The 230,686-nt window shown below is 52.7% G+C and carries 208 protein-coding genes, 1 tRNA gene, 2 other RNA genes, 1 pseudogene and 1 riboswitch (2 of these 213 only partly in view); of the genes and pseudogenes, 115 read left to right on the forward strand and 97 right to left on the reverse strand.

Going from position 1 to position 230,686, the window contains the following annotated elements:
- From OGV74_RS01775 to OGV74_RS01790, 4 genes are all read left to right on the forward strand, one after another.
- A protein-coding gene (locus OGV74_RS01775; protein WP_086504686.1) for a PTS fructose transporter subunit IIC crosses the window boundary here: on the forward strand, positions 1-361 show its final stretch. The gene continues 731 nt to the left of window position 1, outside the view; only the last 361 of its 1,092 coding nucleotides appear in the window; its start codon lies off the left edge, out of view; the stop codon is at positions 359-361.
- 11 nt (positions 362-372) lie between these two features.
- Positions 373-1,224, forward strand: coding sequence for a class II fructose-bisphosphate aldolase (locus OGV74_RS01780; RefSeq protein WP_086504685.1), 852 nt, complete (start codon positions 373-375; stop codon positions 1,222-1,224).
- 80 nt (positions 1,225-1,304) lie between these two features.
- Positions 1,305-2,165, forward strand: a complete 861-nt coding sequence (locus OGV74_RS01785; protein ID WP_003024018.1) for a ketose-bisphosphate aldolase — start codon at positions 1,305-1,307, stop codon at positions 2,163-2,165.
- Between the two features lie 49 nt (positions 2,166-2,214).
- Complete coding sequence (locus OGV74_RS01790) at positions 2,215-2,892, forward strand: D-lyxose/D-mannose family sugar isomerase (protein WP_086504684.1); 678 nt, start codon at positions 2,215-2,217, stop codon at positions 2,890-2,892.
- 42 nt (positions 2,893-2,934) lie between these two features.
- Here OGV74_RS01790 and OGV74_RS01795 read toward each other — a convergent pair whose 3' ends face one another.
- On the reverse strand, positions 2,935-4,644 hold the full coding sequence (locus OGV74_RS01795) for an AsmA family protein (protein WP_286520205.1): 1,710 nt from the start codon (positions 4,642-4,644) through the stop codon (positions 2,935-2,937).
- Between the two features lie 121 nt (positions 4,645-4,765).
- Positions 4,766-6,157 carry a xanthine/proton symporter XanP gene (xanP, locus tag OGV74_RS01800; RefSeq protein ID WP_003024026.1) on the reverse strand — a complete coding sequence of 464 codons (1,392 nt, stop codon included), beginning with the start codon at positions 6,155-6,157 and terminating at the stop codon, positions 4,766-4,768.
- A 225-nt stretch (positions 6,158-6,382) separates the two neighbouring features.
- On the opposite strand from xanP, the gene gltS reads away from it, so the two are divergent.
- A complete protein-coding gene (gene gltS / locus OGV74_RS01805; RefSeq protein ID WP_003024029.1) occupies positions 6,383-7,588 on the forward strand; it encodes a sodium/glutamate symporter in 1,206 nt (401 codons plus the stop codon).
- Between the two features lie 42 nt (positions 7,589-7,630).
- Here the strand turns inward: gltS and recG are convergent, their stop codons facing one another.
- From recG to gmk, 5 genes are read right to left on the reverse strand one after another with little or no spacing between them, the layout of a single operon-like run.
- On the reverse strand, positions 7,631-9,712 hold the full coding sequence (gene recG / locus OGV74_RS01810) for an ATP-dependent DNA helicase RecG (RefSeq protein ID WP_286520207.1): 2,082 nt from the start codon (positions 9,710-9,712) through the stop codon (positions 7,631-7,633).
- A gap of 5 nt (positions 9,713-9,717) precedes the next feature.
- Positions 9,718-10,407 (reverse strand): tRNA (guanosine(18)-2'-O)-methyltransferase TrmH, encoded by a 690-nt coding sequence (gene trmH / locus OGV74_RS01815; RefSeq protein WP_040231564.1) that lies wholly within the window; start codon positions 10,405-10,407, stop codon positions 9,718-9,720.
- A gap of 4 nt (positions 10,408-10,411) precedes the next feature.
- Positions 10,412-12,526 (reverse strand): bifunctional GTP diphosphokinase/guanosine-3',5'-bis pyrophosphate 3'-pyrophosphohydrolase, encoded by a 2,115-nt coding sequence (gene spoT, locus OGV74_RS01820; protein ID WP_003024038.1) that lies wholly within the window; start codon positions 12,524-12,526, stop codon positions 10,412-10,414.
- A gap of 18 nt (positions 12,527-12,544) precedes the next feature.
- On the reverse strand, positions 12,545-12,820 hold the full coding sequence (gene rpoZ, locus OGV74_RS01825; protein WP_000135058.1) for a DNA-directed RNA polymerase subunit omega: 276 nt from the start codon (positions 12,818-12,820) through the stop codon (positions 12,545-12,547).
- A gap of 54 nt (positions 12,821-12,874) precedes the next feature.
- Positions 12,875-13,498, reverse strand: coding sequence for a guanylate kinase (gene gmk / locus OGV74_RS01830; RefSeq protein WP_003024042.1), 624 nt, complete (start codon positions 13,496-13,498; stop codon positions 12,875-12,877).
- 261 nt (positions 13,499-13,759) lie between these two features.
- Here gmk and ligB point away from each other — a divergent pair, with 261 nt between their 5' ends.
- On the forward strand, positions 13,760-15,439 hold the full coding sequence (gene ligB, locus OGV74_RS01835) for an NAD-dependent DNA ligase LigB (protein WP_086504978.1): 1,680 nt from the start codon (positions 13,760-13,762) through the stop codon (positions 15,437-15,439).
- On the opposite strand, the gene OGV74_RS01840 is transcribed toward ligB, so the two are convergent.
- Both OGV74_RS01840 and OGV74_RS01845 read right to left on the reverse strand, forming a co-directional pair.
- Positions 15,436-16,053, reverse strand: coding sequence for a trimeric intracellular cation channel family protein (locus OGV74_RS01840; RefSeq protein ID WP_003024049.1), 618 nt, complete (start codon positions 16,051-16,053; stop codon positions 15,436-15,438). The genes ligB and OGV74_RS01840 overlap by 4 nt on opposite strands.
- A 259-nt stretch (positions 16,054-16,312) precedes the next feature.
- Entirely contained in the window at positions 16,313-17,176 is an 864-nt protein-coding gene (locus OGV74_RS01845; RefSeq protein WP_003024052.1) for a YicC/YloC family endoribonuclease, read from the reverse strand.
- 125 nt (positions 17,177-17,301) lie between these two features.
- Between OGV74_RS01845 and rph the strand changes: the two genes are divergently transcribed.
- The gene (gene rph, locus OGV74_RS01850; RefSeq protein ID WP_003024054.1) at positions 17,302-18,018 is read left to right on the forward strand and encodes a ribonuclease PH; all 717 of its coding nucleotides are present in this window, start codon (positions 17,302-17,304) and stop codon (positions 18,016-18,018) included.
- Positions 18,019-18,083: 65 nt separating this feature from the next.
- Positions 18,084-18,725: an orotate phosphoribosyltransferase gene (pyrE, locus tag OGV74_RS01855; protein WP_003837602.1), complete on the forward strand. Its 642-nt coding sequence runs from the start codon at positions 18,084-18,086 to the stop codon at positions 18,723-18,725.
- Between the two features lie 82 nt (positions 18,726-18,807).
- Here the strand turns inward: pyrE and slmA are convergent, their stop codons facing one another.
- The 3 genes from slmA to coaBC form a co-directional block, all read right to left on the reverse strand.
- Positions 18,808-19,404 (reverse strand): nucleoid occlusion factor SlmA, encoded by a 597-nt coding sequence (gene slmA / locus OGV74_RS01860; protein ID WP_003024060.1) that lies wholly within the window; start codon positions 19,402-19,404, stop codon positions 18,808-18,810.
- A gap of 116 nt (positions 19,405-19,520) precedes the next feature.
- Complete coding sequence (gene dut, locus OGV74_RS01865; protein WP_006687626.1) at positions 19,521-19,979, reverse strand: dUTP diphosphatase; 459 nt, start codon at positions 19,977-19,979, stop codon at positions 19,521-19,523.
- Positions 19,957-21,177, reverse strand: a complete 1,221-nt coding sequence (coaBC, locus tag OGV74_RS01870) for a bifunctional phosphopantothenoylcysteine decarboxylase/phosphopantothenate--cysteine ligase CoaBC (RefSeq protein ID WP_003024066.1) — start codon at positions 21,175-21,177, stop codon at positions 19,957-19,959. The genes dut and coaBC overlap by 23 nt, the downstream gene beginning before the upstream one ends.
- 171 nt (positions 21,178-21,348) lie before the next feature.
- Between coaBC and radC the strand changes: the two genes are divergently transcribed.
- From radC to mutM, 4 genes are all read left to right on the forward strand, one after another.
- Positions 21,349-22,014, forward strand: a complete 666-nt coding sequence (gene radC / locus OGV74_RS01875) for a RadC family protein (RefSeq protein ID WP_086504682.1) — start codon at positions 21,349-21,351, stop codon at positions 22,012-22,014.
- A gap of 218 nt (positions 22,015-22,232) precedes the next feature.
- On the forward strand, positions 22,233-22,469 hold the full coding sequence (rpmB, locus tag OGV74_RS01880) for a 50S ribosomal protein L28 (RefSeq protein ID WP_003024071.1): 237 nt from the start codon (positions 22,233-22,235) through the stop codon (positions 22,467-22,469).
- Positions 22,470-22,489: 20 nt separating this feature from the next.
- The gene (gene rpmG / locus OGV74_RS01885; protein WP_003024094.1) at positions 22,490-22,657 is read left to right on the forward strand and encodes a 50S ribosomal protein L33; all 168 of its coding nucleotides are present in this window, start codon (positions 22,490-22,492) and stop codon (positions 22,655-22,657) included.
- Positions 22,658-22,755: 98 nt separating this feature from the next.
- Entirely contained in the window at positions 22,756-23,565 is an 810-nt protein-coding gene (gene mutM / locus OGV74_RS01890) for a bifunctional DNA-formamidopyrimidine glycosylase/DNA-(apurinic or apyrimidinic site) lyase (protein WP_086504681.1), read from the forward strand.
- Positions 23,566-23,603: 38 nt separating this feature from the next.
- Here mutM and coaD read toward each other — a convergent pair whose 3' ends face one another.
- Together coaD and waaA are read right to left on the reverse strand one after the other, a co-directional pair.
- Positions 23,604-24,083 carry a pantetheine-phosphate adenylyltransferase gene (gene coaD / locus OGV74_RS01895; protein ID WP_003024099.1) on the reverse strand — a complete coding sequence of 160 codons (480 nt, stop codon included), beginning with the start codon at positions 24,081-24,083 and terminating at the stop codon, positions 23,604-23,606.
- Positions 24,084-24,091: 8 nt separating this feature from the next.
- Positions 24,092-25,369 (reverse strand): lipid IV(A) 3-deoxy-D-manno-octulosonic acid transferase, encoded by a 1,278-nt coding sequence (gene waaA / locus OGV74_RS01900; protein WP_003024103.1) that lies wholly within the window; start codon positions 25,367-25,369, stop codon positions 24,092-24,094.
- A 424-nt stretch (positions 25,370-25,793) separates the two neighbouring features.
- Here waaA and OGV74_RS01905 point away from each other — a divergent pair, with 424 nt between their 5' ends.
- Genes OGV74_RS01905 through OGV74_RS01920 form a run of 4 tightly spaced genes read left to right on the forward strand, consistent with a single transcriptional unit; the run spans position 25,794 to position 29,795 of the window.
- A complete protein-coding gene (locus tag OGV74_RS01905; RefSeq protein WP_003837612.1) occupies positions 25,794-26,918 on the forward strand; it encodes a glycosyltransferase family 4 protein in 1,125 nt (374 codons plus the stop codon).
- Positions 26,911-27,708, forward strand: coding sequence for a lipopolysaccharide core heptose(I) kinase RfaP (gene rfaP / locus OGV74_RS01910; protein WP_086504680.1), 798 nt, complete (start codon positions 26,911-26,913; stop codon positions 27,706-27,708). The genes OGV74_RS01905 and rfaP overlap by 8 nt, the downstream gene beginning before the upstream one ends.
- A 30-nt stretch (positions 27,709-27,738) precedes the next feature.
- On the forward strand, positions 27,739-28,758 hold the full coding sequence (locus OGV74_RS01915) for a glycosyltransferase family 8 protein (protein ID WP_071696648.1): 1,020 nt from the start codon (positions 27,739-27,741) through the stop codon (positions 28,756-28,758).
- 47 nt (positions 28,759-28,805) lie between these two features.
- On the forward strand, positions 28,806-29,795 hold the full coding sequence (locus OGV74_RS01920) for a glycosyltransferase family 8 protein (RefSeq protein WP_086504679.1): 990 nt from the start codon (positions 28,806-28,808) through the stop codon (positions 29,793-29,795).
- A 30-nt stretch (positions 29,796-29,825) separates the two neighbouring features.
- On the opposite strand, the gene OGV74_RS01925 is transcribed toward OGV74_RS01920, so the two are convergent.
- From OGV74_RS01925 to rfaD, 7 genes are read right to left on the reverse strand one after another with little or no spacing between them, the layout of a single operon-like run.
- The gene (locus tag OGV74_RS01925; protein ID WP_086504678.1) at positions 29,826-30,770 is read right to left on the reverse strand and encodes a glycosyltransferase family 8 protein; all 945 of its coding nucleotides are present in this window, start codon (positions 30,768-30,770) and stop codon (positions 29,826-29,828) included.
- Complete coding sequence (gene rfaQ, locus OGV74_RS01930) at positions 30,771-31,826, reverse strand: lipopolysaccharide core heptosyltransferase RfaQ (protein ID WP_071696645.1); 1,056 nt, start codon at positions 31,824-31,826, stop codon at positions 30,771-30,773.
- Position 31,827: 1 nt separating this feature from the next.
- Positions 31,828-32,841, reverse strand: coding sequence for a glycosyltransferase family 2 protein (locus OGV74_RS01935; protein ID WP_071696644.1), 1,014 nt, complete (start codon positions 32,839-32,841; stop codon positions 31,828-31,830).
- Positions 32,834-34,117, reverse strand: coding sequence for an O-antigen ligase family protein (locus OGV74_RS01940; RefSeq protein WP_234400784.1), 1,284 nt, complete (start codon positions 34,115-34,117; stop codon positions 32,834-32,836). Before OGV74_RS01940 ends, OGV74_RS01935 begins: the two co-directional genes overlap by 8 nt.
- Before the next feature lie 16 nt (positions 34,118-34,133).
- Positions 34,134-35,102: a lipopolysaccharide heptosyltransferase RfaC gene (gene rfaC, locus OGV74_RS01945; protein ID WP_071667599.1), complete on the reverse strand. Its 969-nt coding sequence runs from the start codon at positions 35,100-35,102 to the stop codon at positions 34,134-34,136.
- A 3-nt stretch (positions 35,103-35,105) separates the two neighbouring features.
- Positions 35,106-36,152, reverse strand: a complete 1,047-nt coding sequence (gene rfaF / locus OGV74_RS01950) for an ADP-heptose--LPS heptosyltransferase RfaF (RefSeq protein WP_071667600.1) — start codon at positions 36,150-36,152, stop codon at positions 35,106-35,108.
- 12 nt (positions 36,153-36,164) lie between these two features.
- Entirely contained in the window at positions 36,165-37,097 is a 933-nt protein-coding gene (rfaD, locus tag OGV74_RS01955; RefSeq protein ID WP_003827312.1) for an ADP-glyceromanno-heptose 6-epimerase, read from the reverse strand.
- Between the two features lie 215 nt (positions 37,098-37,312).
- Here rfaD and kbl point away from each other — a divergent pair, with 215 nt between their 5' ends.
- The 3 genes from kbl (at position 37,313) to OGV74_RS01970 (ending at position 40,774) form a co-directional block, all read left to right on the forward strand.
- On the forward strand, positions 37,313-38,509 hold the full coding sequence (gene kbl / locus OGV74_RS01960) for a glycine C-acetyltransferase (protein ID WP_286520224.1): 1,197 nt from the start codon (positions 37,313-37,315) through the stop codon (positions 38,507-38,509).
- Positions 38,510-38,518: 9 nt separating this feature from the next.
- On the forward strand, positions 38,519-39,544 hold the full coding sequence (tdh, locus tag OGV74_RS01965) for an L-threonine 3-dehydrogenase (protein WP_003024132.1): 1,026 nt from the start codon (positions 38,519-38,521) through the stop codon (positions 39,542-39,544).
- 192 nt (positions 39,545-39,736) lie between these two features.
- Positions 39,737-40,774, forward strand: coding sequence for a glycosyltransferase (locus OGV74_RS01970; protein WP_003844540.1), 1,038 nt, complete (start codon positions 39,737-39,739; stop codon positions 40,772-40,774).
- On the opposite strand, the gene OGV74_RS01975 is transcribed toward OGV74_RS01970, so the two are convergent.
- From OGV74_RS01975 to gpmM, 3 genes are read right to left on the reverse strand one after another with little or no spacing between them, the layout of a single operon-like run.
- Positions 40,775-41,710 carry a divergent polysaccharide deacetylase family protein gene (locus OGV74_RS01975; protein WP_086504676.1) on the reverse strand — a complete coding sequence of 312 codons (936 nt, stop codon included), beginning with the start codon at positions 41,708-41,710 and terminating at the stop codon, positions 40,775-40,777.
- A 3-nt stretch (positions 41,711-41,713) separates the two neighbouring features.
- The gene (gene envC, locus OGV74_RS01980) at positions 41,714-42,973 is read right to left on the reverse strand and encodes a murein hydrolase activator EnvC (protein ID WP_229235822.1); all 1,260 of its coding nucleotides are present in this window, start codon (positions 42,971-42,973) and stop codon (positions 41,714-41,716) included.
- 33 nt (positions 42,974-43,006) lie between these two features.
- Positions 43,007-44,551, reverse strand: a complete 1,545-nt coding sequence (gpmM, locus tag OGV74_RS01985) for a 2,3-bisphosphoglycerate-independent phosphoglycerate mutase (RefSeq protein WP_032950516.1) — start codon at positions 44,549-44,551, stop codon at positions 43,007-43,009.
- Between the two features lie 248 nt (positions 44,552-44,799).
- On the opposite strand from gpmM, the gene OGV74_RS01990 reads away from it, so the two are divergent.
- The 5 genes from OGV74_RS01990 (at position 44,800) to cysE (ending at position 47,968) form a co-directional block, all read left to right on the forward strand.
- Positions 44,800-45,231, forward strand: coding sequence for a rhodanese-like domain-containing protein (locus OGV74_RS01990; RefSeq protein WP_003024148.1), 432 nt, complete (start codon positions 44,800-44,802; stop codon positions 45,229-45,231).
- A gap of 52 nt (positions 45,232-45,283) precedes the next feature.
- A complete protein-coding gene (gene grxC, locus OGV74_RS01995; RefSeq protein WP_003024152.1) occupies positions 45,284-45,535 on the forward strand; it encodes a glutaredoxin 3 in 252 nt (83 codons plus the stop codon).
- A gap of 46 nt (positions 45,536-45,581) precedes the next feature.
- Positions 45,582-46,049, forward strand: a complete 468-nt coding sequence (gene secB, locus OGV74_RS02000) for a protein-export chaperone SecB (protein ID WP_003024155.1) — start codon at positions 45,582-45,584, stop codon at positions 46,047-46,049.
- On the forward strand, positions 46,049-47,068 hold the full coding sequence (gene gpsA, locus OGV74_RS02005; protein ID WP_032950514.1) for an NAD(P)H-dependent glycerol-3-phosphate dehydrogenase: 1,020 nt from the start codon (positions 46,049-46,051) through the stop codon (positions 47,066-47,068). Before secB ends, gpsA begins: the two co-directional genes overlap by 1 nt.
- A 78-nt stretch (positions 47,069-47,146) precedes the next feature.
- The gene (cysE, locus tag OGV74_RS02010; RefSeq protein ID WP_003024160.1) at positions 47,147-47,968 is read left to right on the forward strand and encodes a serine O-acetyltransferase; all 822 of its coding nucleotides are present in this window, start codon (positions 47,147-47,149) and stop codon (positions 47,966-47,968) included.
- An 86-nt stretch (positions 47,969-48,054) separates the two neighbouring features.
- Here cysE and trmL read toward each other — a convergent pair whose 3' ends face one another.
- The 6 genes from trmL to OGV74_RS02040 form a co-directional block, all read right to left on the reverse strand.
- A complete protein-coding gene (gene trmL, locus OGV74_RS02015) occupies positions 48,055-48,528 on the reverse strand; it encodes a tRNA (uridine(34)/cytosine(34)/5-carboxymethylaminomethyluridine(34)-2'-O)-methyltransferase TrmL (protein ID WP_003024163.1) in 474 nt (157 codons plus the stop codon).
- Between the two features lie 46 nt (positions 48,529-48,574).
- The gene (locus OGV74_RS02020) at positions 48,575-49,915 is read right to left on the reverse strand and encodes an MFS transporter (protein ID WP_003024165.1); all 1,341 of its coding nucleotides are present in this window, start codon (positions 49,913-49,915) and stop codon (positions 48,575-48,577) included.
- A 195-nt stretch (positions 49,916-50,110) separates the two neighbouring features.
- Entirely contained in the window at positions 50,111-51,301 is a 1,191-nt protein-coding gene (gene lldD, locus OGV74_RS02025) for an FMN-dependent L-lactate dehydrogenase LldD (RefSeq protein ID WP_044714161.1), read from the reverse strand.
- Positions 51,298-52,074: a transcriptional regulator LldR gene (gene lldR, locus OGV74_RS02030; protein WP_060855187.1), complete on the reverse strand. Its 777-nt coding sequence runs from the start codon at positions 52,072-52,074 to the stop codon at positions 51,298-51,300. The genes lldD and lldR overlap by 4 nt, the downstream gene beginning before the upstream one ends.
- Complete coding sequence (gene lldP, locus OGV74_RS02035) at positions 52,071-53,726, reverse strand: L-lactate permease (RefSeq protein WP_003837651.1); 1,656 nt, start codon at positions 53,724-53,726, stop codon at positions 52,071-52,073. Before lldP ends, lldR begins: the two co-directional genes overlap by 4 nt.
- 263 nt (positions 53,727-53,989) lie before the next feature.
- A complete protein-coding gene (locus OGV74_RS02040) occupies positions 53,990-54,352 on the reverse strand; it encodes a YibL family ribosome-associated protein (RefSeq protein ID WP_003024174.1) in 363 nt (120 codons plus the stop codon).
- Positions 54,353-54,644: 292 nt separating this feature from the next.
- Between OGV74_RS02040 and OGV74_RS02045 the strand changes: the two genes are divergently transcribed.
- Positions 54,645-54,851 (forward strand): hypothetical protein, encoded by a 207-nt coding sequence (locus tag OGV74_RS02045; RefSeq protein ID WP_003024176.1) that lies wholly within the window; start codon positions 54,645-54,647, stop codon positions 54,849-54,851.
- Between the two features lie 12 nt (positions 54,852-54,863).
- Here the strand turns inward: OGV74_RS02045 and mtlR are convergent, their stop codons facing one another.
- From mtlR to mtlA, 3 genes are all read right to left on the reverse strand, one after another.
- Entirely contained in the window at positions 54,864-55,451 is a 588-nt protein-coding gene (gene mtlR / locus OGV74_RS02050) for a mannitol operon repressor MtlR (RefSeq protein WP_003024179.1), read from the reverse strand.
- Positions 55,451-56,599: a mannitol-1-phosphate 5-dehydrogenase gene (mtlD, locus tag OGV74_RS02055; protein WP_286520229.1), complete on the reverse strand. Its 1,149-nt coding sequence runs from the start codon at positions 56,597-56,599 to the stop codon at positions 55,451-55,453. The genes mtlR and mtlD overlap by 1 nt, the downstream gene beginning before the upstream one ends.
- Positions 56,600-56,819: 220 nt before the next feature.
- Complete coding sequence (mtlA, locus tag OGV74_RS02060; protein WP_003024181.1) at positions 56,820-58,736, reverse strand: PTS mannitol transporter subunit IICBA; 1,917 nt, start codon at positions 58,734-58,736, stop codon at positions 56,820-56,822.
- A 531-nt stretch (positions 58,737-59,267) separates the two neighbouring features.
- On the opposite strand from mtlA, the gene OGV74_RS02065 reads away from it, so the two are divergent.
- The 9 genes from OGV74_RS02065 to OGV74_RS02105 all read left to right on the forward strand — a co-directional run bounded on the left by OGV74_RS02065 (position 59,268) and on the right by OGV74_RS02105 (position 69,428).
- On the forward strand, positions 59,268-59,630 hold the full coding sequence (locus OGV74_RS02065; RefSeq protein WP_003024186.1) for a DUF3302 domain-containing protein: 363 nt from the start codon (positions 59,268-59,270) through the stop codon (positions 59,628-59,630).
- 2 nt (positions 59,631-59,632) lie between these two features.
- Positions 59,633-60,769 carry an HlyD family secretion protein gene (locus tag OGV74_RS02070; protein ID WP_003024188.1) on the forward strand — a complete coding sequence of 379 codons (1,137 nt, stop codon included), beginning with the start codon at positions 59,633-59,635 and terminating at the stop codon, positions 60,767-60,769.
- Positions 60,770-60,839: 70 nt separating this feature from the next.
- Positions 60,840-61,448: a glutathione S-transferase gene (locus OGV74_RS02075; protein ID WP_003024191.1), complete on the forward strand. Its 609-nt coding sequence runs from the start codon at positions 60,840-60,842 to the stop codon at positions 61,446-61,448.
- A gap of 98 nt (positions 61,449-61,546) precedes the next feature.
- Positions 61,547-62,938 carry an L-seryl-tRNA(Sec) selenium transferase gene (selA, locus tag OGV74_RS02080; protein ID WP_286520231.1) on the forward strand — a complete coding sequence of 464 codons (1,392 nt, stop codon included), beginning with the start codon at positions 61,547-61,549 and terminating at the stop codon, positions 62,936-62,938.
- The gene (selB, locus tag OGV74_RS02085; RefSeq protein ID WP_071696656.1) at positions 62,935-64,779 is read left to right on the forward strand and encodes a selenocysteine-specific translation elongation factor; all 1,845 of its coding nucleotides are present in this window, start codon (positions 62,935-62,937) and stop codon (positions 64,777-64,779) included. Before selA ends, selB begins: the two co-directional genes overlap by 4 nt.
- Positions 64,780-64,968: 189 nt before the next feature.
- Positions 64,969-66,120 (forward strand): L-threonine dehydrogenase, encoded by a 1,152-nt coding sequence (yiaY, locus tag OGV74_RS02090; protein ID WP_003844555.1) that lies wholly within the window; start codon positions 64,969-64,971, stop codon positions 66,118-66,120.
- A gap of 92 nt (positions 66,121-66,212) precedes the next feature.
- The gene (aldB, locus tag OGV74_RS02095) at positions 66,213-67,751 is read left to right on the forward strand and encodes an aldehyde dehydrogenase AldB (protein WP_003837670.1); all 1,539 of its coding nucleotides are present in this window, start codon (positions 66,213-66,215) and stop codon (positions 67,749-67,751) included.
- Positions 67,752-67,962: 211 nt separating this feature from the next.
- A complete protein-coding gene (locus OGV74_RS02100; RefSeq protein ID WP_003024200.1) occupies positions 67,963-68,286 on the forward strand; it encodes a DUF3302 domain-containing protein in 324 nt (107 codons plus the stop codon).
- Between the two features lie 5 nt (positions 68,287-68,291).
- Positions 68,292-69,428 (forward strand): HlyD family secretion protein, encoded by a 1,137-nt coding sequence (locus OGV74_RS02105; RefSeq protein ID WP_003024202.1) that lies wholly within the window; start codon positions 68,292-68,294, stop codon positions 69,426-69,428.
- Between the two features lie 7 nt (positions 69,429-69,435).
- Here OGV74_RS02105 and OGV74_RS02110 read toward each other — a convergent pair whose 3' ends face one another.
- Complete coding sequence (locus OGV74_RS02110; RefSeq protein WP_003844559.1) at positions 69,436-70,398, reverse strand: LysR family transcriptional regulator; 963 nt, start codon at positions 70,396-70,398, stop codon at positions 69,436-69,438.
- 121 nt (positions 70,399-70,519) lie between these two features.
- Between OGV74_RS02110 and OGV74_RS02115 the strand changes: the two genes are divergently transcribed.
- Positions 70,520-71,260, forward strand: coding sequence for a MipA/OmpV family protein (locus OGV74_RS02115; RefSeq protein ID WP_003024206.1), 741 nt, complete (start codon positions 70,520-70,522; stop codon positions 71,258-71,260).
- An 87-nt stretch (positions 71,261-71,347) separates the two neighbouring features.
- On the opposite strand, the gene OGV74_RS02120 is transcribed toward OGV74_RS02115, so the two are convergent.
- Positions 71,348-73,303, reverse strand: coding sequence for a glycoside hydrolase family 127 protein (locus tag OGV74_RS02120; RefSeq protein ID WP_086504673.1), 1,956 nt, complete (start codon positions 73,301-73,303; stop codon positions 71,348-71,350).
- 10 nt (positions 73,304-73,313) lie between these two features.
- A complete protein-coding gene (locus OGV74_RS02125; RefSeq protein ID WP_032950504.1) occupies positions 73,314-74,714 on the reverse strand; it encodes an MFS transporter in 1,401 nt (466 codons plus the stop codon).
- Between the two features lie 252 nt (positions 74,715-74,966).
- Between OGV74_RS02125 and OGV74_RS02130 the strand changes: the two genes are divergently transcribed.
- Positions 74,967-75,782, forward strand: a complete 816-nt coding sequence (locus OGV74_RS02130; protein ID WP_086504672.1) for a helix-turn-helix domain-containing protein — start codon at positions 74,967-74,969, stop codon at positions 75,780-75,782.
- 4 nt (positions 75,783-75,786) lie between these two features.
- On the opposite strand, the gene araD is transcribed toward OGV74_RS02130, so the two are convergent.
- From araD to yiaK, 8 genes are all read right to left on the reverse strand, one after another.
- Positions 75,787-76,482, reverse strand: a complete 696-nt coding sequence (gene araD / locus OGV74_RS02135; RefSeq protein ID WP_046671011.1) for an L-ribulose-5-phosphate 4-epimerase — start codon at positions 76,480-76,482, stop codon at positions 75,787-75,789.
- Positions 76,476-77,336: an L-ribulose-5-phosphate 3-epimerase gene (locus OGV74_RS02140; protein WP_046671010.1), complete on the reverse strand. Its 861-nt coding sequence runs from the start codon at positions 77,334-77,336 to the stop codon at positions 76,476-76,478. Before OGV74_RS02140 ends, araD begins: the two co-directional genes overlap by 7 nt.
- Positions 77,329-77,991, reverse strand: coding sequence for a 3-keto-L-gulonate-6-phosphate decarboxylase UlaD (gene ulaD, locus OGV74_RS02145; protein WP_086504671.1), 663 nt, complete (start codon positions 77,989-77,991; stop codon positions 77,329-77,331). Before ulaD ends, OGV74_RS02140 begins: the two co-directional genes overlap by 8 nt.
- A complete protein-coding gene (locus tag OGV74_RS02150) occupies positions 77,991-79,493 on the reverse strand; it encodes an FGGY-family carbohydrate kinase (protein WP_086504670.1) in 1,503 nt (500 codons plus the stop codon). The genes ulaD and OGV74_RS02150 overlap by 1 nt, the downstream gene beginning before the upstream one ends.
- 97 nt (positions 79,494-79,590) lie before the next feature.
- Positions 79,591-80,910, reverse strand: a complete 1,320-nt coding sequence (locus OGV74_RS02155) for an MFS transporter (protein ID WP_003837687.1) — start codon at positions 80,908-80,910, stop codon at positions 79,591-79,593.
- 31 nt (positions 80,911-80,941) lie between these two features.
- Positions 80,942-81,874, reverse strand: a complete 933-nt coding sequence (locus OGV74_RS02160) for a DUF4862 family protein (protein ID WP_086504669.1) — start codon at positions 81,872-81,874, stop codon at positions 80,942-80,944.
- Between the two features lie 13 nt (positions 81,875-81,887).
- Entirely contained in the window at positions 81,888-82,352 is a 465-nt protein-coding gene (locus OGV74_RS02165; protein WP_003024232.1) for a YhcH/YjgK/YiaL family protein, read from the reverse strand.
- A gap of 11 nt (positions 82,353-82,363) precedes the next feature.
- Positions 82,364-83,362: a 3-dehydro-L-gulonate 2-dehydrogenase gene (gene yiaK, locus OGV74_RS02170; RefSeq protein WP_003024235.1), complete on the reverse strand. Its 999-nt coding sequence runs from the start codon at positions 83,360-83,362 to the stop codon at positions 82,364-82,366.
- A gap of 217 nt (positions 83,363-83,579) precedes the next feature.
- Between yiaK and yiaJ the strand changes: the two genes are divergently transcribed.
- Complete coding sequence (gene yiaJ, locus OGV74_RS02175; protein ID WP_003024237.1) at positions 83,580-84,395, forward strand: IclR family transcriptional regulator YiaJ; 816 nt, start codon at positions 83,580-83,582, stop codon at positions 84,393-84,395.
- Positions 84,396-84,512: 117 nt separating this feature from the next.
- Positions 84,513-84,986, forward strand: coding sequence for a 4Fe-4S dicluster domain-containing protein (locus tag OGV74_RS02180; RefSeq protein ID WP_086504668.1), 474 nt, complete (start codon positions 84,513-84,515; stop codon positions 84,984-84,986).
- A gap of 34 nt (positions 84,987-85,020) precedes the next feature.
- Here the strand turns inward: OGV74_RS02180 and avtA are convergent, their stop codons facing one another.
- On the reverse strand, positions 85,021-86,271 hold the full coding sequence (avtA, locus tag OGV74_RS02185; protein WP_003024242.1) for a valine--pyruvate transaminase: 1,251 nt from the start codon (positions 86,269-86,271) through the stop codon (positions 85,021-85,023).
- 176 nt (positions 86,272-86,447) lie between these two features.
- On the reverse strand, positions 86,448-88,478 hold the full coding sequence (gene malS, locus OGV74_RS02190) for an alpha-amylase (RefSeq protein ID WP_086504667.1): 2,031 nt from the start codon (positions 88,476-88,478) through the stop codon (positions 86,448-86,450).
- A gap of 316 nt (positions 88,479-88,794) precedes the next feature.
- Here malS and OGV74_RS02195 point away from each other — a divergent pair, with 316 nt between their 5' ends.
- Positions 88,795-89,619, forward strand: a complete 825-nt coding sequence (locus tag OGV74_RS02195) for a protein bax (protein ID WP_086504666.1) — start codon at positions 88,795-88,797, stop codon at positions 89,617-89,619.
- A gap of 44 nt (positions 89,620-89,663) precedes the next feature.
- On the opposite strand, the gene xylR is transcribed toward OGV74_RS02195, so the two are convergent.
- Positions 89,664-90,842, reverse strand: a complete 1,179-nt coding sequence (gene xylR / locus OGV74_RS02200) for a D-xylose utilization transcriptional activator XylR (RefSeq protein WP_286520238.1) — start codon at positions 90,840-90,842, stop codon at positions 89,664-89,666.
- 361 nt (positions 90,843-91,203) lie between these two features.
- Here xylR and xylA point away from each other — a divergent pair, with 361 nt between their 5' ends.
- The 3 genes from xylA (at position 91,204) to yiaB (ending at position 94,573) form a co-directional block, all read left to right on the forward strand.
- On the forward strand, positions 91,204-92,526 hold the full coding sequence (xylA, locus tag OGV74_RS02205) for a xylose isomerase (RefSeq protein WP_003024252.1): 1,323 nt from the start codon (positions 91,204-91,206) through the stop codon (positions 92,524-92,526).
- A gap of 71 nt (positions 92,527-92,597) precedes the next feature.
- Positions 92,598-94,052 (forward strand): xylulokinase, encoded by a 1,455-nt coding sequence (gene xylB, locus OGV74_RS02210; RefSeq protein ID WP_071696667.1) that lies wholly within the window; start codon positions 92,598-92,600, stop codon positions 94,050-94,052.
- A 167-nt stretch (positions 94,053-94,219) separates the two neighbouring features.
- Positions 94,220-94,573 (forward strand): inner membrane protein YiaB, encoded by a 354-nt coding sequence (gene yiaB / locus OGV74_RS02215; protein ID WP_046671004.1) that lies wholly within the window; start codon positions 94,220-94,222, stop codon positions 94,571-94,573.
- Here yiaB and OGV74_RS02220 read toward each other — a convergent pair.
- Positions 94,570-95,565, reverse strand: a complete 996-nt coding sequence (locus OGV74_RS02220; protein ID WP_048233797.1) for an acyltransferase — start codon at positions 95,563-95,565, stop codon at positions 94,570-94,572. The genes yiaB and OGV74_RS02220 overlap by 4 nt on opposite strands.
- A gap of 172 nt (positions 95,566-95,737) precedes the next feature.
- Between OGV74_RS02220 and OGV74_RS02225 the strand changes: the two genes are divergently transcribed.
- The 3 genes from OGV74_RS02225 to glyS all read left to right on the forward strand — a co-directional run bounded on the left by OGV74_RS02225 (position 95,738) and on the right by glyS (position 99,132).
- The gene (locus OGV74_RS02225) at positions 95,738-96,046 is read left to right on the forward strand and encodes a YsaB family lipoprotein (RefSeq protein ID WP_003024259.1); all 309 of its coding nucleotides are present in this window, start codon (positions 95,738-95,740) and stop codon (positions 96,044-96,046) included.
- A gap of 95 nt (positions 96,047-96,141) precedes the next feature.
- The gene (glyQ, locus tag OGV74_RS02230) at positions 96,142-97,053 is read left to right on the forward strand and encodes a glycine--tRNA ligase subunit alpha (protein WP_001168551.1); all 912 of its coding nucleotides are present in this window, start codon (positions 96,142-96,144) and stop codon (positions 97,051-97,053) included.
- 9 nt (positions 97,054-97,062) lie between these two features.
- A complete protein-coding gene (glyS, locus tag OGV74_RS02235) occupies positions 97,063-99,132 on the forward strand; it encodes a glycine--tRNA ligase subunit beta (RefSeq protein ID WP_086504665.1) in 2,070 nt (689 codons plus the stop codon).
- A gap of 113 nt (positions 99,133-99,245) precedes the next feature.
- Here glyS and cueP read toward each other — a convergent pair whose 3' ends face one another.
- The 3 genes from cueP to OGV74_RS02250 all read right to left on the reverse strand — a co-directional run bounded on the left by cueP (position 99,246) and on the right by OGV74_RS02250 (position 100,754).
- Positions 99,246-99,785, reverse strand: a complete 540-nt coding sequence (gene cueP / locus OGV74_RS02240; RefSeq protein ID WP_003024269.1) for a copper-binding periplasmic metallochaperone CueP — start codon at positions 99,783-99,785, stop codon at positions 99,246-99,248.
- A gap of 186 nt (positions 99,786-99,971) precedes the next feature.
- Complete coding sequence (gene cspE / locus OGV74_RS02245; RefSeq protein WP_000014594.1) at positions 99,972-100,184, reverse strand: transcription antiterminator/RNA stability regulator CspE; 213 nt, start codon at positions 100,182-100,184, stop codon at positions 99,972-99,974.
- A gap of 279 nt (positions 100,185-100,463) precedes the next feature.
- Complete coding sequence (locus OGV74_RS02250; RefSeq protein ID WP_003024273.1) at positions 100,464-100,754, reverse strand: HTH-type transcriptional regulator; 291 nt, start codon at positions 100,752-100,754, stop codon at positions 100,464-100,466.
- Positions 100,755-101,134: 380 nt separating this feature from the next.
- On the opposite strand from OGV74_RS02250, the gene OGV74_RS02255 reads away from it, so the two are divergent.
- Complete coding sequence (locus OGV74_RS02255; protein WP_003024276.1) at positions 101,135-101,845, forward strand: DUF3053 domain-containing protein; 711 nt, start codon at positions 101,135-101,137, stop codon at positions 101,843-101,845.
- A 58-nt stretch (positions 101,846-101,903) separates the two neighbouring features.
- Here the strand turns inward: OGV74_RS02255 and ghrB are convergent, their stop codons facing one another.
- The 6 genes from ghrB to OGV74_RS02285 form a co-directional block, all read right to left on the reverse strand.
- Positions 101,904-102,878, reverse strand: a complete 975-nt coding sequence (gene ghrB / locus OGV74_RS02260) for a glyoxylate/hydroxypyruvate reductase GhrB (RefSeq protein ID WP_003024278.1) — start codon at positions 102,876-102,878, stop codon at positions 101,904-101,906.
- Positions 102,879-103,136: 258 nt separating this feature from the next.
- Positions 103,137-104,447 (reverse strand): MFS transporter, encoded by a 1,311-nt coding sequence (locus OGV74_RS02265; protein WP_032939182.1) that lies wholly within the window; start codon positions 104,445-104,447, stop codon positions 103,137-103,139.
- 70 nt (positions 104,448-104,517) lie between these two features.
- Positions 104,518-105,456, reverse strand: coding sequence for a sugar kinase (locus OGV74_RS02270; RefSeq protein WP_086504664.1), 939 nt, complete (start codon positions 105,454-105,456; stop codon positions 104,518-104,520).
- 3 nt (positions 105,457-105,459) lie between these two features.
- A complete protein-coding gene (locus OGV74_RS02275; RefSeq protein ID WP_086504663.1) occupies positions 105,460-106,209 on the reverse strand; it encodes a sugar phosphate isomerase/epimerase family protein in 750 nt (249 codons plus the stop codon).
- A 99-nt stretch (positions 106,210-106,308) separates the two neighbouring features.
- Positions 106,309-107,325 carry a LacI family DNA-binding transcriptional regulator gene (locus tag OGV74_RS02280; protein ID WP_005133828.1) on the reverse strand — a complete coding sequence of 339 codons (1,017 nt, stop codon included), beginning with the start codon at positions 107,323-107,325 and terminating at the stop codon, positions 106,309-106,311.
- A 141-nt stretch (positions 107,326-107,466) separates the two neighbouring features.
- Entirely contained in the window at positions 107,467-108,129 is a 663-nt protein-coding gene (locus tag OGV74_RS02285) for an OmpA family lipoprotein (protein ID WP_003024287.1), read from the reverse strand.
- 159 nt (positions 108,130-108,288) lie between these two features.
- Here OGV74_RS02285 and OGV74_RS02290 point away from each other — a divergent pair, with 159 nt between their 5' ends.
- Complete coding sequence (locus OGV74_RS02290; RefSeq protein WP_086504662.1) at positions 108,289-110,622, forward strand: molybdopterin guanine dinucleotide-containing S/N-oxide reductase; 2,334 nt, start codon at positions 108,289-108,291, stop codon at positions 110,620-110,622.
- On the opposite strand, the gene OGV74_RS02295 is transcribed toward OGV74_RS02290, so the two are convergent.
- A complete protein-coding gene (locus tag OGV74_RS02295) occupies positions 110,591-111,031 on the reverse strand; it encodes an N-acetyltransferase (RefSeq protein WP_016151144.1) in 441 nt (146 codons plus the stop codon). The genes OGV74_RS02290 and OGV74_RS02295 overlap by 32 nt on opposite strands.
- Positions 111,021-111,590 carry a DNA-3-methyladenine glycosylase I gene (tag, locus tag OGV74_RS02300; protein ID WP_003846107.1) on the reverse strand — a complete coding sequence of 190 codons (570 nt, stop codon included), beginning with the start codon at positions 111,588-111,590 and terminating at the stop codon, positions 111,021-111,023. Before tag ends, OGV74_RS02295 begins: the two co-directional genes overlap by 11 nt.
- Positions 111,591-111,747: 157 nt before the next feature.
- On the opposite strand from tag, the gene OGV74_RS02305 reads away from it, so the two are divergent.
- From OGV74_RS02305 to OGV74_RS02365, 13 genes are all read left to right on the forward strand, one after another.
- Entirely contained in the window at positions 111,748-112,449 is a 702-nt protein-coding gene (locus OGV74_RS02305; RefSeq protein ID WP_003024299.1) for an autotransporter outer membrane beta-barrel domain-containing protein, read from the forward strand.
- 251 nt (positions 112,450-112,700) lie between these two features.
- Positions 112,701-113,903 (forward strand): L-lactate MFS transporter, encoded by a 1,203-nt coding sequence (locus tag OGV74_RS02310; protein ID WP_003024301.1) that lies wholly within the window; start codon positions 112,701-112,703, stop codon positions 113,901-113,903.
- A 212-nt stretch (positions 113,904-114,115) separates the two neighbouring features.
- Positions 114,116-115,810, forward strand: a complete 1,695-nt coding sequence (gene eptB / locus OGV74_RS02315; protein ID WP_061547448.1) for a kdo(2)-lipid A phosphoethanolamine 7''-transferase — start codon at positions 114,116-114,118, stop codon at positions 115,808-115,810.
- A 91-nt stretch (positions 115,811-115,901) separates the two neighbouring features.
- Positions 115,902-115,978 (forward strand) — tRNA-Pro (locus OGV74_RS02320).
- Between the two features lie 31 nt (positions 115,979-116,009).
- Positions 116,010-116,143, forward strand: a non-coding RNA gene (locus tag OGV74_RS02325) — RtT sRNA.
- Positions 116,144-116,174: 31 nt separating this feature from the next.
- Positions 116,175-116,308, forward strand: a non-coding RNA gene (locus tag OGV74_RS02330) — RtT sRNA.
- 513 nt (positions 116,309-116,821) lie between these two features.
- The gene (locus OGV74_RS02335; protein ID WP_127674029.1) at positions 116,822-117,058 is read left to right on the forward strand and encodes a hypothetical protein; all 237 of its coding nucleotides are present in this window, start codon (positions 116,822-116,824) and stop codon (positions 117,056-117,058) included.
- Entirely contained in the window at positions 116,973-118,580 is a 1,608-nt protein-coding gene (gene dppA / locus OGV74_RS02340; protein WP_032937213.1) for a dipeptide ABC transporter periplasmic-binding protein DppA, read from the forward strand. The genes OGV74_RS02335 and dppA overlap by 86 nt, the downstream gene beginning before the upstream one ends.
- A 166-nt stretch (positions 118,581-118,746) precedes the next feature.
- Positions 118,747-119,766 (forward strand): dipeptide ABC transporter permease DppB, encoded by a 1,020-nt coding sequence (gene dppB, locus OGV74_RS02345; protein WP_003024312.1) that lies wholly within the window; start codon positions 118,747-118,749, stop codon positions 119,764-119,766.
- A 9-nt stretch (positions 119,767-119,775) separates the two neighbouring features.
- On the forward strand, positions 119,776-120,678 hold the full coding sequence (gene dppC, locus OGV74_RS02350) for a dipeptide ABC transporter permease DppC (RefSeq protein WP_003024315.1): 903 nt from the start codon (positions 119,776-119,778) through the stop codon (positions 120,676-120,678).
- A 10-nt stretch (positions 120,679-120,688) separates the two neighbouring features.
- Complete coding sequence (dppD, locus tag OGV74_RS02355) at positions 120,689-121,672, forward strand: dipeptide ABC transporter ATP-binding protein (protein ID WP_003024317.1); 984 nt, start codon at positions 120,689-120,691, stop codon at positions 121,670-121,672.
- Positions 121,669-122,673 carry a dipeptide ABC transporter ATP-binding subunit DppF gene (dppF, locus tag OGV74_RS02360; protein ID WP_003024319.1) on the forward strand — a complete coding sequence of 335 codons (1,005 nt, stop codon included), beginning with the start codon at positions 121,669-121,671 and terminating at the stop codon, positions 122,671-122,673. The genes dppD and dppF overlap by 4 nt, the downstream gene beginning before the upstream one ends.
- Positions 122,674-122,849: 176 nt before the next feature.
- The gene (locus OGV74_RS02365; protein ID WP_003024321.1) at positions 122,850-124,052 is read left to right on the forward strand and encodes a sigma-54 interaction domain-containing protein; all 1,203 of its coding nucleotides are present in this window, start codon (positions 122,850-122,852) and stop codon (positions 124,050-124,052) included.
- Positions 124,053-124,087: 35 nt separating this feature from the next.
- Here OGV74_RS02365 and OGV74_RS02370 read toward each other — a convergent pair whose 3' ends face one another.
- Both OGV74_RS02370 and megL read right to left on the reverse strand, forming a co-directional pair.
- Positions 124,088-125,386, reverse strand: coding sequence for an aromatic amino acid transport family protein (locus OGV74_RS02370; protein WP_016151142.1), 1,299 nt, complete (start codon positions 125,384-125,386; stop codon positions 124,088-124,090).
- A gap of 117 nt (positions 125,387-125,503) precedes the next feature.
- On the reverse strand, positions 125,504-126,700 hold the full coding sequence (gene megL / locus OGV74_RS02375) for a methionine gamma-lyase (RefSeq protein WP_003023295.1): 1,197 nt from the start codon (positions 126,698-126,700) through the stop codon (positions 125,504-125,506).
- 427 nt (positions 126,701-127,127) lie between these two features.
- Between megL and OGV74_RS02380 the strand changes: the two genes are divergently transcribed.
- The 4 genes from OGV74_RS02380 (at position 127,128) to OGV74_RS02395 (ending at position 132,627) form a co-directional block, all read left to right on the forward strand.
- On the forward strand, positions 127,128-127,235 hold the full coding sequence (locus OGV74_RS02380) for a type I toxin-antitoxin system toxin Ldr family protein (RefSeq protein ID WP_003023297.1): 108 nt from the start codon (positions 127,128-127,130) through the stop codon (positions 127,233-127,235).
- Positions 127,236-127,461: 226 nt separating this feature from the next.
- Positions 127,462-129,468 carry a biofilm formation regulator HmsP gene (gene hmsP / locus OGV74_RS02385; protein WP_071687011.1) on the forward strand — a complete coding sequence of 669 codons (2,007 nt, stop codon included), beginning with the start codon at positions 127,462-127,464 and terminating at the stop codon, positions 129,466-129,468.
- Between the two features lie 157 nt (positions 129,469-129,625).
- Positions 129,626-130,912 carry a C4-dicarboxylate transporter DctC gene (gene dctA, locus OGV74_RS02390; protein WP_003023301.1) on the forward strand — a complete coding sequence of 429 codons (1,287 nt, stop codon included), beginning with the start codon at positions 129,626-129,628 and terminating at the stop codon, positions 130,910-130,912.
- Between the two features lie 221 nt (positions 130,913-131,133).
- The gene (locus tag OGV74_RS02395) at positions 131,134-132,627 is read left to right on the forward strand and encodes a M16 family metallopeptidase (protein WP_032950476.1); all 1,494 of its coding nucleotides are present in this window, start codon (positions 131,134-131,136) and stop codon (positions 132,625-132,627) included.
- A 100-nt stretch (positions 132,628-132,727) separates the two neighbouring features.
- Here OGV74_RS02395 and kdgK read toward each other — a convergent pair whose 3' ends face one another.
- A complete protein-coding gene (gene kdgK, locus OGV74_RS02400) occupies positions 132,728-133,657 on the reverse strand; it encodes a 2-dehydro-3-deoxygluconokinase (RefSeq protein ID WP_003846131.1) in 930 nt (309 codons plus the stop codon).
- 230 nt (positions 133,658-133,887) lie between these two features.
- Between kdgK and pdeH the strand changes: the two genes are divergently transcribed.
- Positions 133,888-134,655, forward strand: coding sequence for a cyclic-guanylate-specific phosphodiesterase (pdeH, locus tag OGV74_RS02405; protein WP_003023308.1), 768 nt, complete (start codon positions 133,888-133,890; stop codon positions 134,653-134,655).
- Positions 134,656-134,733: 78 nt separating this feature from the next.
- Entirely contained in the window at positions 134,734-136,794 is a 2,061-nt protein-coding gene (locus OGV74_RS02410; RefSeq protein WP_003846134.1) for an AsmA family protein, read from the forward strand.
- A 93-nt stretch (positions 136,795-136,887) separates the two neighbouring features.
- Here OGV74_RS02410 and OGV74_RS02415 read toward each other — a convergent pair whose 3' ends face one another.
- From OGV74_RS02415 to OGV74_RS02425, 3 genes are all read right to left on the reverse strand, one after another.
- Entirely contained in the window at positions 136,888-138,210 is a 1,323-nt protein-coding gene (locus OGV74_RS02415; protein WP_003023312.1) for an MFS transporter, read from the reverse strand.
- Positions 138,211-138,560: 350 nt separating this feature from the next.
- Positions 138,561-139,559: an inner membrane protein YhjD gene (gene yhjD, locus OGV74_RS02420; protein WP_086504660.1), complete on the reverse strand. Its 999-nt coding sequence runs from the start codon at positions 139,557-139,559 to the stop codon at positions 138,561-138,563.
- Positions 139,560-139,630: 71 nt separating this feature from the next.
- Complete coding sequence (locus tag OGV74_RS02425) at positions 139,631-140,530, reverse strand: LysR family transcriptional regulator (protein WP_003837759.1); 900 nt, start codon at positions 140,528-140,530, stop codon at positions 139,631-139,633.
- A 119-nt stretch (positions 140,531-140,649) separates the two neighbouring features.
- Here OGV74_RS02425 and OGV74_RS02430 point away from each other — a divergent pair, with 119 nt between their 5' ends.
- The 4 genes from OGV74_RS02430 (at position 140,650) to OGV74_RS02445 (ending at position 143,659) form a co-directional block, all read left to right on the forward strand.
- Positions 140,650-141,408 carry an SDR family NAD(P)-dependent oxidoreductase gene (locus tag OGV74_RS02430; protein WP_003023319.1) on the forward strand — a complete coding sequence of 253 codons (759 nt, stop codon included), beginning with the start codon at positions 140,650-140,652 and terminating at the stop codon, positions 141,406-141,408.
- Between the two features lie 522 nt (positions 141,409-141,930).
- A complete protein-coding gene (locus tag OGV74_RS02435) occupies positions 141,931-142,371 on the forward strand; it encodes a winged helix-turn-helix domain-containing protein (RefSeq protein WP_086504659.1) in 441 nt (146 codons plus the stop codon).
- 120 nt (positions 142,372-142,491) lie between these two features.
- Positions 142,492-142,644 (forward strand): EAL domain-containing protein, encoded by a 153-nt coding sequence (locus OGV74_RS02440; RefSeq protein WP_225623515.1) that lies wholly within the window; start codon positions 142,492-142,494, stop codon positions 142,642-142,644.
- 412 nt (positions 142,645-143,056) lie between these two features.
- Positions 143,057-143,659 carry a helix-turn-helix transcriptional regulator gene (locus tag OGV74_RS02445; protein ID WP_086504658.1) on the forward strand — a complete coding sequence of 201 codons (603 nt, stop codon included), beginning with the start codon at positions 143,057-143,059 and terminating at the stop codon, positions 143,657-143,659.
- A gap of 18 nt (positions 143,660-143,677) precedes the next feature.
- On the opposite strand, the gene OGV74_RS02450 is transcribed toward OGV74_RS02445, so the two are convergent.
- Together OGV74_RS02450 and OGV74_RS02455 are read right to left on the reverse strand one after the other, a co-directional pair.
- Positions 143,678-144,028, reverse strand: coding sequence for a glycoside hydrolase family protein (locus OGV74_RS02450; RefSeq protein WP_016151134.1), 351 nt, complete (start codon positions 144,026-144,028; stop codon positions 143,678-143,680).
- Positions 144,029-144,114: 86 nt separating this feature from the next.
- Entirely contained in the window at positions 144,115-144,654 is a 540-nt protein-coding gene (locus tag OGV74_RS02455; RefSeq protein WP_086504657.1) for a GNAT family N-acetyltransferase, read from the reverse strand.
- A gap of 167 nt (positions 144,655-144,821) precedes the next feature.
- Here OGV74_RS02455 and OGV74_RS02460 point away from each other — a divergent pair, with 167 nt between their 5' ends.
- Entirely contained in the window at positions 144,822-146,411 is a 1,590-nt protein-coding gene (locus OGV74_RS02460; RefSeq protein WP_086504656.1) for an STY4199 family HEPN domain-containing protein, read from the forward strand.
- A gap of 27 nt (positions 146,412-146,438) precedes the next feature.
- Here OGV74_RS02460 and OGV74_RS02465 read toward each other — a convergent pair whose 3' ends face one another.
- Complete coding sequence (locus OGV74_RS02465) at positions 146,439-148,088, reverse strand: alpha,alpha-trehalase (protein WP_003023337.1); 1,650 nt, start codon at positions 148,086-148,088, stop codon at positions 146,439-146,441.
- A gap of 427 nt (positions 148,089-148,515) precedes the next feature.
- Here OGV74_RS02465 and OGV74_RS02470 point away from each other — a divergent pair, with 427 nt between their 5' ends.
- The gene (locus OGV74_RS02470; protein WP_003837773.1) at positions 148,516-149,910 is read left to right on the forward strand and encodes a cytochrome-c peroxidase; all 1,395 of its coding nucleotides are present in this window, start codon (positions 148,516-148,518) and stop codon (positions 149,908-149,910) included.
- Positions 149,911-149,951: 41 nt separating this feature from the next.
- Here the strand turns inward: OGV74_RS02470 and gorA are convergent, their stop codons facing one another.
- A complete protein-coding gene (gorA, locus tag OGV74_RS02475; RefSeq protein ID WP_057101816.1) occupies positions 149,952-151,304 on the reverse strand; it encodes a glutathione-disulfide reductase in 1,353 nt (450 codons plus the stop codon).
- 104 nt (positions 151,305-151,408) lie between these two features.
- Positions 151,409-152,251: a 23S rRNA (adenine(2030)-N(6))-methyltransferase RlmJ gene (locus tag OGV74_RS02480; protein WP_003023347.1), complete on the reverse strand. Its 843-nt coding sequence runs from the start codon at positions 152,249-152,251 to the stop codon at positions 151,409-151,411.
- A 208-nt stretch (positions 152,252-152,459) separates the two neighbouring features.
- On the opposite strand from OGV74_RS02480, the gene prlC reads away from it, so the two are divergent.
- Both prlC and rsmJ read left to right on the forward strand, forming a co-directional pair.
- Positions 152,460-154,502, forward strand: coding sequence for an oligopeptidase A (gene prlC / locus OGV74_RS02485; RefSeq protein WP_286520248.1), 2,043 nt, complete (start codon positions 152,460-152,462; stop codon positions 154,500-154,502).
- An 8-nt stretch (positions 154,503-154,510) separates the two neighbouring features.
- Positions 154,511-155,260 carry a 16S rRNA (guanine(1516)-N(2))-methyltransferase RsmJ gene (gene rsmJ, locus OGV74_RS02490; protein WP_003023353.1) on the forward strand — a complete coding sequence of 250 codons (750 nt, stop codon included), beginning with the start codon at positions 154,511-154,513 and terminating at the stop codon, positions 155,258-155,260.
- Positions 155,261-155,365: 105 nt separating this feature from the next.
- Here the strand turns inward: rsmJ and OGV74_RS02495 are convergent, their stop codons facing one another.
- Positions 155,366-156,565: an NAD(P)/FAD-dependent oxidoreductase gene (locus OGV74_RS02495; RefSeq protein WP_086504654.1), complete on the reverse strand. Its 1,200-nt coding sequence runs from the start codon at positions 156,563-156,565 to the stop codon at positions 155,366-155,368.
- 232 nt (positions 156,566-156,797) lie between these two features.
- Here OGV74_RS02495 and OGV74_RS02500 point away from each other — a divergent pair, with 232 nt between their 5' ends.
- Positions 156,798-157,301, forward strand: coding sequence for an RrF2 family transcriptional regulator (locus tag OGV74_RS02500; protein ID WP_003023361.1), 504 nt, complete (start codon positions 156,798-156,800; stop codon positions 157,299-157,301).
- A gap of 48 nt (positions 157,302-157,349) precedes the next feature.
- Here the strand turns inward: OGV74_RS02500 and dtpB are convergent, their stop codons facing one another.
- Both dtpB and uspA read right to left on the reverse strand, forming a co-directional pair.
- Positions 157,350-158,822 (reverse strand): dipeptide/tripeptide permease DtpB, encoded by a 1,473-nt coding sequence (dtpB, locus tag OGV74_RS02505; protein ID WP_003023364.1) that lies wholly within the window; start codon positions 158,820-158,822, stop codon positions 157,350-157,352.
- 281 nt (positions 158,823-159,103) lie between these two features.
- Entirely contained in the window at positions 159,104-159,541 is a 438-nt protein-coding gene (gene uspA / locus OGV74_RS02510) for a universal stress protein UspA (protein ID WP_003023368.1), read from the reverse strand.
- A 392-nt stretch (positions 159,542-159,933) separates the two neighbouring features.
- On the opposite strand from uspA, the gene uspB reads away from it, so the two are divergent.
- Positions 159,934-160,269, forward strand: a complete 336-nt coding sequence (uspB, locus tag OGV74_RS02515) for a universal stress protein UspB (RefSeq protein ID WP_003023371.1) — start codon at positions 159,934-159,936, stop codon at positions 160,267-160,269.
- A 64-nt stretch (positions 160,270-160,333) separates the two neighbouring features.
- Here uspB and pitA read toward each other — a convergent pair whose 3' ends face one another.
- On the reverse strand, positions 160,334-161,833 hold the full coding sequence (gene pitA, locus OGV74_RS02520; protein WP_003023373.1) for an inorganic phosphate transporter PitA: 1,500 nt from the start codon (positions 161,831-161,833) through the stop codon (positions 160,334-160,336).
- A gap of 229 nt (positions 161,834-162,062) precedes the next feature.
- Between pitA and OGV74_RS02525 the strand changes: the two genes are divergently transcribed.
- A complete protein-coding gene (locus tag OGV74_RS02525; RefSeq protein WP_003023377.1) occupies positions 162,063-163,256 on the forward strand; it encodes a BaiN/RdsA family NAD(P)/FAD-dependent oxidoreductase in 1,194 nt (397 codons plus the stop codon).
- 38 nt (positions 163,257-163,294) lie between these two features.
- On the opposite strand, the gene OGV74_RS02530 is transcribed toward OGV74_RS02525, so the two are convergent.
- Positions 163,295-164,308 carry a magnesium transporter gene (locus OGV74_RS02530; RefSeq protein ID WP_003837796.1) on the reverse strand — a complete coding sequence of 338 codons (1,014 nt, stop codon included), beginning with the start codon at positions 164,306-164,308 and terminating at the stop codon, positions 163,295-163,297.
- A 55-nt stretch (positions 164,309-164,363) separates the two neighbouring features.
- Positions 164,364-164,547, reverse strand: a riboswitch (M-box (ykoK) riboswitch).
- A 401-nt stretch (positions 164,548-164,948) separates the two neighbouring features.
- On the opposite strand from OGV74_RS02530, the gene OGV74_RS02535 reads away from it, so the two are divergent.
- Genes OGV74_RS02535 through OGV74_RS02545 form a run of 3 tightly spaced genes read left to right on the forward strand, consistent with a single transcriptional unit; the run spans position 164,949 to position 169,884 of the window.
- On the forward strand, positions 164,949-166,016 hold the full coding sequence (locus OGV74_RS02535) for an HlyD family secretion protein (protein ID WP_057063386.1): 1,068 nt from the start codon (positions 164,949-164,951) through the stop codon (positions 166,014-166,016).
- Positions 166,013-168,760: a ribosome-associated ATPase/putative transporter RbbA gene (rbbA, locus tag OGV74_RS02540; RefSeq protein ID WP_086504653.1), complete on the forward strand. Its 2,748-nt coding sequence runs from the start codon at positions 166,013-166,015 to the stop codon at positions 168,758-168,760. Before OGV74_RS02535 ends, rbbA begins: the two co-directional genes overlap by 4 nt.
- Positions 168,760-169,884: an ABC transporter permease gene (locus OGV74_RS02545; RefSeq protein ID WP_086504652.1), complete on the forward strand. Its 1,125-nt coding sequence runs from the start codon at positions 168,760-168,762 to the stop codon at positions 169,882-169,884. Before rbbA ends, OGV74_RS02545 begins: the two co-directional genes overlap by 1 nt.
- Positions 169,885-169,979: 95 nt before the next feature.
- On the opposite strand, the gene nikR is transcribed toward OGV74_RS02545, so the two are convergent.
- The 3 genes from nikR to OGV74_RS02560 form a co-directional block, all read right to left on the reverse strand.
- Positions 169,980-170,381 (reverse strand): nickel-responsive transcriptional regulator NikR, encoded by a 402-nt coding sequence (gene nikR / locus OGV74_RS02550; RefSeq protein ID WP_003023387.1) that lies wholly within the window; start codon positions 170,379-170,381, stop codon positions 169,980-169,982.
- Positions 170,382-170,430: 49 nt separating this feature from the next.
- Complete coding sequence (gene acpT, locus OGV74_RS02555) at positions 170,431-171,009, reverse strand: 4'-phosphopantetheinyl transferase AcpT (protein WP_003023390.1); 579 nt, start codon at positions 171,007-171,009, stop codon at positions 170,431-170,433.
- Positions 171,010-171,071: 62 nt separating this feature from the next.
- Positions 171,072-172,121, reverse strand: coding sequence for an AI-2E family transporter (locus tag OGV74_RS02560; RefSeq protein WP_003023393.1), 1,050 nt, complete (start codon positions 172,119-172,121; stop codon positions 171,072-171,074).
- Positions 172,122-172,254: 133 nt separating this feature from the next.
- Here OGV74_RS02560 and OGV74_RS02565 point away from each other — a divergent pair, with 133 nt between their 5' ends.
- Positions 172,255-173,472, forward strand: coding sequence for an MFS transporter (locus OGV74_RS02565; RefSeq protein ID WP_086504651.1), 1,218 nt, complete (start codon positions 172,255-172,257; stop codon positions 173,470-173,472).
- Positions 173,473-173,475: 3 nt separating this feature from the next.
- On the opposite strand, the gene OGV74_RS02570 is transcribed toward OGV74_RS02565, so the two are convergent.
- Entirely contained in the window at positions 173,476-174,033 is a 558-nt protein-coding gene (locus OGV74_RS02570; RefSeq protein WP_003837816.1) for a DcrB family lipoprotein, read from the reverse strand.
- Between the two features lie 72 nt (positions 174,034-174,105).
- Complete coding sequence (locus tag OGV74_RS02575) at positions 174,106-174,771, reverse strand: 7-cyano-7-deazaguanine/7-aminomethyl-7-deazaguanine transporter (protein ID WP_286520255.1); 666 nt, start codon at positions 174,769-174,771, stop codon at positions 174,106-174,108.
- A gap of 168 nt (positions 174,772-174,939) precedes the next feature.
- Here OGV74_RS02575 and tusA point away from each other — a divergent pair, with 168 nt between their 5' ends.
- Positions 174,940-175,185 (forward strand): sulfurtransferase TusA, encoded by a 246-nt coding sequence (tusA, locus tag OGV74_RS02580; RefSeq protein WP_003023404.1) that lies wholly within the window; start codon positions 174,940-174,942, stop codon positions 175,183-175,185.
- A 93-nt stretch (positions 175,186-175,278) separates the two neighbouring features.
- On the opposite strand, the gene zntA is transcribed toward tusA, so the two are convergent.
- Positions 175,279-177,477, reverse strand: a complete 2,199-nt coding sequence (zntA, locus tag OGV74_RS02585) for a Zn(II)/Cd(II)/Pb(II) translocating P-type ATPase ZntA (RefSeq protein WP_286520257.1) — start codon at positions 177,475-177,477, stop codon at positions 175,279-175,281.
- Positions 177,478-177,551: 74 nt separating this feature from the next.
- Positions 177,552-178,178 carry a lysoplasmalogenase gene (locus tag OGV74_RS02590; protein ID WP_003827558.1) on the reverse strand — a complete coding sequence of 209 codons (627 nt, stop codon included), beginning with the start codon at positions 178,176-178,178 and terminating at the stop codon, positions 177,552-177,554.
- 141 nt (positions 178,179-178,319) lie between these two features.
- Between OGV74_RS02590 and OGV74_RS02595 the strand changes: the two genes are divergently transcribed.
- Positions 178,320-178,679, forward strand: a complete 360-nt coding sequence (locus OGV74_RS02595; RefSeq protein WP_286520259.1) for a DUF2500 domain-containing protein — start codon at positions 178,320-178,322, stop codon at positions 178,677-178,679.
- A 100-nt stretch (positions 178,680-178,779) separates the two neighbouring features.
- On the opposite strand, the gene OGV74_RS02600 is transcribed toward OGV74_RS02595, so the two are convergent.
- Together OGV74_RS02600 and rsmD are read right to left on the reverse strand one after the other, a co-directional pair.
- The gene (locus tag OGV74_RS02600; protein ID WP_003023415.1) at positions 178,780-179,055 is read right to left on the reverse strand and encodes a DUF1145 family protein; all 276 of its coding nucleotides are present in this window, start codon (positions 179,053-179,055) and stop codon (positions 178,780-178,782) included.
- Complete coding sequence (gene rsmD / locus OGV74_RS02605) at positions 179,045-179,641, reverse strand: 16S rRNA (guanine(966)-N(2))-methyltransferase (protein WP_003837832.1); 597 nt, start codon at positions 179,639-179,641, stop codon at positions 179,045-179,047. Before rsmD ends, OGV74_RS02600 begins: the two co-directional genes overlap by 11 nt.
- Before the next feature lie 276 nt (positions 179,642-179,917).
- On the opposite strand from rsmD, the gene ftsY reads away from it, so the two are divergent.
- From ftsY to livJ, 5 genes are all read left to right on the forward strand, one after another.
- Entirely contained in the window at positions 179,918-181,444 is a 1,527-nt protein-coding gene (ftsY, locus tag OGV74_RS02610; RefSeq protein WP_016151120.1) for a signal recognition particle-docking protein FtsY, read from the forward strand.
- A 2-nt stretch (positions 181,445-181,446) separates the two neighbouring features.
- Positions 181,447-182,115 carry a cell division ATP-binding protein FtsE gene (gene ftsE, locus OGV74_RS02615; protein ID WP_003023420.1) on the forward strand — a complete coding sequence of 223 codons (669 nt, stop codon included), beginning with the start codon at positions 181,447-181,449 and terminating at the stop codon, positions 182,113-182,115.
- Complete coding sequence (ftsX, locus tag OGV74_RS02620; RefSeq protein ID WP_003023423.1) at positions 182,108-183,166, forward strand: permease-like cell division protein FtsX; 1,059 nt, start codon at positions 182,108-182,110, stop codon at positions 183,164-183,166. Before ftsE ends, ftsX begins: the two co-directional genes overlap by 8 nt.
- Positions 183,167-183,421: 255 nt before the next feature.
- Positions 183,422-184,276 carry an RNA polymerase sigma factor RpoH gene (rpoH, locus tag OGV74_RS02625; protein ID WP_003023425.1) on the forward strand — a complete coding sequence of 285 codons (855 nt, stop codon included), beginning with the start codon at positions 183,422-183,424 and terminating at the stop codon, positions 184,274-184,276.
- A gap of 270 nt (positions 184,277-184,546) precedes the next feature.
- Complete coding sequence (livJ, locus tag OGV74_RS02630) at positions 184,547-185,650, forward strand: branched chain amino acid ABC transporter substrate-binding protein LivJ (protein WP_003023428.1); 1,104 nt, start codon at positions 184,547-184,549, stop codon at positions 185,648-185,650.
- An 83-nt stretch (positions 185,651-185,733) separates the two neighbouring features.
- Here the strand turns inward: livJ and OGV74_RS02635 are convergent.
- A pseudogene (locus OGV74_RS02635) lies at positions 185,734-185,860 on the reverse strand (hypothetical protein).
- Positions 185,845-186,228, reverse strand: coding sequence for an aspartate 1-decarboxylase autocleavage activator PanM (panM, locus tag OGV74_RS02640; protein ID WP_003023430.1), 384 nt, complete (start codon positions 186,226-186,228; stop codon positions 185,845-185,847). Before panM ends, OGV74_RS02635 begins: the two are co-directional and overlap by 16 nt.
- A 423-nt stretch (positions 186,229-186,651) precedes the next feature.
- Here panM and livK point away from each other — a divergent pair, with 423 nt between their 5' ends.
- The 11 genes from livK to ugpQ all read left to right on the forward strand — a co-directional run bounded on the left by livK (position 186,652) and on the right by ugpQ (position 197,108).
- Positions 186,652-187,761, forward strand: a complete 1,110-nt coding sequence (livK, locus tag OGV74_RS02645) for a high-affinity branched-chain amino acid ABC transporter substrate-binding protein LivK (RefSeq protein WP_003023433.1) — start codon at positions 186,652-186,654, stop codon at positions 187,759-187,761.
- A gap of 61 nt (positions 187,762-187,822) precedes the next feature.
- Positions 187,823-188,749, forward strand: coding sequence for a high-affinity branched-chain amino acid ABC transporter permease LivH (livH, locus tag OGV74_RS02650; protein ID WP_003023435.1), 927 nt, complete (start codon positions 187,823-187,825; stop codon positions 188,747-188,749).
- Positions 188,746-190,023, forward strand: coding sequence for a branched chain amino acid ABC transporter permease LivM (livM, locus tag OGV74_RS02655; protein WP_003023436.1), 1,278 nt, complete (start codon positions 188,746-188,748; stop codon positions 190,021-190,023). The genes livH and livM overlap by 4 nt, the downstream gene beginning before the upstream one ends.
- A complete protein-coding gene (gene livG / locus OGV74_RS02660) occupies positions 190,020-190,787 on the forward strand; it encodes a high-affinity branched-chain amino acid ABC transporter ATP-binding protein LivG (RefSeq protein ID WP_003023438.1) in 768 nt (255 codons plus the stop codon). The genes livM and livG overlap by 4 nt, the downstream gene beginning before the upstream one ends.
- Before the next feature lie 17 nt (positions 190,788-190,804).
- Positions 190,805-191,518, forward strand: coding sequence for a high-affinity branched-chain amino acid ABC transporter ATP-binding protein LivF (gene livF / locus OGV74_RS02665; protein WP_003827581.1), 714 nt, complete (start codon positions 190,805-190,807; stop codon positions 191,516-191,518).
- Between the two features lie 102 nt (positions 191,519-191,620).
- Complete coding sequence (locus OGV74_RS02670; protein ID WP_003023442.1) at positions 191,621-191,902, forward strand: hypothetical protein; 282 nt, start codon at positions 191,621-191,623, stop codon at positions 191,900-191,902.
- A gap of 246 nt (positions 191,903-192,148) precedes the next feature.
- Positions 192,149-193,465 (forward strand): sn-glycerol-3-phosphate ABC transporter substrate-binding protein UgpB, encoded by a 1,317-nt coding sequence (ugpB, locus tag OGV74_RS02675; RefSeq protein ID WP_086504649.1) that lies wholly within the window; start codon positions 192,149-192,151, stop codon positions 193,463-193,465.
- 100 nt (positions 193,466-193,565) lie between these two features.
- Positions 193,566-194,453: a sn-glycerol-3-phosphate ABC transporter permease UgpA gene (gene ugpA / locus OGV74_RS02680; protein WP_086504648.1), complete on the forward strand. Its 888-nt coding sequence runs from the start codon at positions 193,566-193,568 to the stop codon at positions 194,451-194,453.
- Positions 194,450-195,295 (forward strand): sn-glycerol-3-phosphate ABC transporter permease UgpE, encoded by an 846-nt coding sequence (gene ugpE, locus OGV74_RS02685; protein ID WP_003023450.1) that lies wholly within the window; start codon positions 194,450-194,452, stop codon positions 195,293-195,295. Before ugpA ends, ugpE begins: the two co-directional genes overlap by 4 nt.
- A 2-nt stretch (positions 195,296-195,297) precedes the next feature.
- On the forward strand, positions 195,298-196,368 hold the full coding sequence (locus OGV74_RS02690; RefSeq protein WP_032950429.1) for a sn-glycerol-3-phosphate import ATP-binding protein UgpC: 1,071 nt from the start codon (positions 195,298-195,300) through the stop codon (positions 196,366-196,368).
- Positions 196,365-197,108, forward strand: a complete 744-nt coding sequence (gene ugpQ / locus OGV74_RS02695) for a glycerophosphodiester phosphodiesterase (protein WP_086504647.1) — start codon at positions 196,365-196,367, stop codon at positions 197,106-197,108. The genes OGV74_RS02690 and ugpQ overlap by 4 nt, the downstream gene beginning before the upstream one ends.
- On the opposite strand, the gene OGV74_RS02700 is transcribed toward ugpQ, so the two are convergent.
- Positions 197,105-197,545, reverse strand: a complete 441-nt coding sequence (locus OGV74_RS02700; protein WP_071687975.1) for a DUF2756 family protein — start codon at positions 197,543-197,545, stop codon at positions 197,105-197,107. The two genes, ugpQ and OGV74_RS02700, sit on opposite strands and share 4 nt — an antisense overlap.
- A gap of 118 nt (positions 197,546-197,663) precedes the next feature.
- Between OGV74_RS02700 and ggt the strand changes: the two genes are divergently transcribed.
- Positions 197,664-199,409: a gamma-glutamyltransferase gene (gene ggt, locus OGV74_RS02705; protein WP_003023458.1), complete on the forward strand. Its 1,746-nt coding sequence runs from the start codon at positions 197,664-197,666 to the stop codon at positions 199,407-199,409.
- 72 nt (positions 199,410-199,481) lie between these two features.
- On the opposite strand, the gene OGV74_RS02710 is transcribed toward ggt, so the two are convergent.
- From OGV74_RS02710 to yhhY, 6 genes are all read right to left on the reverse strand, one after another.
- Positions 199,482-199,733 (reverse strand): MarR family transcriptional regulator, encoded by a 252-nt coding sequence (locus tag OGV74_RS02710; RefSeq protein ID WP_086504645.1) that lies wholly within the window; start codon positions 199,731-199,733, stop codon positions 199,482-199,484.
- A 22-nt stretch (positions 199,734-199,755) separates the two neighbouring features.
- Positions 199,756-200,034 carry a YrhB domain-containing protein gene (locus OGV74_RS02715; protein WP_049014308.1) on the reverse strand — a complete coding sequence of 93 codons (279 nt, stop codon included), beginning with the start codon at positions 200,032-200,034 and terminating at the stop codon, positions 199,756-199,758.
- Positions 200,035-200,074: 40 nt separating this feature from the next.
- Positions 200,075-200,332 carry a hypothetical protein gene (locus OGV74_RS02720; RefSeq protein ID WP_086504644.1) on the reverse strand — a complete coding sequence of 86 codons (258 nt, stop codon included), beginning with the start codon at positions 200,330-200,332 and terminating at the stop codon, positions 200,075-200,077.
- Between the two features lies 1 nt (position 200,333).
- Positions 200,334-201,587: a type VI secretion system tube protein TssD gene (gene tssD, locus OGV74_RS02725; protein WP_086504643.1), complete on the reverse strand. Its 1,254-nt coding sequence runs from the start codon at positions 201,585-201,587 to the stop codon at positions 200,334-200,336.
- A 271-nt stretch (positions 201,588-201,858) separates the two neighbouring features.
- Positions 201,859-202,743, reverse strand: coding sequence for a hypothetical protein (locus OGV74_RS02730; RefSeq protein WP_003846191.1), 885 nt, complete (start codon positions 202,741-202,743; stop codon positions 201,859-201,861).
- Positions 202,744-202,789: 46 nt separating this feature from the next.
- On the reverse strand, positions 202,790-203,278 hold the full coding sequence (gene yhhY / locus OGV74_RS02735) for an N-acetyltransferase (RefSeq protein WP_003023469.1): 489 nt from the start codon (positions 203,276-203,278) through the stop codon (positions 202,790-202,792).
- A 416-nt stretch (positions 203,279-203,694) separates the two neighbouring features.
- Here yhhY and OGV74_RS02740 point away from each other — a divergent pair, with 416 nt between their 5' ends.
- From OGV74_RS02740 to gntU, 5 genes are all read left to right on the forward strand, one after another.
- A complete protein-coding gene (locus tag OGV74_RS02740; protein ID WP_003837856.1) occupies positions 203,695-204,732 on the forward strand; it encodes an oxidoreductase in 1,038 nt (345 codons plus the stop codon).
- Between the two features lie 123 nt (positions 204,733-204,855).
- A complete protein-coding gene (gene yhhW, locus OGV74_RS02745; protein ID WP_003023472.1) occupies positions 204,856-205,551 on the forward strand; it encodes a quercetin 2,3-dioxygenase in 696 nt (231 codons plus the stop codon).
- Positions 205,552-205,680: 129 nt separating this feature from the next.
- Entirely contained in the window at positions 205,681-206,676 is a 996-nt protein-coding gene (gntR, locus tag OGV74_RS02750) for a gluconate operon transcriptional repressor GntR (RefSeq protein WP_003023473.1), read from the forward strand.
- Between the two features lie 141 nt (positions 206,677-206,817).
- Complete coding sequence (gene gntK / locus OGV74_RS02755; protein ID WP_032950417.1) at positions 206,818-207,348, forward strand: gluconokinase; 531 nt, start codon at positions 206,818-206,820, stop codon at positions 207,346-207,348.
- Positions 207,348-208,688, forward strand: a complete 1,341-nt coding sequence (gene gntU, locus OGV74_RS02760) for a gluconate transporter (RefSeq protein ID WP_003023477.1) — start codon at positions 207,348-207,350, stop codon at positions 208,686-208,688. Before gntK ends, gntU begins: the two co-directional genes overlap by 1 nt.
- A 95-nt stretch (positions 208,689-208,783) precedes the next feature.
- On the opposite strand, the gene OGV74_RS02765 is transcribed toward gntU, so the two are convergent.
- The gene (locus OGV74_RS02765; RefSeq protein WP_003846194.1) at positions 208,784-209,230 is read right to left on the reverse strand and encodes a lipoate--protein ligase family protein; all 447 of its coding nucleotides are present in this window, start codon (positions 209,228-209,230) and stop codon (positions 208,784-208,786) included.
- 755 nt (positions 209,231-209,985) lie between these two features.
- Positions 209,986-210,579: an NAAT family transporter YhgN gene (gene yhgN, locus OGV74_RS02770; protein WP_003023480.1), complete on the reverse strand. Its 594-nt coding sequence runs from the start codon at positions 210,577-210,579 to the stop codon at positions 209,986-209,988.
- 191 nt (positions 210,580-210,770) lie between these two features.
- On the opposite strand from yhgN, the gene asd reads away from it, so the two are divergent.
- The 6 genes from asd (at position 210,771) to glgP (ending at position 221,520) form a co-directional block, all read left to right on the forward strand.
- Entirely contained in the window at positions 210,771-211,877 is a 1,107-nt protein-coding gene (gene asd / locus OGV74_RS02775) for an aspartate-semialdehyde dehydrogenase (protein WP_003837862.1), read from the forward strand.
- Between the two features lie 273 nt (positions 211,878-212,150).
- Complete coding sequence (gene glgB / locus OGV74_RS02780; protein WP_048218788.1) at positions 212,151-214,337, forward strand: 1,4-alpha-glucan branching enzyme; 2,187 nt, start codon at positions 212,151-212,153, stop codon at positions 214,335-214,337.
- Positions 214,334-216,310: a glycogen debranching protein GlgX gene (gene glgX, locus OGV74_RS02785; RefSeq protein WP_286520265.1), complete on the forward strand. Its 1,977-nt coding sequence runs from the start codon at positions 214,334-214,336 to the stop codon at positions 216,308-216,310. Before glgB ends, glgX begins: the two co-directional genes overlap by 4 nt.
- 14 nt (positions 216,311-216,324) lie before the next feature.
- The gene (gene glgC, locus OGV74_RS02790; protein WP_003023489.1) at positions 216,325-217,620 is read left to right on the forward strand and encodes a glucose-1-phosphate adenylyltransferase; all 1,296 of its coding nucleotides are present in this window, start codon (positions 216,325-216,327) and stop codon (positions 217,618-217,620) included.
- The gene (gene glgA / locus OGV74_RS02795; protein ID WP_003023490.1) at positions 217,620-219,053 is read left to right on the forward strand and encodes a glycogen synthase GlgA; all 1,434 of its coding nucleotides are present in this window, start codon (positions 217,620-217,622) and stop codon (positions 219,051-219,053) included. The genes glgC and glgA overlap by 1 nt, the downstream gene beginning before the upstream one ends.
- A gap of 19 nt (positions 219,054-219,072) precedes the next feature.
- Positions 219,073-221,520, forward strand: a complete 2,448-nt coding sequence (gene glgP / locus OGV74_RS02800) for a glycogen phosphorylase (protein WP_003023492.1) — start codon at positions 219,073-219,075, stop codon at positions 221,518-221,520.
- A gap of 90 nt (positions 221,521-221,610) precedes the next feature.
- On the opposite strand, the gene glpD is transcribed toward glgP, so the two are convergent.
- On the reverse strand, positions 221,611-223,119 hold the full coding sequence (glpD, locus tag OGV74_RS02805; RefSeq protein ID WP_003023494.1) for a glycerol-3-phosphate dehydrogenase: 1,509 nt from the start codon (positions 223,117-223,119) through the stop codon (positions 221,611-221,613).
- A gap of 198 nt (positions 223,120-223,317) precedes the next feature.
- Between glpD and glpE the strand changes: the two genes are divergently transcribed.
- From glpE to OGV74_RS02820, 3 genes are all read left to right on the forward strand, one after another.
- The gene (gene glpE / locus OGV74_RS02810) at positions 223,318-223,644 is read left to right on the forward strand and encodes a thiosulfate sulfurtransferase GlpE (protein ID WP_003023495.1); all 327 of its coding nucleotides are present in this window, start codon (positions 223,318-223,320) and stop codon (positions 223,642-223,644) included.
- A 170-nt stretch (positions 223,645-223,814) separates the two neighbouring features.
- Positions 223,815-224,645: a rhomboid family intramembrane serine protease GlpG gene (gene glpG, locus OGV74_RS02815; RefSeq protein WP_003023496.1), complete on the forward strand. Its 831-nt coding sequence runs from the start codon at positions 223,815-223,817 to the stop codon at positions 224,643-224,645.
- A 95-nt stretch (positions 224,646-224,740) separates the two neighbouring features.
- Positions 224,741-225,499: a DeoR/GlpR family transcriptional regulator gene (locus tag OGV74_RS02820; protein ID WP_003023499.1), complete on the forward strand. Its 759-nt coding sequence runs from the start codon at positions 224,741-224,743 to the stop codon at positions 225,497-225,499.
- Positions 225,500-225,540: 41 nt separating this feature from the next.
- On the opposite strand, the gene malT is transcribed toward OGV74_RS02820, so the two are convergent.
- On the reverse strand, positions 225,541-228,246 hold the full coding sequence (gene malT, locus OGV74_RS02825; protein WP_003837876.1) for an HTH-type transcriptional regulator MalT: 2,706 nt from the start codon (positions 228,244-228,246) through the stop codon (positions 225,541-225,543).
- A 618-nt stretch (positions 228,247-228,864) separates the two neighbouring features.
- Between malT and malP the strand changes: the two genes are divergently transcribed.
- Positions 228,865-230,686, forward strand: partial view of a maltodextrin phosphorylase gene (gene malP, locus OGV74_RS02830; protein ID WP_003023502.1) — the 5' portion only. The gene runs 572 nt beyond the window's last position; 1,822 of the gene's 2,394 nt are visible here — the first part of the coding sequence; the start codon lies at positions 228,865-228,867; the stop codon falls past the right edge of the window.

Below are 230,686 nucleotides of genomic sequence, written 5' to 3' on the forward strand. Positions count from 1 at the left end.
GGAGCGCGAGGCGCTGAAAGCGGCATTCCCGATGGGGATCTGCATGATTACCGAAGGGGTCATTCCGATCGCAGCGCGCGACCTGTTGCGCGTGGTGGGCTCTTGCGTGGTGGCCTCGGCGATTGCGGGCGGCCTGATTATGGCGTGGGGTGTCGAAAGCCCGGTACCGCACGGCGGCATGTTTGTGGTTCCGCTCTTTACGCATCCGCTGCTGTTTTGCCTGGCGCTGGGGATCGGCACGGTGATTTGCGGTGTCATGTTGTCGCTGTGGAAGAAACCGGTGACCGAGCGTGACGAAGAGTTTGATGAACTCAGCGATCAAAAACTGAAAGACGAAGAGATCACCTTCACCCTGGAATAACCGGAGGCCGTATGTTTGCCGATATGAAAAGCATGGTGACGAAAGCCTGGCGCGAGCAGTACGCGCTGCTGGCCATCAACTGCATGAACCTGGAAAGCGCCCGCGCGGCGGTTCGGGTGGCAGAGAAACACCGTGCGCCCATCATTCTGAATCTGTATCAGGGGCATCTGGAGCATTTTCCGGCCCCGATAGCGGCTGCGGTCGTCAAAACGCTGGCAGAGGAAGCCTCAGTACCGGTCGCGCTGGCGCTGGATCATGGAAAGGATCCTGTACGCATTCGTCAGGCTTTTCGCGCCGGATTCAGCGGGTTAATGATCGATGCCTCCGCCTTTGCGCTGGAGGAGAACATTCGCCAGACCCGGGCAGTGGTCGAGCTCGCAGCCAGCGTTTCTCTGTGCGTGGAAGGCGAGCTGGGCCATCTGGCCGATGCTCCGCGCTATGACCATGTGACTAACGTGGATTTGATGACTCAGGCCGCCGACGTGGAACCCTTTATCCAACAGACCGGGATCGATTTGCTGGCGGTGTCGGTGGGTACGGCACACGGCATGTACGCGCCGGGTATCACACCTGCTATTGATTTCCTGCGGCTGGAGGAAATAGCCCGGTTATCAACGGTACCTCTGGCACTGCATGGCGGCAGCGGGACGCCGTTTGATCAGCTACAGCGTTGCCCGACGTTTGGTGTCGCCAAGATAAACGTTGGTGCGGCGGTTTTCGAAGCCGGAAAGGCTGCGCTACTGCATACCCTGTGTCGTGACACATCCGGTGAGCTCGTTGATGCCCTGGCCCTGATGGAGCAGGCCTGCGAGGAAGCCATTATTCCGTACCTGCAGGCCAGCGGCGCTATCGGCAAAGCCTGATTCATTTTCTGTAACGCCTTCTATGCCTCTGCGATGACGCACTGGCAGGGCTTTCTACACCCTGAAACTGGAGAATTAACATGTTAGTTTCGATGAAAGAATTACTGCAACCTACTCGTCAGCACGGTTTTGCTATCGGCGCATTCAACGTGGCGGACAGCTGCTTTGTACGTGCAGTAGTGGAGGAAGCGGAAGCGACCAATACCCCGGCGATTATCTCTATTCACCCCAGTGAACATGATTTTGTCGGCGATGCGTTTTTTAGCTATGTCCGCGATATCACTCTGCGTAGCCCGGTTCCCTTTACTCTGCATCTGGACCACGGCGCTTCGGTTGAGCATGTGCTGCGGGCGATTCAGTGTGGGTTTACCTCGGTGATGATTGATGGCTCGCTGCTGCCGTATGAAGAGAACGTGGCGCTGACCCGTGAAGTGGTCAAGCTGGCGCATGCGGTAGGTGTTTCTGTGGAAGGGGAGTTGGGTACGATTGGTCAGACCGGGACGTCAGTGGAAGGCGGCGTGTCGAAGGTTACTTATACCGATCCTGCTCAGGCAGAGGATTTTATCGCCCGAACCGGTGCAGACACGCTGGCGGTGGCGATTGGAACCGCGCACGGGATCTACCCAAAAGGGATGCAGCCAGAGCTGCAAATGAACATCCTGCGCGACATCGCCGGGCGTGTGGATATTCCGCTGGTGCTGCACGGTGGTTCCGCGAACCCGGATGCGGAAATTGCCGAATCCGTGACGCTGGGTGTTGGCAAAATCAACATTTCCAGCGATATGAAATACGCCTACTTCCAGAAAGTCCGCGAAATCCTGGCGAAAGAAACCTGGTGGGACCCGAACGTAATCTACCCAGAAGCCATTAGCGCCGCGCGGGACGTGATCCGCCACAAAATGAAATTGTTCGGTTCAACCGGCAAAGCATCACTTTACTAACGGCATGCAGGCGGGGCGACCCGCCTCTTTCGCAACAAGGAAAAGTGGAATGAAGCGTTCACATATTAATTATGCCGTCGATAAAGCGCATGCCATCGCCGAGACTTTTCGGATCTGTCTGCCTGATTTTGCGTATTTTACGATCGATGCCTGGCGGCAACAGGAGCAATCTCTGTGGCGTGAAGTGCGCGATCTCCAGCTGGGCTGGGATATTACTGACTTTGGGCGTGGAGATTTTGCGCAAACGGGACTGACGTTACTGACGTTGCGCAATGGTCTGATGGGGTCAGCGGATTACCCCAAACCGTACGCCGAAAAGATGCTGCAAATTCAGCAGGATCAGCAAACGCCATGGCATTTTCATCGCCATAAAATGGAAGATATCGTGAATCGCGGCGGCGGTGACTTATGTATGCAGCTGGCATGGGCCACGCCTGATGACGGGTATGACGCACGGCGTATTGTTGAAGTTAGCGTCGATGGTCAGCGGCGTACCGTTGACGCTGGCGAGACGCTGGTATTGAAACCGGGACAGGGGGTGTGCCTGCCGCCGCGCTTGTATCATCGCTTTTGGGCGGAGAAGGCGTTCGTGCTGGGCTGGGAAATCTCGATGGTCAATGACGACCAGCATGACAACCACTTTCTGGAACCTGGCGGTCGCTTCCCGGCGATTGAAGAGGATGAGCCGGTGAAGTGGCTGTTGTGCAGTGAATATATTCGTTTATGAGCGTGAGTAAGCCCGGTAAGCGAAGCGCCACCGGGCAATAAATTATTGCGCAGGTGGTGGTGCTGTGACTTCACTCCCTGAAACCACACCCGCCTGCATAGTCTGCGTGAGCTGCTGTTTCTCCACGTTCACCGCATGCAGTTGCCCGCTGACCGTTGGCTTGAGCGGCGCATCGGCCTGAATATTGCCGCTGGCGGTAAGCTGAATATTACCATCACCGGAAAGCGGCAGTGCGGGCCAGCCCCACTGCTGCAGGATCGTCATTGGCACGCCGCGTCCGTTCAGGCTGATCTGAGCCTGGCGCTGAGGCAACTGCGAAATGCTGGCGGTGGCCTCCAGCAGCCCTTTTTCCGTATAGGCGCTCAGTTCGCTGATATTGATGGTGCTGTTGTTCGCCGTCAGCGCCAGCGAAGGACGACGTACATCTGTGCGGTTAAAGGTAGCAGCAGCGGCGTTGAGGGTGGCGCTCCCGCCCCAGATCCCCCACTGATTGTTCTGTACCAGCCCGAGGTTAGCGCCGTAACCGTCAAGCGCGGTGAGCTGCCACGGGAAACTCGGGTCGATATCAATTACCAGATTGCGGCTGGCGCTGAATTTCTTCAGCGTCAGGCTGTTTAGCCATGTTGGCAGAGGTTTCATCCACTGCTGCTTCCAGTTTTCCGGCAGCGTGTATTCCAGACCGGCAATCGCGGCATCATCGAGGACCAGCGCTTTGTTGCTGCGTAGCCAGTTTCCGGATGTTCTGACCATACCGCCTTCCCAGCGGGTGGTGAACTGGCGCAGCGCAATGCCCTGTGGTGAGAACTCGGCGTTCAGAATCGGGTCGAAGAAGTGCAGAGAGCCGTAGATAAACTCGCTGGCGTTCATCGACAATTTTCCTTCCTGAGTTTGCCAGTCGTCCTTGCTGAAGGTCATGTTGCGCAAGCTCAGATCGAGATCCGTCACCGCCCAGTCAGGGCCTTGCAGACGGGCATCCGTTACTTCCAGACGACCAATTTGCAGGGAAGGAATGGTGCTTAACGGGGCAAAAAAGTCGGCCAGCGATTTGTCGCTTTGCAGCCGGATATCGTTCAGGCGCAGATTCTCCACTAACCAGCTCCCGTCGGCATTGCGTTGCGCTACGCCGGTTAATGCTCCACGCGCCACGTCTGCGCCAATATTGCTAAGCGTCACCCGGTCATGGTCAATGCTGCCTTCAATCAAGACGTTGGTGGTCGGGACATCGTTGAGCGTCAACGAACTGGCGCTGAGCTGAATTTGCGCTTTGCTGCCGAGAATTTTACCTGCCTCAGGGCTCCAGGGGATGACACCGCCGTTAACGCGCTGGGCGCTGAGGTTCCACTCGCTACCGGGGCTGTTAAGCGCCATATCCTGCAATTGCAGGCGATCGGCCTGAAACGGCAACGGCGCGGTTTGCTGGGAAAGATTCAGCGTGCCGTTTTGCAACAAAATGGTGTCTACGTGCAGCGGGTCTGTGATTTGTCGGCTACTGAGTCCAATATCGACCGTTTTGGCGACCAGCGTGGCGGGCTGACCATCCCGGCCAAAGGTGACGTTTTCCAGCAGAATATGGGAAGGGGAAGAAAACCGGTGATCGATGGCATCAAAGGCCAGATGGTAGCTGCTGTTCTGTGAAACCCAGGCGCTGACGTGCTCTGCGCCCCAGCGGGTTTGCAGTAGAAAATAAAGGCCGAGGATCGCCACTGCAAGGGCGATCAGCACGTAAAGAAGCAGCTTTCCAATAAATTTCATGGTCTTCCATCCCGCGAAGTGCACATAGTCAAGTTATGCACGATTTAGACGCAATGCTCAAGGCGGGAATGGTGAAAGAGCGTTACAGCGGCGTTGATTCAGAATCAACGCCGCATTTTGCTTATTGCTTCTCTGGCGGGAACACTAGGTTCAGAACGATAGCGGTAATACCGCCTGCGGCAATGCCGGAAGAGAGCAGGTTTTTCACCCAGTCCGGGGCGAACTGCAGGATCAACGGCTGCTGGGAGACGCCCAGGCCGACGGCCAGCGACAGCGCGATAATCAGAATCGCGCGGCGGTTCAGTGGCTCGCGGGACACAATACGCACGCCGGATGCGGCGATAGTACCGAACATTACCAGCGTTGCCCCGCCCAGTACTGGCTCAGGAATATGCTGTACAAAACCGCTAACCGCCGGGAACAGGCCCAGCGCGATCAACATCAACGCCACCACAAAACCGACGTAGCGGCTGGCAACGCCCGTTAACTGAATAACCCCGTTGTTCTGCCCAAAACAGGAGTTCGGGAAGGTGTTGAACACAGCGGAAACAAACGAGTTCAGGCCGTTCGCCAGCACGCCGCCTTTCAGGCGTTTCATATACAGCGGACCAGAAACCGGCTGCTCGGAGACATCAGAGGTGGCCGTAATATCGCCGATGGTTTCCAGCGAGGTGATCATAAAGACCAGCATCAGCGGCAGCAGTAAACTCCAGTCGATACCCAGGCCATAATACAGCGGCGTTGGCACCATTAGCAGGTCCTGGCTTACCGGTGCGGTATTTTGCGGCAGCATGTCCATAAACCAGGCCAGCAGATAGCCTGCCGCCATCGCAATCACCAATGACGCAACACGCAGGTAAGGGTTGCGTTGACGGTTAAGCAGGATGATTAGCGCCAGTACCACGCCTGCCAACAGTAAATTCTTCGGTGCACCAAAGGTGTTGTCGCTCATTGCGGCATAGCCACCACCAATTGATGTCAGACCCACCTGAATCAGCGACAGGCCGATAATCATCACCACCACGCCTGAGACCAATGGGGTAATGATCCGCCGCGCCAAATGCAGTACGCGTGAGATAACCATCTCGGTGCAGCTTGCCAGCATCAACGTACCGAACAGCGCCGCCATCATGGTTGGGACATCTGCGCCACCGGTTTTTAGCGCCGTACCGCCCATAATCAGTGGCGCAACAAAGTTAAAGCTGGTGCCCTGAATGGATAGCAGCCCTGAGCCTACCGGCCCCCAGGCTTTGATCTGAATGATAGAAGCTACGCCGGAGGCGAACAGCGACATACTGATAATGTGTTGAGTATCCTGAGCCGGTAAACCAAGCGCCTGGCAAATTAACAGAGCGGGAGTAATTACCGCGACGAACATGGCCAGCAGATGCTGACAGGCGGCAAACAAGGTCTGGGCTAACGGGGGGCGATCTTCAAGACGGTAAATCAGTTCACTGTTGTGAGTCTGCGCAACCGGTTGCGCATTTGTTGACTCTACGGCGTTAACGGACATCAGAGGCAATCCCATGGTGGAAAAGCGGTGATTTTATCTGACCAGGGCAGAAAAGCAAACGTTTGCTAGCAGGTATTCTTAATATTTAAAACGGATAAACAAACATTTTTATATAACTTTTCATCATTTTCTGCTTAAAATCCACCCCGAAAACTCAATAAGAGCTAAAAATCGGTCTGGAATGCATCGTGCGTGATTGTGCTAAACGCACTAATGGAGCTGTAAATGTTTTATCTCGATACGTTATCAACGCTGGTTGCGGCAACCCTTGTGTTGCTGCTGGGACGTAAGCTCGTCCAGTCTGTTTCCTTCCTGAAAAAATACACCATTCCCGAACCCGTAGCGGGCGGCCTGCTGGTGGCGATTGCGCTGCTGGTGCTGAAAAAAAGCATGGGTTGGGAAGTTAACTTCGATATGACCCTGCGCGATCCGTTGATGCTGGCCTTCTTCGCCACTATCGGTCTGAACGCCAATATCGCCAGCTTGCGTGCTGGCGGCCGCGTGGTGGGTATTTTTCTGATTGTGGTTGTTGGCCTGTTGCTGATGCAAAACGCCATCGGTATTGGTATGGCGACCCTGCTGGGTCTGGACCCGCTGATGGGTCTGATCGCTGGCTCGATCACCCTCTCTGGTGGACACGGAACCGGGGCCGCATGGAGCAAGCTGTTTATTGAACGTTATGGCTTCACCAATGCGACTGAAGTGGCGATGGCTTGCGCGACGTTTGGTCTGGTATTGGGTGGGCTGATTGGCGGCCCGGTGGCACGCTATCTGGTCAAACACTCCACCACGCCAGACGGTATGCCGGACGATCAGGCTGTGCCGACCGCATTTGAAAAGCCGGACGTCGGACGCATGATCACCTCACTGGTGCTGATTGAAACCATCGCGCTGATCGCTATCTGTCTGACGGTGGGTAAAATCGTTGCGCAAATGCTGGTTGGAACGGTACTGGAACTGCCGACCTTCGTTTGCGTGCTGTTTGTTGGGGTGATCCTCAGCAATGGTCTGGCGCTACTGGGCTTTTACCGGGTGTTCGAACGTGCGGTTTCTGTGCTGGGTAACGTTAGTCTGTCACTGTTCCTGGCGATGGCGCTGATGAGCCTGAAGCTATGGGAACTGGCTTCTCTGGCCTTGCCGATGCTGGCAATCCTGGTTGTGCAGACCATTTTCATGGCGCTGTATGCGATATTCGTTACCTGGCGCATGATGGGTAAGAACTACGATGCCGCTGTGTTGGCTGCCGGACACTGCGGTTTTGGCCTCGGCGCGACGCCGACGGCGATTGCCAACATGCAGGCGATTACCGAGCGCTTTGGGCCATCCCATATGGCGTTTCTGGTGGTGCCGATGGTGGGGGCATTCTTTATCGATATCGTCAACGCGCTGGTGATTAAGCTGTATCTGCTGTTACCGATTTTTGCGCAATAACGGCTGTGCGGCGGGGTAACATCCGCCGCCGCTATGAATCGACTATACGTTGGAGTAGCGTTCGGTTTCCGGCATCCAGCGCTCTATTAGCGCCACGGCCTGTTGCGGATAGCGTTCGTGAATATGGCGAGCAATGCGCTGAACTTCCGGGATAATCGCCTGATCACGCAGTAAATCTGCGACCTTGAATTCTGCCGTTCCGGTCTGGCGAGTACCTAACAGCTCGCCGGGGCCGCGAATCTCTAAATCTTTTTGCGCAATCACGAACCCGTCGTTGCTGTCTCGCAGAACCTGCAAGCGTTTCTGCGCGGTTTTAGACAGCGGTGATTTGTACAGCAGGACGCAGTGGGAGGCCACCGCGCCACGGCCTACGCGGCCACGCAGCTGATGCAGCTGGGCCAGGCCCAGGCGCTCCGGGTTTTCAATAATCATCAGGCTGGCGTTTGGCACGTCCACGCCCACTTCAATCACCGTGGTGGCAACCAACAGATGCAGTTCACCCTGCTTAAAGGCCGCCATTACTGACTGCTTCTCGGCGGGCTTCATACGGCCGTGTACCAGGCCAATATTGAGTTCTGGCAGCGCAATCTTAAGCTCTTCCCACGTTGCTTCTGCTGCCTGAGCTTCTAACAGATCAGACTCTTCAATCAGCGTACAGACCCAGTATGCCTGGCGCGCTTCGTGGGTACAGGCGTTGCGCACGCGATCAATAATATCGCTGCGGCGGGTATCCGGAATGGCGACCGTGGTGACCGGGGTACGTCCCGGTGGGAGTTCATCAATTACTGAGGTGTCGAGATCGGCATAGGCGGTCATCGCCAGCGTGCGCGGGATTGGCGTGGCAGTCATGATGAGCTGGTGCGGGTGGAAACCCTGCTGCTGACCTTTTTCCCACAGCGCCAGACGCTGATGCACCCCGAAGCGGTGCTGTTCGTCGATGATAACCAGTGCCAGACCGTTGAACTGAACCTGTTCCTGGAAAATTGCATGGGTACCGACAATCATCTGCACCTGACCGCTGGCGATGGCTTCCTGTTGCGCCAGACGCGCTTTGCCTTTCTGCTTGCCCGCCAGCCAGCCCACTTCAACGCCCAGCGGTGCGAACCAGCTGCGGAAGTTATTCGCATGTTGTTCAGCCAATAATTCGGTGGGGGCCATCAGCGCAACCTGCTTCCCATGTGCGATAGCGCGCAGGGCGGCTAACGCCGCAACCAGCGTTTTACCGGAGCCGACATCACCCTGTACCAGGCGCATCATTGGGACATCCAGTGCCATATCACGTTCGATCTCCGCGGTAACGCGAGCCTGTGCGCCAGTCGGTTTAAATGGTAGCGCCGCCAACAGCTTATCTTTCAGCGCATTGTTTGCGCTCAGCGGCTGGGCATGAAAACGCTGCGCCCCGGCGCGTAATGCCAGCATGCTGAGATTATGCGCCAGCAGTTCTTCGAGAATCAGACGTCGCTGCGCCGGATGTTGTCCTGTTTCCAGATCGCTGAGTTGCAGCGACGGTGGAGGGCGGTGCAACGTGCGCAGTGCTTCGGGCAGGCTCATCATGCCCTGTAACAGCTCTGGCGGTAGCAGTTCGGCAATGGCGCAAGTATCGAGCAGATCCAGTGCCTGATCGGTCAGCTTGCGCAGCGTGGCCTGCTTCACGCCTTCGGTAGTCGGATAAACAGGGGTCAGCGTTTCCTGTAATTCCGGCGTGCTGAGATCGCCCTGCACACGGTATTCCGGGTGGATCATCTCTGCGCCGTATTTCCCGCGTTTGGCTTCACCGTAGGCCAGCACCCGGCGACCGGTGGCTAGGCTGTTTTTCATTGCTGCGCTGAAGTTGAAAAAGCGCATGGTGAGAATGCCGGAGCCATCGCTGATCTGACAGGTCATCATCCGGCGACCGCCGAAGGTGATATTGCAGTTCAGCACTTCGCCTTCAACGGTGGCATAGACGCCCGGCAGTAGTTCGCCAATTGGGTACAGATGGGTACGGTCTTCGTAACGCAGGGGGAGGTGTAGCAGGAGGTCCTGTACGGTGTGCAGGCCAATTTTCGCCAGTTTACTGCTTTGCGCTGCGCCAACGCCGGTCAGAGAGTTGAGTGGGATGGCATCCAGTAAACGGCCTTTCATCGCGTTTATCTCGCAGATTGCATAGTGGCCCACCACGTTGCATCGGCTTCAATTTCGCCCTGCGTGTTTACGTGAGGGTAGGGAAGACCTTTGCGCTTAGCGACATTCGCCAGCACCGGATAACCGCCTTCAAACAGTAAGCGCTGCTGCTCGTCTTGTGGCAGCATGCTGTTTTCTCGTCGGTACATCCCAGCGTTTTGCCGCTGGCGTTGTGCTTCGTACAGAATCAGCGCGGAGGCGACCGAAACGTTCAGCGACTGCACCATGCCAGTCATGGGAATGATGATGTCCTGATCAGCCAGATCCAACGCTTCCTGAGTGATGCCGGTTTTCTCCTGGCCCATCAGGATGCAGGTGGGGCGCGTGTAATCAATCTCGCGAAAATCCACGGCTTTATCTGACAGATGAGTTGCCAGAACCTGCATGCCGCGGTTTTTTAAATGTGAGACCGCATCGCCAATAGTAAGGTGAGTTTTCACCTGCACCCAACTGTTGCTGCCTGCGGCAGAAGAGGCCATGGTGCGCATACGACTACCCGGCCAGACGGCGTGGACTTCATGCACGCCGACCGCATCTGCAGTACGAATGATAGCGGAAACGTTATGAGGTTTGTGGACCTCTTCCATGCAGACGGTCAGATCGGGCTGACGACGTGCGAGCATCTCGCGGATACGTGCATAGCGCTGTTCATTCATAAGACTAGTTTCGGTTACGGGTGACTTTTATTACGTCCGGCATGACGCGAATTTTGCGCATGATATTCGCCAGGTGCACGCGATCGCGAGCGGTCAAGCGAATAAAGGCGCTATAGACGCGACCATCTTTCTCTTCCGTATTCAGGCTTTGAATATTGGAGGTGGTCGTGTTGATTGCCGCCGTCAGGTTCGCCAAAGCACCCTGGTGGTTAAACATATCCACCTTAATCTCAGTGATGAATTCCTGCTCTGTTTCTTTATCCCATTCCACCGCCATAAATTTCTCTGGCTCTTTCTGGTAGCCACGAATATTACGGCAGGACTCATGGTGAATCACCAGACCTTTACCCGGACTGACGTGGGCAATGATGGGATCGCCTGGAATTGGACGGCAGCATTTCGCGAAGGTGATCAGCACGCCGTCTGCACCTTTGATCGGCAGATGACCATGGCCAGATTGTGCCGGTACGTTCGCTGTTGCTTCGCCCTGCTGGAGGTTTTTCGCTACCACCACGCTCATGGCATTACCCAGACCGATTTCTGCGAGCAGATCGTCAAGAGTGGCGAGCTTCATGCGCTCAAGCTCACGCTGGATGCTCTCTGGCGGGATCTCAGCCAGTTTACGGCTACCGCCCAGGGCATGGTTGAGCAGTCGACGGCCCAGACTGACGGAATCATCGCGCTTGAGGTTTTTCAGCAGTTGGCGAATCTTGGCGCGCGCTTTCGAACTGACGACGAAGTTGAGCCACGCGGCATTCGGGCGCGCACCCGGGGCGGTAATAATCTCAACTGTCTGACCGCTAAAGAGCGGTTGTGAAAGCGGGTAAGGCTGTCTGTCGACGCGCGCGCCGACGCAAGCGTGACCGATATCGGTATGCACGGCGTAGGCGAAGTCGACAGGCGTTGCACCGGCGGGCAGTTCGACAATGCGCCCTTCCGGTGTGAAAACATAAATCTCATCCGGGAAGAGATCAGATTTAACGCTTTCAATAAATTCAAACGAGCTACCGGCGCTCTGCTGCAGTTCCAGCAGGCTTTGCATCCAGCGCTGAGCGCGGATTTGCGCAGTGGTGCTGCTTTCGCCGCCGTGCTCTTTGTAAGCCCAGTGTGCTGCGACACCCATCTCTGCCATCTGGTCCATGTCTTCAGTACGAATCTGTACTTCAACCGGGACGCCATGAGGGCCGATCATTGAGGTGTGCAAAGACTGATATCCGTTCGCTTTTGGGATGGCAATATAGTCTTTCACGCGGCCAGGACGTGGTTTGTACAGGCTGTGCATCTGGCCGAGTACGCGATAGCAGGTATCGGAATCATGAACGATGACGCGAAATGCGTAGATATCCATGATGGAGTGAAAACGCTGCTCTTTGAGCACCATTTTGCAGTAAATAGAGTACAGGTGCTTCTCACGCCCGCTTACGCGACACGGAATACCTGCCTCCTGCAAACGCCCTTCGATTTCCGAGAGGATTTTTTGGATCATCTCTTTGCGGTTGCCGCGAGCGGCTTTAACCACTTCTTTAATCACGCGATAGCGGTTCGGGTACAGCGCTTCAAAACCCAGCTCTTCCAGCTCGGTTTTAATGTGATGAATACCTAAACGGTGTGCCAGCGGACTATAGATTTCGAGGGTTTCACGGGCGATGCGGCGACGCTTGTCCGGGCGTAATGAGCCCAGCGTGCGCATATTGTGGGTACGGTCGGCAAGTTTGATGAGAATGACGCGGATATCCTGCACCATCGCCATAATCATCTTGCGAAAGTTTTCGGCTTGCGCCTCTTTCTTATCGCGAAACTTAAGCTTATCAAGCTTCGATACCCCTTCTACCAGCTCTGCAACGCTTTTACCAAAAAGCTGTTCCATGTCCTGATAGGTGGCTGGGGTATCTTCAATCACGTCATGCAGCAGCGCAGCCATCAGCGTTTCGTAGTCGAGTTTCATCTCGGCCAGAATACAGGCTACCGCTACCGGGTGCGTGATATAGGGTTCACCGCTTGAACGTGTCTGGCCCTCGTGAGCGTCACGTGCAACGAGATACGCCTGCCGAAGACGCTTAATCTGGTCTTCCGGCAGGTAGTTTTGAATCAGTTGATTCAGGCTTTCAAACAGATACAAGGGCGACCCGCTTTGTGATTAACGACGACCTTCAGCAATAGCGGTAACGGCTTGTAATTCAGCGGCTTCCTGCTCTTGCTGTTCCTGGCGCTCACGCACGTCGAGGATCTGGTTGTTGATCAGACCTTCTTCGATTTCGCGCAGCGCGATAACGGTAGTTTTATCGTTTTCTTCCGGTACGAGCGGATCCTTTCCGCCTACCTGCATCTGACGAGCGCGACGCGCGGCGACCAGTACCAGGTCAAAACGGTTACCAATTTTCTCTACAGCGTCCTGAACAGTTACGCGTGCCATACTTAAAATGCTCCACAGGTGAAGAAATGACTGGGCATGATACTGAATGTGGGTTCAGTCTGCCAACAGTTTGCTGATTAAAGCGTCATGACGCTGCTTTTGGCGGCTCATGCGCAGACGTTCGGCGCGAATGATGGTTTTCAAATCGCCCAGGGCGGTATCGAAATCATCGTTCACAATAAGATAATCATATTCGGCGTAATGGCTCATTTCTGCAACAGCTTGCGCCATACGTTTTGCGATCACGTCTTCGCTATCCTGACCGCGGCCACGCAGACGGCGATCCAACTCAATCTTAGATGGCGGCAAAATAAAAATACTGCGCGCATGCGGCATTTTTTCACGAATTTGCTGCGCACCTTGCCAGTCGATATCTAAAAAGACGTCTACGCCGGATGCTAATACTTGCTCAATGGTTTCACGTGAGGTGCCGTAGTAATTACCGAAAACCTCCGCGTGTTCCAGGAACGCGTCTCTGCCAATCATGGTTCTGAATTCATCATGGTTCACAAAAAAATAGTGTTCACCGTGCACTTCCCCCGGGCGCGGTGCGCGCGTGGTGTGCGAAACAGAAACCTGGGTGTCATACAACGGTTGGGTCTTTAATAAAGCCTGAATCAGGCTGGATTTACCCGCGCCACTGGGGGCAGAAACAATATAAAGCGTGCCTTGAGCCATGAGTATCTTAATGTATGTGATTGTCGAAAGAGAGCCTACATACGGGCTTATTATACACGTAGCCGCTATGTGACGTAGCCCTTGTCACACTTTTTGCGCATGTTTATTGCGTTTTGCGTATCAGTTTCCTGTTTTATCGATGATTTGCAGCAATACGTGCAAATGTCAGGAACGGTGCTCGCAGGATACTTTTTTGCCGCTCTGTTTCCCTATTATTTCGCGCTATACCTGCCAGGAAATGCAGTGCTCAGCGGAGGTAACATGGGATTATGGAAAGGCATAGGGCTGGTTTTGCTAATGGGGTATCTACCCGCATGGGCGGTATGCCCCGTCTGGTCGCCTGCCAGGGCAAACGAGGAAATTTCACGACTACAGCAGCAGATAACACAGTGGAATGACAGTTACTGGAAACAGGGTGAAAGTGCCGTAGATGACGGCGTTTATGACCAGCTCAATGCGCAACTAATTCAATGGCAGCGCTGTTTTGGCGATGAAGTTCCACCAGATCTGTCTGCGCCACCAATGGGTGGCACAGTATCGCACCCCGTTCCCCACACGGGAGTTCGAAAACTTGCCGATAAGCAAGAGCTACAGCAATGGATGCACGCTCGCAGCGATCTCTGGGTGCAACCGAAGGTGGATGGTGTGGCAGTGACGTTAGTCTATCGCAATGGCGATCTGGTACGGGCGATTAGCCGTGGTAATGGCCTGAAAGGCGAAGACTGGACGCAAAAGGTTCTTCAGATCCCTTCCGTACCACATTCGACCAAGGGGAATCTCGCTAACAGTACGTTGCAGGGTGAGATTTTTTTGCAGCAAGAGGGGCATATTCAGAAGCAGAGAGGGGGAATGAACGCCCGCTCGAAGGTTGCTGGATTGATGATGCGCCAGAGCAATCCGGAATTATTAGGCTCGCTGGCTATTTTTATCTGGGCCTGGCCCGATGGTCCTGCGGTCATGTCTGAAAGACTGGAGCAGCTCACTGCTGCCGGGTTCAGTTTCACGCAACATTTTACCAAGGCCGTGAAGAGTGCGGATGACGTAGAGCAAGTGCGAGCAAAGTGGTGGACTTCAGCATTACCTTTTGTCACTGATGGCGTGGTCGTGCGAACAGGAAAAGAGCCGCAGGCGCGATACTGGCTACCCGGACAGGGAGACTGGCTGGCTGCGTGGAAATATCCTCCCGTGGCCAGGGTATCTGAGGTAACCGGTATTCAGTTCTCCGTTGGTAAAAGCGGGAAAATTGCGGTGGTAGCATTGCTGACTCCCGTCATGCTGGATGATAAACGCGTACAGCGCGTCAATATTGGCTCCGTTCGACGCTGGAATGAATGGGATATCGCGCCTGGCGATCAGATTCTGGTGAGCCTGGCCGGACAAGGGATCCCCCGTATAGATGAGGTGGTCTGGCGCAGTACCCAGCGTAGTAAGCCAGTGCCACCTGAGGGGCGCTTCAATTCATTAACCTGTTTTTATGCCACAGCGGAGTGCCAGGAACAGTTTGTTGCCAGACTGGTCTGGCTGGGGGCCAATGAGGTGCTGGGGCTGGAGGGCATCGGCGAGGCGGGATGGCGGGAGCTCCACCAGGTGTATCGCTTTGAGCATATCTTTTCCTGGCTCGGGCTAACTCAGGAACAACTACAGTCGACATTTGGTATAAGCAAAGGGGAGAAGTTATGGCATCAATTCAACCTGTCACGCGATCTTCCGTTCACGCGCTGGGTGATTGCCATGGGAATACCGTTAACACAGGCAACGCTGAATGCCAGCCGGGATGGTTCGTGGCAGCAATTGCAAAAACGCGATGAACAAAGCTGGCGGCAGCTTCCTTTCATGGGGGAGCAGCGGGCACGGCAGGTTATTCAGTGGCTGGAGGATCGAGAGGTCACAGCGCTGAGCAACTGGTTAGCTGCTCAGCGGATCGCGGGCTTTATGCCTTAATGGCCTTCATGGCGATAGTAAAATACCGGCAGACCTAACTTCAGGCGCAGCGCCAGTAGTCGGGCAGTAAAGCCGAAGAGCAGGGTAGAGATAACCACCACATCATGACTGGAGACATAATGCTGTAGCACGATGTATAGCACAGCAGCGGCAAATGATACGCCGGCATACAGCTCTTTCTGGAACACTAACGGGATGCGTTTGCAGAACATATCGCGTAATACGCCGCCGAAAACCCCGGTAGTGACCGCAGCGACCACGGCGATAATCGGTCCATGGCCCATATCCAGTGCCACCTGAGCCCCGATAATAGAAAAGACCACCAGGCCCAGCGCATCCAGTACGAGGAATATTTTGCGCAGATAGGGCATCACGGGAGCAATAATAGTGGTCAGTACCGCGGCAGTGGCTACGATAATGACGTATTCAGGGTGCTTTACCCAGCCGAGCGGATAATGGCCGAGAAGAATATCACGTACTGAACCACCGCCAATGGCTGTCGCGGTGGCAATGATAATGACGCCAAATGTATCCATACGACGACGCCCAGCCGCAAGCGCACCGGTCATGGCTTCGGCAGTAATACCAATTAAGTATAAAACGTGTAACAGCATGTATTCCCCCTGATTTGCTGGGGGCTAAGGTTAACGATTTGTGCGCACTGTCACGATTGAGATTTTCTAAGGTGAAGTGATTCTAATAACTACAGCTAATGCGAAATTGTTGTAAACACATTATGGCATGCGCTTTGTGATATGAGTGGTGACAATAAATGATGAGAAAATATAATTCTTGTCGCATAGATGAGAACTGATAGTGTCGGGAAAAGCACGTAGCGCCGCCGTTTATTGACGGGCTACGTGAGATGGTGACTTACTCGATATTCTGAATTTGCTCGCGCATTTGCTCGATCAATACCTTCAGTTCAATTGCGGAGTTAGTCACTTCGGCATTGATAGACTTCGATGCCAGAGTATTCGACTCACGGTTGAATTCCTGCATCATGAAGTCCAGACGACGGCCAACCGCCTCTTTTTTCTTCAGAATGTTGTAGGTTTCTTTGACGTGAGCTTCCAGGCGATCCAGTTCTTCAGCCACGTCGATACGCTGTGCCATCAGCACCAGTTCTTGCTCAAGGCGGTTATTTTCCAGCTGCACCTGAGCATCTTCCAGTTTGGCTACCAGACGCTCGCGCTGCCATTGCAGGATTTCCGGCATATGTGCGCGCACTTTTGTGACTTCAGCGCTGACGCCTTCCAGACGCTGCTCGATCAACGCCTTCAGTGCCTGACCTTCGGTTTCACGCGCAACGATAAAGTCATCCAGCGTACCGTCAAGCGCGGCGAGGATTTCGGCGGCAATGGCGTCCAGATCTTGCTCCTGGGCTGCCATTACGCCTGGCCAACGCAGGATATCAACCGGGTTAATTTCACCTTCATCACTCTGCATTTTGACCCAGTTAGCAGCGCTAACGAGCTGTTTAGCGAGTTTTTCATTCAGAATCAGCTCGCCTTGTGCACTGGCATCAGGCTCAAAACGCAGCGTACATTCGACTTTACCGCGCGTCAGACGCGTGCGAATACGTTCGCGAACTACGGGTTCGAGACTACGGAACTGCTCCGGCAGGCGAAAATAAGTTTCCAGATAACGCTGGTTTACCGAGCGCATTTCCCAGGTAGCGCTACCCCATTCACCCTTGATTTCACGCCGGGCGTAAGCGGTCATGCTGCGGATCATAGACGTTCCTGTTTTTAAAGATGAGATGGGAGGATTATAGCCATCCACGTCTTGTCAGGATAGGAATAACAGTCGGAAGTCCGTATAATGCGCAGCCACATTCGTTTCAAGCCGGAGATTTTATCATGCGTCCAGCAGGTCGTAGTGCCAATCAGGTGCGTCCCGTCACCCTGACCCGTAATTATACAAAACACGCTGAAGGCTCCGTGCTGGTCGAATTTGGTGATACCAAAGTGCTATGTACCGCTTCTATTGATGAAGGCGTACCGCGTTTTCTGAAAGGTCAGGGCCAGGGTTGGATCACCGCAGAATATGGCATGCTGCCACGCGCCACACACACCCGTAACGCCCGTGAAGCGGCGAAAGGTAAGCAGGGCGGTCGTACCATGGAAATCCAGCGTCTGATCGCTCGTGCGCTGCGCGCTGCCGTTGACCTGAAGACGCTCGGTGAGTTCACCATTACGCTGGACTGCGATGTTATCCAGGCAGATGGCGGTACCCGCACCGCATCAATTACCGGCGCATGCGTTGCGTTGGCGGATGCGCTGAACAAGCTAGTGGCGAGCGGTAAACTGAAAACTAACCCGATGAAAGGGATGGTCGCCGCGGTTTCCGTGGGCATTGTTAACGGTGAAGCGCTCTGTGACCTCGAGTACGTTGAAGACTCTGCTGCAGAAACCGACATGAACGTAGTGATGACTGAAGACGGTCGCATTATAGAGGTTCAGGGCACGGCGGAAGGTGAGCCATTCAGCCATGAAGAACTTCTCACCCTACTGGCGTTAGCCCGAGGGGGAATCGAATCCATTGTAGCGACGCAGAAGGCGGCGTTAGAAAATTGATTTTAAAGGCGACTGATGAGTCGCCTTTTTTTTGTCTGTAATAAAGTGAGATGAGGAGCGAATCCATGAAACCGTATCAGCGCCAGTTTATTGAGTTTGCGCTTAGCAAGCAGGTACTAAAGTTTGGCGAGTTTACGCTGAAATCCGGGCGTAAAAGCCCCTATTTCTTCAACGCCGGACTGTTTAATACCGGGCGCGACCTGGCTCTGTTAGGCCGTTTTTACGCCGAAGCGCTGGTGGATTCCGGTATTGAGTTCGATTTGCTGTTTGGTCCAGCGTACAAAGGTATTCCGATTGCGACTACAACGGCCGTTGCGCTGGCTGAACACCACGATAAAGATTTGCCGTACTGCTTTAACCGTAAAGAGGCGAAGACCCACGGTGAAGGTGGCAATCTGGTCGGTAGTGCACTTGAGGGGCGCGTGATGCTGGTGGATGATGTTATCACCGCAGGTACGGCGATTCGTGAGTCGATGGAAATTATCCAGGCGAATGGCGCCACTCTGGCGGGGGTACTGATTTCTCTCGATCGTCAGGAACGCGGTCGCGGAGAGATTTCCGCTATTCAGGAAGTGGAACGTGATTACGGTTGCAAAGTGATCTCTATTATCACCCTGAAAGACCTGATTGCGTATCTGGAAGAGAAACCGGAGATGGCGGAGCACCTGGTGGCAGTACGAGCCTATCGCGAAGCATACGGTGTATAAGGACAGCCGGATAGCGCTGCGCTGATCCGGCCTACGCACTTACCGGGCCTACGGTATACGTAGGCCGGACAAGACGAAATCGCTACTGCAATTGAGCGGCAACCAACGGCCAGCGGGTGTCAAAATCATCCGTTGGGCGGTATTTAAATTCGCTACGTACAAATCGGGATAGCATACCTTCGCAGAAAGCCAGTAACTGGCTGGCCAGAAGCGTTTCATCCACGGTGTAGCCTTCACCTTCACGCATTCTTTTTTCTCGCAGAACCTGGCGCAACTGCGCTTCAATGCGCTCAAAAAGTTGGTTAATGCGACCTTGCAGACGGTCTTGCTCGAACATCAACGCGTGTCCGGTCAGAATTCGCGTCAGGCCCGGATTACGCTCACCAAACCCTAAAATCAGCAGAACGATCAGACGCAGACGCGCGCTGGTGTCCTTTTCATCTTTCAAAATCAGATTGATACGTGTAATCAGACTATCTTCGATAAACTCAATCAGACTATCGAACATACGGGTCTTGCTGGGGAAATGGCGATACAATGCCGCTTCGGATACGCCAACTGAGGCTGCCAGCTTTGCTGTGGTGATGCGTTGGCTACCATCGCTGGACTCAAGCATCAGTGCCAGAGACTGAAGTATTTCTTCGCGACGATTCCTTTTCGCAGTTTGCTTTTCTACCATGTTACAAAATACCCCTGAAAATAAGCTCTTGCCAGGCAGGCATCCACACAGCGACCGCAAACTGTTGTTTGCGGTGTGTTATTGCGTTATTACGCTATGGGATACTTTTCTGCGGGTTACTTGCGCCCGGAATGGCCGAAGCCACCTTCGCCACGATCGGTGGCTTCAAACTCTTCCACCAGATTAAATTCAGCCTGCACGACCGGTACAAATACCATCTGCGCGATACGTTCGCCCGGCTCAATAGTGAAGCTGTCCTGACCACGGTTCCAGATGGACACCATCAGTTGGCCCTGGTAGTCGGAATCAATCAAACCAACCAGATTGCCCAGCACGATACCGTGCTTATGGCCCAATCCGGAGCGCGGGAGCATCACCGCTGCCAGAGAAGGATCGGCAATGTGGATAGCTAACCCGGTTGGCACCAGCGTTGTTGCGCCCGGTGCCAGTTCTACGGCGTCATCAAGACAAGCACGCAGGTCAAGTCCGGCAGAACCAGAAGTGGCGTACGTCGGGAGCGGAAATTGTTGCCCTACGCGCGGGTCCAGAATCTTAACGTCGATTTTTTTCATCATAACGGGTCACGATCTCGTCGAGTAATAATTGGCCCAGGAGTTCTTTACGCTCAAGCGGTAAGACTTTGTCTCCATCCTGCCAAAAAAGGTGTAATGCGTTGCTATCGCTGTTAAACCCTTGAGTTGACAGCGAAACGTCGTTCGCACAGATCACATCAAGGTTTTTGCGGATGCGTTTTTGCCGGGCATATTCTTCCACATTATTTGTTTCGGCGGCAAACCCAACGACAAAAGGACGGTTAGCATCCAGTGCGGCAACACCGGCGATAATGTCCGGGTTTTTGACCATTTTTACAGTTAATTCATCACCCTGCGTCGCTTGTTTTTTTATTTTTTCGTGGGCGACAGTTTCAGCGCGATAATCAGCGACTGCAGCGCAGCCGATAAAAATATGCTGTTGTTGCACTGCAGACTGCACAGCGGCTTCCATTTCCAACGCGGTCATCACATCAACCCGCTGAACAAATGGTGGTGTGGATAACGAAACCGGACCCGATACCAGTGTGACGTTTGCCCCGCGCTTTGCTGCAGCGGCCGCGATAGCAAATCCCATCTTCCCGGAGCTATGGTTGGAAATATAACGCACGGGATCAAGCGGTTCACGCGTCGGGCCCGCCGTAATCATGATGTTGAGATGTTGCAGATCGTTGACAGGCGAAAAATGTTCTGCCGCCATATCCACAATCGTTAACGGATCCAGCATACGTCCAGGACCGACATCGCCACATGCCTGGCTACCGCTGTCCGGGCCCCAAATGAGCAAACCGCGTGAGGCAAGAATACCCAGATTGTGCTGGGTCGCGGCAGCGCGATACATCTGCTGGTTCATGGCTGGCAGTACAGCAACAGAAGCAGGCGTTGCCAGACAAATCGTTGACACCAGGTCGTTGGCCATACCTGCGGCGACACGAGCAATCAGGTCTGCTGTAGCGGGCGCCAGGATGACCAAATCGGCCCATTTTCCCAGCTCAATGTGGCCCATCGCAGCTTCGGCTGCAGGATCAAGCAGGCTGTCGGAAACGGGATAACCTGAAACTGCCTGTAAACTCAGGGGAGTAATAAATGCTTTTGCCGCTTCGGTCATTGCCACGCGGACGTCAGCGCCGCGTTCCCGTAAACGACGCACCAGCTCAGGGGTCTTGTACGCAGCAATCCCGCCACTGACGCCAAGTACGATTTTTTTACCGGCCAGGCTCATCATGATCTTTCCTGTTGGGTTTCACCAGAAGGCAGATATTTTATCACAATCCGCAATTTGTCGTGCTTTTGACCGCCTTCTACTTTGCGAGGCACTACGAAGAAGTGAAAACAGCGCGTCGATTCACCGTCGGTGTTATGCCACTATGCGGACGCGAAAGGAGGGAAAAGTATGGACAATACAGGAAGTATGATGCCCAGGGAAAAGCTGTTGGCACAGGGGGCCAGTTCGCTGACCGATGTTGAGTTACTGGCGCTTTTTTTACGTACCGGCATTCAGGGTAAAGATGTGCTTACGCTGGCGAAAGAGATGCTTCAGCATTTTGAGTCGTTGTATGGCTTGTTGTCTGCTGATTACATGGATTTTAGCTATGTTTCGGGAATCGGTATCGCGAAGTATGCACAGTTGAAGGGTATTGCGGAGCTGGCAAGACGCTACTACAACGTGCGAGTGATAGAGGAGCGTGCTCTACTTAGCCCGGAAATGGCGCGTGAATTTCTGCAAAGCCAGCTCTCGCAAGAGGAACGCGAGATCTTTCTGGTGATCTTTATGGATTCTCAACATCAAGTGATTAAACACAGCAAACTTTTTTCCGGGACACTAAGCCACGTCGAGGTACATCCGCGAGAAATTGTCCGCGAAGCGATAAAAATGAATGCTTCCGCCGTGATCCTTGCGCATAATCACCCTTCGGGGTGTGCAGAGCCGAGTAAAGCAGATAAACTCATCACCGAGCGTGTTGTGAAATGCTGTCAGTTCATGGATATCCGGGTGCTTGATCATCTGGTCATTGGGCGCGGAGAGTACGTTTCTTTTGCGGAACGCGGTTGGATTTAACGCACTTTACGCGATCCATCGGGATCTTTGTCTGTTCGGGACTTGAGCATAACGCCGGGTCAGCGTATACTACGCCACCTTTGAGAATCTCGGGTTTGGCATTTGGGCCTGGCAATCGAGAGTTCACTTAGAACTATGCGATGACCGGGCTGTAAAGCCTGACGAGGCGCCGATACCCCATACGAAGCTCGAGCTAATTTGATTTTTGGAGAATAGACATGTCCCGAGTCTGCCAAGTTACTGGCAAGCGTCCGGTGACCGGTAACAACCGTTCCCACGCACTGAACGCGACTAAACGCCGTTTCCTGCCGAACCTGCACTCTCACCGTTTCTGGGTTGAGAGCGAGAAGCGTTTTGTCACCCTGCGTGTATCTGCTAAAGGTATGCGTGTAATTGATAAGAAAGGCATCGAAACAGTTCTGTCTGAACTGCGTGCCCGTGGCGAAAAGTACTAAGTACTAAGAGGAAATAAATCATGGCTAAAGGTATTCGTGAGAAAATCAAGCTGGTTTCTTCTGCTGGTACTGGTCATTTCTATACCACTACGAAGAACAAACGTACTAAGCCGGAAAAACTGGAACTGAAAAAATTCGATCCAGTTGTACGCCAGCACGTACTGTACAAAGAAGCTAAAATCAAATAATTTTAGTTTCGATGTAGCAAAAAACCTCGCCTCGGCGGGGTTTTTTGTTTTCTGGCCGTCCCCATATAAATGAGACCTGATACACCGCCGGAGATACTATGCCTGAATTACCTGAAGTCGAAACCAGTCGCCGTGGGATTGAGCCGCATCTGGTGGGGGCAACGATTATGCACGCGACTGTGCGTAACAGTCGTTTGCGTTGGCCGGTATCAGAGGAAATCTATCGCCTGAGCGATAAACCTGTCCTGAGCGTACAGCGGCGCGCAAAATACCTGCTTCTGGAGCTGCCGGACGGCTGGGTAATCATTCATCTGGGGATGTCGGGTAGTTTGCGTATCCTTCCTGAAGAGCTTCCGGCAGATAAGCACGACCACGTTGACTTAGTGATGAGCAATGGCAAAGTTCTGCGTTATACCGATCCCCGTCGCTTTGGTGCCTGGCTGTGGACTAAAGAGCTGGATGGACATAATGTCCTCGCCCATCTTGGCCCTGAGCCGCTGAGTGACGATTTCAACGCCGGTTATCTACAGCAGAAATGTGCAAAGAAGAAAACGGCGATTAAACCCTGGCTGATGGATAACAAGTTAGTGGTGGGGGTGGGAAACATCTATGCCAGCGAGTCGCTGTTTGCGGCTGGTATCCATCCTGACCGTCTGGCGTCATCGCTGTCACAGGATGAGTGCGAACTGCTGGTACGCGTTATCAAGGCGGTTTTGCTGCGTTCTATCGAGCAGGGCGGGACGACGCTGAAGGACTTTCTGCAAAGTGACGGTAAGCCGGGCTATTTTGCCCAGGAGCTGCAGGTCTATGGGAGAGAAGGTGAACCTTGCCGCGCATGTGGCGCACCGATTGTTGCGACAAAACACGCCCAGCGTACAACGTTCTATTGCCGTCGCTGTCAGAAATAGTGTCATTGCTGGCCGGATGCAGCATCCGGCCAGGCACATTACTTCAACTTACTCATTAACGCCTGATGGACGTTTTCCGGCAGAAAGTGCGTCACATCACCCTGATGGCGGGCGACTTCTTTCACCAGTGACGATGAGATAAATGACCACTCTTTAGACGGCATCAGAAAGACGCTTTCCAGTTGCGGCATTAGGTGGCGGTTCATGTGCGCCAGCTGCATTTCATACTCAAAATCTGCTACCGCGCGTAGGCCTCGGATCAGAATGTTAGCCTGATTATCACGGGCAAAATTTGCCATTAAGTCGCTGAATCCCAGAACTTCCACATTGCCGAGATGCGCCGTTGCCTGTTGCGCCAGCTCGACGCGCTCTTCAAGGGTAAACATCGGTTTTTTACTGGGACTTGCAGCAATCGCCAGGATCACGTGATCGAACATGCTGGTCGCACGCGTCACGATATCAAGATGGCCGTTAGTTATGGGATCAAAGGTTCCTGGATAAATCGCCCGTTTTTGCATGGCTTGCCTCAATGCGTTTTGGGTGGCAGATAAGGTTCCAGCAGCTGCAGCAGACGCTGTAACGCGCCCTGATTTTGATACAGAACTTCAACTGCGTGACGGCCATAAAAATTACGATAATCTGCATCGGTCAGTAAAGAAGATACTTCTTTTACCAGCGTAGGTGCGTCGGTGACGGTGATCAATCCGCTTGCCTGTTCGAGGCGGGCGCAAATATCTTTAAAATTAAACGTATGGGGTCCCATCAGCACTGGAATAGCATGTGCCGCGGCTTCCAGTGGATTGTGCCCACCACGTTCAACCAGTGAACCGCCGACAAAAGCAAGGTCGGCAATGCCATACAGCAACATCAGCTCACCCATGGTATCGCCGATCACAACCTGAGTGCCTGAGGACGGAACTTCACCCGAAGAACGAGTGGTATAACTTAGCCCAGCCTGGCGTACGAGGTTAATTGCATCCGGGAACCGTTCAGGATGTCTGGGAACCAGAATTAGTAAAAGATTCGGGAACTGATTTAATAACGCCTGATGGGCGGCAATGATGATGCTTTCTTCGCCGTCGTGGGTGCTGGTTGCAATCCATACCGGACGGTGAGGAGCCCATTGACGACGTAATGTCACCGCTTTTGCGGCCAGTTGTGGCGTGACGGATATATCAAACTTCAGGCTGCCAGTAACGGTGACCTGATTGCTTCTGGCACCAAGTGTAATAAAACGTGCGCCATCTTCTTCGTTTTGTGCGGCAATTAACGTAATTCGACGCAGTAGTCTGCCAACAAATTTACCTAATTTCGCATAGCCGGCTGCTGAACGAGCAGAAAGACGTGCGTTGGCAATAACCAGAGGAATGTGACGCTTATGGAGTGCCGCGATCAGATTTGGCCACAGCTCGGTTTCCATAATTAACACCAGTTTGGGGTCAACTTTATTCAGAAAACGGTTCAGGGCATCCGGTAAATCGTAAGGCAGATAAATATGCTGAACGTCAGTGCCAAAAGCAGATTGTACGCGCTCGGAACCGGTTGGCGTCATGGTGGTGACCGTGATCGGCAAGTCGGGATAACGGTGACGCAGAGCGCGAACTAATGGGATTGCAGCCAGTGTTTCGCCCACAGAAACCGAATGAAGCATGATCCCGCCGGGTTTTAGCGGGTGGCGATAAAAGCCGTAGCGTTCGCCCCAGCGTTTACGGTAGGCCGGAGCCTTACGTCCGCGCACCCAAAGCCGTATCCAGATCAAAGGCTGAATAAGGTAGAAAAGGGCGGTGTAAAGCAATTCGAGCATAATGGTAGCTGACTTATGAATGTGCTGGGGATTCTATGTATTTAACTATGGCTTTACCATCATTTTTATCCAGGTTGTATCAAAACGATGGAATTGGTGGGGAACTGATTTCGCTGATGGCTATTTCAAAAATTCACATGGCCGCATTTATATGTCTTAACCTCTTGTGCGGTGTGCGTTTCCTGATGAACTGGTGTCTTATTTATCTGTATGTTTTTAATGATTTATTTTGTTTTTTGTTTAAAAAATATTCATTTCGGAATGCTTGGTAATAAATGATATACTACTGCGCAATTTCAGGTAGCTAGCGGGCAGAAACGTTTCGAAAGCACAGAAAGTCATCTTTGGATGCTTTAGGCAAGGATTACACGATTCTGATGCTTCAAACCTGATATGCCTGGCGACGCGATGCGGATATTAATGCATGAATATTGCTTTTTGTTTGTACAAGTATTTTCCCTATGGTGGGTTACAGCGTGATTTCTTGCGAGTAGCGCTGACGGTTGCTTCTCGTGGCCATCATGTTCAGGTATTTACCCAGTCATGGCAGGGCGAGCGTCCGGAAGGGCTGGAGATTATACTCGTCCCCGTTACATCCAGAACGAATCATGGGAAAAACGAGCAATATTATCAGTGGGTTCAGAATTATTTAACTCAACATCCCGTCGATCGTGTCGTTGGTTTTAATAAAATGCCTGGCCTGGATGTGTATTACGCTGCGGACGTTTGCTATGCGGAAAAGGTTGCCCGCGAGAAAGGCTTTTTCTACAAATTGACGCGCAGGTACCGACACTACTCTGCATTTGAAAAAGCCGTATTTCAGCAGGGTGTCGGCACTACGCTTTTGATGTTAACCGATAAACAAATTGGTGACTTCAAACATCATTACCAAACTGAGAGCCAGCGCTTTCGTATTCTGCCTCCAGGAATCTACCCTGACAGAAAGTACAGCCAGCAACCTGAAAACAGCCGGCTGATTGTTAGGGAAAAAAATGGTATTGGTCTCGATCAGTTCTTGCTCTTACAGGTAGGTTCCGATTTCAAACGCAAAGGCGTGCCAAGAACATTACAGGCGTTGGCTTCTTTGCCTGATGTCATTCGCCACCGCACACGATTGATGGTTGTTGGTCAGGATAAGGCCGATCGCTATCGCGCTCAGGCTCGTCAATTGGGGGTTGAAGAACAAGTGCAGTTCTTCTCGGGGCGGGACGATGTCGCAGAATTGATGTCTGCTGCTGATTTATTACTTCACCCAGCTGTACAGGAAGCCGCCGGTATTGTCTTGCTAGAAGCTGTAGTTGCCGGACTGCCGGTATTAACTACCGAAGTTTGCGGCTATGCGGGTTATATCAACGCCGCCCAATGTGGGGTGGTGATTCCTGAACCTTTTGAGCAGGAAAATCTGAATACAGCACTTTTCGATGCGCTGCAAAATAATGAGCAGAGAAGTCGTTGGGCCGGGAACGCACGGCATTTTGCTGATACAAAAGATCTCTACAGCCTGGCAGATAAAGCTGCAGATATCATTTTAGGTCCTAAGAATGATTGAATTAAAAGAACCATTTGCCACGCTGTGGCAAGGAAAAGACCCGTTTACTGAAGTCGCTAAGCTGGACGGTGAGGTTTTTCGCGCCCTGGAAACACGACGTACCCTACGTTTTGAGATGATGGGTAAGGGTTATTTTCTTAAATATCATCATGGAACCACGCTTAAAGAAGTGGTGAAGAATCTTATATCTTTACGTATGCCTGTACTTGGCGCAGACCGTGAGTGGCTGGCGATACATCGCTTGCAAGAACTGAATGTTGATACTATGACGGGGGTTGCATTTGGTCAAAAAGGTCTGAATCCGTTAGAGCGAACCTCATTTATCATCACTGAGGACCTTTCTCCAGCCATCAGCCTCGAAGATTTTTGCGCCGGGTGGGAAGTTGAGCGCCCTGATTTTGTATTAAAACGGACCATTATTACCCGCGTGGCAGAAATGGTGGGTAAAATGCATCGGGGGGGAGTAAATCATCGGGATTGCTATATTTGCCATTTTTTACTCCAACAACCGATGCCAGAAAATATTGCGGATATCAAACTCTCCGTAATTGATCTGCATCGTGCGCAAATTCGTCAACATGTACCGCGCCGCTGGCGAGACAAGGACTTGATCGGGCTCTATTTCTCTTCACTTGAGATTGGCTTGACGTCCAGAGATATTTATCGTTTTTTACGTATCTATTTTTCTATGCCACTACGCGAAATCTTTCGTCAGGAAGTCAGGTTGTTTGAACTGGCTGTCACAAAAGCGCAAAAAATAAGACAAAGAACAATAAGAAAAGCGCTATAAATCACAGATAAAGTTTGAGGCCATTTTACTATGAACATTGATTTCCAAAAGCTAGTTATCCAAAAACACGTCATAGACAGCTCTACGCATGAGAAGAGTAAAAAATTAAGTGTTGCGTATGGTGTCGACCGTAATTTTTTATTTGGCTCTGGTATTTCAATGACCTCAGTATTAGTGAATAACCCTGATATTGATATTCACTTTTATATAGTAACAGACTATATAGATGACGATTATCTGGAGAGTGTAAAACGCCTGACCCAAATGTATAGTACGACTGTGACGGTTCTTATGTTCGATAACGCGGCGTTTCGTGAATTGCCGAGTACAAAAGCATGGACTTATGCAATGTACTATCGTTATTTCGCATTTGAATATTTAAGCACAGAGTTAAGCTCCGTACTATATCTTGATGCAGATGTTATTTGCAAAGGCTCTCTTCGCGAGCTTACCGAGATTAATTTCTGTGGAGAATATGCCGCTGTTATTAATGATATTGATGAAGTGCGTATTAAATCCGGTAACAGACTCGGTATTCCCGAATTGAGTAACGGTTACTTTAATTCCGGTGTGGTATTTGCGAATCTTCAAGTTTGGCATGAACAGCAGTTGCTGACCAAAGCATTTTCTATTTTAGATAAACGCCAAAAAGAACTCCTTTATTTTGATCAGGATGTATTAAATATATTATTTGTAGGGAATGTTATTTTCCTGAGAAGAGATTTTAACTGCATTTATGGTGTGGATCAGGAACTAAAAAACAAAAATGATAAAATTTATCAGGATTATATTACAGATAATACTGTTTTAATTCATTATGTCGGTGTTACTAAGCCATGGCATACATGGGCTAAATATCCGGTAGCTAAATTCTTCATTGATGCCTATAAAAAATCCGCATGGGCAGAAAAATCCTTGTTAAATGCAAATACAGCAAAACTGTATAAACGTAAATCACGGCATGAAAGAGTGCAGCGTAAATATATTCGCTCGGTACTTAGTCATGTAATGTATATAAAAAATAAGTTACACAATTCAAAAGCATATTGAATATAGAAACAGTAACTTATTGATAATCGATTAAATAGGTGTAGCGAATGAACTTTGATTGTCATCAGTCTATAAAAAAGATACTTGAGTTTAATCAAGCGCCGACCGAACAGAAAATACAACTTAACATCGCCTGGGGTGTTGACAGGAATTTTATGTTTGGTGCTGCAATTTCGATGACATCGGTACTATTGAATAATAAAGATTTAAATATCCATTTTCATCTTTTTACTGACTACATTGATGCTGATTACCAGCAGCGAATTGCTAAATTAGCAGAGCAATTTTCCACAAACATCTCAATTTATGTTATGGATGCTAATGAGTTAAAAGTTTTGCCAAGTGGTCACGCTTGGTCACACGCAATGTACTTCAGGTTTATTGCCTTTGAATATCTTGGTGAGAAAATTGATTCACTTTTATACATTGATGCGGATGTAATGTGTAAAGGTTCACTTTTTGAACTCACGCAGATTGATCTTGGAGAACATGTTGCAGCGGTAATTACCGATGTGGATGATAGCCCTGCCAGAGATATTGAGATAAATAAAGATTATTTCAATTCAGGTGTCATATTTGCAAACCTAAAAAAGTGGAAAGAGCAGAATTTTATCAATGCAGCTTTTGATATCTTATTAGACAAAAATAATAAACTTTCATTCCCGGATCAGGATGTCTTGAATATTCTTTTCTTTAAGAAAGTAATTTTTCTGGAGCGAAGGTTCAATGCTATCTATGGAATTAAGCAAGAATTAAAAAGCAGAGATCTTGCGAAATATAAAGAATATATTACACCTGATACTATTCTAATTCACTATGTTGGCGTGACTAAACCCTGGAATTCATGGGCAAATTATCCTTCAGCACAGTTTTTTGTTGACGCCTGGAAGGCTTCGCCTTGGGCGGATGTTCCATTGTTACCCGCCAGAACGCCAAAACAATATAAAAAGAAATCAAGGCATGAAAGATTACAAGGGAAGTATTTCGCCTCGATAATAAGCTATATTGGTTATTTGCGGGAAAAATTAAAAAAGTAAGTAAAAAAACTCCCGTAAGGGAGTTTTTTATTAACGTAATTTAGTCTTAAGGTATTTCAAATACCATTTGACAGATGCGCAGTAATTCCCTTTTTTAGCTTCCTGGCGTGAATAGACCCGATAATCAGTAGGTCTCATGCGTGGAGCATAGGAGCGCAATGCAGTATTTCGCCATGGCGTGAAATGATGGTAGAAGAGATAAAGTTGCTGTGAAAGCCCAGTATGTTCTTTATACCAGGGCTTCCTTCCACCAGTGAAGTGGATAATTCTTGGCAGAATATCTTTTTGGTAGAAGAATATCTCTTTTTGTTGATCGGTAAACCAGTTGAACAAAAAATTCCATCGGTTATCAATAAACTTAACGTTACCATCTATTGCGATATTGAGTGCATCTTGGTCAAAGTAAGGCAAGGATTTACCTTGTTCAAATAACACGGTGTTTGCTTTGTTTTCAATATCAAACTTGATCCAGTTTTCAATGTTAATATACAAAAAACCAGCATTGAAATAATGACCAGTACTAAGGCCCAGACGCTTGGCATTTTTTGTATCGTGAATATCGAGAGAGTCGTGACTGACAGCACAAATGACGTTGCTGATATCAATGCTGTTAATGTCATTTAGCTTATCAAAACACAGGGTATCGGCATCTAAGTAGATAAAACGCTCAACTGTATCTTTTAGTAAGCGCGGTACGGCCAGACGCATATAGGTCGAACGGTTCAAGTGTTTGATTGCAAAGTCATTATTATACTTTTCAATCTCTTCTTTATCGATATTGATAACCTGAATTTTATCACTGGTTGAACGCAGTTTATTGATTTCTTCGTCAGTAACGTCATAGACAAAGACAAAAAATGACAGGTCCTGTTCCGGGTTGTTCATTATGACAGACATAATGGACACTGCTACATATTCCAGATAATTGGCATCCGTGCAGTAAGCAATATTAATGACGTTATTTTTGTTGTCCATTTATGCTTTCTCATTACTTTTATTAAAGCCACTATCATGAAGTACCGTATCGATAGCGTCAATCACGGCCTGTTCCGGTATCCATGTCAGATATTTTTTTGACCGGTCGAGTTCATCCCGCGAAGGCATCGGATGGTATTCGCCAGCCCAAATCAAAACGGCTTTATCAGACCATGGCTTCCACTGTTGGTAGTTGGTGGCACCAAACAGGCAAACCTGCGGTGTCCTTAGCGCTGCAGCCATATGCATAGGTGCGGAATCGACACCAATGTACAAAACAGCATGGTCGATCAACGCAGCTAGTTGCAGGAAGGTCGTTTTACCTGCCAGCGTCAGATCAGGAGACGATTGGCACAGTTCAGCAATGCGCTGAACCTGTTGCTGCTCACTTGTTGCAGGCCCACAGGTAAGATAAACATGCAAACCACGCTGATGCAGGTGGTCTATAACATGCGCGAATTTATCATCATCCCAGCATTTAAACTCTTGTCTGGCAGTGGGTTGAATAACGACATATTTCTGCGTAGTCAACGTGGGTAACAGGGATACCAGATGTTGATAATCATCTTGACGATAACTCAGCGACATCTCTTTCTTTAGTTCTGCTTCGCTAAAGCCAATGCCTTTTAGAATTGATAGGTTTTGTTCAACAATATGCGTCCCAATGGAGGGTGTTACTCGCGTAAAAAGCCGGTTCCACTGATCTTTTTCGCGCTGGAAGGCAATTGAAGGACGGCGTAAAGAGGCGATAAGCGCACCAATTGGCCATTGTTCAGTGAGGTTAACAATCAGGTCATAGTGATTTTTCTTCAGTTGTTGACGTACTGAGAGATAATTCTTGGCTGTTGCCAGCAGGCTCTGTTTTTTCTCAATGAGATAAAATTCATTGATGTCTTTGTGGGCGGCTAAGATAGCTTTGGTATCTTTATAGAGGAGCAGATCGATCTTAGCATGTGGATAACGAGCCCGAATGCTGGCAATGACTGGTGTTGTTAACAGAACATCTCCATAAAATTTGAGCTTGCAAATAAGAACTCGGTCAATTTTTTCAAACATGTTAAAATCCCTTTCGAAAAAATAAGTTCTTAAAAGCAGATATTGTTTTATATCTTATTTCAGAAATAGAACGATCAATATGGGGAAATTTCATCTTAAGAATTATTTTTTTCTTGACGATTTTCGTATCGCAGCATGCTAGTGCATTCTGAATGTCATTCAGCATACTTTCGCTGTAGCGATAATAACCTTTTTTCTTGCGTAACAGTTTACGTCCTTCCAAAAAACAGTTGATGATCATAAGTGTGGCAACAGTACGTTTTGCGCTATTTTTATTTATATAGTTATACATTTTGCGCATAGCAAAAAAGATACTATCCGCATCACTGTCAATAATGTTCTCGGTAATGCTTTTATCATTTACTCGGTAGTAATATAGCTTATTCTCGATTTTTAGAATCTTATGGCATTTAAAATACTGGAATGGGCAAAAAATCACGTCTTCGTAGCGATGATGTTCCTCGAACTTATCGCTACCAATGATATTGCGGTGAAAGATTTTTGTCATCAGATGCCATTGCCCAGCCTTGAATGTTGGTAACAGAGGGGCGTAATTGTCATCTGATAATATTATTTCGCGCTGGGCAATGTTGTTTTCCATTTCCGGCGCGTTTTTATACAAATTGTTTATATCTCGAGTTAAGTTAAATTCGATAATGTCATATTTTTCGTCTCTTAACTTAGGCAGGAGAATTGTGAAATAATCTGCGCAGACAATATCATCACTGTCTACAAAGCCAATATATTTCCCTGTCGCATGGGCAAGCCCAACGTTACGAGTGATTGCAACGCCCTGATTTTTTTGGCTTATATATTTAACATTATGGCAATCTTTTTCGCGGTAAAACGCATTTATACGCTCTTCGGTTAAATCCGTAGAGCCATCATTAACAATTATTACTTCTACATCATCGGTGATGCTCTGATGTATAGACGCCAACGTCGCTGTGATGAGTTCAGCGTTGTTGTATGTAGGTATAATAATGCTCAGTAAATAACCGGAAGTGTTAACCATGGCATCGTTCTCTTGTTGGATTCGAGCTCAGTACTGCTGCTACACATAACGCCAGTACGCTGCTCAGGGCTTCACCTTTGGCATACAATAATAAATCACTCAAGCCGTAGACAGCGATAGCGCCTGAGACGACGAACAACAGAGGACTACGTTGCCAGTAAGCTATTAAAAACATGGCAGTATAGAGCAAGAGTAGCACAACAACACCAGGGATGCCTTTCAGCGAGAAGGTATCAACTATTTCGTTATGCAGGTGGACGTCCACATAGGCGAGAGCCCCTTGCATTGTGACATTTTGCAATGCGAACGCTTTGATTTCTGCATCTCGTTGTTCAAGCGATTGCCCCCAGAGGTGTGCGTTTCCTGCTTCAATACCGACCTGTTGCATCGCAAATCGCGCACCAATTGATGTATTACTGTTATTCTGGCTGTAAGAATGCAAGTCGGCCATCAGATTCTGGTAACGCACCTCAATAACCGATTTTAACGGAATAGTTGCCAAACCGCCGAGTATAACGAAGGCTAGCAATGCTCTTAATAACATTCTGCGATTATGTCGGTAGTGCATGAAAAACAACCCAATACTCAGGATTGGATAGATCAGAATGGCCGCTCGGGTCTGTGTCGTAACCATGACGGCAAGGGAGAGCAAAAAATGCAAAAGATAGAGTGAAACAGTGTGTTTTAGTCGCAGATTAAGGATGGCCTGTGATGCTAACAAAGCGATAAATGTCAGGCCGTAAGCCGCTCCGGTTGGATGTTCAAAACCGAGAGCAACACGGTAGGTCATAATATCTGGTGCTCCGGCGGCCTCGTAGCCCGCGAAAAGATATAAACCCAATGCTGTAAGGATCGTCCAGAGACTGGTAATGCGAGTTTTGTTAGCACACGGCTCTCGCGTTGCCAGAGCTGTCATAACCAGTGCGGCAAAAATCATCACTTTGCCACCGTTCTGGTATGAACGATAGGCACCGGTAAAGGCTGAGCCAGATTGTTTAAATACTTCTACCCAAATAATCTGGAGTAAACCAAAGAGCAGCAACATAACAGGCAAAACCAGATTTTGTTTGTTACTGCACACATGCTTTATATTTTTTCCTATGAGCGGCAGAGACAGAGCCGTGGAGAAAATAAATACCTTCAGCGCTTCATCTGGATTGACCAGCACCATCGCAAGAGTTACCAGGATCCCAGCATAAAATAAGACGTATATAAAATCGAATGGATTATTTTTTATACTACAAACAAAACGAGAAAACATGTGTTGGCGAAGCATGGTTCGTCTCTTAAAGTTAAAGCAAATTATTATCAATTAGCGATACGTTGACTAAGCTTGCGTCCAGATCCTGCAATTTTCCGGAATGGCTCTGCTGTGTATATTGATTCTTCCCATATCCCCCAATCAGTCCGGGATCCGTTGGGCCATACAACGTAATATTCGGGCGATCCAATGCGGCGGTTAAATGGCTGAGACCTGTATCAACCGACACCACAAATTTTGCTCCCGCCAGGATGCGAGCAACCTCTTCCAGACTCATCCGCGGCAGGACATCGACGTAAGGAAAACCTTCCGCCAGCCTTTTGGCGCGCTCTTCTTCATGAGGGGCGCCCCAGGGGAGTTTAATACGGATGCCCGTATTATTTAACAGCCCAATCAGCTCCCGCCAGTTGGCTTCTGGCCAGTGCTTATCATCACGTGTTGTGGCATGCAGAAATACGGCATATTGGCCTGTATCAGCATTACATTCATTCACAAAATGCTGAGCGATAGCGTAATCACCCTGCGATTGCGGTTTGGCATATCCCAGACTTTTGGCGAACAATTCACGCGTACGTTCTACCGCATGCTGCTGTTTAGCAATGTGATGTTTGCGATTATAAAACAGGCTAGCCAGCGGCTCGCGGGCCGTACTCCAGTCCATACCATGCTTGACGCCACGTGCCAGACGCGTCACCAACGCCGCACTTTTAACCAGACCCTGCGCATCAATTATCGCGTCATACTGCTGCAAACGTACCGCATCGCGAAACGCTTTACGCTCGGCTTTAATCGGCGCTGAAAACCAGGCTTTACGCCAGCGGCGAATCGCCACTGGGATGACCCGGTCAACGGCTGCATGCCAGGAAGGGATCTGCGCGAATCCTTCTTCCACCACCCAATCAAATTGAATACCCGGAATAGCCTGCTGCGCATCGGTTAATGCGGGCAACGTATGCAGTACATCGCCCATAGACGACGTTTTAACGATCAGAACCCGCATCCGTCAGGCTTCCTCTTGTAACAACAGGTCGTTGAGTTCTTCCAGTACACGCCGGGGTGTGATGTCAATCAGGCTTTGGTGATAGCCTTCTGCCGCATCGCCCTTGCGCACTTTGTGATAGCCCGTAATCAGACGAATGACCCGCGCTTTGTGCGACAACGGCGGGGTAAAGTCCGGACTACTTGGGCCATACAACGCTACCAGAGGTCGATTCAACGCTGCGGCAACGTGCATTAATCCAGAGTCGTTGGTGACGACCGCTTTGCAGGCGGCAAGCAGAATAACAGCCTGCTCCAGCTGCGTTTCGCCCGCCAGATTACGACACCAGGCCTGCTGCTCAACGCTTAACGTTGCCAGGATTTCATTTCCAGCTTCATGATCTTTTGCCGAGCCAAACAGCACAATCTGATGACCTTCGTCGATCAGCTGTTTTGCCAGTTCAGCATAATGGTAGTGTGGCCAGCGTTTCGCCGGACCAAATTCCGCACCCGGGCAAAAACCGATGATGGGGCGTTCGGCAGAAAGGGAGAACTGGCTACAGGTCAGAGACTTTTCACCTTCGCTGACCTGCAACTGTGGCCACAGCAGAGGTTGCGGCAAATCTTTAGCCGACAGCATGACGCCTTTATCGTAGGCCAGGGCCACATAGCGTTCGACCATCAGCGGCCATGCGTCTTTATCCAGCACGCGCGCATCGTTGAGCAGGCCGTAGCGCATTTCACCACGCCAACCGGTACGATGTGGAATACCTGCAAAAAAGGGCACCAGCGCGGATTTAAACGAGTTAGGCAGCACATAAGCGCGGTCATAGCGCTTCTCACGCAGGCTATGACCGAGCTTACGCCGTTCGCCAATTTCCAGAGCGCCATGCCCAAGCGGCATCGCGATCGCTTCATTGACTTCCGGCATCCGCGACAGCAGCGGACGGCACCATGCAGGTGCCATCACGTCGATTATCGCCTGGGGATAGCGCGCCTTGAGCGTGCGATAGAGACTTTGCGACATCATCATGTCGCCCACCCATGACGGGCCAACCACCAGAATCCTCATAGATTGCCTGCCTTATGCGTCGCGGTTCAGCCAGGCCATATATTCCGTTACGCCTTCAGCAACGGTCTTAAACGGCTTGTCATAGCCCGCGGCGCGCAGGTTGGTCAGGTCTGCCTGAGTAAACGCCTGGTAGCGGCCTTTCAGTTTTTCCGGGAATGGAATGTACTCAATGCTGCCTTTTTTGTGGTACGCCAGCGTTGCGTCAGCAACGGCCTGGAAAGATTCTGCGCGACCGGTACCGAGGTTAAAGATGCCTGATACCCCGTTTTCCAGGAACCACAGGTTTACCGCAGCCACATCGCCAACATAAACGAAATCACGTTTGAAGTTTTCGCTGCCTTCGAACAGTTTTGGTGTTTCGCCATTGTTAAGCTGGGTATTGAGGTGGAAAGCAACGCTTGCCATGCTGCCTTTGTGGCCTTCACGCGGTCCGTAGACGTTGAAATAGCGGAAGCCAACAATCTGTGAGTTGGCTTCTGGCAGGATCTGACGCACGTACTCGTCGAACAGGAATTTTGAGTAGCCATAGACGTTCAGCGGTTTCTCATATTCACGGGATTCGATGAAATCAGAAGTGCGACCGCCATAGGTGGCGGCAGAGGATGCGTACAGGAACGGGATTTCACGCTCCAGGCAGTAGTGCAGTAGCTCTTTGGAGTATTGATAGTTGTTATCCATCATATACTTGCCGTCCCACTCGGTGGTGGAAGAGCATGCGCCTTCGTGGAAAATCGCTTCGATATCGCCGAAATCTTCCCCGGCCATAATCTGGATTAGGAAGTCTTCCTTGTCCATGTAGTCAGCAATATTCAGATCCACCAGGTTAACAAACTTGGTGCCGTCTTTCAGGTTGTCCACCACCAGGATGTCGGTGATGCCTTTATCATTCAGGGACTTAACGATGTTGCTGCCGATAAAGCCCGCGCCGCCGGTAACGATGATCATAAATGTAACCTTCGAATTATGGAGTCAGAGACAATCTCAGACACGAATACTTTCTATCATATCACTACATGGCTCAGGCTTCAGCCATTCACCGATAAGCCGTGCGGGTACACGTGATTTATGCTTCATTTTGAAGAAGTGATGATGCGTCATCTCGTATCAAAGTATAGCTTTGGGTAATATGTGCTGAAATTTGCCCAGTCTGGAGAATTGAAATGCGTGGGGATTTTTACAAACAGTTAACCAACGATCTCGACACCGCACGTGCGGAAGGATTGTTTAAAGAAGAGCGCATTATTACATCTGCCCAGCAGGCGGATATCACCGTGGCGGACGGAAGCCACGTTATTAACTTTTGTGCGAACAACTATCTGGGACTGGCCAACCACCCGGAGCTGATTGCAGCGGCAAAAGCGGGTATGGATTCTCACGGATTTGGTATGGCTTCGGTTCGCTTTATTTGCGGTACCCAGGATAGCCATAAGCAACTGGAGCAAAAACTGGCGGCATTCCTCGGTATGGAAGATGCCATCCTTTACTCTTCCTGCTTCGACGCCAATGGCGGCCTGTTTGAAACGCTGCTGGGCGCAGAAGACGCAATTATTTCCGATGCCCTGAACCACGCTTCTATCATTGATGGCGTTCGTCTGTGTAAAGCAAAACGTTTCCGTTACGCCAACAACGATATGGTGGAACTGGAAGCTCGCCTGAAAGAAGCACGTGAAGCGGGCGCTCGTCATATCCTGATCGCCACTGATGGCGTGTTCTCTATGGATGGTGTGATCGCTAACCTGAAAGGCGTTTGCGATCTGGCGGATAAATACGACGCGCTGGTCATGGTTGATGATTCCCATGCCGTCGGTTTTGTCGGCGAAAATGGTCGTGGCTCCCATGAATACTGTGACGTGATGGGTCTCGTGGACATCATCACCGGTACGCTGGGTAAAGCACTCGGCGGCGCATCCGGTGGTTACACCGCAGCGCGCAAAGAAGTTGTTGAGTGGCTGCGTCAGCGTTCCCGTCCTTATTTGTTCTCCAACTCACTGGCGCCAGCGATTGTTGCGGCCTCCATTAAAGTGCTGGAAATGGTTGAGGCTGGCAGCGACCTGCGCGACCGCCTGTGGGCGAACGCACGTCAGTTCCGCGAGCAAATGTCTGCCGCTGGCTTTACTCTGGCCGGTGCCGATCACGCGATCATCCCGGTGATGTTGGGTGATGCAGTAGTGGCGCAGGCGTTCGCCCGCGAGCTGCAAAAAGAGGGGATTTACGTTACCGGATTCTTCTATCCGGTGGTTCCAAAAGGCCAGGCGCGTATCCGTACCCAGATGTCTGCGGCGCATACCCCTGAGCAGATTACGCGTGCTGTTGAGGCGTTCACACGCATTGGTAAACAACTGGGCGTTATTGCCTGAGGATGTGAAATGAAAGCGTTATCCAAACTGAAAGCGGAAGAGGGCATTTGGATGACTGACGTTCCTGAACCGGAAGTCGGTCATAACGATTTGCTGATTAAAATCCGTAAAACAGCCATCTGCGGGACTGACGTTCACATTTATAACTGGGATGAATGGTCGCAAAAAACCATCCCAGTACCGATGGTCGTTGGGCATGAATATGTCGGCGAAGTTGTTGGCATCGGCCAGGAAGTTAAAGGCTTTAAAATCGGCGATCGTGTTTCTGGTGAGGGTCATATCACCTGCGGACATTGCCGTAACTGCCGCGGTGGACGTACTCACCTGTGCCGCAATACGACCGGTGTCGGTGTAAACCGTCCGGGCTGCTTTGCGGAGTACCTGGTGATCCCGGCATTTAACGCATTTAAAATCCCGGACAATATCTCCGACGACCTGGCGTCTATCTTCGATCCGTTCGGTAATGCAGTGCACACGGCGCTGTCGTTCGATCTGGTTGGGGAAGATGTACTGGTGTCCGGTGCGGGTCCAATCGGTATTATGGCGGCGGCGGTCGCGAAGCACGTTGGCGCACGCCACGTGGTGATCACCGACGTTAATGAGTATCGCCTTGAGCTGGCGCGCAAAATGGGTATCACTCGCGCGGTCAACGTATCGAAAGAGAATCTGACCGACGTGATGGCTGAACTGGGTATGACCGAGGGGTTTGATGTGGGCCTGGAGATGTCCGGGGCGCCGCCAGCGTTTCGCGCTATGCTGGACACCATGAATCACGGTGGCCGTATTGCTATGCTGGGTATTCCGCCATCTGATATGTCCATCGACTGGACCAAAGTTATCTTTAAAGGACTGTTTATTAAAGGTATCTACGGTCGTGAGATGTTTGAGACATGGTACAAAATGGCTGCACTGATCCAGTCTGGTCTGGATTTGTCGCCGATCATCACCCATCGATTCTCTATCGATGAATTCCAGCAGGGCTTTGACGCGATGCGTTCAGGCCAGTCAGGGAAAGTGATCCTGAGCTGGGATTAACCGTATCCACCCTGTGGATTCTGTGTGTTGTCCCCGGATGTTGATTATCATTAATCATCCGGGGCGTTCTTTGCCTGCACAATCTCTCCCGCCCGGCGCATTTTCCGCTAAAGAATTAATAATTTTTTCTGAAAATCTACCGCTTAATATGCTAAAAAGTGCCGATTACTCTATTGCCTGGCTGGATTTGATATGACCTATATCCCTGGTCTCCTGAGCGTCATTATGCCGCTTTACAACACGGGTGAACCGTTCATTGCGTGTATGGATTCGCTGATTGCGCAAACCTGGAAGAACCTGGAGATCATCATTGTTAATGATGGCTCTACGGATAACTCTGCGGAGCTTGCTCAGTCTTATGCGGATCGTTATCCGCACGTTCATCTGCTGCACCAGCGCAATGGGGGCGTTTCTGCGGCGCGCAATACCGGTATGAAAGTCGCCAGGGGGGAGTACATCGCGTACGTAGACGGCGATGATATTGCCTACCCGGAAATGTATGAAACGCTGATGACTATGGCGCTGAAAGACAACCTGGATGTTGCGCAGTGCAACGCTGACTGGTGTATTGCCGAGACGGGCCACACATGGGCATCCATTCCTACCGATCGTATTCGTTCTACCGGCGTGATGACCGGGCCAGACTGGTTACGCAAAGCGTTAGCCAGCCGCCGTTGGCGACACGTTGTCTGGATGGGCGTTTATCGTCATCAGACTATCCGCGACGCGGGGCTGACCTTCCTGTCTGGCCTGCATCACCAGGATATTATCTGGACGACGGAGTTTATGTTTAATGCGAAGCGCGCGCGTTACACGGAAATCCCTTTGTATAAATACTTCCTGCACGGCGCATCTGTTAGCCGTCTGCCGCGCACCGGGCTGAAAAATCTCGCTTACCAGCGCCACTACATCAAAATTACCCGTCTGCTGGATAAGATGAATCACGACTACGCCGGGCGTATTCCCATTTACCCGGAATTCAAACAGCAGGTGATTTACGAAGCGCTACGCGTTTGTCATTGCATACGTAAAGAGCCAGACGAGAAAATCCGCCAGCGCATGATTGCTGAAGTATTCGTGTCGGGTATGTTCAAGCGTATGGTAAGCAATATTTGCAGCGTTAAGCTGGGTTATCAGGTGCTGTTGTGGGCCATCCGCTTTAGCCAGTGGCGCGATAAAGCACTGACGCCGCGCCGCCTGGCTCATTTAACGCTGGATAGCAAAGACTGATTATTGCCAGCCCTGCCACTGCAGGCGCATATACTGCATCAGCGTGCTTTGGGTAATGCTTTCGCCGAGCACGCTGAAGAAGCGGCTGGCGTACACTGGCTCTAACGGCTGCTTCGGTTTGCATAATTTCACCCCGCGGAAAGGATTACGCGGCGCATCAGGTGTACCGTTCTTCGGTGGCGTGAGGTTTGGTCTGGAGGTATCCACCTGCGGTTCATTGAGCAGGCTGCTTGGGCGAACCAACGTGATGTCGGCTGGCAGGCTATACAGCATCTGTTGCAGGACACGAACCGTAGACGGGTGAGGATGGCCAATGGCGATTGCGGAACCGTTGCGGCGCGCCAGCTCGACGGCACGATTAAACTGACGGCGAATATCGGCTTCGTTTTGCGTGTCATCAAGGAAGACTTTGCGTTTGATGACCCTCACGCCGGTTCCTGACGCTGCGCGCATTGCCTGGCTGTTACCAATGGTCATGCTGTCCAGGAAGTAGAGATCGTAGCGTTCCAGCGCCTGCATCACCTTCTGCATGCCAAACAGGCTGGAGGTCATCGCGCTGCCCATATGGTTGTTCAGACCGACCGCATTCGGTACTTTGCTTACCGCGTCGCGAATAATTCGCTCAATCTCTTCGCTGCTCATTTCAGGGCGTAAAGTATCTTTCTCTAACGGCTGCTTGCTCAGCGGTGCCATTGGCAGATGGATTAAGACTTCATGCCCGCTGTTATGCGCTTTGATTGCCATTTCACGCGCATGTGGGGCGTTAGGCAGAACGGCAACGGAGATGGTAGAAGGCATCGCCAGTACCTGGTTTTCAGTGTGTGGGCGATAGCCGAAATCATCAATGACGATGGCGAGTTTGCCAGCAAAAACAGGTGTTGCGAAGGCCAGCAGGCTGGCGAGAGAGAGTAGTAGACGACGAAATTGTTGTGGCAAAACTTATCTTCCCAACCACGGCTGTGGATTGACCGCCTGACCCTGGCGACGAATTTCGAAATAGAGTGCCGGCCTGCCCTGACCGCCGCTGCTACCCACTAGTGCTATAGGCTGCCCGGCGCGAACCTGCGTACCGACGCTGACCAGTGCGCTCTGGTTATAACCGTACAGGCTCATATCGCCTTTACCGTGCTCAACGACGACCACCAGGCCATAGCCCTGCAACCAGTCCGCCAGAATGACGCGACCATCGGCAATGGCTTTAACTTCGGTGCCTTCGGATGCGCCAATAACCATCCCCTTCCAACGTAGCTCACCCTGCAGTTGTTCGCCATAACGATGTAGGGTTGGACCCCGAACGGGCCAGAATGCCTGGCCGCGTGGCGAACCCAAACCGCCGGTACGTGACATCAGAGATTTTTCACTTTCGGTCGGTTTGTAGGTTGAGCCTTTCCGTGATGCATCCTGTTGCTTATCGCGTACGGCCTGCGCCTCGCGGGCTTCACGTTCCGCGCGTGCTTTGGCTGCGGCTTCGGCGCGAGCAATGCTGTTGCGCAGGCGCGATTCGTTGGCGCGCATTTCGCCTAGCTGCTGCTGACCCTGTTGAATCGATGATTCCAGACTCGAAAGTGTTTTCTGGCGTTCGTTACGTGCCTGTTCCAGCTTAGCCTGCTGAGCGCGCTGTTCGTACAGTAGCGTCTGCTGTTCGCTTTGCTTATCTTCCAGCTCGGCTTTTTGCGAGTCGACCTCTTCGCGGGTTTGTTTCAGCTGCGCGATAGTTTCTTGCCTCGCCTGGTTCAGGTAGCCGAAATAGGCTTGCAGGCGCTGTCCGCGCTGGCTTTCTTCGCCGCTAAGGATGAGCTGAATACCGGTGTGTTCACCCTGGCGAAACGCGGCGTCTAACTGGGCTGCCAGACTGCGCTCTTGCGCTGCTCGTTGCTTTTCCAGCTTCGCGAGTGCTGCGTTCATCTCTGCGATTTGCGCGTTCAGCTGTGCCAGTGAGTTCTGCGTTTCGCGTAACTGCCTTGCGGCAACGGCGATGGCTTGTTCCTGAGCTTTAAGCTGAGCGAGGAGAGTGGAACGTTGTTGTTGCTGTTGGCGTACCGCGCGTTCTTTTGCCGCGATATCGGCCTGAATAGATTTGAGCTGGTCGCGTTCGTCCGCGTGGGCGGAAAAGGCGCACAGCAATACGCCAGCGCTAAGCGCGCTGGCGTAGAACAAGGGCCTGACTGAAAACTTACGCGGTTTCACGGCCCGAGTGATGGTATTAATCGCCTTTCCCCTCATGGGGAGGGATTATTCCACGATGAACAGCGGCTTACCAGTCATCTCTTGCGGGATTTCCATACCCATCAGCGTCAGCATCGTCGGGGCGATATCAGAAAGTTTGCCGCCTTCGACTGCTTTGACGTTCTTACCACCGACATAAATCAGCGGAACGGGCAGGTTGGTATGTGCAGTATGTGCCTGACCGGTGGACGGATCGCGCATCTGCTCTGCGTTACCGTGGTCTGCGGTGATCAGCAACTGGCCGCCAACGGACTCAACCGCTTTAGTCACCTGCTCAACGCAGTGATCCAGCGCTTCAACCGCTTTAACCGCTGCTTCCATCACCCCGGTGTGACCAACCATGTCGCCGTTCGGGTAGTTACAAATGATGGTGTCGTATTTACCGCTCTCAATCGCTGCAACCAGCTTCTCGGTCAGTTCAGCAGAGCTCATTTCCGGTTGCAGATCGTAGGTCGCAACTTTCGGAGAGTTGATCAGGATGCGGTCTTCGCCTTTGAACGGCTCTTCTACGCCGCCGTTGAAGAAGAAGGTCACGTGCGCATATTTTTCAGTTTCGGAAATACGCAGCTGCGTTTTTTCGTTCTTCGCCATCCACTCACCAAAGGTGTTGGCCAGAGATGCTGGTGGGTAAGCAACCGCAGTTTTGATGTCTGCCGCGTATTCGGTCAGCATCACAAAGTTGAGGTTAACGACTTTCTTACGGGCGAAGCCGTCGAAATCAGCGTTAACAAACGCACGGGTGATTTCACGCGCACGGTCAGCACGGAAGTTCATGAAAATCAGCGTATCGCCATCTTCCATAGCAGCATCTGCCTGACCTTCGGCACGGATCACGGTGGCTTTAACGAATTCGTCGTTTTCGTCGCGGGCATAAGCAGCCTGCAGACCTTCAACCGCCGTAGCGAACTGGAACTCGCCCTTCGCCAGCGTCATCAGATCGTAAGCCTGTTCAACGCGATCCCAACGGTTGTCGCGGTCCATAGCGTAGTAACGACCGATGATGGACGCTACGCGGCCTTTGCCCAGCGCGGCAAATTTCTCTTCGAATTTCTGCAGTGAATGTTCAGCGCTGCGCGGCGGAGTATCACGACCATCAAGGAAAGCGTGCAGATAGATTTTATCAGCGCCGCGTTCAGCGGCCATTTCTACCATCGCCATGATGTGATCTTCGTGGCTGTGAACGCCGCCAGCAGAGAGCAGACCCATGATGTGTACCGCTTTCCCGGCATTTTTTGCCTGGTCGACCGCATCGGTCAGCACCGGGTTAGCGAAGAAAGTACGTTCTTTGATTTCAACGTCCAGACGGGTAAGGTCCTGATACACGATACGGCCCGCGCCCAGGTTGACGTGACCCACTTCGGAGTTGCCCATCTGGCGATCGGGCAGGCCGACTTCCAGACCGGACGCATCAATCAGGGTATGCGGACGTTTTGCCCACAGCGCATCCATTACCGGGGTTTTAGCACTAAAAATGGCGTTATCCTGGCTGTCTTCGCGATAGCCGTAGCCATCCAGAATCACCAGTACCATAGGTTTTTTAGAAACCGACATTGCGACAACCTCACACTCAAGAGATAAAAAATAATTGCGTAATTTTACTACAGCTGAATCGATAAAGTAGCCCCCGAAGATCAAATAATGGGGGATCGCGTGCTAAGGGGAACACCGATTTACATTTTTTTTTCCGTAGCGCCCCGCAAAAATGCAATCCAATGCACGCTCTGGCTGTATTTGCGCCAACGCGCAGGTATACTCCTTTCCTGGTTTTTTAATCACTGAGTCGGGAGTTGTTACCCCCCATGCAAGAAATTATGCAATTTGTTAGTCGCCACCCTGTCTTGAGTATCGCCTGGATTGCGTTACTGGCGGCTGTATTATTTACCACGTTTAAGAGCCTGACCTCAAAAGTGAAGGTGATTACTCGCGGCGAAGCTACACGTCTCATCAACAAAGAAGACGCCGTTGTTGTGGATTTACGCCAGCGCGACGACTTCCGCAAAGGCCATATCGCAGGCTCCACTAACCTGCTGCCGAGCGAAATCAAAGCCAACAATTTTGGCGAACTTGAAAAACACAAAAACAAACCTGTGATTGTGGTTGATGGTTCAGGCATGCAGTGCCAGGATTCAGCAACTGCGCTGATTAAAGCCGGTTTTGAGCAGGTATCCGTACTGAAAGACGGCGTAGCGGGCTGGAGTGGTGAGAATCTGCCACTGGTTCGCGGCAAGTAATTTACCCGTCTTCTTTCATGCCGCAGGGTAAAAAGAACACTGGAGATAAGTCATGGCCAATATTGAGATCTACACCAAAGCAACCTGCCCGTTTTGCCATCGCGCAAAAGCGCTGTTGAACAGCAAGGGTGTGAGTTTCCAGGAGCTTCCGATTGACGGCGATGCCGTAAAGCGTGAAGAGATGATCAAGCGCAGTGGCCGTACGACGGTTCCGCAGATTTTTATTGATGCACAGCACATTGGCGGTTGTGACGACTTGTATGCGTTGGATGCGCGTGGTGGACTGGATCCCCTGCTGCGATAAGGCGTACTGAAAGTATTTAAAGGACAACACTAAGGGTTTTCTAAACATGTCAGAACAAAATAACACTGAAATGGCTTTCCAGATCCAACGTATCTATACCAAGGATGTGTCTTTCGAAGCGCCAAATGCACCGCATGTTTTCCAGAAAGATTGGCAGCCAGAGGTTAAACTGGATCTTGATACCGCATCTACCCAACTGGCAGATGACGTGTATGAAGTAGTGCTGCGTGTCACCGTAACGGCTTCCCTGGGTGAAGAAACTGCGTTCCTGTGCGAAGTTCAGCAGGGCGGTATTTTCTCCATCAGTGGTATCGAAGGGACTCAGATGGCGCATTGCCTGGGCGCATACTGCCCGAACATTCTGTTCCCGTATGCCCGTGAATGCATCACCAGCCTGGTATCACGCGGTACGTTCCCGCAACTGAACCTTGCGCCGGTCAACTTTGATGCGCTGTTCATGAACTATTTACAGCAGCAGGCTGGCGAAGGTACTGAAGAACATCAGGATGCCTGATGAACCAAAGTAATGCTTCAATGACTGTGATTGGTGCCGGCTCGTACGGCACCGCTCTTGCCATCACCCTGGCAAGAAATGGCCATCAGGTTGTCCTGTGGGGCCATGATCCGAAACATATCGCGACCCTTGAGCACGATCGCTGCAACGTCGCGTTCCTCCCTGATGTGCCTTTTCCTGACACACTGCGCCTGGAAAGTGATTTAGCCACTGCGCTGGCCGCCAGTCGTAATATTCTGGTGGTGGTGCCGAGCCACGTCTTTGGCGAAGTGCTGCGAAACATCAAACCATTGATGCGTCCTGACGCACGACTGGTCTGGGCGACAAAAGGTCTGGAGGCGGAAACGGGACGTCTGCTGCAGGACGTCGCACGCGAAGCACTGGGGGATGCTATTCCACTGGCGGTCATCTCCGGTCCGACGTTCGCCAAAGAGCTGGCTGCGGGCATGCCGACGGCGATTTCTCTGGCCTCGACGGACGACGCCTTTGCTGACGATCTCCAGCAGTTGCTGCACTGCGGCAAAAGCTTTCGCGTTTACAGCAACCCGGATTTCATTGGCGTGCAGCTTGGCGGCGCGGTGAAAAACGTCATTGCGATTGGTGCGGGGATGTCTGACGGCATCGGTTTTGGCGCGAATGCGCGTACCGCATTGATCACCCGTGGACTGACCGAAATGTCTCGCCTTGGCGCGGCGCTGGGTGCCGATCCTGCCACCTTTATGGGGATGGCGGGTTTAGGCGATCTGGTGCTGACCTGTACCGACAACCAGTCGCGTAACCGTCGTTTTGGCATGATGCTCGGCCAGGGTATGGACGTGCAGGGCGCGCAGGACAAGATTGGTCAGGTGGTTGAAGGCTACCGCAATACGAAAGAAGTTCGTGAATTGGCGCACCGTTTTGGTGTCGAGATGCCAATAACCGAGGAAATTTATCAAGTATTGTATTGCGGAAAAAACGCGCGCGAGGCAGCATTGACGTTATTAGGTCGTGCGCGCAAGGACGAGCGAAGCAGCCACTAGCCCTAGGGAACCGTTTCAATCTAACGACCCGACCCGCGAAGAACGGGTCGGTCGTTTTGCTACCTTCTGGAGTACGCAATGCCGTGTGAAGAACTGGATATCGTCTGGAAAAACATTAAAGCGGAAGCCCGGGCACTGGCGGAATGTGAGCCAATGTTGGCCAGTTTTTACCACGCAACGCTGCTCAAACATGAAAATCTCGGCAGTGCGCTAAGCTATATGCTGGCGAATAAACTCGCTTCTCCAATCATGCCCGCCATTGCGATTCGCGAAGTCGTGGAAGAGGCCTATGCCGCCGATCCTGAAATGATTGCCTCAGCGGCCTGTGATATTCAGGCGGTACGTACGCGTGACCCGGCTGTCGATAAATATTCCACCCCACTTCTGTACCTGAAGGGTTTTCATGCGCTTCAGGCCTACCGTATCGGTCACTGGCTGTGGCATCAGGGGCGTCAGGCGCTGGCGATCTTCCTGCAAAATCAGGTGTCCGTTACCTTCCAGGTAGACATTCATCCGGCGGCAAAAATTGGCCGTGGGATTATGCTCGATCACGCAACCGGCATTGTGGTCGGTGAAACGGCAGTGATTGAAAATGATGTCTCTATTCTGCAATCCGTCACGCTAGGCGGGACCGGTAAAGCCGGCGGCGATCGTCATCCGAAAATTCGTGAAGGTGTAATGATTGGCGCGGGAGCAAAAATTCTCGGCAACATTGAAGTCGGGCGCGGCGCGAAGATTGGCGCAGGTTCCGTGGTTTTACAACCGGTACCCCCGCATACCACTGCGGCAGGCGTACCTGCACGCATTGTCGGTAAGCCTGACAGCGATAAACCGTCTATGGATATGGATCAGCATTTCAACGGGATTCATCATACTTTCGAATACGGTGATGGCATCTGATTTCGAGCTATGCCCGGCGGCGCAGTGCTTACCGGGCCTACAAATCTCGTAGGTCGGATAAGGCGTCAGCCGCCATCCGACAAAAATCAACTACGCAATACCGCGCCGGGATAACCTAACTGGCGCCAGGCCTCATACACCACCACCGACACCGCATTTGACAGGTTCATGCTGCGACTGTCCGGCATCATCGGAATTCGAATTTTTTGTTCGGCTGGCAGCGCGTCGAGGATGCTGGGTGGCAGACCGCGAGTTTCCGGGCCAAACATCAGATAATCCCCATCCTGATAGCTTACTGCGCTATGCGCTGGCGTACCTTTGGTGGTCAGGGCAAACAGACGTTGCGGATTTTCTGCGGCGACGAAGCTGGCGTAATCAGGGTGGCGCAGCACGGCGGTAAACTCATGGTAATCCAGCCCCGCGCGACGCAGGCGCTTGTCGTCCCAGGTAAAGCCCATTGGCTCAATAATATGCAGACGAAAGCCGGTGTTGGCGCAAAGACGGATAATATTGCCGGTATTTGGCGGGATTTCTGGTTCGAATAAAACGATGTTAAGCATACTGCCCCCTTGATAACGGGGGGCAGAATAGCAGAAAGAGCGGGTACTATGCGACGGTCAGCGCGTGCGGTTTATAGCGTTGCAGTTTGTAAATCGTTGCGGCAGCCGCAACCAGCGCCGGAAGGCTGAGGAACATTAATATACTGTCTGCCTGCCATTGCAGGGAAAGTAGCTGGGCGCTCATCATCGTTCCGGCTACGCCACCGAAGCGGCCCACGCCCTGCATCCAGGCAATGCCCGTCGCGCGACAGTGGGTCGGATAAAACGTGGCGGCCAGCGTCTGCAGCCCGGACTGCGCGCCGTTCATGGTAATCCCCATCAGGAAGATCAGTGCGCCGAACAAGATGATATGGTTATGTTCAAACCCGAGAGCGAGGGCAAACAGCATCGTCAGAATAAAGCCGAGTGACACCACTTTATGTGCTTCCCAGCGATCCATTAACCAACCGGCCAGCAGGATCCCTGCGGTACCGCCAAAGGTAAACAGTGACGTCAGCCAGGCGGATTCAGCCAGCGGATAGCCCATTCCCAGCATCAGCGTTGGCATCCAGCTCAACAGCACGTAGTAGATAACCAATCCCATAAAGTAGGTCATCCAGAGCATCAGCGTGCCCGGCAGCCAGGGCATACTGAATAGCTGTGCCACGCTGCCTTTTTTGACTGTGACGCGGTCTTCATCCAGATAAAACTGGGTAACCTGTTCCAGACTTCCCGACATAAAGCGTTGAGCAATGCGTTTAACCTGTGCAACCCCTTTACCGCGGTGAACCAGATACTTCACCGACTCCGGCAGGAACAGCACCAACAATACGGTGAGGGCCAGCGGGGCGATCGCACCGGCAAGCAGGACGCTGTGCCAGCCGTAGTTGGGGATAAGCCAGGAGGAGATCACCCCGCCGCCTGCAGCCCCTAACGGAAAGCCGCAGTACATGGTGTTAATCGCCATTGAACGACAGCGTTTTGGTGCAAATTCTGACACCAGAGTGATGGCATTGGGCATTGCCGCGCCAAGACCCAGCCCGGTGAGAAAGCGCCAAAATGTGAGCATATTCAGCGTCTGGGCATAGGCAGTTCCCAGACTGGCGAGGCCAAAAAACAGACAGGAAAAGACCAGCACGCGTTTACGGCCCATACGATCGGAAATCGGCCCGGCCAGCAGTGCACCAAATGACAGGCCCAATAGCGCGGCGCTTAACACCGGTCCAAGGTCCTGCTTCTTGATGCCCCAGTCGGCTGAGAGCGTGGGCGCAATATAGCCCATCGCCGCCGTATCGAAGCCGTCGATGGCCAGGACCAGAAAACCCAGGACAATAATGACCCAGTGGAAGCGCGAAAAAGGACTGTCATCTATCGCCTGCTGGATATTCACTTTTCCGGAATAAGCCATGTTACCCTCGCCCGTTATGATGGTTGTTATCTGTATATTTCGCCCATGTATTAGCTTGTATATACATCTGACAGGTGGATAAAAAGTTGTCAAATATATTGGTTATAAATGTTAACTAGTCGTTATTTTTGGATGAAAAATGGTCGGGCTGAGAACAGACCGACCATGCAGAAAGTGGGTTTTATGGGGATATTGTTACGCCGCGCTACCCTGAACCAGAGGTGCCAGCGCAGCAGGCAGGCTTTTTCCAAGTTCTTGTACCAGCGAATCATGACTGATGTCGCTAATCGATTTTGCACCGGTCAGGGTCATTGCCACCTTCATCTCTTTCTCGATCAGATTCAGCAGATTCGCTACCCCAGCCTGACCGTGGGTTGCCAGCGCGTACAGATAAGCACGTCCCAGCAGAACACTATCCGCGCCCAGCGCAATCATGCGTACGACGTCCAGACCGTTGCGGATCCCGCTGTCTGCCAGAATGGTGATATCGCCTTTTACCGCATCGGCAATAGCGGGTAACGCGCGAGCTGAAGACAGCACGCCGTCTAACTGGCGACCACCGTGGTTAGAGACAACGATGCCATCAGCGCCGAAGCGTACGGCGTCGCGAGCATCTTCAGGATCGAGGATCCCTTTGATCACCATCGGACCATCCCAAAATTCGCGGATCCACTCGAGGTCTTTCCAGGAAATTGACGGATCGAAGTTATTCGCCAGCCAACCGATGTAATCCTCAAGGCCGGTGGGTTTGCCAAGATAGGTCGAGATATTGCCTAAATCATGCGGGCGACCGTTCAGGCCAACGTCCCATGCCCATTGTGGATGGGTGACTGCCTGCCAGTAGCGGCGCAGTGCGGCATTTGGGCCGCTCATCCCGGAATGGGCGTCACGGTAGCGTGCGCCAGGTGTTGGCATATCGACGGTAAAAACTAGCGTGGAGCAACCTGCCGCTTTGGCTCGTTCCAGGGCGTTACGCATAAAGCCGCGATCGCGCAGAACATACAGCTGAAACCACATCGGACGCTTGATAGTCGGGGCGACTTCTTCAATCGGGCATACGGATACTGTGGAAAGCGTAAACGGAATGCCTTTGGCATCAGCGGCGGCGGCGGCCTGAACTTCGCCCCGACGCGCATACATGCCGCACAGACCGACAGGTGCAAGGGCCACCGGCATGGAGAGCGTTTCGTTGAACAGCTTTGTCTCCAGGCTCAGGTCGGACATATTCTTCAGCACGCGCTGGCGAAGGGCCACCTCCGACAGGTCTGCCACGTTACGGCGCAAAGTGTGCTCTGCATACGCCCCACCGTCAATATAGTGGAACAAGAAGGGGGGTAGGATGCGCTGGGCTGCGGCGCGATAGTCGCTGGCTGCTGAAATAATCATGTGTTGTTCTCCCTGCTATTCTCACCAGGGTCACCGGGCAGGCGGGTGATTCGCGCCTGGCGGGCCTGATCTTCATCAAATCGTTTAATCGTGGTGTGGACAAAACTGAGGTGCGCCATCATCGCTTTACGCGCGCCGTCGGCATCTCCGCCAACAATCGCATCCAGTACGGCCTGATGCTGTGCCGTCAGCTGTGAAAATACGGGCGGCACGAGGTACATACGCTGGCGGCTCTGTTTCACCGAAGACTGCAATACGTCGAAGAAACCGCGCATGGTCTGTAACAGCACCACGTTGTGTGAGGCCTCTGCAATGGCGAGATGAAAGCGAACGTCTGCCTGCGAGGCGAGATCTGGATCTTCGCTTTGTGTGGCCTCGAAACAGAGCCTGATCTTCTCTTTGTCGGCAGCAGTGGCGCGCATGGCGGCGTGCCAGGCGGTGCTGGCTTCGATGGCGTGGCGGGCTTCCAGAATATCGAAACTGTAATCAGGATCGTCCGCCAGCAGGGTTTTCAGCGGCTGAACGATGTTTTGTTCGGACCACGCTTCATGCTGCCAGCGGATAAACGTCCCACCGCCACGACGGCTAATCAGTACGCCTTCACTCACCAGCTTTGCTAACGCCTCGCGCAGCGAGTTGCGCGATACGCCGAGCTGTACGGCCAACTGACGCTCAGCGGGCAACTTCATGCCCGCTTCCAGCTGTTGTTCTTCAATCAGCGCCCGCACACGAGATGCGACTTCGTCTGACAGGCGTCTGGGCATCACTATCATGGAATCATCCAGGTTAAGACATAGGCCTGCAGCGTGGTAATCACACCCACCATGCAGGTGAAAATCAGACTGTGCTTCACGGTAAAGCGGAACAGGTCAGACTCTTTTCCCACTAATCCCACTGCCGCACAGGCGATAGCGATAGATTGCGGAGAGATCATTTTTCCGGTCACGCCGCCGGTGGTATTTGCAGCCACCATTAATACATCCGAAACACCGATTTGCTGAGCGGCCGTGGCCTGTAGGGCGGCAAACAGTGCGTTTGATGAGGTGTCGGATCCAGTCAGGAATACCCCCAGCCAGCCGAGGAACGGCGAAAAGAAGGTAAATGCGCTGCCGGTGTGCGCCAGGGCCAATGCCAGGGTGGATGAAAGCCCGGAGTAGTTAGAGATAAAGGCGAATGCCAGCACCATCCCGATGGAGTAGATAGGTAGCGCCAGATCTTTCAGCGTGCTACCAAAGGTCTGAAGCGCAGCAGACGGCTTCATCTTCAGCCAGACGATGGACAGCAGGGCGGCAAACAGTATTGCGGTACCGGTCGCGGAGAACCAGTCAAATTTGTACACCGCCGCGTAGGCTGTGGCTTCGTGTACGACCGGCGGCATACGGGCAACCAGCTTGTCGAGGAACGGAACCGGAATATTGACTACCCAGTGGTACATCGCGCCGCCTGGCGCAAACAGCGCTTTAAACGGCGGTATACTCCACAGCGTGACGGTAGCTGTCAGGAACAGGAACGGCGACCAGGCGCGGATGATTTGCCCGGCGGTGTAGCGGGTGCGCGACAGATCCATATCGACCTGCGAAGCGCCCATATCACCAAAGCGGAAGATGCGTACCGGCTGCCAGCGCTTCAGGAACAGCGTCAGACAGACCAGGGAAACCAGAGAAGAGATGATGTCCGGCAGTTCCGGTCCGATAAAGTTAGAGCTGAGATACTGCGCGATAGCAAACGAGCCGCCAGCGACCATCACCGCAGGCCAGGTTTCTTTCACGCCACGCCAGCCATCCATAATCGCCATAATCCAGAACAGCACGATAATGGTCAGGAACGGCAGTTGACGGCCCACCATCTGGCCAATCTCGAAGCTGTCCAGCCCTGTAACCTGACCGGCAACCAGAATCGGAATGCCCATTGCCCCAAAAGCGACTGGAGCGGTGTTTACGATCAAGCACAAACCTGCCGCATACAGCGGGTTAAAGCCAAGGCCAACCAGCAGCGCGGCGGTAATCGCTACTGGAGCACCGAAGCCTGCCGCCCCTTCGAGGAATGCCCCAAAGGAGAAACCGACAATCAGCATTTGCAGACGCTGGTCTGGGGTAATCGAGAGTATCGAGGAGCGGATAATGTCGAACTGCCCAGTCTTCACCGAGATTTTATAGACGAATACCGCGGCGATAATGATCCAGGCAATTGGCCACAGACCGTAGAAGAAACCGTACACTACGGATGCCAGAGCGTGATCGACCGGCATTTTGTAAAACAGCAGGGCGACCGACAAAGCGATCACCACCGTCCATGACGCCGCAACGTAGCCTTTCAGCTTGAGCTTAATCAGGGCGAAGAAAAAGAACAGGATGGGGAGCGATGCGATCAGACTGGAAAGCCAGATGTTACCGGCCGGGTCGTAGTTCTGTTGCCAGAGATTCATTGCAGGTCTCCTGGGGGCCGCCGACATAATGGAATGAGTCTTTGCTCAAATCTTCGTCACATTATGTGTAAAAGTGGCCCTGCCAATATTGTTGTGTAGGGGTAATGACAATGAATGGTTAATCAAATGTTATTTATTGGCAACGGTATTGTACGCACATTTTAATGAAATGTGAGGTGCTGGTATGATCTGGCTAAAATTGGTAGGGCCAATTTCGAGGGGGAAGTGAAGGACCGGGCAAGCGGATGTTGCCCGGTGGGAGATCAGAACTCGCTCTTCGCGAAGCCCGTCATCTCTTTCAGGCCCATTTCACGGCCAAGCTCGGTCATCGGGTGAACGACAATCAGGCCGCGCACGCTCTTCTTCAGCTTGCCCATGTCGGCCTGTTCTTTTTTGGTGATGGTACGACGGAAAGGGAGTTTCGTCAGCTTTTGCGCTTCTTTGCTCAGCTTCTGACCATGGACTTCACGCAGACGCGCAATCTCGTTTTCCAGAGTTTCTTTCTCTTGCTCCAACTCAGCATATTTGTCGGCGGCTTCAACCAGAGACAGGTCAGCCTGCTGGTGGCGGATAGCGTCCAGACGATCGCTCAGGCGTTTAATTTCGTTTTTTTCGACTTCTTTCATAGGATAGCTTCTGATAAAAATAGGATGAATATCCTATAGTATGCGCGCAGAGCGGGATTATTCACAACTAATCGAAGATAAATAATCAAATGTTGCAAGTATTATTCAGCTAATGAAAATATTACTATTTTGATTAATAAGGAATTTTAAGCGATAAGATCGACCATGGCGCATTTTGTTGGCGGGTTCATAGTGAAGCACGTTTTCCTTAATGTAATTGCCAAACCGATCCTAAACTTAAATGATCAACCGCGCAGGCTGAGCGCGGTTAATACATGGAGGAGGGAAGATTATGGCGAAAATAGGTGAGAACGTTTCGGCTCTAATTGATAAGACGGTCGATTTTATGGCTTCAAGCCAGGCTTTTCGCGAGTATCTGAATAAAACACCGCCACGCAACGTTGTCCCTTCTGAAATACCGCAGGAGAATGCGCAGTTGTATCTGCAACGTCTGGCGTACTATCGGCAGCTTTATCGACCGCAGCAGGAAGAGAAATAAGCAAGCATCGTCTTATTTTTGAAAGGCTTTTTTTAAGCTGATTTTAGAAATCAGCTCGGTCAGGGAAAGTACCATCGTGGAGCGCACCATCTGCTGGTAGCGCTGGATCTGCATCGCGTGCAGACCTGAGTCTGAGGTATCAAACTGCGGTGGCGGCGGGAGTGCCGTCACGCAGTGGAGTTCGCCAAACGGACCAAGAATTTCGTCGTCGGTGAACGCATATTCATTGCCGTCATGGTTTAACTCTTCCCGCAGCGCCATCAGAAGCTCGGCGTCTTCATACTCCGGTCGGCTGAGCACGCCCAGACCGTAGATGAGCTTCAGGCGAACGGAAAGATCGCCCAGCGGACCGTCGCCGTCAAGCAGTGGTTCTACAGCATATTTCACCGCATAGTCGTCTTTGCGAAATACCTGAAGCACAAGAATATTCACCGCCTCGGTGAGCAGTTCTACGGCGGTGATGAGGAAGCTGCGTACGGTTTTGCCAGCATTCAGACGCTCAAGCACACGATTTTCAAAGGCCTGCGTTTGTTCCATTATTGCCTGCATATCTGACAATCTATTATTCAGGCGCAGGATATCCTGCGCCAGGTCCTGCATCATTTCTTTGCGTTATACGCGTTAACAGCCTCAAGCACGACATCGCTGTTGGCATCCAGCCCGGAAACTTGCGCCAGCGCGGCCTGTGGACCTTTTTCGTCAATCAGCGCGGCCAGTTCCTGTGCCTGCGGATCTTCTTCGCTGCGATAGTGCATCGCTGCCGCAATACCGATAACCAGATTCGCATGCGGCAAACTATACTCCAGCGTACCCAGCAGCGGTTTAATCAGACGATCTCCCGCGCTCAGCTTACGCAGCGGCTGACGACCCACGCGCTCAACGTCATCTTTCAGATACGGGTTTTCAAAGCGACCGAGGATTTTCTGAATGTATGCCGCATGTTTTGCTGCATCAAAACCATAGCGTTTGATCAGTACCGCGCCGCTCTCTTCCATCGCACCTTTTACCACTGCGCGGATTTTCTCGTCGAGAATCGCGTCACGGATGGTCTGATGACCGGTCAATTTTCCGAGGTACGCGGTTATAGCATGCCCGGTGTTCAGCGTGAAGAGTTTACGTTCGACAAATGCCATTAGGTTATCAGTTAATTCCATTCCTGGAATATTTGGTAGTTCACCTTTGAACTGTGTTTTGTCGACAATCCACTCACTGAAGGTTTCTACGGTAACTTCCAGCGGGTCATTGGTTGCTGAAGCCGAAGGTGGAACAATGCGGTCCACGGCGGAATCGACGAAGCCAACATGTTCTTCAACCCAGGCTTTGTCTTCATCTGCCAGCGCGTTCATTACATGGCCTTTCAACTGGGTCGTTCCGCGCACCATGTTTTCACAGGCGATGATATTCAGCGGAGTAGCTATACCCTGTGCCTTGCGTTTAACCAGCCCTTTGGCGATGGCCGGAGCGATACGCTCAAGCACGACTGGACCGACGGCGGTAGTGACTAAATCTACATGGGCAATCAGGTCGACGACATCATCGCCGATGCTGCGCACGGCGTTGACGCCGGAGACGGTATCAACCTGTTCGTTTTCACCTACGACATGAACCTGATAGCTATGACGGGCATTCAGGGCATCGAGTACGACCTGATTTACATCCGCGAACGTCAGCTGTATCCCCGCGTCCGCCAGCAGTTTGCCGATAAAGCCACGACCGATATTACCTGCGCCAAAATGTAATGCTTTCATAGTATTAACCTTCATCAATGTTTTTACCCAAGAGGGCTGGGGTGAGGCTTTTCCCTCAACCTAACCCTCTCCACAAGGGAGAGGATATCGCCTTCATATTTCGAACTGCAGATGCGTTGGCTCTCCTCGCTCACCCCAGTCACGTACTTATGTACGCTCCTGGGGATTCACTGCGTTGCCGCCTTCCTGCAGCTCGAACTATTTTGGAGATACTTAACCGTTAAGCTTTTTTACCCGCCAGCAGCTCCAGAACTTCATCCACGCTGGTGGTATGGGCCAGACGTTCGATCACGGATTCGTCATCCAGCGCGTTGGTCAGGCTGGTAATCACCTGGATGTGCTCGTTGTTACGTGCTGCGATACCAATCACCAGGCGGGCAATATCATCTTCTTCTTCACCGAAGCGAACGCCTTCCGGGTACTGGCAGAACACCACACCGGTTTTCAGCACACGGTCTTTGGCTTCAACCGTTCCGTGCGGTACTGCAATGGACTCGCCGAGGTAAGTCGGAGTCAGTTTTTCGCGGTCCAGCATCGCCTCGACGTATTCTGGCTCAACGTAACCGCCTTTCACCAGTTGCTCACCAGCAAAGCGAATTGCTTCCTCTTTGTTAGTGGCTTTACGACCGAGGAAGATATTCTCCGCACCCAGTTTGAACAGGTGAGTATCACCCTCTTCAAAGCTGTCTTTCAGGTGATCGCGGACTTTCTCTTCGTTCACGTTGTGGCGCTGTGCAGCGACCAGACGTTCGGTCAGGTTGGAGTACAGGCCGCTGTCGAGGAAGTTGGTCAGCGAAATGTGCTGTGCCTGAGGCACCTGGCGCATCGCGCGTTCGGTCAGGTCACGGTGGGTAATGACCAGATCCACATCCGGCGGCAGATTGTTAATCGCGCTGTTAGTAACGGAAATCTGAGACAGACCTGCATCCTGCACTTTCTTACGCAGTACGCCCGCACCCATGGCGCTGGAACCCATACCGGCATCGCAGGCAACAATGATTTTACGCACATGGCTCAGGTCGTTGGTCACGTCGCCAGCCGCCAGCGGAGATGCGCCTTTGGATTCCGCTTTCATGTCGTGCATACGACGGGTTGCGGCATCAATGTCATCATCTTCTTTTACTTTGCTGGTTTTCAGCAGAATGGCTGAAACCACAAAGGAGACTGCCATAGCAGCACAGATAGCAGCGATGTTAGCGAAGTAAGCGCCCTTCGGCGTCATGGCCAGCACGGCCAGGATAGAACCCGGAGAGGCCGGAGAAACCAGACCGCCGTTCAGGATAGTCAGGGTAAATACGCCAGTCATACCGCCGAGGATAACGGCCAGGATCAGACGTGGGTTCATCAGCACGTACGGGAAGTAAATTTCGTGGATACCACCCAGGAAGTGGATGATTGCCGCGCCGCCCGCAGACTGCTTAGCGCTGCCGCGACCGAAGAACATGTATGCCAGCAGAACGCCCATACCCGGACCCGGGTTAGCTTCAATCAGGAAGAAGATGGATTTGCCCATCTCATGGGACTGCTGAATACCCAGCGGTGAGAAAATACCGTGGTTGATGGCGTTGTTGAGGAACAGGATTTTCGCCGGTTCAACGAAGATAGACGCCAGCGGCAGCATGTCATGGACAACCATGAAGTTAACGCCTGCCGCCAGGATTTTGGACAGTGCTTCAACCAATGGGCCAATGCCAAGGAATGCCAGAATGGCGAGGATCATCCCGATGATGCCTGCGGAGAAGTTATTCACCAGCATCTCAAAACCGGACTTGATCTTACCGTCTACCCAGTTGTCGAAATGTTTGATAGCCCAGCCGCCCAGCGGACCTGCGATCATCGCGCCGAGGAACATTGGCATATCTGCACCGACGATAACGCCCATGGTGGTGATAGCACCAACCACGCCGCCACGTTCGCCGCCAACCAGCTTACCACCGGTATAACCGATCAGGAGCGGCAGCAGATAGGTGATCATAGGACCGACAAGCTTCGCCAGCGTTTCGTTCGGCAACCACCCTGTCGGAATGAATAATGCGGTGATAATACCCCACGCGATAAACGCGCCGATATTTGGCATCACCATGTTGCTGAGGAATCGACCAAAGCTTTGCACCTTGATCTTAATATCGGATGACATAAAAACACCCCTTCTTATGTTTGCTATCGCGCAGGCTGAAAGCCCGAGGTTTGTTAATGTAGCGGCAGGAGGTAGCCGGACCCTGTAGATACTGCGAAATCTGGCACTGAATCGTTCAACTGTCCAGTCGATGACCTTTTATGTGATATTCGTCACGTAAATATAGGGTGTATGGCGTTAGTTAATGTGATCTTAATCACAAAATATCGGTACAAAAAAACATCACTGGATCAGAATTCGCCAAAAATGGGGGGTAAATGTGAACTGATTCACATTTTATCCTTTGCTGTTTGTTGAATCTTTGTGATGCAGATCGCAAAGTATTTTCATCTGCATTTGCTCGGATGTGATCTACAGCAGGTTCTACCCCCCGATATTTTTATTGCAAAAGAAAGCAACTTCTCACCAGAAAAAATATTTATTTTGTGGTATGGCGAAAACCCCAAACTGCAGTTATGTTCAAAACATCAGCCTGGGTGCATGCGGCTGCCGGCATAAAAAAACTCTAATTAGCGTGAATTCGAGGCAGGTATGTTTCTAAATTATTTCGCACTGGGCGTGCTGATCTTCGTCTTTCTGGTTCTGTTTTACGGAATCATCGCCATTCACGATATTCCCTATAACATGGCTAAAAAACGCAACCATCCTCATGCTGATGCCATTCATACGGCGGGTTGGATTAGCCTGTTTACACTCCATGCAATATGGCCGTTCCTGTGGATTTGGGCGACGCTCTACCAGCCTGAACGTGGGTGGGGCATGCAATCACACATCATGTCGAACGGAAAGGACCCAGACCCCGAGATTGCCGCACTGGCCGCGCGCATCACCCAGTTGGAAAAAAGACTGGATGGGGAGAAGAAAACAGATTACTCCACCTTTCCGGAGATTTAATCATGGATTTGTTGATAGTCCTGACCTATGTGGCCTTTGCCTGGGCCATCTTTAAAATATTCCGTATTCCGGTAAACCAATGGACGCTCGCTACTGCTGCATTAGGTGGGGTATTCATTGTTGCGGGACTGATCTTATTAATGAACTATAACCACCCGTATACCTTTACGGCGCAAAAAGCGGTTATTTCAATTCCGATCACTCCGCAAGTCACAGGAATTGTTAGTGAGGTAACGGATAAAAATAATCAGTTGATTAAAAAAGGCGAAGTGTTATTTAAACTCGATCCAGGCCGCTATCAGGCACGTGTTGACAGACTGCAGGCTGATCTTGTTACCGCCACACACAACATCGACAATCTGAAAGCCCAACTTTCTGAAGCCGTCGCCAACACTACCCGCGTTTCCGCTGAACGCGATCGTCTGTATAAAGATTATCAACGCTATTTGAAGGGCAGCCAGGCGAAGGTTAATCCCTTCTCTGAAAGCGATATCGACAACGCCCGGCAGAACTATCTGGCACAGGACGCGCTGGTAAAAGGTTCCGTTGCCGAACAGACGCAGATTCAGAGTCAGTTAGACAGTATGGTCAACGGGGAGCAATCTCAGGTTGCGTCTCTGCGCGCTCAGCTCGCTGAAGCCAAATACAATCTTGAGCAGACTATCGTCCGTGCCCCCAGCAACGGCTATGTTACGCAGGTGCTTATTCGGCCCGGGACCTACGCCGCCGCGCTACCTCTGCGCCCGGTGATGGTATTTATTCCAGAACAGAAACGGCAAATTGTGGCGCAATTCCGCCAGAACTCGTTGCTGCGTCTTAAACCGGGTGATGAAGCGGAAGTGGTCTTCAACGCGCTGCCTGGTCAGGTTTTCTCCGGTAAGTTGACCTCCATTCTTCCGGTTGTGCCGGGCGGTTCTTATCAGGCGCAGGGGGCATTACAGTCCTTAACGGTGGTGCCGGGTACCGATGGCGTGCTGGCTACGATTGAGTTGGATCCTAATGCCGATGTGGATGCGCTGCCGGACGGTATCTATGCCCAGGTGGCGGTCTATTCCGACCATTTCGCTCACGTGTCAGTGATGCGTAAAGTGCTGCTGCGCATGACCAGCTGGATGCATTATCTTTATTTGGATCATTGAGATCGTCATCACCTGCCATTTACGGCGACCTGAGCCATACTGATATTTTTGTTGGCAAAAAGGACCCGGCATGAAACTCATTGGCAGCTATACCAGCCCTTTTGTGCGTAAAATTTCTATTCTGTTACTGGAAAAGGGCATCACCTTCGAATTTGTGAATGAACTTCCCTATAGCGCGGATAGTGGCGTGGCGCGTTATAACCCGCTAGGAAAAGTACCCGCGTTGGTCACCGATGAGGGTGAGTACTGGTTTGACTCTCCGATCATCGCAGAATACATAGAGCTGCTGGATATTGCGCCAGCCATGCTACCGGGTGAACCGTTAGCGGCACTCAAAGTTCGTCAACTGGAAGCGCTGGCCGACGGTATTATGGATGCGGGATTAGTCTCGGTGCGCGAGCAGGCTCGCCCCGCCGCGCAGCAGTCAGAAACTGAATTGTTACGCCAGCGGGAGAAGATCACCCGCAGTCTGGATATGCTGGAAGGCTATCTGGCGGACGGTACGCTGAAAACGGATACGGTTAACCTGGCTACCATCGCGATTGCCTGTGCCGTCGGTTATCTCAATTTCCGTCGGGTCGCGCCCGGCTGGTGTGTGGACCGCCCACGTCTGGTCAAACTGGTGGAAACGCTTTTTCAACGCGAAAGTTTTGCCCGCACAGAACCGCCAAAGGCTTGATGCAGATAATACCTGCCTGAGCAAAGTCACGGTACAATCCTTCCTATATCGATAGCCCTCTCCGCGGTGGAGAGGGCCACCAACAGCCAGGCCCTTTCATGACAACCGACATGCGTTCACTCTACAGCCAGCTTCCCGCTATCGATCGTTTATTGCGCGATAGCGCCTTCCCAGCCTTACGTGAATCTCACGGTCATACCCGGGTGGTTGACCTGCTGCGTCATATGCTTGACGAAGCCAGAGATACGATTCGCGACACGCACGCGCTCCCGGCATGGTGTGAGGACTGGGCGCAAGAAGCCAGCGCCCGTCTGGAACGAGAATCGCAAAGCGCGCTGCGTCCGGTGATTAACCTGACCGGAACGGTGCTGCATACCAACCTTGGGCGAGCGTCGCAGGCCGAAGAAGCGATCGAGGCGGTGGTGCAAGCAATGCGCACGCCAGTGACGCTGGAATATAGCCTGGATGATGCCGGACGTGGACATCGGGATCGGGCGCTGGCGGATTTACTCTGTCGTCTGACGGGAGCGGAGGACGCCTGTATCGTCAATAACAATGCGGCAGCGGTTTTACTGATGCTGGCCGCCACGGCCAACGGCAAAGAGGTGGTCGTTTCGCGCGGTGAGCTGGTGGAAATTGGCGGCGCGTTTCGTATTCCGGACGTGATGTGCCAGGCCGGATGTGTTCTGCGCGAAGTCGGTACCACCAACCGGACCCATGCGAAAGATTACCGTCAGGCGGTGAATGAAAATACCGCTCTGCTGATGAAAGTCCATACCAGTAATTACAGCATTGAAGGCTTTACGAAGTCGGTGGATGAGGCTGAGCTGGCCGCTATTGGCAAGGAACTGGATGTGCCGGTGGTGGCGGATCTCGGCAGCGGATCACTGGTCGATCTCAGCCAGTATGGATTACCGCAGGAGCCGATGCCGCAACAGCTGATTGCCGCTGGCGTCAGTCTGGTGAGCTTCTCTGGCGATAAATTACTGGGCGGGCCGCAGGCCGGGATTATCGTCGGTAAAAAAGAGATGATCGCTCGCTTACAGAGCCATCCGCTGAAACGCGCATTACGGGCTGATAAAATGACACTGGCTGCGCTGGAAGCGACGCTGCGACTCTACCTGCACCCGGAAGCGCTGGCGCTGAAGTTGCCGACGTTACGCCAGCTCACTCGCTCGCAGGAGGCTGTCCACGCGCAGGCCCAACACTTACAGGCACGGCTTGCCGAGCATTACGGTGACGAATTCGCCCTGAACGTCATGCCTTGCCTGTCGCAAATTGGCAGCGGCTCGCTACCGGTTGATAGGCTGCCCAGCGCGGCATTAACCTTTACCCCCCATGACGGACGCGGTAGCCGCCTCGAAGCACTGGCCGCCCGTTGGCGTGCACTGCCCGTGCCGATCATTGGCCGGATTTATGATGGCCGCATGTGGCTGGATCTGCGCTGTCTTGAAGACGAGACCCGGTTTATGGAGATGATGCTGAAATGATTATTGCAACCGCCGGACACGTTGACCACGGAAAAACAACGTTATTACAGGCGATTACCGGCGTGAATGCCGACCGTCTGCCGGAAGAAAAAAAGCGCGGCATGACCATCGATCTCGGCTATGCCTACTGGCCGCAGCCGGACGGGCGGATACTGGGATTTATCGATGTACCCGGACACGAAAAGTTTCTGTCTAACATGCTGGCGGGTGTTGGTGGGATTGATCACGCGCTGCTGGTGGTGGCGTGTGATGACGGCGTGATGGCGCAAACGCGTGAGCATTTGCAAATTCTGCAACTGACGGGTAATCCGCAGATCACCGTGGCGCTTACGAAAGCCGACCGCGTGGACGAAGCAAGAATTGAAGAGGTGCGTGCGGAAATTCAGGCCACGCTGGGGAATTATGGTTTCGCGGAGTCGGTGCTTTTCGTCACTGCCGCCAGTGAAGGCCGTGGCATCGAGGAACTGCGCGAACATTTGCTGCAATTAACGTCGCGCGAGCATGCCCGCGATCACAGCTTTCGCCTGGCGATTGACCGTGCCTTTACGGTCAAAGGCGCGGGACTGGTGGTGACCGGGACGGCGCTCAGCGGTGAAGTGAATGTCGGTGACACACTGTGGCTCACGGGCGTCAACAAACCGATGCGCGTACGTAGCCTGCATGCACAAAATCAGGCCACCGATCGCGCGCAGGCGGGACAACGTATTGCGCTAAATATTGCCGGTGATGCGCAAAAAGAAGAACTTAACCGCGGCGACTGGCTGCTTGCTGATGCGCCGCCAGAGGCGTTTACCCGCGTGATTGTCTCTTTAGAGCATGCGGCACCGCTGACGCAGTGGCAACCGTTGCATATTCACCACGCTGCCAGCCACGTTACCGGGAGAATCTCGCTGCTTGAAGGGACGCTGGCGGAACTGGTGTTTGATACGCCGCTCTGGCTCGCCGATAACGATCGTCTGGTGCTGCGCGATATTTCGGCTCGCACGACGCTGGCCGGTGCGCGCGTGGTCACGCTCAATCCGCCGCGTCGCGGGAAGCGTAAGCCGGAATATTTGCAGTGGCTGTCGGCGTTGGAAAACGCACAGAGTGATGGTGACGCTCTGGCGCTGCACCTGACGCGTGGAGCGGTAAATATTCCCGACTTCGCCTGGGCGCGTCAGCTCAACGGTAACGGCATGCGTCCGTTGATCGAGCAGCATGGTTTTATTCAGGCAGGATACAGTCTGTTGGATGCCACTGTTGCAGCGCGCTGGCAGCGCAAAATCCTCGATACGCTGGCGACTTACCACGACCAGCACCGCGATGAGCCTGGACCTGGGCGCGAACGCCTGCGCCGGATGGCTTTGCCGATGGAAGATGAAGCGCTGGTCCTGCTGCTGATTGAAAAGATGCGCGAGAGCGGCGTCATCCATAGTCATCATGGCTGGCTGCATTTGCCCGATCACAAGGCCGGTTTCAGCGATGAGCAGCAGGCTATCTGGCAAAAAGCAGAACCGCTTTTTGGCGATGAGCCGTGGTGGGTGCGCGACCTGGCAAAACAGACGGGCACGGATGAGCAAATGATGCGTGTGGTGTTACGACAAGCGGCGCAGCAAGGCATCATCACCGCGATCGTGAAAGATCGTTATTACCGTAACGATCGGATAGTGGCCTTTGCCAATATGATCCGCGAACTGGATCAGGAAAGGGGATCGACATGTGCCGCTGATTTTCGCGACAGGCTTAACATCGGGCGCAAATTGGCTATTCAGATTCTGGAATATTTTGATCGCATTGGTTTTACTCGCCGTCGGGGAAATGATCATTTATTACGCGATGCATTGCTGTTCCCCGAAAAGTAATGAAACAATTAATTCAGGAATTAAATGAATTAATACAAAATAGATATTGATTGAAATAAGCACATTAGATTATGAACCTAATGTGCTTTTTAATTGTGGTTGTTATTAAAACAACAACCATGATCATATTCTGTTGGATATTTCACTCGTATGCTTCCTGACTCTTTTAGAGTAATTAAGGATCGTACAATGGCTGCTTCAACATTTTTTATTCCTTCCGTGAATGTAATCGGCGCTGATTCATTAAAAGACGCAATGAATACAATGGCGGAATATGGTTTTCGCCGTACGCTGATTGTCACGGATGCCATGCTGACGAAATTAGGTATGGCTGGCGAGATTCAAAAGGCATTACAGGAACGTGATATTTTCAGCGTAATTTACGATGGTACGCATCCTAATCCCACAACCAGCAACGTTGCCGCTGGCCTGCAAATGTTGACTGAAAACGACTGTGATAGCGTTATTTCTCTCGGTGGCGGTTCTCCACACGATTGTGCAAAAGGTATTGCGCTGGTGGCGGCTAATGGTGGGGATATTCGCGATTACGAAGGTGTAGACCGTTCTGCAAAACCGCAGCTGCCGATGATCGCCATCAACACCACGGCGGGTACGGCATCTGAAATGACCCGCTTCTGCATCATCACCGATGAAGTACGCCACATTAAAATGGCGATTGTCGATAAGCACGTTACGCCGCTGCTGTCGGTTAACGACTCCTCGCTGATGGTCGGCATGCCGAAGTCTCTGACGGCGGCTACCGGTATGGATGCGTTAACCCACGCTATCGAAGCCTACGTGTCGATTGCTGCCACGCCGATTACCGATGCATGTGCGCTGAAAGCGGTCACCATGATTGCGCAAAACCTGCCGGTCGCCGTTGAAGAGGGCAGTAATGCTCAGGCGCGCGAAGCCATGGCCTATGCGCAGTTCCTCGCAGGTATGGCCTTTAACAATGCCTCTCTTGGCTACGTGCATGCAATGGCGCACCAACTGGGTGGCTTCTACGATCTGCCACACGGAGTATGTAATGCCGTACTGCTGCCGCATGTACAGGTATTTAATAGTAAAGTTGCTGCCGCCCGCCTGCGCGATTGCGCCTCGGCAATGGGTGTGAACGTTGCTGGTCTGAGCGAAGAGCAAGGGGCAGAAGCCTGCATCGCGGCGATCCGCGAACTGGCGCAGAAAGTGAATATACCGGCCGGTCTGCGTGAGCTGAACGTGAAGGAAGAAGATTTTGCCGTTCTGGCGACTAATGCCCTGAAAGATGCCTGTGGTTTCACTAACCCGATTCAGGCGACACATGAAGAAATCATGGCGATTTATCGTGCTGCCATGTAATTCGTGATACCTGTCGTAAAGCAGTAAAAGGCTGGCGAATAATTCGCCAGTCCCGTCTACCCTTGTAGTACCCCTACAGCAAGGAGACGGTCATGACCAATAACCCCCCTTCAACGCGTATTTACCCCGGCGAGTATGGTTACCCCCTGAAGTTAAAAGCCCGATACGATAACTTTATCGGTGGTGACTGGGTCGCCCCCGTGGACGGCGAGTATTACCAAAACCTGACGCCGGTAACCGGGCAATTACTGTGCGAAGTGGCCTCTTCCGGCAAAAAGGACATCGATCTGGCACTGGATGCCGCGCATAAAGTAAAAGATAAATGGGCGCAGACTTCCGTGCAGGACAGGGCGGCGATTTTGTTCAAAATTGCCGATCGTATGGAGCAAAATCTGGAGCTGCTGGCAACGGCTGAAACCTGGGATAACGGTAAACCCATCCGCGAAACCAGCGCGGCCGATGTGCCGCTGGCAATTGACCATTTCCGCTATTTTGCCTCCTGTATTCGTGCGCAGGAAGGGGGAATCAGCGAGGTTGATAGCGAAACCGTGGCTTATCACTTCCATGAACCTCTTGGCGTGGTAGGGCAAATTATCCCGTGGAACTTCCCGCTGCTGATGGCCAGCTGGAAGATGGCACCCGCGCTGGCGGCGGGTAACTGCGTGGTGCTTAAACCTGCGCGCCTGACGCCGCTGTCCGTACTGTTGCTGATGGAAGTCATCGGCGATCTGCTCCCGCCTGGCGTGGTGAACGTGGTAAACGGCGCGGGTGGGGAGATCGGTGAGTATCTGGCGACGTCAAAACGTATTGCGAAAGTGGCGTTTACCGGCTCAACGGAAGTTGGGCAGCAGATCATGCAGTACGCCACGCAGAACATTATTCCTGTCACGCTGGAACTGGGCGGGAAATCACCCAATATCTTCTTCGCGGACGTGATGGATGAAGAAGATGCGTTCTTTGACAAAGCGCTGGAAGGTTTTGCATTGTTTGCCTTCAACCAGGGCGAAGTGTGTACCTGTCCGAGTCGTGCGCTGGTTCAGGAATCCATTTATGAACGTTTTATGGAAAGAGCCATTCGTCGGGTGGAAAGTATCCGTAGCGGCAACCCGTTAGACAGCGTGACGCAAATGGGCGCGCAGGTGTCGCATGGTCAACTGGAAACTATTCTGAATTACATCGACATTGGTAAGAAAGAAGGAGCAGATGTTCTCACCGGCGGGCGGCGCAAGCAGCTGGATGGCGAGTTAAAAGAGGGGTACTACCTCGAACCAACCATTCTGTTTGGTAAGAACAACATGCGGGTTTTCCAGGAGGAGATCTTCGGGCCGGTTCTGGCTGTCACAACGTTTAAAACCATGGAAGAGGCGCTGGAAATCGCTAATGACACCCAATATGGGCTTGGTGCTGGTGTCTGGAGTCGTAATGGAAATCTGGCGTACAAAATGGGACGTGGGATTCAGGCAGGGCGAGTTTGGACCAACTGTTACCATGCGTATCCGGCACATGCGGCGTTTGGTGGCTATAAGCAGTCGGGCATCGGGCGCGAGACGCATAAGATGATGCTTGAACATTATCAGCAAACCAAGTGCCTGTTGGTGAGCTACTCTGATAAACCACTGGGGCTGTTTTAATTTCACGTCTCTTACTGCCCGGTCGCGTTTAGCGTACCGGGCATCAAGTTATGTCCTGCAGCTCGAAAGACGACGTGTATATATAGAAACCCATATATCGTTATATAAATAAGAAAATTGCATCCAGTCTGGTCATTCCAATACTATTATCAACTCTATTGTTTAAATCAAATTGCATCTGAATTCCTTAATTTAAATCCCTGAGGCAAATATGTTCCTTAATTATTTTGCATTAGGAGTGCTTATTTTTGTATTCCTGGTCATTTTTTACGGGATTATTATTCTGCATGATATTCCCTATCTAATTGCAAAGAAACGTAACCACCCCCATGCCGACGCAATACATGTTGCGGGTTGGGTTAGTTTGTTTACCTTACATGTTATTTGGCCCTTTTTATGGATCTGGGCAACGCTTTATCGTCCGGAGCGCGGATGGGGTATGCAGAGCGCGGATTCTTCCCTGATCCAGCTTCAGGCAAGGGTTGCGGATCTGGAAAAGAAACTGGGTGAGGCCAAGACCTCTCCGGCGGAGTAATATCGATGGATTTACTAATTGTTCTGACCTATGTGGCGTGTGCATGGTCAATATTTAAAATATTTAAAATTCCTGTAAATAAATGGACAGTTCCTACCGCAGCATTAGGCGGTATATTCATTGTTTGCGGGCTTATATTACTGATGAATTATAACCATCCGTATACCTTTAAAGCACAAAAGGCGGTAATTTCTATTCCCGTGGTGCCGCAGGTAACGGGTGTAGTGACAGAAGTGACGGATAAGAAGAATACGCTAATCAAAAAAGGCGAGGTTCTGTTTAAGCTTAATCCAGGGCGTTATCAGGCACGGGTCGATCGCCTGAAAGCTGATATTGTCACCGCACAGCATAAAGAGCAGGCTCTGGTTGCGCAGTTAGACGAAATGATAGCCAACACGCAGCGGGCAAAGGCCACGCGTGACAAACTGGCAAAAGATTACCAGCGCTATGCGCAGGGTAGTCAGGCGAAGGTGAATCCTTTTTCTGAACGCGATATTGATGCGGCGCGGCAAAACTATCTGGCGCAGGAAGCGTCGGTGAAATCTTCCGTCGCGGAGCAGCAGCAAATCCAGAGTCAGTTAGACAGCCTGATACTGGGCGAGAATTCGCAAATTGCCAGCCTGAAAGCGCAGTTAGCCGAAGCGGAGTTCAACCTGGACCAGACTGTGGTTCGCGCGCCCAGCGATGGCTATGTGACGCAGGTGCTGATGCGCCCGGGAACCTATGCCGCCGCGCTGCCGATGCGTCCGGTGATGGTATTCATCCCGGATCAAAAAAGGCAAATTATCGCCCAGTTCCGTCAGAACTCGCTGCTGCGTCTGGAACCTGGCGATGAAGCGGAAGTGGTATTTAACGCGCTGCCGGGTAAGGTATTCAGCGGTAAACTGGCTGCAATTAGTCCGGCAGTGCCGGGCGGGACATACCAGTCGAATGGGGCGCTGCAATCCTTAAATTCTACGCCCGGTTCGGAAGGGGTAATCGCCACGATTGAGCTGAATGATAATGCGGAGGTTAGCGCGTTACCTGATGGGATCTACGCGCAGGTCGCGGTTTATTCTGACCACTTCGAACATGTGTCCGTCATGCGCAAAGTCTTGTTGCGCATGACCAGTTGGGTACATTACCTGTATCTCGATCATTAAACTCAGGCTATTTTGCTTGCTCAGTCTGCTGATCCAGAGACTGAGCAAGTTGCCGGCGAATCTCCGCCAACATCTCATCAAGAATAAACTGTACCCGCCATGGCTGATATTCACGTTTGCGGAAAATCGCCACCAGATCCAGCCACCATTCATGCTGTCCGGAGAAACACGGAACCAGCCCGTTAGGCTGACTTTCTTTTTGTACGCTCGCCTTCGGTGCAAAAACAATGCCCAGATGGTTTCGCGCCAACGACAGCGCAGATTGCGTATTGTCGCAAACATAATTACCCGTTACGCGATAGTCATGCATCTCTTTACCTCCGGGGGAGGAGAATCGCCAAATGTTAGCATCATCAATCATCATGGAATCAATCAGAATACAGGAGTGATGCTCAAGTTCTTCAGGAGTGCTGATGGGATGTTGGGCCAGGTATTGATTACTGGCGAAAGCGGTAACCACATATTTGGTAATAAAACTGGCGACCAAAGATTCATCTTTTGGATGTGCATAAGTAATTAAAACATCACAGTCATCTGGAAATTCGACTCCTTCATAAAAGGCTTTACGTTCCAGGTTATAGGTTTTTAGCACCAGACTGATATCGCCAATATCCATAATTTTTGCAATAACATGTTGCGATAAGTAAGCGATAATTCCGGTTGGTGCATATACCGTTACTTTTCCACGTTTCTCGTGCTTATAATCAGCAATGAAATTATTTAACTGCTCGTTTCTGTCTAACATGTCATTGATGTAAGGAAGTAACGCTATACCAAACGGCGTGAGGGTCAGTTGCCGGGTGGTGCGGTCAAACACCTTTAATCCAACTTTTGATTCAAAATCAGCAAGATATTTACTGACGTTGGCCTGTGCGATGCCGAGAACAGTCGCGGCATGACTGATATTTTCACTGGCAGCGATTACCGAAATAATCTTCAACTCCCGGTGTTTAAGTTGTAATTTATTCATCGCCAAGCCCAATATATATAATTTTTTATATATTACTATATAAATATGAACCTTGCACCGATGAAATTGTAAGCATTATTATGCACCAGTTTTGTAGCTTATTTTAAAATGGAATGTTGGCATGTTAATTAAACACAATATTGTGGCGCTGCTCGCCTTTTCTTTTATGGCGAGTGCAACTGCCGCAGAGTTTTCTATTGGCGCTGGTGCTGTATATAATGAATCACCTTATCGCGGGTATAATGATAATGTTCACGCAGTACCGCTAGTCAGTTACGAAAGTGAATCATTTTATTTTAGGCAAACAACGCTAGGTTATATTTTGTCTAAGAGTGAAAGTAATGAATTTAGTATTACTGCCTCTTATATGCCGCTTGAGTTTGATCCCGGCGATAATGACGATCATGCGATGAAAAAGCTGGATAAGCGTGACGCAACTGCAATGGCGGGTGCCGCGTGGTATCACCATGAAAGATGGGGTAGCGTGAAAGTCTCCGCCGCTGCGGATGTGCTGGACAACAGTAATGGCTGGGTAGGGGAAGTTTCACTGTTCCGTCCAATGCCGATGGGCAAGCTGACGCTGACGCCATCGATTGGCGTGCTCTACTATGACGAAAACTTCAATGAATACTACTACGGCATATCGGGTAATGAGTCCCGTCGTAGTGGCTTATCAAGCTATTCCCCAGGCGATAGCTGGACACCGTATGTTGGCCTGTCCGCTAAATACGCATTGACCACTAACCTGACGCTGCTGGCAAGCGCCAATTATAGCGCACTGCCGGATGACATTAAAAATAGCCCGATGGTTGATCGCGATGACAGCTTTACCTTTATGTCCGGTCTGACCTGGCGTTTCTGATTCTCACCCGTTTGTCCTCAGGGAGGAGGGCAATCTTTTCATGAGACATTGACGGATGGGGGCTAACCGCCGCCATCCGCCTTATTATTACTGCTCGTTTATCCAGATACGCATTTCGCCTTCACCACGGTTTGCCCAGCTAAACCACGGAATAAACGTCAATGTATGCGCCTGACGCGAAGTTGGGGAAACATCGTAGTGCCACAACGATTGTTGTGCTGCATCGGCTGCACTTTGCTTCACACCTTCAGCCTGAATTAACATTTTATGGCTGAACAATCCCTTACCTTCGAATACTCTGAACTCACTCTCTTTTGGCAACCACAGATTATGCAATTCCTCGCCGTTGTCGGCCTGCTCCAGGCAATATACCAGTGGTCCACGCTGAATGGCGACTTTACCGGCAACATGACGCACTAATGGATTTCCGTATACCCGACGCACCGGCATTGGCAGGGTCAAACTGAGCGTATCGCCTTCCTGCCAGGTTCGACTGATGTGCAAATAGCCTTTGCGAATATCCTGCTCAATCGGCTGACCATTCAACAAAACCTGCGGCGCGGAGCACCAGTCTGGCAGGCGCAGAGCCAGGGTGTGATAAACCGACTGCGGTGATTCGATGGTGATTTTTACCTGCTCATGCCATGGGTAATCTCCGCTAATACGCAGTTTAAGCGAGCCGTTTACAACAGGGACCTCCATGCTATTGCCCACGTACATATTGATATACAGCGCGTCCTGACGCGGTGTATAGATGTAGTGGCCAATTGAGGTTAACACGCGGGCGATATTCGGCGGGCAACAGGCGCAGCCAAACCAGCGCTGACGAACGGGTTTCACGTGGTCATAAATATGATTGAATTTTAATGATTTAGGATGTACTTCCAGCGGGTTCACATAGAAGAAGTGCTTGCCATCGAGCGCCATCCCGCCCAATACGGTATTATACAGGGCGCGCTCCATCACGTCGGCATACTGGCTGTCGGCTTCCATTTCCAGCATTCTGCGGGCGAACATCATCAGGCCGATTGAGGCGCAGCTTTCCGCATACACGGAGTCGTTGGGCAGATCGTAATCGCTGCTAAACGCCTCGCCGCTGCTTTGTGAACCGATCCCGCCGGTAATGTACAACTGGCGCTGGGCCATGTTTTTCCACAGACGCAGGCAATCCTGACGCTTGCCTTCGTCCTGGCTTAAGCGTGCCAGATGAGCGACGCCGGTCATCAGGTAGACAAAGCGCACCGCATGCCCGATCGCCGTTTGCTGTTCTGAAATGGGCTGATGAGCCTGGCTATAGGGTTTATCCTTCACCATCCATGCCGGACCGTAAGTATGCCAGTAAGAGATTTGGCCGCGCTTTTCGTACTCTTCGTCATAGAAATGGGGCTGTGCGCCGCGCTGTTCCACAAAGTAATTTACCAGCGCCATATAGCGTGGTTGCTGGGTCACTTCGTATAAGCGCATTAACGCCAGTTCGATTTCCGGGTGTCCTGGGTAGCCGCGCAGTTGATTCTCCCTGAGTCCAAACACGCTGTCGATGTGATCCGCCAGGCGACACACCACCTCTAACAGACGGCGTTTACCCGTTGCCTGAAAGAACGCGACGCCTGCTTCGATCAAATGACCTGCACAGTACAACTCATGACACTCGGCGAGGTTGGTCCAGCGTTCATCCGGTGCTTTCACTGTGAAGTACGTATTGAGATAGCCGTCTTCACACTGGGCGGCCGCCACCAGTTCAATGACTTCATCGGCCGTTTGTTCAAGTTCCGCATCGGGTTTCTGGCACAGGGACCAGGCAACGGCCTCCAGCCACTTTGCTACGTCGCTATCCTGAAAAACCATGCCGTAAAATTCGCCATCCTGCAGGCCCGCGGCGATACGGAAATTCTCTATCGCATGACTTGGTTCCGCCTCTGCAATGCGGTCATTGAGCGCATCCCATTGATAGGGGATCACCACGTCACGCACCAACTGCTGATATTGTCCGAGGAACGGATCGCTGACGGTGAGCTTATGCAGGTCGACTTCCAGTACGTTCATTTCGTGCTCCTTAAGGCTGTACATGACGCTGACGCAGATCGGTGGCAATGCGCGACATCATCGGATTATTGAGTTTGCAGATGCGGATAGACAGCGCCAACAGCAGGTGGAACAGTGCGGGAAGCAGCGTCTCCATCGCGGTAATTCCTTGCAGCGAGCTGGCGGTTTGGTTACCAGCACCTGGCTGATAGGCGACAAAAATAAACAGCAGGCTGATGATCCCCGCACTTGAGGCCCAGGCCAGCTTGATGAAGAACAGATTGAAGGCGAAATTCATGCCGGAGGAACGTACGCCGGTTTTCCACTCGCCGTAATCGTCGGCGAAGGCCATCAGTGAGAAGTGCAACGGCAGCGTGAAGCCTAAAATAATGCCGTTACCGAGGATGACTGCCAGCCACAGCGTCTGATAAGCCGGGCCGGTTGGCAGGAACCACATCAGTATCGCCAGGGCCGTCAGCACCAGATTGGTGTAGTAATAGAGTTGGACGGTATCGATGCGGCGGGTCAGGGGGCTGACGATCACTGAACCGATGATGGACGCGAAAGTGACCATGGTGAAAAACAGCGACGTATAGGCGGTGCTGCCTTCCAGCACGTAGGTAATAAAATACATGTACCCGCCGCCGCGAATATTAAAGACGTTGATCAGCAGGAAAGACATTACCAGCATCAACAATAGCTGATCGTTTTTGCGCAGCCCGCCAATGTGTTCACGCAGGGTAAATTTCCCCATCATCGCCAGCGGCACACGCTCGCGAACCCAGAAGAAACAGCACAGGAACATCACCACCGCGATGGCACACAGGATGCCCACGCCAAACTGATAACCCTGCGCGGCATTGCCCTGACCCAGAATATCCACCATCCACGGCAGACCAACGGAAACCAGGAATCCCGCCACGCCGCACAGCACAAAGCGCCAGGACTGACAGGCGATCACCTCGTTATGGCGGGTCGTCATGGTGTTGATCAGCGCACAATACGGTACGTTGATGGCGGTATAGCCGACAGAGAGCAGGAGATAGGTGCCGAATGCCCAGGCGATCTTGACCCCCATGCTGGCGTCCGGGACGGTAAAAGTGAGCACGCCAATAATACCGATCGGAATCGCAACCCACAGTTGCCACGGGCGAAAGCGCCCCCAGCGGCTTTGCGTACGGTCGGCCAGCACGCCCATGATGGGGTCGGAAATGGCGTCAAATACACGCAGGGCAATAAATAATGTGCCGACCAGCGCAGGCGTTAACCCGAAGACATCGGTGTAGAAAAATGTCAGGAAGTTCATGATCAGGCAGGTAATTACCGTCCCGCCAGCATCGCCTAGCCCATAACCAATTTTTTCACGCAGGGATAATTTGTCGTCCTGGGCGCGCTGTGCCAAATCAGATGTTGTAATCGGAGCCGAAGTCATAAATAACTCCCGGAGAGGATGTTCAGAAAGTATCCCGCTACGTTGCGGGTTATTTGTTTGTAATTTGCAAAATACGTTATTTATTCTGCACGAAATGTTTGGGTCAACAAGGGAAGAGAAAAGTATAAAAAGATGACAATTCCGACTTCATTATAAAAATGTGATTTCGATCCGGCGGAAAGCGGATTTATCGTAAATAATCAATGATAAAGAGCGGTTTAAATAATGTAGAAAGCGGGAATTTGAATATATATGCTCGAATTATCCATGTCTCTTCCGATTAAAGTGCAAAATGGTGGGCTATTTATTTCCCGGGGCGTGGGCAGTCATCCTGCGCGACGATTGCAATCCTGGGAAATTATCTTTGTTGAAAAAGGGACATTAACAATTCGCGAAGGTCAGACAGTTTTTTGCGTGAATGCCGGAGAAAGTTTGCTGCTGTGGCCGCAGCGCTTGCATATTGGCGTTGGGCAATTTCCGGCTGATTTGAAATTTTACTGGTTGCACTTTGAGGTGACATCAGAAAATGAAGCATCAATAGCAGGATCGTTACTTGCTATACCTCAGCATACCCGGGTGGGCGAGCCCCAATATATTATTTCGCTGTTTCGCCAGTTCTTACGCGAGCAGGAAAATATTCATCGCAGCATGGCGCTGGAACTGATCCTGCTGCTAATTTTGCAGCAAATTTCTGCGGCTGCCAGCGAGCACCTCGCCGAAAGCCCCGGTAATGCGCTAGCCTGGAAAGCGCAGCAAATCATTCACACCCGGTTCCACCTGCCGATTAGTGCTTCAACACTGGCGAAAGAGCTGCATTGCAATGCGGACTATCTGGGGCGCGTTTTCCGTGGGGCTTTCCGGCTGACGCTAACCGAAGCGTTGCACCGTCAGCGGGTAAGGGCGGCAGAAAAACTGTTAATCAGCGATTCGCTGTCGCTAACCGAAGTGGCGATGAAATGTGGATTTAATGATGTGGGGTATTTTCGCAAAATATTCCACAAGCACACCAGCCTGACGCCCGCGGCGTGGAAACGGCGCTATTGCAAAGAACATATCAATAGCGCCTGACCCGTTATTGTCCGTAATACGCATTTGCCCCGTGTTTGCGCAGATAATGTTTATCCAGCAACTCAGACTGCATATCCGGCAATTGCGGGGCTAACTGGCGAGAGAACAGCCCCATGTAGGCGCACTCTTCGAGCACCACAGCGTTATGCACCGCGTCTGCGGCGTCTTTACCCCAGGCGAACGGTCCGTGGGAGTGCACCAATACCGCTGGAACCTGCAGCGGATTGAGATCGCGCTGCTCGAAGGTCTGAATGATCACCTCTCCGGTTTGATATTCATATTCGCCGTTGATCTCTTCAGCGGTCATCAGACGCGTACACGGAATAGAACCATAGAAATAATCGGCATGCGTGGTGCCCCATGCCGGGAGATCCAGACCCGCCTGCGACCAGATCGTCGCGTGGCGAGAATGGGTATGGACGATCCCGCCGATCTGTGGATAACGACGATACAGTGCCAGATGGGTTGGTGTGTCGGACGACGGTTTTTTGTTGCCTTCCACTACGTTGCCGCTGGCAATATCCACTACCACCATGTCGTCGGCGGTCATCACCTCATATTCCACGCCGGATGGCTTAATCACCATCAGTTTACGTGTTTCATCCACTGCGCTGACGTTGCCCCAGGTAAAGGTGACTAAGCCATGAGCCGGGAGCTCCAGGTTTGCCGCCAGCACCTCGGCTTTCAGTTGTTCTAACATGGAAATCCTCCTTCCTGCATGCGTGCTTCTATCCAGCGCCGTGCCTGGATAATTTCCAGTACCGGCTCTTTCGCTTTTTCAGTCCACATTTCAATCAGAAACGACCCGCGATAGTTCAGCTGATGCAGCGTTTTGAAGATGCCAACAAAGTCCACGCACCCTTCGCCAAACGGCACATCGCGAAACTGGCCCGGATGAGTTTCGGTTACCGGCAGCGTGTCTTTCAGGTGGATAGCAGCGATGCGGTCAATGCCCAGCGTCAATTCGGCAGTGACGTCATTCCCCCAGGCGCTGAGGTTGCCCACGTCCGGATAAACGGTGAACCACGGCGATGACAGCATTTCATCCCACTTTTTCCACTTGCTGATCGAGTTCATAAATGCGGTATCCATGATTTCTACCGCCAGCATCACCTGCGCGGCAGCGGCTTGCTCGACTGCCCATGCCAGTCCTTCGGCAAAGCGCTGCTGCGTTCCTGCGTCATGTTCTTCGTAATAGACGTCGTAGCCTGCCAGTTGAATAGTGCGGATACCCAGATCGCGCGCCAGACGAATGGCTTTGGTCATTATTTCTCGCGCCCGCTCACGCACGGCTTCATCGCGGCTGCCAAAGGGAAAACGACGGTGGGCGGACAAGCACATTGATGGGATCGCCACGCCGGTTTCCAGCATCGCGCTCACCAGCGATGCGCGCTGAGCCGGACTCCAGTCGAGACGCGACAGACGTTCATCGGTTTCATCCACCGACATCTCGACGAAATCAAAACCGCAGCTTTTTGCCAGCACCAGCCGTTCCGGCCAGGAGAGGTCTTTCGCCAGCGCTTTTTCATAGATACCTAATGGATGATTACGCATGCTGTGTTCCCCAGATGGCGTCGATTTGCGCATGGAATTCGCCAGCAACCTGCGCTGGGTTTTGCGCTCCCGCCAGCGCGCGCCCGGCAATAAAAGCTTTGACGTTAATTTCGCGAAACACCGGTAGATCGGCGGGCGTGATCCCACCGGTAATCGACAGTTCCAGACCAATATCAGAAAGCGCCTTCATGCGCGCCAGGTCTGCTTCTCCCCACTGTTGTCCGCTGGCCTGAGCATCGCGGCCACGATGGTAAATCGCCTGGCGAACGCCAACGCGATACCAGTCGCGGGCATCATCCAGCGTCCAGTTACCGAACAGCTCCATCTGAATTTCGCCGCCGCAGGACTGCGCGACGCCATGACCTTTCTCTACCGTCGCCAGCGGCGCAGCACAGATGATGGTCATCCAGTTGGCACCTGCTCCAAAGGCTTGCTGCGCGAGGGTTTCGCCCGCATCGGCCACTTTCCAGTCGGCGACGATGATTTTATTCGGGCACTGGGCACGCAGTGCTTTCACGGCGCTCAGCCCTTCGGTTAAGCAGAGAATCGTCCCCGCTTCAACGATATCGACGTTCTCTTGTAGCAGCGCGACGTCGCGTTGTGCGGCTTCAAGGCTGGTGTGGTCGAGCGCCAGTTGCAGTAATGGTCGACTCATTATTCGTGCTCCTTAATGCGGGCGTGGTAGCCCTGTAGTGCGGTAATTAAATCCAGGTATTGGCGGTATTTACGCTGGTAGCTCGCCTGCGCGGCGGCGTCCGGCAACAGCGTGCGCACTGGATGCTGTAGGCTGCGTTGGGCGTCGCTGAAGTTGGAATAAACGCCGGTGCCGACGCGGGCGGCGAGCGCAGCGCCAAAGCAACCGGTCTCTTCAATCTGCGGCAATTCGATACGTAAACCGCTGACGTCTGCCAGCATCTGCATCCAGATGTCGGAGTGCGCCGGGCCTCCGGTGACGCGCAGGGTATGCGCCTGCGTAAAACGTTCGCGCATGCGGTTGAGGTGGGTCATGTGACTGAAAACCACGCCTTCGTAGATGGCCTGTAATAAGTGGGCGCGAGTGTGTATCGCCTGCATGCCATAAAAGCCGCTGGTCATCTCCAGCCCGGCGTTGCTGCCGTACAAAAAGGGCAGGAAGAAAAGCTCGCTACCGGCTTTCGGTAAGCTGGCCACAGCCTGATTGATCTCAGCAAAAGAGAGTTCGCCCCACTGGGCGGTAAACCATTCCAGATTGCCGGAAGAGGTCGGGCTGGCTTCGTGAACGATGTACTGCCCGTCGTTGACATAGCGCCCATAGACATAGGGATGGGCCTCGTGGTCGCGCAGACCGTGAGCGATCCCGCTGGTGACGGCCCAGGTACCCATCACCGCGTTGAGGGTGTATTCATCTTCGATACCGGCGCAGAGTGCGGTGGAAACCACATCAAACAGTCCGCCGACGACGGGCGTGCCCGCCGCCAGACCGGTTATGGCGGCTGTCTGAGCGGTGATTTCCCCGCATATTTCTGCTGAACCGACAATCGGTGGTAGCGCATTGTCGATCTCACTGATGCCCAGCCACTGGGTCAGGCGCGAGTCGTACTGACCCGAAGTCATGTTGTAGAGGTTCGACTCGGAGATATTGCTCTCTTCACAGCCTTTGACGCCGGTTAAGCACCAGCGCAGATAGTCATGGCCCATCATGACGCAGCCAATTTGCGCGTAACGATGAGGTTGATTCTCTTTCACCCAGCGCAGCAATGATGCCGGATGCCCGGTCCACAATGTCTGGCGGGTGACCGGGTAGAGCTGCTCAGGGATCCCATCCTGCTGCCAGCGCTGAACGATGTCCATCGCCCGGCGGTCGGAAGAGAGGATGGCATTGCCCAGCGGTTTATCCTGCTTATCGAGAAGGAACAGGCCTTTGCCCTGAGCGGAAATACCGACGCCTTTGATTTGATCGCCGCAGACGCCGGTGCGCGCTAACAGCCCGGCGATCGTGGCTACACACTGTTGCCACAACTGGTGCATATCGCGTTCGGCGTAACCGGGCAATGGCGATGCGGTCTGCAACGATTGCCGATTAATGCCATGTTCATGACCTTTGGCGTCATACAACCCGGCTTTCAGATACGTACCGCCACAATCAATACCCAGCCAGAAGGTCTCTTTCTCACTCATCTTGTTATCTCATTTTTGCCGGATGGCGCTGCGCTTATCCGGCCTGGGACGGTTGCTACCTGTAGGCCCGGTAAGCGCAGCGCCACCGGGCATTGTTTTACGCTGTACGTTTATGTGGATTCAGTGTCTTTAGCGGAGCGGCACCGGCGTCGCATTTGGCTGGCAGCAGCAGCGCCATCAGCGCGGCCAGAGCCAGTGAGATAGCCAGGCAGTAAACCCCCGCATCTTTGCTATACAGGGTGATGAGTACGCCGACCGCATAAGGACCGCAGAAGCCGCCGAGGTTGCCCAGCGCGTTGATGACTCCACGCGCGCCACCGGCCATTTCCGCACTGAACAAACGCGCCGGAATGGTCCAGAACACGCCCGCTGCCGATTGCAGGAAGAAGCCGCAGCCGACCAGCGCGGCATAAGCCAGCCAGACGTTATTTTTCAGCGCCACGGAAAGGAACATGCACAGGGCAAAGCCAATCAACGGCAGGCAGACGAACAGCTTGCGTTTACCGGTGCGGTCAGAGAGAGAAGAGAACAGGAACATCCCGGCAATGGCCCCGACGTACGGCAGAATGGCGAGCATACCGACCTGTCCCATGCTGCTGTGCGTCAACTCTTTGAGGATGGTCGGCAGCCACAGGGTGTAACCGTAAATCCCGGTCTGATAGAAGAAGTTCAGCGCGATGAGCTGCCACATGGTTTTATCGGAAAGCACCGCGCCCAGAGAGGCATTTTTGACTTCCGTTCCGGCAATGGCTTTTTGCTCGGCGGCCAGCGTTTCGACCAGGTAATTTTTCTCGGCCTCAGAGATCCAGCGCGCCTCCTGCGGACGGTCGTAAACGGTATAGGCCCACAACACCAGTACAACGACGGAAAGCAAACCTTCAATGATGAACAGCCAGCGCCAGTCGAGAACGGTGATAATCCAGCCCGAGAGCGGAGCGGTAATGATCCCGGCAATCGGCACAAACATAATCACAATCGCATTGGCGCGACCACGCTCGGCGTCGGGGAACCAGTTACTGATCATCGTCAGCACCACCGGCAGCATGCCGCCTTCGGCAACGCCGAGTAAAAAGCGCAGAACCAGCAGTTGGTACTGATTAGTGATTAACCCCGTGAGGACGGAAATAACCGCCCAGGCAACCAGCGACCAGCCGATAAATTTCTTGCCGCTACCGTGAACGGCAATTTTTCCGCCGGGAACCTGTAAAAACAGATAACCGATAAAGAAAATACCGCCAGCCAGTCCTGCCATGGTGGCGGAAATACCTAATTCCTCATCCATTCCGCCCGGCATCGCGAAAGCGATATTGACGCGGTCCATATAAGAAATAATACAGGCGATGAGAATAGGTGGAATAATCCGCAGCCAGCGCTGACGGGGTATATCTTTGAGTGTAGGGCGAGAGGTCATGTTCATATTAATATTCTCGTAGAGTAGTATTTTATTTTTATAGTTTTGCTTTATTTAATGCGGCGATACCGTCGCGCAATATTGCTACGCGATGGTTCACATCTGCATTGGCGTTTATTTCCAGCAATTTAATACCGGCAAATTGCAATGGTTCGGCTTCTGCGCAGGCGAATAATTCGCGGGCATGGTCGGTGGTCATCAGGCTTTGTGGGCAGAATGGGGCAAACGGCGCGTGTAAGTCCTGCCACTCACCGTATTCCCCCGCAAGCGTGGTACCGGAGAACATCAGCGCGCCCAGTTTTCCAGCCCGTTTGGCCTGCTGCGTGTGGTCCAGCGCCAGGGCGGGATTCTGCCCTTCAATGGTCGATCGCGCCCAGTTAATGCACACGCTGATGTCATACTCGGCAATGACCTCCAGCACATTGTCTAACGGCAGAAAGCCTTTGCGCGGCGCAATGCCGGTCATGGCGTCGCAATGTTCCAGCACCAGATCGCAGGACCAGTCCCAGGAGGTAATTTCTTTCAGCGAACGGGCAAACGCGTCGGTGGCCTGTGCAACATTTGGGTTGCTGGCATTGGGGGCGGCATGCAGTTCCAGCGCAATCACTTTTCCGGCGTGTGCCGTATTGATATGGTTGATTTTCTGCTGCAGATGACGGTAATACGCCACGCAGGCTTTACGCTGTTCTTCGTCGCTGGAGGCCAGCCCAAAAGCGCTGTTTGCGCCGCGACGGCGCATGGTTTCCATAATGGCGGTGACTACGATTTGCCAGTCGCCCGGCGTATGACGTAATAACCATTCGTCGCCTAACGGGTGAAGATGTTCAAGGCAGGGCTGCTCCAGACCGCGAATATCCGGAGTATCGGCGAGCTGTCGCCAGAATTCCTTCTCTTCCTCTTCACTCTTTTGGTGAAATGAGGGTGCACAGGGGTACGCACCGATAATATAACCGGCATTATTAACGCTCATGTTGTGCTCCTTTTTATAAAACTGAAATAGCAACCTTCACGACTATTTTGCGGATCGGCGTGGCGACAGTTTTATGACATGCAGGGCGATGAACATCCTGCGGGAAAAATATGGCATAACTTCCCGGAATCATTTCAATGAAAGATTCATGTTCGCTGGCGTGATAAAAAATAATATCGCGCTGTTCTAATAATGATTCGCTGATTTGGTTATTCCCGGTATCAATCGCGATCCCGATTTTCTCTTCGCCCCAGGCCAGAAATTGAATATCCAGGTAGCGGCGATGCACCTCCGGGCGATTTTCGGCAACGTCACGCGTGGTTAAATCGATAACCTGCGCGAAGATATTTTTACCGTCGATTTCTACCACACCCGGTTCCAGATTGCGGAAATCTGTGCTGCGCAGAAAGTCGAGTGCCCTTTCAATCGCCGCGGGTAAACGACATGGGTTAGGCTGAGCAATATGTCCGAAGATCATGGTGTTGCTCCTTACAGGGCCTGAATTTTGGCCCAGACGCTGTCATCAACGGTGATACCGTTGCGGCGGTTTTCTTCCAGCAGCTTTGTAAACTCGTGGCCCGGCAGGCGGACAGGTGTGTTTTCATCGGCGCGTTCGGCGGAGGTGATGAAATCCATAATGCGCTGCAGTTTGGCGTCGCGGGTGGCGCCGTCGATAAGCTTATCCACTTCAATGGCGATAAAAATCTGTGAAACGCCATATTCATCGCTGTTGTCCTGGGTGACCTCGGCCACGGAAGAACCGTCTGAAAGCAGGGTGGCGATCATATCCAGCACAATCGACAGACCTGAACCTTTCCAGTAACCCATTGGTAAAATGCGGCGGTTTTTTTCGATAACGCCCGGCTCTTTAGTGAGATTGCCTTCATCATCAAAGCCACCATCTACCGGCAGTTCGCGACCGGCCAAGCGATTCACTTCCAGCATGCCGTAGGAGAACATCGACATCGACATATCAACCATGGTGATTGGCGATGAGGGGATCGCGACGATCAACGGGTTAGTACCAATGCGGCACTCTTTCGAACCCCACGGCGGCATGACGGCAATCGAGTTAGTCCAGCAGATACCGATGTAACCTTTCTCCGCCGCCTGCCAGCCATAGCTGCCGCCGCGCATCCAGTGGTTGGCGTTACGCAGTGCGACCAGGCCAATACCGTGATCGGAGGCCAGCTCAATGGCTCTGTCCATCATCTTTTTCGCCGTCAGATTTCCGATCGAACGCTGGGCATCCCATTGTTCAATCGCTCCCAGGCTAGTAATGCGTTGCGGTTTGGCCTCAGGAATGATGTCGCCGTTATCTAATTGCTGAATAAAACGAGGAAAACGATTCACGCCGTGTGAATACACGCCGGACTCGGTGGTGCGCGCAAACATTTCGGCACAGGCATCGGCGGTTTCAACGGCGATACCGCGTGCCAGCAGTACCCGATTGAACGCATCTTTCAACTGCTCAAAAGTGACTTTCATTCCTGTTTCCTTGTTTAAATTTGATCGCTTTTTTATCTCTAAATTTCACTATGCGAAATCTGATTTCAAATATAGCGATCAAATTTTGACAGATCAACGGGGTGGTCTATTTTTTAAAATCATCAAAATCAAATAGTTGTGTTTTTTCGGTTCAGATCGTGAACTGAAACACACTTTGCGCTACCATCAGAGCGCGACGAAAAGGGGAGCGGAAGCGATGGGCACAAAAGAGAGTGAAATGACGCAAGACAAAGAGAGGCCAGCCGGAAGTCAGAGCCTGTTCCGTGGTTTGATGTTGATTGAGATTCTGAGTAACTATCCGAATGGGTGCCCGTTGGCGCATTTGTCTGAACTGGCAGGGCTGAACAAAAGTACTGTGCATCGACTCCTGCAAGGGCTGCAATCCTGTGGGTATGTCACCCCCGCGCCAGCGGCAGGGAGTTATCGCCTGACCACCAAATTTATTGCCGTGGGTCAGAAGGCGTTGTCGTCACTGAACATCATCCATGTTGCTGCGCCGCACCTCGAAGCGCTGAATATCGCCACCGGTGAAACCATCAACTTCTCAAGCCGTGAAGATGACCACGCGATTCTGATTTATAAGCTGGAACCGACGACGGGCATGCTGCGTACCCGCGCTTATATCGGCCAACATATGCCGCTGTATTGCTCGGCGATGGGTAAAATTTACATGGCGTTTGGGCATGCGGATTATGTGGAAGCCTACTGGGAGAGCCATCAGGATCTTATTCAGCCCCTGACCCGCAATACCATTACCGGTTTACCGGCGATGTACGACGAATTGGCGCAGATCCGCGAAAGCAGTATGGCGATGGATCGGGAAGAGAACGAACTGGGCGTTTCCTGTATTGCCGTGCCGGTGTTTGATATTCATGGTCGGGTGCCGTACGCGGTGTCAATTTCACTCTCTACCTCGCGACTTAAGCAGATAGGGGAAAAAAATCTACTCAAGCCACTACGGGAAACCGCGCAGGCGATTTCAAATGAGCTGGGTTTTACCGTTCGCGATTAGGCAGAGATCCATAGTTATTCAGGCACCTGACAATATTTAACCGTTTCCCCTGTCCGATCAAAGCGACAAGGGCGACCTCTCTGGCACTCTGTGGTTTTCACGCAGAGGGAGGGGACAATGAACGCGTTTATTATGGCGGATGCGGCAAAATGTATTGGGTGTCGTACCTGCGAAGTTGCCTGCGTCGTCGCGCACCAGCAAAACCAGGACTGTGCGTCGGTCTCTTCTTCTGCGTTTATACCGCGGATTCGGGTAATCAAAGATGACGCCTTTACAACGGCGGTCGCCTGCCATCAATGCGAAGACGCTCCCTGTGCGAATGTTTGTCCAACTTACGCCATTCGTCGTGAACATGGGCATATCTTCGTTGAACAGACACGTTGTATTGGTTGTAAAAGCTGTATGCTGGCCTGCCCGTTTGGGGCAATGAATGTCATTGCCCGTTCGTCGCGGGTGCAGGCGATAAAATGCGATTTGTGCTGGCATCGTGAGACGGGGCCTGCGTGTGTAGAAGCCTGCCCGACCAGCGCGTTGCAGTGTATTGATGCCGTCAGTATTCAGCGACAGCGTCTGCGTTCACAACCGCTGTGAAGTGAGCCCGACCCGCACTTGGGTCGGGTTTGCGTTAGCCTTCCAGCCAGGCGCGTTCGATCTCTTCAGCCAGAATCTTCACGCCAGCTTCGATTTTCTCTGGTTCTGGCACGTAGTTCATCCGCATGCACTGATGGGTATGTGGCCAGGGTTTATCCAGCCCCGGGAAGAAGTAGTCACCGGGAACCATCAGTACGCCGCGCGCTTTCAGGCGCTGATACAGCAGTTCAGTAGTAATGGGCAAATCTTTGAACCACAGCCAAAGAAAAATCGCGCCCTCTGGTTTATGGATAAGGCAGCGATCTTCTGACAAGTAGCGGCGAATAATCGCAATCGTCTCCTGAACGCGCTGATAGTAAAACGGTTTAATTACCGTTTCGGACAGGCGCAGTAGATCGTTACGTTTAATCATCTCGCACATCATCGCCGGTCCCATCCCGCCAGGAGCAAGGCTGATGATGCCGTTCATATTGGTAATCGCAGTGATGATTTTTTCATTGGCGATAATGATGCCGCAGCGGGAACCTGGCAGGCCCAGCTTGGAAAGGCTCATGCACAGCACAATGTTGGGGTTCCACAGCGGACGCGCTTCGCTAAAGATGATGCCAGGGAATGGTACGCCATAGGCGTTATCAATCACCAGCGGGATCCCATGCTGGTTGGCCAGCCGGTCCAGCTTCATCAGCTCGTCGTCTGTGATCACGTTGCCTGTCGGGTTAGTCGGGCGTGACACGCAGATCATCCCCGTCTCTTCACCGATGTGCAGGTGTTCAAAATCAACGTGATACTTAAACTGGCCTTCCGGTAACAGTTCGATGTTCGGACGCGCGGAGACGAAAAGATCTTCTTCTAGCCCGGAATCGGCATAGCCAATGTATTCCGGGGCTAATGGGAATAACACTTTTTGCGTTGTTCCGTCAGCGCGGCGTCCGGCGAACAGATTGAATAAGTAGAAAAACGCGCTCTGACTGCCATTTGTCAGTGCAATATTTTGTGGCTCGATATCCCAACCCTGCTTCTCACGTAGCAGTTTCGCCAACTCAGACAGGAGCTCGGTTTTCCCTTGCGGACCGTCATAATTGCAAAGCGCATCAGCGGCTTTGCCGTTTGCCAGCATATCTGTCAGCAGAGACTGGAAGTAATTTTGCATCTCTGGAATTTGCGCCGGATTACCACCGCCGAGCATGATGGCGCCTGGGGTGCGTAAACCGTCGTTGAGGTCCTCCATCAGGCGGGTGATGCCTGAATGGCGGGTAAATTTGTCGCCAAAAAGTGAGAATGTCATAGCAGGGGGTCTGTCGAACTGAGTAGTAAAGTGGCTAACCATAGCGCTACCCATGGCAGGGTGCAAATCAGGGGAAGCGGACCGGATTGATGTTTTGTGCTGCAGATGTTTGCCTGGCTGGTTTTTTATTTTGTGTTGGGTTTCCCGCCGTATGCACAGCGGGAAGCCTGTTGGGATCAGGGCTGGCCGGCCCACACCACCATCACCTTATCGTCGTCATGCTCGCGGATAAATCCGTATCCCTGCTTCAGGGTAAGCGTAGTCTGTTTACCGGTGCCGATGGCGGGATGTCTGGCTCGGAACTGACTGATGCGCTGCCAGTGTGCGACGCTGGCGGCAGATTTCCCGCTCACATCCTGCCAGTTCATTTCTGAGCGCGTGCCCTGCAATGGGTCTGAGCCTGTTGGTCCAAAGGGGCGGGCCGACTCGTCACCGTAAAAGAGTTGTACCGCGCCAGGTGCCAGCAGCAATAGCTCGGCGGCTTTGTCTCCACCTTCGCGAAACAGACGCGTATCGTGCGAGGAGAGATAGCTCAGGACGTTGAAATCCTGCAGTTTTTCAGCCATTTGTTGCCAGGTGACATCCATATTTGCCAGACAATCGACGGCCTTTGCCGCCTGCTCCTGATAGTCGAAATTGATCATCGCATCAAAGCCGTGTCGGTAATAGTCGCTTTGCATCACGCCGTGACCCCAGGCCTCGCCGGTCATCCAGAAAGATTTATCATCCAGCGCTTTATCCGGGTTGGCTTTCTTCCATTCAGCCAGCGCTGCGCTGGCCTGTGTTTTTAATTGCTGCCAGGCGGGAAGCTCGACGTGTTTGGCGGTATCAACCCGAAAGCCGTCAATCCCGTAATCACGCACCCACTGGCTGAGCCAGTGCGTCAGATAATCGCGGGGCGTGTAACCGGCGATAGCTTTAGCGTGCGTATCTGGTTTGTGCTGATAAAAGTTTGGCAGCCCGGAAGGCGTGGTGGATTCGGTTTTCAGATCGGGCAGGAAGGCCAGTGACATGGTCAGGTCGTCAAAGCCAGGATTGTCGTAATCGCCAATATCGGTACGGATCCAGTTTTTCCCCCACCATTTTTCCCAACCTGTTTTATCGCTGAAGTTGATGTAATCATTAAAGCTGTGCCAGCTTTGCCCGGCGGCTGGCTTCCAGTCCGTCCAGCGTTCACCGAGCGTGTTTTTCAGTTCATCGCCCGACAAGTACAGCGCCCCAAACTGATACTCCTGCATATCCGCCAGCGTGGCGTAGCCGGTATGATTCATGACGACATCGAACAGGATACGAATGCCGCGCTGGTGCGCACCGTCAACCAGGGCACGCAGGTCAGCTTCATTACCCATATTCGCATCGAGCGTAGTCCAGTCCTGAGTGTAATAGCCGTGATAAGCGTAGTGGGGGAAATCGCCTTTGGTGCCACCGCCGACCCAACCGTGAATTTGCTCAAACGGTGCGCTGATCCACAAGGCGTTGACGCCCAACTGTTGCAGGTAGTCGAGTTTACTGGTGAGTCCGCGCAAATCGCCACCGTGGAAAGTGCCAATTTCCTGCATGCCGTCGTTGCGACGTCCGTAGCTGTGGTCGTTGCCTGGGTCACCATTTACAAAGCGATCCGTCAGAACGAAATACACCGTAGCGTTATGCCAGTTGAAAGCAGCCGGGGCATCGGTTTCCGCCCGTTCCAGCAGCAACAGCCCGTTACTGGCTGCGGCAGGCTGTAGGGTAATCGACCCATTCTTTACCGTTGCCGTTTGTTTGCTGTAGTAGTCGCGCACCACGGCACCTTCCGGAAAGGTCTGGCTCACATCCAGTGTTAACGGCGAACCATCCCATTTCGGGCACTGGCGAATCTGGGTCGTGACAGGGTCTGCGGCGCTTTTTACCGAGAGCATCAACGTTGGCGTTCCGGAGCGGGTATCGACTTCCAGCGTGTAATCGCCGTCTTTGAATAAACGCCACTGCGGCGGCGTGCCTTCACACGGTTTTAGCGATAGCATCTGGTTGAGTTTTATCACATCAGCAGGCTGCCAGCACTGTTGGTCAAAATTTAGGATTAAAGGACGAGTACCCTTCGTCAACGCTGCATGGCTGACGAATTTACCCGTACCTTCCGCTTCGAAGTTGGGGAGTCCCTGAGAAGTCCATGATGAGGCGATGGCAATGCCGGGCATGAGCGCCAGCGCAACGGCGGCAAGTTTCATAATGCTGTCCTTGGTGCTGCTGTTTTCGCCAGTTTGCCAGTGAAATCAGGCTGGAAACTCATCCTTTGAGTCGATTCCGCCAGGAGGAGAAGTGAGGGTGAGCGATCGCGTTCAAAAAATGAACTTATTTTGCGATAACCTCCACATTTTCTTCGAATTAATGGCACCCTGAACCGTTAATGCGTGACATAGTTTCAGAATTGGACTATTCCTTTGGGTGCTCTTGACGGCTATTTTTGATATGATTTGAGATTCATCTCTCATTTTTGTGAAAAATATAAGGTGTTGGAATGTATAAATCCGACCAGGAGACCTAATGATATTGACTCCCATTCGACGATATGGGGCAATGATTCTTATGTTACTCACCATTGCATTTTCGGGTGAGGTGCTGGCAAAGACACACACGGCGACAACGAGTCACAAGCCCCAGATAACCAAGGCAAGTAATAAACAGGTTAGCAGTAAACAAGAGTATTCTCGCAATAGTGCAAAGAGTAGTTCACTTCCTGATTTGCGAAAATACCCTTCCGGAACACCAAGGAAAAAAGCGTTTCTCCGGACGGTTATGCCTTATATTACCAGTCAAAATGCTGCCATTACTGCGGACCGTAACTGGCTGATTTCAAAACAGTACCAGAACCGCTGGTCACCGACTGAGCGTACGCGTATGAAAGACATCGCGAAGCGCTACAAGGTGAGTTGGTCTGGCAACACGCGTAAAATTCCGTGGAATACGCTGCTTGAGCGCGTAGACATTATCCCGACCAGTATGGTGGCAACCATGGCTGCGGCCGAAAGCGGCTGGGGTACGTCGAAGCTGGCGCGTAGCAATAACAACCTGTTTGGCATGAAATGTGGCAAAGGTCGTTGTAACAATTCCCCAGGTAAGGTGAAAGGCTACTCACAGTTTGAATCGGTGAAAGAGTCGGTGAATGCTTACGTCATCAACCTGAACACGCACCCGGCTTACTCTTCTTTCCGTAAATCACGTGCGCAGTTGCGTAAAGCCGATCAGGAAGTCACCGCTACCGCGATGATCCATAAGCTGAAGGGTTATTCCACTAAAGGACAGAGCTACAACAACTATCTGTTCGCAATGTATCAGGATAACCAGCGTTTAATCGCCGCGCATATGTAATTCTGTGTGCCGGATGGCGGCTTCGCCGTATCCGGCAATAATCCTCACAGCAACACTTCGCTGTTCACATCGCGATACTCTTTTGGCGTCGTGTCGTACTCTTTCTTGAAGACCGAATAGAAATACTGCAGAGACGGATAGCCACACATCTGTGAAATTTCGTTGATTGAAAGCGTGGTAGAAATCAACAGACTGCGCGCTTTTTCCAGCTTTTCGGCATGAATCACGGCGTGGATAGTCTCTCCGACCTCTTCTTTAAAACGCTTCTCCAGATTTGAACGTGAAATCCCTACTGAATCAAGAACTTGCTCAACCTTAATCCCTTTGCAGGCATGATTGCGGATAAAGTGCATCGCCTGAATAACGGCAGGATCGGTCAAGGAGCGGTAATCGGTTGAGCGCCGCTCAACCACGCGCACCGGAGGAACCAGAATGCGTTGCAGCGGCAGCGCCTCATTCGCCAGCAAGCGGTGCAGGAGTTTTGCGGCCTGGTAGCCCATCTGCCGGGCTCCCTGAGCCACGGATGACAGCGCTACCCGTGATAAGTAACGGGTCAGTTCTTCGTTATCTATTCCTATCACGCATAGCTTTTCCGGTACCGGAATATGTAGGTGCTCGCAGACTTGCAGGACGTGTCGTGCCCGCGCGTCGGTGACCGCGATAATGCCGGTTTGCGGCGGCAACGTTTGGAGCCAGTCTGCCAGACGATTTTGCGCGTGCTGCCAGTTTTCCGGCGCAGTTTCCAGCCCCTGGTAGACGACGCCGCGGTACTTTTCTTTAGCCACCAACTGGCAAAAGGCATATTCACGTTCTGCGGCCCAGCATTTACCGCTTGAGGAAGGCAGGCCGTAAAACGCAAAACGGTTAACCCCTTTCTCTTTCAGATGCAGAAAAGCGCTTTCTACCAGCGCGTGGTTGTCGGTAGCAATGTAATGTACCGGGGGGTAATCTTGCTCCCGATGGTAGGAACCCCCAACGCCGATGATCGGAACATCGACATCGGCAAGTAATTGCGCAATGTCATCATCGTCATAATCGGCAATAACGCCATCGCCTAACCAGTCTTTAATATTATCGATACGGGCGCGGAAATCTTCCTCAATGAATATATCCCACTCGGATTGCGATGCCTGTAAATATTCACCCACTCCTTCTACCACCTGACGGTCATAGGCTTTATTGGCATTAAATAACAGAGTGATGCGGTGACGTTTATCAAACATAAGAACCTGTCCTGGAAAGGTTAACGTGGGCCTGTCGATACTAGCAAAACCGCCGGTACGACTGCTTGATGAAGCGTGACAAATTTCCTGATTGCCTGAGGCCAGGCAAAATTTACATACTGTCAGCGGGATGACAATTGTCATTTTTCATCTGCGCATTACGGTTTTTTGTTTAATGGCTAACCTTCGATCGCGATCGCTTTTTTATTTCGTTTTTCAGCGCGTTTTTTTGGGAGCCAGCGCACGTTTGGGTATTCTCTTAATAGCGGTGTGAAATAACGTAATTGAGCAATAAATCAGGAAATTCCAGTATAGCCATATCGCAGTTTACTTACCGTATTACCTGATTATGGAGCTTATTATGCCGGCTTATTTTGACCAACTTGATCGTGTTCGTTTTGAAGGTACTCAATCCACCAACCCGCTCGCATTTCGCCATTACAATCCTGACGAAATCGTGTTGGGCAAACGTATGGAAGATCATCTGCGTTTTGCTGCCTGCTACTGGCATACCTTCTGCTGGAACGGTGCGGATATGTTCGGTATGGGCGCTTTCGATCGTCCGTGGCAGCAGCCTGGTGAAGCACTGGCGCTGGCGAAACGCAAAGCGGACGTGGCATTTGAGTTCTTCCACAAGCTGAACGTGCCTTACTACTGCTTCCATGATGTGGATGTCTCGCCTGAAGGGGCTTCACTGAAAGAGTACAAAAACAACTTTGCGCAGATGGTTGATGTGCTGGCGGCAAAACAGGAACAGAGCGGCGTGAAGCTGCTGTGGGGAACAGCAAACTGCTTTACCAACCCACGCTACGGCGCGGGTGCGGCAACAAACCCGGATCCAGAAGTGTTCAGCTGGGCCGCCACGCAGGTGGTTACGGCCATGGATGCCACGCACAAGTTAGGCGGTGAAAACTACGTTCTGTGGGGTGGTCGTGAAGGCTATGAGACGCTGCTGAATACCGATCTGCGTCAGGAACGTGAGCAAATTGGTCGCTTCATGCAGTTGGTGGTGGAACACAAACACAAAACCGGTTTCCAGGGCACTTTGCTTATCGAGCCGAAACCGCAGGAACCGACCAAGCACCAGTACGACTACGATGCGGCGACCGTCTACGGCTTCCTCAAGCAGTTCGGTCTGGAAAAAGAGATCAAACTGAATATTGAAGCTAACCATGCCACGCTGGCTGGCCACTCGTTCCATCACGAAATCGCCACCGCTATCGCGCTGGGTCTGTTTGGCTCTGTCGATGCCAACCGTGGTGACGCGCAACTGGGCTGGGACACGGATCAGTTCCCGAACAGCGTAGAAGAGAACGCGCTGGTGATGTACGAAATCCTGAAAGCGGGCGGTTTCACCACCGGTGGTCTGAACTTCGATGCCAAAGTGCGTCGTCAGAGTACCGATAAATATGATCTGTTCTATGGTCATATTGGCGCGATGGATACCATGGCACTGTCGTTGAAAATTGCGGCCCGTATGATTGAAGACGGTGGTCTGGATCAGCGCGTGGCAAAACGTTATGCCGGTTGGAATGGTGAGCTGGGCCAGCAAATTCTGAAAGGGCAGATGACGCTGACGGAAATTGCGCAGTACGCTGAACAACATAACCTGGCGCCGGTGCACCAGAGCGGTCATCAGGAATTGCTGGAAAATCTGGTGAACCATTATTTGTTCGACAAATAACGGGTTTCTGAGAACGTCCGTAAGCCCGGTTAGCTCGCGCTACCGGGCCTGTCTTTAAGGAACGATGCCTTATGTATATCGGGATAGATCTTGGCACATCAGGCGTAAAGGCCATCCTGCTCAACGAGCAGGGGGATGTGGTCGCTTCGCACACGGAGAAACTCACCGTCTCGCGCCCGCATCCGTTATGGTCTGAACAAGACCCTGAGCAGTGGTGGTCGGCAACGGATCGGGCTGTGAAAGCATTGGGCCAGCAGCATTCGCTTCGCGAGGTGAAAGCGTTGGGGATTGCCGGACAGATGCACGGCGCGACGCTACTGGATGAGCAACAGAAGGTATTGCGTCCGGCTATTCTGTGGAACGATGGTCGCTGTGGTGAAGAGTGCGTGATGCTGGAGAATCAGGTTCCACAGTCTCGTGCGATCACCGGCAACCTGATGATGCCTGGCTTTACCGCGCCAAAACTGCTGTGGGTGCAACGCCACGAGCCGGAGATTTTCAACCAGATTGATAAAGTCCTGCTGCCGAAAGATTACCTGCGTTTGCGCATGACCGGTGATTTTGCCAGCGATATGTCTGATGCGGCAGGGACAATGTGGCTGGATGTCGCGAAGCGTGACTGGAGCGATGTCATGCTGACTGCCTGTAAACTGACTCGCGCACATATGCCTGCGCTCTATGAAGGCAGCGAGATTACCGGAACCTTGTTGCCAGACGTCGCTAAAGCCTGGGGAATGCAGGAGATTGCGGTTGTTGCCGGAGGTGGTGATAACGCGGCGGGGGCGGTTGGCGTAGGCATGATGAATGCCGGTCAGGCGATGCTTTCGCTGGGGACGTCCGGTGTCTATTTTGCAGTGAGTGATGGTTTCCTTAGCAAACCGGAAAGTGCGGTTCACAGTTTTTGCCATGCTTTGCCTGAGCGATGGCATCTGATGTCTGTGATGTTAAGTGCGGCATCGTGTCTGGACTGGGCGGCAAAATTAACCGGACTGGCGAGCGTTCCTGCATTGATTGACGCTGCGCAACAGGCTGATGAACTCGCGGAGCCGGTCTGGTTTTTACCTTATCTTTCCGGTGAACGTACGCCGCATAACAATCCGCAGGCCAAGGGCGTATTTTTCGGTCTGACGCATCAGCATGGTCCGGCAGAACTGGCGCAGGCGGTGCTGGAAGGTGTGGGGTTTGCACTGGCTGACGGTATGGACGTGGTACATGCCTGCGGCGTGCAGCCCGCCAGCATTACGTTGATTGGCGGCGGGGCGCGCAGTGAATACTGGCGTCAGATGCTATCTGACATCAGCGGATTGCAGCTGGATTATCGTACCGGCGGTGATGTCGGCCCTGCACTTGGTGCAGCGCGACTGGCGCAAATTGCCATGAATCCGCAGCGGCCTTTATCAGACCTTCTGCCTCAGCTTACGCTGGAACAAGCGCATTATCCTGACGCCGGGCGCCACGCGCTTTACCAACAACGTCGGGAAACCTTCCGCCGAATCTACCAGCAGTTGCAACCGCTGATGTCCTGATCCTCGTTCCCCTCTGGTAAACAGAGGGGATTTATCAAATGTATATTTCAATCCAATAAATAGTTAGTACGCATGGATTTATTCTGAAAGTCCGGCGTAGTGCCATTTTTCTGTGTTGTCTTTAGCGGGTTATTCATATTGTATCCATGATGGATAAGGAGATCCCAATGAAGACGACAAGGCTGTTGCCATGGATGTTATTTCTCTCAGGCATACTGACTTACAGTATTGGCTTATGGCGGGCATGCCCGTTATTGAGTGGCAAAGGCTATTTTTTCGGCGTGCTGATGACGGGAATGTTTGTGACATATGTTTATCAGCGTGCTGAAAATCTCGATCAGAGCGACGATCGCTTCGCCTCTGTATGTCAAATGGTCACACTCATCACGATAGGGTTGCTGCTGGTGGGCGTCTGGAACGCCCCGTTATCGCCCCTCGAAAAAGGGCTGTATCCGGTGGCATTCATCATATGTTTACTGGGGCAAGTTTTGTTGCTACGTCTGCAAAATATGGGGGATTAACTCACCAGCCTGCGCGTATCGATGCGCTGCAACAGTATGGACAACAGTAAACTGCCTGCCAGCGTGGCGCTGAAAATCCACAGCATATCCAGCGGTGGCCAGTTTTTGAGTTCAATTCCGTTGGTTCGTAGTGCGTGAATGATCAGCGCATGAAAACCATAAATGCCCAATGAATGGCGAGAAATAAGGCCCAGTAGCGGCAGAGTACGTGTGCTGAGCGTATTTTTGACCAGCGTCAGGAGTGAGACGGCGCAAATAAATACCGCAGGGCCGCAGTAGAGGTACCAGGTGTCGGCAAAATTGCCTCGCCAGCGCAGTTCATGCAATGTGCCACGAGAAATAATAAATACTGCGGTAATGAATAACGCCGCACAGAGCCAGCTGAGCGCGCGCTTTTGCGTATCCATCATGCCAATCGCCCGGCCCAGCATGCCGTACAGGATGTAATAGAAGGTGTCGCCGCTGATGTACAGGTTAATGGGTAGCCATTCAAAACCGCCAATTTTTTGCGAGACGGTATTGGGATTGGCAATCACGCCTATCACCACCATCAACGCCAGCAGCATCTTGCCGCTGATATTTTTCACCTGTATCAGCGGAGAAACCAGGTAGATGACGGCGATCGCGAAGAAAAACCACAGATGATAGAACACCGGCTTTTGCAGCAGGTTCTTCAGCGACAGCTCAGCGTTGATCGAGGTAAACAGCAGGATATAGGCCAGCGCCACGCTGCTGTAAAACAGAATGCAGAGCGTGATGCGCAGGAAATGGCGCGGTTTGGCGCTACGCTCGCCAAAAAACAGATAACCCGAAATCATAAAGAACAGCGGGACGCTGACGCGAGAGGCTGAATTGAGCACGTTAGCCAGATCCCAATTCATCGGGCTGACGCTTTGCGCATTGGTGATGTACCAGGTCGTGGTGTGGATCATCACGACCATTAAACAGGCTATCCCGCGCAGGTTATCAATCCAGAAAATTTTGGGCTGCATCAGTTCCTCTGTGTCCATTAAAAAAAGTCTGACCGATATTTTGCGAACGTAGCTCACTGGAATAATCCGAGTTCTTACGCTAAAGCTTGAGATGGTCTGATGAGATTCTCAAAATAGGATCTGTTTCCAGACACTAATAATAAGACTGACCAGCAAACCAGGCGGTAATAAAATGATGATGAAGTATTTCTTTCCCACAATCGCTACCCTTTTGCTGGTAGCGTGCGCTGACACACAACCGTCTGCACCCGCGCAGAAAGCGCAAAAGGTTAAGGTCAGTGCCACACGTTCGCTGGATATGGAGTCATTGTGCAAAAATGAGGCGGCGCAACGCTACAACACTGGCGCGCAGAAAATTGATATCTCCGGCCTGGAGCAATTCCAGGGCAGCTATGAGATGCGTGGTTCTACCTTCCGTAAAGAGAGTTTTGTCTGTTCTTTTGATGCAGATGGGCAGTTTTTGCACCTTTCCATGCGCTAAGTTCCCCCTTTTTCCCGTTTCGTACTGTATATCTTGCAGCCAGCGGGTATACTGATCGCTTCCTTTAAATCCACACGTATCCAGCACGAAATAATATGCAAAAGTTTGATACCAGGACCTTCCAGGGCTTGATCCTGACCTTACAGGATTACTGGGCTCGCCAGGGCTGCACCATTGTTCAACCATTGGACATGGAAGTCGGCGCGGGAACATCTCACCCAATGACCTGCCTGCGTGCGCTGGGGCCGGAACCGATGGCGACTGCTTATGTGCAGCCTTCCCGTCGTCCGACCGATGGCCGCTATGGCGAAAACCCGAACCGCTTACAGCACTACTATCAGTTCCAGGTAGTGATTAAGCCGTCACCGGACAACATTCAGGAGCTGTACCTGGGTTCTCTGAAAGAGCTGGGTATGGACCCGACCATTCACGATATTCGTTTCGTGGAAGATAACTGGGAAAACCCGACGCTGGGTGCCTGGGGTCTGGGTTGGGAAGTGTGGCTGAACGGCATGGAAGTGACTCAGTTCACCTACTTCCAGCAGGTTGGTGGTCTGGAATGTAAACCAGTAACCGGGGAAATTACCTACGGTCTGGAACGTCTGGCCATGTACATTCAGGGCGTAGACAGCGTTTACGACCTGGTCTGGAGCGACGGCCCGCTGGGTAAAACCACTTACGGTGACGTGTTCCATCAGAACGAAGTGGAGCAATCCACCTACAACTTTGAATACGCCGACGTGGACTTCCTGTTCACCTGCTTCGAGCAGTACGAGAAAGAAGCGCAGCAGCTGCTGGCGCTGGAAAATCCGCTGCCGCTGCCTGCGTATGAACGTATTCTGAAAGCCGCCCATAGCTTCAACCTGCTGGATGCGCGTAAAGCCATCTCCGTCACCGAGCGTCAGCGCTATATCCTGCGCATTCGCACCCTGACCAAAGCAGTGGCAGAAGCTTACTACGCTTCCCGTGAAGCCCTTGGCTTCCCGATGTGCAACAAAGACAAATAAGAGGCGGCCATGTCTGAGAAAACTTTTCTGGTGGAAATCGGCACTGAAGAGCTGCCACCAAAAGCACTGCGCAGCCTGGCTGAGTCCTTTGCTGCAAACTTTACCGCGGAGCTGGACAACGCTGGCATCGCGCACGGCAACGTTGAGTGGTTTGCTGCACCGCGTCGCCTGGCGCTGAAAGTCGCGAATCTGGCGGAATCTCAACCCGATCGTGAAGTTGAAAAACGTGGTCCGGCCATTGCCCAGGCGTTTGACGCTGAAGGCAAACCGAGCAAAGCGGCAGAAGGTTGGGCACGTGGCTGCGGCATCACGGTTGATCAGGCTGAGCGTCTGACTACCGACAAAGGCGAATGGCTGCTGTATCGCGCGCATGTGAAAGGCGAAAGCGCTGAAACGCTGCTGCCAAACATGATTGCCACTACGCTGGCGAAGCTGCCGATCCCGAAACTGATGCGCTGGGGCGCGTCTGACGTTCACTTCGTGCGTCCGGTTCACACCGTGACTCTGCTGCTGGGCGACAAAGTTATTCCGGCAACGATTCTGGGCATTCAGTCCGATCGTGTGATCCGTGGACACCGCTTTATGGGCGAGCCGGAATTCACTATCGATTCTGCCGATCAGTATCCGGAAATCCTGCGTGAGCGCGGCAAAGTCATTGCGGATTACGCTGAGCGTAAAGCGAAAATTAAAGCCGATGCTGAAGAAGCGGCGCGTAAGATTGGCGGTAACGCTGACCTGAGCGAAAGCCTGCTGGAAGAAGTCACCTCGCTGGTAGAATGGCCGGTAGTGCTTACCGCGAAATTCGAAGAGAAATTCCTCGCTGTTCCGTCTGAAGCGCTGGTACACACCATGAAAGGTGACCAGAAGTACTTCCCGGTTTATGCGAACGACGGCAAATTGCTGCCGAACTTTATCTTCGTTGCCAACATTGAATCGAAAGATCCGACCCAGATTATCTCCGGTAACGAGAAGGTTGTTCGTCCGCGTCTTGCGGATGCTGAGTTCTTCTTCAATACCGACCGTAAAAAACGCCTGGAAGACCATCTGCCGCGTCTGCAAACCGTGCTGTTCCAACAGCAACTGGGTACGCTGCGCGATAAGACTGACCGTATCCAGGCGCTGGCGGGCTGGATTGCTGGTCAAATTGGCGCTGACGTTAACCACGCAACCCGCGCTGGCCTGCTGTCCAAGTGCGACCTGATGACCAACATGGTCTTCGAGTTCACCGACACCCAGGGCGTGATGGGAATGCACTACGCGCGTCACGATGGCGAAGCGGAAGATGTCGCTGTGGCGCTGAACGAGCAGTATCAGCCGCGTTTTGCCGGTGATGACCTGCCGTCTAACCCGGTGGCTTGTGCCGTGGCGATTGCTGACAAGATGGACACCCTGGCGGGTATCTTCGGTATTGGTCAGCATCCGAAAGGCGACAAAGACCCGTTTGCGCTGCGTCGTGCTGCTCTGGGCGTGCTGCGTATCATCGTTGAGAAGAACCTGAATCTGGATCTGCAAACGCTGACGGAAGAGGCTGTTCGTCTGTATGGCGACAAGCTGACCAACGCCAACGTGGTGGATGACGTTATCGACTTTATGCTTGGTCGCTTCCGCGCCTGGTATCAGGACGAAGGTTATACCGTCGATACCATTCAGGCCGTGCTGGCGCGTCGTCCGACTCGTCCGGCTGATTTCGACGCACGTATGAAGGCGGTTTCGCACTTCCGTACACTGGAGGCCGCGTCCGCGCTGGCTGCCGCGAACAAACGTGTATCGAACATCCTGGCGAAGTCTGAAGAAACGCTGAATGACCGTGTGAATGCGGCAACGCTGAAAGAGCCGGAAGAAATTGCGCTGGCGATGCAGGTTGTGGTGCTGCGCGATAAGCTGGAGCCAGTTTTCGCCGCTGGCCATTACCAGGAAGCGCTGGTTGAGTTAGCGGAACTGCGTGAGCCAGTTGATGCGTTCTTCGAGAAAGTGATGGTCAACGTAGAAGATAAAGATCTGCGTATCAACCGTCTCTCCATGCTCGAAAAACTGCGCGAACTGTTCCTGCGCGTGGCGGATATTTCGCTGCTGCAGTAACGGTCCTGAGCTGACTTAGAAAATGCCGGATGGCGGCTTCGCCTTATCCGGCCTACGAGATAAACACCAGTAGGCCGGATAAGCATTGCGCCATCCGGCATTTTTTTATGTTGTTAGCGCAGCTGTAATTTAGTCAGACAGGTCTGGCTGTCTTCCATGGTCTTAATGGGATACTCCGCTTTTTTGCCGTTGTAGCTTACTGCGATGGTGCCTGCCATATTGCGCGGTAGCCAAACCCCGACGAAGCCATTTCGACCGCTCTTCATCTCTTTTTGTAGCACTACATCACCCTTGTTATCCGTCACTTTGACATTGAATGTCTTCTCCGGCATTTCGCCCTGGCAACCGGAAAGGCTGTGGTTGAAGCAAGGATGTGTTTGCCATTCATAAGGGGCAAATGACAGATAGAACTTGTCACCGAGCGGCAGGGTATAGATCTGATCGCCTGAAGAGAGCTTCAGTTCAGTGCTGGTGACGGATGCCGAGTAGGGCAGTGGGCGGCTCTGTGGAGACTGGTCAATGGCCTCGACGATTTGCTCGACGGATTTTCCGCTGAGCCCGTGTTCCGCCAAAAAAGTGGCTTCAGGGGTTGCGGCGAACGCGCTACCGGTGGTGAGTAAACCTAAAACCAGCAGTAATGAGGATTTCGACATAGCTTCAATTCCTTGTGAACGTTGTGGAATACAGACTGGCTCACTATAAAGCTTGCCCTTAGGGAAAGGTCAAAGGGGCGGCGGGTAAAGTAATGCAAAGACGCGTGTGGGCGAGGTGTTTTAAGAAGTACAGATAAAAAAATCCCCGCCGTTTGGCAGGGATTCAGAATCTTGAGCTTTTTAAGCTTACAGGCTGGTTACGTTGCCAGCTGCCGGGCCTTTAGCGCCGCTTTCGATGGTGAAGGAAACTTTCTGACCTTCGTCCAGAGATTTGTAGCCATCGTTCTGGATAGCAGAGAAGTGTACGAACACGTCTTTAGAGCCATCGTCAGGAGTGATGAAGCCGAAACCTTTGTCAGCGTTGAACCATTTTACGATACCAGTCATTTTACCGGACATAGTGTATTACCTTTTAAAAAATAAGTGTGCCTTTCGGCGATATGGCGTGCTTTACAGATTTTTTAACAGTAAAGGAAATGCTCACTACGAAGGGTATCAACGATAACTCTTGAAGGGACTTGCCTTACTAACTGCTGTAATGGTCTGTACGTCAAACCGTTGAGGGCATTAACTCATTTTACGCATGTGGATGCAACTACTATTTTCTTTTTTGTGGATAACCTTCGTAAGGGAACGGCCCCGTTACAGGACCGTTCTTAAGCAAAATTGAAAAATAGTTCAATCCATCAGTTGCTTACTTAATCTTGGATCTGCCTGGATCAGGCGCATTAACTTCAATTCGGTAGTGGAAGGCTTTACGCGTTTAGACTCCCATTCATGAACCATCGCGACTGTCACGCCCATTACTCGGGCAAAATCATCTGTTTTTAAACCTGTCCCTCGTCGTAACTGTTCAAATTCGGTGAAAGGGTTGGTTTTTTGCGTCAGAGTGACCGTCTGCGATACATCTTTAAAAACAATCTGCTCCAGACTGCTCAGCAGTTCAAACATAGGATCTTTGTATTCCATTGAGAACTCCTACAAATCACACAGCGGGATCGTGAATTTCTTCGAAGCTCATTAAGAGTAGTCGCAAAAAATGAAGTCGGATTCGGGGTTTGAGAGATGGATTCGTTTCAGCAGATCGCAGGTGACAATCTGTTACTGGCTAACAAACTGATAAAGGTCGGGATCTCCGAACGATCGATTCCGATTGTAAAGATGACTAAAATATGACGCCGAGTAGTAAATGCAGCATTGTTTAGCAAAACGAACGGTGGTGGGAACGGTTATTTTCCCCCACAAGATTATGCGGAAAGGGTATCTTGCGGGGCTGACCTGGACTATCCTTGTTAACGTCAGGCACGCGGGTGTCGTTGTGCGCATTTTTGGGTGAAAGGAGTATTAAAATGGCGACAGGTAAGTCCTGCTCTCGCTGGTTTGCGCCTGTTTTGGCGCTCTTAATGGTAGTTGGCCTGAGTGGGTGTTTTGATAAAGAAGGCGATCAACGCAAAGCGTTTATCGATTTTCTGCAGAATACTGCAATGCGTAGCGGAGAGCGTTTACCAACGCTGACCGCCGATCAGAAAAAACAGTTTGGCCCGTTTGTGTCCGATTACGCGATTCTGTATGGCTATTCGCAGCAGGTTAATCAGGCGATGGACTCCGGTCTGCGTCCGGTGGTTGATAGCGTAAATGCGATTCGTGTTCCTCAGGATTATGTGACTCAGCGTGAGCCGCTGCGTCAGGCAAATGGTGCGCTAGGTGTATTAGGGCAACAGTTGCAGAATGCGAAACTACAGGCAGATGCTGCGCATGGCGCGCTGAAGCAGGGCGAAGATCTGAAGCCGGTCTTTGACCAGGTTTACAATAAAGTCGTTACTGTACCTGCAGAGGCGTTACAGCCGCTGATCCCTGCAGCGCAAATCTTCACGCAGCAGTTAGTGCAGGTTGGTGATTTTGTGGCGCAGCAGGATACGCAGGTGAGCTTTGTCGCCAACGGTATCCAGTTCCCAACGTCACAGCAGGCAAGTCAGTACAACACGCTGATTGGCCCGTTGGCTGCTCAACATCAAGCATTTAACCAGGCCTGGACTGCTGCGGTGAATGCCGCTCAGTAATTAAGCCGCTGTAAGATATGAAGGGCCGGGTGAGCGTAAGCGCTACCCGGCCTTTTGTTTATCGCGCGACCTGCGGGTTTACGCAGTTCTTCTCAACGCGTCCTTGCAGCGCATCGATTAAGTTATCCACTGCACAGGCCGCCATGTTATAGCGCGTTTCGTGCGTGGCTGAACCAATGTGCGGCACAGCAACCACGTTTGGCAGCGACAGCAGCGGTGAGTCTGCCGGTAATGGCTCCTGCTCAAACACATCCAGGCCAGCGGCATGAATTTCGCCGTTTTGCAGGGCGGCAATCAGTGCTTTTTCATCGACCACCGGCCCACGTCCGGCGTTAATGAAAATGGCGGAAGACTTCATTTTGGCAAACTGTTCGGTGCTGAACAGATGATGCGTTTCGTCGGTTAACGGCAGGATCAGGCAGACAAAATCGGATTCTTGTAACAGCGTATCGAGGTCGCAGTAGCGCGCATTGAAGCGTTCTTCTGCTTCCTGATGATGACGGCGCGCATTATAGAGAATCGGCATGCTAAAGCCGAAATGCGCACGTTGTGCCAGCGCCAGCCCAATGCGGCCCATGCCGACAATCCCCAGCGTTTTGTGGTGCACATCCGTACCGAACCAGTCCGGCCCGATACTTTTGGTCCATTCACCGACCTTCACCCGTTCAGCCACTTCTACCACGCGGCGAGCGGTGCTTAACACCAGCGCCATCACCGTATCGGCGACGGTTTCTGTCAGTACGGTTGGCGTGTGCATCAACAGCACCTTACGCGCGTTAAGGGCATCGACGTCGAAGTTGTCATAGCCGACGGAAATCGTGGAGGTCGCACGCAGTTTCGGCATTTTCTCCAGTAGAGCGGTATTGACGGCTTCACTGGAGCCCAGCAGACCTTCCGCATTGGCAAAAGCCTCAGCGTGCTGTGCGACCGTTTCCGGGCGCAGGTTAGGCACCTGAGTCACAGTAAAATGCTCTTCCAGGCGATGCAGTAAATCGTCAGGTAACGCTTTATAGAGAATAATGGACGGCTTCATGCGAATCTCCGTAAGTTAAAATTTAAGCGTGGCGTGCGCCAATAGGTAGCTGTTGATTATTAGCAGGCTCAGGCCGAGTCCTGCCGTTGCACACGCACGTCGCTGGCGGTTATTTTTGCCCAGTGCAAGGCACGAGCAGAGAAGTTTGGTGAACCAAACGAGCTGGGAGTAACGCCGCAATGGGCAAAAATAGCCCCAGCCCTTCGGGACACGCGTCAGAACCACGAACTCTTCGTTGTCTGGCTTGGGCATAGTTCACTATGCCCAGCGCCCTCCGCCTTGATTACGCGGTTCTGCCACAGTGTCGACGGTGTGTTCAATGGCAGGACTCGGCCTCACAATGAGAGTTAGCCATACTGAGACAAAAAGCGCTACCCCCATAAAAATGTACGAGGCGGACGGGCTGCCGGTAGCGCCATTGAGGTAGCCGACAAACCATGAACCAAAGAATGAGCCTAGCGCGCCCATACTGTTAATCAGCGCCATTGCACCCCCGGCAACGTTACGCGGCAGCATTTCAGGAATGATGGCAAAGAAAGGACCATAAGGGGCATACATTGCCGCACCCGCAATAACCAACAGCGTGTAAGAAATCCAGAAGTGGTCTGCGCCCACGGCCCAGGAGCCGATAAAAGCGAAAGCAGCTATCAGTAACAGTGGCCAGACAAACAGCTTACGATTTTGCAGTTTATCGGAGGCCCAGGAAACGAGGATCATCGCCGCCGTCGCCGCCAGATAAGGTACGGATGACAGCCAGCCAACCTCAACCATCCCCAGATTTGCACCGCCGTTGCGGATAATCGACGGCAGCCACAGGACAAAACCATAGACGCCAATACTCCAGGTGAAATACTGCATACACAGCAGGATGACGTTACGTGAGCGGAAGGCTTCGCTATAGTTACGCACAGCTTTGATGCCTTGCTGCTCTTTTTCCAGTTGTGCCTGAAGGGCGGCTTTTTCAGATTCTGACAGCCAACCGACCTGAGACGGTTTGTCTTTTACCAGCACCCACCAGCAGAACGCCCAGATGATGGCCGGGAAGCCCTCGATGATGAACATTTCCCGCCAGCCCAGCGCCTGGATCAGATACCCGGAAACCACGGACATCCACAGGACGGTAACCGGGTTACCGAGGATCAGGAAAGTGTTTGCGCGCGAACGCTCGGACTTCGTAAACCAGTTACTGATATAAATCAGCATTGCGGGCATGACCGCGGCTTCAACGACGCCAAGAATAAAGCGGATGGCGGCAAGCATTGGAATATTGCTGACCATGCCGGTTAACGACGCACAGGCACCCCAGAGGATCAGACAGACAAAAATCAGTTTTCGTACGCTGCGGCGTTCGGCGTAAATTGCGCCCGGGATCTGAAAGAAGAAGTAGCCGAGGAAAAACAGCGCGCCCAGCAGGGAAGAGATCCCTTTGGTAATGCCGAGGTCCTCGTTGATACCTGCGGCGGAGGCGAAGCTGAAGTTCGCGCGGTCAAGGTACGCCAGGCTATACGTGATAAACACGATTGGCATGATGTACCACCAGCGTTTTGCTGCATTAGTTGAGCTATTCATAGACTGCCCTCTGGTTATACTGATACGCCGCCTCTGAATGTAGGGTACAGAGACAGAGTTGGCCGGGAATTTATTCCCCTAATTGTTCACGTGTGGGTAATCCTTCGCTGTCGCCCTGAACCTGAATGGCCAGTGCGCCAATTTTATTGCCGCGGGTCACAGCCTGATGCAGCGAGCGGCCTTCCAGCAGGGCGCTAATAACGCCCACGGCAAAACCATCACCTGCGCCGACCGTATCAACCACGTTGTCGACTTTTACCGGTGCAACGCAGCCTTGTTCACCGCCGGCGGTTTTGTACCAGGCGCCATCAGCCCCGGTTTTGATGATCACGGCCTTCACCCCGTGGCGCAGATAAAAGTTGGCGATGGCTTCAGGCGTCTCCTGACCGGTTAAAATCATGCCCTCTTTTAATCCAGGCAAAACCCAGTCGGCCTGGAATGCCAAACGGTTCAGTTTTTCCACCATCTCGGCTTCGCTTTTCCACAGCACAGGGCGTAAATTCGGGTCGAACGAGATGGTCTTCCCTTGTGCTTTCAGTGTGCGGGCGGTATGGGCTAACAGTTCATAAGAGCTGGCAGAAAGTGCCGCCGCTACGCCGCTCAGGTGTAGGTGGCGCGCGCTGGTGAAGTAGGCTTCGTGATAATCCTCAATGCTGAGGTGGCTGGCAGCGGAACCTTTGCGGAAATATTCCACAATGGGATCGGTTCCATTTTCGACCTTAGATTTAAGCTGAAAGCCAGTAACGTAACGCCCGTCCTGGGTGACTCCCTGCGCATCAATCCCTTCTTTTTCCAGCGACTTAACGATAAAACGGCCAAAACTGTCGTTGCCTACACGGCTTACCCAACCGACCTTCAGGCCCAGCCGGGCAAGACCGGTCGCCACATTGAGTTCAGCGCCAGCAACGCGCTTGATAAACTGCTCCACATCCGCCAGTTCGCCGGTTTGCGTGGCGACAAACATCGCCATCGCTTCACCAATCGTTACCACATCCAGTGAATTTTTCATGCGTTACTCCTCGCGTAACAACTCGACGTAACGGCGGGTAACCGCCGCCAAATCCAGCCCTTCCAGGGGAAACTCAATGCCGCGTGGAACATCGCCCGGCAGCGTTTTCAACAGCGTCAGCCAGCGCGGATCGGCTGCATCAGGCGGTACGGCACGGTAGCTGTCGCGATGTGCAACGGCGGCTTTGACATGGATATACCCAACGGTTGACGCCAGTTTCTGCGCCGCCTGTTTCGGGGAGTCGCCCACCCATAGCCAGTTGCCCATATCGAAGGTCAGAGATATCGGCAGATTTTGCGTCTGGCAGGCTTCGTTAAAGCGCTGCATCGGCTTCAGGCGTCCGCAGGCGGTCTGATCGTTTTCGACAACCAGTTCCATTCCGCTGTTGTCCAGCCATTCGCGTAACACGTTGAACTGTTCGGTATGGGAGAAATGACCGAGGGAGACTTTTAGCCACAGCGCCTGCAGGGCCTGTGCTTCTTCAAGTAGCGCAGGAAGTCGGGGATTGAGGCTACCGTCCTCAAGGAACAACGGCTCAGGCGCTGAGTAACAGGCCAGCAGGCCGAAGATTTCGATAGCAGATGCCACCGTAGACAGCGTGTGCAGCTCGGCGTCGGTCAGCAATTCGCGGCGGATTTCGACGCCGTCAGCACCGGCTTCAGCGATAATGGGCAGCATTGCCGTTTGCCCGCCAGCGGCCCGTACCTGGTCGTGGCCGTAAGCGGCGGTGACCACCATAATTTTTCTTTTCATGGAAACTCCAGACTAGCGTTCTTGCTATAACGCTAGATGGAACCGGTTCCAAAGAAAAGCTTATGATGTTGAATTTATGATCACCATCACGAAGGAAATTTAACGGGCGGTAGAGCCGCGAACGATCAGTTCGCCGGAGAAGACCTGTTCCTGAATGGCAGCAGAGCCGCCATCGATCCGGCGTACAACCTGCTCAACGGCGGTGTAGCCAATCTGCCAGGTAGGTTGTTTCAACGTGGTAATACCAACGCCCGCCAGTTCGGCCCATTCCAGTTCGTCAAAACCGAGCAGGCCGATATCGCTGCCCCAGTTAAGGCCAATGCGTTTCAGGGCGCGGGCAACCTGCAGTGTGAGAGCGCCATTGGCTGAGATAACGGCTTTGCGCATTCCCCGGTGCTGCTGGTGGAACTGGCGCAGGGTGTCGTCCAGTTGCGTATTGTCCGTGAGCGGGACTTCGGCATTTTGCGCGATAACGCCGGGGTACTGTGCGAGGGTGGCGCGAAAAGCGCTCAGGCGCTCGCGGCGGGTATTCACCATGCCGAGTGGTTCGCTGAGGAACAGGATGGCTTCAAAACCTTGTTCGACCAGATGTTCCGTGGCAACCGTTGCCGCCTGGGTGTTATCCAGCCCGACCATATCACAGGCGAAATCGGGAATTTTACGGTCAATCAGCACCATCGGCAGCGCAGACTGCTGCAGCCGATTTAGCCCCTCTTCGCGCATCCCGACGGCGTTGACCACAATCCCTTCGACCTGGTAGCTGCGCAGCAGGTCAAGATAATGCAGTTCCTGATCCACTTCGTTGTTGGTGTTACACACCAGCGGGGTAAAGCCTTTATCACGACAGGCAGCTTCAATGCCGCTCAACACGTTGACGGAGTAGGGATTGGTAATATCGGCGATGATCAGGCCAATCAGGCGGGTACGACCGTGTTTAAGGCCTCTTGCCATCAGGCTGGGACGGTAGTCGAGATCGGCAATGGCTTGTTCAATGCGGGCCAGTAGCGCGTCGGAAAGCAGGTGCTTTTCACCGTTGAGATAGCGTGAAATGCTGGTCTTGCCGGTTTTTGCGGCTTTCGCCACATCGCTGATGGTTGCCCGTGTTGATTTGCTCATCGCTGATTTCCCTGAATTTCGTGTGAATACCTTAGCGGGAAAATCTGACGAAGCAAGTAATTTGCCGGGTGGCGCTGCGCTTACCGGGCCTACATGTCGAACGTAGGCCGGGTAAGGCGAAGCCGCCACCCGGCTCAACGATTACTGCACAGGACTCAACGTAATCTCTACGCGACGGTTCTGCGCTTTACCTTCCGCCGTGCTGTTGCTGGCGATCGGATTTGACGGACCCATGCCCTGAGTGCGGATACGATTAGCGGCAACCCCTTGCGTGATCAAGGCGCTGGCCACGGAGTCCGCGCGTTGTTGAGACAGACGCATATTCAGATCCTGGCTGCCGGTGCTGTCGGTGAAGCCCAGCACGTTGACGGCGGTTTTATTGTACTCTTTCAGTACCATTGCCACGCCGGTCAGAGTGTTGGCACCAGCAGGTTTCAGGTTGGCGCTGCTGCTGTCGAAGGTGACGTTATTCGGCATATTCAGAATGATGTTATCGCCACTACGCGTCACGCTGACGCCCGTTCCCTGCATTTTTTCGCGCAGTTTTGCTTCCTGCACATCCATGTAATAGCCGATACCACCACCAACGGCCGCACCCGCCGCCGCGCCAATCAGTGCGCCTTTACCGCGATCTTTCTTCGAAGAAGAGAGTGCGCCAATGCCCGCGCCGACCAGAGAGCCAATACCCGCGCCAATGCCGGATTTACCCGCTTCGCGTTCGCCGGTGTAAGGGTTTGTTGTGCAGCCAGAAACCGCCAGGGCGCCGCTCACGATGGCAGCAATAACAAAAACACGTTTCTTCATCTTAATTCCTTAATGACTTTTTCTTCTTTGCCACAGCGACCGTGGCGGTTGATTATGACGTGTGAACATGAAGAAAATTCCAGGGAAGACTCTGAAATTTGTAAGTAACATTGAACGGCATAATAAATAAGCCGTCACATCGCATTCAGGAGCGCCATCTTGGCTAATTCACCCGCACATTACTCGGTGTTAACCGCCGCCCACTGGGGACCAATTCTCGTCGACACCGATGGTGAGACGGTTTTCTCCTCGCGTGGCGCGCTGCCCACTTCCCATCCCAACTCTTTGCAAACCGTGGTGCGCGACCAGGTTCACAGTAAAACGCGGGTACGTTTTCCAATGGTGCGTAAAGGCTTTCTCGCCTCGCCGGAGAATCCCCAGGGCGTGCGTGGGCAGGATGAATTTGTTCGCGTCAGTTGGGACGATGCGCTGAATCTTATCCATACGCAGCATAAACGTATCCGTGACAGCTACGGCCCGGCCTCGATTTTTGCCGGTTCCTACGGCTGGCGATCTAATGGCGTGTTACACAAAGCGGCAACTCTGCTACAGCGTTATATGGCGCTGGCAGGCGGTTATACCGGGCATCTGGGGGATTATTCGACGGGGGCTGCTCAGGCGATCATGCCGTACGTGGTGGGCGGTAACGAAGTTTACCAGCAGCAAACCAGCTGGCCTGTGGTGCTTGAGAACAGCGAGGTGGTGGTGTTATGGAGCGCTAATCCGCTGAATACACTGAAGATTGCCTGGAACGCGTCCGATGAGCAGGGGCTTGCTTACTTTGAGGCTTTGCGCGACAGCGGTAAACGGTTGATCTGTATCGATCCGATGCGATCGGAAAGCGTCGAATTCTTTGGCGAAAAGATGGAATGGATTGCCCCGCATATGGGGACCGACGTGGCGCTGATGCTGGGCATCGCGCATACGCTGGTGGAAAACGGCTGGCATGACGAGGATTTTCTCGCCCGGTGTACCACCGGCTATGACCGTTTTGCAAACTATCTGCTGGGTAAATCTGATGATGTTGTGAAAACGGCAGAGTGGGCTGCGAAGATTTGCGGTATACCCGCAACAAAAATACGCGAACTTGCGGCGATATTTCACCAAAATACCACTATGCTGATGGCCGGATGGGGGATGCAGCGCCAACAGTATGGTGAGCAGAAACACTGGATGATCGTCACCCTGGCCGCCATGCTCGGGCAAATCGGGACGCCAGGCGGCGGTTTTGGGCTGTCGTACCATTTTGCCAACGGCGGCAATCCAACGCGCCGGGCTGCGGTGCTGGCTTCAATGCAGGGCAGCGTTAAAGGCGGTACCGACGCGGTAGATAAAATCCCGGTGGCGCGAATTGTTGAAGCGCTGGAAAATCCCGGTGGTTTTTACCAGCACAACGGCATGGACCGCCATTTCCCGGACATCCGCATGTTGTGGTGGGCTGGTGGCGCTAACTTCACCCATCATCAGGACACTAACCGTTTAATTCGCGCCTGGCAAAAACCGCAGCTGGTGGTTATCTCGGAGTGTTTCTGGACCGCCGCAGCGAAGCATGCCGATATCGTACTGCCAGCGACCACCTCCTTTGAGCGCAATGATTTGACCATGACCGGCGACTACAGCAACCAGCACCTGGTGCCGATGAAGCAGGTTGTGCCGCCGCAGGACGAAGCGCGAAATGATTATGATGTTTTTGCTGAGCTGAGTGAACGCTGGGAAGAGGGCGGTTACGAGCGATTCACCGAAGGCAAAAGCGAGCTGGAATGGCTGGAGACGTTTTACAATATTGCCGGGCAACGTGGGGCCAGTCAGCAGGTGACATTGCCGCCTTTCGCCGAGTTTTGGCAGCGCAACGCCCTGATCGAAATGCCGGAAAATGCCGCCAGCGCGCAGTTTATCCGTTTTGCGGATTTTCGCCGCGACCCGCAGGCTCATCCGCTGAAAACGGACAGCGGAAAAATTGAAATCTACTCCGCGAGGATTGCTGGTTACGGCTACGCGGACTGTGCGGGGCACCCGATGTGGCTGGAGCCGGATGAGTGGTTCGGTAATGCCGAACCGGACCAGCTACAGCTGCTTTCCGCCCATCCGGCGCACCGTTTGCATAGTCAGCTTAACTACAGTGCGCTACGTGAGCAGTACGCGGTAGCGGATCGTGAGCCGGTAACGATTCATCCGCAGGATGCCCACGCGCGCGGCATTGCGGATGGCGATACGGTCAGGGTGTGGAACCAGCGTGGTCAAGTTCTGGCGGGCGCGGTGGTGACGGAGGGCATCAAACCTGGCGTCATCTGTATTCATGAAGGCGCCTGGCCGGATTTGGAGCCGACAGCTGACGGTATTTGTAAAAATGGCGCCGTCAACGTGCTGACCAAAGATCTCCCCAGCTCGAAGCTGGGGAATGGCTGCGCGGGCAACACCGCGCTGGCGTGGCTCGAAAAATACAGCGGACCCACGTTGACGCTTACGGCGTTTGATCCGCCTGCCAGCCCATAATCCACGTGGGATGGTGAGTCTCTTCCTGCCATGCGCCGTCTTCAATGCGAAAACCCAGCGCATGGTAGAAGTTCACCGCTGATTGATTCTTCTGGTAGACCTCCAGGCTGAGTAACGAAAAGCGCTGCTGCACATGCTGCACCAGCGCTTTGCCGATCCCGCTTCTGATGGCTGCAGGCGCGACAAACAGCGCGCCGAGGAAGCGGTCATCAATGACGCTGACAAAACCTTTGAGCTCGCCTTCTTCTTCCCACACCCAGGTTTGCGCGGCTGGCAGATAAACATCCCGCACCACGGATTCACTTTCGCGCCAGTAGCGCTCTTCGATAAACGGATGGGCATGGATTGTGCTTTCCATCCACAGCGTTAGAATCGCCGGTAGATCTTCAGCCTTTGATTCACGAATCATGTTGTTCTCCCGGATAACAGATGCAGCTGGTGACATGATCGTTGACCAGGCCGCATGCCTGCATAAAGGAGTAACAAATGGTGGTGCCGACAAACTTAAATCCGCGTTTTTTTAACGCCTTAGACAGCGCGTCTGACGCAGGCGTGGAGGTGGGAATATCGCTCAGGTTGGCGGCGCGGGTCACTTGCGGTTGGTTATCAACAAATGACCAGACGAACTCGCTAAACGACTCTCCGTTTTGTGCCATCGTCAGAAAGGCGCGAGCGTTGCCGATAATGGCCTGAATTTTTCCGCGATGGCGAATTATGCCGGCATCCAGTACCAGCCTTTCCACATCCTCTTCGGTCATGGCTGCCACTTTTTCTGGGTCAAAATGGTGGAAAGCGTGGCGATAATTTTCCCGTTTCTTGAGTACGGTAATCCACGATAACCCGGCCTGCTGGCCTTCGAGGCAGATCATTTCGAACAGCTTTTTGCCATCGGTTTCGGGGACGCCCCATTCCTTGTCGTGGTAGGCAATGTAAAGTGGATCCTGACTGACCCATCCGCAACGCTGCATATTCTTCCTCGCTGTTTTTACTGGCGTAAAAATTTCATTCGGCCCGCCTTGACGCGCCAGCTAAAAAGACAATATTTAATACAAGGCCTGCTGGCCAAAATACTTCACACAATGACAATAATATCGCCGAATTCGGCTCTTTTCTGGAGTCGCGTTGATGCTTATAAGAAACAGTAGTGGTCGCCAAAGGTTAACTCTGGCGAGCGTCATAGTTTGTGCGCTGTCCATCAATACAGCATATGGCTGGCAACAAGAATATATCGTTGATGCGCTGTCAGGGCATACGGCTGAACGTTATACATGGGACAGCGATCACCAACCACGTTATAACGACATTCTGGAAGAACGTATTCGTTCCACTCAGAACGTGGCGGGGCCCGTGGTGAATCTGGCGGATGAGACGCCAATGGATGCCACCAGCGGCATGAGTATGGGCTGGAACTTCCCGCTTTCAAGGCAGGTGACAACCGGTCCGGTTGCCGCGCTGCATTATGACGGTTCCACCACATCTACTTACAACGAATTTGGCGATAGCGCGACGTCGGCAACGCAGAACGATCCGCTGTGGCATGCCAGCGTGAGCTCGTTGGGCTGGCGAGTCAATTCGCAGTTCGGTGATGTGCGACCGTGGGCGCAAATCAGCTATAACCAGCAGTTTGGCGAAAATATCTGGAAGGCGCAGTCGGGTCTCAGTCGCATGACGGCGGCGGGTCAGGACGGTAACTGGGTAGATGTTACCGTCGGTGCGGATATGCTGTTGAACCCGCATATGGCGGCTTACGCGGCGCTGTCGCAGGCGGAAAATAGCACCAACAACAGCGACTATATGTACACCATGGGAGTGAGCGCCAAATTTTAACGTAAACAATCATCACATAAACATCTTGATTACATGTTGAGATCAACAATCACACGCACTCCAGCGATAGCGTGTACTAACTCATGCGATAAAATTCAGTAACCCGACTTTTTGTCTCGTCATTCATTCCGCATTCCAGGCATTTCATTCCGTCCTGGCGGCATTTCATGCCGTTTTCCCCTGCTCATAAAAACGCTTCGGTATGGTTGTTGGCAGAGAATTTCCCATTTTGTTTATGCAGGAAGACTGCCATGAAAACTTCTGATTATCAGCGTACCCGCTGGCTGACACTGATCGGCACCATCATTACCCAATTTGCTTTAGGTTCTGTTTATACCTGGAGCCTGTTTAACGGTGCGCTTTCTTCTAAGCTTGATGCGCCGGTGAGTCAGGTTGCCTTTTCCTTTGGCCTGCTGAGCCTCGGGCTGGCAATTTCTTCTTCCGTCGCCGGGAAACTGCAGGAACGTTTTGGCGTGAAACGCGTCACCATGGCCTCCGGTATTTTACTCGGTGTTGGCTTCTTCTTAACCGCCCACTCTGACAGCCTGATTATGCTGTGGCTGAGCGCTGGTGTGTTGGTTGGTCTGGCGGATGGCGCAGGCTACCTGTTAACACTTTCCAACTGTGTAAAATGGTTCCCGGAGCGTAAAGGGCTGATTTCCGCCTTCGCTATCGGTTCTTACGGTCTTGGCAGCCTCGGTTTTAAATTCATCGATAGCCAACTGTTGAGCACCGTGGGTCTGGAAAAAACCTTCATGATCTGGGGCGCGATTGTGCTGGTAATGATCGTCTTTGGCTCCACGCTGATGAAAGACGCCCCGAATCAGGAAGTGAAAACGAAAAATGGCGTGGTTGAGAATGACTACACCCTGGCTCAGTCCATGCGTAAACCGCAGTACTGGATGCTGGCGGTCATGTTCCTGACGGCGTGTATGAGCGGGCTGTACGTAATTGGCGTGGCGAAAGATATCGCACAAAGTCTGGCACATATGGATGTGGCAACGGCGGCAAACGCGGTGACCGTGATTTCTATCGCTAACCTGTCCGGTCGTCTGGTTCTGGGGATTCTGTCCGACAAAATCTCTCGTATTCGCGTTATCACCATTGGGCAGGTCGTTTCGCTGGTGGGTATGGCGGCACTGCTGTTCGCGCCGTTGAATGATGTGACCTTCTTTACGGCGATTGCCTGTGTGGCATTTAACTTTGGCGGCACCATCACCGTGTTCCCGTCACTGGTGAGTGAGTTCTTCGGTTTGAACAACCTGGCTAAAAACTACGGTGTCATTTACTTAGGTTTCGGTATCGGCAGCATTTGTGGTTCCATTATCGCCTCGCTGTTCGGCGGATTCTATGTGACCTTCTGCGTTATCTTTGCGCTGTTAATTATCTCGCTGGCGCTTTCTACCACTATTCGTCAGCCGCAGCGTAGCGTCTATACCGAGGCACACGCCTGATCTATTAGTGGTCTGATTAATGCCCGGCGCATATATTTACAAAAATATATGCGCCGTTTGCATTCTCTATAAGCACTTTTCTTCCCTCCTGTGGTCTACTTACCTGCGCTGTAGAATTGTCTTATTATCTGCATTTGTCGCACTTTTCCCCTGTATGGCCTGACAGGCTTTTGCGCAGGGTGTTTTTATCCCTTCCTCCAGGGTTTGTTTGCATGAGATATATCAAATCGATGACGCAGCAGAAACTGAGTTTCTTGCTGGCGATCTATATCGGTCTTTTTATGAATTGCGCTGTGTTTTTCCGTCGTTTTAGCGGATATGCGCACGAGTTTACCGTCTGGAAAGGACTCTCTGCGGTTGTTGAATTAGCTGGCACTGTGCTGGTGACCTTCTTTTTACTCCGTATTCTCTCTTTATTTGGCCGACGCGCCTGGCGTGTACTGGCAACGTTTGTGGTGCTCTGCTCTGCCGGCGCCAGCTATTACATGACCTTCCTGAACGTGGTCATTGGCTACGGTATTATTGCCTCCGTAATGACAACGGATATTGATTTATCGAAAGAAGTTGTTGGCTGGCATTTTATCGTGTGGCTGGTTTCGGTCAGCATTTTACCGTTGGTTCTGATTTGGAGTAATCGCTGCCGCTATACCCTGATGAAACAGATCCGCACGCCTGGCATGAGATGGCGTAGCGTGGCGGTGGTATTGTTGGCTGGCCTGATGGTATGGGCGCCGATTCGCTTGCTGAGCATGCAACAGAGAAGCGTTGAGCGAGAAACAGGAATCGATTTACCCAGCTATGGTGGGGTTGTGGCGAATTCCTATCTGCCGTCAAACTGGCTCTCTGCGCTGGGTTTGTACGCCTGGGCACAGGTGGATGAATCCTCAGACAACAAATCGCTGATGAACCCGGCGAAGAAGTTTACCTATGTTGCGCCCAAAAACCTCGACGACACCTACGTGGTCTTTATTATTGGCGAAACGACCCGCTGGGATCATATGGGGATTTTTGGCTATGAGCGCAATACCACGCCAAGGCTCGCCCAGGAGAAAAATCTGGCCGCGTTCCGAGGATATTCCTGTGATACGGCGACTAAACTTTCGCTGCGCTGTATGTTTGTGCGCGAGGGCGGGGCGGAAGAAAACCCGCAGCGTACTCTGAAAGAACAAAACGTCTTTTCTGTGCTCGGCCAGTTAGGGTTCAAGACCGATCTTTACGCGATGCAAAGCGAGATGTGGTTCTACAGCAATACTATGGCAGAGAACATTGCCTATCGTGAGCAGATTGGCGCTGAGCCGCGTAACCGTGGCAAAAACGTTGACGATATGCTGCTGATTAATGAGATGCAGCAATCTTTACAGAAGACTGATGATGGCGAAAAGCGTCTGATTATTCTGCACACCAAGGGCTCGCATTTTAACTACACCCAGCGCTACACCCGCGAATATGCACAGTGGAAGCCGGAGTGTGTCAACGTGGATAGTGGCTGCTCGAAAGCTGAGATGATTAATTCATTTGATAATTCGGTAACCTACGTTGATCACTTTATTACCAAAGTGTTTGATCAATTGCGCGATAAGAAAGCGATTGTGTTCTACGCCGCCGATCACGGTGAGTCAATTAACGAACGTGAGCACCTGCACGGAACGCCGCGTAAAATGGCGCCGCCTGAGCAGTTCCGCGTTCCTATGATGGTGTGGATGTCTGACAAATATCTGGAAGACCCTGACCATGCGAAGGCGTTTGCGCACCTGAAGCAAGAAGCTGAGATGAAGGTGCCGCGTCGTCATGTGGAATTGTACGATACCGTTCTGGGTTGCCTTGGTTATACCTCGCCAAATGGGGGGATTAACGAGAATAACAACTGGTGTCGTATCCCGGACGCGAAGAAGGTTACAGCCCAGTAACAGAGCTGCTGACTTTCTCGCCGATCAAATGGCATTTTGATACTAAGGGATTGACGGGCGCGCGGCTGAGCAGTAAGATGCGCCCCGCATTCGGTGATTGGCGCAGCCTGGTAGCGCACTTCGTTCGGGACGAAGGGGTCGGAGGTTCGAATCCTCTATCACCGACCAATTTTAAAACCCTGCTCAACGAGCAGGGTTTTTTGCTTTATAGCCCAAGAGGATGAGAACCTCCGGGGGTAAGAGGTTCGACTCGAGCGTAGCGAGAGAACGTTGCGTCAGCAACGGCCCGCAGGGCGAGTCACGTAGTGGCGAGTAATCCTCTATCACCGACCAAATTTAAAACCCTGCTCAACGAGCAGGTTTTTTTGCTTTATAGCCCAGGAGGATGAGAACCTCCGGGGGTAAGAGGTTCGACTCGAGCGTAGCGAGAGAACGTTGCGTCAGCAACGGCCCGCAGGGCGAGCCACGTAGTGGCGAGTAATCCTCTATCACCGACCAAATTTAAAACCCTGCTCAACGAGCAGGGTTTTTTGCCTTATCCGGCCTACAGACTCAGTTTCATCCCGGCGTGTATGGCGTTATTCCAACCCCACCTTTGACCTTCCTTTTATCTGCAAAAATTGTGCATCACTTCCCACTGACAGTTAACGATTCTGTGACATATTCCATTGCCTTTTTTTATGTTTGCTTGAAACTTTTTTTGCGCTACTTATGGCTGGTGCTGGCATTTTCCGCTGTGCGTTTTAACGTTCATGGCATTAATCGCTCAGATATGCAGCATTCATTGGGAAAATTTGAATAAATTGCATAAATGTTAATCTCCAAATGTTGCGAAGTATGAAGATGTTTATTCTGGCATAGTGCGCGTAGCACAAATTTCCCTGCTGAAAATACCCGCTTGCACTTTTTTTAATCTTTGTTTGCCAATTCTCACCGTTGGTGTAAATCGCGGTTACCTGTATTGACGTTTTCACATTCTGTTGACAGATTGTAGGGTATGAGGGGCATTTCATGGAGAATCCGCACTGCAACTCAGTCGCTTATGTGAACGGAATCCCCATCCTCTTAACGCTGACCCGGCCGGGTAAAAAACAAAAAAGGCCAGGCGGTGCAAACCCATTGCAAAGGGTAAAACAACAAACATCACATTTGGAGCAGAAGAATGAGTATTTCCTTGAAGAAGTCAGGGATGCTGAAGCTTGGTCTGAGCCTGGTGGCTATGACCGTCGCAGCAAGCGTACAGGCTAAAACTCTGGTTTATTGTTCAGAAGGATCTCCTGAAGGCTTTAACCCGCAGCTTTTCACCTCTGGTACCACCTATGATGCCAGCTCCGTGCCGATCTATAACCGCCTGGTCGAGTTCAAAACCGGCACAACTGAAGTGATCCCGGGCCTTGCTGAGAAGTGGGAAATCAGCGAAGACGGTAAAACCTATACCTTCCACCTTCGCCCTGGCGTGAAGTGGCAGGACAACAAAGATTTCAAACCGACGCGCGATTTAAACGCCGATGACGTGGTGTTCTCTTTCGATCGTCAGAAAAACGCCCAGAACCCGTACCATAAAGTTTCTGGCGGCAGCTATGAATACTTCGAAGGGATGGGTCTGCCAGACCTGATCTCCGAAGTGAAAAAAGTGGATGATAAAACCGTTCAGTTCGTACTGACTCGCCCGGAAGCACCGTTCCTGGCTGACCTGGCGATGGACTTCGCTTCTATTCTTTCCAAAGAATATGCGGACAACATGCTGAAAGCCGGTTCCCCGGAGAAAGTGGATCTGAACCCAATCGGTACCGGTCCGTTCCAGCTGCAGCAGTACCAGAAAGACTCTCGTATTCTGTATAAAGCATTCGAAGGTTACTGGGGCACTAAGCCGCAGATCGACCGTCTGGTCTTCTCCATTACGCCTGACGCTTCTGTGCGTTACGCCAAACTGCAGAAGAACGAGTGCCAGGTGATGCCGTACCCGAACCCGGCTGACATCGCGCGCATGAAGCAGGATAAAAATATCAACCTGATGGAGCAGGCCGGTCTGAACGTTGGCTACCTCTCTTTCAACACCGAGAAGAAACCGTTTGATGATGTGAAAGTCCGTCAGGCGCTGACCTACGCGGTAAACAAAGAAGCGATCATCAAAGCGGTTTATCAGGGTGCTGGCGTTGCCGCGAAAAACCTGATCCCACCGACCATGTGGGGCTATAACGACGACGTTAAAGACTACACCTACGATCCTGAGAAAGCCAAAGCGCTGTTGAAGGAAGCCGGTCAGGACAAAGGCTTTACCGTTGAGCTGTGGGCTATGCCGGTACAGCGTCCATATAACCCGAACGCACGTCGTATGGCGGAAATGGTTCAGGCTGACTGGGCGAAAATTGGCGTTCAGGCCAAGATTGTGACCTACGAGTGGGGCGAGTATCTGAAACGCGCCAAAGCGGGTGAACATCAGGCGGTGATGATGGGTTGGACCGGTGACAACGGGGATCCGGACAACTTCTTCGCCACCCTGTTCAGCTGTGCGGCAGCGAAAGACGGCTCCAACTACTCTCGCTGGTGCTACAAACCGTTTGAAGACCTGATCCAACCGGCGCGTGCGACCGACGATCACAACAAACGTATTGAACTGTACAAGCAAGCTCAGGTTGTTATGCACGATCAGGCTCCGGCTCTGATTGTTGCTCACTCCACCGTGTACGAACCAGTGCGTAAAGAAGTGAAAGGCTATGTGGTTGATCCATTAGGCAAACACCACTTCGAAAACGTCTCTGTCGAATAATTAAAAGCAATTAAGGAAGCGCTGCGCCCCGGTATTGTGTAGGCCGGATAAGCGCAGCGCCCTCCGGCGTAATGCTTTACCCGCGATGCAGTTTGCGTGGGATAAGATTTGTGAGCAATACAGACTCACGGTTCCAGGCCGTGCGTCATTAGAGAGAATCCGGGTTATGTTGCAGTTCATTCTCCGACGTTTGGGACTCGTCATCCCCACGTTTATCGGTATCACTCTTCTCACCTTTGCCTTCGTCCATATGATCCCCGGCGATCCGGTTATGATCATGGCAGGTGAACGTGGGATCTCCCCTGAGCGTCATGCTCAACTGTTGGCTGAACTCGGTCTGGATAAGCCGATGTGGCAGCAGTACCTCCACTATATCTGGGGGGTTATGCATGGCGATTTAGGTATCTCACTGAAAAGCCGCTTACCGGTGTGGGAAGAGTTCGTACCTCGATTCAAAGCCACGCTGGAACTCGGCGTCTGCGCGATGATTTTCGCCGTCTCAGTGGGTATCCCGGTGGGTGTACTTGCTGCCGTTAAGCGCGGCTCCATTTTCGATCATACCGCCGTTGGCCTGGCGCTGACCGGTTACTCCATGCCGATTTTCTGGTGGGGCATGATGCTGATCATGCTGGTTTCCGTGCAGTGGAACCTGACGCCAGTTTCTGGGCGGGTGAGCGACATGGTGTTCCTTGATGATTCCAATCCGCTGACCGGTTTTATGCTGATCGACACCGCCATCTGGGGTGAAGAGGGCAACTTTATCGATGCGTTGGCGCATATGGTCCTACCGGCAATGGTGCTGGGCACTATACCTCTGGCGGTCATTGTGCGTATGACCCGTTCATCGATGCTGGAAGTGCTGGGTGAGGATTACATTCGTACCGCGCGCGCTAAAGGTTTGACCCGTATGCGCGTCATCATCATTCACGCTCTGCGTAACGCGATGCTGCCCGTTGTCACCGTTATCGGCCTGCAGGTTGGTACGTTGCTGGCTGGGGCAATCCTGACCGAGACTATCTTCTCGTGGCCGGGGCTGGGACGCTGGCTGATCGATGCGCTGCAACGCCGTGATTATCCGGTAGTGCAGGGCGGGGTACTGCTGGTCGCGACGATGATTATCCTCGTCAACCTGCTGGTAGACCTGCTGTATGGCGTGGTGAACCCGCGTATTCGGCATAAGAAGTAAGGGGCCATCATGTCACAGGTTACTGAAAACAAAGTTATTGCTGCACCGGTGCCGATGACGCCGCTGCAGGAGTTCTGGCACTATTTTAAACGCAACAAAGGTGCGGTTGTTGGGCTGGTGTACGTTGTGGTGATGATCCTGATTGCGGTCTTTGCCAACGTCCTTGCACCCTACAACCCGGCAGACCAGTTCCGCGATACGCTACTAGCTCCTCCTGCGTGGCAGGAAGGCGGTACCATGGCGCATCTGTTTGGTACTGATGATGTGGGCCGCGACGTGCTGTCCCGCCTGATGTACGGTGCGCGTCTGTCGCTGTTGGTTGGCTGTCTGGTGGTTGTACTCTCCCTGCTGATGGGCGTGGTTCTTGGGCTGATCGCTGGCTACTTTGGTGGAATTGTCGATAACGTCATCATGCGTGTGGTCGATATCATGCTGGCATTGCCGAGCCTGTTACTGGCGCTGGTGCTGGTGGCGGTATTTGGTCCCTCGATAGGCAACGCTGCGCTGGCGCTGACGTTTGTAGCATTGCCGCACTATGTGCGTCTGACGCGCGCCGCTGTGCTGGTGGAAGTTAACCGCGACTACGTCACCGCATCCCGCGTGGCGGGAGCCGGCGCGATGCGCCAAATGTTCGTCAATATTCTGCCTAACTGTCTTGCGCCGCTGATTGTTCAGGCGTCGCTTGGCTTCTCTAACGCCATTCTCGATATGGCTGCCCTCGGCTTCCTGGGGATGGGCGCACAGCCGCCTACGCCGGAATGGGGCACCATGCTCTCTGACGTTCTGCAGTTTGCCCAAAGCGCCTGGTGGGTCGTGACCTTCCCGGGGCTGGCGATCCTGTTGACGGTGCTGGCATTTAACCTGATGGGTGACGGTCTGCGCGACGCGCTCGATCCCAAACTGAAGCAGTAAGAGGTTCGAGATGGCGTTATTAAATGTAGATAAATTATCGGTGCATTTCGGCGACGTAGGTTCCGAATTCCGCGCCGTAGACCGCATTAGCTACAGTGTGAATCAGGGGGAAGTGGTTGGCATTGTTGGGGAGTCTGGTTCTGGTAAGTCCGTCAGCTCGCTGGCGATTATGGGACTGATTGACTACCCTGGCCGCGTTATGGCCGAAAATCTGGAGTTTAATGGTCGCGACCTGAAGCGCATCTCTGAGAAAGAGCGTCGCCAACTGGTGGGTGCGGAAGTGGCAATGATCTTCCAGGACCCGATGACCAGTCTTAACCCCTGCTACACCGTCGGCTACCAGATTATGGAAGCCATCAAGGTGCACCAGGGCGGCAACAAAAAAACGCGTATTCAGCGGGCAATTGACCTGCTGACGCTGGTGGGGATCCCCGATCCGGCCTCGCGTCTGGATGTCTATCCGCACCAGTTGTCCGGTGGGATGAGTCAGCGCGTGATGATCGCGATGGCAATTGCCTGTCGTCCGAAGCTGCTGATTGCAGATGAACCGACAACGGCGCTGGATGTGACCATTCAGGCGCAGATCATCGAGCTACTGCTGGAATTGCAGCAAAAAGAGAACATGGCGCTGGTCTTAATCACGCACGATCTGGCGCTGGTGGCTGAAGCGGCACACAAAATCATCGTGATGTACGCTGGGCAGGTAGTGGAAACCGGGGCCGCGCAGGATATCTTCCGCGCGCCGCGTCATCCTTACACCCAGGCGCTGCTGCGCGCGCTGCCGGAGTTTGCTCAGGACAAAGCGCGTCTGGCCTCACTGCCGGGCGTGGTTCCCGGTAAATATGACCGCCCGAGCGGCTGTTTGCTGAATCCACGCTGCCCCTATGCGACCGACAAATGCCGCGCTGAAGAACCTGAACTGAACCTGCTGGAAGGCGGTCGTCAGTCGAAATGCCACTACCCACTTGATGATGCCGGGAGGCCTGGGCTATGAGTACGCAAAAGGCCGCCGCGCAACAGCCGCTGTTGCAGGCAATTGACCTGAAAAAACACTACCCGGTGAAGAAGGGCATGTTCGCCCCGGAACGCCTGGTGAAAGCGCTGGATGGCGTTTCCTTTACTCTGGAGCGCGGTAAAACGCTGGCGGTGGTAGGTGAGTCGGGCTGTGGGAAATCCACCCTTGGCCGTCTGCTGACGATGATTGAAATCCCGACTGGCGGTGAGCTGTATTACCAAGGTCAGGATTTACTCAAGCATGACCCGCAGGCGCAGAAGCTGCGTCGGCAGAAAATCCAGATAGTGTTCCAGAACCCCTATGGTTCCCTGAACCCGCGTAAAAAAGTAGGGCAGATTCTGGAAGAGCCGTTGCTGATCAACTCCACGCTCAGCAAAGAGGAGCGCCGTGAAAAAGCGCTGGCGATGATGGCGAAAGTGGGACTGAAAACCGAGCACTACGACCGCTATCCGCATATGTTCTCCGGCGGCCAGCGTCAGCGTATCGCCATTGCCCGCGGTCTGATGCTTGACCCGGATGTGGTGATTGCCGACGAACCGGTCTCGGCGCTGGACGTTTCCGTACGTGCGCAGGTGCTGAACCTGATGATGGACTTGCAACAGGAACTGGGGCTGTCATACGTCTTTATCTCGCACGACCTGTCGGTGGTAGAGCACATTGCCGATGAAGTGATGGTGATGTATTTAGGCCGCTGTGTGGAAAAAGGAACCAAGGATCAGATTTTCAATAATCCACGGCATCCGTACACTCAGGCGCTACTCTCCGCAACGCCGCGCCTGAACCCGGACGATCGCCGCGAGCGTATCAAGCTGACCGGTGAGCTGCCAAGCCCGCTGAATCCGCCACCAGGCTGCGCATTCAACGCCCGTTGCCGCCGTCGCTTTGGTCCGTGTACTCAGCTTCAGCCACAGTTAAAAGACTATGGCGGTCAGCTGGTGGCCTGTTTCGCTGTTGACCAGGACGAAAACCCACAGCAATAAACGTGGGTTATGACCCAATAACCGGAGCCTTGTGCTCCGGTTTTTTTATATTTTGTTTTTCCGTCCACAATGTGAGTCCTCTGGCAGAACATTATTCCACAGAGTCTAAAATGTAGTCAGGTTTCCTCTCGTCACAGAAATATCTATTTCGCAGTTGCTAACTATCAGGAGCAAATGTGGTCACGATACGCTGGGATATTAAAACAATTGATCGTCTGTCGATGGTTGAGGATGTCCTGAAGGAATTTTCCTGCTGCGATATCAATATCATCTCCATGAAAGTCACACCTGGACGGATCCTGATTAAATCCTGGTGCCGCCAGCTACAGGATATTTCCTGTGTGCAATCCTGTTTAAGCCAGCGCGCCGATATTATTAATGTCGCTTACCTCTGTGAGGAGATAAGCGAGCTATCAACGCCGGAGCCGGAACGCCCGCGTTATTTCTCTGACATTATTTGCAGCAGCCAGAGCATGCACGCGCTTATCGAAAAGGCGATAAAAATTGCTGACAGCAAATATACCGTTCTGATCCGTGGCGATACGGGTACCGGCAAAGAGCTGCTGGCCCGGGCTATCCATAATTCCGGGCAGCGACGTTTTTATCCGTTTATTCCGGTCAACTGCTCTGCACTACCTGAGTCGCTTATGGAGAGTGAATTCTTTGGCTATGAGAAAGGGGCTTTTAGCGGCGCGGATTGTAAAGGCAAAAAAGGGCTGTTTGAAATGGCCGATAAAGGCACCCTTTTTCTCGATGAGTTTGGTGAAATGTCGCTGGGCTTACAGGCTAAATTATTGCGCGTCCTGCAGGATGGTGGGATCCGTCGCGTTGGCGGGGCGCAAATTATTCCGGTTAATGTACGCATTATTGTGGCAACCAACGCCAATCTGGAAGATATGGTGGAACAACGTCTGCTGCGCGCCGATCTCTATTACCGCATCAATGTACTTTCCCTGACTATTCCGCCCTTGCGGGAGCGTCCGCAGGATATCAGTCTGTTGATTCGCCACTTTGTGCAGAAATACGCAAAGGAATTCCAGCGGCGGATCATTCTGGATAAAGCTTGTTTTGATGCCTTGCACCATCACAGCTGGCCGGGAAACGTGCGCGAACTGGAAAATACCATTATTCGTCTGATGCTAATGGCGGAATCCGATGTCATTACGCCCGAAGAATTAGGGATGGTGAATTTGCCCGCCGCTGAGCAAGGCCCGACAGAACGTCCTTTTAAAGAGCAGGTTTTGTATGCGGAACGCCAGCTTATTGAACAGATGATGGAAGAGAATGTGTCGTCGCGGCATATCGCCAAAGCGCTGGGGGTATCACATACCACGGTACTGAATAAAATTCGCAGCTATCAATTGGAGAGTGTGAGCTAAGCGCCGCCAGGAGCTGACGGCGCAGTTTACGCGGGTTATTCAATCAGCTTCAGTAATGGCGATAGGCACAGCAGGATCCCGTACAACAGGATTAGCCAGGTTTTCAGCCCGCGTAGTTTTTCCAGCTGTGTGACTTTATAGATCAGGAAAAACGGAATAATACACGACACAATCCCGTACAGCGGGCTGCCTAACTGGAAGAACACCAGTACTGACACGCGAAATGATACCCAAATCACCAGGGTGATAACAATAAAGGTACAAATACCCAGCGTAAGCACCAGAGGATTAATTTTTTCCACGTCAATAACGCGGCTCAGTACGTTAAGAATAATTCCTTTGATCGCCTCGTGGAATCCCAAATAAATACCAAAGAACGCGGTTAATACGGCGAAGATATTTAATACCGTTGAGGTGATATGAATAATCTGTCCCGGAATGACCTGTGCCGCCAGCGCCAGTGCGGAAATATTTTGTTCGAAGGCCGAAACGGCTTCTTCATGGCTAATGGAAAAGGTAAAAGAAAAAGAGAAAAACAGGATGACCGCTATCAGCGTAATGTAACTGATCCGATGCGTGCGTATAGCCATACGTGTGGCCAGTACCCGGTCCGCCACCCGTTTGCGGTAGGCGATGTTCATAGGGTTCAACACCTGAATAAACACCGCGGAGAAGAAGCAGAACGGGATAGTCAGCAGCACATCGCGAAAGAACACCGAGGCTTCAGGGAAGGCGCTGATATTAGCGAAGTTCCAGTGCGGAACCATCGCAAAACCAAATACGATGATGATACCCACTTTGACCACTACCATCGGGCCGGAGATTTTGAATAGCAGTTTTTCTCCCCCGGAAGCAATGGCGACCAGCACGGCAAAAATGGCCACTTTGTAGATTATCGACTGTGAAAGATCGGACTCGGTCAAGCCGAAGGTTTTGATATATGAGGCGCTGTCAAAAACCACGGATAAGGAATAAATAAATATGCCGTGAATAATCATCAGAAAATAGATGACGCCAAGAAATACGCCCCAGTTTTTTCCCAGATAATGACTGATAATATCCGTGTAGTCATTACAGGTTTCACTTTCTGATAATGTTTTTAAATAAATATCCTGCACAATATAAGTTGCCGGATAAGCAATAATAAAGGCGACGATAAATACCCAAATGCCGGTTAAGCCAATTTGTACCGGCATCAGTACCGTTCCGGCACCAATGGCCATGCCTATGCACAGTAATACCCAGCCAAAATCGTATTTCGTAAACGGTATTTTTTTTGAGAATGGTACGGCGGTTGCTGTATTGTTGCTTAATTGTAATGTGTTGTCCTGCATAGAACCCCCTGCCCAAAATACACGTTCTCCCCGAAAGAGGATTGCGCGTATTGCCAGACTGTTGTGCCTTGATTCTCAACAACCTGAACCGAACGGCGTCGGTTCAGGCCATATTGGTCAGAATGTTGCCTTTCTGATGGCGTGTTCAAGGTCGTTAATAATATCTTCTGGATCTTCAAGACCCACAGAAAGACGGATAAGCCCGTCGGTAATACCTGCTTTAAGCCGTTCCTCTGGCGCAACGGGCGAATGTGTCATAGACGCTGGGTGCTGAATGAGGGTTTCGGTATCACCGAGACTGACCGCGAGGAGGCATAATTCTACAGAATTGATCATCCGTCTGCCAGCCTCGAGGCCGCCGGCGATTTCGAAGCTGATAATTCCACCTGGCAGGCTCATTTGTCGCTGGCCCAGCTCATACTGCGGATGCGATGACAGGCCTGGATAATACACCCGGGTAATGGACGGATGCCCTTCGAGGAAGCGGGCGATTTTCAGCGCATTTTCACAGTGACGCTCCATACGAATGCCCAGCGTTTTAACGCCGCGCAGCGTCAACCACGCATTGAAAGGACTCATGCAGCCGCCGGTGATATCTTTCAGGCCAACAAACCGCGCCTGGTCGATAAACTCCTGCTTACCAACAATGATGCCGCCAATCACATCCCCGTGACCGTTGATATATTTGGTGACGCTGTGCACCACAATATCCGCGCCCAGTTGCAAAGGCTGCTGACAGTACGGCGACATAAAGGTGTTATCCACCACCAGCAATGCGCCTTGCTGATGGGCGATACCGGCTACCGTTTCAATGTCGACCAGCGACAACGTCGGGTTAGCGGGCGTTTCGATATACACAACTTTGGTTTCCGGGCGCATGGCGGCGCGGATTTCTTCCGGTTTCGCGGCGTCGACAAAGCTGACGTTAATCCCAAACTTCGGCATGCTGTGCGACAAAAACGCGTGGGTACAACCGTAAATCGCGCTGGCGGAAACGATATGGTCACCCTGCTGACAAAGCGTCAACAGCGTTGTGGTGATAGCAGAAATACCGGACGCGGTAGCCAGCCCGGCTTCACCTCTTTCCAGTACCGCCAGCTTTTTCTCCAGCGCATCAGTGGTAGGGTTACCCAAGCGGGTGTAAATGTACCCGGACTCTTCGAGCGCAAAGCGGGCGGCACCTTGTTCGGCGCTGTCAAAAACAAACGTTGAAGTCTGGAAAATAGGCGTACTGAGCGCGCCAGTTGAAGGGTCGGGTTGTTGCCCCGCGTGAACGATCTGGGTGTTGAATCCGTAAGTACGACAGTCAGACATGATATCTCCTTTGATTCGGAACAGAACAGCTCACAGTCATATAGCAATCGCTGTGCCAGAAAATAAACTAATAGATATCAATATGTTATTAGTTTTATCGTGCGGATGGCCGTCAGGAAAGTTGCCAGTTGGCAAGAAACTTTCCAGCGATTGGCGGATTTATTAAGCCGTAATTGCGAGGCTTTACGCAGACTGGATCACTCCGGGGTGATGAGACGGAAGTGTTACCGTAGAATCAGCAGCAAGCCGGGTTAACCCGGTGAGGCGCGATGTTGCGGGGGCTTGATCCCCGGCGGCATAGGTTGCTGGAAAGAGAAAACCCCCGCACGTTGTTCGGTATAAACCTGGCAACAAAACGGGGGCTAACTTGACTCCAGACAAGTTAAGAATAGCCGCGAACAGTTGCCATTGCAACACAGGCGGCTATATGACGCTCGCACAGTTAGGCGTGGCTTTCTGGCACGATTTAGCGGCTCCAATTATCGCTGGCATTATTGCCAGCTTGATTGTGAACTGGCTGCGTAACAGGAAGTAATGCACTTTGTGGGCGTCTGCCTGCCGTAATGGCAACATGCGCCCGAACCAGGCCGCAGGGGCTAACCTTGCGGCCTTTTTCGGCTTAAATGCAGATAAATCTCGTCGCCAGGTGCCTATCCTGTCGCGATAATGCACGCTGGGAAGTTTTCAGATACCGCCTCTCTTAATACCGCTACGATCGGGTATACTCTGACGGCAGTTTCGTCTATCCGTGGAGAGTCAGTTTGCGTGTCAGTCGCTCGTTAACAATTAAGCAGATGGCAATGGTTGCGGCCGTTGTTATGGTGTTCGTTTTTATTTTTTGCACCGTTTTGTTGTTCCATCTGGTCCAGCAAAACCGCTATAACACGGCTACGCAACTGGAAAGTATCGCTCGCTCCGTTCGTGAACCTCTGTCGAACACTATCCTGAAAGGGGATATTCCCGAAGCGGAAGCTATTTTAAGAAGTATTCGGCCAGCAGGCGTGGTAAGTCGCGCCGATGTGGTGCTGCCTAATCAGTTCCAGGCGCTGCGGATGAGCTTTATACCCGAACGTCCGGTTCCGGTTACGGTGACCCGCCTGTTTGAGCTTCCGGTACAAATTTCGCTGCCGATCTATTCTCTTGAACGTTCCGCTAACCCACAACCGCTGGCGTATCTGGTGCTGCAGGCGGATTCGTACCGCATGTACAAATTCGTGATGAGTACGCTCTCGACGTTAGTGACCATTTACTTACTTTTGTCGCTAATACTGACCGTCGCCATCTCCTGGTGCATTAACCGCTTGATTGTGCACCCCTTACGTAAAATTGCCCGTGAGCTGAACGACATTCAGCAGCAGGACCTGATTGGTTATCAACTGGCATTGCCGCGTCTACATCAGGATGATGAGATTGGTATGTTGGTACGTAGCTACAATCTTAATCAGCAGTTGATTCAGCGACATAGCGAAGAGCAAAGCGACTTTGCAATGCGTTTCCCGGTTTCCGAACTGCCCAATAAGTCGTTTTTAATGGGGCTGCTGGAGCAGGTTGTTACCCGCCAACAGACGACGGCGCTGATGATTGTCACTTGCGAAACCCTACGTGACACCGCGGGGGTGTTAACCGAAACCCAGCGAGAAATCCTGTTACTTACGCTGGTCGAAAAACTGAAGTCGGTATTGGCTCCCAGGATGGTGCTTACCCAGGTGAGTGGCTATGACTTTGCCATTATCGCCCATGGTGTAAAAGAACCCTGGCACGCTATTACGCTAGGTCAGCAAGTACTCACTATCGTGAATGAGCGGTTACCGATTCAGGGTATTCAACTACGTCCTACCTGCAACATTGGGGTGGCGATGTTTTATGGTGATTTAACCGCAGAGCAGCTCTACCGCCGCGCCCTGTCAGCCGTGTTAACGTCGCGTCATAAAGGTAAAAACCAAATTCAGTTCTTTGATCCGTTGCAGATGGAAGAGGCGCAGCAGCGTTTAACCCAAGAGAACGATATTTTAACCGCCATGGATAACCAGCAATTTGCGCTCTGGATGCAGCCCCAGGTAGAGATGTCCAGCGGCAAGGTATTGAGCGCAGAAGCATTATTGCGGATGCAGCAGCCGGACGGTAGCTGGGAGCTGCCGGAAGGGTTAATCGACAGAATTGAGTCTTGTGGTCTGATGGTGACCGTCGGTTATTGGGTGCTGGAAGAAACATGCCGCCAGCTGTCAGCCTGGCAAGAACGCGGTCTCATGCTGCCGCTCTCGGTGAATTTATCCGCTCTCCAGTTGATGCACCCAAGTATGGTGTCTGATCTGCTGGAGCTGTTGACGCGCTATCGCATTAAGCCAGGCACATTGATTCTGGAAGTGACTGAAAGCCGGCATATTGACGATCCCCACGCCGCAGTGGCCATTTTGCGACCGCTGCGCAACGCGGGCGTGCGCATCGCCCTGGACGACTTTGGCATGGGGTATGCGGGTCTGCGACAGCTACAGCATATGAAGTCGCTGCCGGTGGATGTACTCAAAATCGATAAGATGTTTGTCGATGGCGTGCCCGAAGATTGCAGCATGATCTCCGCCATCATTCAGCTGGCACATAGCCTGAACTTGCAGATGATCGCCGAAGGCGTTGAAACCGAAGCGCAACGCGAATGGTTATCAAAAGCCGGGGTGGAAGTGGCGCAAGGATTCCTGTTTGCCCGACCCGTTCCGGCAAATATCTTTGAAGAACGTTATCTGGCACCGGAAAGCGCTGATTACAAAAGTTAAAAAAGGTCTCGCTTGTGCGAGCCAGCTCAAAATTTTTAACATTTTTGTATCAATTATGATCCAGGTGCATTTCTGTCATGTTGAGTGGGTGTTACTTTAAGGCCGCAGGTTAAACAAAACCTTACAAGACCTGTGGTTTTTACTTTAAGGACACCCTATGAAGACCTCTATATTCAAAAGCCTTTACTTTCAGGTCCTGACAGCAATTGCCATTGGTATTCTCCTTGGCCATTACTACCCTGAATTAGGCGCCCAAATGAAGCCGCTTGGTGATGCTTTCGTTAAGCTCATCAAGATGGTCATCGCACCTGTCATCTTCTGTACTGTCGTGACCGGCATTGCAGGCATGGAAAGTATGAAAGCAGTAGGCCGCACCGGTGCGGTTGCACTGCTCTATTTTGAAATTGTCAGTACGATTGCGCTGATCATCGGCCTTATCATCGTCAACGTGGTGCAACCCGGTGCCGGAATGAACGTCGATCCGGCGACGCTGGACGCTAAAGCGGTTGCCATTTACGCTGAACAGGCAAAAGACCAGGGGATCGTAGGCTTCCTGATGGATATTATCCCGGGTAGCGTGATTGGCGCGTTCGCCAGCGGTAACATCCTGCAGGTATTACTGTTTGCGGTAATGTTTGGTTTTGCGCTGCACCGTCTGGGCAGCAAAGGCCAGATGATTTTCAACGTGATTGAAAGCTTCTCGCAGGTTATTTTCGGCATCATCAATATGATCATGCGCCTGGCGCCGATCGGTGCTTTCGGGGCCATGGCCTTTACCATCGGTAAATATGGCGTCGGAACGCTGGTGCAACTGGGTCAGCTGATAATCTGCTTCTACATCACCTGTATTCTGTTTGTGGTTGTGGTTCTGGGCTCCATTGCTCGCGCAACCGGCTTCAGCATTTTCAAATTCATCCGCTATATCCGTGAAGAACTGCTGATCGTACTGGGTACGTCTTCTTCTGAATCCGCGCTGCCGCGTATGCTCGATAAGATGGAAAAACTGGGCTGCCGGAAGTCGGTTGTCGGGTTGGTTATACCCACGGGCTACTCGTTTAACCTTGATGGGACATCAATCTATCTGACGATGGCGGCGGTGTTTATCGCTCAGGCAACCAACAGCCATATGGATATCTTCCATCAGATAACCCTGTTGGTGGTGCTCCTGCTCTCCTCAAAAGGTGCAGCGGGTGTGACCGGGAGTGGCTTCATTGTTCTGGCCGCGACGATCTCTGCGGTGGGCCATTTGCCGGTTGCGGGTCTGGCACTGATTCTTGGTATTGACCGCTTTATGTCTGAAGCACGTGCGCTGACTAACCTGGTCGGCAACGGTGTGGCAACTGTCGTCGTCGCTAAATGGGTCAAAGAACTGGACCATAAAAAGTTGGACGATGTGCTGAATAATCGTGCGCCGGATGGCAAAACGCACGAAATATCCTCTTAATCTCGTCACTTATGCCCGTATTCCCTTCCAGGACTGCGGGCGTTTGCGCATAATTACCCCCTGTGCCTGAAACCGTCGATTCGGCGGCTCGGGATTTTTTCACTTCTTCCGTGACATTTTTATGTTCTCGCGGTCTAACACGAAGTGTTTTTAACGTCATATTCAGAGAGTCCGTTTGCGGGCTGTCTTTTTATTTCCAGGATAGTTGATCAGGGGTTCACATGCAGGGCACAAAAATTCGACTTTTAGCGGGCGGCTTGCTGATGATGGCCACTGCCGGCTATGTGCAGGCAGATGCGCTCCAGCCTGACCCGGCGTGGCAACAGGGTACGCTGGCAAATGGTCTACAGTGGCAAGTGTTAGCCACTCCCCAGCGCCCCAGCGACCGTATTGAGGTCCGCCTGCTGGTTAATACCGGTTCACTCACCGAAAGTACGCAACAGAGTGGTTTCAGCCATGCGATCCCACGTATCGCGCTGACGCAAAGCGGTGGCCTCGATGCCACGCAAGCCCGTTCATTGTGGCAGCAGGGGTTCGATCCCAAACGTCCCATGCCGCCGGTTATCGTTTCCTATGATTCCACGTTGTACAACCTCAGTCTGCCAAACAGCCGTAACGATCTACTGAAAGAGTCACTTTCTTACCTGGCGAATATCTCCGGCAATCTGAGCATCACCTCTGAAACGGTCAATCATGCGCTGAGCAGCGAAGATATGGTTGCAACCTGGCCGTCAGATACCAAAGAAGGGTGGTGGCGTTACCGTCTGAAGGGATCGACCCTGCTGGGGCACGATCCCGCCGATCCGCTGAAAACGCCTGTAGATGCGGCGAAAATTCAGTCTTTCTACCAGAAATGGTATACCCCGGACGCGATGACGCTGATCATCGTCGGTAACGTTGATGCACGCAGCGTAGCTGAGCAAATCAATAAAACCTTTGGCGAGTTAAAAGGAAAACGCGAAACGCCTGCACCGGTACCCACGCTCTCTCCGCTGCGAGCAGAAGCCGTAAGCATTATGACTGATGCGGTACGCCAGGATCGCCTGTCTATTATGTGGGATATGCCGTGGCAACCGATCCGTGAATCTGCCGCGTTGTTACGTTACTGGCGCGCTGATTTAGCTCGTGAGGCGCTATTCTGGCACATTCAGCAAGAGCTAACCAAAAACAATGCCAAAGACATTGGCCTCGGATTTGACTGCCGGGTGCTGTTCCTGCGCGCGCAGTGTGCGATTAACGTTGAGTCGCCAAACGATAAGCTGAACGCCAATCTGGGTACGGTTGCGCGTGAGCTGGCGAAAGTGCGTGATAAAGGACTTCCGGAAGAAGAGTTCAATGCGCTGGTCGCGCAAAAGAATCTGGAACTGCAGAAGCTGTTTGCCACCTATGGTCGTACCGATACCGATATTTTGATCAGCCAGCGTTTGCGCTCGCTGCAAAATCAGGTGGTGGATATTGCGCCTGAACAGTATCAGCGTTTACGCCAGAGCTTCCTCAACAGCCTGAGTGTTGAGATGCTGAATCAGGACCTGCGACAGCAGCTGTCGCAAGATATGGCGTTAATTCTGCTGCAGCCGAAGGGTGAACCTGAATTCAATATGAAGGATCTGCAGGCGACGTGGGATAGCATTATGGCGCCCGTTACCGCAGCGGCAACATCTGTTGAAACGGATGAATCACACCCTGAAGTGACAGATATCCCGCCGGTACAATAACCTGTAGGCCGGATAAGACGGTTACGCCGCCATCCGGCATTGGAGATGCCGGGGGCGCTTCGCTTGCCCGGCCTACGGTATGCAGACCGGATAATCGACGTTATTGCGGCATAGCGTCGCGTGGGATAATCGCCCCGCGGTGCTGAATCACGGTGCTTGCCGTCAGGTGGCCGCGTTTTGCGGCATCAGCGGCATTGCCACCGGTCAGACGTACCGCCAGATATCCGGCGCTGAAGGAGTCTCCGGCCGCAGTGGTATCGATCACCTTCTCTTTCGGCAATTTAACGGCCGGAACGTCGATGAGCGCTTCGCCCGCGATGGAAACCAGGCAAGAGTCTGCGCCACGCTTCACAACCACTTCCTGTACACCAGCTGCGTGAGTACGGGCAATCACCTCAGCAACGGGTTTTTCACCCCACAGCGCGTCTTCATCGTCCAGCGTCAGGAATGCGATATTGGTGCATTCCAGCATCTGCTGATACACCTGCTGGGTTTCTTCTTTGCTGCTCCACAGACGCGGGCGGTAGTTATTATCAAAAATGACCTTTCCACCGTTGGCACGGCATTCACGCAGCAACGACAGCAGCTTGTCACGACTTGCCGGGCTTAAAATCGCCAGGCTGATTCCGCTCAGATACAAGTAATCAAATGTCGCCAGCTCTTCGCAAATCGCTGCAGACTGCTCGCTCTCCAGCCAGAATTTTGCGGCGGCTTCATTACGCCAGTAATAGAAGGTGCGCTCGCCAGTGCTGTCGGTCTCAATGTAGTAGAGACCCGGCAGGCGGTTTTCCATACGCTGGGTTAATGAGGTATCCACGTTTTCACCCTGCCAGGACTCCAGCATTTGTTGGCTAAAACTGTCGGTACCCAGTGCAGTCACATAGTGTACGGAAAGTGCCGCAGCATCGACCTGACGGGCGATATAAACGGATGTATTCAACGTGTCGCCACCGAATCCGCGCTGAACATCAGCGCCTTTCTGTGACAGCTCAATCATGCATTCGCCAATCACGGCAATCTTTCTGGACATAGTCGTAACCTGCTCTGAAAAAAATTAGCGTTAGTGTGCGCTGTGGGTGTTAAGCGGTCAACTATATTAAAACATCGTTCCATTATTTTTTTGAGCCAGCACGTGTTCTGCGTTGTTTTTGCCGCTTAGTTTTTATTTTTGCGCACAGCTGAACGTAAAGTTCTGCGTCTGAGCGCCGATAACCTTTGACGAGTCCGGTCAGTCACACTCTTATTTACAGGACATCTCAGATGATAAAGCAGGTTACCCAGCAGCTCATTACGCTCGATGCGAGTATTGAAAACTTGCAGGAGAGACGCTATTGGCTGCAGTGCGAGCGTGCTTACACCTACCAGCCAATTTACCAGACCAATGGACGACTGATGGCTGTTGAACTGCTGACTGTCGTGAGCCATCCTGATAATCCATCCCAACGTATTGCGCCAGACCGCTATTTTGCCGAAGTAACCGTCCGACATCGTGTTGATGTGGTGATAGAGCAACTTCTTCAACTTGAGCTGAAAGGGGACTTTTTCAGAGCCAACAACCTGCTGGCTTCCGTGAACGTCGACGGACCAACGCTCATAGCGATGCGCCAGGATCCCGAAATCCTGAAAATCATTGAAGGCCTGCCGTGGCTGCGTTTTGAGCTAGTGGAACATATCCGCTTACCGAAGGGGTCGTCCTTCGCCTCAATGTGCGAGTTTGGCCCGCTCTGGCTGGATGATTTTGGTACCGGAATGGCGAACTTCTCGGCGCTTAGTGAAGTGAATTATGACTATATCAAAGTGGCGCGAGACTTGTTCGTCATGCTGCGCAAGACGCCGGAGGGACGTAATCTCTTCACACTACTATTACAGCTGATGAACCGCTATTGCCGCGGTGTGATTGTCGAAGGCGTTGAAACGCTGGAAGAGTGGCGTGATGTGCAAAACTCACCAGCTTTTGCCGCGCAAGGCTATTTTCTCTCTCGTCCAGTGCCTCTGGACACGCTTGAAGAGGTGATCCTGTCGCTTTGATGAGGACGTAGAACACCTCCTTTTCATCCTGCTGGACTATCTTTAGGACAGGCAAGGAAGGAAGTAGAGAGGTTAGACATGACGAAAACAGGTAAAATAACCACTTCAGTAATAGGGGTTTTCTTGTTGTTGATCGTCGTACTCATCATTGTGATTGCGACATTTGACTGGAACCGGCTCAAACCGACCATCAACCAGAAAGTCTCTACAGAACTCAACCGGCCCTTTGCTATACGGGGTGACCTGGGCGTGGTTTGGGAACGCCAGAAGCAGGAAACCGGCTGGCGTAGCTGGGTTCCGTGGCCGCATGTTCATGCTGAAGATATCATCCTCGGCAACCCGCCAGACATTCCTGACGTTACCATGGTGCATCTCCCGCGTGTTGAAGCTACGCTCGCCCCACTGGCACTGCTGACAAAAACCGTCTGGCTCCCGTGGGTCAAGCTGGTCAAACCCGATGCGCGGCTGATCCGCCTGTCGGAGAAAAACAATAACTGGACCTTTAACTTAGCTGGGGACGAAAACCGCGATCCTAATGCGCCGCCATCCGCGTGGTCGTTCCGGCTGGATAACATTCTGTTTGACCAGGGACGCATCGCCATTAACGATAAGATGACGAAGTCGGAGATTGAGATCCTGGTCGATCCGCTGGGCAAACCGTTGCCCTTTAGCGAAGTGACCGGCGCAAAAGGTAAAGAGAGCAACGCCCACGTCGAGGACTACGTGTTTGGTCTGAAAGCGCAAGGGCGATATAACGGCGAACCGCTAAGCGGTAGCGGAAAAATTGGCGGAATGCTGGCGCTGCGTGGTGAAGATACGCCTTTCCCGATTCAGGCTGATTTCCGTTCGGGCAATACGCGCGTAGCGTTTATCGGCACGATAAACGATCCGATGAACATGGGCGGGGCGGATCTACGACTTAAATTCTCGGGAGATTCGCTAGGGGATTTATACGATTTGACCGGCGTGCTGCTTCCGGATACGCCGCCGTTTGAAACCGACGGACGTCTGGTAGCGAAAATTGACCCGGAAAAATCCTCTGTTTTTGATTATCGCGATTTCAATGGCCGCATTGGCGACAGCGATATTCACGGAACGCTGGCCTACACCACCGGCAAGCCGCGACCCATGCTGAAGGGCGATGTGGAATCACGCCAGCTGAGGCTGGCCGATTTGGGGCCGCTGATCGGGGTGGATTCAGGCAAAGGGGCGGAACGGGCAAAACAATCTGAACAGCGCAAAGGTGAGAAGAGCGTTCAGCCTGCGGACAAGGTGTTGCCGTATGACCGTTTTGAAACTGACAAATGGAACGTCATGGACGCTGACGTGCGTTTCAAAGGACGGCGTATTGAGCATGGCAGTAGCCTACCGATCAGCGATCTCTCCACTCATATCATCCTGAAAAATGCCGACCTGCGTCTGCAACCGCTGAAATTTGGTCTTGCTGGAGGCAGCATTGTTTCCAGCATCCATCTGGAAGGGGATAAAAAGCCGATGCGGGGGCAGGCGGATATCCAGGCTCGCCGCCTGAAGCTTAAAGCGCTGATGCCGGATGTGGAACTGATGCAAAAAACGCTTGGTGAAATGAACGGTGACGCCAGGTTTAGTGGGAGCGGAAACTCGGTGGCGGCGCTGTTGGGTAACAGCAATGGCAACCTGAAACTGCTGATGAATGACGGTTTGATCAGCCGGAATCTGATGGAAATTGTGGGCTTGAATCTGGGGAACTATCTTGTCGGGCAGATATTTGGCGATGACGAAGTGCGGGTGAACTGCGCGGCGGCGAATCTGGATATTGTTAACGGCGTGGCGCGTCCGCAGATTTTTGCTTTTGATACGGAAAACGCAGTCATTAATGTCACCGGTACGGCGAGCTTTGCGTCGGAGCAACTGGATTTAACCATCGATCCGGAGAGCAAAGGGATTCGTATTATTACTCTGCGTTCGCCGTTGTATGTTCGCGGTACTTTTAAGAATCCGCAGGCAGGCGTGAAGGCCGGACCGCTGATTGCGCGCGGTGCGGTTGCTGCTGCGCTGGCAACGCTGGTGACGCCAGCGGCGGCCCTGCTGGCGCTGATTTCACCTTCTGAAGGGGATGCTAATCAGTGCCGGACAATCCTGTCGCAGATGAAGAAGTGATGAGAGCGCCGGATGAGGTGTAAACACCTTATCCGGCCTACGGGGGATTGCAGTTTGTAGGCCTGATAAGCATAGCGCCATCAGGCCATCAAATTACAGCGATTGATGCCGTGTCTCATGGGTTAACAGCAGCGCAATCAGCGTTAACGCCGCCATTGATGCCAGATACGTACCGACTGCCGCCAGACCATAATTCGCCTGCAACCATGCAGCGATGTATGGGGCAACGGAAGCACCAAGAATCGACGAAACGTTGTACGAGAACGACGCCCCCGTGTAGCGCACTTCGGTCGGGAACAGCTCCGGCAGCAGCGCGCCCATCGGACCAAATGTCAGCCCCATCAGGCTTAAGCCCAGCAACAGGAAGGCGAAAACCAGCACCGGATTGCCAGAGCCGAGCAGTGGTTTAAAGGCAAACAGCGCAAACAGAATGATAAGCGTGGTGATGATGAGCATGCTCTTGCGACGACCAAATGCGTCGGCCAGCAGGCCCGCCACCGGCACCATGACGCCAAAGCCAATCACCGCCATCATCAGCATCCACAACACTTCATTACGCGGCAGGCCAAGTCCTACAGGCGCGGCTGCGGTGCTGAACGTCATCGAATAGACGGTCATGATATAGAACAGCGTATAGGTTGCCAGCATGATGAACGTGCCGAGGATCGTCACGCGAACATGTTTGGTCAGCAGGGTACCCAGCGGGATTTTCACCTGCTTTTTCGCCGCGGCTACTTTGGCGAAGACCGGGGATTCATGCAGCGAAACGCGAACGTACAGCCCGATAATCACCAGTACCGCAGAGAAGATGAACGGTACGCGCCAACCCCAGCTCATGAACTGCTCGTCGGTCAGCAGCCAGGAGAGCAGCAGAAAGGTACCATTGGCGAAGAAGAAGCCGATAGGCGCGCCCAACTGCGGAAATGATCCGTACAGCGCGCGTTTGCGCGGTGGTGCGTTTTCCGTCGCCAGCAACGCCGCGCCGCCCCATTCACCGCCCAGACCTAAACCCTGACCAAAACGCGCCAGCGCCAGCAGCAAGGGGGCGAAAATGCCGATTGTTTCATAGCCCGGCAGCAGGCCAATCACAACCGTCGAGATCCCCATGGTGAGCAGTGAGGCAACCAGCGTGACTTTACGGCCGACGCGATCGCCGAAATGCCCGAATACCGCAGAACCGATCGGTCGTGCCACAAAGGCGATAGCAAAAGTCGCCAGGGACTGTAGCGTCGCGGCAGTCGGATCCCCCTGCGGGAAGAAGATATGCGGGAACACGATCACCGCGGCGGTGGCGTAAATATAGAAGTCGAAGAACTCAATGGCGGTGCCAATGAGCGAGGCGACGACGACTTTATTGCGCGAGTTGACCGGTGTGTGTTCCTGTTCGTTGTCGAGTGTTGTGGCTGTTGCTTGCATAATATTTTCTTATTTTTGGCCGAACGAAAGGTCATATTACGCACAGCAAAAGAGACATTTCAATCTGTAACAAACTTTGAGAATGGTCAAAAATGGAGCAAAAAGGGGATAATTTTTAGGCTTGAGATTTCACTTCCATGAAATGCTTCACATAATTTAAAACTTAGATGATAAAACTGGTTTTTGGTTAAATAAAAGTTACGGGTTGGATTTATTCACTAAATCGGTGAGATCGGGCGGCATTATAATTGCCGGATGGAGCTGCGCTTATCCGGCCTACAAAACTCACCCGTAGGCCGGATAAGACGCGTGCGACGCCATCCGGTAATTCACAACTAATCCGGCGGTGGCTACTGCGTTTTCCCCGGCATACGTGGGTCGTCTTTGTATTCTGCGGTGGCAATCCAGGCAGCGCAAAACAGAGTCAGACGAGCGAAGAAGTAGAAGAACGCCATCAATCCAAGCACGGAACCAAACGCCGCGCCTGACGGCGATTGCACCAGTGACGGCAGGGTATATGTCATGATCATTTTGATGACTTCAAACCCCAGAGCCGCGATAAATGTGCCGCGTATGAGCGCTTTCTTACGCGGTCGGTGACGCGGTAGCCGCCAGAAAATCCAGAAGAACAGCAAGTAGTTGGCGAAAATAGAGATGGTCAGGCCGATCAGCCGCCAGGCGGGCTTCAGCCATTCGATACCGTCGAGATACAGCGCAGAGATAATCATCTGCTGGGCGGAACCGGCGATAGAGGTAATGGACAGGGTAACAATCAGCGCAACCAGTAAGCCAATCAATGAGATAAAATCACGCAGATATTTGACCCAAATTTTTTCCTGATCCTGTGGGGTACGCTCCCAGACATCCCGCGACTGAGCACGAATCGCTTCGCGCAGGTTTCCCATCCAGTTAATGCCGGAATAGAGCGCGATGCCAAGCCCTACCAGACCTACAGTGGTACGTTGCTGTACGGCGGTATTAATGGTGTTTTTCAGCGTAGAGGCGAGCGTCGGATCGCTGACGTTCAACAAAATCTTGCTGAAGATATCCTGCAACAGTGTAGGGTGCGAAGCGAGAATAAAACCCGCGGCGGCAAACGACACCATCAGGATCGGGATCATCGAGAGAAACGAGAAGTAGGTAATGGCGGCGCCAAACTGATTTCCCATACGATCGTTAAACCGCTCTGCGGCACGAATAAGATGGGCGATGATGGGCTGACGTTGAATTTTATCGGCGAAGGTCAGAGCCGTTTTCAGCGCCTGGTTCGCTTTAGCGTTTTTCTCCGGCGCGGCGGAGGATGGTTTATGTTCTGGCGTAGGGTGTTTTGCGTCTTGTTCCTGCGTCATCCGATCGGTTGTCCTTATTTTCTTCACTCATGACATTATAGCCTGCTCAGGGGCGCATCCTGAAAAATGGACTAATCCACATAGTCTTTCATCACGCCAGTCAGCCATTCCATAAACAGATGTACCCGGCGAGAGAGGTTGCGTCGATGCGGATAAAGCAAAGAGACCGGCATTGGCTCGGCGCGATATTGCGGCAACACTTCGACCAGCGTACCGGCGCGCAGGGCATCACGCACGCCAACGCGCGGCACCTGAATAATGCCCAGACCGGCAAGGCATGCCGCGTGATAGGTTTCGGTACTGTTTACCGTTAGCATACCGCCGGTTTTAACCCATTGCGTGCCGTTTTCTGTCGCCACTTCGAAACCTTGCGCACGCGTTCCCAAATTGACCGAGTAGTGCACCACTGCATGTGAAGCTAAATCCTCCAGGCTTTCCGGATAACCAAAGCGGGCGAGGTACTGCGGGCTGGCGCAGTTAATCTGCGTGAGTTTCCCCAGTGGGCGCGCAATCAGCCCTGAATCTTTCAGCGTGCCTACGCGTACCACACAGTCGAAACCTTCGCGGACCAGATCCACCAGGCGGTCGCTGCTGCTGAGTTCGAGCTCAAGGCCGGGATACTGATGCAAGAAAGTGGGTAAGCGGGGCATCACCAGATTTCTCGCCACGCCAACCGGCATATCGACGCGCAGCTTGCCGCTGATGCTGGACGGATCGTGATGAAATAGTCCATCCAGCTCATCCAGATTGCTCAACAAATCTTTTGCGCGTTCGTAATAGATCATACCGTCTTGTGTGAGCTGAACGCGGCGGGTAGTGCGGTGCAACAACTGCGTGCCCAGATGATTTTCCAGGGCCTGGATTTGGCGCGATACGCTACCTTTAGGAAGACCAAGGGTGTCTGCCGCACGCGAAAAGCTCTCCAGTTCTGCGACGCGGATGAACAACTGCATTGCGTGAATTTTATCCATTCTCATGCCCTATTGTTGTTCCAAATGAAACAGTAATGCGCAACAGACGACATTTATTGTTTTTCTATCACCTAATAAGCTTTATCTCAATCATCACAACGTCGGAAATGAGGTTTCTTATGACGCAACGTATCGCATTAGTGACTGGTGGTAGTCGTGGGCTCGGTAAAAACGCCGCACTTAAGCTGGCTGACAGAGGAACGGACATTATCTTTACCTACAACAGCCAGCAGCAGGCGGCGCTGGATGTGGTTGCTGAAATTGAGCAAAAAGGCAGAAAAGCTGCGGCAATACAACTGAATGTCAGCGATGTGGCTGGCTTTGAGTCCTTTACCCATGAGGTACAAGCGCAGCTGAAGAGCATGTGGAATCGTGAGGCGTTTGATTATTTAGTGAACAATGCCGGAATTGGTCTGTATGGCGCTTTTGCCGATACCTCCGAAGCGATGTTTGATCAATTAGTGAACATTCACTTTAAGGGCCCCTTCTTCCTGACCCAACGTCTGTTGCCGTTGATCCAGAATGGCGGCAGGATCCTGAATGTTTCATCGGGACTGGCGCGTTTTGCACTGCCAGGGTATGCCGCCTATGCCTCAATGAAAGGGGCGATGGAAGTACTGACGCGTTATCAGGCGAAAGAGCTGGGAGAGCGGGGTATTTCAGTAAATATCATCGCGCCTGGGGCGATTGAAACCGATTTTGGCGGCGGTCGACTGCGGGATAATAAAGAGCTGAATGCATATGTGGCATCGCAAACGGCGCTGGGACGCGCGGGCTTGCCGGATGATATTGGCGACGCGATTGCCGCGTTGCTCAGTGATGAGCTGGCCTGGATGACAGCGCAGCGTATCGAAGTATCGGGCGGAATGTTCCTGTAAATCGCTCGTATCTTATGCAGCTTTTGAGCAATAGAAAACCGGTGCGCCACTCCAGGTAAAAATATAGCTGGTGGCGTTTACCGGTATTATCTGCAATCTAATTCAGCGATCGCGGTGCCGAAAGAAATCCGGGATAAACTTTCTGAATAACTCATTTTTCTTCGACAGCGGATTTGTCTCAGAAGAAACCATGATCACTTCCCCATCCCCCACAGATTCAGAATTTAATTCTTTGAAATGTTAAAGATTCGACATTAAAAATTGAGCGTTCGATCGCGTATGTGAAAACATGGCCTATGTGCTAAAAATTTCGCATAGGAAGAATAATAAATCGTGAATTTCATTTATAACCTCAAATCTACCATAAACGAATACTAAACGACCGCTTCCTCATAGTAGATTGGGATGAAGATTGGAAAGCATTTATAGCAGTCATATAATCCACCATACAAACGGTATGGATTATCTCAACGCTTATATGTAGAGGTGCATGTTCGTCTTCATTTAACGTGGGTATAAGATATGGGCTATCGTCTATATGGATTTATGATTGGTGCTGAAATTCATTTTGACATTTCTAATCACCGACTGTATCGGCTTACGGGTAGCCATACCGAGAAAAACATCGTTTTTGCGTCAATTTACTTTAATGAAACAATGCTCAGGCTTTTCCTGTATTTATTAATAAATGCCAGGAGCCAGCCGGTACCGAAAGAAGAGTTATTTGAGAAAATCTGGGAAGCGCATAATCTGAGCCCTTCTGCGCAAAGATTATGGCAAGTCCTGCACAATCTTAATAATAAACTTGGCCTGCTGGGGTTACCCAGGGATTTTATCCTTAATATAAGAGGTCAGGGTTATGTCATCAATTATCCTGATGTCATTCCCGTTTATTACAAAGTGAGCGAACTCCCAACTCATGCTGTCAAAAAAAGGGAGAAAATAGATAACCTGAGTGAGTGATGTCAACCCAGGTATTTGCCCTGAGCATGTAGTGCGAGGGGCTTTTTTTATCGTTATCTTTGCTTTCTATTTTCAATGAATGTTCGCTAAGCGCACTTTGAGTCAGATGCGATGGCGCTCATGCAAAAGCTTGCCCCTGCAAGCGTTCAGCGGGTTATCGAACTGGCGAAGAAGATGAATCTGCGGGCGATAGCCGAAGGTGTTGAGACTCAGGTTCAGGCCCATTATTTGCGCTTAAAGAACTGTGATTTTTTACAAGACCAGTTTGTTTGAAGTCCTGATCACAGTGATGCAATCACCCGTAGCCTTCAGTGTCGATTGATATAGCAACGCTGTTAGGCGGAAAACTACAGTTGATGATCATTTAATGCGATATTTCGTTTTGTAACATATTTGTCTGCTATCGTGAGTTCCTTATTTTTATCAAAGAATATAAACTTCGAAAAATTAATATTAATAAGCTGGTTTTGAACATTGGATATTAAGGATTTCCTTAATATTTAGCGCCGTTTTTGTCCATTTGTGTGATTATTGGGTTTGAGCTGTAACTATTTGCGATTTCTACTTTTTTCTTCTCCGTCTATCGGTAAAATGGCCCCCGCCAAATGGTGACTTCTTATTTTACCCCTCGGGTAATACCCTTCCGCGTGTTAAGGCTAGTATCTTATTCAGACGGAGATAAGTAATGCAGGTAATAATGTTTGACAGGCAGTCGATATTTATTCATGGAATGAATGTAAGTTTACAAGAGCGTATTCCAGGAGTGGATGTTCAGGGTGTCAGTCAGGCAGATGACCTTTGGCAGAAACTGGAAGACACCCCTGATGCACTGATAATGCTGGATGGCGACCAGGACGCTGAGTTCTGCCGTGACTTGCTACAGCAGATAGCGCAACGCTTTTCGACGGTAAAAGTGCTGGTAACAGCAACGGACTGCCGTAAAAAATGGCTGCAGGAGGTTACGCAATTGAATGTGCTGGCCATTGTTCCACGCGACTCTGACGCGGAAACCTTCATGCTGGCTCTCAATAGTATTGCGATGGGAATGATATTTATCCCCAGAGATTGTATGGCAACCCCCGAGAACAGCGGGCAAAATATCAGATCGCTTAGTGCGCGTCAGCGAGAGATTCTGACTATGCTTGCTGCCGGAGAATCAAATAAACAAATTGGTCGATTGTTAAATATCAGCACCGGAACGGTCAAAGCCCATCTTGAATCGCTGTATCAGCGCCTCGAGGTAAAAAACCGTACGCAGGCGGCAATGATGTTAAACGACGCTATTTAACGGGCGAATATTTCACAGTCAGAACGTTTCTGGCTGTGAAATAACCCCCGAGCAGAATTCTGCAGCACAAAACCGGCTTATCCCCACGCTGAGCATCCACGCAATTAACGCTTCCTGTTGAAACCTTTCTTTTATTTGCGGCATTTTCTGGTGTATGAATTCCTCGCAGATTTCCAGATCCGCGAGCAGTAGTGTTTCTGCCTGCGTTACCGAAACAGGCGCAGGAAAGCTTTCATCGGATGTGATTTCGTGCCCGTAGCCAATCACCCAGACACCATTTTTGTCCTGATACTTTTCCAGTGACAGGCCTTGCCATTGTTTAATAAATGCAACACAGGCGGGCGTGAAATACGTTGAATGGAGTGGCATATTCATCTCTGTACAAAGAGACCTATTTTAAGAAACCACCCTCGTTACGCCAGTTGCCATACAGCCAGTTTTTTCAGCAAAACGTCTTATGCTGCGGGTGGCTGATAGTCGTGTTTTAACAGGCCGAAAATCCAGTCATCATTCCAGTTTTGATGCAGCCAGTAGCTTTCCCGCAGCGTGCCTTCGTGAATGAACCCGACCTTTTCCAACAGACGCCGTGAGGCTTCGTTTCCTGCGGTGACACAGGCCGTCAGCCGGCGTAGCCCTCCGGTGGTAAATGCAAAATCGCAAACTGCATGCAGAGATTCAGTACCATAACCTTTCCCCTGCGCTTCAGGGGCGAGCAGAAAACCGACCTCGGCACATTCATTGTTCTCATGAATATATCCAGTCACTCCAAGCGGTGCTCCCGATGCCTTATCGCACAGGACCAGACATAGCCAGTGCGGGCTGCCGGGAGACCATTCAGGCAGGCGGGAGTTGAAGGCTGTCCGTATCTCTTCTTCAGTACGCGTGTCAGCGACAAAGCGCATCACATCTGGATTCTGCTGTAGCGTTAAGAAGAACGTCCAGTCCTTTTCTGTCAGTGGGCGGCAGAGCAGACGTGATGTTTGCAATACAGGCACAGGCTTATCTCCAGAATAATTTTCAATGATTGTGCGGAAGTCACTGTAAAACTTATTTATTTGCTATATGAATGTGTTCTAGTCTACATCGGCACAACGTTGCGTTTAAAAAAGATAATTACATACCATGATGAGGCCGCACGTTTTGGGTCCTTTTAGGGAAGATGATGACCAATAGCGCGTTACAAGCGGCATGTACACCCTTTGAACATTGTCTGGGGATTATCCGTCAGGCGTCGATAGAAATATTACTGCTGTTAGGCGTACATGTCACAGAAGGCAAAGACCCTCGGTGGTTTCTCGAACAACTGGATCAGGCACGACTGAATCTGGGCGGCTGGGGGGCTGTCGCCAGACGGTTGCAGATGAATGATGCGCAATTGAGCCAGTTCACTCTGCGGCTACGCCATCTTCAACAGAGTGTACCCCAATATGAAAATGGCCAGGATGTCAGTGAAAACCAGCTGATTTCAGCGCTGCGCTTTGTGGCCTCTCTGGAACAATTGCGCCAGCAACAGCCCATCCTGAAGTATCAAACCGAAATTGCACCTGTAGAGCCGGATGCTCAGATGCGGGCGCAGCGTCAACTTCGCGCAATAGAATTAACCCTCAAATCCCTGATTGCGCGGGTATGGCCGGATCAGCATCCTCTCAACAGCTTCCTGAAACAGCACTTTGGCGGTGAACGTCTGCGTCGCTGGCTAAAGTTAGGCGAAGGACGAGATGCGCTGGACGGTATGATGTTTAGCGAGCTGGCACTGATGGTCGTCGATAAGAAATTATTCGTTCGCCACTTTACGCAGATTTTTAACGATACCTCGGTGCTGATGTCGTTTGTTGAGCCGCGCATCACGCTACGCATGTTTTTGGATGATTGCCGCCTGGCTCGTAACTGCGTTATCGCGCAGCAGCCGCTGACGTCAGTACAATTGCTGTTGCTGGACTACCAGTACCGGCAGATAACTCATCCTGTGCAACGGGCATTTGAAGAACGGCGTACGCGCATTAATCCTGCGTCGTATCTGGAATCTGATGAGTCCATGGTCCGCCAGTTTTGGGAAACGGCAAAGCAAAAAGACGAGCAAGCGGGAGGCGATAAGCATGAAATCGCAGACAGTATTGATCCGCCGGAGAAGCGGGCCAAACGCTCGGCGGAAGAACGTGAACAGCTGATTTCCGGCATGTTGTGGGTAGCGGTCGGCGTGATGGTGCTGGCGATTTCGCTGGGTGCGTTCTGGTTATTCACTTCGCCAGCGCCACAGGCGTCCTCCGGACAATCCGTTGAAATTGTGCAGGAGGAACCGCGACGTGACGCCCCCAGCGCGCGGGAGGCGGTGACCCGAATGGGTATCACCTGGGATGCCTTTAACATGCGGGCGGCTATCGATCGCAATGACACCCGCGTGACGTCACTGTTCCTGCAGGGTGGGATGGACTGGAAGCTGGCGTGGACGGAGCAGGCGTTCTCAGCGGGCAATACCGAGGTGTTGAGACTGCTGCTGCGTTACCCTTCGCAGATGGATGAAAGCAAACCATGCCGACAGTTTATGACTACGCTCAGCCATGCAATGTCGAATGGGGCGTCACTCACATCGCTGCATAAAAGTTATCTGCAAAGTTTTTGTTCGGTGCCTGCGGTCGTTGCGCGTCAGCAATATGATCTTGAGCAGGCCGAGCTGCGTGTTCGCGCCCAGCCAAGCCCTGAGAACAAGAAATGGCAGAAAATTCACGCCGAGTTGTACGATGCGATTAACTGACATCCTGATGACTCAGACCGTCAGACGCTAGGGTTCGCCATACAAACCGATGAGTCGGCGCACCACGCCATTGGTCCAGCCAAAGCCGTCCTGCAACGGATATTCCCCGCCGCCGCCTTCGCGCGGCGCTGCGTCGGCTATGTGGTATTTTTCGATAAGCTTGTGGTGTTCCTGATAAAAGAGATTCACCGTTTTCAACCAGTTACGGGCGATTTCATCCCCGAGATGGTCGTCACCGTACAGTTTGAAGCCCTGGATCGCCATCCACTGCAGCGGCGCCCAGCCGTTCGGTTTATCCCACTGTTCACCCGTTTCATGCTCGGTTGCTAAAATCCCACCGGGCGTGAGCAGGCGACTGCGAACCGCGTTAGCAAGCCGGTCGGCTTGTTCATGTGTTGCCATACCGACATACAGCGGCACAATACTGGCGGCAGAGAACAGGGCCATTTGTTCGCGCCGCCAGTCGTAATCGCGATAGCAGCCGTTTTCATCGTCCCACAGATAGCGGTTTACCGCATCGCGACGGTCACTGGCTTTCTGGCGAAACAGCGCTTCCGTTTCTTTGTCGCCTTTCAGCGCGGAAATATTGGCGATAGTGCTTTCCAGCTTGTAGAGGAAGGCGTTCAGATCAATCGGGATGAACTGCGTGGTGCGTATGCTGGCAAGGCGGCCTGCATCGCGTAGCCAGCGCGAGGAATAATCCCAGCCAGAGGCCGCGCCCGCGCGCAAATCCCGATACACCTCATTGGGTGGACGACCCGAATGCTTGGCGGTTTCGACGTCTTCAAGCCAAGATTCATCACGCGGCGTATCACGATCGTCCCAATAGCGGTTGAGCAGAGAGCCGTCCGACATTCTGATCACGTGACGGTAGGCCTGGTTGAGCACCAGGGAATCGGCGCCATCCATCCAGAATGCGTATTCCATTTTCAGATGTTCAAGGTAGCGACGCGCGCCGCGCACGCCATCCTCTTCAAACAGTTCCACCATTAGCGCAAAAACCGGTGGCTGCGAACGGCTCAGGTAGTAGGTACGGTTACCGTTGGGGATGTGGCCATAGTTTTCAATCATCCAGGCAAAGTTATCCGCCATACATTTCAGCAGGTCTTCGCGGCCGCTCTCTGCCAGACCCAGCATGGTAAAGTAGGAATCCCAGTAGTAGGTTTCGCTAAAACGTCCGCCGGGCACAATATATGATTGCGGTAACGCCAGCAGCGAGGACCAGGGAATGTGATCCTGCGGCTCGCGCGTCAGCACAGGCCACAGTTGATCGATATGCTCTTTCAGCGAGCTTGCCGGATCGGACACATATTCACTGGAGGGCGTTTCCGGTAGCCAGAAATGGTTCTCGACAAAGCGTCGCAGATCAAAGTCGCGGTGGCGTTTAACTTTGCGATAGCGGATCAAAATGTCCAGTGGGTCCATTTTGGGCGCACAATCAGGGAAGGTTTTGCTATCAGCAAATAGTTTGGATGACTGGACGTGTTCAAACAGCTCGAGGTAACGATCGGCGGGGGTTAACGCATCTGACGCGGGTAACCCTGCAATCATCTCCGGCTCTGGCTCTGCCTCAATCATTTCATCCAGCTTTAACTCGCACGGATCCATTTCATAAAGCAGATCGATATCGATCGTCATTTCTTCTGAAGGGGCGTGGGGTAGTTTCTGGTTGAGCATGATGAGAAAGACCTCCGATGGACGTTGAAAGATTAAGGCTATTGCCCGGTCGTCAGTTAAGCGTAGACATTCGCTTCGGTGTCTGGTGAGTAAAGCGTGCGGTTGATCACATTTTAGTGCTGTATATTATTTAGAAAATAAGACTATCCCAATGAATATAATGAAGAATTCATAATTCTGCGTGACCTGAAGATATTTCATTTTCAGAACATTCGATTGCAACGAGTTGTGAATGGAAAACCATAACGGCTTATCTCCGTAATAGGCACAGGCTATTCTATCGATAGTTATCCCCCATGTAATTGCTTGATACTTATCAAAATAATAAATCCCTTACTTTCTATGATGGTTAAGTCTGATAAAGACTATGCACTCATTATTCTAATTTTTCTGGGTCACAATAACTCACAACGGTGAGGGTAAAATAATGAAAATCATTACCCGTCTTACCGCGATAGCCATAGCTGGCGTCGTGATTTGTTATTTTGGATTATCCGGTTATGTGTGGTATCACGATAATCAACGTAGTAAACAGGCAGATGTTCAGGCCTCTACGCTGGAAGAAAATAATAAAGTATTAGGTTTTTTACGCGAAAAAGGATGCGATTATTGTCACACGCCTTCAGCTGAATTACCTTTCTATTCTTCTTTTCCTGTCGCTAAGCAGTTGATGAATTACGATATTCAACTGGGATACAAATCATTCAATCTTGAGGCCGTTCGTGCGGCGCTGGTCGCAGATAAACCCGTTTCGCAAAGCGACCTGAATAAAATTGAATGGGTGATGCAGTACGACACCATGCCGCCGACGCGTTATACCGCACTGCACTGGGCTGGCAAGGTAAGCGATACGGAGCGAGCAGAGATCCTGGGCTGGATTGCGAAACAGCGCGAGCAGTATTATGCCAGTAACGATACCGCCGCGCAGCATCGTAACGAGCCTGTGCAGCCGATACCGGAAAGCATTCCGACCGATGCCCGTAAAGTGGCGCTGGGCTTTACGCTTTACCACGACCCGCGTATTTCCGGTGACAGCACGATTTCTTGCGCGCACTGCCATGCCCTGAATGCGGGGGGCGTAGATGGTCGCAAAACGTCAATCGGCGTAGGCGGCGCGGTTGGTCCTATCAACGCGCCGACGGTATTTAACTCTGTCTTCAACGTGGAACAATTCTGGGATGGTCGAGCACCAACATTGCAGGCGCAGGCAGGCGGCCCGCCGTTGAACCCTATCGAGATGGCGTCTAAATCCTGGGATGAAATTATCCAGAAACTGGATAAGGATCCGCAACTCAAACAAGAGTTTATCGCGGTTTATCCGCAGGGATTCAGCGGAGATAATATTACCGATGCGATTGCTGAGTTTGAGAAAACGCTAATTACGCCAAATTCGCCGTTTGATAAATGGCTACGCGGTGATGAAGCGGCGTTAACCGCCCAGCAGAAACATGGCTATCAGTTGTTTAAAGATAATAAGTGCGCGACCTGTCATGGCGGTATTATTTTAGGCGGGCGTTCATTTGAGCCATTGGGTTTGAAAAAGGACTTTAATTTCGGCGAGGTCACTGCCGCAGATATTGGCCGCATGAACGTCACTAATGAACTACGTGACAAGCTGCGTCAAAAAGTCCCTGGCTTGCGTAACGTTGCGCTGACCGCGCCTTATTTCCATCGAGGTGATGTGCCTACGCTCGACGGTGCGGTAAAACTGATGCTGCGTTATCAGGTGGGTAAAGAACTGCCGCAGGAAGATATCGACGATATCGTGGCGTTTCTTGAGAGTCTGAACGGGGTGTATACGCCGTATATGCAGGGTAAATAAGAGAAAACCGGATGGCAAAGCGCCATCCGGTATTTTATTGATTAACGCATGGTAACGAACTCTTCTGCTGCCGTTGGGTGAATCGCAACGGTGTTATCAAAGTCTTTCTTGGTTGCGCCCATTTTCAGTGCGACCGCGAAGCCTTGCAGCATTTCATCCATTCCAAAACCAATACCATGAATACCGACAATCTTCTCTTCCGGACCGACGCAAACCAGCTTCATGCGGCACGGCTGACGATGTGAAGTGACAGCGGTATACATCGCGGTAAATGATGATTTATACACTTTCACCTGGTCATCGCCGTGCTGTTCACGAGCCTGCTGCTCGGTCAGGCCCACGGTGCCAATTGGCGGATGGCTGAAGACCACGGTCGGGATATTGCTGTAGTCCAGATGTTCGTCCGGTTTGTTGTTAAACAGACGCTCAGACAGGCGACGGCCCGCGGCAACGGCAACCGGCGTCAGCTCTACGGCGCCGGTATTATCGCCGACGGCATAAATACCCGGCACGCTGGTGTTCTGGAATTTATCAACGACGATGTAGCCTTTTTCATTGGTTTTCACGCCAGTCGCTGCCAGGTTGAAGTTATCGGTAGCTGGTTCACGACCAATTGCCCAGATCAGGCAATCTACCGTTTCGCTACGACCATCTTCCAGTTGCAGGGTCAGGCTGCCGTCAGCGTTTTTAACGACCGCTTTCGGAATCGCATGAGTATGCAGAGTCGGGCCTTCGGCGTTCATCACCTCAACCAGCGTGTCGACGATCATCGGGTCGAAGCTGCGCAGCGGCGCGTGTTTACGCACGAACAGATGCGTTTGGGCCCCCAGACCGTTAATCACGCCCGCCAGCTCAACGGCGATGTAGCCTGCGCCGACGACCGCAACGCGTTTCGGCAGCGCGGGCAGCTCAAAGAAACCGTCGGAGTCGATCCCGTATTCCACACCTGGAATGTTCGGATGGCTCGGGCGACCGCCGGTAGCAATCAAAATATGATCGGCAGTAATGGTTTCACCGTTCACTTCAATGGTTTTGGCATCCACAAAGCGGGCAAAACCTTTAATCACATCGACATTATTTTTGCCCAGCACATTGTCGTATGAGGTATGAATACGATCGATATAAGCGGTACGCGTGGCGATCAGTTTATCCCAGTCGAACTTATTGATGGTGGTGTCGAAACCGTAATCCGGCCCGTACATGTGGATCGCTTCGCGAACCTGGGCGGCATGCCACATCACTTTCTTTGGTACGCAGCCAACGTTAACGCAGGTTCCGCCTAACTCTTTGGCTTCAATCAGTGCGCATTTCTGGCCGTACATTGCTGCACGGTTAATGGAGGCAATACCGCCGCTGCCGCCGCCAATAGCGATGTAATCATAGTGCTTGGTCATGACCGCTCCTTCATGTTCATTGTAGGGCGGAGAAGCGTTACGCCATCCGCCAAAATATTCGCGATTGTATACCTGATATTAAAAGGTTCCACCGATGGCTGCGATTACTCCGGCACGATCCAGCTTACCGAGGTATGACCGGTTCCTGCCGGAACCAGTTTGCTGTGCAACCACGGCAGAACGTTGTTCATCTGCTGCTCCAGCTTCCACGGCGGGTTAATCACAATCATGCCAGACGCTGTCATACCGCGCTGATCGCTGTCCGGGCGCACCGCCAGTTCAATTTGCAGAATTTTGCGGATGCCGGTGTCTTCGAGATCGTGGATCATGCGCTTGATTTGTTGGCGCAGAACCACCGGATACCACAGCGCATAGGTGCCGGTCGCGAAACGCTTGTAGCCTTCGTTAATACCGGTGACCACCGCCTGATAGTCGCTTTTGATTTCGTAGGGTGGATCGATAAGGATCAGCCCACGACGTGAAACCGGTGGCAATTTTGCTTTCAGCTGCTGATAACCATCGGCTTTGGCCACGCGTGCGCGCTCATCTTTCTGGAATTCGCCGCGCAGCAGGGGAAAGTCGCTCGGGTGCAGTTCAGTTAATTGCAGGCTATCCTGTTCGCGCAGCAGCTGGCGAGCAATTAACGGAGAGCCCGGGTAGTAGCGCAACTGACCGCTACGGTTGAAGTGTTGCACTACGCCAATGTAGGGTTCCAGTTCGGCAGGCAAATCGTCCTGCTGCCAGATACGGGCGATCCCTTCCAGATATTCACCGGTACGTTCGGCATGCTCACTGCTCAGCTGATAACGGCCAGCACCAGCATGGGTGTCCAGATAGAGAAACGGTTTTTCTTTCTCTTTGAGCGATTCAATGATCAGGCTCTGGACGGTGTGTTTCAGGACGTCGGCGTGGTTGCCTGCGTGATAACTGTGGCGATAACTGAGCATGGGTAATGAAATTCCGCTGAAATGACGATTTGCCACAGTTTACAGCAGATCGGCACAGATTACCCGTAGGCCCGGTAAGCGCAGCACCACCGGGCGTCTTTCCGTCACGGTTAGCATTGAAATCCTCTACACTTAACCCCATTGTACAAATTAATATGCACAGCGCCGGATACGCGCTTCATTCACTCTTTTCAACAGGACCGCGCTAATGACCAATCCATTGCTGACTCCCTTCGAACTGCCGCCGTTTTCTAAAATTCAGCCTGAGCATGTCGTGCCTGCCGTCACTAAGGCGCTGAACGATTGCCGCGAAAACGTTGAACGTGTGGTTGCGCAGGGCGCGCCGTACACCTGGGAAAATCTCTGCCAGCCGTTGGCGGAAGTTGACGATGTGCTGGGGCGTATTTTCTCTCCTGTTAGCCACCTGAACTCGGTGAAAAACAGCCCGGAACTGCGCGAAGCCTACGAACAAACGCTGCCGCTGCTGTCTGAATACAGCACCTGGGTTGGACAACATGAAGGCCTGTACAAAGCGTACCGCGACCTGCGTGATGGCGATCATTACGCCACCCTGAGTACCGCGCAGAAAAAAGCGGTCGATAACGCGCTGCGCGATTTTGAGCTTTCTGGTATCGGTCTGCCGAAGGAAAAACAGCAGCGTTATGGTGAAATCGCCACCCGTCTGTCTGAACTCGGCAACTTGTACAGCAATAACGTCCTTGATGCCACGATGGGGTGGACGAAGTTAGTCACCGATGAAGCCGAGCTGGCTGGTATGCCGGAAAGCGCGCTGGCTGCGGCGAAGGCCCAGGCGGAAGCCAAAGAGCAGGAAGGCTATCTGTTAACGCTGGATATCCCAAGCTACCTGCCGGTGATGACCTACTGTGACAACCAGGGACTGCGTGAAGAGATGTATCGCGCTTACTCCACGCGCGCGTCTGACCAGGGGCCGAACGCTGGCAAATGGGACAACAGCCCGATAATGGAAGAGATCCTTGCGCTGCGCCACGAACTGGCACAGCTGCTGGGCTTTGAAAGCTACGCCTTTAAATCTCTGGCTACCAAAATGGCGGAAAACCCGCAGCAGGTCCTCGACTTCCTGACCGATCTGGCGAAACGTGCCCGTCCGCAGGGGGAGAAAGAGCTGGCTCAGCTGCGCGCCTTCGCCAAAGCGGAATTTGGTGTTGATGAGCTGCAGCCGTGGGATATCGCTTACTACAGCGAGAAACAAAAACAGCACCTCTACAGCATCAGCGACGAGCAGCTGCGTCCTTATTTCCCGGAGAACAAAGCCGTTAACGGCCTGTTTGAAGTGGTTAAACGTATTTACGGCATTACCGCTAAGGAGCGCACCGATGTTGACGTCTGGCACCCGGAAATTCGTTTCTTCGAGCTGTATGACGAAAACAACGAGCTGCGCGGCAGCTTCTACCTCGACCTGTATGCCCGTGAACATAAACGCGGCGGGGCGTGGATGGATGACTGCGTCGGCCAGATGCGTAAAAGTGACGGCACGTTGCAAAAGCCGGTTGCCTACCTGACCTGTAACTTTAACCGTCCGGTGAACGGTAAACCTGCGCTGTTTACCCACGATGAAGTGATTACCCTGTTCCACGAGTTCGGCCACGGTCTGCACCATATGCTGACCCGTATCGAAACTGCCGGCGTTTCCGGTATCAACGGTGTGCCATGGGATGCGGTCGAACTGCCGAGCCAGTTTATGGAAAACTGGTGTTGGGAGCCGGAAGCGTTGGCGTTTATCTCCGGCCATTATGAAACCGGCGAACCGTTGCCGAAGGAACTGCTGGATAAAATGCTGGCGGCGAAAAACTACCAGGCGGCGCTGTTTATTCTGCGTCAACTGGAGTTCGGTCTGTTTGATTTCCGTCTGCACGCGGAATTTAACCCGCAGCAAGGGGCGAAAATCCTCGACACACTGGCCGAAATCAAGAAACAGGTCGCCGTGGTGCCGGGCCCAACCTGGGGCCGCTTCCCGCATGCCTTCAGCCACATTTTTGCTGGTGGCTACGCGGCGGGTTACTACAGCTATCTGTGGGCCGACGTGCTGGCGGCAGATGCCTTCTCTCGCTTCGAAGATGAAGGGATTTTCAACCGTCAAACCGGACAATCGTTCCTCGATAACATCCTCACCCGTGGCGGTTCTGAAGAGCCGATGGAACTGTTCAAACGCTTCCGTGGCCGCGAGCCACAGCTGGATGCGATGCTGGAGCATTACGGGATTAAAGGCTGATTATTCACGTGAAAATCTGCTTAGTCGATGAAACAGGCGCCGGAGACGGCGCCTTATCTGTTCTGGCCGCCCGCTGGGGACTGGAACACGATGAAGATAACCTGATGGCGCTGGTGATGACGACAGCACATCTGGAACTGCGCAAACGCGATGAACCTAAGCTCGGCGGTATCTTCGTCGATTTCGTGGGCGGTGCGATGGCCCATCGGCGCAAATTTGGCGGTGGCCGCGGTGAAGCGGTGGCGAAGGCGGTCGGCATTAAAGGCGATTACCTGCCGGATGTGGTCGATGCAACCGCAGGGCTGGGGCGCGATGCGTTTGTACTGGCCTCGGTAGGCTGTCGCGTACGAATGCTGGAACGTAATCCGGTGGTTGCTGCGCTGCTTGACGATGGCCTGGCGCGCGGGTATGCCGACCCGGAAATCGGTCCGTGGCTGCAGGAGCGTTTGCAGTTGATTCACGCGTCGAGCCTGACGGCGTTAACCGATATCACGCCGCGCCCGCAGGTGGTGTACCTCGACCCGATGTTCCCACATAAGCAGAAAAGCGCGCTGGTGAAAAAAGAGATGCGCGTGTTTCAGTCGCTGGTGGGGCCGGATCTGGATGCGGATGGGCTGCTGGAGCCTGCTCGTCAGTTAGCCACCAAACGAGTGGTGGTGAAGCGTCCGGACTACGCGCCGCCGCTGGCGGATGTCGCCACGCCGAACGCGGTAGTTACAAAAGGGCATCGGTTCGATATTTATGCGGGAACGGCATAGGCCAGATGGTCAGCTATAGTGCCCGATGGCGCTACGCTTATCGGGTCTACAGTTCGGTGCCGTTAGTAGGCCGGATAAGGCGGTAGCCGCATCCGGCATCACGGGTTAAACAAACGGTGCCAGCGGATCGGCAATCTCAAACGCTACCGCGCGGTCCGCCTTCGGCGGGTAAATCAGCTCGCTGACAATCGACACCTTCAGCTTTTTCGCTTCTGCGCGCGTCAGTTTCACCTGCTGATCCCATCCTTCGCTATACACCGCACCCCAGGCACCAAGATCCAGGCAGGTGACGTAGTTTTCCTGACGATATGGCAGTGGTGTTATGTTTAACAGGTCTGCCGCGGCATTATTACCGGCGAATTTACCCAGCAAGATGGCGTGCTGGCAGGTCATCAGCGCATGATTGCCTTTGTCGTCGGTGGCGGCGTAGGCTACATCGCCAGTGGCGTAGATATCATCGTGACCCACAACCTGTAGATTGGCATTGACATGCAGACGGCCCTGGCGATCGCGCGGGGCGTTAATCTGTGCTGTCAGGCTATTAGCCTGAACGCCGACGGTCCAGATAACTGTCTGGGAAGAAATCACCTGTCCATCTTTCAGCGTGACGCCAGAGGCATCCACGCATTCTACTTCCGCATTGACCAGCCACTCGACACCCAGTTCAGCAGAGGCTTCGATAATCACGTCACGTAATTCCTCGCTCCAGCGTCCGCCCGGCTGAGTGCCGCGTTCAACTACGACAACTCTGGTCTTAGCATCAGCGCCCAATATTTCGCGCAAACGACCTGGTAATTCCAGCGCCATTTCAATGCCGGTAAAGCCGCCGCCGCAGACCACTACCGTATTGCGAGCCTCACTTTCCGGTTGTAATGCCAGATCGTTAATGTGTTGCTCCAGTACGGCGGCGCTCTCAAGTTGGTCGAGGTCAAACGCGTGCTCGGCGGCACCGGTGACGGCGTCGCGGTTTACGTGACTTCCGCTGGCAAGCACCAGGCGGTCGTAGCGGCGCAGATGAATGTCACCGTTGGCATCTTTCCAGCTCACCTCTTTAGAGTCCGGGAGGATTTGCTCGACGTGACCTTGCAGGAAGTTGACGCCGGTAACGTCAAACAGCGGTTGCAGTGGTGCGACCAGCGTATGAACGGCGCTTTCATAAAAACGTGGGCGGACACGCAGCTCTGGCTGTGGCGCAATTACTGTAATATCAATGGCCTGCTGATGTTTATCCGCCAGTCGTGCGGCGCTTAATGCTGCCCACATACCGGCAAAGCCGGCGCCCACGATCAGAATTTGTTTACGCATTGGAGTTTTCTCACTGGTGACTACGAGTTATTTACTCGGATTTTATTTGTCGTAGTTATGAATTGCAATGCGATTGAGATCCTTTTTGCCTCAAAGGGTGAGGGTTTTTTATTATCTATTTGATAAATATGTATTTAAAGTTTTATTGTGAAGAGGGGTTACTTTGCTGTCTGGAATGAGTGAAACGAAAAAGCTACAATAAACTCAGATTAATTTTGACTGAGATAAGAGAATGGCATTCTACAGTTCTGGGGTTGAGTACGGCATTCATAGCCTGATGTGTATGGTCGACAGTAAGGGCGACGCGCGGGATATGAGCGTGCGGGAAATTGCCGAACTGCAAAGTGTGCCATATGACTATCTGGCAAAAATTTTCACCCGTCTGTCCAAAGCGGGTCTGGTGCGCAGCATTGAAGGCAAGGGCGGTGGTTTCCAGTTAGCTAAACCTGCTGAACACATCACTGTGCTGGATGTGGTGAATGCTATTGATGGTGATAAGCGCATCTTTGAATGTCGTGAAATTCGCCAGCGGTTGGCGGTATTTGAGGAGCATCCACCAGAGTGGGCCTGTGAAGGCATTTGTGGTGTGCGTTCGGTAATGGACATGGCCCAGCAGCGGATGGAAGAAGCGCTCGGTCAGCATACGATTCTGGACTTGGCGCGCAAAATGTACCGCAAAGCGCCGGACACCTTTGTGGTGGAAGTGCAGGAGTGGATAGACGCGCGTAAAGGGTAGTGAGTGAAAATGCCGGATAGGGCAATAGCCGCCATCCGGCACTGAAGGTTATTGTTCGGTGCTCGGCGTATTAATCATGCGGTTCAGCCATGGCACCATAATCGCCATCACCACCGTTACGGCCAGGGTCACCAGACCAATCTTACTGAAGACGTTGGTATAGATAGGCAGCGTTTGCAGCGGGTCGGTGATGTTCTCTGGTACGGCGGTGAACGTCGCGACATAACCCCCCATCAGGAAGGCTGCTGCCTGGGTCAGGAACCACATCCCGAGAATAAAGCCCATCAGGTGTTGTGGCACGAGAGCGGCGACCATAGCCAGCCCCAGGGCGCTAATCAGCAGTTCACCCAGGCTCTGGAACAGATACACCAGCACGATAAACCACGGCGACGTCAGCCCCTGCGCATCGGCAAACCACATTCCGGCTGCAGCGGCGGTCAGGAAACCCAGCGAGCACAGGAACATACCGAGCGTAAACTTCATCGGCATGGTCAGGTCTTTACCTTTGTTGCCCAGACGGGTATAGATTGCGGCCAGTACCGGACTCGCCAGTACCACCCAGAACGGGTTCAGCGCCTGGAAGCTTACCGGGTTGATGGCGAAACCAAGAATTTCATGGTGCACGTTATTGATAGCAAAGAAGTTCAGCGAAGTTGGCATCTGCGCGTACAGCACGTAGAACACCACCGCTTCCAGCATCAGGATAAAGGCCACAAACATTTTGTTGCGCCCGGTTTTATCCAGTTTGAAGGCCTGACGGAAGAAGATGATCGTCACGGCAATCGACAGGACGATCAGCACCAGGTTGGCAATCTGCACGTTGTGCATCAGCCAGGCGCAGATAAATACCATCACTACCGTTCCGGCCAGCACGCAGAATAGATTACGGAAATTCAGCGGCTTATGGTCTGGCTCTGAACCGATATTCTTCACCATTCCACGGCAGGCAAAGTAGACCAACAGCGCGACAATAAGCCCGGCCCCGCACAGATTATAGGTCACCGCATAGCCAAACTTATCGGCAATCACCGGTGCCAGCGACAACGACAGCAGTGAACCGATGTTAATCGACATATAAAACAGGGTGAAAGCACCGTCCAGACGGGCGTCTTTCGGTGGATAGCATTTTGACAGCAGGCTTGCCGGGTTGGCTTTAAACAGCCCATTACCGACGGCAATGGTACCCAAAGCAATAAAAATCAGGTCGGGCTTAAGCAGTGACATCCCGGTCATGAAGTAGCCGATCGCCAGCACAATGGCGCCGAGTACCAGCGTGCGCTTGGTACCTAACAGATGGTCGCCGACGTAGCCGCCGATCGAGATCAGGCCGTAGACCAGCGCGGCAAATGCACCAAAGGTGACAAATGCCTGTTCCTGCGAAAAACCGAGCTGCTTAACAAAAAATACCGCCAGGATGCCCTGAACGCCGTAATAGCCAAATCGTTCCCATAATTCCACAAAGAAGATCATGAAGAACGGACGAGGTTGCTGCAGCAAGCCCGTAGGTGCAGTTTTATTCATATTCCATCGCCTTTCAAAGCCATCCCGAAAAGTATGAACGCGTATGCTTAAACGCGCCGAAAAAGTCTTATTTTGTTATAGACTGCGGTTATTGGCCGCAGGAGTAGAGTATTATAGAGATGGTTTTCGATCCAATTAGTTGATCACACTAATTATGATTTATTTGTTGGATTGATGTACTAATTGTGTCTGAATGATAAAAACAAAAACGCCCGCAAAGGCGGGCGTTTACAGGCTTAACGACTTGTAGCGCGTCGGGTAATCTCCCGACGGCCAGCGTTTTATGCTTCTTCGTCGTCACGCAGCGGAACAATCAACATGTCGACGTGGACAGTGTTGATCAGTTGGCGCGCGGAGGACATTAGCTTGCTCCAGAAATCCTGGTGATGACCACAAACGACCAGATCCATGTCGTATTTTTTGATGGCATCAACCAGAACCTGACCCAGGTCGCCGCTACCGCTCAGGGTTTCGGTGATAGGGTAGCCTGCGTTGGTGGAAAGCTCGGTTAGCGCGTGGTGGGTTTCTTCAGAAATGCGTTTCTGCATGTCGCCCAGATTCACGTCGATAAGCCCGGTGTACAGGTCGGAATAGTTTACGTCAACGTGGATAAGGGAGACTTTAGCATTGTAAGGCCGCGCCATAGAGACCGCTTTTTCAACCAGAACTTTGCTTTCCGGAGAAAGATCAACCGCGATAAGAATGTGTTTATAAGCCATAGTGTTACTCCTTCCATAAGTTGTCGATGACTAGCCTGCTGGCGTTTACCTGCCGCCGCGTCATCCGCATCCTGCGAACCTTGCGCGCGGGGCTAGCCCAGTCGTAAAAACGTACCATATAAGGACTATCCTTACATTATAGCGACCAGGATAATCCGTCAATCCGCCTTGCTTGCCAAGCAGTTAAACAAATTTTTTAGTTAATTGCATTGATAGCGATTAACCTTCTGGCAAAAAAATTAACTAATCTCCTACACTATCTAGAGAGGCGTTCGGATGCGTGATACTAATACGAACGGTTCGGCTGTACTCTTCACTGAATGATTTGGCAGGGTATCGGGGAGCGGTAGTCCCGGAAAGGAGTTCCGTGGGCGGGTCGCCGGGGAGGAGGTATGATAAGCACCATTGCATTGTTCTGGGCTTTATGTGTCGTTTGCATTGTTAATATGGCGCGCTATTTTTCTTCGTTACGCGCACTGTTAGTGGTACTTCGTGGTTGCGATCCATTGCTTTACCAGTATGTAGATGGTGGGGGCTTTTTTACCTCGCATGGGCAACCGAACAAGCAGATGCGTCTGGTGTGGTATATCTACGCTCAGCGTTACCGCGATCATCATGATGATGAGTTTATTCGCCGCTGTGAGCGGGTTCGCGGTCAGTTCATCCTCACCAGCGCGCTATGTGGCCTGGTGCTAATCAGCATGGTTGCGCTGATTATCTGGCACTGATGCCAACGACAGATACAAAAAAAGCGGGTCAGAAAACTGACCCGCTTTTTTACCGTGCATTCGCTTAGATAAGCTTCAGAGAGAGCCAGTAAAGCCCGCCGGAAAGAAGAATTGCGGCTGGCAGGGTGAAGACCCAGGCCATCAGAATGCTGGTCACCGTTTTACGCTGTAAACCGCCGCCATCAACAACCATCGTCCCCGCAACGGAAGAAGAGAGAACGTGGGTGGTGGAAACGGGCATACCGGTGTAACTGGCGAGACCGATAGAGACTGCGGCAGTCATCTGTGCCGACATCCCCTGGGCATAGGTCATGCCTTTCTTACCGATTTTCTCACCAATGGTGGTGGCTACGCGACGCCAGCCGATCATGGTACCAATGCCCAGCGCCAGTGCGACGGCCATAATGATCCAGATAGGCGCGTACTCAATGGTGCTCAGCATGTCAGCTTTCAGTTTTTTCAGCAGACGCTGATCGTCAGTGCTTACGCCAGGCAGCTTAACCACTTTATCCGTGGTATCAGAGATGCACAGCATAATACGGCGCAGCTGACCACGCTGTTCGACGCTTAACTTGTCGTAGGTTTCCAGGTTCGCCAGCATACCTTTCGCACGTTCCAGCGCGTTGATGGTATTCGCCGGGTGGCAATGGAACTCTGTCGTCGTCGCTGGTGCCGCGTCCGTCGGGGACGGAATCAACTGGTCTACGCCTGTGGCCTGTTTAAGCAGGTCAGGACGCTGCTGGAAGAAGACTTCGACGTTATTGATGGCATCACGGGTACGGGTAATCTCGTAACCGGAAGCATTCATATTCACCACGAAGCCCGCAGGCGCTACGCCAATCAGCACCAGCATCACCAGACCAATGCCTTTCTGCCCGTCGTTAGCGCCATGAGAGAACGCCACGCCGATAGCGGAGAGGATTAGGGCAATACGCGTCCAGAACGGCGGCTTTTTCTTGCCATCTTTCTTTTCACGTTCTGCTGGCGTCAGGTGGATACGGGCACGTTTTTTTGTACCGCTCCAGTAGCGACGCAGAATGAAGATAAGACCGCCTGCAACCACCAGACCAACAATTGGCGAGATGATAAGCGAAGCAAAAATACCGATAACTTTCGGAATGTTAAGTGCATCCACTACCGAGGTGCCAGTCATCAGCGCATTGGTTAAACCAATACCGATAATGGCGCCAATCAGCGTGTGGGAGCTGGATGCAGGTAAACCAAAGTACCAGGTACCCAGGTTCCAGATAATTGCTGCCAGCAGCATGGAGAACACCATGGCAAGGCCATGTGACGATCCCATATTAAGCAGCAGATCCGTTGGTAGCATATGCACGATGGCATACGCCACGCTGAGACCGCCCAGCAAAACACCAAAGAAGTTGAACACCGCAGCCATGACCACCGCCAATTGCGAACGCATTGCACGGGTATAGATCACGGTTGCGACAGCATTGGCTGTATCATGGAAGCCGTTAATCGCTTCGTAGAACAGCACAAAAGCCAGAGCAAGCAATAGTAAAAGCCCGGTATGTAAATCCAGGCCAGCAAACAAATGTAGCATAGGACGTTACGCCATTTTGAGGACATGAACGCGGCGCATTATCAGTGACTTTGGCGGCGCGGGCAAAGTGAAATATAGAGTTTTTTTGATTTGTCTCCTGCTTTGTTTTACACCACTAAAGAATTATCCTATATATTTCAGTTAAATACCCTTTATCGGTAGTTTGGTGCTGGTGCGACCACTGAGGAATCTTTACAATTCACACCCGCTTTTTAGAGAGGATCGCAACGTGGAAAGGTTTGATACCGTTATTATAGGCGCTGGCGCAGCGGGTATGTTTTGTGCCGCGCAGGCAGGACAAGCAGGTAGTCGCGTACTGCTGATTGATAATGGTAAAAAGCCAGGGCGTAAGATTCTCATGTCTGGCGGGGGACGCTGCAACTTTACCAATCTTTATGTCGAGCCTGCCGCCTATTTGAGCCAAAACCCCCATTTTTGCAAATCGGCGCTGGCGCGTTACACGCAGTGGGATTTTATCGACCTGGTGGGCAAACACGGTATTGCCTGGCACGAAAAAACGCTAGGCCAGCTGTTCTGCGATGATTCCGCCCAACAAATTGTCGATATGCTGGTAGACGAGTGTGAAAAAGGTAACGTAACTATGCGGTTACGAAGCGAAGTTCTGAGCGTCGAGCGAGAGGGTGATGATTTCATTCTCGAATTGAACGGGATGATCGTGGGCACGAAAAAGCTGGTTATTGCCTCTGGTGGTCTCTCTATGCCGGGGCTGGGCGCGACGCCGTTTGGTTATAAAATTGCCGAACAGTTCGGTCTGAACGTATTGCCAACGCGCGCAGGACTGGTGCCCTTTACGTTGCATAAGCCACTGCTGGAGCAGCTTCAGGTGCTCTCTGGCGTGTCGGTCTCCTCTGTTATCACCGCCGAGGACGGCACCGTCTTTCGTGAAAATCTGCTCTTTACACACCGCGGGCTTTCTGGTCCGGCCGTACTGCAGATTTCCAGTTTTTGGCAGCCAGGCGAATTTGTCAGCATTAATTTGTTGCCGGATGTTGACCTTGCGAGCTTCCTCGATGACCAACGCAGCGCCCACCCTAATCAGAGCTTAAAGAATACGCTTGCTATGCAGTTGCCAAAACGGCTGGTGGAATGTTTACAGCAGTTAGGGCAAATCCCGGACGTCTCGCTGAAACAGCTTAACGTGCGCGATCAACAAACGCTGGTTGATACGCTGACCGATTGGCGGGTGCAGCCGAACGGTACGGAAGGGTATCGTACCGCTGAAGTCACGCTGGGCGGCGTTGATACCAATGAGCTTTCATCGCGCACGATGGAAGCACGTAAAGTGCCGGGACTCTATTTTATCGGCGAAGTGATGGACGTTACCGGCTGGTTGGGAGGCTATAACTTCCAGTGGGCATGGTCGAGCGCCTGGGCGTGTGCGCAAGATTTAGCGCCAGCCTGACTGTGACGCCCGACAACCTGAGCTGCCGGGCGTTATCATTAGTTCAGACCAAGAAAGTGCTGGGCGATTTTAAAGTAGATAATTAACCCGGTACCGTCGATAAGCGTGGCGATAAACGGGGCCGAAACCACGGCGGGATCAATGCCGATACGCTTGAGCACCATGGGGATCACTGATGACACCACGGCGCTCCACAGCGTAATGCAAACCAGCGTCAGGCTGACGATCAGCGTGATTTCCATGCCGATGCCCATCATCCACGCGCGTAAGCACCCTGCCAGACCCAGCGTCAGAGCGATCAGCAGCGAAGTTGAAACTTCTTTGCGGATCACCCGGCCCATATCGCGCAGCCGCACTTCTCCCAGCGCCATTGAACGTACCAGCGTCGAAGTGATCTGCGTACCGCTGTTGCCGCCAGTACCAATTAATAGCGGAATAAAAAAGGCCAGGGCAATTGCGGATTCCAGCGCCTCTTCAAAATGCTGAAGCACGCTGCTGGTATAGGCTTCTGCGACAAACAGCAGCAGGAGCCAGACCGAACGTTTTTTCCACAATGTCCACGGACTAATTTCCAGATAGGGTTTTTCCAGCGGTAGCGTGGCGCCCTGAAGCTGAACGTCTTCAGTAACATCATCTTCCTGTAGATGAGCGATCTCTTTTTCCATCAGACAACCGACCAGCTCACCTCTCTCAACGACAGCAACCAGATCGACTTCGCGTTCGGCTAACTCGGCAACGACCTGCGCCCGTTCATCATCAGGCTTTACATGAAATAAACAGCTGTCCGTAAGATGGTTGATGTTCAGCGACGTATCTTTTTCCTGCAATAAGCGCTTGATGGATAACACCCCGCGCAGCGCTTTTCCGGCCACAACAAAGACCTGGCCTGGGATGTCATCCGTTGTGAGTTGGGAGACAAAGTACTCGCGAGCGCCGTTCACGCTGAGATGGTCCGGCAGAGTAATAAAATCGGTGCGCATATATTGGGCGATAGCGTCGCCGTTGAAATCCGGCATAGGATGATGAGCGGCGCAGAGTGGCATAGATGACATGGTGTAATTCCCTATAAAAATCTCTCATAGGGGCGAACAAGACAGGGTTAGCACAGGCAGATCCCTACGTCCTGGTTTTAGCACTGAACAACGTATCTGTCCGATGGTGAAATCGTCAGAAGTTACCTTGGCAACACCTTGATTCGATGGATGCCTGTATTTCCCTGAGTGGTCTCTCTCGATACCAGCAGGGCGGTAACTTGTATTTGTACAGGAGCCTCGCCATAACGAGATCGGTAAATGAGCCGCTATTATAGGGATGCCTAATCATTGATTATGTTTATAGTTGCGATTGTTTATCAATCGTTGATATACGAAATATTTCTTGTGCCAGGGCTGAACTGGAAACGACAACCGAATAGACATATTGAATCCAGGTGTTAGTATTCAATAGACAGCAGTTATGAGTATGCGTGTTTCATTTCCGGCCAGGAACGCTGATGATGACAACATTACTACCCGATTTCACAGCATTTTCGTCACTCACTTCCTTCGCGGCGTGCGTTGCTATTACGCCTGTCCGCACTCTGGCCATTATTTCTCATTCCTTCTCATCCCGGATGGAATCTCCCGCTGAATAGCTGTTCAGTGGGCTTTGTGACACGCATCGTTTGATAACAGGGATTACGGCGGGTCGGATATGGAAAAGATTAAGCGTCATCTGGTGTGGTGGGGCGCGGGTATTGTGGTGGTGGTTGCTGCAATAGCATGGTGGATGTTGCGTCCTGCGGGGATTCCGGAAGGTTTCGCGGCCAGCAACGGCAGAATAGAAGCTACCGAAGTGGATATTGCCACCAAGATTGCCGGACGAATTGACACAATCCTCGTATCGGAAGGGCAGTTCGTTCGTCAGGGCGAGGTGCTGGCGAAAATGGATACCCGCGTGCTGCAGGAGCAGCGGCTGGAAGCTGTCGCGCAAATCAAAGAAGCCGAAAGCGCGGTGGCGGCGGCACGAGCGCTGCTGGAACAGCGGCAAAGTGAAATGCGCGCCGCGCAGTCGGTGGTAAAACAGCGCGAGGCGGAACTGCAGTCGGTCTCTAAACGTCACGTTCGCTCCCGTTCTCTATCCCTGCGTGGGGCTGTATCCGAGCAACAGCTGGATGACGACAGGGCCGCGGCTGAAAGTGCTCGCGCGGCACTGGAATCCGCCAAGGCGCAGGTCTCTGCGGCAAAAGCCGCAATTGAAGCCGCCCGTACCAGCATCATTCAGGCGCAAACCCGTGTAGAAGCCGCGCAGGCCACCGAACGTCGCATTGCCGCTGATATTGATGACAGCGAGCTGAAAGCCCCGCGCGATGGTCGTGTGCAGTACCGCGTCGCTGAACCGGGCGAGGTGCTTTCCGCGGGCGGTCGCGTACTGAACATGGTCGATCTCAGCGATGTCTACATGACGTTCTTCTTACCTACCGAACAGGCTGGTTTATTGAAGATTGGCGGTGAAGCTCGCCTGGTGCTGGACGCCGCGCCGGATCTGCGTATTCCGGCGACCATTAGCTTTGTGGCTAGTGTCGCGCAGTTCACACCGAAAACGGTCGAAACCAGTGATGAACGGCTGAAGCTAATGTTCCGCGTTAAAGCGCGTATCCCGCCAGAGCTGTTGCAGCAGCATCTGGAGTACGTGAAAACCGGTCTGCCGGGCATGGCGTGGGTGCGTGTTGATGAAAATCACCCCTGGCCTGACGACCTGGTGGTGAGGTTGCCGCAATGACGCATCTGGCGCTGGTTCCCGTTCCTCCCGTGGCGCACCTTGACGGCGTGAGTCAGCATTACGGGAAAACGGTCGCGCTGAACAACATCACGCTGGATATCCCTGCCCGCTGTATGGTGGGGCTTATTGGCCCGGATGGCGTCGGAAAATCGAGCCTGCTGTCGCTCATCTCCGGCGCGCGGATCATTGAACACGGCAACGTGATGGTGCTGGGCGGCGATATGCGCGACCCAAAACATCGACGGGATGTCTGCCCGCGCATTGCCTGGATGCCGCAGGGGTTAGGGAAAAACCTGTACCATACGCTGTCGGTGTATGAGAACGTCGATTTCTTTGCCCGGCTGTTTGGTCATGATAAAGCGGAACGCGAAGCGCGGATTACCGAGCTGCTGAACAGCACCGGCCTGGCACCGTTTCGCGACCGTCCCGCCGGGAAACTCTCGGGCGGGATGAAGCAAAAGCTGGGGCTGTGCTGTGCGTTAATCCACGACCCGGAACTGTTAATTCTCGATGAACCCACCACCGGGGTCGATCCGCTGTCCCGCGCCCAGTTCTGGGATCTAATTAACAGCATTCGCCAGCGGCAGACTAACATGAGCGTGCTGGTTGCGACCGCTTACATGGAAGAAGCCGAGCGCTTTGACTGGCTGGTGGCGATGAACGCCGGGGAGGTGTTAGCCACCGGGAGCGCCCAGCAGCTACGCGAACAAACCAACAGCAACACGCTGGAGCAGGCGTTTATCGCGCTGCTACCTGAAGCCCAGCGCCAGGCGCATAAGCCGGTGGTGATCCCGCCGTATCACGCTGAGCAAGAAGAGATTGCTATCGAGGCGAAAGACCTGACTATGCGCTTCGGTAAGTTTGTCGCCGTTGACCACGTTAACTTTCGTATTCCGCGCGGGGAAATCTTCGGTTTTCTCGGCTCCAACGGCTGCGGTAAATCCACCACCATGAAGATGCTCACCGGTCTGCTACCCGCAAGCGAAGGTGAGGCGTGGCTGTTTGGGCAAGCGGTTGACCCGAAGAATATCGATACCCGCCGCCGGGTGGGCTATATGTCGCAGGCGTTTTCGCTCTACAGCGAGCTGACCGTCCGGCAAAACCTCGAACTACATGCGCGGTTGTTCCATATCCCCGAAGCAGAAATCCCCGGGCGGGTACAAGAGATGAGCGAGCGCTTTTCGCTGACCGATGTCGAAGACGCGTTGCCCGGCGCGCTGCCGTTGGGGATCCGTCAACGCCTGTCGCTGGCGGTGGCGGTGATTCATCGCCCGGAAATGCTCATTCTTGATGAGCCGACCTCCGGGGTCGATCCGGTGGCGAGGGACATGTTCTGGCAACTGATGGTCGATCTGTCGCGGCAGGACAAAGTGACCATTTTTATCTCCACCCACTTTATGAACGAAGCGGAGCGCTGCGACCGCATGTCGCTGATGCACGCCGGAAAAGTACTGGCCAGCGGCACGCCGCAGGAACTGGTGAAACAGCGTGGCGCCGCCACTCTGGAAGAGGCGTTTATCTCCTGGTTACAGGAAGCGGCATGCCCGGCACCGGAAGCTCAGTTACCGCCAGCCAATGTTCCGATAGCGCATGAAAATAGTCAGCCGCCGCGGCAGGGCTTTAGCCTGCGGCGGTTGTTCAGCTACAGCCGCCGTGAAGCGCTGGAACTACGACGCGATCCGGTACGTTCAACCCTGGCGCTGATGGGCACAGTGATCCTGATGCTGATCATGGGCTACGGCATCAGCATGGATGTGGAAAACCTGCGTTTTTCGGTGCTCGATCGTGACCAGACCGTCAGCAGCCAGGCGTGGACGCTGAATCTGGCGGGATCGCGCTATTTTATCGAACAGCCGCCGCTCACCAGTTATGACGAGCTGGACAAACGGATGCGTTCGGGCGAAGTGGCGGTAGCAATAGAGATCCCGCCAAACTTTGGCCGCGATATCGCGCGTGGCACGCCGGTGAAGATTGGCGTCTGGGTCGATGGCGCAATGCCGAGCCGCGCTGAAACGGTCAGAGGCTACGTACAGGCGATGCACCAGACCTGGCTGCAGGATGTGATGGCGCGTCAACCCAATGCCAGTGGGCAAAACGGGCTGATGACCATTGAAACTCGCTATCGTTACAACCCGGATGTAAAGAGTCTGCCGGCGATTGTTCCGGCGGTGATCCCGCTGCTGCTGATGATGATCCCCTCGATGCTCAGCGCCCTCAGCGTAGTGCGTGAGAAAGAGCTGGGGTCGATTATCAACCTGTACGTTACGCCCACGACCCGCAGCGAGTTTTTACTCGGCAAACAGTTGCCGTACATCGTGCTGGGGATGCTGAACTTCCTGCTGCTGTGTGCGCTGTCGGTGTTTGTGTTCGGCGTCCCGCATAAAGGGAGTTTTTTAACCCTGACGCTGGCCGCGCTGTTGTACGTCACCATTGCCACCGGGCTGGGTCTGTTAATTTCCACGTTTATGAAAAGCCAGATCGCGGCTATTTTTGGTACGGCGATTATTACGCTGATCCCGGCGACGCAGTTCTCCGGGATGATCGACCCGGTCGCCTCGCTCGAAGGGCCTGGACGCTGGATTGGTGAAATTTACCCGACCAGCCATTTTCTGACCATCGCGCGTGGGACGTTCTCTAAAGCGTTGGATCTGACCGATCTCTGGCAGCTGTTTATTCCGCTGGCGGTAGCCATTCCGGTGGTGATTGGTCTGAGCGTATTACTGCTGAAAAAACAGGAGGGGTGATGCGCCGATTACGCAATATTTATAACCTCGGTATCAAAGAGTTGCGCAGCCTGCTGGGTGACAAAGCGATGCTGACGCTGATCGTCTTTGCCTTCACGATTTCGGTTTATTCTTCCGCGACCGTCCTGCCGGGTTCGCTGCATCTGGCTCCGATTGCTATTGCCGATATGGACCAGTCGCAGTTGTCGAACCGGATTGTGAACAGCTTTTATCGCCCGTGGTTTTTACCGCCGGAGATGATCACCGCTGATGAGATGGATGCCGGACTGGACGCCGGGCGCTACACCTTCGCCGTGAACATTCCACCTGATTTTCAGCGTGATGTGTTGGCCGGTCGGCAGCCGGATATACAGGTTAACGTCGATGCCACGCGGATGAGTCAGGCCTTTACCGGCAACAGCTATATCCAGAATATCATCAGCGGCGAGGTGAACAGCTTTGTGGCGCGTTACCGTGACAATCGTGAGCCGCCGGTGGCGTTGGAAATGCGTATGCGCTTTAACCCTAATCTGGAACCTGCCCGCTTTGGCGCGGTGATGGCGATTATCAACAACATCACCATGCTGGCGATCGTGCTTACCGGGTCGGCGCTGATCCGCGAGCGCGAGCACGGGACAATAGAACATCTGCTGGTTATGCCGGTGACGCCGTTTGAGATCATGATGGCAAAAATCTGGTCGATGGGTCTGGTGGTGCTGGTGGTTTCCGGTTTATCGCTGATGCTGATGGTAAAAGGCGTGCTCGGCGTACCGATTGAAGGTTCGATACCGCTGTTTATGCTGGGCGTGGCGCTGAGCCTGTTCGCCACCACCTCTATCGGTATTTTTATGGGCACGCTGGCGCGCTCTATGCCGCAACTGGGGTTACTGATGATTCTGGTACTGCTGCCGCTACAGATGCTCTCTGGTGGTTCTACACCGCGTGAAAGCATGCCGCAGGTGGTGCAGGACATAATGCTGACTATGCCAACTACCCATTTTGTCAGCCTCGCGCAGGCGATACTTTACCGCGGCGCAGGGTTTGGCATCGTCTGGCCGCAGTTCATGACGCTGTTGGCGATTGGCAGCGCGTTCTTCCTGATAGCGCTGCTGCGCTTTAGAAAGACGATTGGCACGATGGCGTAAACATTATTGCCAGGGGGCTTCGCTTGCCTAGCCTACAAACGGTAACGGAGTAGGCCGGATAAGGCGTAGCCGCCATCCGGCAACGAAACAGGCAATTACTCTTCTTTCGGCAGGCACTGCAAATGACCGTGGCGCACGCCGCGTTGGGAGATCACGTCATCGGCAAAATGCTGTACATCGCCCATGTCGCCTTTTAGTACGGCGATTTCCAGGCAGTCGTCATGGTTGATGTGCACGTGCAGCGTGGCGACCGATAAATCGTGGTGGTGGTGTTGGGTAGAAACAATGCGGCTCGCCAGGTCACGCTTCTCATGCTCATAAACATACGAGAGTACCGCGAAGCCCTGAGTGCCGTGCTCCTGAGTGGTTTCCTGCGCCAGTGCGCCGCGCAGAATATCGCGGATCGCTTCGGAACGGTTGTTGTAGCCACGGCGCTGACTCAGGCCGTCGAGCGTTTCTAATAAATCGTCATCAAGTGTGATGGTGATACGTTGCATCAGATTTCAACCTTACGATATTGCGCGGCGGCGCACGGGAATGAAAACATTACAGCCTGTGTACGGCGTCGGCGGTCAGGGTAAATGGCGTGGGGGTGCAAACCGCCAGGCTCAGGGTATCGATCTGGCACTGGCTGACGGAGAGTGAGGAGGTCAGCGCGGTACTGTCGACGCTGACGATTTGCCAGGCACTGCCGCCGCGCTGTTTCACGATAGCTTCTTTACGCGTCCAGATGCGCCAGAACGCCGCCAGCTGTTGCTCCGGGTGTTCGGCTTCAACTTCAGCGTGTTCCCCAAGACTGAATACCGTATTTGCCAGCGTTTGCCAGTTATCGCGCGGGCGAATAACTTCAATATCGCAGCCGACTTCCCCTTCGTCGCTGAGCAGCAGGACGATGTCATCGCCGCTGTGGCTGAGATTGAACCACAGCGGCGTATCGGCGGAAAAGGCCGGTTTTCCTTGCTCGCCATAGATGATGTTCGGTAATGGCGAAAGTGCATGGGAAAGCAGCACGCGACCTGCCAGCCAGCGCGCACGGCGAACACCTTGCGGCGCTTGCTCTTTCATCGCGGCAGGCAGTTCGCCAGCGCTTAAAACAGAAACTTTCCCAAGAACGATCCGGTACATATCAGGACTAACCTTTAGTAATAATGGGGTTGTGTACCACTCTTCACATGCTGTTTGCAAGTTTATCCCGGTAATCGACTTTTGGGCCTGCCGGGTCCGAGTAAAATTGCCAGTTTGCTACCGCCTGTGGTCGTTTCCATCCAGATTTTACACACGCTGGTTAACGGCACAGAGAGCAGCATGCCTACCGGGCCGAGCAGCCATCCCCATACCAGCAAAGAGAGGAAGACGATAAGCGTCGATAATCCCAGCCGATGCCCCATCATGCGGGGTTCGAGGATATTGCCAATAACCATATGCACCACCAGGAACAGCGCACCAACCAGTACGCATTCGTAAATGCCGTTGAACAGCAGCGCCTGGATCATGGGCGGGACGGCGGAAATGACCGAGCCAATGTTGGGCACGTAGTTTAGCAGGAAGGCCAGCACGCCCCACATCAGAGCAAACTGAATCCCCATCAGCGCCAGACCCAGCCAGATGATGGCACCGGTCCATAAGCTGAGCAACGTTTTCAGTGCCAGATAGTGAGATACGCCCTTGAGCGCCCGATGCAGCCCCGCAATATGGATTTGTGGGTTGTTCAGCGAAAAGCGCAGCTTATAAGGAACATGACGTACCTCAAACAGCATAAAGACGACCGTCATCACCAGCAGAACGACGCTGGCCATGGCGCCGGAAAGACTTGTCATCAGCGTGGTGGTGAAGGTCATTATTTTGTCGGAGTCCATGCGTTGTAGCATGCGCTCCGGGGACATATGCAGATTTAAAAAGGGAACCATCTCTTGTAAATGCAGGACCTTACGTGTCAGCTCCTTGTTGTATTTGGGTAGCATGGCCATGAATTCCGTGATCGAAGACGCGAGGACGCCGATCAGTGCCGTGAGGACGAACAGCATCACCACCACTACGAGCGTAATGGCAACCGGGCGACGTACTCCCCGGCGAATAAACCAGGCGACCAGCGGATTCAATACAATGGCAAAAAAGAGGGCCAGCAGCAGTTGCACAATGATATCCGCCGCGGCATGAATACCGGCGAGGATCACCACCAAAGCAGCCAGTTTGAGTAAAATGTGCAAACCCGTTTTATCGGGCTGAGCGGTTGTCATATTTTCTTCCTGTTTGCGTTTTTGCATTAAGTGTAGCGGCTGGCTTGCGGCTGAGATTCCTAAACTGACTGCTGATTTCTGCGCGGCAACATGGTAGAAATGAAACACTGTTGTGAAAACGTGGTGACCCTCCATGCCCGAACCCGTCGCTGAACCGACGCTGAGCGGTTTACGCCTTAACCTGCGCATTGTCTCTGTGGTGATGTTCAACTTCGCCAGCTATCTGACCATCGGCCTGCCGCTCGCGGTCTTGCCGGGCTATGTCCATGATGTGATGGGGTTCAGCGCCTTCTGGGCTGGGCTGGTTATCAGCCTGCAATATTTCGCTACGCTGCTGAGCCGTCCGCATGCCGGTCGCTATGCCGATCTGCTGGGGCCAAAGAAGATTGTGGTATTCGGGCTGTGTGGCTGCTTTTTAAGTGGTCTGGGCTATTTGCTGGCGGGATCAACGAACGGCTGGCCGCTGGTCAGCCTGCTGCTGCTGTGTCTGGGGCGGGTGATTCTCGGGATCGGGCAAAGCTTTGCCGGAACAGGCTCTACGCTGTGGGGCGTGGGGGTAGTTGGCTCAATGCACATCGGACGGGTGATTTCCTGGAATGGCATCGTGACCTATGGCGCGATGGCGATAGGCGCGCCGCTGGGCGTTCTGTTTTATGCCTGGGGGGGCTTACAGGGGCTGGCGCTGACCGTGATGGGCGTGGCGCTGGTGGCGATACTGCTGGCGCTCCCTCGTCCTGCGGTGAAGGCCAGCAAAGGCAAACCGTTGCCGTTTCGCGCGGTGCTCGGGCGCGTCTGGTTGTACGGTATGGCGCTGGCCTTGGCCTCCGCTGGATTTGGGGTGATCGCTACGTTTATTACCCTGTTTTATGATGCCAAAGGCTGGGACGGCGCAGCTTTCGCGCTGACGCTTTTTAGCTGCACATTTGTCGGCACTCGACTGTTGTTCCCAAATGGTATCAACCGTTTAGGCGGGCTGAATGTGGCGATGATTTGCTTTAGCGTCGAGATTGTCGGGCTGCTGCTGGTCGGGATGGCTTCCATGCCGTGGATGGCGAAAATCGGCGTTCTGCTGGCTGGGGCTGGGTTCTCACTGGTTTTCCCGGCGCTGGGAGTGGTAGCGGTAAAAGCCGTCCCGCAGCAAAATCAGGGCGCTGCGCTGGCGACCTACACGGTGTTTATGGATTTATCGCTGGGGGTTACCGGGCCGCTGGCCGGGTTGATAATGACGTGGGCGGGCGTGCCGGTTATCTATCTGGCGGCCGCTGGGCTGGTGGCGGTGGCGTTATTGCTGACATGGCGGCTAAAAAAACGGCCTCAGGTGGTGTCACCGGAGGCCGCGTCATCGTCTTAACCGTTACTGGATAACCAGCGTGTTAATGATGTTTTCTGCGGTAGTCTGCGCTTTTTGCTGATCGTCAGCAGGCAGCGTGATTTGCAGGGTCAGCAGTTGATTGTCCACTTTACCCAGCACTACGGAAGAGTAAGCGGTCTGGCCTTTGGCTGAGATGATGCTGTCTAACTGCTGCAACGTGTGGCCTTTCAGCTCAATAGATTTATTGGTGACGACCTGCAGCTGCGGGTCGCGGCTACGCTGCTGATCTTCCAGACGTTTTGCCAGCACAGCCAGGTCTTCGTTGGTGTTGTCGCCAACAATCACAATCACCGCTTTCTGGCCGGTTGCGTCAGAATAGACGTGCATATTGTTCGCCTGGGTGCCCAGCTTGCCGCTCTGATCGGTCATATCCGCTGGCAGGGAAAAACTGAGTTTGCCGTCCAGCAGGCTGACCGGTTGTCCGCTGGCGCTACTTTCTGCGGCAGCACCCTCGGCTGGCGCTTTTGTATCGCTATTATCACAGGCTGCAAGCCCCATAACCAGCAGGCCAATACCGACATATTTAACCAGATTGCGCATTGACTTCTTCCTTTCGATAAACGGCCATAACGGCTCATTCGTCCATCTTATCACAACTCGGAAAATGAACCTTTAACTCGTCTGCAATGCAGCGATTTCGGATTTATCTGCCAGCCTTTTCAGCAACATATTCAGCAGCACGCCGTACATCGGCAGGAAGAAAATAATGCTGATCAGCACCTTGAAACAGTAATCGACCAGCGCGATTTCCATCCAGTGCTCGGCCATGAAGGCATCCGGGCTACGCCAGAAAGCGATAAAGAAGAAGGCCAACGTATCGCTGATATTGCCAAATAGCGTGGACGCTGTCGGTGCCAGCCACCAACGACGGTTCTGGCGCAGGCGGTTAAAGACATGCACATCCAGAATTTGTCCCAGCGCGTAAGCCATAAAGCTGGCGGCGGCGATACGGGCAACAAACAGGTTAAAGTGCAGCAGTGCGCCAAATCCCTGCCACGATCCCATATAAAACAGGGACGAAACGACATAGGAGATCAGCAACGCGGGGATCATCACCGCAAAGATGATACGTCGAGCCAGCGGCGCGCCAAAAATACGCACGGTCAGGTCGGTCGCGAGGAAAATAAACGGAAAGCTAAATGCGCCCCATGTGGTATGGAAACCAAAAATGGAGATTGGAAGCTGCACCAGATAGTTGCTGGAGGTGATCACCAGCAGATGAAATAGCGATAGCCAGAACAACGCTTTTACGCGCTGAGTTTTTGTAAACGGAGTCATATTGTGACCTTTTTGTTGGATGGGGTGAGGGAACCCAATAAAAAACCGTCGCATGATACTGCTTTAAGAGCACATTGCAATGGTTGTTTTTCACGCAATCGTTAACCTGATTGGCTTACGCCACAACAGAGAGTAAAATAACGCCGTTTTTGTATGAATGAGACGACGATGAGCGACCTGTTTACTTCCCCCGACCATACTCTTGATGCCCAGGGACTGCGCTGCCCGGAACCGGTGATGATGGTGCGTAAAACCGTACGTGGCATGCAGGCCGGTGAAACACTGCTGATTGTCGCCGACGATCCGGCAACAACCCGCGATATTCCTGGCTTCTGTACCTTTATGGAGCATGAGCTGGTGGCCAAAGAGACCGACTCGCTGCCGTACCGCTATCTGCTGCGTAAAGGTCACTAGTTTTGTTTGCTGGATGGCGCTAACGCTTATCCGGCCTACAAAGAACGTGTAACCCGTAGGCCGGATAAGGCCACGCCGTCATCCGGCAAAAAACTATCCTTTACGTAACAACCGCAGCGCGTTAGCGGTCACCAGTACCGTTGCCCCCGTATCGGCCAGCACTGCCAGCCACAATCCGGTTATCCCGAGCAGCGTGGTGACGAGGAAAATCCCCTTCAGGCCCAGCGCAATCGCAATGTTCTGGCGAATATTGGCGTGGGTGGCCCGCGCCAGTTGAATCATTTGCACCAGACCGCGCAGGCGGTTGTGGGTCAGGGCGGCATCGGCGGTTTCCAGCGCGACGTCGGTACCGCTTCCCATCGCAATGCCGATGGTAGCCGCTTTCATTGCCGGAGCATCGTTGATACCGTCGCCAACCATCGCCAGCGGCGATTGTCGGTTGAGATGGGTAACGGCCTGCACCTTATCTTCCGGCAAGAGTCCTGCTTTAAATTCGAGACCCAGTTCACCGGCAATGGCGGCCGCTGCACGCGGGTTATCACCGGTCAGGATCACGCCTTTCACGCCAATCTGATCAAGCTCGGCGATAGCGTTGCGAGCGTCGTCGCGCAGTGTGTCCTGTAGGGCCAGCACGCCGAGTAAAGTATCGTTACGCAGCACCAGCACCACCGTTTGGCCCGCGCTTTCCAGCTCGCTTATCTGCCCGGCAAAGGCATCAGCAGGCTGCTTACCGGCGGCGCAAATCAGCACGCGCTCGCCGTCGACCAGCGCTTCAATTCCAGAGCCAACCAGAGCCCGTTGCTCTCTTGCGACAGGAATAGTCAGTTCGCGTGTTTGTGCTTCCCGGACAATCGCTTGTGCCAGCGGGTGTGTCGCACCTTGCTCTACTGCTGCCGCCAGTGCCAGCAGTTCAGCTTCACCAATACCGCTTGCCGGATGAATCGCTGTGACGCGCGGTTTACCGATGGTCAGGGTGCCGGTTTTATCAAACGCCACCTGCGTGACCCTACCCAACTGTTCCAGCGCGGCCCCGCCTTTGATTAACGCCCCACGACGCGCCGCGGCGGCAAGACCAGAGGTAATGGCTGCGGGGGTTGAAATCACCAGTGCGCAAGGACAGCCAATCAACAGCAGCGTCAGTCCTTTATAAATCCACTCCTGCCAGGATGCGGCAAACAGCAGCGGCGGTACGAGGGTGACCAGCAGCGCAACCGCCATAATGGCTGGAGTGTAAATTCGACTGAAACGGTCAATAAAGCGCTCAATGGGGGCGCGACGTTCTTCCGCTTCTTCAATCAGCTTCAGAATACGATCAATGGCGCTGGCGCCCGGTTCGGAGAGCACTTCCAGCGTAACCAGACGGTCCACGCTGGTAGCACCTGCCGGGACTTTCTCGCCGGTGGCGCGTTCAACCGGGATCGATTCGCCGGTCAGTGCGCTTTCATCAAAACTGGCAAAGCCGGAAACCAGTTTGCCGTCGGCAGGTAAACGCCCACCCGCGGCAACTTCAATAACATCGCCAGGGCGGAGGCTATTAATAGCCACCTCTTCGCGCTCGCCGTTACGCAGGCGCGTGGCGGTTTCCGGTTTGAGCGCCATCAGTGCACTGACCCCTTTACGGGCGCGGCTGGCGGCCCATCCTTCCAGGCGTTCGCCAATTAAAAACAGCAGCAGCACCATGGCGGCTTCCGCCGTCGCGCCGATAAACAGTGCGCCGATGGCGGCCACGCTCATCAATGTTTCAATGGCAAAGTAGCTGCCGGTTTTCATCAGACGCAGGGCCTGACGGGCAATGGGATACAGACCGACCAGCGTGGTGGCGATAAACGCTATCTGACCGAAGGGATGATTGAACTGCTCCAGTCCCCAGCTAATCGCCATCATGATAATCAGCGAAATCAGCGGTAGGTTTTCTTTAAAACGTGACTCGGGGGCGGCGTCCGTCGTGTGCTCATCGCGCAGGGTATAGCCTGCTTTTTGCACCGCGTTTTCAACTTGCTGGCGGATATCGGAACCGGCATCGACCACCAGTTTTTCAGTGGCGAACAGAACCTGGACCTGGTTGACGCCGCTGACCTGGCGGACCGCATTCTCTACTTTGCGGGCGCAGGCTGCACAGTCCATGCCCGCCACTTTCCAGGAATAGCGGGTACCTAGTACGGTATCGGATACGGGCGGTGTAGTGGAGCAGCTTCCTTCGCAGCAGCAGTCATCCGCCTTTTGTGGCGCAGGCGCTGGCTTGAAAGAAGAAAATTGTGGGGCCTTTTTGCCACTGGTATCAGGTGTCGACATGGCATCCTCCGGTTGATAATCATTTCGTATTAACCGGAGGATACACTCTGGAGTCGACTCCAGAGTCAAGCGTTTTAAAGATACAACGAACGAACAATCAGGAAATGTCCGGCGAAGTAGCAGGCGGCGGCAATGGCGTTATCGGCGCGAAAGCGACGACGGTAATGGCTACCCAGCCAGACAATATTGCCGATGAACAGGAGCGATGCGCCCATAAATGCCGACAGCGCCGGAGCGGTCGGGCGGAAGAACCACAGCTCACCGGCCATCCAGACCATCATCAGCGTGATGCCAATAAAGGTGCAGATAGCGACACGCAGCTCTTCCAGACGCGTCCAGATCACGGCGATCAGCAACGCCCCCAGTACCACCAGCACCAACGGCAAAGGCCAGAAGAATGACAGCGTCATTTGGCTGGCGAAGTAAATGGTATACAGCAGATGCGACAGGAAGAATGCCCCAACTGCGTACAGCAGGCGTTGGCGCGGCAATAGCGTCAGCGCGTCGCCCAGCAGCGAGGCCAGCAGACCAGCCAGTACCAGGTAACTGATAGCGTTAAACATTGGCGCCTGCCAGGCCAGCAGCGCCAGCAGGAGTAACGTCAGGGGTTTAAAGACCCAGCGTTGCCAGGCGGGCCCACGATAGGAAGCATCCACGAACAACCATGCGGAAAGGCAGACAGCGATAAACGACCAAAGCATCTTAGTTCCTTGAATTCGTTATTTTTTCGTAAGCGGGGTGCTTACGGCTCTACTGTCCAGTGTAGAGGTCGACACTGCCAGATGACAACACCATAACGGGCAATGTATGCTTATTTCCGCATTTTCTGATGGGTTAATACTATGAGCAAACCACCACTTTTTTTCATTGTTATCATTATCTTAATTGTTGTCGCCGCGTCGTTTCGCTTTGTTCAGCAGCGGCGTGAAAAAGCCGATAATGATGCGGCGCCGCTGGTGCAAAAGCAGGTGGTGGTGAGTAACAAACGGGAAAAACCGCTTAACGATCGACGATCCCGTCAACAGGAAGTGAGCCCGGCGGGAACCAGCATGCGCTATGAAGCCAACTTTAAGCCACAAAACGGCGGCCTGGAGCAGACGTTTCGTCTGGATGCTCAGCAGTACCATGCGCTAACGGTCGGGGATAAAGGCACGCTAAGTTACAAAGGTTCGCGTTTTGTTGATTTTACGCTTGAACGCTAAGGTGTCATCTGACTGATGCCGGATGGCGGCTTACGCCTTATCCGGCCTACAGATTTTTTCGCCCCGGCTCGCAACGTGCCGCCGGGCGAAAAGAGCGTAGTTACTTCTTCAACTGATCTTTAATCTTCTTCTGCCACACCAGTAGCTCAAAGACGCCGAACAGAAAAATACGGATTTTCTCTCCGTTGGTCATCTGCGGGCCATCTTTAGGCATGGTGCTTTTTAGCAGCGCCAGTTGCATGCCATGCATCAGCACCATAAATATCAGTGCGACGTTAACGAAGATGTTAAGCGGGCGTGGAAAGGGTTGGAAAATATTCAGTAGTAAAAATGCCCAGACGCACAGCATCAGCAGGCGTCCCAGGTTAATCAACATCGTGTTCTCCTCGTGCTTCACGTTGGTACAGGCGATAGGCGACCTGTCCGGCAACTTTCTCACGGTATAGCGACCAGTTCACCGGAACCGGCGGCAAACCGTTTTCTACTTCGCTTTCAACGTAAATATACGCTTCATTTGCCAGCCAGCCATGAGTTTCCAGAAGTGTTAATGTTTCTTCCAGTAACCCTTTGCGAAACGGCGGATCCACAAATACCACGTTATGCGGCGTACCCGTCTGAGCCAAAAATGTCAGCGTATTGGTATTGACGACGCGGGCATGGGAGGCTTTCAGCGTAGCGAGATTCTTTTGCAGCTGCTGAGACACCGCGCGATCCATCTCCAGAAGCGTCGCATTTGCCGCATAGCGAGAGAGCGCTTCCAGCCCCAGCGCGCCGCTGCCGGCGAAGCAGTCCAGACAGTGAGCATCGACCATTACCGGGGCCAGCCAGTTAAACAACGTTTCGCGCACACGGTCGGTGGTCGGACGCAGGCCGGGGCTGTCCGGAACCGGGAGTTTACGGCCACGCCATTGCCCGCCAATAATGCGGATCTGGCCGCTACCAGAGTGATTCGGTTTTTTCATTTCTATTATTGCTCAATCCGCCTATAGCATGTCATTCCAGGCGGTGATGTGAGTTAAGTTAACCCATCGCCTTTCAAGTTACCTCTTCGTTGGCTGCACTTACTCACCCGAATCACTTACTAAAAGTAAGCTCATCGGGATTCGTGCGCTTGCCGCCTTGACGTAACTCGAAATTCATTGGGTATAAGTGATAGACTATTTCATCATTTTTTTAGCTGCTATGTACATAGCGTTGACGCTGTGCCATGAAGCAACAGCGGGGGAGTGTAGTCGCAAATGGCGAAAGAGAAAAAACGTGGCTTTTTTTCCTGGCTGGGCTTTGGTCAAAAAGAGCAGGCACCGGAAAACGAGACAGAAGTAAAAAACGAAGAACAACAACCGGTTGCTGAAGAAACTACCGTCGTTGACGAACAGCCGCGCGCCGAGGAAACCCGTAGCGAGGCGGAAACGCAAGCCTTTGCAGCTGAAGTCGTTGAAGTAACTGAACAGGTTGCGGAAATTGAGAAACCGCAGCCGGAAGAAGAACCTGTCGCCGAACAAGCGCAGCCGGAAATTGAGCCGGTTGCTGAACCCGTTGCTGAAACTGTAGTGGAAACGCCAGCTGCGGTGGTTATCGAACGCGAAGAATTGCCGCTGCCGGAAGAGGTGAAAACCGAAGAAGTTTCTGCCGAAGAGTGGCAGGCCGAAGCGGAAACCGTGGAAATCGTTGAGGCGGCTGAAGAAGAAGCTGAAAACGAGCCGCAACTGACCGACGAAGAGCTGGAAGCCCAGGCGCTGGCCGCTGAGGCTGCTGAAGAAGCGGTTATGGTGGCGCCGGTAGAAGAACCTGCTGTGGAAGAACCGGTAGAAGAAGAGGTGGTCCAGGAGCAGGAAAAACCAACCAAAGAAGGTTTCTTTGCGCGTCTGAAACGCAGCCTGCTGAAAACAAAAGAAAACCTCGGTTCCGGATTTATCAGTCTGTTCCGTGGTAAAAAGATCGACGATGATCTGTTTGAAGAGCTGGAAGAGCAGCTGCTGATCGCCGATGTGGGCGTAGAAACGACCCGTAAGATCATTGCGAATCTGACAGAAGGTGCCAGCCGCAAGCAGCTTAAAGATGCGGAAGCGCTGTACGGCCTGCTGAAAGAAGAGATGGGCGAGATTCTGGCGAAGGTTGACGAACCGCTGAATGTTGAGGGCAAAACACCATTTGTTATCTTAATGGTTGGCGTCAACGGTGTGGGCAAAACCACCACTATTGGTAAGCTGGCGCGTCAGTTTGAGCAGCAGGGTAAATCAGTAATGCTGGCGGCGGGCGATACTTTCCGTGCGGCGGCGGTAGAACAGCTGCAGGTCTGGGGTCAGCGTAATAATATCCCGGTGATTGCTCAGCATACCGGTGCGGATTCCGCGTCCGTTATCTTTGATGCCATCCAGGCGGCGAAGGCGCGTAACGTAGATGTGCTGATCGCTGATACCGCAGGGCGTTTGCAGAATAAATCGCACCTGATGGAAGAATTGAAAAAAATCGTTCGCGTCATGAAGAAGCTGGACGAAGATGCGCCGCATGAAGTTATGCTGACTATCGATGCCAGCACCGGGCAGAATGCGATAAGCCAGGCCAAACTGTTCCATGAAGCGGTGGGCTTAACCGGTATCACCCTGACCAAGCTGGACGGTACGGCGAAGGGCGGGGTTATCTTCTCGGTTGCCGATCAGTTTGGCATCCCTATCCGCTATATCGGTGTGGGCGAACGTATCGAGGATTTACGTCCGTTTAAAGCGGACGACTTTATAGAGGCACTTTTTGCCCGAGAGGATTAACAATGATTCGCTTTGAACATGTCAGCAAGGCCTATCTCGGTGGGAGACAAGCGCTGCAGGGAGTGACCTTCCATATGCAGCCTGGCGAGATGGCGTTTCTGACCGGCCACTCCGGCGCGGGGAAAAGTACCCTGCTGAAGCTGATTTGTGGAATTGAACGGCCCAGCGCCGGGAAAATCTACTTTAGCGGGCATGACATCAGCCGTTTGAAAAACCGCGAAGTGCCGTTTCTGCGTCGTCAGATTGGCATGATTTTTCAGGATCACCACCTGTTGATGGACAGAACCGTGTTTGACAACGTGGCAATCCCACTGATCATCGCGGGCGCCAGCGGGGACGATATTCGTCGTCGCGTGTCAGCGGCGCTGGATAAGGTCGGGCTGTTGGACAAAGCGAAAAACTTCCCGATTCAGCTCTCTGGCGGTGAACAACAGCGCGTCGGCATTGCCCGTGCGGTGGTGAATAAACCAGCGGTGCTGCTGGCGGATGAACCAACGGGGAACCTGGATGACGCGCTGTCGGAAGGGATCCTGCGCCTGTTCGAAGAGTTTAACCGCGTCGGGGTCACGGTATTAATGGCCACGCACGATATTGGCCTGATCTCCCGTCGCTCCTATCGCCAAATGGTTCTGAGCGATGGACATCTGCATGGAGGCCTGGCGCATGAATAGACGTGACGCTATTAACCAAATCAAACAGTTCGGTGGCCGACTGGATCGCTTTCGTAAATCGGGCGGTGCGCCGGGTGATGGCGGTCGCAACGCGCCTAAGCGTGCGAAGGCCACGCCAAAGCCGAACTCGCGTAAAACCAATGTCTTTAATGAGCAGGTACGTTATGCGTTCCAGGGCGCGTTACAGGACCTGAAAAGCAAGCCGCTGGCGACGTTCCTGACGGTGATGGTTATTGCCATCTCCCTGACGCTGCCAAGCGTGTGCTACATGGTTTATAAGAACGTAAACCATGCAGCAAGTCAGTATTATCCGTCCCCGCAGATCACCGTTTACCTGCAAAAAACGCTGGATGATGATGCGGCGGCGCGGGTGGTTGGTCAGTTGCAGGCCGAGCAGGGCGTGGAGAAAGTGAATTATCTTTCCCGTGACGACGCGCTGGGCGAATTCCGTAACTGGTCTGGATTTGGCGGTGCGCTGGATATGCTGGAAGAGAACCCGCTGCCGGCCGTGGCGGTGGTAATCCCGAAACTGGACTTCCAGGGTACGGAGTCGCTAAACACGCTGCGTGACCGCATCGCACAAATCAACGGTATTGATGAAGTGCGGATGGATGACAGCTGGTTCGCTCGCCTGGCGGCGCTGACGGGCCTTGTCGGACGCGTTTCCGCGATGATTGGCGTGCTGATGGTAGCGGCGGTCTTCCTCGTCATCGGTAACAGCGTGCGTCTGAGTATTTTTGCGCGTCGCGATACCATTAACGTGCAAAAACTGATTGGCGCGACGGATGGATTTATCCTGCGTCCGTTCCTCTACGGCGGGGCACTGCTCGGTTTTTCCGGTGCATTTCTTTCACTGATTTTGTCAGAAATTTTGGTGATGCGTCTGTCGTCAGCGGTAACTGAAGTGGCACAGGTATTTGGAACCAAGTTTGATATCAATGGTTTATCATTCGATGAATGCCTGTTATTGCTGCTGGTGTGCTCGATGATTGGCTGGGTGGCAGCCTGGCTTGCCACGGTTCAACATTTACGCCACTTTACCCCCGATTAAAAAATCTCTGGTATAATCTTTCCCTGCACTGAGTAGTTCGCTCTGCAGGGAAAGAGTCCCTGTGATCTCTTCCCGGCGTATTCATTGTGATGTCACATTTTGTGCGTAATCTATACACATTACGACATGGAACTTGTGGATAAAATCACTGTCTGATAAAAGATTGAATGATATTCTCGTTGCTCATAAGCTCTGGCATGGTTGTTGCTATTGGTTTTAGCCAATGCGCCAGATGAAAAGATTGAGAGGATTTGAATGACCAAAGAAATGCAAAATTTAGCTTTAGCCCCTGTTGGTAACCTGGAATCTTACATCCGGGCTGCGAACGCGTGGCCGATGTTGTCGGCTGACGAGGAGCGGGCACTGGCTGAAAAGCTGCATTACCAGGGCGATCTGGAAGCAGCTAAAACGCTGATCCTGTCTCACCTGCGCTTTGTTGTTCATGTTGCTCGTAATTATGCGGGCTATGGCCTGCCGCAGGCGGATTTGATTCAGGAAGGTAATATCGGCCTGATGAAAGCCGTGCGCCGTTTCAACCCGGAAGTGGGTGTGCGCCTGGTTTCCTTCGCCGTGCATTGGATCAAAGCTGAGATCCACGAATACGTTCTGCGTAACTGGCGTATCGTTAAAGTCGCGACCACTAAAGCGCAGCGTAAGCTGTTCTTTAACCTGCGTAAAACCAAGCAGCGTCTGGGCTGGTTTAACCAGGACGAAGTTGAAATGGTTGCTCGCGAGCTGGGTGTTTCCAGCAAAGACGTGCGCGAAATGGAATCCCGTATGGCGGCGCAGGACATGACGTTTGACATGTCTTCAGACGATGAGTCTGACAGCCAGCCGATGGCCCCGGTGCTGTATCTGCAGGATAAATCTTCTAACTTTGCCGACGGCATTGAAGAAGATAACTGGGAAGATCAGGCCGCGAACAAACTGACCCACGCAATGGAAGGTCTGGACGAGCGTAGCCAGGACATCATTCGTGCTCGTTGGCTGGACGAAGACAACAAGTCGACGTTGCAGGAACTGGCCGATCGCTACGGCGTTTCCGCTGAACGTGTTCGTCAGCTTGAAAAGAACGCCATGAAAAAATTGCGCGCGGCGATCGAAGCATAATCTTCCAGCCGATCTGGAAATGCTGATAAACCCTGGATGAAAATCCGGGGTTTTTTGTTTTTATCTCTCCCCCTCTCTCCTGACGTTTATGCTTTTTGTCATCAAGTTGTTATCTGCATGTCAAATTTAGCTATTCCAAAATAATAAAAATCGGGTATGTTTTAGCAGAGTATGCTGCTAAAGCACGGGTGGCTATCCAATAATCGAAATAAAGTGCTGAACAACAACATCACAACACACGTAATAACCACAATAATGGGGATTGTCAGGATGAATATGAAGGGTAAAGCGTTATTGGCAGGATGTATCGCCCTGTCTTTGAGCAATATGGCGTTTGCTAAGGATATTAAAGTTGCTGTCGTCGGCGCGATGTCCGGTCCGGTAGCGCAGTATGGCGATCAGGAATTTACTGGCGCAGAGCAGGCGATTGCAGATATCAATGCCAAAGGCGGCGTGAAAGGCGACAAACTGGTCATGGTGAAATATGACGATGCCTGTGACCCGAAACAAGCGGTAGCGGTAGCTAACAAAGTGGTCAACGACGGGATTAAATATGTTATCGGCCACCTGTGCTCATCTTCCACTCAGCCTGCGTCAGATATCTATGAAGACGAAGGCATTCTGATGATTACCCCAGCGGCAACGGCGCCAGAGCTGACCGCACGCGGCTATAACCTGGTGTTACGTACCACCGGTCTGGATTCCGATCAGGGCCCGACTGCTGCCAAATATATCGTTGAAAAAGTGAAGCCGAAGCGCATTGCGATCGTTCACGACAAACAACAGTATGGTGAAGGCCTGGCGCGTTCCGTGCAGGACAACCTCAAGAAAGCCAACGCTGACGTGGTGTTCTTCGATGGGATCACCGCTGGCGAGAAAGATTTCTCTACTCTGGTGGCGCGTCTGAAGAAAGAGAATATCGATTTCGTTTACTACGGTGGTTACCACCCGGAAATGGGGCAGATTCTGCGCCAGGCACGCGCTGCGGGTCTGAAAACCCAGTTTATGGGACCAGAAGGGGTAGCGAACGTGTCGTTGTCTAACATCGCGGGTGAGTCTGCGGAAGGCTTACTGGTAACGAAACCGAAGAACTACGATCAGGTTCCGGCGAACAAACCGATTGTGGACGCGATCAAAGCCAAGAAACAGGATCCGAGTGGTGCATTCGTATGGACCACCTACGCCGCGCTGCAATCCTTGCAGGCCGGTCTGAACCAGTCTGACGACCCGGCTGAAATTGCCAAATACCTGAAAGCAAACTCAGTGGAAACCGTAATGGGGCCGCTGTCATGGGATGCGAAGGGCGATCTGAAGGGCTTCGAATTCGGCGTGTTTGACTGGCATGCTAATGGTACGGCGACAGACGCCAAGTAATTTTCCTGGCGCCTTTCGCGCTGCAGGTGCGTTGGCTACGTTATTCAACCCCGGTCACTTACTTCTGTAAGCTCCCGGGGACTTCATAACTTGCCGCCTTCCTGCAGCGCGAAATTCTTGGAAAATTGCGAGGTGGTTTTTTATTTTTTCTCCCAGCATGTAGGCCGGATAAGCGTCAGCGCCATCCGGCTTTTTTATCTTTTTTCCCAGCCATTTTCCTGGGCCGTAAACCCTAACGCCTGCATAAACGCGGCCATCACGCTGCGGTCTTCAACGCCGACGTCGGCCATCCACCATGAACTCACGTCAGAGTTTTCCCGGATCACTTCTTCGATCAAATACTGCCCGACGCCGCGGCGGCGGGTGATATCGCGTACGCGCAATGAATCCAATGCGCCTTGTGTGCCGCTCAGGGTTACGCGAACTGCGCCTAACAGACGCTCGTTAAAGCGCGCGGCGTAGATCCGGTGCGTTTCATCTACGCTTAATGATGAGGCGGAATATTCCGGCCAGATTTTGCCCAGATCAATCTGGTCCTGGTCGCTAAAGTTATCTAAACGAACGATGGTCAGCTTCATTAACAGCATGTCCAAATCACAAAAGATGGAATGAGTGTACCGAAATAATTCGCCCGGATGCTTTCTCTTTTTTATGTGAATAACCAGATTAATAATTTTGTAACAACAGTAATGACAGTTTGAAACCGTAGAGATTGAAAAACAGGCAGAATAATACCCTGGAATGCAGCATTTTATTCGGCTCTTTGTACCGTTATTTTATGCTGACAAACGTGCTTTTTTTTGTTTATCTATAGTGAAAAGCAGAATATTATCTTTTCTTAATCGACTGAAAAATAGAGATTTTAGCCTGATTTTGCTTAAATGACTGCGCTAAACCATTAATGAGACTGGTAAAAATAGTGCAGTTCAAAAAAAGCACAGACTGCTTTTTAACCACATAAATACAAAATATTAATTACGTCACGAATGGGGATTCAGGTAATGAAACGGAATGCGAAAACAATCATCGCAGGGGTGATAGCACTGGCAATGTCACACGCGGTCATGGCGGAAGATATCAAGGTCGCTGTTGTCGGCGCGATGTCAGGTCCGGTCGCGCAGTGGGGTGATATGGAATTTAATGGCGCACGTCAGGCCATTAAAGATATCAATGCCAAAGGCGGGGTCAAAGGCGACAAACTGGTCGCTGTGGAATATGACGACGCCTGCGATCCGAAACAGGCCGTTGCGGTAGCGAACAAAATCGTCAATGACGGCATTCAGTATGTTATTGGACATCTGTGCTCATCTTCCACGCAGCCCGCATCAGATATCTATGAAGATGAAGGCATTCTGATGATTTCTCCGGGCGCCACAAACCCAGAACTGACCCAGCGCGGTTACGCTCACATTATGCGTACAGCGGGCCTGGACTCCTCTCAAGGGCCGACCGCCGCGAAATACATTCTGGAGAAGGTGAAGCCGCAGCGCATTGCCATCATTCACGATAAACAGCAATACGGTGAAGGCCTGGCGCGTTCAGTGCAGGACAGCCTGAAAGCGGGCAAAGCCAACATCGTTTTCTTTGACGGTATCACCGCCGGGGAAAAAGATTTTTCTGCGCTGATCGCTCGCCTGAAAAAAGAAAATATCGACTTTGTTTATTACGGCGGCTACTACCCGGAAATGGGGCAAATGCTGCGCCAGGCACGTTCCGTCGGGCTGAAAACCCAGTTTATGGGACCAGAGGGCGTCGGCAATGCGTCGCTGTCTAACATTGCTGGTGATGCCGCTGAGGGCATGCTGGTGACCATGCCAAAACGCTATGACCAGGATCCGGCGAATAAAGCTATCGTCGATGCGCTCAAAGCTGACAAGAAAGATCCAACTGGACCGTACGTGTGGATCACTTATGCAGCCGTCCAGTCATTGGCGACAGCAATGGATCGCAGCGGTAGCAAAGAGCCGCTGGACCTGGTGAAAGATCTGAAAGCACACGGGGCTGATACCGTGATTGGGCCGCTGAAATGGGACGAAAAAGGCGATTTGAAGGGATTTGAGTTTGGTGTCTTCCAGTGGCATGCGGACGGTTCATCGACCGTCGCGAAGTAATACCTGAAGACGAGTTATCCCACCGCCCGTGTAAAATGGGCGGGTATAAAAAGGTTACCTTATGTCCGAGCAGTTCCTCTATTTCTTGCAGCAGATGTTTAACGGCGTCACGCTGGGAAGCACCTACGCGCTGATCGCCATCGGTTACACGATGGTGTACGGCATTATCGGCATGATCAACTTCGCCCATGGCGAGGTGTATATGATCGGCAGCTATGTCTCCTTTATGATCATCGCTGCGCTAATGATGATGGGCATTGATTCCAGTTGGCTACTGGTCGCGGCGGGCTTCGTTGGCGCGATTGTGATTGCCAGCGCCTACGGCTGGAGCATTGAACGCGTGGCGTATCGACCCGTGCGCAGCTCTAAGCGCCTGATCGCGCTGATTTCCGCTATCGGGATGTCCATCTTCCTGCAAAACTACGTCAGCCTGACGGAAGGTTCGCGCGATGTGGCACTGCCCAGCCTGTTTAATGGCCAGTGGACCGTTGGCAGTAGCGAAAACTTCTCTGCTTCCATCACCACCATGCAGTTGGTTATCTGGATTGTAACCTTCCTGGCGATGCTGGCGCTGACGCTGTTTATCCGTTACTCCCGTATGGGTCGCGCCTGCCGTGCCTGCGCGGAAGACCTGAAAATGGCCAGCCTGCTCGGCATCAACACCGATCGCGTGATTGCGCTGACCTTTGTGATTGGCGCGGCAATGGCGGCGGTCGCGGGCGTGCTGCTTGGTCAATTCTATGGCGTAATTAACCCGTACATCGGCTTTATGGCCGGGATGAAGGCCTTTACCGCAGCGGTGCTTGGTGGCATCGGCAGCATTCCTGGGGCGATGATCGGCGGCCTGATTCTGGGCGTCGCGGAAGCGCTCTCCTCTGCTTATCTGAGTACTGAATACAAAGACGTCGTTTCATTCGCGCTGCTGATTCTGGTGCTGCTGGTGATGCCGACCGGTATTCTGGGTCGCCCGGAGGTAGAGAAAGTATGAAACCGATGCATTTTGCAATGGCGCTGCTCTCTGCCGCCATGTTCTTCGTCCTGGCGGGCGTCTTTATGGGCGTTCAGTTAGAGCTTGACGGCACCAAACTGGTGGTGGATTCCGCGGCGGATATTCGCTGGCAGTGGGTGTTTATTGGTACTGGCGTGGTCTTCCTCTTTCAGTTGCTGCGTCCAGCTTTCCAGAAGGGCCTGAAGAGCGTCTCCGGACCGAAGTTTATTCTGCCGGCGATTGACGGCTCCACCGTTAAACAGAAGCTGTTCCTGGTGGCGTTGCTGGTGATTGCCGTGGCGTGGCCGTTTATGGTCTCGCGCGGTACGGTGGATATCGCCACGCTGACGATGATTTATATCATCCTCGGCCTCGGCTTAAACGTGGTGGTGGGGCTTTCCGGCCTGCTGGTGCTGGGCTACGGCGGCTTTTATGCCATTGGCGCTTACACCTTCGCGCTGCTGAACCACTATTACGGACTCGGCTTCTGGACCTGTCTGCCGCTGGCGGGGCTGGTTTCCGCTGCTGCTGGCTTCCTGCTCGGCTTCCCGGTACTGCGCCTGCGCGGTGATTATCTGGCTATTGTGACCTTAGGCTTCGGTGAAATCGTCCGTATCCTGCTGCTCAACAACACCGAAGTGACCGGTGGCCCGAACGGTATCAGCCAGATCCCGAAACCGACCTTTTTCGGTCTGGAGTTTAGCCGTACCGCCCGTGAAGGCGGCTGGGATACCTTCAGCAACTTCTTTAACGTCAAGTACGATCCCTCTGACCGCGTCATTTTTCTCTATCTGGTGGCGCTGCTGCTGGTGGTCTTCTCGCTGTTTGTGATTAACCGTCTGCTGCGTATGCCGTTGGGCCGTGCGTGGGAAGCGCTACGTGAAGATGAAATTGCCTGTCGCTCGCTGGGCTTAAACCCTACGCGCATCAAACTGACAGCTTTTACCATCAGCGCCGCGTTTGCCGGTTTTGCCGGTACGCTGTTTGCCGCGCGCCAGGGGTTTGTCAGCCCGGAATCCTTCACCTTTGCCGAGTCCGCCTTTGTGCTGGCAATTGTAGTATTGGGCGGAATGGGCTCACAGTTTGCGGTGATCCTCGCGGCCATCCTGCTGGTAGTGTCACGCGAGCTGATGCGTGATTTCAACGAATACAGCATGTTAATGCTGGGTGGTTTAATGGTACTGATGATGATCTGGCGTCCGCAGGGCTTGTTGCCGATGACCCGTCCACAGTTGAAACTGAAAAACGGGGAAGCAAAAGGAGAGCAGGCATGAGTCAGCCATTATTATCCGTTAACGGCCTGATGATGCGCTTCGGCGGTCTGCTGGCGGTAAACAACGTTGAACTGGAACTGCGGCCGCAGGAAATAGTTTCGTTAATCGGGCCAAACGGCGCGGGAAAAACCACGGTCTTTAACTGTCTGACCGGTTTTTATAAGCCGACCGGCGGGACGATTAAGCTGCGCGACCAGCATCTGGAAGGACTACCGGGTCAGCAAATCGCGCGTATGGGCGTGGTGCGTACTTTCCAGCACGTACGTCTGTTTCGCGAAATGACGGTGATTGAAAACCTGCTGGTGGCGCAACATCAGCAACTGAAAACCGGCGTCTTCTCCGGCCTGTTGAAAACTCCGTCGTTCCGTCGCGCGCAGAGTGAAGCGTTGGATCGCGCCGCCACCTGGCTGGAGCGTATTGGTTTGCTGGAGCACGCCAACCGTCAGGCGAGTAACCTGGCCTACGGCGATCAGCGTCGTCTGGAGATTGCCCGTTGCATGGTGACCCAGCCGGAAATCCTGATGCTCGACGAACCCGCTGCGGGACTCAACCCGAAAGAGACCAAAGAGCTGGACGAACTGATTGCTGAACTGCGTAACCATCACAACACCACCATTTTGTTGATTGAGCACGACATGAAGCTGGTGATGGGGATTTCCGATCGTATTTACGTGGTGAACCAGGGCACGCCGCTGGCGAATGGGACGCCGGAACAGATTCGTAATAACCCGGATGTTATCCGCGCCTATTTAGGTGAAGCATAATGGGGGCGAGGATTAATATGGATAAGGCGATGTTATCGTTCGACAAAGTCAACGCCCACTACGGCAAGATACAGGCGCTGCATGACGTCAGCTTGTATATCAACCAGGGTGAAATCGTTACTCTGATTGGTGCCAACGGCGCGGGAAAAACCACGCTGCTCGGCACATTGTGTGGTGACCCGCGAGCGACCAGCGGGCGAATCGTCTTTGATGGTAAAGACATTACCGACTGGCAGACGGCGAAAATCATGCGCGAAGCGGTAGCGATTGTGCCGGAAGGGCGTCGCGTGTTTTCCCGTATGACGGTGGAAGAGAACCTGGCGATGGGCGGTTTCTTTGCCGAGAAAGACCAGTTTCAGGAACGCATCAAGTGGGTGTATGACCTGTTTCCTCGCCTGCATGAGCGTCGTATTCAACGTGCAGGAACGATGTCCGGCGGTGAACAACAGATGCTGGCGATAGGCCGTGCGCTGATGAGCCAGCCGAGGCTGCTACTGCTTGATGAACCATCGCTGGGTCTGGCGCCGATTATCATCCAGCAGATCTTTAACACCATTGAGCAACTGCGCGAGCAGGGGATGACCATCTTCCTTGTCGAACAGAACGCTAACCAGGCGCTGAAGCTCGCCGATCGCGGCTACGTGCTGGAAAACGGTCATGTGGTGCTGGAAGACACTGGCGATGCGCTACTGGCTAACGAAGCGGTGCGCAGTGCGTATCTGGGCGGTTAATCATTCTCTGAATAGACAAGGGGCCCGCTGTGGCCCCTTTTTATTGCGCTATGTTATTATTGAGAATAGTTATCAATAATAAAAAATGAACATGGAGAAAGGATGATTCGTTCAGGTACCTGCATGATGATTGGCAGTTTGTTTTTGACGCTTTCTTTAACTACCCTGGCCTCGACACCGCCAGCGTTTGACCCGCGCGATCCCGCAATCTGGGAAGAGAAATCGGACAACCCGTTAGCGCAATCCGACTCGCCCTGCGAAGTGTTTACCAGCTCGGTATGCCCGGGCTGGGAAGATGATAAATCAGATATCCAACGTGAACGTGAGCGACGAGAGCAGCAGCGTTTACAGAATGAGTACGAACGACGCTGGCGCAGAGATTAATCTTTCTCCTGCAGCAACAGATAACGCCATCCTGGCCGGGTAAGGCATACCGCTACCCGGCTTTGTTGTGCACCACTCCGCATTTTCCTGTCACTACGCTTTCACCGCCTTGCCATCTGTTTGTCGCCTTACTATCTTTTTTTTGTAATAAAAAAGTTATTTTTCTGTCATTCGAGCATGTCATGTTACCCCCGCGAGCATAAAACGCGTGATATCGCGCATCCGGCACAACAAGAGAGATAACCGATGATATCGTTACGACATACAGCTTTAGGACTGGCACTTAGCCTGGCGTTTGCAGGTCAGGCACTGGCGGTCACCACCATCCCATTCTGGCACTCAATGGAAGGCGAACTGGGTAAAGAAGTTGATTCTCTGGCGCAACGTTTTAATGCCGCCAATCCCGACTACAAAATTGTTCCGCAGTACAAAGGCAACTACGAGCAGAGCCTGAGTGCAGGAATTGCCGCTTTCCGTACCGGAAACGCGCCTGTGCTGCTACAGGTTTATGAAGTGGGTACGGCAACGATGATGGCTTCGAAAGCCATTAAACCGGTCTATGAAGTATTCAAAGAGGCTGGCATCAACTTCGATGAGTCTCAGTTCGTACCGACGGTTTCCGGTTATTACACCGACTCTAAAAGCGGACATTTGCTTTCTCAACCGTTTAACAGCTCCACTCCGGTGCTGTACTACAACAAAGATGCCTTTAAAAAAGCTGGTTTAGACCCTGAGCAGCCGCCGAAAACCTGGCAGGACCTGGCGGAGTACACCGCGAAGCTGAAAGCGGCAGGCATGAAGTGCGGTTACGCCAGCGGCTGGCAGGGGTGGATTCAGATTGAAAACTTCAGTGCCTGGAACGGTCTGCCGGTCGCTACCAAAAACAACGGTTTTGACGGTACTGACGCGGTGCTGGAGTTCAATAAACCGGAGCAGGTAAAACATATCGCTCTGCTGGAAGAGCTGAACAAAAAAGGCGATTTCAGCTACTTCGGGCGTAAGGACGAATCCACTGAGAAGTTCTATAACGGGGATTGTGCCATTACCACCGCCTCTTCCGGTTCGCTGGCTGATATCCGCCATTACGCGAAATTCAACTATGGCGTCGGAATGATGCCGTACGATGCCGATGTGAAGGGCGCGCCGCAGAACGCAATTATCGGTGGGGCCAGTCTTTGGGTGATGCAGGGCAAAGACAAAGCCACCTACGAAGGCGTGGCGAAGTTCCTCAACTTCCTGGCGAAGCCTGAAATTGCTGCCGAATGGCATCAGAAGACCGGCTATCTGCCGATCACCACAGCTGCCTACGACCTGACCCGTGAGCAGGGCTTCTATGATAAGAACCCTGGGGCTGATATCGCCACCCGCCAGATGCTGAACAAGCCGCCGTTGCCGTTCACCAAAGGGCTGCGTCTGGGCAACATGCCGCAGATCCGTACCATTGTGGATGAAGAGCTGGAAAGCGTCTGGACCGGGAAGAAAAACCCGCAGCAGGCGCTGGATGCCGCCGTTGAGCGTGGCAATCAGTTACTGCGCCGCTTTGAGCAATCGACCAAATCGTAATGTGAAATGCCGGGTGGCGGCTGCGCCTTACCCGGCCTACAAATGCGCGTAGGCCGGATAAGCGTAGCGCCATCCGGCGCTGTTCAGGAATCAAACTTCCATGTCCTCATCCCGTCCGGTGTTCCGTTCGCGCTGGCTTCCCTATTTACTGGTGGCTCCGCAGCTGGTTATCACCGTTATTTTCTTTATCTGGCCTGCCGGTGAAGCGCTGTGGTACTCGCTACAATCCGTTGATCCGTTTGGTCTTTCCAGCCAGTTTGTCGGACTGGAAAACTTTGTCGCGCTGTTTCATGACCCGTACTACCTCGACTCATTCTGGACCACCATTAAGTTCAGTACGTTAGTCACGGTAAGCGGTCTGCTGGTGTCGTTATTTTTTGCGGCGATGGTGAATTACGTGGTGCGCGGCAGCCGTTTTTACCAAACGCTGATGCTGTTGCCTTACGCCGTTGCGCCCGCCGTTGCCGCCGTATTGTGGATCTTCCTGTTTAACCCAGGGCGCGGGCTGATTACCCATTTTCTCGGTGAGTTTGGCTATGACTGGAACCATGCGCAAAACAGCGGTCAGGCAATGTTCCTGGTGGTGTTTGCGTCGGTCTGGAAGCAGATTAGTTACAACTTCCTGTTCTTCTTTGCCGCACTGCAGTCTATTCCTCGATCGCTGATCGAAGCCGCCGCGATTGACGGTGCGGGGCCGGTTCGCCGCTTCTTTAAACTGGCGCTGCCGCTCATTGCCCCGGTGAGCTTCTTCCTGCTGGTGGTGAATCTGGTGTATGCCTTCTTTGACACCTTCCCGGTGATTGATGCTGCCACTGCAGGCGGGCCGGTACAGGCGACCACGACGCTGATTTATAAGATCTATCGCGAAGGTTTTGTCGGGCTGGATCTGGCTTCTTCCGCTGCACAATCGGTGGTGCTGATGTTCCTGGTCATTATTTTGACGGTGGTGCAGTTCCGCTATGTGGAAAGTAAGGTGCGTTACCAATGATTGAGAACCGTCGTGGGCTGACAATATTCAGCCATGCCATGTTGATTATGGGGATCATGGTGATCCTGTTTCCGTTGTACGTCGCGTTTGTCGCGGCGACGCTGGACAACAAAGCGGTGTTTGAGACGCCGATGACGCTGGTTCCCGGCACGCAGCTGCTGGAAAACATGAAATACATCTGGGTCAACGGCGTGGGCGTCAACAGCGCGCCGTTCTGGCTGATGATGCTCAACAGTTTCATCATGGCGTTCAGCATTACGGTAGGGAAAATTACTGTCTCTATGCTTTCCGCATTTGCCATCGTCTGGTTTCGCTTTCCGCTGCGCAACCTGTTCTTCTGGATGATTTTTATCACCCTGATGCTGCCGGTTGAGGTGCGTATTTTCCCGACGGTAGAAGTGATCGCCAACCTGAAGATGCTCGACAGCTATGCGGGTCTGACACTGCCGTTGATGGCATCTGCGACAGCGACTTTCCTGTTCCGTCAGTTCTTTATGACCCTGCCGGATGAACTGGTTGAGGCGGCGCGTATTGACGGCGCGTCACCAATGCGTTTTTTCCGCGATATCGTACTACCGCTGTCAAAAACCAATCTGGCGGCGCTGTTCGTTATTACCTTTATCTACGGCTGGAACCAGTATCTGTGGCCGTTGTTAATTATTACCGACGTCAATTTGGGCACTGCGGTGGCGGGTATCAAAGGCATGATTGCCACCGGTGAAGGCACCACGCAGTGGAACCAGGTAATGGCCGCCATGCTGCTGACGCTCATCCCTCCGGTAATCATCGTGTTAGCCATGCAGCGCGCGTTTGTGCGTGGTTTAGTGGACAGTGAGAAATAAAAATGGCTGGTTTAAAACTACAGGCAGTAACCAAAAGCTGGGACGGTAAAACCCAGGTGATTAAACCGCTGACGCTGGACGTCGCGGACGGGGAATTTATTGTGATGGTTGGACCATCCGGTTGCGGTAAGTCTACGCTGCTGCGGATGGTGGCCGGGCTTGAACGGGTAAGCGGCGGCGATATCTGGATTGATAATAAACGCGTCACCGAGATGGAGCCGAAGGATCGCGGCATTGCGATGGTCTTTCAAAACTATGCTCTCTACCCGCATATGAGCGTTGAAGAAAACATGGCCTGGGGGCTGAAAATCCGCGGGATGGGCAAGGAGCATATTGCTGAGCGGGTGAAAGAGGCGGCGCGTATTCTCGAACTGGGTGAGCTGCTCAAACGTCGTCCGCGCGAACTTTCCGGCGGCCAGCGCCAGCGCGTAGCGATGGGACGAGCGATTGTGCGTGACCCGGCGGTATTCCTGTTCGATGAGCCGCTTTCTAACCTTGATGCCAAGCTGCGCGTACAGATGCGTCTGGAGTTACAACATCTGCATCGCCGACTGAAAACCACCTCGCTGTACGTGACGCACGATCAGGTTGAAGCGATGACCCTCGCCCAACGGGTAATGGTAATGAACAAAGGTATTGCCGAGCAAATCGGCACCCCAGTTGAGGTGTATGAAAAACCTGCCAGCCGCTTTGTGGCGAGCTTTATCGGCAGCCCGGCGATGAATCTGCTCGATGGGCGCATCAGTGCTGCGGGTACCCATTTTGAGCTGGAGGGCGGCATGACGTTGCCCATCGGCAGAAGCGCCAGGGAGTGTATTGGGCGTAACATGACGCTGGGTATCCGCCCGGAGCATATTGCGCTAAGCTCGCAGGCCGAAGGCGGCGTGCCGCTGGTCGTCGACACGCTGGAAATGCTGGGTGCGGATAATCTGGCACATGGACGTTGGGGTGAGCAAAAGCTGGTGGTGCGGTTGGCGCATCAGCATCGCCCGACGGCAGGCAGTACGCTGTGGCTGCATCTGCCAGAACATCATCTGCATCTTTTTGATGGCGAAACAGGACAACGCGTATGAATAACTGGCCTTACCCCCATATTGTCGCCCATCGCGGCGGCGGTAAGTTAGCCCCGGAAAATACCCTGGCGGCGATCGACGTGGGGGCGCGATACGGGCATACCATGATTGAGTTTGACGCTAAATTGTCGAAAGACGGTGAGATCTTCTTACTGCATGACGACAACCTGGAACGCACCAGCAACGGCTGGGGCGTGGCTGGCGAATTGAACTGGCAGGATCTATTGCGCGTGGACGCCGGCGGCTGGTTTAGCGGTGAGTTTAAAGGCGAACCGTTGCCGCTGCTCTCGCAAGTTGCTGAGCGCTGTCGCCAGCACGGCATGATGGCAAATATTGAGATCAAACCCACCACCGGGACGGGGGCGCTCACCGGGAAGGTCGTGGCACTGGCTGCGCGTGAATTGTGGGCGGGAATGACGTCACCACTGTTGTCATCCTTTGAAATTGATGCGCTAGAAGCTGCGCAGCAGGCGGTGCCTGAACTGCCGAGAGGTTTGCTGCTGGATGAATGGCGCGAGGACTGGCGTGAGCTGACCACGCGGCTTGGCTGCGTCTCTATTCATCTTAATCATAAGCTGCTGGATGAGGCGCGCGTGGATGCGCTGCGCGATGCTGGGCTACGTATTCTGGTTTATACCGTCAACCGACCCCAGCGCGCGGCAGAACTGCTGCGCTGGGGCGTAGACAGCATCTGTACCGATGCCATTGATACCATTGGTCCGGATTTCCAGCCCAGTTAAGGCCCAATCGTTTTTAACGGAACGTTAGGTTGCGGCGTGCTGGAGGGCTTCAGCATGTCGCCGTTCTTTTTCTCCGACAGCATATGTTGCTTATTCAGCGAGCTGTCCGGATTACGGGTTCCACTCAACATCCCTCCGTTGCTGTTAGGCAGCATTTGCTGCTGTCCAGGATTCAACTCGCCCGGCTGAGACTGCAGCACGCGCTGGGTGTTGGTGTTGATTTGGTTTTCCATATGCTGTTGCTGCATGCGCGTCTGCGTTTGCAACTGCTGGTTGAGCATCCCTTTCTGCTGAATCTGCTGTGATTGCATTTGGGTTTGCATACGCTGCTGACTCGGGATCTGATAACCGGGTTGATTCGGGTTATTCATGGTGTTGATGGGCTGTGCAAAGCCTGTAAACGGCAACAGCATGGCTAAAAGTAAGAGTCGTTTCATCGCTTTTCTCCTCTCGGGGATCGTTTAAGTTTACTCCTTTCTCGCCGTTACGATGATTATTTCAGAGTTATGCACCAGGCTTAGTGGGGGCCGACCCCCGTACATCTGGAGAATAACGATGATAAAACCGACGTTTTTACGCCGGGTAGCCATTGCTGCTCTGCTCTCAGGAAGTTGTTTTAGCGTGGCTGCCGCGCCGGCTGCGCCACCGCCGGTATCCTACGGTGTCGAGGAAGATGTGTTCCATCCCGTTCGCGCGCAACAGGGGATGGTGGCTTCCGTAGATGCTTTAGCCACCCAGGTTGGGGTGGATATTCTGAAACAGGGCGGGAATGCCGTTGATGCCGCTGTTGCCGTGGGCTACGCGCTGGCGGTGACGCATCCGCAGGCGGGTAATCTGGGCGGCGGTGGGTTTATGCTGCTGCGTACCAAAGACGGTAACACCACGGCGATCGATTTTCGTGAAATGGCTCCCGCTGGCGCGACCCGTGATATGTTCCTTGATGAACAGGGCAACGCCGATGCGAAAAAGTCGCTAACCTCACATCTGGCATCCGGTACGCCGGGTACCGTGGCGGGTTTCTCGCTGGCGCTGGAGAAATACGGCACGATGCCGCTGAACAAAGTCGTGCGCCCGGCGATGAAGCTGGCGGAAGAAGGCTTTGTGGTTAACGACGCGCTGGCCGACGATCTGAAAACCTATGGCAGCGAAGTGCTCCCTAATCACGAGAACAGCAAAGCCATTTTCTGGAAAGACGGCGAGCCGCTGAAAAAGGGCGACAAGCTGGTGCAAACGAACCTGGCGAAAAGCCTGGAGATGATTGCCGAGAACGGTCCGGATGCGTTTTATAAAGGGGCAATTGCCGAACAGATAGCTGGGGAAATGCAGAAAAACGGCGGGTTGATGACCAAAGAGGATTTAGCCAGCTATAAAGCCGTGGAGCGTACGCCGATTAGCGGCGACTATCGCGGGTATCAGGTCTTCTCGATGCCACCGCCGTCCTCTGGCGGTATTCACATCGTGCAGATCCTCAATATTCTCGAAAACTTCGATATGAAGAAGTATGGGTTTGGCAGCGCTGATGCCATGCAGGTAATGGCTGAAGCGGAGAAATATGCCTACGCCGACCGCTCGGAGTATCTGGGCGACCCGGATTTTGTGAAAGTACCGTGGCAGGCGCTGACCAATAAAGCCTATGCCAAATCGCTTGCCGATCAAATTGATATCAACAAGGCTAAGCCTTCCAGTCAGATCAAACCTGGCAAGCTCGCGCCGTATGAAAGCAATCAGACCACCCATTTCTCGGTGGTGGATAAAGACGGTAATGCCGTGGCGGTGACGTATACCCTGAACACCACCTTCGGCACCGGGATTGTGGCGGGTAACACCGGCATTCTGCTTAATAACGAAATGGACGATTTCTCCGCCAAGCCGGGCGTGCCGAACGTTTATGGGCTGGTGGGTGGCGATGCTAACGCGGTTGGGCCGAAGAAGCGTCCGCTGTCATCAATGTCGCCGACTATCGTGGTAAAAGACGGGAAAACCTGGCTGGTTACCGGCAGCCCTGGCGGGAGCCGAATCATCACCACCGTGCTGCAAATGGTAGTCAACAGCATTGATTTTGGAATGAACGTCGCCGAAGCGACCAACGCGCCGCGCTTCCATCATCAGTGGTTGCCCGATGAACTGCGCGTTGAGAAAGGGTTTAGCCCGGACACCATTAAGCTGCTGGAGCAGAAAGGGCAGAAAGTCGCACTGAAGGAAGCGATGGGCAGCACGCAGAGCATTATGGTAGGACCGGATGGCGCACTGTATGGCGCATCCGACCCGCGTTCCGTGGATGATTTAACGGCGGGATACTAAAGATAACGGCCCTCTTCGGTCGGAGAGGGCTGATTTGGACAGTTTAATTTTTAGCGAACATAATATTTCAAACTAAAAAAGATGCTGTTGCTCTTTGATCAAGTTAAAGCCATTTTGGGCTACTTTGTAGCGTGGTCTTGATTTATCTTCGCCATATACAACATCAACCATTCCGCTATTGACAAGGCTCGTTACGATATTCGCAACGTTACCAAATCCAGGAACGTTTCTCGTATAAAGCGCACGATCCAGAGCTATCCAGTTCCAGTTAATATCTTTTTCGGCCATAACTTTCAGTACGTTAAATTCTGTTTCAGTTATCATAGTTGATCGTATCCGAGTGAGCTTAGCTTCGTGTTGTTTTGCTCGTTTCGTAGTCTTTTAAATATTTCTCCAGCGGCCAGGCAGTACCTAAATCAACGATTTCACCGCTATCTTTATCGATGATGAAAGGCACATTTCCTGCCAGGCGGGAAGCGTTGTCTCCGGTTTCGAGGTATTCCCTCGATTCGAAGCAAAAAAACCAACCTTCTGCAAACCGTCCGTGGAGTGTGATGACGACAGGAGCATCCGCATCGCTAAGGTACTTATTGGCTTTGTTTATGGCTTCTTCGTAAGTGATCATAGAGATCCTCCTGACTGTACGAAGCTTTATCGTTGACCTATTACTCTTTTCGCTCAAGCCCAACATATTCAACAAAACCCTCCCCAGAGTAAATATTCATTCTTATTCTGAGAATATCTATTGCATCTTTTGCAAGTTCTTTAGGTATGAATAAAACAAAAACTCTATCATCGCCATCAATAATTGTTCCTAATACCAATTGCGAAAATATATCGTCTGGCAATATATAATCACCTAATGTGTCTCTGCTTATTTTTTTTGCTTTTTGCTCTAAAACGTCTAACGGTATTTTTTTCATTCTATGGTCTCCATTCAGGGCTAATTAAATCGCCATCAGGTGAAAAGTTAAATCTGCGTCCATAAGGGTCAGATATAGAACTCTTACTATTCAAATTGTGATCCCTAAATATCTTTAAAATCGCTCTATCACCAAGAGACGATCTTAATGTCCCATCTGGATGAACATGGCTGGACCATCGCCAGCTTTTAGCAGCAAGTTCTTCAGCTTCGACAGCACCTATCGGTACTCCGGTTGCATTTCCGCGAATAATCAATCTTCTGCCACCTGTTGTAAACATTGCAAACTCGTCGCCTGTAGCAGCACTAAGTGCCGCTAAATCATTCTGCCCAAAGTCTTTGGTTACAATAATTATTGAACCCACTTTGGGCAATTGTGTCAGAGTTTTTGTTTGTGTAACACTCAAGTTCTCCACACCGGCGGCAATCGCGCGATAATTCTGCCTTGTTGTCGCAATGGTAGTAGCATCAATGCTATCTGGAACTGATAGTGGCTTCCTGACTTTTACCTGTCCGAGCTTTTCCACTTCCGAAGCTAATCCTAACCGACCCATTCCAAAAACAGATGCGATTGATGCTAAGGCTATTATGGTTCCTTTTGTTTGATCGTTCATAACCTGCTCGTAACCCGCTGGCGCATCACCTCCCAACTTCTCCGCTATTTCCCTGAACCCCTCTATATTCCCGTTGTAGATCTCTCCGGCGGCAAGCAGTCTGCCAACTCCTTTGCTGTTTAACGTTTTGAGACCGTTGTTTGCGGGAGTTTTTGGAGGGGGGATAAACAGGCGGTTGTAGTTCGCGGGCAACGCCAGGTAACTGAACTCAGTGTTGGCAATAAGATGTTTGCAGAGGATATATTCATAGCTGATGGTTATTGTTTCTGTATCTAAACTATTTTCACTGAACTGCTGCTGAATACCGGATAAGAATGCTCCTCGTAGTTGAATGTAATAATATTTCTCCCATCTACCGAATCTATTGATGCGGTAGAAATAAAACTCCATATACAATTGCTCGTTGTTGTTAATCGCATTAATAAACAACGGCGTGCTTTTATCGATCAGCTTACAAAAGCGTAGCCCGTGCAACTGAGAGCCTTTGCCAGTACTGGTTATACTATTAGCGAGCGAAAAGGCAAAGATTTCGTCCTCGTGTCCGATTTGCCAGCGATTACCCACAGATGCAAGGGGCCCACATCCGGCAGAAATAGCGCCTTGTTGCTGCCCTGAAACCATCAGATAGACGATATCACTCATGACATCCTTATCCTTTATTACGTGTTATTGTAAAACGGAGGTTTTTATTCTTCCATTTTTAATTACGCTTTTTGATGGTGTTCGTATATAGCAGAAACAAAACGTTTCATTTTAAGTGGGTTTTGTTGAGGATAATCTGAATATAAATAATGTGTGGGGCAAGTGTTTGTATATTTAATAGCTGTGAATTATTAATTGAATATGTGTTGATGTTTTTTATTCCATATTGATGGCCTGCATCGTTCTGAACGTTGCAGGTCTTATTAGTTCCTTAAGGAACATACTGTTGCAGTGATTCAGACCAGTGAAATATTTGGCTGCTTTTATCCTGCAGGTTCACGACCTCTAAATCATAAAATCCCTGCGTCTTTGCCGACCGCAATTTCAGGATGTACTTACTCTCGCTGATGTCGTGCTGCCTTGTGCCGTCTTTATTCCAGTCTCCGGCGATATCCGAATAGTAATAAACAAGGTCAGAAAACACGTTGATTATCTTGCTGTCTTTGATGGTGTAGAGTTCCAGCACTTCATAAAATGCCCCACCGCCGGAGTAGGCATCGGAGTAGCCACCGCGCACCCCGAACGCCAGAGTATCGGGAGCGATCCGGTACGGTGCCAGATCCAATTTTGTATAATAAGCCAGCGGTCTGACGGACTCATCATCGCTCTCTTTCTCGGCAGCTTTATTCCACGCTGAGATCTGGTTTAATGGTTTTTCCGAGCGGGCAATCGGCTGCAGCTGTTGGTTCTGCCAGGAGAAAACGCCGAGATATAATTTATTGGCGCGTCCGTTGTTGTAGTTTTCCGGACAGGTGTTATCCGCGTACTTTTTTGCCTGCCCGGCATCGGCCTGATTGTCAGCAAAACAGGCGACGCCAATGTATTTCCCGTCTTTTCCCCAGGCTTTGGCGCCAGTGAGGATCAGATTATTAGGATTTTCGTTCGGCGCAACCCAGCCAATCCACTGGTTCTCTGATAATCCCTGTGGAAGTTCACCAAATCCTTTCGCAGGTGTTGCCCCTGCCATTTGCTCAGCAAAAATCTGTTTACCTTCAGTATGTTGAATAACGCCGGGTACGGCATCGAGATTTTGTACGGTAGTGGCAAAAGCTGGGGAGAGCGAGGCCAGTAAAACCAGGGGAACAAACTTTTTCACTATTGCGTCCTTTCAATAAACAGGGCGATAAGACTCGCCCTTAAATTTATTTCACGCGTGCCATAAAATACGCATCCACGTACTCGCCGTTGCGCAGGCCGTATTTCTTACCTGTCCCTTCGATCTCAAAGCCATGCTTTTTATAGACCGCAACAGCAGGTTCGTTATCAACAAACACCGTTAACTCGATACGGTCGACGCGCAGCCAGTTGTCGCACATGTCGATCATCGTACGGAGAAGCGCGCTGGCAACGCCGCGATTCTGCCAGCGAGCATCAACGCAGATACCAAAATCGGCGACATGGCTGCGGCGGGGGCGCTGCGCGACCTCAATACAGAGATGTCCGACGACGATATCATCAATGCACGCGACCAGTTGTTTGATTCCGACCCGTTCGGTTAGTCGCTCTTGCCACATCTCCATGGAAGGATGAGGAACCTGTAGCGTGTTGTGATACACCTCTGGCTGGGCATGGATCTGACGAATTGCGTCGTAATCTTTCGGTTCAGCGTGGCGTATCACTATCTCACTCATTCCTTATCTCCTTCAGGGTTAATTGAGTCTTTACCCTCGCTGAGAAAGAAAATTCCGTCAACTGCATTTTTTTGCAAAAAGAAGTAGACAAGTGCGAATGAGAATGATTATTATTGCTCTGCGTTCAGGGGAACCCCTACGGAGAACCTGAAAGCACGACATTGCTCACATTGCTTCCAGTATTACTTTAGCCAGCTTTTGCTGGCTTTTTTTTTGGGGTTTTGTTTCAGCCTGGCTTACTTGTCATTTTGTCCCCGGGATGATGCCGGATGGCGTTTGCGCTTATCCGGCCTACGGCTGAGACCTGGGTTTTGTAGGCCGGATAAGGCAACGCCGCATCCGGCAAAGAATCCAACATTCAGTCTCCAGCCGCTTTGCGCTATGGTGTAGATAATCATCTTCAAAAGGACTGTCTCATGACCTTACACTGCGCATTTATTGGTTTTGGTAAAAGTACCACTCGCTACCATTTGCCGTACGTCCTCAACCGCAAAAATAGCTGGCATGTCGCGCACATTTTCCGCCGTAACGCCAGGCCGGAAGAGCAGGCGCCGCAGTATTCACATATTCACTTCACCAGCGACCTCGACGAGATCTTAAACGATCCGCAGGTGAAGTTAGTGATCGTTTGTACCCATGCTGACAGCCATTTTGACTACGCCAAACGTGCGCTGGAGGCGGGTAAAAACGTGCTGGTTGAGAAACCGTTCACGCCGACGCTGGCAGAAGCAAAAGTGCTGTTCGAACTGGCGCAAAGCAAAGGGCTGACCGTTACGCCGTATCAGAATCGCCGTTTTGACTCCTGCTTTCTCACTGCTAAAAAAGCGATTGAGAGCGGCAAACTCGGCGAAATTGTTGAGGTTGAAAGCCATTTCGATTACTACCGTCCCGAGGCGGAAACTAAGCCGGGATTGCCACAGGATGGCGCATTTTATGGCCTGGGCGTACACACCATGGATCAGATTATCTCGCTGTTCGGACGCCCCGATCATGTGGCCTATGACATCCGCAGCCTGCGTAATAAAGCGAACCCGGACGATACCTTTGAAGCACAGCTGTTTTACGGCGACCTGAAAGCCATTGTTAAAACCAGTCATCTGGTGAAAATCGACTATCCGAAGTTTATCGTCCATGGCACCAAAGGCTCGTTTGTGAAGTACGGCATCGACCAGCAGGAAACCAGTCTGAAGGCCAATATCATGCCGGGTGAGCCAGGTTTCGCTGCTGATGATTCCATCGGAATGCTGGAGTATGTCAACGATGACGGCATCACAGTAAAAGAAGAGGTGAAGCCGGAGGTGGGGGATTACGGTCGCGTCTATGATGCGCTGTACCAGACGCTGACCGCCGGTACGCCTAATTACGTCAAGGAATCTGAAGTTCTAACCAACCTGGAGATCCTCGAACGCGCCTTCGAACAGGCATCTCCGGCGACGATAACCCTCGCTAAATAGCGTTAATCAACTCCTCTGGGCTTGTTCATATTTTTTGAACAGAGGAGTCAATTTTCACCCTCTATGATCCCAGGCGGATTGAGTCCACACTTACTCCATCGAAAACATCTGGGGGTGAACACAATGATCTATTTACGCAAAGCTAACGACCGCGGTCATGCGAATCATGGCTGGCTCGATTCCTGGCATACCTTCTCTTTTGCCAACTACTATGACCCGAACTTTATGGGGTTCTCGGCACTGCGCGTGATTAACGATGACGTGATTGACGCAGGCCAGGGCTTTGGCACTCACCCCCATAAAGACATGGAAATCCTGACCTACGTGCTGGAAGGCGCAGTAGAACATCAGGACAGCATGGGCAACAAAGAGCAGGTTCCTGCCGGTGAGTTCCAGATTATGAGCGCCGGGACGGGGATCCGTCACTCGGAGTACAACCCGAGCAATACTGAGAAGCTGCATCTGTATCAGATCTGGATCATGCCGCAGGAAAACGGTATTACGCCGCGCTATGAACAGCGCCGTTTCGATGCCGCTCAGGGTAAACAACTGGTGCTGTCGCCTGATGCCCGCGATGGCTCGCTGAAAGTGTACCAGGATATGGAGCTGTACCGTTGGGCGTTGGTCAAAGATGAGCAGTCGGTGCATCAGATTGCCGCTGAACGTCGCGTCTGGATCCAGGTCGTAAAAGGCAACGTCACCATTAACGGAACCAAAGCGACCACCAGCGATGGTCTGGCAATCTGGGATGAACAGGCAATTTCGATTCATGCCGACAGCGACAGCGAAGTGTTACTGTTTGACCTGCCGCCTGTATAACGTGCTGGAACCTGATGTAGGCCGGATAAGACGCGAAAGCGTCTACATCCGGCTTTTCATCGTTTGTCATTAATTCCATGCGTCCGTGGTAAACTGGGGGAATCTATCCCTTTTTAACGCTTCAGGACGATGAAAAAGAAAAGACCCGTACTTCAGGATGTAGCCGACCGCGTGGGCGTGACCAAAATGACGGTCAGTCGCTTTTTGCGTAACCCGGAGCAGGTCTCCGTGGCGCTGCGGGGCAAAATTGCCGCTGCACTTGATGAGCTGGGTTATATTCCCAATCGCGCTCCTGATATCCTTTCTAACGCCACCAGCCGCGCTATCGGCGTGTTGTTACCGTCTCTCACAAACCAGGTTTTTGCTGAAGTGTTACGCGGCATTGAGGCCGTCACCGACGCCCATGGTTATCAAACTATGCTCGCGCACTACGGCTATAAGCCCGAAATGGAACAAGAGCGTCTGGAATCGATGCTGTCGTGGAATATCGACGGCCTGATCCTCACCGAACGTAGCCATACGCCTCGTACGCTGAAAATGATTGAGGTCGCCGGTATCCCGGTGGTTGAGCTGATGGACAGCCAGTCCCCGTGTCTGGATATCGCCGTCGGTTTCGACAACTTTGAAGCCGCGCGCCAGATGACTGCCGCTATCATCGCCCGCGGGCACCGTCATGTTGCCTATCTTGGCGCACGTCTTGATGAACGTACTATCATCAAACAGAGGGGCTACGAGCAGGCAATGCGCGATGCCAACCTGGTGCCGTACAGCGTGATGGTGGAACAGTCTTCTTCCTACTCCTCCGGTATTGAACTCATCCGTCAGGCGCGACGCGAATACCCGCAGCTCGACGGCATTTTCTGTACCAACGATGACCTGGCGGTAGGGGCGGCCTTCGAATGCCAGCGTTTAGGGCTAAAAATCCCGGATGACATGGCGATTGCCGGATTCCACGGTCACGACATCGGACAGGTGATGGAGCCGCGTCTGGCGAGCGTGCTCACGCCGCGTGAACGCATGGGCAGCATTGGCGCTGAACGCCTGCTGGCGCGCATCCGTGGTGAAGCAGTCACACCTAAAATGTTAGATTTAGGTTTCACCTTGTCACCGGGCGGATCTATTTAAGCCAACAAGTTTGAAGTAGCTCACACTTATACACTTCGAGCACGAATGGATATTGCTTCTCTATTTATCCGGCTGGACAATGTTACCGATAACAGTTACCCGTAACAATTTCCAGATTCTTGTACCAGTGGGGGCAACGCTTTGAGCACGACTAATCATGATCACCACGTTTACGTTCTGATGGGCGTATCGGGCAGCGGTAAATCTGCTGTCGCCAGCGAAGTGGCGCATCAACTACAGGCCGCGTTTCTTGATGGCGATTTTCTCCATCCGCGCAGCAACATCATGAAAATGGCTTCCGGTGAGCCACTCAACGATGATGACCGTAAACCGTGGTTACAGGCGCTGAACGACGCCGCCTTTGCGATGCAGCGTACCAACAAGGTTTCGCTGATCGTCTGTTCCGCTCTGAAAAAAGTCTATCGCGACCAGCTACGCGAAGGTAACCCGAACCTCTCTTTCATCTATCTGAAAGGGGATTTTGACGTTATCGAAAGCCGTCTGAAAGCGCGTAAAGGCCACTTCTTCAAAACGCAGATGCTGGTGACCCAGTTTGAAGCGCTGGAAGAACCAGGTGCGAATGAAAACGATGTACTGGTGGTCGATATCGATCAACCACTGGACGGTGTGGTCGCCAGCACCATTAAGGTTATTAACCAGGGCAGTAAGTAGTGAGTACATTAACGCTTGTTTTAACAGCAGTAGGGTCCGTTTTATTACTGCTGTTTTTAGTGATGAAGGCGCGTATGCACGCCTTCCTTGCTTTGATGGTGGTGTCTATTGGTGCAGGTCTCTTTTCCGGTATGCCGCTCGATAAAATCGCCGCGACTATGGAAAAAGGGATGGGAGGCACGCTCGGTTTCCTGGCGATTGTTGTGGCGTTGGGGGCGATGTTCGGCAAGATTTTGCATGAGACCGGCGCAGTCGATCAAATTGCCGTCAAAATGCTGAAATCCTTCGGCCACAGCCGCGCACATTACGCGATTGGCCTGGCCGGTCTGATTTGCGCGCTACCGCTGTTCTTTGAGGTGGCGATTGTGCTGCTGATTAGCGTAGCGTTCTCGATGGCGCGTCACACCGGTACCAACCTGGTTAAATTAGTCATTCCGTTGTTTGCAGGCGTAGCGGCGGCTGCGGCGTTTTTACTGCCGGGGCCAGCGCCGATGTTGCTGGCTTCGCAGATGCACGCTGACTTTGGCTGGATGATCCTGATTGGCCTGTGTGCCGCTATTCCGGGCATGATTATCGCCGGGCCGCTGTGGGGTAATTTCATCAGCCGTTACGTTGAGCTGAACATTCCTGATGACATTACCGAGCCGCATCTGGGCGAAGGTAAAATGCCGTCCTTCGGCTTTAGCTTGTCGCTGATCCTGCTGCCGCTGGTATTGGTTGGTCTGAAAACCATCGCCGCGCGCTTTGTGCCGGTTGGTTCTTCAACTTACGAATGGTTTGAGTTTATCGGCCACCCGTTTACCGCGATTCTGGTTGCCTGTCTGGTGGCGATTTACGGTCTGGCGATTCGCCAGGGTATGCCAAAAGACAAAGTGATGGAGATCTGCGGTCATGCGCTGCAACCGGCGGGGATTATCCTGCTGGTGATTGGTGCAGGTGGCGTGTTTAAACAAGTGCTGGTTGATTCCGGCGTCGGTCCGGCGCTGGGCGAAGCGTTAACCGGAATGGGTCTGCCGATTGCCATTACCTGCTTCGTGCTGGCGGCAGCGGTGCGTATCATTCAGGGTTCTGCGACCGTGGCGTGCTTAACGGCGGTCGGTCTGGTAATGCCGGTGATTGAACAGCTAAACTTCTCCGGCGCACAGATGGCGGCACTGTCTATTTGTATCGCAGGCGGCTCGATCGTGGTCAGCCACGTTAACGACGCCGGTTTCTGGTTGTTCGGTAAATTTACCGGTGCAACGGAAGCACAAACGTTGAAGACCTGGACGATGATGGAAACCATCCTCGGTACGGTCGGCGCAATTGTCGGTATGATTGCCTTCCAGCTGTTGAGCTGAGTCTTGTTGCCCGGTGGCGCTTGCGCTTACCGGGCCTGGAAATGAGCACACATCCACATCGTAGGCCGGGTAAGCGCAAGCGTCACCCGGCTTTTTTACAGCACCATCACACCATCCTCGGTTTTCAACCAACGCGGCGCTTTCAGAGTGTCGGCGAAATACCCCACCAAATCCTGCAACAAATCACCCGCTACTCGCTCCATATCATCAGAAAGCGTTTTGCTCATCAGCAAATGCGTCAAAAGCTGGCAGTAACGCCCCATCTGGTCGGGCTCAGGCTCGAAAAGGGGAAAACGGGTCGGTAAGGTTTCTACCGTCAGGCTGGCCTGTAGATGCTGCGGTACAGGCTCCGTTAAGGTCGGTTGCAATAATGCGAGACAGGCCGACAAACGTGCACAAATCGCCAGTTTTTCAACCGGGTCATGGCATTCAACCAGTCCTTCGACAAAACGCTCGCAGTTATCCGCCAGTTCGGTGAAATCCGTGGCATGGCTAAAGGGCAGGGTAAATAAAGAGTGTGAAAAGAGAGGGGTAGTCGCCATAGGGCTGCCTCCAGTATGTTTTATTTAAACCACCACCGGAGAGGCTAATCTCGCGGGTGGCAGAATCGAGCGGAGTTAGCCTTACCGGTCATACTGGATACCGGCGCGTCTTGCGACGCCCCCGCTCGACCCGCCATTGAGACGAAATCGGTCGCACGACATAGAAGTATATGTCGCCAGTATGATTTTCAGAAGGCTAATTCTGGCACCTGATTTTGCAGGTGCAGCGAGAAGATAAGGCTTATCCACAATGCTGACAAGAGGGCATTCCGGAAGGCGCCTCGCAGAAATGAAAATACGTTATATCAGCGACTTAAAAGCATAAGGAATACCTGAAATTACAGCGCAATGCCGTTCAGTTAAGCATGTAGGGTGAACATGTGATTATTGCTCAGGTTTCCGTTCACCTCAGTGGTGTCATTTCTCTGAAGCGCTGATACCCGTGAACGTGCAAGGGAGGCTCACCGCCGCCTCCCTTGCAACCCAGGCTCCCGGCGGGAAAATCGTCGCTGCGCGATGTATTCGTCTTATGCCGTCTGCCTGTCGGGTCGGGGCCGAGCCTGCATCCATGCAGGCCGTCCCCTCTGCCCGCATCCCTGCGGGCAGCCCCGGTCAACCGTCAACGCCTCATCGATTTTCAGCCGGACCGGTGTCATCGCTTCAACGCTCTGACTTCCAGTTAAATTTGTTTTGCTGTCATAACGTGAACGGAACCGTTCTCCGGGTAACATGTCATCCGGTTCAAAAAGGAGAAATTACCCCTTCATCCACATCCGTACGCCGTCGAGGAACATCTGGGTGGCCATCATCACCAGAATCAGCCCCATCAGGCGCTCCAGCGCGTTCACCCCTTTTTCCCCCAGCAGACGCAAAAACAGCGACGACTGCAACAGAATCACAAACGTACCGCCCCAGGCGATCAGCAGCGCAATCACCAGATGCCCCATCTGGTTTGGGTATTGATGCGACAACAGCATTAATGAAGCCAGGATTGTCGGACCGGCTACCAGCGGGATCGCCAGCGGCACGATAAACGGCTCTTCACCCGCCGGAAGCCCGGTGCTATTCCCGGTGGCGCTGGGGAAAATCATCTTAATGGCGATCAGGAACAAAATGATGCCCCCGGAGATAGAAACGGTTTCCGCGCGCAGGTTAAGAAATGCCAGAATTTTCTCGCCCGCAAACAGGAATATCAGCATCACCAACAGCGCAATGAACAGCTCGCGAATCATAATCGCGCGGCGGCGTTTTGGTTCGGTATGTTTCAATACGGACATGAAAATGGGCAGATTTCCGAGTGGATCCATAATCAGGATCAATAAAACTGCCGCTGAAATGATTTCATTCATAACTCAAATTCCCTGATAATTACCACGGACTTTCTGCTTGCTTGCGCAGCGGGATAAGTCGCATTACTGATGGCTTCGCTATCATTGATTAATTTCACTTGCGACTTTGGCTGCATTTTGTATGGTGAAGGATATGCCACCAGGACACTGGCATACATACACAGCACACATCTCTGCAGGAAAAAAACGCTATGAAAAATGTTGGTTTTATCGGCTGGCGCGGTATGGTCGGCTCTGTTCTCATGCAACGCATGGTTGAGGAGCGTGACTTCGACGCCATTCGCCCTGTTTTCTTTTCTACTTCCCAGCTCGGGCAGGCGGCACCGACATTCGGTGGAACCGCGACCGGCACGCTTCAGGACGCTTTTGATCTGGATGCGCTGAAGGCGCTCGATATCATCGTGACCTGTCAGGGCGGCGATTATACCAACGAAATCTATCCAAAGCTTCGTGAAAGCGGTTGGCAGGGTTACTGGATTGACGCGGCCTCTTCGCTGCGTATGAAAGACGACGCCATCATTATTCTCGATCCGGTTAACCAGGATGTCATCACCGATGGCCTGAATAAAGGTATTAAGACCTTTGTCGGCGGTAACTGTACCGTTAGCCTGATGCTGATGTCCCTTGGTGGCCTGTTTGCCAATGACCTGGTCGACTGGGTCTCCGTGGCGACCTATCAGGCGGCTTCCGGCGGCGGCGCGCGTCATATGCGCGAGCTGTTGTCTCAGATGGGTCATCTGTATGGCCATGTGGCCGAGGAGCTGGCGACCCCTTCCTCTGCTATTCTCGACATCGAACGTAAAGTGACGACCCTGTCCCGTAGCGGTGAACTGCCGGTTGATAACTTTGGCGTACCGCTGGCCGGTAGCCTGATTCCGTGGATCGACAAACAGCTCGATAACGGTCAGAGCCGTGAAGAGTGGAAGGGACAGGCGGAAACCAACAAAATTCTCAACACGTCTTCCGTGATCCCGGTTGATGGTCTGTGCGTGCGCGTCGGCGCGCTGCGCTGCCACAGCCAGGCGTTCACCATAAAACTGAAAAAAGATGTGTCTATTCCGACCGTGGAAGAACTGCTGGCGGCGCACAACCCGTGGGCGAAAGTAGTACCAAACGATCGTGAAATCACCATGCGTGAGTTAACCCCGGCGGCCGTTACAGGCACGTTGACCACGCCAGTAGGTCGTCTGCGTAAGCTGAATATGGGACCGGAGTTCCTGTCAGCCTTTACCGTAGGTGACCAGCTGCTTTGGGGTGCTGCGGAGCCATTGCGCCGCATGTTACGTCAACTGGCGTAATGGTTTGTTAATGATCAAAGGGTGCTGAGTCACCCTTTTTTTTGCGTAATACAGGAGTAAGCGCAGATGTTTCATTTTTTACCAGGAGTAAGATAAAGCATTGGCTATTCTTTAAGGGTGACTTAGTACCGGAGGTATTAAGTTGTTGCCTGAAGGTGGGACGACGCAGAGAGGATGCACAATTGTGCTGCGCCGTTCAGGTCAAAAAAAGTGTCGCTACCTGATGTCGAAAATCAGTTGGAAGGGGTGACACCATAAAACAGGATGACAACCATGTCCGTTCGTATCGATAGAGACGTGATTAATGCGCTAATTGCAGGCCATTTTGCGGATCCTTTTTCCGTACTCGGTATGCACCAAACTGACGCTGGACTTGAAGTCCGCGCCCTATTACCTGACGCCACCGAAGTGTGGGTGATCGAACCCAAAACCGGACGCAAAGTCGGCAAGCTGGATTGCCTCGACTCTCGTGGTTTTTTCTGTGCAGTACTTCCCCGCCGTAAAAATTTCTTTCGCTATCAGTTGGCCGTTGTCTGGCATGGACAGCAGAATCTGATTGATGACCCTTATCGTTTTGGCCCATTGATCCAGGATATGGATGCCTGGCTGCTATCTGAAGGTACGCACCTGCGACCTTACGAAACGCTGGGTGCGCATGCGGATACCATGGATGGTGTAACCGGCACGCGCTTCTCTGTCTGGGCACCTAACGCTCAACGCGTGTCAGTGGTTGGGCAGTTCAACTACTGGGATGGCCGTCGCCACCCGATGCGCCTGCGCAAAGAAAGCGGTATCTGGGAGCTGTTTATCCCCGGTGCGCAGCATGGTCAGCTGTATAAATATGAGATGATCGATGCCAACGGTAAGCTGCGAATCAAAGCGGACCCTTACGCCTTTGAAGCGCAAATGCGCCCGGAAACCGCGTCGCTTATCTGTGGTCTGCCGGAAAAAGTGGTGCAAAGCGAGGAGCGTAAAAAAGCCAACCAGTTTGATGCGCCAATCTCTATCTATGAAGTGCACCTGGGGTCATGGCGTCGTCATACCGATAACAACTTCTGGCTGAGCTACCGCGAGCTGGCGGATCAGCTGGTGCCTTACGCCAAGTGGATGGGCTTTACCCACCTTGAACTGTTGCCGATTAACGAGCATCCGTTCGACGGTAGCTGGGGTTACCAACCTACCGGCATGTATGCGCCGACCCGTCGATTTGGTACGCGCGATGACTTCCGCTATTTTGTGAATGCCGCGCATCAGGCGGGGCTGAACGTCATTCTTGACTGGGTGCCGGGCCATTTCCCGTCGGACGATTTTGGTCTGGCAGAGTTTGATGGCACTAATCTGTATGAGCACAGCGACCCGCGAGAAGGGTATCACCAGGACTGGAACACGCTGATCTACAACTATGGCCGCCGTGAAGTCAGCAACTATCTGGTGGGCAACGCCCTGTACTGGATTGAGCGCTTTGGTATCGACGCGCTGCGCGTGGATGCCGTGGCATCGATGATTTATCGCGACTACAGCCGTAAAGAAGGGGAATGGGTCCCGAACGAATTTGGTGGTCGTGAAAACCTCGAAGCCATTGAGTTTTTACGCAATACCAACCGTATTCTTGGCGAACAGGTGCCTGGTGCGGTGAGCATGGCGGAAGAGTCCACTGACTTTGCCGGCGTTTCAAGACCGCAGGACATGGGCGGTTTAGGGTTCTGGTATAAGTGGAACCTCGGCTGGATGCACGACACACTGGACTACATGAAACTGGATCCGGTTTATCGCCAACATCACCACGATAAGCTGACCTTCGGCATGCTGTACAACTACACCGAGAACTTTGTCCTGCCGTTGTCGCACGATGAAGTGGTGCACGGCAAGAAATCGATTCTCGACCGCATGCCGGGCGATGCGTGGCAGAAGTTTGCCAACCTGCGCGCCTACTACGGCTGGATGTGGGCCTTCCCCGGTAAGAAACTGCTGTTTATGGGCAACGAGTTTGCGCAGGGACGTGAATGGAACCATGACGCCAGCCTCGACTGGCACCTGCTGGAAGGCGGTGATAACTGGCATCACGGCGTACAGCGTCTGGTGCGCGATCTGAACCTCACCTATCGTCATCACAAAGCGCTGCACGAGCTCGACTTTGACGCCTATGGCTTTGAGTGGCTGGTGGTGGATGACAAAGAACGTTCGGTGCTGGCTTTCGTGCGTCGTGACAAGGTCGGCAATGAAATCATCGTTATCAGCAACTTTACGCCAGTGCCGCGCCATGGCTATCGCTTCGGTATTAACCAGCCGGGGAAATGGCGTGAGATCCTCAATACCGATTCGATGCATTACCACGGCAGCAATACTGGCAACGGCGGTGCGGTGCACAGTGATGAAATCGCCAGTCATGGTCGTCAGCATTCACTGAGCCTCACGTTACCGCCGTTGGCAACGATCTGGCTGGTTCGGGAGGGGGAATGACGCAACTGGCAACCGGCAACGCCACCCCCCATGGTGCAACGTATGACGGCCATGGCGTTAATTTTACTCTCTTCTCAGCCCACGCTGAACGCGTTGAATTATGCGTATTTGACGAGGACGGTTGCGAACTCCGCTACGACCTGCCGGGGCGTAGCGGCGATGTCTGGCACGGCTATCTGGCCAACGCCCGGCCCGGTCTGCGCTATGGCTATCGCGTCCATGGCCCATGGCAACCGCAGCAGGGCCACCGGTTTAACCCAGCCAAGCTGCTGCTCGACCCTTGCGCCCGTCGGGTCGAGGGCGAGTTAAAAGATAACCCGCTGCTGCACGGCGGGCTAAATGAACCGGATCACCATGATAATGCCACCATCGCGCTGAAGGGCGTGGTGGTGTCCGACCATTATGACTGGGAGGATGATGCCCCGCCGCGCACGCCGTGGGGCAATACCGTGATTTACGAAGCGCATGTCAAAGGGTTGACGTATTTGCATCCTGACCTGCCGGAAGAGATTCGCGGAACCTACAAAGCGCTGGGTCATCCGGTGATGATCGACTATTTCAAGCGTCTCGGCATTACCGCGCTGGAGCTGCTGCCGGTGGCGCATTTTGCCAGCGAACCGCGACTTCAGCGGCTGGGCCTGTCGAACTACTGGGGCTACAACCCGGTGGCCATGTTCGCGCTGCATCCGGCCTATGCCTGTTCGCCGGAGAGTGCGCTTGATGAGTTTCGCGACGCGGTAAAAGCGCTGCACAAAGCGGGGATTGAGGTCATTCTCGATATCGTTTTGAACCACAGCGCCGAGCTGGATCTCGAAGGGCCTGTCTTCTCGCTGCGCGGAATTGATAACCGTAGCTATTATTGGATCAGGGACGATGGTGATTACTACAACTGGACCGGTTGTGGGAACACCCTCAATTTGAGCCATCCCGGCGTTGTGGAATACGCATGTGAATGCCTGCGCTATTGGGTTGAAACCTGCCATGTAGATGGTTTTCGTTTTGATTTGGCTTCCGTCATGGGGCGTACACCTGCGTTTCGTCAGGATGCGCCGCTGTTTACCGCGATCCAAACCTGTCCGCTGCTCTCACGCGTGAAGCTGATTGCGGAACCGTGGGATATTGGTGAAGGCGGGTATCAGGTGGGGAATTTCCCCCCTCCGTTTGCCGAGTGGAATGACCATTTCCGCGATGCGACGCGACGCTTTTGGCTCCAGCGTAATCTCTCGTTGGGCGAGTTTGCCGGGCGTTTTGCCGCATCCAGCGATGTGTTTAAACGCCAGGGCCGCAAACCCAGCGCCACGGTCAATCTGGTGACTGCGCACGACGGTTTTACGCTACGCGACTGTGTGTGCTTCACAAATAAGCACAATGAAGCGAATGGTGAGGAAAATCGCGACGGCACTAGCAATAACTACAGCGACAATCATGGTAAAGAAGGATTAGGCGGCACGCTGGACCTGATTGAGCGGCGGCGCGACAGCATTCATGCGCTGTTAACCACGCTGTTGCTCTCCCAGGGGACGCCGATGTTGCTGGCGGGCGATGAGCATGGTCATAGCCAGCACGGCAACAATAACGCTTACTGTCAGGATAACGCCTTAACGTGGCTGGACTGGCAGCAGGCAAACAGTGGGCTAACCACATTTACCGCCGCGCTGATTCATCTGCGCCGGCAAATCCCTGAATTAACAGGGGATTGTTGGTGGGAAGAGGGCGATGGCAAGGTTCGTTGGCTGAATAAGTACGCACAACCCTTAAGTGCGGATGAGTGGCAAAACGGCCCGAGGCAGATGCAAATCCAGCTTTCAGACCGTTTTCTGATTGCAATAAACGCCACGCTTGAGGTGACAGATATCGTTTTACCTGAAGGGGAATGGCATGCCATTCCCCCATTTGCCGGAGAGGATAATCCGGTGCTTACGGCTGTCTGGCAGGGACCTGCGCACGGACTGTGTGTGTTCCAGAGAAGATAAAAAAGGAGTTAGTCATGGTGAGTTTAGAGAAGAACGATCGTGTAATGTTGGCGCGCCAGCTGCCATTAAAATCTGTTGCCCTGATCCTGGCCGGTGGCCGCGGTACCCGCTTAAAAGATTTGACCAACAAACGTGCCAAACCTGCTGTGCACTTTGGCGGTAAGTTCCGCATTATCGATTTTGCCTTATCCAACTGTATTAACTCCGGGATCCGCCGTATCGGCGTGATCACTCAGTACCAGTCCCACACGCTGGTGCAGCATATTCAGCGCGGCTGGTCGTTCTTTAGCGAAGAGATGAACGAGTTTGTCGATTTGCTGCCTGCCCAGCAGAGAATGCAGGGTGAAAACTGGTATCGCGGAACGGCGGATGCGGTGACCCAAAACCTGGACATCATTCGACGCTATAAAGCGGAATACGTGGTGATCCTCGCGGGCGATCATATTTATAAGCAGGACTACTCACGCATGCTGATCGACCACGTCGAGAAGGGCGCGCGTTGCACCGTGGCCTGTATGCCAGTGCCTATTGAAGAGGCCAGCGCGTTTGGCGTGATGGACGTGGACGACACCGATAAAATTATCGAGTTCGTTGAAAAACCCGCCAACCCGCCAGCGATGCCAGGCGACCCGACCAAATCTCTTGCCAGTATGGGGATCTACATTTTCAACGCCGATTATCTGTATGAACTGCTGGCGGAAGATGATCTCGATGAAAAATCCAGTCACGATTTTGGCAAAGACATTATCCCGAAAATCACCGAAGCTGGCATGGCATATGCGCATCCATTCCCGTTGTCCTGCGTGCAGTCTGACCCGGAATCCGAACCGTACTGGCGCGATGTGGGGACGCTGGAAGCCTACTGGAAGGCGAACCTTGATCTGGCTTCGGTGACGCCTGAACTGGATATGTACGACCAGGACTGGCCAATCCGAACGCACATGGAATCGCTGCCACCGGCGAAATTTGTGCAGGACCGTTCCGGTAGCCACGGAATGACGCTGAACTCGCTGGTTTCTGGCGGATGCATAATTTCAGGTTCGGTGGTGGTGCAGTCGGTTCTGTTCCCGCGAGTGCGGGTGAATTCATTCTGTAACATTGATTCGGCAGTGTTGTTACCTGAAGTGTGGGTGGGACGTTCGTGCCGCTTACGTCGTTGCATTATCGACCGCGCCTGCGTTATTCCTGAAGGCATGGTGATAGGTGAAAACGCGGAAGAAGATGCGCGTCGTTTCTACCGTTCAGAGGAAGGCATTGTGCTGGTCACGCGTGAAATGCTGCGCAAACTGCAGATCAAACAGGAGCGATAATGCAGGTTTTACACGTTTGTTCAGAGATGTTCCCCCTGTTAAAAACCGGGGGACTGGCGGATGTTATTGGGGCGTTACCTGCCGCGCAAATTGCGGACGGCGTGGATGCCCGCGTGTTGCTCCCGGCGTTTCCTGATATTCGTCGCGGCATTCCCGATGCACAGGTCGTGACGCGTCGCGATACCTTCGCTGGACGTATCACGCTGCTTTTCGGGCATTTCAACGGTGTGGGTATTTACCTGATTGACGCGCCGCATCTCTACGACCGTCCCGGTAGCCCGTATCACGACACCAACCTGTTTGCGTATACCGATAACGTCCTGCGTTTTGCGTTGCTTGGCTGGGCCGGATGTGAAATGGCCTGCGGCCTTGACCCATTCTGGCGCCCGGATGTGGTGCATGCGCACGACTGGCATGCCGGTCTGGCCCCGGCGTATCTGGCGGCGCGCGGCCATCCGGCGAAATCGGTGTTCACCGTACACAACCTGGCGTATCAAGGCATGTTTTATGCAAAGCATATGGATGACATCCAATTGCCATGGTCGTTCTTTAATGTGCACGGGCTGGAGTTTAACGGCCAGATTTCGTTCCTGAAGGCAGGATTGTACTACGCAGACCACATTACGGCGGTGAGTCCAACTTACGCGCGGGAGATTACCGAACCGCAGTTTGCCTATGGTATGGAAGGTCTGTTGCAGCAGCGTCATCGGGAAGGACGGCTTTCCGGCGTGCTGAACGGTGTGGATGAAAAAATCTGGAGCCCGGAAACCGACCTGCTGCTGGCGTCGCGCTATACGCGTGACACGCTGGAAGAAAAGGCGGAGAACAAACGGCAGCTACAGATCGCGATGGGACTTAAGGTTAACGATAAAGTGCCGCTGTTTGCCGTAGTCAGTCGCCTGACCAGTCAGAAAGGGTTGGATCTGGTGCTGGAGGCTCTGCCGGGTCTGTTAGAGCAGGGGGGGCAACTGGCGTTGCTCGGCGCGGGCGATCCGGTATTGCAGGAAGGTTTCCTCGCCGCGGCGGCGGAACATCCGGGTCAGGTGGGCGTGCAGATTGGCTATCACGAAGCCTTCTCGCACCGCATCATGGGTGGGGCCGATGTGATATTGGTTCCCAGCCGTTTTGAGCCATGTGGCTTAACGCAATTGTATGGACTGAAGTACGGCACGCTGCCGCTGGTGCGGCGCACCGGTGGGCTGGCTGATACGGTCTCTGACAGTTCGCTGGAAAACCTGGCGGACGGTATCGCCAGTGGGTTTGTATTTGAAGATAGTAATGCCTGGTCGCTACTACGTGCGATCCGGCGTGCTTTCGTATTGTGGTCCCGGCCTTCGCTGTGGCGGTTTGTACAACGCCAGGCCATGACCATGGATTTTAGCTGGCAAGTCGCGGCGAAGTCATACCGTGAGCTTTACTATCGCTTGAAATAGTTATCCAGGAATCACCTATATGAATGCTCCATTTACTTATGCATCGCCCACACTCAGCGTAGAGGCACTTAAGCATTCTATCGCCTACAAGCTGATGTTCACGATTGGTAAGGACCCGGTCATTGCCAATAAACATGAGTGGCTGAACGCCACATTGTTCGCGGTGCGCGATCGTCTCGTGGAGCGCTGGCTGCGTTCTAACCGTGCGCAATTGTCACAGGAAACTCGACAGGTTTATTACCTGTCTATGGAGTTTTTGATTGGCCGCACGCTTTCCAATGCACTGTTATCGTTGGGTATTTATGACGATGTCAAAAATGCGCTGGAAGGTATGGGGTTGGATCTTGAAGATCTGATCGATGAAGAAAACGACCCAGGCCTAGGCAACGGTGGCCTCGGGCGCCTGGCGGCCTGCTTCCTGGACTCACTGGCAACGCTGGGACTGCCGGGACGCGGCTACGGTATTCGCTATGACTACGGCATGTTCAAGCAAAACATTGTTGATGGCCGACAGAAAGAGTCGCCGGACTACTGGCTGGAATACGGTAACCCATGGGAGTTCAAACGCCACAATACGCGCTACAAAGTGCGCTTTGGCGGGCGTATACAGCAGGAAGGCAAGAAAACGCGCTGGATAGAAACCGAAGAGATCCTCGCGGTTGCCTACGACCAGATTATCCCCGGTTACGACACCGATGCCACCAACACGCTGCGCCTGTGGAATGCCCAGGCCAGTAGCGAGATCAACCTCGGTAAATTTAACCAGGGCGACTACTTTGCGGCGGTGGAAGATAAAAACCACTCCGAGAACGTCTCCCGCGTGCTCTATCCGGATGACTCCACCTATTCAGGACGCGAGCTGCGCTTGCGCCAGGAGTATTTCCTGGTCTCCTCCACGGTGCAGGACATTCTGAATCGTCATTATCAACTGCACAAAACCTACGATAATCTGGCGGATAAAATCGCCATTCACCTCAACGACACCCATCCGGTGCTGTCGATCCCTGAGCTGATGCGTCTGTTGATTGATGAGCACAAGTTCAGTTGGGATGATGCGTTTGAAGTGTGCTGTCAGGTTTTCTCGTATACCAACCACACTTTGATGAGCGAAGCGCTGGAGACCTGGCCGGTGGATATGCTGGGCAAAATTCTGCCGCGCCATCTGCAAATCATTTTTGAGATTAACGACTACTTCCTGAAAACGCTGCAGGAGCAGTATCCGAACGATACCGGTCTGCTGGGGCGGACGTCGATTATCGATGAATCTAATGGTCGTCGTGTGCGTATGGCATGGCTGGCGGTCGTGGTGAGCCACAAGGTTAATGGTGTGTCTGAACTGCACTCCAACCTGATGGTGCAGTCGCTATTTGCTGACTTTGCGAAGATCTTCCCGACCCGCTTCTGCAACGTTACCAACGGCGTAACGCCGCGTCGCTGGCTGGCGCTGGCTAACCCGCCGCTCTCCGAGGTACTGGATGAGAATATTGGCCGCACCTGGCGTACCGATCTCAGCCAGTTGAGCGAGCTTGAACAGCACTGTGATTTCCCGTTGGTGAACCAGGCGGTACGCCGGGCGAAGCTGGAGAACAAAAAACGTCTGGCCACGCTCATTGCCCAGCAGCTTAACGTGGTAGTGAATCCGAAATCGCTGTTTGACGTACAGATCAAGCGTATTCACGAATACAAACGTCAGCTGATGAACGTGCTGCATGTGATCACCCGCTACAACCGCATTAAGGCCGATCCTGACGCCGAGTGGGTGCCGCGTGTGAATATCTTCGCCGGTAAAGCAGCTTCGGCCTATTACATGGCGAAGCACATCATTCATCTGATCAACGATGTCGCGAAAGTGATCAATAACGATCCGCAAATTGGCGACAAACTGAAAGTGGTGTTTATCCCCAATTACAGCGTCAGCCTGGCGCAGGTGATAATTCCTGCTGCCGACCTGTCTGAGCAGATTTCACTGGCCGGGACCGAAGCCTCCGGGACAAGTAACATGAAATTTGCGCTGAATGGCGCGTTGACCATCGGTACGCTGGATGGTGCCAACGTCGAGATGCTGGAACATGTGGGCGCAGAAAATATCTTTATCTTTGGTAATACGGCGGAAGAGGTTGAAGCCTTGCGTAGTCAGGGCTATAAGCCGCGTGAATATTACGAGAAAGACGAGGAGTTGCACCAGGTGCTGACGCAGATCGGCAGCGGCGTATTCAGCCCGGAGGAGCCGGGACGCTATCGCGACCTGGTGGACTCATTGATCAACTTTGGCGACCACTATCAGGTGCTGGCGGATTATCGCAGTTACGTTGATTGTCAGGATAAGGTTGATGAACTGTATCGTCACCCGGAAGAGTGGACTACCAAGTCGATGATTAATATCGCCAACATGGGTTACTTCTCATCGGACAGGACGATCAAAGAGTACGCCGAAAACATCTGGCATATTGATTCGGTGCGGTTGTAAAACACGAGGCCGGGGGCGCTTCGCTTGCCCGGCCTACGTTTATGCACTTTTGTAGGCCGGATAAGGCGTCGCCGCCATCCGGCATTTTTATCAGGACGCCAGCGACAGCTGGTGCTTCTCAATGTATTCTGCCAGCCACTGGGTCATGCGCGACTGCTGCTCAGCGTTCAGCCACATACCTTCTTTCGTGCGACGCCACAACGCATCTTCTGCACGACGAACCCATTCGTGATCGACCAGATATTTCAGCTCGGCTTCATAAAACTCATGGCCAAAGTCTTCACCTAACTCGGCAAGCGAGGTGGCTTCGCCGATGACCCATTCGGTGTTGCTGCCGTAGGTGCGAGAATAATGGCGCGCCAGCGACTCGGTCAGGAACGGGTAGCGACGGCGCAGTTTGGCCGCGTAGTCTTCGCGATCGCCGCCAATGTCACCGCCGGGCAGAATGCACTCTTTGGTCCACGCCGGGCCGATGCCCTGATAGTACGACGCCAGTTTTTCCATCGCATGTTCAGCCAGCTTACGATAGGTCGTCAGCTTACCGCCAAAGACCGACAGCAGCGGCGCTTTGCCGTTTTCGTCGTGGATATCCAGCGTGTAATCACGGGTGATCGCCTGCGGTGAGTCAGACTCGTCATCGCACAGCGGACGCACGCCCGAGTAAGTCCAGACGATATCATCACGGCCCAGCTGCTTCTTAAAGTGCGCGTTGTAAACCTTCAGCAGGTAATTGATCTCGCTTTCATCAATTTTCACCGCTTTCGGATCGCCTTTGTATTCAACGTCTGTCGTCCCGATGATCGAGAATTCGTCCATCCATGGGATGACAAACACAATGCGTTTATCTTCGTTTTGCAGAATATAAGCCTGCTTCTGGGTATGTACACGCGGCACCACGATGTGGCTGCCTTTAATCAGGCGAATACCGTACGGTGATGGCAGGTGCATACCGTCGTCAAAGAACTCTTTCACCCACGGACCGGTGGCGTTGACTAGGCCACGCGCCTGCCAGGTGTGTTTTTTGCCGGTATCGATATCTTCAGCTTCAACAATCCACAAACCGTTTTCACGGCGAGCAGAGGTGGCGCGAGTGCGGGTTAATACTTCTCCGCCTTTGCGTACGACCATTTGGGCGTTTGCCAAAACCAGTCGTGCATCGTCTACCCAGCAGTCAGAATATTCGAAACCGCGCACAATCTCAGGTTTCATTACGGAATCTGCGCCAAAACGCAAACCGGTAGAACTTGGCAAACTGGTGCGTTTGCCCAGATGATCGTACATAAACAAACCAATGCGGATCATCCACGCCGGACGCAGGTGCGGGCGGTGGGGCAGACGAAAGCGCATCGGGAAGGCGATGTGTGGTGCCATTTTCAACAGCACTTCACGTTCGGCCAGCGCTTCGCTCACCAGACGAAATTCGTAGTGTTCCAGGTAGCGCAGGCCACCGTGGATGAGTTTGGAGCTAGCGGAAGAGGTGGCGCAGGCTAAATCCTGCGCTTCCAGCATCAGCACGGATAAACCGCGTCCAGCGGCATCTGCCGCGATACCGGCACCGTTGATGCCTCCACCTATCACAATCAGATCTTTGGTTTCCATGCTGGCCTCTCGCACTTTCGTTATAGCTCATTAATGTTCGTTATCGAGCATAATAGCAAAGAATCGCGCCATTGGTAACATCGGATAAACAATTTACAGTGATACATATAACATTATGGCGTTTAACTGCCGTCGGGACGTACACTAAGCAGTAACATGTCCGAAAAGCGTCACCTGCCATATAAAGAAGAGAGAGCAATGGATCAGTTTGAATGTATTAATGTCGAAGAAGCGCATCAGAAGCTGCATCAGGGGGCGGCGGTGTTAGTGGATATTCGCGACCCGCAAAGCTATGCAATGGGCCATGCCCCACAGGCATTTCATTTGACGAACGACACGCTGGGATCATTTATGCGCGAGCATGATTTCGACACCGCCGTGTTGGTGATGTGTTATCACGGCAACAGCAGTAAAGGCGCGGCGCAATATCTTCTGCAGCAGGGCTATGACGCGGTTTACAGCGTTGACGGCGGCTTCGATGCCTGGCATCGACATTTTCCGGCAGAAGTGGCATACGGTTCGTAAGGCTATACCCAAATTAATTCGAGTTGCATCGCGACGGCGACGCAGCGAATCTCCGGGAGCGTACGAACAGTACGTGACTGGAGTGAGCGAGGAAAGCCAACAAAGATGCAGCTCGAAGTAAGAAGGGTATATATACTGTCCTCTTTTGTGTGGATGAAGCGACAGCAACCATGTTGATGATTACCTCTTTTGCTAACCCCCGCGTGGCGCAGGCATTCGTTGATTATATGGCGACACAGGGCGTTATCCTGACGATTCAACAACATCAGCAAACGGATGTCTGGCTGGCGGATGAGTCCCAGGCTCAGCGCGTGCACGCTGAACTGGTGCGGTTTCTGGAAAATCCGGGCGATCCGCGCTACCTCGCGGCAAGCTGGCAGTCGGGTCAGACCGACAGCGGTCTGCGCTACCAACGTTATCCGTTCCTGGCCACATTGCGCGAACGCGCAGGTCCGGTAACCTGGTTGGTGATGGCCGCGTGTGTGCTGGTGTTTATCGCGATGAACGTGCTGGGCGATCAGGCTGTGATGCTCTGGCTGGCATGGCCGTTTGACCCTTCGCTGAAATTTGAATTCTGGCGTTATTTCACCCACGCTTTTATGCACTTCTCGCTGATGCATATTCTGTTCAACCTGCTGTGGTGGTGGTATCTCGGCGGTGCGGTTGAAAAGCGTCTGGGCAGTGGAAAACTGATTGTTATTACCGTGATCAGCGCCCTGTTGAGCGGCTATGTTCAGCAGAAATTTAGCGGCCCGTGGTTTGGTGGATTGTCTGGCGTGGTATATGCGCTGATGGGCTACGTGTGGTTGCGCGGCGAGCGCGATCCGCAGAGCGGTATTTTCCTGCAGCGTGGTTTGATTATCTTTGCCTTGATCTGGATTGTTGCCGGTTGGTTTGATCTATTCGGCATGTCGATGGCGAATGGCGCTCATATCGCCGGGTTGGCCGTGGGTTTGGCAATGGCGTTTGCCGATACTATAAATGTACGAAAACGAACTTGATTCAAGTTTTGTGGTGCCGGAAGGCGGTGTGCGTTTGGACCAATTTGTAGGCCGGATAAGCGTCAGCGCATCCGGCAAAATTTCAGGGAACAATAATGAAGCAAACACAACGACATGACGCGATCATCGAGCTGGTAAAAAAACAGGGATACGTCAGTACTGAAGAGCTGGTGGAGCATTTCTCCGTCAGCCCGCAGACGATTCGCCGCGATCTTAACGATCTGGCCGATCAGAACATGATTTTGCGCCATCACGGCGGCGCGGCGTTGCCATCCAGCTCGGTTAACACCCCGTGGCATGACCGTAAAGCAACGCAGACGGCGGAAAAAGAACGCATTGCCCGCAAAGTTGCCACGCAGATCCCGAACGGTTCTACGCTGTTTATTGATATCGGAACCACGCCGGAAGCGGTGGCTCACGCGCTGCTCAATCACAGCAATTTACGCATTGTGACCAACAACCTCAATGTGGCGAATACGCTGATGGCGAAAGAGGATTTTCGCATAATCCTCGCCGGTGGTGAACTGCGTAGCCGCGACGGCGGTATTATGGGCGAAGCGACCCTCGACTTTATTTCTCAGTTCCGTCTGGACTTCGGCATCTTAGGCATCAGCGGTATCGACAGCGATGGTTCGCTGCTGGAATTTGATTATCACGAAGTTCGCACCAAACGCGCGATCATTGAGAATTCACGTCATGTGATGCTGGTGGTGGACCACTCGAAGTTTGGGCGTAACGCGATGGTGAATATGGGCAGCATCAGCATGGTGGATGCGGTGTATACCGATACGCTGCCGCCTGCTGGTGTGATGCAGGTGATTGCTGACCATCATATTCAGTTAGAGCTGTGCTAAGGTAATTCCAGGCCTGATAAGCGTCGCGTATCAGGCATTAACTAAACGCCGTATCCCATCATTTTCAGCAGCTTCTGCGCATGTTGCACCGCATCCTGGCGGTGTGCGACGCCGAGCTTTTGGTACAAATTGCGGATGTGCGTCTTGATGGTCGTTGCCGCGACGGCCAGCTCTGCGGCGATCTGCTCGTTGCTGTAGCCCGAATAAATCAGTCCCAGAACCTGCCATTCGCGCTGGGTCAGCGGGCTGGTGCGGATAAGCTCTGGTACTTCCGGGTGAGTCAGCAGACGCTCAACGAACCCTTCATCAAAGTGGGCGAATTTATGGCGATGGTGCTGGTTAATTTCACGCAAAATGCGCTGGGCGCGGTGCTGATCGAGTTCCGGTAAGGTATTGAGCTGAATCAGCTGACGCAGTTGTTGCGCCATGGCCTCGCCTTCGATAACAAAGTGGCTGATAAACCCGGTGCGGTTCGCCAGCTGTAGGGCCTCGAGTAACACACGCTGGGCGTCATTTTTGCGCCCTGCCTGCCAGTAGAGCTGATTAAGCAGCAGCAGGTTACGGTTCAGATCGCTCATCAGGCGCAGATTGCGCGCATTTTCATTCAACTCTTCCAGCACAATTTCAGCCGGTTCAAACTCACCCAACAGGATTTGCGCGCGAGCGATGTTGCGCCACTGGCTTTGCAGGAAGTGGTTATTGGCGAATTCTGGTTTCGGCGTGTGGCGCAGCCAGTTGGCGGCAGAGTTTTTGTCGCTCACCATTTGCCAGTAAATCACCCGCACCTTATCGGCGTTGGAGATCCAGTCGCTGTGATAGTGACCGTTGCCCAGCAGGTTTTCCAGACGGTTGAGCAGGCTGCGAGCGTTATCAAGATCGCCCCGCGCAAGTGAACACTGAACCAGCAGCGCCAGACACTGTAGCTGTTGCTGCGGCTGGAAAGTGGAAAGCAGTTCAATACCGCTACGGGCAGAGGCTTCTGATTCGTCCAGACGCGCCCATGCCCACAGTAGCTGCGCACGAATGCGCACCAGGAACTCGTGCATCGGCAGCTGTTCCAGGTGCTGCTCTTTGATCAGTTGGAACGCTTTTTCCTGAGTCTCCCAGGCGGCCTGTAAAAAGCCTTGGGCAAACAAAATTTCGCTTTGCTGGATAAGGCTCCACAGTGCGTAATGCCAGACGTCATGATGACGTGCCATTTGCTCGGTTTGCTGCATTAACGCCAGAGAGCGCGTGAGATCGCCCTTACAGTGCAGGACTTCGCCGTGCACCGAGGTGGCGACGATACGACTATAGAACCAGGCGATGGGTAATTCATCCAGCGCCAGTTTTGCCAGACGTTCGGCTTCGTCAGGGTTGCCATCGTTAATCGCTACCTGCGCCCGTAAAGCGTTGAATTCGGCGTGCAGCGTTGGCTCCATGTCGCCTTTTATTTCCTGCTCTGCGCGCGCCAGCAGGGTGTTAACCTCTCCGTAGCGGTGCTGGCTCTGCATCAGCCATGCCTGTAGCAGAACCAGACGCGGATTTTCCAGCAGGCTTTCCCACGGCAGGGCTTTCAGCGACTCTTCCAGTAACGTCAGCTCGCTGTGGTTAAACAGTCCCCACGCATGATTAAGCAGGATATCGCGCAGCATATGGGCGTCACCGGCCGCCAGCGCGTGGTGGATAGCTTCGCTGGGGAAGCCTTGCGCCATCCAGCTTTCGGCGGCGGCGCGGTGTATTTCGGGCAATTCGTTCGCCAACTCCCATTGGCAGCGCTGGCGTAAAAAGCTGCCAAACAGCGGGTGATAGCTGAACCACTCGCCAACGTCATCCATCCGCTGCAGGAATAACCCCTGGCGCTCAATTTCTTCCAGCCGCATCTGGCCATTTTCTTCCCCGGTAACGCGGACGATCAGCGCATCGTTCATGGAACGCAGAATGGCGCTTTTCAGCAGGAAGTGACGGGTGCCGAGGTCGACGCTGTCCAGCACTTCATCAACCAGATAATCGGACAAATGGCTGGCGTTGATCCCCGCGAGACGGCGTGCGGACTGGTGCGCAGAATGGTTGTTCTGGCGGGCGGAGAGGGCGATCAGCTGTAACGCTGTGGCCCAGCCAGCAACGTCATCGCACATCCGGCTGCTTTCTGCCGCTTCAATGGGAGAGGACAAACGTCGGTCGAAAAATTGTTTGGCTTCCTGATGGTTAAAGGCCAGCTGTTGGCTGCCTATTTCCAGCAGTTGATCGCGCACCCGCAGATTGGCAATACCCAACTGCGGCAGGTTGCGCGACAGTACGACCAGCGTGAGGTTTTCAGGCTGGTGACGCAGGAAGAAACGCATCGCTTCGTGAATAGCCGGATTGGAGATCAGATGATAATCATCCACCACCAGGTAGAGCGGACGGTGCCACTCGGCCAGTTCGATAAATAGCTGGGCAAACAGTGACGTCAGACTGGCGTACTGGCGCTTTTGCACCATCGCTTCGCTGGTGGTGCAATGTCCACCCGTTGCCTGTTGGATGGCGGCGATCAGATAGCTGGCAAAGCGCTCTTGTTGATTATCGCCTTCATCCAGAGAGTACCAACCTAAGTCGTTCTTCCCCGCCGCCCATTGTGAAACCAGCGTTGTTTTTCCATAACCAGCAGGACTTGTTATCAGGGCAAGCCTGAAATTGTTCACGCCGGAAAGTTTAGCCAACAGGCGCTCACGAACCACCGTATGGTCGAGTCGAACCGGACGACTTAATTTAGACGGAATCAACATAAGTTAGTCACTTCACTGTGTGAAAATAGGGAAGAATGATTTTTTTTGCGCTTCGTAATTAATAGATATAAGGTCGGCCAGATTGGTGTTTTATGCAAGCTAAGCGGACTTTTTGTGTGTCTGATTTTGCACTATGTCACAAATCTATACATCTATTGCAATAATTGTTTTAAAGAGTCGCAACAGGCGTGGCGACTGGATCCGTTGTAATTTTTAATGTGTCGAAAAATCCCTCTGTTTTTATATGGTTACTCAGGCGACTAATCAAAATCGACGAATTTTGTGGCCGACTTAAAATTTTTATGTGAATTATCTTACCCGGCATAGATATTTCAGGTTAGAAACTATTTCTCTATTTACATTTTGTTTCTCATCGTCACTCCATTATTTGAGATTGTCGATTAATCCTTTGTTATTAATGCGTCATCCAAAGGGCGTTATGCACGGTTTGCGCGAATTTACGGGTGATTACGCCCCCTTTAAGTGGCGGAGATCACACTTTTATGCTCATCCCCGCTCCTCCTCCCTCCCTAATCCGTGCCAGGATGAGGAATGTCAACAACGAGCCAGGCAAACTAGCGATAACGTTGTTTTATTACCTAAGGATCTGGAACCCCTATGTCACAGCCTACTTTCAACAAAGATCAATTTCAGGCTGCCCTGACGCGTCAGTGGCAGCGCTTCGGTTTACTGTCGGCTCAAGAAATGACGTCGCGCCAGTGGTGGCAGGCAGTGAGTGGGGCGTTGGCTGAGTTACTCAGCGCCCAGCCTGCGGCGAAACCGGCAAAAAATCAGCGTCACGTTAACTACATCTCGATGGAGTTTTTGATTGGCCGTCTGACCGGCAATAACTTACTCAACCTCGGCTGGTATCAGGAGGTGAGCGATGAGCTGAAAGCACATGACGTCAACCTGACCGACCTGCTGGAAGAAGAGACCGATCCGGCGTTGGGTAACGGTGGATTGGGACGCCTGGCAGCCTGCTTCCTCGATTCGATGGCGACTGTCGGCCAGTCGGCGACGGGCTATGGCCTCAACTACCAGTACGGCCTGTTCCGTCAGTCGTTTGCCGATGGGCAACAGATGGAAGCCCCGGATGACTGGCATCGTGGCAGCTACCCGTGGTTCCGTCACAACGAGGCGCTGGATGTGCAGGTTGGGATTGGCGGTAAGGTCAGCAAAGAAGGCCACTGGGAGCCAGGTTTTACCATCACCGGTCAGGCCTGGGATCTGCCAGTTCTCGGCTACCGTAACGGCGTAGCGCAACCGCTGCGTCTGTGGCAGGCCAGCCACGCGCATCCGTTTAACCTGACCAAATTTAACGACGGTGATTTCCTGCGCGCAGAGCAGCAGGGCATCGACGCCGAAAAACTGACGAAAGTGCTGTACCCGAACGATAACCACACCGCGGGTAAAAAGCTGCGCCTGATGCAGCAGTACTTCCAGTGTGCCTGTTCTGTAGCTGACATTCTGCGCCGCCATCATCTGGCAGGGCGTAAACTGCATGAGCTGGCTGATTTTGAAGTTATTCAGCTCAACGATACTCACCCGACCATTGCCATTCCTGAGCTGCTGCGCGTGCTGATTGATGAGCACCAGATGAGCTGGGACGATGCGTGGGCCATTACCAGCAAAACATTTGCTTACACCAACCACACCCTTATGCCAGAAGCGCTGGAGTGCTGGGACGAGAAGCTGGTGAAAGCGCTACTGCCGCGCCATATGCAAATCATCAAAGAGATTAACGAGCGCTTTAAGACGTTGGTTGATAAAACCTGGCCGGGTGATGCTGAAGTTTGGGCGAAGCTGGCGGTGGTGCACAACAAACAGGTGCGCATGGCTAACATGTGCGTGGTCAGCGGCTTTGCGGTTAACGGTGTGGCGGCGCTGCACTCCGATCTGGTGGTGAAAGATCTGTTCCCTGAATATCACCAGCTCTGGCCGAACAAATTCCATAACGTCACCAATGGGATTACCCCACGTCGCTGGATTAAGCAGTGCAACCCGGCGCTTGCCGCACTGCTGGATAAAACGCTGAAAAAAGAGTGGGCCAACGACCTCGACCAGTTGATTAACCTGGAAAAATATGCAGACGACGCGAAGTTCCGTCAGCAGTATCGCGACATCAAGCTGGCGAACAAAGAGCGCCTGGTGAAGTTTATTAAAGCGCGTACCGGTATTGAAATAACGACTAACGCTATCTTTGATATTCAGATTAAACGTCTGCATGAATACAAGCGTCAGCACCTCAACCTGCTGCATATTCTGGCGTTGTACAAAGAAATCCGTGACAACCCGCAGGCAGATCGCGTGCCGCGCGTATTCCTGTTTGGCGCAAAAGCTGCTCCAGGTTACTACCTGGCGAAAAATATCATCTTCGCCATCAACCAGGTTGCACAAACTATCAATAACGACCCGAAAGTTGGCGACAAGCTGAAGG

Origin of the sequence: Citrobacter sp. Cf116 (assembly GCF_030336505.1) — a bacterium.
Classification (GTDB): domain Bacteria; phylum Pseudomonadota; class Gammaproteobacteria; order Enterobacterales; family Enterobacteriaceae; genus Citrobacter; species Citrobacter freundii.

What these genes read in the sequence shown, in the direction of transcription:
- OGV74_RS01780 (WP_086504685.1), top strand. Translation starts at nt 373, where the DNA reads ATGTTTGCCGATATGAAAAGCATGGTGACGAAAGCCTGGCGCGAGCAG.
- OGV74_RS01785 (WP_003024018.1), top strand. Translation starts at nt 1,305, where the DNA reads ATGTTAGTTTCGATGAAAGAATTACTGCAACCTACTCGTCAGCACGGT.
- OGV74_RS01790 (WP_086504684.1), top strand. Translation starts at nt 2,215, where the DNA reads ATGAAGCGTTCACATATTAATTATGCCGTCGATAAAGCGCATGCCATC.
- OGV74_RS01795 (WP_286520205.1), bottom strand. Translation starts at nt 4,644, where the DNA reads ATGAAATTTATTGGAAAGCTGCTTCTTTACGTGCTGATCGCCCTTGCA.
- xanP (WP_003024026.1), bottom strand. Translation starts at nt 6,157, where the DNA reads ATGTCCGTTAACGCCGTAGAGTCAACAAATGCGCAACCGGTTGCGCAG.
- gltS (WP_003024029.1), top strand. Translation starts at nt 6,383, where the DNA reads ATGTTTTATCTCGATACGTTATCAACGCTGGTTGCGGCAACCCTTGTG.
- recG (WP_286520207.1), bottom strand. Translation starts at nt 9,712, where the DNA reads ATGAAAGGCCGTTTACTGGATGCCATCCCACTCAACTCTCTGACCGGC.
- trmH (WP_040231564.1), bottom strand. Translation starts at nt 10,407, where the DNA reads ATGAATGAACAGCGCTATGCACGTATCCGCGAGATGCTCGCACGTCGT.
- rpoZ (WP_000135058.1), bottom strand. Translation starts at nt 12,820, where the DNA reads ATGGCACGCGTAACTGTTCAGGACGCTGTAGAGAAAATTGGTAACCGT.
- gmk (WP_003024042.1), bottom strand. Translation starts at nt 13,498, where the DNA reads ATGGCTCAAGGCACGCTTTATATTGTTTCTGCCCCCAGTGGCGCGGGT.
- ligB (WP_086504978.1), top strand. Translation starts at nt 13,760, where the DNA reads ATGGGATTATGGAAAGGCATAGGGCTGGTTTTGCTAATGGGGTATCTA.
- OGV74_RS01840 (WP_003024049.1), bottom strand. Translation starts at nt 16,053, where the DNA reads ATGCTGTTACACGTTTTATACTTAATTGGTATTACTGCCGAAGCCATG.
- OGV74_RS01845 (WP_003024052.1), bottom strand. Translation starts at nt 17,176, where the DNA reads ATGATCCGCAGCATGACCGCTTACGCCCGGCGTGAAATCAAGGGTGAA.
- rph (WP_003024054.1), top strand. Translation starts at nt 17,302, where the DNA reads ATGCGTCCAGCAGGTCGTAGTGCCAATCAGGTGCGTCCCGTCACCCTG.
- pyrE (WP_003837602.1), top strand. Translation starts at nt 18,084, where the DNA reads ATGAAACCGTATCAGCGCCAGTTTATTGAGTTTGCGCTTAGCAAGCAG.
- slmA (WP_003024060.1), bottom strand. Translation starts at nt 19,404, where the DNA reads ATGGTAGAAAAGCAAACTGCGAAAAGGAATCGTCGCGAAGAAATACTT.
- dut (WP_006687626.1), bottom strand. Translation starts at nt 19,979, where the DNA reads ATGATGAAAAAAATCGACGTTAAGATTCTGGACCCGCGCGTAGGGCAA.
- coaBC (WP_003024066.1), bottom strand. Translation starts at nt 21,177, where the DNA reads ATGAGCCTGGCCGGTAAAAAAATCGTACTTGGCGTCAGTGGCGGGATT.
- radC (WP_086504682.1), top strand. Translation starts at nt 21,349, where the DNA reads ATGGACAATACAGGAAGTATGATGCCCAGGGAAAAGCTGTTGGCACAG.
- rpmB (WP_003024071.1), top strand. Translation starts at nt 22,233, where the DNA reads ATGTCCCGAGTCTGCCAAGTTACTGGCAAGCGTCCGGTGACCGGTAAC.
- rpmG (WP_003024094.1), top strand. Translation starts at nt 22,490, where the DNA reads ATGGCTAAAGGTATTCGTGAGAAAATCAAGCTGGTTTCTTCTGCTGGT.
- mutM (WP_086504681.1), top strand. Translation starts at nt 22,756, where the DNA reads ATGCCTGAATTACCTGAAGTCGAAACCAGTCGCCGTGGGATTGAGCCG.
- coaD (WP_003024099.1), bottom strand. Translation starts at nt 24,083, where the DNA reads ATGCAAAAACGGGCGATTTATCCAGGAACCTTTGATCCCATAACTAAC.
- waaA (WP_003024103.1), bottom strand. Translation starts at nt 25,369, where the DNA reads ATGCTCGAATTGCTTTACACCGCCCTTTTCTACCTTATTCAGCCTTTG.
- OGV74_RS01905 (WP_003837612.1), top strand. Translation starts at nt 25,794, where the DNA reads ATGAATATTGCTTTTTGTTTGTACAAGTATTTTCCCTATGGTGGGTTA.
- rfaP (WP_086504680.1), top strand. Translation starts at nt 26,911, where the DNA reads ATGATTGAATTAAAAGAACCATTTGCCACGCTGTGGCAAGGAAAAGAC.
- OGV74_RS01915 (WP_071696648.1), top strand. Translation starts at nt 27,739, where the DNA reads ATGAACATTGATTTCCAAAAGCTAGTTATCCAAAAACACGTCATAGAC.
- OGV74_RS01920 (WP_086504679.1), top strand. Translation starts at nt 28,806, where the DNA reads ATGAACTTTGATTGTCATCAGTCTATAAAAAAGATACTTGAGTTTAAT.
- OGV74_RS01925 (WP_086504678.1), bottom strand. Translation starts at nt 30,770, where the DNA reads ATGGACAACAAAAATAACGTCATTAATATTGCTTACTGCACGGATGCC.
- rfaQ (WP_071696645.1), bottom strand. Translation starts at nt 31,826, where the DNA reads ATGTTTGAAAAAATTGACCGAGTTCTTATTTGCAAGCTCAAATTTTAT.
- OGV74_RS01935 (WP_071696644.1), bottom strand. Translation starts at nt 32,841, where the DNA reads ATGGTTAACACTTCCGGTTATTTACTGAGCATTATTATACCTACATAC.
- OGV74_RS01940 (WP_234400784.1), bottom strand. Translation starts at nt 34,117, where the DNA reads ATGCTTCGCCAACACATGTTTTCTCGTTTTGTTTGTAGTATAAAAAAT.
- rfaC (WP_071667599.1), bottom strand. Translation starts at nt 35,102, where the DNA reads ATGCGGGTTCTGATCGTTAAAACGTCGTCTATGGGCGATGTACTGCAT.
- rfaF (WP_071667600.1), bottom strand. Translation starts at nt 36,152, where the DNA reads ATGAGGATTCTGGTGGTTGGCCCGTCATGGGTGGGCGACATGATGATG.
- rfaD (WP_003827312.1), bottom strand. Translation starts at nt 37,097, where the DNA reads ATGATCATCGTTACCGGCGGCGCGGGCTTTATCGGCAGCAACATCGTT.
- kbl (WP_286520224.1), top strand. Translation starts at nt 37,313, where the DNA reads ATGCGTGGGGATTTTTACAAACAGTTAACCAACGATCTCGACACCGCA.
- tdh (WP_003024132.1), top strand. Translation starts at nt 38,519, where the DNA reads ATGAAAGCGTTATCCAAACTGAAAGCGGAAGAGGGCATTTGGATGACT.
- OGV74_RS01970 (WP_003844540.1), top strand. Translation starts at nt 39,737, where the DNA reads ATGACCTATATCCCTGGTCTCCTGAGCGTCATTATGCCGCTTTACAAC.
- gpmM (WP_032950516.1), bottom strand. Translation starts at nt 44,551, where the DNA reads ATGTCGGTTTCTAAAAAACCTATGGTACTGGTGATTCTGGATGGCTAC.
- OGV74_RS01990 (WP_003024148.1), top strand. Translation starts at nt 44,800, where the DNA reads ATGCAAGAAATTATGCAATTTGTTAGTCGCCACCCTGTCTTGAGTATC.
- grxC (WP_003024152.1), top strand. Translation starts at nt 45,284, where the DNA reads ATGGCCAATATTGAGATCTACACCAAAGCAACCTGCCCGTTTTGCCAT.
- secB (WP_003024155.1), top strand. Translation starts at nt 45,582, where the DNA reads ATGTCAGAACAAAATAACACTGAAATGGCTTTCCAGATCCAACGTATC.
- gpsA (WP_032950514.1), top strand. Translation starts at nt 46,049, where the DNA reads ATGAACCAAAGTAATGCTTCAATGACTGTGATTGGTGCCGGCTCGTAC.
- cysE (WP_003024160.1), top strand. Translation starts at nt 47,147, where the DNA reads ATGCCGTGTGAAGAACTGGATATCGTCTGGAAAAACATTAAAGCGGAA.
- trmL (WP_003024163.1), bottom strand. Translation starts at nt 48,528, where the DNA reads ATGCTTAACATCGTTTTATTCGAACCAGAAATCCCGCCAAATACCGGC.
- OGV74_RS02020 (WP_003024165.1), bottom strand. Translation starts at nt 49,915, where the DNA reads ATGGCTTATTCCGGAAAAGTGAATATCCAGCAGGCGATAGATGACAGT.
- lldD (WP_044714161.1), bottom strand. Translation starts at nt 51,301, where the DNA reads ATGATTATTTCAGCAGCCAGCGACTATCGCGCCGCAGCCCAGCGCATC.
- lldR (WP_060855187.1), bottom strand. Translation starts at nt 52,074, where the DNA reads ATGATAGTGATGCCCAGACGCCTGTCAGACGAAGTCGCATCTCGTGTG.
- lldP (WP_003837651.1), bottom strand. Translation starts at nt 53,726, where the DNA reads ATGAATCTCTGGCAACAGAACTACGACCCGGCCGGTAACATCTGGCTT.
- OGV74_RS02040 (WP_003024174.1), bottom strand. Translation starts at nt 54,352, where the DNA reads ATGAAAGAAGTCGAAAAAAACGAAATTAAACGCCTGAGCGATCGTCTG.
- OGV74_RS02045 (WP_003024176.1), top strand. Translation starts at nt 54,645, where the DNA reads ATGGCGAAAATAGGTGAGAACGTTTCGGCTCTAATTGATAAGACGGTC.
- mtlR (WP_003024179.1), bottom strand. Translation starts at nt 55,451, where the DNA reads ATGCAGGACCTGGCGCAGGATATCCTGCGCCTGAATAATAGATTGTCA.
- mtlD (WP_286520229.1), bottom strand. Translation starts at nt 56,599, where the DNA reads ATGAAAGCATTACATTTTGGCGCAGGTAATATCGGTCGTGGCTTTATC.
- mtlA (WP_003024181.1), bottom strand. Translation starts at nt 58,736, where the DNA reads ATGTCATCCGATATTAAGATCAAGGTGCAAAGCTTTGGTCGATTCCTC.
- OGV74_RS02065 (WP_003024186.1), top strand. Translation starts at nt 59,268, where the DNA reads ATGTTTCTAAATTATTTCGCACTGGGCGTGCTGATCTTCGTCTTTCTG.
- OGV74_RS02070 (WP_003024188.1), top strand. Translation starts at nt 59,633, where the DNA reads ATGGATTTGTTGATAGTCCTGACCTATGTGGCCTTTGCCTGGGCCATC.
- OGV74_RS02075 (WP_003024191.1), top strand. Translation starts at nt 60,840, where the DNA reads ATGAAACTCATTGGCAGCTATACCAGCCCTTTTGTGCGTAAAATTTCT.
- selA (WP_286520231.1), top strand. Translation starts at nt 61,547, where the DNA reads ATGACAACCGACATGCGTTCACTCTACAGCCAGCTTCCCGCTATCGAT.
- selB (WP_071696656.1), top strand. Translation starts at nt 62,935, where the DNA reads ATGATTATTGCAACCGCCGGACACGTTGACCACGGAAAAACAACGTTA.
- yiaY (WP_003844555.1), top strand. Translation starts at nt 64,969, where the DNA reads ATGGCTGCTTCAACATTTTTTATTCCTTCCGTGAATGTAATCGGCGCT.
- aldB (WP_003837670.1), top strand. Translation starts at nt 66,213, where the DNA reads ATGACCAATAACCCCCCTTCAACGCGTATTTACCCCGGCGAGTATGGT.
- OGV74_RS02100 (WP_003024200.1), top strand. Translation starts at nt 67,963, where the DNA reads ATGTTCCTTAATTATTTTGCATTAGGAGTGCTTATTTTTGTATTCCTG.
- OGV74_RS02105 (WP_003024202.1), top strand. Translation starts at nt 68,292, where the DNA reads ATGGATTTACTAATTGTTCTGACCTATGTGGCGTGTGCATGGTCAATA.
- OGV74_RS02110 (WP_003844559.1), bottom strand. Translation starts at nt 70,398, where the DNA reads ATGAATAAATTACAACTTAAACACCGGGAGTTGAAGATTATTTCGGTA.
- OGV74_RS02115 (WP_003024206.1), top strand. Translation starts at nt 70,520, where the DNA reads ATGTTAATTAAACACAATATTGTGGCGCTGCTCGCCTTTTCTTTTATG.
- OGV74_RS02120 (WP_086504673.1), bottom strand. Translation starts at nt 73,303, where the DNA reads ATGAACGTACTGGAAGTCGACCTGCATAAGCTCACCGTCAGCGATCCG.
- OGV74_RS02125 (WP_032950504.1), bottom strand. Translation starts at nt 74,714, where the DNA reads ATGACTTCGGCTCCGATTACAACATCTGATTTGGCACAGCGCGCCCAG.
- OGV74_RS02130 (WP_086504672.1), top strand. Translation starts at nt 74,967, where the DNA reads ATGCTCGAATTATCCATGTCTCTTCCGATTAAAGTGCAAAATGGTGGG.
- araD (WP_046671011.1), bottom strand. Translation starts at nt 76,482, where the DNA reads ATGTTAGAACAACTGAAAGCCGAGGTGCTGGCGGCAAACCTGGAGCTC.
- OGV74_RS02140 (WP_046671010.1), bottom strand. Translation starts at nt 77,336, where the DNA reads ATGCGTAATCATCCATTAGGTATCTATGAAAAAGCGCTGGCGAAAGAC.
- ulaD (WP_086504671.1), bottom strand. Translation starts at nt 77,991, where the DNA reads ATGAGTCGACCATTACTGCAACTGGCGCTCGACCACACCAGCCTTGAA.
- OGV74_RS02150 (WP_086504670.1), bottom strand. Translation starts at nt 79,493, where the DNA reads ATGAGTGAGAAAGAGACCTTCTGGCTGGGTATTGATTGTGGCGGTACG.
- OGV74_RS02155 (WP_003837687.1), bottom strand. Translation starts at nt 80,910, where the DNA reads ATGAACATGACCTCTCGCCCTACACTCAAAGATATACCCCGTCAGCGC.
- OGV74_RS02160 (WP_086504669.1), bottom strand. Translation starts at nt 81,874, where the DNA reads ATGAGCGTTAATAATGCCGGTTATATTATCGGTGCGTACCCCTGTGCA.
- OGV74_RS02165 (WP_003024232.1), bottom strand. Translation starts at nt 82,352, where the DNA reads ATGATCTTCGGACATATTGCTCAGCCTAACCCATGTCGTTTACCCGCG.
- yiaK (WP_003024235.1), bottom strand. Translation starts at nt 83,362, where the DNA reads ATGAAAGTCACTTTTGAGCAGTTGAAAGATGCGTTCAATCGGGTACTG.
- yiaJ (WP_003024237.1), top strand. Translation starts at nt 83,580, where the DNA reads ATGGGCACAAAAGAGAGTGAAATGACGCAAGACAAAGAGAGGCCAGCC.
- OGV74_RS02180 (WP_086504668.1), top strand. Translation starts at nt 84,513, where the DNA reads ATGAACGCGTTTATTATGGCGGATGCGGCAAAATGTATTGGGTGTCGT.
- avtA (WP_003024242.1), bottom strand. Translation starts at nt 86,271, where the DNA reads ATGACATTCTCACTTTTTGGCGACAAATTTACCCGCCATTCAGGCATC.
- malS (WP_086504667.1), bottom strand. Translation starts at nt 88,478, where the DNA reads ATGAAACTTGCCGCCGTTGCGCTGGCGCTCATGCCCGGCATTGCCATC.
- OGV74_RS02195 (WP_086504666.1), top strand. Translation starts at nt 88,795, where the DNA reads ATGATATTGACTCCCATTCGACGATATGGGGCAATGATTCTTATGTTA.
- xylR (WP_286520238.1), bottom strand. Translation starts at nt 90,842, where the DNA reads ATGTTTGATAAACGTCACCGCATCACTCTGTTATTTAATGCCAATAAA.
- xylA (WP_003024252.1), top strand. Translation starts at nt 91,204, where the DNA reads ATGCCGGCTTATTTTGACCAACTTGATCGTGTTCGTTTTGAAGGTACT.
- xylB (WP_071696667.1), top strand. Translation starts at nt 92,598, where the DNA reads ATGTATATCGGGATAGATCTTGGCACATCAGGCGTAAAGGCCATCCTG.
- yiaB (WP_046671004.1), top strand. Translation starts at nt 94,220, where the DNA reads ATGAAGACGACAAGGCTGTTGCCATGGATGTTATTTCTCTCAGGCATA.
- OGV74_RS02220 (WP_048233797.1), bottom strand. Translation starts at nt 95,565, where the DNA reads ATGCAGCCCAAAATTTTCTGGATTGATAACCTGCGCGGGATAGCCTGT.
- OGV74_RS02225 (WP_003024259.1), top strand. Translation starts at nt 95,738, where the DNA reads ATGATGATGAAGTATTTCTTTCCCACAATCGCTACCCTTTTGCTGGTA.
- glyQ (WP_001168551.1), top strand. Translation starts at nt 96,142, where the DNA reads ATGCAAAAGTTTGATACCAGGACCTTCCAGGGCTTGATCCTGACCTTA.
- glyS (WP_086504665.1), top strand. Translation starts at nt 97,063, where the DNA reads ATGTCTGAGAAAACTTTTCTGGTGGAAATCGGCACTGAAGAGCTGCCA.
- cueP (WP_003024269.1), bottom strand. Translation starts at nt 99,785, where the DNA reads ATGTCGAAATCCTCATTACTGCTGGTTTTAGGTTTACTCACCACCGGT.
- cspE (WP_000014594.1), bottom strand. Translation starts at nt 100,184, where the DNA reads ATGTCCGGTAAAATGACTGGTATCGTAAAATGGTTCAACGCTGACAAA.
- OGV74_RS02250 (WP_003024273.1), bottom strand. Translation starts at nt 100,754, where the DNA reads ATGGAATACAAAGATCCTATGTTTGAACTGCTGAGCAGTCTGGAGCAG.
- OGV74_RS02255 (WP_003024276.1), top strand. Translation starts at nt 101,135, where the DNA reads ATGGCGACAGGTAAGTCCTGCTCTCGCTGGTTTGCGCCTGTTTTGGCG.
- ghrB (WP_003024278.1), bottom strand. Translation starts at nt 102,878, where the DNA reads ATGAAGCCGTCCATTATTCTCTATAAAGCGTTACCTGACGATTTACTG.
- OGV74_RS02265 (WP_032939182.1), bottom strand. Translation starts at nt 104,447, where the DNA reads ATGAATAGCTCAACTAATGCAGCAAAACGCTGGTGGTACATCATGCCA.
- OGV74_RS02270 (WP_086504664.1), bottom strand. Translation starts at nt 105,456, where the DNA reads ATGAAAAATTCACTGGATGTGGTAACGATTGGTGAAGCGATGGCGATG.
- OGV74_RS02275 (WP_086504663.1), bottom strand. Translation starts at nt 106,209, where the DNA reads ATGAAAAGAAAAATTATGGTGGTCACCGCCGCTTACGGCCACGACCAG.
- OGV74_RS02280 (WP_005133828.1), bottom strand. Translation starts at nt 107,325, where the DNA reads ATGAGCAAATCAACACGGGCAACCATCAGCGATGTGGCGAAAGCCGCA.
- OGV74_RS02285 (WP_003024287.1), bottom strand. Translation starts at nt 108,129, where the DNA reads ATGAAGAAACGTGTTTTTGTTATTGCTGCCATCGTGAGCGGCGCCCTG.
- OGV74_RS02295 (WP_016151144.1), bottom strand. Translation starts at nt 111,031, where the DNA reads ATGATTCGTGAATCAAAGGCTGAAGATCTACCGGCGATTCTAACGCTG.
- tag (WP_003846107.1), bottom strand. Translation starts at nt 111,590, where the DNA reads ATGCAGCGTTGCGGATGGGTCAGTCAGGATCCACTTTACATTGCCTAC.
- OGV74_RS02305 (WP_003024299.1), top strand. Translation starts at nt 111,748, where the DNA reads ATGCTTATAAGAAACAGTAGTGGTCGCCAAAGGTTAACTCTGGCGAGC.
- OGV74_RS02310 (WP_003024301.1), top strand. Translation starts at nt 112,701, where the DNA reads ATGAAAACTTCTGATTATCAGCGTACCCGCTGGCTGACACTGATCGGC.
- eptB (WP_061547448.1), top strand. Translation starts at nt 114,116, where the DNA reads ATGAGATATATCAAATCGATGACGCAGCAGAAACTGAGTTTCTTGCTG.
- OGV74_RS02335 (WP_127674029.1), top strand. Translation starts at nt 116,822, where the DNA reads ATGGAGAATCCGCACTGCAACTCAGTCGCTTATGTGAACGGAATCCCC.
- dppA (WP_032937213.1), top strand. Translation starts at nt 116,973, where the DNA reads ATGAGTATTTCCTTGAAGAAGTCAGGGATGCTGAAGCTTGGTCTGAGC.
- dppB (WP_003024312.1), top strand. Translation starts at nt 118,747, where the DNA reads ATGTTGCAGTTCATTCTCCGACGTTTGGGACTCGTCATCCCCACGTTT.
- dppC (WP_003024315.1), top strand. Translation starts at nt 119,776, where the DNA reads ATGTCACAGGTTACTGAAAACAAAGTTATTGCTGCACCGGTGCCGATG.
- dppD (WP_003024317.1), top strand. Translation starts at nt 120,689, where the DNA reads ATGGCGTTATTAAATGTAGATAAATTATCGGTGCATTTCGGCGACGTA.
- dppF (WP_003024319.1), top strand. Translation starts at nt 121,669, where the DNA reads ATGAGTACGCAAAAGGCCGCCGCGCAACAGCCGCTGTTGCAGGCAATT.
- OGV74_RS02370 (WP_016151142.1), bottom strand. Translation starts at nt 125,386, where the DNA reads ATGCAGGACAACACATTACAATTAAGCAACAATACAGCAACCGCCGTA.
- megL (WP_003023295.1), bottom strand. Translation starts at nt 126,700, where the DNA reads ATGTCTGACTGTCGTACTTACGGATTCAACACCCAGATCGTTCACGCG.
- OGV74_RS02380 (WP_003023297.1), top strand. Translation starts at nt 127,128, where the DNA reads ATGACGCTCGCACAGTTAGGCGTGGCTTTCTGGCACGATTTAGCGGCT.
- dctA (WP_003023301.1), top strand. Translation starts at nt 129,626, where the DNA reads ATGAAGACCTCTATATTCAAAAGCCTTTACTTTCAGGTCCTGACAGCA.
- OGV74_RS02395 (WP_032950476.1), top strand. Translation starts at nt 131,134, where the DNA reads ATGCAGGGCACAAAAATTCGACTTTTAGCGGGCGGCTTGCTGATGATG.
- kdgK (WP_003846131.1), bottom strand. Translation starts at nt 133,657, where the DNA reads ATGTCCAGAAAGATTGCCGTGATTGGCGAATGCATGATTGAGCTGTCA.
- pdeH (WP_003023308.1), top strand. Translation starts at nt 133,888, where the DNA reads ATGATAAAGCAGGTTACCCAGCAGCTCATTACGCTCGATGCGAGTATT.
- OGV74_RS02410 (WP_003846134.1), top strand. Translation starts at nt 134,734, where the DNA reads ATGACGAAAACAGGTAAAATAACCACTTCAGTAATAGGGGTTTTCTTG.
- OGV74_RS02415 (WP_003023312.1), bottom strand. Translation starts at nt 138,210, where the DNA reads ATGCAAGCAACAGCCACAACACTCGACAACGAACAGGAACACACACCG.
- yhjD (WP_086504660.1), bottom strand. Translation starts at nt 139,559, where the DNA reads ATGACGCAGGAACAAGACGCAAAACACCCTACGCCAGAACATAAACCA.
- OGV74_RS02425 (WP_003837759.1), bottom strand. Translation starts at nt 140,530, where the DNA reads ATGGATAAAATTCACGCAATGCAGTTGTTCATCCGCGTCGCAGAACTG.
- OGV74_RS02430 (WP_003023319.1), top strand. Translation starts at nt 140,650, where the DNA reads ATGACGCAACGTATCGCATTAGTGACTGGTGGTAGTCGTGGGCTCGGT.
- OGV74_RS02435 (WP_086504659.1), top strand. Translation starts at nt 141,931, where the DNA reads ATGGGCTATCGTCTATATGGATTTATGATTGGTGCTGAAATTCATTTT.
- OGV74_RS02440 (WP_225623515.1), top strand. Translation starts at nt 142,492, where the DNA reads ATGCAAAAGCTTGCCCCTGCAAGCGTTCAGCGGGTTATCGAACTGGCG.
- OGV74_RS02445 (WP_086504658.1), top strand. Translation starts at nt 143,057, where the DNA reads ATGCAGGTAATAATGTTTGACAGGCAGTCGATATTTATTCATGGAATG.
- OGV74_RS02450 (WP_016151134.1), bottom strand. Translation starts at nt 144,028, where the DNA reads ATGCCACTCCATTCAACGTATTTCACGCCCGCCTGTGTTGCATTTATT.
- OGV74_RS02460 (WP_086504656.1), top strand. Translation starts at nt 144,822, where the DNA reads ATGACCAATAGCGCGTTACAAGCGGCATGTACACCCTTTGAACATTGT.
- OGV74_RS02465 (WP_003023337.1), bottom strand. Translation starts at nt 148,088, where the DNA reads ATGCTCAACCAGAAACTACCCCACGCCCCTTCAGAAGAAATGACGATC.
- OGV74_RS02470 (WP_003837773.1), top strand. Translation starts at nt 148,516, where the DNA reads ATGAAAATCATTACCCGTCTTACCGCGATAGCCATAGCTGGCGTCGTG.
- gorA (WP_057101816.1), bottom strand. Translation starts at nt 151,304, where the DNA reads ATGACCAAGCACTATGATTACATCGCTATTGGCGGCGGCAGCGGCGGT.
- OGV74_RS02480 (WP_003023347.1), bottom strand. Translation starts at nt 152,251, where the DNA reads ATGCTCAGTTATCGCCACAGTTATCACGCAGGCAACCACGCCGACGTC.
- prlC (WP_286520248.1), top strand. Translation starts at nt 152,460, where the DNA reads ATGACCAATCCATTGCTGACTCCCTTCGAACTGCCGCCGTTTTCTAAA.
- OGV74_RS02495 (WP_086504654.1), bottom strand. Translation starts at nt 156,565, where the DNA reads ATGCGTAAACAAATTCTGATCGTGGGCGCCGGCTTTGCCGGTATGTGG.
- OGV74_RS02500 (WP_003023361.1), top strand. Translation starts at nt 156,798, where the DNA reads ATGGCATTCTACAGTTCTGGGGTTGAGTACGGCATTCATAGCCTGATG.
- dtpB (WP_003023364.1), bottom strand. Translation starts at nt 158,822, where the DNA reads ATGAATAAAACTGCACCTACGGGCTTGCTGCAGCAACCTCGTCCGTTC.
- uspA (WP_003023368.1), bottom strand. Translation starts at nt 159,541, where the DNA reads ATGGCTTATAAACACATTCTTATCGCGGTTGATCTTTCTCCGGAAAGC.
- uspB (WP_003023371.1), top strand. Translation starts at nt 159,934, where the DNA reads ATGATAAGCACCATTGCATTGTTCTGGGCTTTATGTGTCGTTTGCATT.
- pitA (WP_003023373.1), bottom strand. Translation starts at nt 161,833, where the DNA reads ATGCTACATTTGTTTGCTGGCCTGGATTTACATACCGGGCTTTTACTA.
- OGV74_RS02530 (WP_003837796.1), bottom strand. Translation starts at nt 164,308, where the DNA reads ATGTCATCTATGCCACTCTGCGCCGCTCATCATCCTATGCCGGATTTC.
- OGV74_RS02535 (WP_057063386.1), top strand. Translation starts at nt 164,949, where the DNA reads ATGGAAAAGATTAAGCGTCATCTGGTGTGGTGGGGCGCGGGTATTGTG.
- rbbA (WP_086504653.1), top strand. Translation starts at nt 166,013, where the DNA reads ATGACGCATCTGGCGCTGGTTCCCGTTCCTCCCGTGGCGCACCTTGAC.
- OGV74_RS02545 (WP_086504652.1), top strand. Translation starts at nt 168,760, where the DNA reads ATGCGCCGATTACGCAATATTTATAACCTCGGTATCAAAGAGTTGCGC.
- nikR (WP_003023387.1), bottom strand. Translation starts at nt 170,381, where the DNA reads ATGCAACGTATCACCATCACACTTGATGACGATTTATTAGAAACGCTC.
- acpT (WP_003023390.1), bottom strand. Translation starts at nt 171,009, where the DNA reads ATGTACCGGATCGTTCTTGGGAAAGTTTCTGTTTTAAGCGCTGGCGAA.
- OGV74_RS02560 (WP_003023393.1), bottom strand. Translation starts at nt 172,121, where the DNA reads ATGACAACCGCTCAGCCCGATAAAACGGGTTTGCACATTTTACTCAAA.
- OGV74_RS02565 (WP_086504651.1), top strand. Translation starts at nt 172,255, where the DNA reads ATGCCCGAACCCGTCGCTGAACCGACGCTGAGCGGTTTACGCCTTAAC.
- OGV74_RS02570 (WP_003837816.1), bottom strand. Translation starts at nt 174,033, where the DNA reads ATGCGCAATCTGGTTAAATATGTCGGTATTGGCCTGCTGGTTATGGGG.
- OGV74_RS02575 (WP_286520255.1), bottom strand. Translation starts at nt 174,771, where the DNA reads ATGACTCCGTTTACAAAAACTCAGCGCGTAAAAGCGTTGTTCTGGCTA.
- tusA (WP_003023404.1), top strand. Translation starts at nt 174,940, where the DNA reads ATGAGCGACCTGTTTACTTCCCCCGACCATACTCTTGATGCCCAGGGA.
- zntA (WP_286520257.1), bottom strand. Translation starts at nt 177,477, where the DNA reads ATGTCGACACCTGATACCAGTGGCAAAAAGGCCCCACAATTTTCTTCT.
- OGV74_RS02590 (WP_003827558.1), bottom strand. Translation starts at nt 178,178, where the DNA reads ATGCTTTGGTCGTTTATCGCTGTCTGCCTTTCCGCATGGTTGTTCGTG.
- OGV74_RS02595 (WP_286520259.1), top strand. Translation starts at nt 178,320, where the DNA reads ATGAGCAAACCACCACTTTTTTTCATTGTTATCATTATCTTAATTGTT.
- OGV74_RS02600 (WP_003023415.1), bottom strand. Translation starts at nt 179,055, where the DNA reads ATGTTGATTAACCTGGGACGCCTGCTGATGCTGTGCGTCTGGGCATTT.
- rsmD (WP_003837832.1), bottom strand. Translation starts at nt 179,641, where the DNA reads ATGAAAAAACCGAATCACTCTGGTAGCGGCCAGATCCGCATTATTGGC.
- ftsY (WP_016151120.1), top strand. Translation starts at nt 179,918, where the DNA reads ATGGCGAAAGAGAAAAAACGTGGCTTTTTTTCCTGGCTGGGCTTTGGT.
- ftsE (WP_003023420.1), top strand. Translation starts at nt 181,447, where the DNA reads ATGATTCGCTTTGAACATGTCAGCAAGGCCTATCTCGGTGGGAGACAA.
- ftsX (WP_003023423.1), top strand. Translation starts at nt 182,108, where the DNA reads ATGAATAGACGTGACGCTATTAACCAAATCAAACAGTTCGGTGGCCGA.
- rpoH (WP_003023425.1), top strand. Translation starts at nt 183,422, where the DNA reads ATGACCAAAGAAATGCAAAATTTAGCTTTAGCCCCTGTTGGTAACCTG.
- livJ (WP_003023428.1), top strand. Translation starts at nt 184,547, where the DNA reads ATGAATATGAAGGGTAAAGCGTTATTGGCAGGATGTATCGCCCTGTCT.
- panM (WP_003023430.1), bottom strand. Translation starts at nt 186,228, where the DNA reads ATGAAGCTGACCATCGTTCGTTTAGATAACTTTAGCGACCAGGACCAG.
- livK (WP_003023433.1), top strand. Translation starts at nt 186,652, where the DNA reads ATGAAACGGAATGCGAAAACAATCATCGCAGGGGTGATAGCACTGGCA.
- livH (WP_003023435.1), top strand. Translation starts at nt 187,823, where the DNA reads ATGTCCGAGCAGTTCCTCTATTTCTTGCAGCAGATGTTTAACGGCGTC.
- livM (WP_003023436.1), top strand. Translation starts at nt 188,746, where the DNA reads ATGAAACCGATGCATTTTGCAATGGCGCTGCTCTCTGCCGCCATGTTC.
- livG (WP_003023438.1), top strand. Translation starts at nt 190,020, where the DNA reads ATGAGTCAGCCATTATTATCCGTTAACGGCCTGATGATGCGCTTCGGC.
- livF (WP_003827581.1), top strand. Translation starts at nt 190,805, where the DNA reads ATGGATAAGGCGATGTTATCGTTCGACAAAGTCAACGCCCACTACGGC.
- OGV74_RS02670 (WP_003023442.1), top strand. Translation starts at nt 191,621, where the DNA reads ATGATTCGTTCAGGTACCTGCATGATGATTGGCAGTTTGTTTTTGACG.
- ugpB (WP_086504649.1), top strand. Translation starts at nt 192,149, where the DNA reads ATGATATCGTTACGACATACAGCTTTAGGACTGGCACTTAGCCTGGCG.
- ugpA (WP_086504648.1), top strand. Translation starts at nt 193,566, where the DNA reads ATGTCCTCATCCCGTCCGGTGTTCCGTTCGCGCTGGCTTCCCTATTTA.
- ugpE (WP_003023450.1), top strand. Translation starts at nt 194,450, where the DNA reads ATGATTGAGAACCGTCGTGGGCTGACAATATTCAGCCATGCCATGTTG.
- OGV74_RS02690 (WP_032950429.1), top strand. Translation starts at nt 195,298, where the DNA reads ATGGCTGGTTTAAAACTACAGGCAGTAACCAAAAGCTGGGACGGTAAA.
- ugpQ (WP_086504647.1), top strand. Translation starts at nt 196,365, where the DNA reads ATGAATAACTGGCCTTACCCCCATATTGTCGCCCATCGCGGCGGCGGT.
- OGV74_RS02700 (WP_071687975.1), bottom strand. Translation starts at nt 197,545, where the DNA reads ATGAAACGACTCTTACTTTTAGCCATGCTGTTGCCGTTTACAGGCTTT.
- ggt (WP_003023458.1), top strand. Translation starts at nt 197,664, where the DNA reads ATGATAAAACCGACGTTTTTACGCCGGGTAGCCATTGCTGCTCTGCTC.
- OGV74_RS02710 (WP_086504645.1), bottom strand. Translation starts at nt 199,733, where the DNA reads ATGATAACTGAAACAGAATTTAACGTACTGAAAGTTATGGCCGAAAAA.
- OGV74_RS02715 (WP_049014308.1), bottom strand. Translation starts at nt 200,034, where the DNA reads ATGATCACTTACGAAGAAGCCATAAACAAAGCCAATAAGTACCTTAGC.
- OGV74_RS02720 (WP_086504644.1), bottom strand. Translation starts at nt 200,332, where the DNA reads ATGAAAAAAATACCGTTAGACGTTTTAGAGCAAAAAGCAAAAAAAATA.
- tssD (WP_086504643.1), bottom strand. Translation starts at nt 201,587, where the DNA reads ATGAGTGATATCGTCTATCTGATGGTTTCAGGGCAGCAACAAGGCGCT.
- yhhY (WP_003023469.1), bottom strand. Translation starts at nt 203,278, where the DNA reads ATGAGTGAGATAGTGATACGCCACGCTGAACCGAAAGATTACGACGCA.
- OGV74_RS02740 (WP_003837856.1), top strand. Translation starts at nt 203,695, where the DNA reads ATGACCTTACACTGCGCATTTATTGGTTTTGGTAAAAGTACCACTCGC.
- yhhW (WP_003023472.1), top strand. Translation starts at nt 204,856, where the DNA reads ATGATCTATTTACGCAAAGCTAACGACCGCGGTCATGCGAATCATGGC.
- gntR (WP_003023473.1), top strand. Translation starts at nt 205,681, where the DNA reads ATGAAAAAGAAAAGACCCGTACTTCAGGATGTAGCCGACCGCGTGGGC.
- OGV74_RS02765 (WP_003846194.1), bottom strand. Translation starts at nt 209,230, where the DNA reads ATGGCGACTACCCCTCTCTTTTCACACTCTTTATTTACCCTGCCCTTT.
- yhgN (WP_003023480.1), bottom strand. Translation starts at nt 210,579, where the DNA reads ATGAATGAAATCATTTCAGCGGCAGTTTTATTGATCCTGATTATGGAT.
- asd (WP_003837862.1), top strand. Translation starts at nt 210,771, where the DNA reads ATGAAAAATGTTGGTTTTATCGGCTGGCGCGGTATGGTCGGCTCTGTT.
- glgB (WP_048218788.1), top strand. Translation starts at nt 212,151, where the DNA reads ATGTCCGTTCGTATCGATAGAGACGTGATTAATGCGCTAATTGCAGGC.
- glgX (WP_286520265.1), top strand. Translation starts at nt 214,334, where the DNA reads ATGACGCAACTGGCAACCGGCAACGCCACCCCCCATGGTGCAACGTAT.
- glgC (WP_003023489.1), top strand. Translation starts at nt 216,325, where the DNA reads ATGGTGAGTTTAGAGAAGAACGATCGTGTAATGTTGGCGCGCCAGCTG.
- glgA (WP_003023490.1), top strand. Translation starts at nt 217,620, where the DNA reads ATGCAGGTTTTACACGTTTGTTCAGAGATGTTCCCCCTGTTAAAAACC.
- glgP (WP_003023492.1), top strand. Translation starts at nt 219,073, where the DNA reads ATGAATGCTCCATTTACTTATGCATCGCCCACACTCAGCGTAGAGGCA.
- glpD (WP_003023494.1), bottom strand. Translation starts at nt 223,119, where the DNA reads ATGGAAACCAAAGATCTGATTGTGATAGGTGGAGGCATCAACGGTGCC.
- glpE (WP_003023495.1), top strand. Translation starts at nt 223,318, where the DNA reads ATGGATCAGTTTGAATGTATTAATGTCGAAGAAGCGCATCAGAAGCTG.
- glpG (WP_003023496.1), top strand. Translation starts at nt 223,815, where the DNA reads ATGTTGATGATTACCTCTTTTGCTAACCCCCGCGTGGCGCAGGCATTC.
- OGV74_RS02820 (WP_003023499.1), top strand. Translation starts at nt 224,741, where the DNA reads ATGAAGCAAACACAACGACATGACGCGATCATCGAGCTGGTAAAAAAA.
- malT (WP_003837876.1), bottom strand. Translation starts at nt 228,246, where the DNA reads ATGTTGATTCCGTCTAAATTAAGTCGTCCGGTTCGACTCGACCATACG.